The organism is Synechococcus sp. CC9605 (genome assembly GCF_000012625.1).
GTDB lineage: Bacteria > Cyanobacteriota > Cyanobacteriia > PCC-6307 > Cyanobiaceae > Parasynechococcus.
The window spans coordinates 606,106-829,521 of the sequence record NC_007516.1 but is presented as its reverse complement, the minus strand read 5'-3'; the positions used below and the strand labels follow the sequence as shown (position 1 = coordinate 829,521).

Sequence of the window (223,416 nt, the reverse complement as noted above, 5' to 3'; positions counted from 1 at the left end):
TTTGTCGTAATCGGTCTCTGACCTCATCCCTGTTCTAAGGCGAGTGAGAGCACAGGGGCATGAGCGGAACTACCCCTCAAGGGCAGAAGTTCATTCGCCCAGAGCAGGGCCCCTGGAAAACTCTGAATAGAGGGCAGACGCTTCATCGGGCATCCCGCCATCCCAAAGCGTTTGAGTCCTCTCCAGCAACCAGGTCCCCACCTCACTCCAAAGTTCCCGCTGAAAGGTTGATTTGAGGTGGTTGGCGTCTATGTAAGACATGGCGAGGCAACACCTTTTTGAGGTTGTAGGCACCCGCCATATGAGCAGCGGCAGCGATTTTTACTGGATTGGGATTTAGGTAGCGGGAACACCCTTCCTGTCGGTCCGCTTTTAGGCACAAAAAAAGGAGCGGTATCCCTATCGCTCCTTCGGAAACTGAAAGTGCCGCTGGGCGGGACGACGCCAAGCGACCACCACCTTCACCGATGAGGCGGGACTGCCGTGGGTGCCGTGAGCGTTTTCCAAGAAAAGACCCAGGAGTGTTTGACCTCCTGGGTTCCTCGCTCTCATGCGATATGACTGGTCTAACACCGCCTAGTAAGCATTTGTGCTTACGGTTTGCCGAACGTCTTAAACGTCAGCAGCAGCGCCCCAAGCAGGTTCCTTCAGAGGTTCCCATCCCTGCGTTTGAAGGGACTTCCAGAACTGCTCCGCTGCGTCCTTCCGCAGATACCGACGCTCCTTCAGCAAAGGAGGGCCATCAGGCATCTGACGCCCCCTGTCGATGAAGATCTTGGGATCTCGGATCCACGCCTTCTCATCACGGTGGAACCGCCAGATCCAGCAGCCGTCCCGATCAATCAGCCATCCCTCCCTCATGAGCCCTATGCAAGTACATCTGTACTAGCCAGGATCACCGTTGGGTGACAACCAGATGCAGTAGGGGGAGTCGTGGATTCAGAATGGATCTAGGTCTTGGAAGACGGAATGACCACCTTGGAAGACAAGAGCGGTGAGAACGCTGTCACCAAGGGAACGTCAGCTGATTCAAAATCAGCCGGCCACTGGTCTTGGGGGTTCAAGTCCCCCGGCTCCCATCCCTCCGCTGTGATGAACACCTACGGCCGGTTCCCTTTGGCTCTGGCCAAGGGGAAGGGTTGCTGGGTCAAGGACACCCAAGGGAGGCTCTACCTGGATGCCGTTGCTGGCATTGCCACCTGCACCCTGGGCCACAGCGACAGGGCCATGCAACGGGCTCTGCGCAATCAGCTGGGACGTCTCCAGCACGTGTCCAACCTCTATCAGATTCCGGAACAGGAGGAGCTGGCCAGCTGGCTGGTGCACAACAGCTGTGCCGACAGCGTCTTCTTCTGCAATTCCGGCGCCGAAGCCAATGAAGCCGCGATCAAGCTGGCGCGCAAACACGGCCATCTACGGCGCGGCATCGAACAGCCCGTGATCCTCACGGCAGCAGCCAGCTTCCATGGCCGCACGCTCGCGGCGGTCACCGCCACGGGTCAACCCAAGTACCACAAGGGTTTTGAGCCCATGGTCACCGGGTTTGATTACTTCCCATACAACGATCTGAAGGCCCTCGAAGCCCTGATCAACCGCTACGAACAGGCCGGCCCCTCGATCGCAGCCGTTCTGGTTGAACCCCTGCAAGGTGAGGGTGGCGTCAACCCTGGAGATCGCGCTTTCTTCTCACGCCTGCGCGAGATCTGCACCGAGCGAAACATCCTGCTGATCCTTGATGAGGTGCAGGTGGGCATGGGGCGGAGTGGACGCCTCTGGGGCTATGAGCAGCTGGGCATCACCCCTGACGCCTTCACCCTGGCCAAGGGCCTGGGCGGTGGTCATGCCATTGGCGCCTTGCTGGTGAACGCATCAGCCGATGTGTTTGAACCCGGCGACCACGCCAGCACCTTCGGCGGCAATCCCTTTGCCTGCCGGGCGGGGTTGACGGTGGCCACAGAGATCGAACGCCGCGGCCTGCTGACCAACGTCACAGCCCGCGGTGAACAACTGCGCGATGGGCTCCAGGAGCTGGTGAACTGTTTCCCCGAGCACCTGCAAGGCGTGCGCGGCTGGGGCCTGCTGCAGGGCATCGTGATCCGGGAAGGCAGCAGTTGGACGGCACCCGCGCTGGCGAAAGCCGCCATCGATCACGGCCTGCTGCTGGTGGCGGCCGGCCCCTCGGTGCTGCGCATGGTGCCCCCACTGACCATCAACAAGCGCGAGGTGCGCGAACTACTGCGCCGTCTGGCGACAACCCTCTCCAGCCTCAGCTGAGTGGACGATCTTTCTGATCTGATCCCGCGCTTCGATCTGCGTGGCATGGATCTGCAGTTGGATCGCATGGATGCGGCCCTGCGCGAGCTCGACCATCCCTGTCGAACGATTCCCGCGATCCAGGTGCTGGGCACCAACGGGAAAGGATCCATCGTCAGCTTTCTGGAATCAGCCCTCTGTGCCGCCGGCCTCCGCTGCGGGGTCACCACCTCCCCTCACCTGGTGAGCTGGTGCGAACGCATCCGGATCCAGGGGAAACCCATTGCGATTGAAACCCTGCGCAGCCGATTGCAGGAACTCCAGCCGCTGAACGAACGGCATCGGCTCACCCCGTTTGAACTGCTGGTGACCGCCGCCTTGTTTGAGTTCCAACGTCACGCCTGCGAGCTGCTGGTGCTGGAGGTGGGGCTGGGGGGACGGCTTGATGCCACCACGGCCCATCCCTGCCGTCCTGTCGTGGCCGTCGCCAGCATTGGCCTGGACCACTGCGAGCACCTGGGCCACAGCCTCACCGCCATCGCAACTGAAAAAGCGGCAGCGATCCCGCCTCAGGCCACCGTGATCAGTGGCGCCCAAACCCCTGAAGTGCGGGACGTCCTGGAGACAACCTGCCGGACCCAACAGGCCACGCTCCACTGGGTGAAGCCCCTGGATTCAACCTGGCAACTGGGCTTGCCCGGCGCCATTCAGCGCAGCAACGCCGCTGTTGCCCTTGGTGCCCTGCAAGCCCTCTCGGGCTTGGGCTGGACCTTGCCTGAGGCTGTGATTCAGGAGGGCTTCGCCACAGCCCACTGGCCCGGTCGGCTGCAAAGCGTGCGTTGGGGTGACCACAGGCTTCGCCTTGATGGAGCCCACAATCCACCGGCCGCAGTGCAACTGGCCCAAGAACGCAGCCTCTGGAGCCATGCCGCCAATGGTGTGGTGTGGATCCTGGCAATCCAGGCCCACAAGGACGCTGTCGCCATGCTCCAGACGCTGCTGCAACCGCAGGACCAAGCCTGGATCATTCCGGTGCCAAGCCACAGGAGCTGGAGCCGGTCGGCCCTCGTCCAGGAACTGCCTCAGCTCGAGCACCAGCTGCAGGAGGCCGACAGCCTTGAAACCGTGCTGCACCAGCTCAGCAGCAATGGATGGCCGACACCGGTGCCAATTGTTGCCGGATCGCTGTATCTGATCGGTGACCTGTTCGCTCGCGGCGTTGTAACGGCAGAGTGAGCACAGCTTGCGCGTGGACTGTGCTGCGAATCTCCTGGTTGCTGGGCCTTCTCCTGCCCCTCCTGCTCATGGCATCACCTACCCAGGCCCTGGACACCTCAGCTGGAGTGGGTCTGCAGGACCGCGCCCTGTTCCAGGAAAAGGTGGATTACACACTCACCAACCAGAGCAATGGCGATTTCGAAGGACAGAACCTGGCCAATACATCCTTCGCCGGAGCCGTGGGCCGCGGTGCGAATTTCCGGGGCGCCAACCTGCATGGAGCCATCCTCACCCAAGGGGCCTTCGCCGAGGCTGATTTCCAGGGTGCTGACCTCTCCGATGCCCTGATGGACCGCGCCGACTTCGTCGGCACCGATCTCCGCAATGCCGTCCTGAACGGGATCATTGCGTCGGGCAGCAGCTTCAGCAACGCTCAGATCGAGGGGGCCGATTTCACTGACGCCCTGCTCGATCGTGATGATCAACGCCGGCTGTGCGGCGAGGCCGATGGCATCAACCCCAGCACCGGAGTCGCCACATTCGACAGCTTGGGCTGCTGATCCTCAGGTGCGCTCCTCCCATCCCCGAAGCTTGCCGGGATTAAGCAGGCCGGCAGGGTCAAATCGCGTCTTGGCCGCCACCTGATCGGCATCGATTACACCAAGGCCGCCGTCTTCCACGGTGATTACGTGGGGGTTGAACAACACCGCACCCGCGGCCCTGCAGTCGTCCATCAACCGGTTCAGCTGATCCGCCCCCTGCCAACGCACCAACGGCAGGGCCGCCAGACGGGGACAGCCCTGCTGACGCACAAGCTCAAGATGCCAGAGCAGGGCATCACCCCAGCGCTGCTTCAGTGCCGCCATCGCTGGGGCCTCCGGTTGCGGCAACAGCATCTGCAGGTAGGTCCATCCCGGCTCTGAAGCCCTTACATGCAGGGTGGTGTGGTTCCAGCTCAGCTCGCGCAAGCCATTGCCCCCGGAGAGATCCTCAGGGCCGAGATCCCGCAGGCTGGTGCTGGCTGACTGCGACATCCAATGCAGGCTGTTGAGCCCATCGGGGGCGACGAGCAACAGAAGACGGTGCGCCGAGACGGCAGGGCCACCCCAGCTGGGCAAACGCGACAGCAGCGGCTGTTCCAGCAGGCTCGCCAGATGGAGATCCAAGGCCGAGGCAGCGATCCGTTGCATCAGCTCAATCGCCTGCTCCCAGTGCTCGCAGTCGACACTCACCTGGTGCCAGTTGACCGCTGGAGCTGTGGCCAGGCTGAGGGCCGTGATGATGCCGTTGGTGCCATAGGCGTGATTCAAGGCCTCCGCATCCATCTCGCCGAGTTGATGACGCTGAGCATCGGCACGTAGCGGCACGATCTCCAACCCGAGCAAATGGCCTGGATCCCGCAGAAAGCCCCAGCGCAGCGAACCGATGCCCCCGGAGCCCCCTGCAACAAAGCCGCCAATGGTGGCGCTGCGCCAGGTGCTGGGCATCAAGCGCAGCTGGCGTCCATGCCGGCGCAACTCCTGATCCAGATCGCGCATCACACAGCCCGGTTCCACGGTCACCACCCCGGTGATCGGATCAATCGAGCGGATCTGCCGCAGGGCCGTGGTGAGCATCACCACACCGCCCTGCAGAGGCACGCACTGGCCGTAGTTCCCTGTCCCGGAGCCGCGCAGGGTTAAGGGAACCTGGTGCTCAGCGCAGGCCGAAGCCAGCCGTTCAACAGCATCCACCGTGCGCGGGCGGACCACCAACTCAGCACGGCAGGCCTCCAGCCGCGGCGTCAGGACGGGGGAGTACTCAAAGGCGTCCCGGGAATGGCGCTGCAGCTCCCCCGGTTCCTCCAACAGCTCCAGCTCCGGAACAGCACTGAGGGCTTGCCGCAGGGCAATCAAGGCTTCGGCGCGACCCATGGCGTGGCGGAACACTGCTCAGGGTCTAGCGCCCGGTGACGACTGCCAGTGGCCGTCCACAAGAACCTGACGCTGGGGAGGAGATCGGATCAGGTCCGACCATCCCTGGCCCTCCATGCAGATCAGATCGGCTGGAGCACCAGCCCGCAGCACTCCATCCCACTCCAACTGAAGAATGGCGGGCGGTGCCGTGGTGAAGGGGGCCAGGCCCAAGCGCTGCCAGGGGAGCAACTGGGTCAACGGCATCGATGCGGCCAGCAGGGCTAAAGGATCGAAGTCACCTCCCGGGAACCAGGGGTCGGCCACGTTGTCACCCGCCACCGCCACCGGAACACCACAACGTTGCAACTGACGGATCGGAGCCTGCGGACGCTGAAGTGGTGTGGCGTGATCCGCCCGCGCCAGCAACCAGGCATTGGTGAGGGGCAGTGCAATCACACTGAGCTGCGCTGCTGCCATGCGCTCTGCCAACCGCATCAGGCGTGACGCCGGCAACAGGGAAAGACTGCTGGCATGGCTGCAAGTAACGGGAACCTGCACCGGCACGCGCTGCAGAGCCTTCAGCAGCTGAACCATTCCCTCCGCCGGGCCGTGATCCGCCTCATCGATGTGCAGATCGACACCGCAGTTGTGGCGATCAGCCAGGCGCAACAACGCCTCCAACTGCTCGGTGACCAGAGCCGATCCACAAGGAGGGGTCAGGACACCACCAAGACAGCCGCCACTGGCGGCCACACGACGCGCCAGAGCATCCGCTTCAGCTGAACACCAGAATTCCAAGGGCACCAGCACCACCAGCTGGAGATCAATGCGGCTTCGCCAGCGCTGCTGCAGGGTGAGCAAGGCCTCCAAACTGGGCTCAGCACCGGGGCCTCCACTGTCCACATGGCTGCGCATCGCCCGCAGCCCATGGGCGAACGCCCTCTCCATGGCGCGTTCTCCACGTTGAAGCACACAGGCCACGGTTCGGCTGCTGTGCTCCCGCAGGTTGGCCTCCAGGGCACCGCCATAGCTGCCGCTGAGGTTGGGATGCTCCTGCCAGGTGTAAGCCTTGTCCAAATGGACATGGCAGTCGACCAAGCGCGGCAGCACCATCCGAGACGGAGACACGTGTTCGGCGGGCAGGGGCATGGGCTCCCTCAAGCGCCCCTGATGCCAGGCAAGCCGCACAGGCGTCAGCCCTTGCTTCTCGCCATCAGGCAGGGGCGTTGAAGGGGCGAAATCCAGCAGTCCCAAGGGGGCCCAGGCCTCAAGGGCACCACTGCCCGACTGGGCCTCAAGCGACGGGGTGTCCATCACCGCTCAGTACCCTTGCTGGCATCGGTGCGGAGGACGACGAAACGACCGGCCACACCAAGGCTGAGCACTTCAAAACCAGGCAGGCGCAGACCCGGCAGCATCTCCTTCCGTTCCATCCGCGTGGAATAGAGACTGGCCACAAACAAGTTGCGGCGGGTGGTGAACTGGCCTGCCAATGCCACCAGTGCATCCCGCTGGGAGGCAATCAGTTCAGGGCAATTGCGAATCCAGAGACGCAGGACCATCGGCAGGGTTGGTTCGTCGCACAGTTCCTTGGTGCCCAACCGGACCAGCTGGTCTCCGGCATGGGCCTGATAGTCCTCCAACGACGGGTTGGATACCACCAGCGACAGCACCCCGGCCGCTGCAATCCCCCCCGCCAACATCGCTAGAGCAGACCGACCTTGCGGACGCGATGAACGGGACACCAGGCAGGCTGCAGCTCGTGTTGGTAGATTCTCACGGACGCGGCGGGCGTCGCCAAGTGGTTAAGGCAGCGGCTTGTGGCGCCGCTATTCGGGGGTTCGAATCCCCTCGCTCGCCCTTCTAACAATTCAACAAAGTTTCCAGGAGAGGTTCGGCACCCCAGCGGATTGGATCCGTGCAGGGCATACCCAGGGTCTGGCAGATGCGCTCCACCTCCTCTCGAGCCTGAGCCTCATCAAGGCGTGCGGTGTTGAGGGCGACAGCGGCCACCCTGGCTGGCTTACCGGCCCCATCAGGCCGAGCCCAGCTTGCCAGGGTTTCAGTGGTGGCCACCAAAGCCTCAAGGCTGGGGAGAGGAATCTGAGGCAGCCGGTCGATGGTCTGCTGTGCTGCCCGATGCACAAGCAACAGAGCCGTCGGCTGGGTGCCGCGCAACAGGGGCAGGGTGGCTGTTGAGGCCGGATGGCAGAGCGACCCCTGCCCCTCCACCAGCACAAGGCCCTGCTCAGGTAGAGCATCCGCGGCCCGAAGCACCGCCGCCTCCACCGCACCGGCGGCGTAATCAATGCGCACAGCATCCAGGGCGACCCCTTCCCCGCTGATCAGGATTCCCGCCTGACCTGTCCCGACAAAGCGCGCAGGGATCCCGGAGCGCTGGGCCGCCTCCAACAAAGACAGGCATGCACTCATCTTGCCGACAGCCATATCGGTGCCAACCGCCAGAAACCGCCGACAGGGGAGTGCTGCGGCGCGTGCCTGGCCAACGTTGAGACCTTCCGGCTCCCGGCGAAGATCCCAGATCCAACGGTCAGGCCAGCAGGCTTCCGCCAGCTCAGGATCATCGGCCAGCCGGGTGTGGAGTCCGCTGGCGAGGTGAAGGCCGGCGCGCAACGCCGCCAAGGCATCGTGGCGGACAGGATCAGGCAGCCGCCCCCCCGAGGGAGCCAGGCCGACCACAGCGACCTCAGGCTTGTAGGGCAGCGCCGCAGCCAAATCCGCCACCACCGGCACGTCACGCTCGATACCGGTGACGGATTGCAGAGACTGGCCCGCATGATCGGGATCGATCACCGCGACGATCGGACCAGCACGGTGGCGGAGTATGGCCAGACCGGTCTTGCCAGTGAGGCTGGCCAATCCGCCGTGTTGGAGCAGCACCAACCGCAGCTCCCGAAATCCCGACGGCGCCTGAATCCCGCTCATCACGCCGCTGTGCCTCCTAAAGGACGGATCCCCAATCCAGCCATAGCCGAAGCTCGCAAACGATCGTTCTGCAACTCAAGGCCCACAAAGGGGTCATCCACCAAGTTGAGGTGGCTGTCGAGATCCGGCCAACGAATCAGAGGCAACATCTGGGCCGCTGCGCCGTTCAACAACGAGCTGTCGGAGTAACACCCCACCATCAGGTCCAGCCCCTTCGTCTGCGCCACCTGGGCCATCAGCAGGGCCTGACTGAGCCCGCCGGTCTTCAGCAGCTTGAGATTCACACCATCCACCACGGGAGCCAGGCGCAGCAGATCGTCCAGATCCCAGCAACTTTCATCCGCCACCAGGGGCATCGGACAGTGGGGGTGAAGCGCCGCGAATCCCGCTGTGTCCTGCGTGGGATCCAGATCGGGAGCCAGGGGTTGCTCCAGCAGCACCACCCGGTGTGCGGCCAGGGGCTCCAGCATTCGCTTGGCCTGATCCACGGTCCATCCGCCGTTGGCATCCACCTGCAGTTCGATGGCCACACCCTGCCGCTGGGATCGATCCGTGATGGCTTGGGCCACCGCCTCCAACAGGCTGAGGTCGTGGTCCAACCCGTCAGGGCTGCCCAGCTTGAGCTTCACCCGCGTCGCCGGCAGCTGCGTCCACCAGCGTTGGAGACGATCCAACACGGCGTCCACAGAAGCCAGTCCCAGGGTGACGCTGGTGGCCACACCCTCGGCTGGGTCCAATCTCCAGAGCCGCCACAGCGGATGGCCGAGCCGTTGCCCATGCCAGTCCCACAAGGCCAGGTCAATGGCACAACGGGCCGGGGGACTCAGGGAGGCAAGCAGGGGCTCGAACCGTTGCGGACGGTGGGGATCCAGAGCTTCCAGTTGCGGCAACAGCGCCAGCAGCTCCTGTTCCACAGCCTCAAGGGCGAAGGCACGGTGGCCGGTCTCAAATCCACCGGTCTCGCCGCGACCCACCAGCCCCTCACCTTCCAACCTGAGCTGCAACCGCACCACGGCAGCGGTGGTGCCCCTGCTGATCGTGAGGGGCACGGCCTTGGTGAGCGAAAACCGTGTGAGGGCCCAGCCCATCGCCGTCCGGCTGGCAATCTCCAAACTGACACAACACCGCTGTGACTCACACTGAGAAGGCTTGAGCCAGAGATTTGGTCGCCTCCGCCCCCCTCGCCACTGACGCCACCGCCAACCCCCAGCGGGGCAGCTATTGGATCACCACGTTCGGGTGCCAGATGAACAAGGCGGATTCCGAACGGATGGCGGGAATCCTGGAGGCCATGGGCTACCGGGAGGCGTCAGCCGAACTGGATGCCGATCTGGTGCTCTACAACACCTGCACCATCCGGGACAACGCCGAGCAGAAGGTTTACAGCTACCTCGGCAGACAGGCCCAGAGGAAACGCAGCAACCCCAATCTCATCCTGGTGGTGGCGGGCTGTGTTGCCCAGCAGGAGGGCGAATCCCTGCTCCGGCGGGTGCCGGAGCTGGATCTGGTGATGGGACCGCAACACGCCAATCGCCTGGAAACCCTGCTGCTGCAGGTGGACAGCGGTCAGCAAGTGGTCGCCACTGAAGACCACCACATCCTTGAAGACATCACCACGGCCCGCCGGGACAGCAGCATCTGCGGCTGGGTGAACGTGATCTATGGCTGCAACGAACGTTGCACCTACTGCGTGGTGCCCTCCGTGCGCGGCAAGGAACAATCACGGCTGCCCCAGGCGATCAAGCTGGAAATGGAGGGTCTTGCCGCCCAGGGCTACAAGGAAATCACCCTGCTCGGCCAGAACATTGATGCCTATGGCCGGGATCTGCCGGGCATCACGCCGGAGGGTCGCCGCCAACACACCCTCACCGATCTGCTCCATCACGTTCACGACGTGGAGGGCATTGAACGGATCCGTTTTGCCACCAGCCACCCGCGCTACTTCACCGAGCGGCTGATCGATGCCTGTGCCGACCTGCCCAAGCTCTGTGAACACTTCCACATTCCGTTTCAGAGCGGAGACAACGACGTGTTGCAGGCCATGGCCCGGGGCTACACCGTTGAACGCTACCGGCGGATCATCGACCGCATCCGTGAGCGCATGCCCGATGCCTCCCTCAGTGCCGATGTGATCGTTGCCTTCCCCGGAGAGACGGATGCGCAGTACCGCCGCACCCTCGATCTGATCGAAGAGATTGGCTTCGATCAGGTGAACACAGCGGCCTATTCACCCCGGCCCAATACCCCTGCAGCTAATTGGGACAACCAGCTGCCAGAAGAGGTGAAGGTGGAACGCCTGCGCGAAATCAATGCCCTGGTGGAACGCTGCGCTCGCAAAGCCAATGCCCGCTACGAGGGGCGCACGGAAGAAGTGCTTGCGGAGGGCATCAATCCCAAGGACCCATCACAGCTGATGGGGCGTACCCGCACCAATCGCCTGACCTTCTTCAGTGCCACCGGAGCAGATGGTCATGCCAACAAAGCTGGCGATCTTGTTCAGGTGCGCATTGATGCGGTGCGCTCCTTTTCGCTCAGCGGCAGCCCCCTGCCCCACTGAGCACAACGCTGATACCTTTGGCGCTCCCACCGCTCAGGGGTCGCAGCATTCATGCCGTCCAGTCCCATCACGGTTGGCCTCGTCTTTGGAGGCCGCTCTGGAGAGCACGACGTTTCGATCCGATCTGCAGCGACTGTCGTTCGGGGCCTGCGCAGCGGTGAAAACACCGAGCGCTACACGGTGCAGCCGATCTACATCGACCGTGATGGTCGCTGGTGGGGAACGGATCTGGCCGAGGCAACCCTGACCTCTGAAGTCGCACCGGAGCTCACAACACCAAGGCCACCCTCAGGATTCCAGGGGTTCCCGGAGGGCTGCGATGCGATCGACCTCTGGTACCCGGTGCTGCATGGTCCCAACGGCGAGGACGGAACGATTCAGGGGTTGTTTCAGCTAACCGGCAAACCCTTCGTGGGCGCGGGCGTGCTCGGCTCAGCCGTCAGCATGGACAAACAGGCGATGAAATCTGCTTTCTCCAGCGCCGGGCTGTCCCAGGTGCCCTATGTAGCTCTTCACGCGTCGGAACTCGAGGACGCCAAGAGCCGATCGGCTCTCTTGGACCGGATTGAACGCGAACTGAACTACCCCTGTTTTGTGAAGCCGGCCAATCTCGGCTCATCAGTGGGCATCAGCAAAGTGCGTTCCCGCCAAGAACTGGAAGCAGGACTCGAGCAGGCAGCAGCACTCGATCCGAGGCTGGTGGTGGAGCAGGGCGTCAACGCCAGAGAAGTGGAATGCGCCGTTCTGGGGAGACGAACGCTCGAAGCATCGGTGATCGGGGAGGTTCGTTTTGATGCGGACTGGTACGACTATGAGACCAAATACACCGCAGGTCGCAGCACCACGTTGATTCCAGCTCCCTTGCCTGATCCGGTGCGTGACCGCATTCGTGAGCAGGCCTTGCAGGCCTGTGCAGCTGTTGGCGTTCACGGCATGAGTCGGGTGGACTTCTTCTACGACGAGACCAACGATCAGCTGTGGATCAACGAAATCAACACCCTGCCTGGTTTCACGGCCCAGAGCATGTTCCCGATGCTGTGGGCCGCCAGCGGCGTAACACTCGAACAGTTGGTGCACAAACTGATCCAAACAGCAGGAGAATGAGAGCAGCGTCCTTCGCCTGACCCATGAGCCACGGACTGCTCTGGTTTCCTTTGCTACTGGCCTTTGTGCTGCTGGCATCGCTCGGATGGCTGGAACGCCGGCGCCAAACCCTGTTTCGCGCCTGGGCCGAAGGCTCCGAACTTGCCAAGCTCGACGGTTGTGGTGGTGCGCGTCTGAAAGACGGTGCACTGCACTGGAGCAGCTTCGAAGCAGGCAGCTTTCAGGATCAGGGCTCGTTTGATGTCTGCAAACTCGAACTGGTGGAACTGATGTCGCTGGCCTCCGGTGATGCGCCACTCACCGATGAATCCCAGGGGCGTTGTCGGCTGCGCCTCGTTGGCAAGGATCTGCAGATGGATGTGCCCTTCTCTGATGCAGACCGCGCACGCAGCTGGGGTGAGCAACTGATGGCGCGGGCCCGGTGCGACCTTTGAGTCGGGTCTCGACCGATACCCAGTCCTCCCAACGGCCGGTTTCCGCTCAGGTGGCCCGTCGCAGGGAGCTGCGCCGGGAGCGTCGGCAGGTTCTTTTGCTCCAGCTCTGGCGCTTGGTGGCCTTTCTGCTCCTCGGTGGAGGATGCACATGGATCCTCTTGCGCCATGGCTGGACGCTGCGGAGCTCCGATGTGATGGTCCTAACCGGCGGCGCTGCCCTCGAGACCAGCCAGGTAGTCGAGGCGGCCAAGCTGCGCTTTCCCTCACCCCTGCTGGAGATCAGTCCCAGGGCACTTGAAAACCAGCTGGTCAGGGAGCTGCCCGTGCGAGCTGCTCAGGTGGAGCGCCGAATACTGCCCGCTCGCCTCATCATCAGCCTGAAACCCGAGATTCCCGTTGCCAAGGCGATGCGTCAGGGTCCCGACGGACGGGAGAGGGGACTGCTGAACGCCGACGGGCAATGGATTCCCCTCAGCGAAGCATCACCAGAACCGCTCACCAACATCATGGTCCGCGGTTGGAATGATCGGAAAAGCGGCCAGATCGCCGCATTGCTGCAACAACGGGATCGCTTCGAGGGGAGACTGAAAGCGATCGTGCTTCACCCCGATGGCAGCGTCAGTCTGATCACCACGGGATTGGGCCGAATAGACCTCGGAGGCGAACCAGCCCTGATGAACACCCAGATCGACACGATCGTCCACCTCAACAAGACGTTGCCGAAGCACCTGCGCCAGGCCCATCAAAGCAACCTTGATCTCAGCAATCCGGAGCGACCGGAGCTGCAACTGCCGTCGCCACCTGCGACCAAGAAAGTCCCAACCCAACCCTGAAACATGAGGGTTGAAAATCCGGAGACCACAACCTCAGGGCCTGGTTTGTGATCAGTTGAAGCCGAGACCAGGCTTCAGGGACATAATGCAACGCAACCACACGGTTCTGCCTCGACGATGGAGATGGTGAGCGGCTCAGGGTCTTACACGGCAGCGGGAATCCAGCCCAGCCAGTCCGCCCGCATCGAGGTCATCGGCGTTGGCGGCGGTGGCAGCAATGCCGTCAACCGCATGATCCTCAGTGACCTTGAAGGGGTTGGCTACCGCGTTCTCAACACCGACGCGCAGGCCCTAATCCAGTCGCAAGCGCAGCAACGTCTGCAGTTGGGGCAGACCCTGACGCGCGGGCTTGGCGCCGGCGGCAATCCCACCATCGGCCAGAAAGCAGCCGAGGAATCCCGCACAGATCTCCACGACGCACTGCAGGGCTCCGATCTTGTGTTCATTGCCGCTGGCATGGGCGGTGGAACGGGCACTGGTGCCGCACCAGTAGTCGCCGAAGTCGCCCGTGAAGTCGGTGCTCTCACCGTCGGCATCGTGACCAAGCCGTTCAGCTTCGAGGGCCGTCGTCGCATGCGTCAGGCCGACGAAGGCATCGCTCGTTTGGCGGAACATGTGGACACCCTGATCGTGATCCCCAACGACCGCCTGCGTGATGCCATCGGCGGGGCCCCCCTTCAGGAGGCCTTCCGCAGTGCGGACGACGTCCTGCGCATGGGCGTCAAGGGCATCAGTGACATCATCACTTGCCCTGGACTAGTGAACGTTGACTTTGCGGACGTTCGCTCCGTGATGACTGAAGCGGGCACGGCACTCCTGGGCATTGGCATCGGTTCCGGCCGCTCCAGAGCCGTGGAAGCAGCCCAAGCCGCGATTGCGAGCCCACTGCTGGAAACCGAGCGCATCGATGGTGCAAAGGGCTGTGTGATCAACATCAGCGGCGGCAAGGACATGACCCTGGAGGACATGACCACTGCTTCTGAGGTCATCTACGACGTCGTTGACCCCGAAGCGAACATCATCGTGGGCGCTGTGGTGGATGAAGCCCTCGAAGGCGAGATTCACGTCACGGTGATCGCCACAGGATTCGAAAACAAGCAGCCTTACCGCAGCGAGCGCAGCCGCTCGATGCCATCGATGGCGAACCATGCGGAACCCGAAGAGAACGGCGCTCGAATCCCTGAATTCCTGCGCCGCCGTCAACAACAGGACAACGGAACGGTCTGAGAGCCCCGTCAGACCCTGCTGTCTGATGGCTCATTGGAAGGTGGTGACCCGGAACCCACGCCTGCCCTGAGCATCCCGTGTGGCTGCTCCCTTCCGGTCCTGACCAGATTTGGGCGTCAGAGCCGCATGGGCCCGAATCGGTTAAATGCTAGCAATGAGCCCCTGAGGGGTTCTGAAGCTGCATGCGTCCTTCTGATCTGACCCGCTTCAAGCAGAAGGGCCAACCCATCGCCGTACTCACCGCTTGGGACAGCCTCTCTGCAGCTCTGGCCGAAGCCGCCGGTGCAGATGTGCTGCTGATCGGTGATTCACTGGCCATGGTGGCGCTGGGTCATGCCACAACACTCCCGGTGAGCCTGGACCAGATGCTCCATCACACCCAGGCGGTGGCACGAGGATTGACGACCATGCCCGCCGATCAGCCCCTGCTGGTCTGTGACCTGCCCTTTCTCAGCTACCAATGCGGTGAAGACCGCGCCGTTGCAGCGGCAGGGCGCCTGCTGAAGGAGTCCAGTGCTGCGGCGGTGAAGTTGGAGGGAGCGGAACCCGAGGTTGTCGCCGTGATCGACCGTCTGGTGCGCATGGGCATTCCCGTGATGGGGCATCTGGGCCTCACGCCTCAGGCCGTGCATCGTCTGGGGTACCGCCGCCAGGCCACGGACGCCATCAGCCAGGAACGCCTGCTCGAGCAAGCATGCACCCTCGAGCAGAAGGGCTGCTTCTCCTTGGTGCTGGAACATGTTCCAGCCGAGCTGGCGTGCCGGGTGCAGCAGGCCCTGACCATCCCGGTGATCGGCATCGGGGCAGGTGATGACTGCGATGGCCAAGTGCGCGTCACGGCAGATCTGCTTGGGCTCACCGCCAAACAACCTCCCTTCAGCCCAGCACTCGTGGATGGCCGCCGACTGTTCATCGACGCATTGAAGGGTTGGGTCAATCAGACCCGGAACCACACTCCTCCCACCAATGGGAGGATCACCCAAGCCGATAGAACTTGAATCACAGCCCTAAAAGCGCCACAGGGCTGTGTGTGAAGCGAAGCCTGGAAAGAAATAGCAGGGTTTCGAGAGACGACAACGGTCATCCGTACCTCCGTCGTCGGCTCTCGATTTTTAGGCTCCATCAGTCTGAATGCAGAGCTGCAACCAGACCGTTGGACAATCTCCGGTTCTGAGGGGTTCCGGAGATTTTTTTTGCTTCCCTATGGATCAAGCTGAGATCAACAACTGGAAATCAATCGCCGAAAGCATGGAAGCCAAGGGCGATACCGAGAGCTGGTTTTACCTTCGTGCCCGTGCAATTGCAGATGGGAAGCCTGATCCCATGCCCAACATCTCAGAGTTGCTGGCTGACCCTGCTTGACCTGCTCGAAAACAGGGATGGGGGTCGGCCATCGAGCCTTGGCTCCACCGTCTCAAACGTTTAGGGAAACGCGGGCGAGGGAACCCGTGAACATTCCGTCTCCCAAGCGTTTGCAGTGGTGCTAGCGCCTTAGCCATCCTCACAGCCAACTTGAGAAGATCCGGCCAAGCATTAATGCCTAATTAGATGCAACTGATACCGGGCGAGGGCTCACCCGTCAGCGATGATGGATCAGAAGGCAGTGGTGCCTTCAATGCGTCGTTTGGGGGTGGGCTGAGGGGCCGACCTCTTTTTTTTGAGATTTCGGGCGAATTCATTCACATTTCTGACCCAACCAGCCCTAAAGATCGCAAGGTCGTTGCACTCCGAGCCAAACGCAAGAGCAGCCGCTGATCAATCAGATCGCTTGCTGTTACTGGCTTTGTTCTTCTAAAACCTTTTCCCACCACAGAATCACCTCAATCAACACTGGATTGCTGAGGGCCATGCCCTCGGGGTCGGTGAGACACCAACGGCCTGCCCGCTGCTGCAGCCATCCACGCTCAACGAACGGTTGCCAACGGCGCACCAGCGCATCAGCATCAAGCCCTTGAAGGGTCACCCCTTCGCGGCGCCGCAGACCCACCAGCAATCGATCATCCAGGGGGAGACCAGCCTCGGCGATCGATTCGTGAGAAGGGTGATCAAGCCATTCCGCGTAGGCGGCGCGGGTGCGGGGTCGTGCCAAACGCACCCCCCAGGGTGCGGATGTCGCTCCCATGCCAAAACCCCACCAACCGGCACCACTCCAATACACCCGGTTGTGCCGGGAGGCATGGCCCGGACGGGCGTGGTTGGAAATCTCGTAGCGGCTGAGTCCAGCAGCCGCCAGCCGTTGCGTGGTCCGCTCCATCAAGGCAAAGGCAAGGTCGTCCTCCGGCAGCTTCAACAGGCCAAGCGAACGTTGGCGATCAAACACCGTGCCCGGCTCCACCGAGAGGTCGTAAATCGAGAGATGGGGGGCCTGACTGGCAATGGCCTGATCCAACTGCGCATCCCACCCGGTCAGGGTCTGACCCGGGAGGTTCTGGATGAGATCGAGACTCCAAGAGATGAGCGCGCCATCGCGCCAGGCCTGAACCAGCCAGTCGATCGCCGCATGGAGGTCGCTCAGGCGATGCCGACGCCCCAGCTGCTCGAGCACCGCATCATCAAAGCTCTGCCCCCCCAGGCTGATGCGGTTCACGCCATGGGCAAGAACGGAGGCCAACTGCGCGGCATCAAAGGTGGCTGGGTCCATCTCCAGGGTGATTTCCGCACCCGGTTGAAGACCAAATTTATTGGTCAAGGCATCGAGCAGGTCTCCGATCTGATCGGGGCACAACAGCGATGGCGTTCCCCCGCCGACATACACCGTCGATAGGGGCGGACCGCTTGGGGCAGAGGCGATTTCACGGTGCAGCAGGCTTAGGTACTCACGGATCGAGCGGCTGCCAGGCCCGTTGTCGGCGCGGGCCTGGTCCCCCAGGGGAACCACGGCGAAATCGCAGTAGTAACAGCGCCGGTGGCAAAAGGGAATGTGGAGATAGGCGCTGCGGGGCGGGATGGGATAAGGCATGCTTCTGGCATCCGGATCGAGCTGCCACGACCTGAACCCATGGTGGATCCGCTCATCCTGCTTCTGTTTGTGGTTTCCGGTGCGGCTGCCGGCTGGATGGGGATTCACTTGCTGCCCGACGGCCTGGTTAGTGCAACCACCAATGCTGAACAGTTGCGTCTCCAGCTCAGCGGAGCTGGAGGTGGCGTTGGCTTGATCGCAGGCCTGGTGTTCAAAAGGCTGCGGGTGCGCCTGATGCAACAGGTGCGCACCATGCCCACCGATCTGCTGGTGAGCCGGGCTGTCGGACTGATCCTGGGGCTGCTGGTGGCCAACCTGCTGCTGCTGCCTGTTCTGCTGCTTCCGTTTTCTGGGGGAATTGTTCTGCTCAAACCCCTTCTGGCGGTGGTGAGCAATGTCTTTTTCGGAATTCTGGGAAGCAACCTGGCGGAAGTTCACGGCCGCACGCTGCTGCGCCTGTTCAATCCCGCCAGCACGGAGGCACTGCTGGTGGCTGACGGGGTTCTGACCCCCGCCACAGCCAAGATCCTGGACACCAGCGTGATCATTGATGGCCGGATCCGCGGAATGCTCGCCTGCGGATTGCTGGAAGGGCAAGTGATCGTTGCCGAATCGGTGATCGATGAGATGCAGCAGCTGTCGGATTCCATCAACATCGAAAAGCGAGCCAAGGGCCGACGTGGACTGAAGCTTCTGAAGGATCTGCGGGAAACCTACGGGCGGCGGTTGGTGATCAACAGCACCCGTTACGAAGGCAAGGGAACTGACGACCGACTGTTGCAGTTGGCATCAGACACCGGCGGCACGCTGGTGACCGCAGACTTCAACCTGGCGCAGGTGGCCCAGGTCAAAGACCTGAAGGTGATGAATCTGAGTGAGCTGGTGATCGCGTTGCGGCCTGAAGTGCAACCCGGCGACGAGCTCAAACTCAAGATCGTGCGTGAGGGCAAGGAGGACAGCCAGGGGGTCGGCTACCTCGATGATGGAACGATGGTGGTGGTCAACGAGGCGAAATCGCTGATCGGCCAACGCAAACCGGTGGTGGTGACCGGTGCCCTGCAAACCCCAACCGGCCGCATGGTGTTCGCACGGTTGGACGAGAACGATGCATCAACAGACACCAAGCATTCATCCAAATCGAAAAGTCAGGGGAAACCGGCCAAAACCAGCAACCGCAAGCCCGCTGACCCCGGCTAGGCTCGCCCCACCGCAATGGTGGAGATGACAACTTCGGCCCCGTACTACGGCGACAGCGCCGTGATGCGTACACCACCTCCAGACCTTCCCTCACTCCTGCTGAAGGAGCGGATCGTCTATTTGGGCTTGCCCCTGTTCTCTGACGACGACGCCAAGCGTCAGATGGGGATCGACGTGACTGAGCTGATCATTGCTCAGCTGCTTTATCTGGAATTTGACAACCCAGAGAAGCCTATTTACTTCTACATCAACTCCACTGGAACCAGCTGGTACTCAGGTGAAGCGATCGGCTTCGAGACCGAAGCCTTCGCCATCTGCGACACCCTTCGCTACGTGAAGCCTCCGGTGCACACCATCTGCATCGGCCAGGCAATGGGTACAGCCGCTGTGATCCTCTCGGCAGGTACGAAAGGTCAACGGGCCGCTCTCCCGAACTCTTCCATCGTCCTGCACCAGCCGCGCAGCGGTGCCCGCGGCCAGGCGACTGACATCCAAATCCGTGCCAAAGAAGTGCTGCACAACAAGCAGGCGATGCTTGAAATTCTCTCCACCAACACAGGTCGTTCTGTGGAAGAGCTGAGCAAGGACTCCGACCGGATGAGCTACCTGACCCCGCAACAAGCCGTTGAGTACGGCCTCATCGACCGCGTGCTCAGCAGCCGCAAGGATCTGCCTGGCAATCCCCCCGTCTGACCGACGGCATCAGACCCAACCCTCCTGCACTTCTTCCTTCAACGTTCTGAACCATGCCGATCGGTACCCCCAGCGTTCCCTATCGCCTGCCCGGCAGCCAGATGGAGCGTTGGGTCGACATCTACACTCGTCTTGGGGTGGAGAGGATCCTCTTCCTCGGCTCTGAGGTCAATGACGGCATTGCCAACAGCCTGGTGGCCCAAATGCTCTATCTCGACTCGGAGGACAGCAGCAAGCCGATCTACCTGTACATCAACTCCCCCGGCGGATCAGTCACGGCTGGGCTTGCGATCTACGACACCATCCAGTATGTCAAAAGCGAGGTAGTGACCATCTGCGTTGGCCTGGCGGCATCCATGGGTGCTTTTCTTCTTGCCGCTGGCACCAAGGGCAAGCGGGTTGCCCTGCCCCACAGCCGGATCATGATCCACCAGCCCCTTGGTGGCACCAGCCGTCGCCAAGCCAGTGACATCGAAATTGAGGCACGGGAGATCCTGCGGATGAAGGAGATGCTCAACCGCTCCCTATCCGACATGAGTGGCCAGAGCTTCGAGAAAATCGAGAAGGACACCGACCGGGACTACTTCCTCAGTGCCGAAGAAGCCAAGGAATACGGCCTGATCGACCGCGTCATCTCCCATCCGAACGAGGCCTGAACCGAACGGGGCAGGCCGCTGCGTAAGCTCGTCCACTGCAGTGTTCCGCAAGCCCGCCCCGGATGGCCCAGCTCTTTTACGACTCCGACGCCGATCTCGGTCTGCTGAACGGCAAGACCGTGGCCATCATTGGTTATGGCTCCCAGGGTCATGCCCACGCTCTGAACCTGAAGGATTCAGGCGTGAACGTGGTGGTGGGCCTTTATGACGGCAGCCGCTCCGCCGAGAAAGCCAAGGCAGACGGTCTCGAAGTGCTGAGCGTGGCCGATGCCTCAGCCAAGGCCGACTGGATCATGGTCTTGCTGCCCGACGAATTCCAGAAGGACGTATACGAGAAGGAAATCGCACCCCACCTCAATGCAGGCAAGGTGCTCAGCTTTGCTCACGGCTTCAACATCCGTTTCGAGCTGATCAAGCCTCCCGCCGATGTGGATGTGGTGATGATTGCCCCCAAGGGCCCCGGCCACACCGTGCGCTGGGAGTACCAGAACGGCCAGGGCGTGCCTGCCTTGTTCGCCATCGAACAGGACGCCTCCGGCAACGCCCGCGGCATGGCCATGGCCTACGCCAAGGGAATCGGTGGCACCCGTGCTGGAATCCTGGAGACCAACTTCAAGGAAGAGACCGAAACCGATCTGTTCGGTGAACAGGCTGTGCTGTGTGGCGGTCTGTCCGAACTGGTGAAGGCTGGTTTCGAGACCCTGGTGGAGGCGGGTTATCAGCCCGAACTGGCTTACTTCGAGTGCCTGCACGAGGTGAAGCTGATTGTGGATCTGATGGTGAAGGGAGGACTGACCTCCATGCGCGACTCGATCTCCAACACCGCTGAGTACGGCGATTACGTCAGCGGCCCCCGTCTGATCACCGCCGACACCAAGGCTGAGATGAAGCGCGTTCTGGCAGACATCCAGGACGGCACCTTTGCCAGGAACTTCGTGGCCGAATGCGAAGCCGGTAAGCCAGAGATGAAGAAGGTGCGCGACCGTGATTCCCAGCATCCGATCGAGAAAGTGGGCAAAGGCCTGCGCTCGATGTTCAGCTGGCTGAAGGACGCCTGATCCAGAGCAAGCGCTGAACAGCCGGTGGCATCAAACACCATCACCCACCTCACCCCCCGCTCTGTTGCCCTAACGGCGCATAGCGGGGATTTTTGTGGGTTTCTGGCCATACGCCTCCCATGAGCTCAGAAGCAGTGGGAGGCCTACTGGTGCTTGGGGCAGCACTGCTGGACCAGCTGATCGGTGACCCGCGCCAGTGGCTCCACCCCGTGGTGGTAATGGGGTGGAGCATTCAGCAGTTGCGCCATTGGGTCGAACCATGGGCGGGGGACCATCCAATCAAGCTGCGGATCGGGGGAGGCTTGATCAGCCTGATCCTGGTGCTTGGCAGCGTCCTGACGGGCTGGTGTCTGGAGCGGCTGCTGTGGCTTCCCTCCCCATGGGCATGGCTCAGCCTTCCGCTACTGACCCTGAGCCTTGCAAGCGCCCTGGCGGCTCGCAGCCTCAGGGACAGCGTGCTCGCAGTGCTGAATTTGCTGCCATCAGCGGCGGAGGGCGATCTCAAACCAGCCCGCCGGAACTTGAGCTGGATCGTTGGACGAGACGTTCAAAGCTTGAATCGAGAGGGACTGCTCAGGGCCGCAGCTGAAACAGCCTCAGAAAATGCTGTGGATGGTGTGTTCGCACCGCTGTTCTGGATGGGGATCGGTGCACTGCTGTGGATGGTCATGCCCACTGGCCCTGGTCCACTGGCGCTGGCCTGGGGCTTCAAGGCCAGCAGCACGCTGGACTCCATGCTCGGGTACCGCAGCGGTCGGCTGCGCTGGTTGGGGACAGCGGGCGCACGCCTGGATGATCTGCTCACCTGGCTGCCCTGCCGTCTAGTCATGCTGACGCTGCCCCTGGTCTGCCCTCCCTGGAGGAACTGGGCACAACGGGTCCGAGCTGCGGAACGGGATGGATCTGCAGATCCATCCCCCAATGCAGGGCGGTCGGAAGCGATCTACGCCCACTGCATCGGAATCCAACTCGGCGGAGAAAACAGATATGGAGAGCGGCTGGTTCAAAAACCGCTGCTGGGAGCAGGCCAACCCATCCCCAACGTGACCCTCGTCAAAAGTGTTCTGAAGGCATCCAGCCGGCTAGAGATTGTTTGGCTCAGTGGTCTTGTGATCATCCAATGGGCGATCAGCCGCTGAACACGGCTCAGTAAGCACCCCGATCCATCGGAAGGAGCAACACACCGAACGTGCGCAGGATGATGGCGAAGTCGAGACCGAAGGACCGACCACGGGCGTAGGCCAGATCAAGCTTGACGCGTTTCTTGTAACTGAGGTTGTTTCGGCCACTCACTTGCCAAAGCCCAGTCAACCCAGGACGGACTGAGGCAACTTCGTCCATGTAAGGGCCATAACGGACAAGTTCCTTGTCAACGATGGGGCGCGGCCCCACAACGCTCATTTCCCCACGCAGAACGTTTAGAAACTGCGGTAGCTCATCAAGGCTCGAGCGGCGGAGGAATCGACCCACGGGAGTGATCCGGGGATCACTCCTGAGCTTGAAGTCACGCTCGAACTCAGCGCGCAACGAGGAATCTGCCTCCAGAACACGCGCAAGAACGGCATCCGCATCCGCCCGCATGGTGCGGAACTTGATGCAGCCAAAACGCTGGTAGCTCCGGCCCACCCGTCGCTGGACGTAAAACACAGGCCCTGGTGAACTGAGCTTAACCAAGGCCGCCAAAAGCAGCAACACCGGTGAACCGATGCTGAGTAGGGCCAGAGAAAACACAATGTCGCCGGTGCGCTTGAAGACGCGGCCCCAACGGTTCTGGTGGCGGATCAGCGTGCCGGTCGAGAGAACCGAGGGCGGCGCTGAGATCAGCGCAAGATGAGGCTTGTACTTGCCACGGCGAGGCGCACGGCCTGCAGTCTGAATTAAGGAAGGCCGGGAGGCCGAGGTCAAAGGCTCAACCTGGGACTCACCACACTCAACGTCACCAGCGAAGCCCTGGCATCTCCGCAGGGTCACTCGCTGCAACGGCACAGCCCCGTTGATGGGCGCTCCAAGCTGTTCGCAGTGCGGATTCAAAGCGCGCCGCGAAGGCTTCCGGACGAAAGCGCTCAGCCCAGGCACGAATGGCTTCCGCATCCAGAGAACGCCAAAGTCGTTTCTGCTCAAACCACTCCACGGCCTTCACCAGCGACTCCACGGTTTGTTCTGGAAACAACACCCCAGTGGGCTCAGGAATCCCGGCAGCTGCACAACGCACCGTGTCCAACAGACCACCCCGGCCCAAACCAATCACCGGCGCTCCAGACGCCATTGCTTCCACCGGAGCGATGCCGAAGTCTTCCAGGCCGGCATACACAAAGGCCCGACAACGGGCCATAAGCTCTTCCACCTGCTGCTGTGACTGACGGCCGAGCAAGGTGACCGTTGGACCTGCCAAGGCCTCCAATCGCGCCCGCTCTGAACCATCCCCCACCACAAGCAGGGGCAGGCCCAAGCGGTTGAAGGCTTCCACCACCAGATCCACCCGCTTGTAAGGAACCAAACGGCACAGGCAGAGATAGACGTCGTCTCGATCGGCAGTCCAGCGAAAGCGCTCCACCTCCACGGGGGGATGGATCACGCTGGCTTCGCGCCCCCAGTACTTGCGGATTCGACGCGCCGTGAAACGGGAGTTGGCAATGAGGTGATCCACACGCTGGGCACTGAGTTGGTCCCATTGCCGCAGAGCATGCAACTGCCAGCGAATCAAAGGGCCCAGACCACGCCGAGCCAGAGCAGAACGCTGCAGATAAGCGTGCATCTGATCCCAGGCGTAACGCACGGGGGTGTGCACGTAGCTGATATGCAATTGCTCTGGTCCGGTGAGCACACCCTTGGCCACAAGGTGGCTGCTGCTGATCACCAACTCAAATGAACTGAGGTCGATCTGTTCGATCGCAAAGGGCAAAAGCGGCAGATACTGCTGCACGTGGCTGCGTCCCCATGGGAGCAACTGAATCGGACTGGTGAAAACCGATCGACCATGCAACCAACTGCCTGACCGCCGGGATTCAGCATCGATGAGAGCGGCAAGCTGTGGCTCACAATCGAAACGCTGAAGAAGAGCATCAACCTCTTGAACAACCTGTTCAGCTCCGCCGACTGAGCGGGGCGAAAACCATTCATGAACCAGAGCGATGCGCTGCGGGAGGGAATCTGAAACCGAGACCATCCCTCTAGATAACGAACACTACGAAGTGTCTCAGCTCATTGCAGGCGCAGGCCAGGATCACGATGCTGGTAAGTATGTCCAGCACGAACCTCACCATCAACATCCTCCTGGAGGAGGCGTTGAATGAACCGGACATCGGCACGACAAGCCGATTCCGTTGGCATGCCACAGCAGTGGGTATCGCCGCACTGTGGATTGACAACGCACCACCATCGACGCACCCCTTTGAGGATGCCCTCAAAGAGGGACTCAATGTGGGGCTCGACCTCAGTCGAGAGGAACGGGAGTTCCATCAAGTGGAACAAGGGCTAGTGCTCTTGTTCCATTCATGAAAAAAAGCAGAAGTAATGGAGATGGGGGACTGGTAAAACCATCACTGCTGACACTCCTCATCAATTTGGTTAGCTTGCATGGGAAGACACCTAAGTGAATTGGGCTTGGGAAGGTTGCCAGCAAAAACTTAACCCAGGTGATTTAGCCAATTTTCTTGTCTAACCTCATTAACATTTTCTGGCATCAAAGTGATTCATCTCGATCCAGATTTCAAAAGACTGAGCGAAGATCAGCGCACAGTGGCATTGAAATGCCTTTATGGACTAACCAGACACGCCAATGAAGAGCGCCCCTCAGGGCTGACGCAAATCCATTTGATTCATGCCATTGGAACAGCCTTGCTAGGCGTGGATCTGAATGTTCAAGACGCAGCAGTTGATCAAGATTCGCTAACTACACTCGCACAAGAATTCAAAGGAATCAGTGAGGCTGTGCGACATCGCCTCTTTCAACTTTTTACTCTTGCCGAACTGGTGCTTGACCCATTACCAGAGCAAGCCACAGAAACCTTAAAACATGCTGCAGAGGCACTGGGTGTAGAAGATGACTTTATTGAAATTGCACGTGAATACAGTCAAGGTGCTTACGGAATAGCTGCATCGGACCTGGCGCGTAAGGGTTACATAGGCAATCCAGATTTGGTGAAGCAGGGCGGTGAACTGATGCATGTGCACAAAACATTGACCGATCCTTTTGAAGTCGATGAAGATGATCCAGAATTATTGGATCAATGGCTTGCGCTTGAGAATTGCCCAAAGAATTCTTTAGGTCGATACATTTGGGAGTATTACCAAGGCCGTGGATTTGTTTTCACAGGACAAAAAGGAAGCGTAAACCCATCAATTGCCCAACACGATTGGATTCACTTACTTTGTGATTACAACACCACCATTGAGGGTGAACTGGAAGTATTCTCCTTCATTGGCTCAGCAATACCTGACATTAAAGGGTTCTCCTTCTTAGTAGCCATTGTTAGTTTGTTTGAAACCGGACGACTTGAATCATGGGGCGGAGGCGTACTCAACGCAGACAAAGGACACCTAGATTTGCCTGGAATGCCAGAACGGGTGGCCGATGCAATTCGGAGGGGGAGGACGTGCAACCGAGACGTAATGTACGGAATCGATTATTTTAATTACAAAGATATGCCAATTGATGATGTGAGGAGGCGCCTAAACATCGTCGAAAAAGATGAAGAGCTTGACTCACCAGGGGTTTGGCACCCCAATGGCATTACCGCTTATCAGCGCGAACACGGCAATAAGAAATACCAGCCACCAATCGCTGAATAAAACTTTGATTCTTTAAGACGGACGTCTGAAAAAGTCGTAACTTTGTCGGCTTTTCGACATTTATGCTTGGTTTGAAGGAAATGATCCTAAATTAATCAAAACCTATTTTTGTTCGATGAAAACGTTCGTTCGTACTGGCTTGACATTACTGGCATTATCAGCATGCGGTCAAACTGCTGGCTTCGCTCAAGAGATCGAATCAAACCTACAACAGGAGCAAAGATTGAATGAAGTGAACAATTATATGGCGCACGAGTTAGATGAGAGCGTCGACCAAGTCACGACCGTGACCGGTTTTTCAGACGTTCAACCAACCGACTGGGCATATCAAGCACTTAAACGCCTTGTAGAAGGATACGGATGTGTTGCTGGATATCCAGATTCCGGTTTTCGTGGAAACAGATCAATCAGCCGTTATGAAGCAGCAGCTTTATTAAATGCATGTCTCGAGAGAATAAGCGCAATCACCGATGAAATTAGACGACTAATACGTGAATTTGAGCCAGAGCTTGCAATCCTGAAAGGAAAAGTAGATGGATTAGAGGCTAATATTGGCGAGTTGGAAGCGATGCAATTCAGTACAACAACAAAATTAAATGTATTTGCCGTGTGGAATCTGAATGCCAACAGTTTCAGTGGTAGCGGCAAATCTGATGATTACAACGAGGCAAACGGTGGAACTACATATGCTTACACCATCCTGCCAATGCTCAAGACAAGCTTTACAGGCAAGGACATGTTTGAGGTGATTTTTTCAGCAAGCAACTTTGACTTGAATTCACCTTCATGCGGCAATCCATACCTCGGATCAGCATCAGCTTACTGCCTAGCCAGTGAGAATAAACTAGAAATTTATCGGATGTTTTATAAATTCCCAATAGGGGAAGATATTGAAATTACTGTTTCTCCTAGAATGCAGACGTTTGATTACATCACTGTTGGCACTGCAGCATTGTCTCCAAAGTCAGGCAATTTGGTTGGTCTGAGGAATCTTTATAATGACATGATCACATTTACCAATGTGCCAGCAGCATATCCTTACATTATCGGCGGAGGTGCTGCTATTAAATATAAGAAGAATGGATGGGCAGCAGACTTTGGGTACCTTACATCCAATTCCAATAGCAGCGACTCTACGTTGGGAATGGGAGGGGGAAAAACACAAGGGAATATGGCAGCTCAGCTCTCATACTCGAGTCAAAGAGCTGGATTCCAATTGGGGTGGACACGGACTCAATATGGAGACTCAGCAGCTGGCTCCACCTTCTACTACATGCAAGGCACACCTCTCGCAACAAACCCATTTTCAGAGAACGTATTTGTATCCCCCGCACCAATGACCGTTCAAACGGGTGGATTAGCAGGATATTGGTATATAACCGAAGATTTCTCAATTAGCGGTGGTGTTAACTTGGGATTCTACGAGTCAGATTTGACAACACAATATTCAAAACGCGGGGACGAAGCTATGTCCAAGGCTTGGCTTGCCACCTTGCAGTGGGAGAGATTTCCAACTGAGGAGACAACAATTGGTTTCGCCTTTGGTCAACCATCATCAATTCAATGGAGCGACGCAACACTTGGGGAAGATCATGGTGATCCTTGGATAGCCATGGCGAACCTGACCTGGCAAGTTAATAACTACATAACTGTAACTCCAATTATCTATTGGTTCCAAGGCATGGGCGGCAATCAAGATCAAAATGGATCATCCTTAGGTGCGTCCCTTATGACAACCTTCTACTTCTGATCGATAAACTTAGGTCCAGAAATAAAAGAAATCAATAAACTGTACAATTAAAGTACAGTTTATTGAAAAAACAATTTAGAATAGCGAAAAATGCAAGAAACATGTTAGTGTTAGTATAATACATTTACTTATATAGTGAAAGGCTAATAAGGCTCAGAAATTAATACAATATTGCTTTCTGGATCACGAACAAAAAGATGCTTCATTCTTAATCCAGCACCTACATCGATTGGCCCCCAGGAGACTTCAATGTCACCACGGTCAACAATTCTTTGGTATACCTCATCAATATTGTCAACCCAGAACTGGAACTGACAAACTCCAGAAAAAACCGTATGGGATGTAGGATTTGGTCGACGAAGGACAAAACCTTCAGGTTGCTGAATAAATTCCACCCTTAATTGAAAACCTTGAGGTGTGTCACATCGCATCATAATTACAATTGTTCCAAACTCTTTGAAATCATTACGACGGTCTTCCACGAAACCAAAGGCTTCCTTATACCACCGAGCCTGCTTCTCAGCATCAACACAAGCAAAACCTACTTGAAAAGAAGGACCAAGATTTAAAATTTTTCTGGAAAGATCCTTACTACATTGAGAGAGCTGATCTTTTTTAAAGCTGCCAATATCTTGAAGAGGCTCTGGCCAAACATAATCTGATACTAGATTGTCATCGAAAGAAGTACGAACAGTGCTGGATGGATTTTGCTCAGGCATAATGGAGAATAAGAAAGAACAAAATAAGATTGGTATTATTTGGCTTCGACAACAAGTCTCATCCCGATATCAGGTCCTTTATATAAAGGGTCAATCTTTAAACGTGCCGTTACTGCGGTTGCAATCGGGGTGTGGTACCAAGATCCACCTCTTAACAAACGCTCCTCCGGACCATTTAATTGCTCATTAGCGGAACCATCAGATGGGGCATGCTCATAGGAGCAGTAAACATCTTGACACCAATCAAATACATTACCAGACATATCACTTAGACCCCATGGATTAACAGGGTAACTATTAGGAGGTAGTGTTTTACAAACATAGTCGCCACGGGGGCCATTCTTCCAAGGGACTTCGGCCATATAATTTCCTATTTGATTGCTAATCATCTCTCCGCAATAAAAAGTGGATGTAGTACCTCCTCGGGCCGCATATTCCCATTCAGCCTCTGAAGGTAGCCTAAATTTGTAAGAGGTGGTAGAGGTAAGAAGATCGCAGAGTTTTTTGGCATCAAACCAATTAATACACTCTACGGGTAAAGAAGGATTCTTAAAAAAGGAAGGATTACTGCCAACAACTGCCTCATATAAATCCTGAGTAACAGGTGCTTGTGCCATTAAAAAGCTTTTAATGGATACCTCATGCTGGGGCATAGCATCGGGCCCGGTATCAGCAGTGGTCGACCCCATTAAAAAAGAGCCTGCAGGTATTTTAATAAACTCGAGATTAAATTGATTTAGCAGATTAATTGAAGAGGAATCAATAGAAGCTTCATTGAAAACAATGGAACCATCATGTTGTAAAGTAGGATACTGGAAAATTTTGGAAGTGAAGTCCATTGAATAAATAGGATAGAGTTGTGCGGATAGATCAGTTAGAGTTAAGAAAATCAATTACAGATTTTTCCCAAACTTCTTTGTCATCAAGATGAGAAAAGTGTCCAGAATTTGGACAATGGAGATAATGACCATTCTGAGCCTGTGAAGCCATCCATTTAATATGGTCTGGCGTATTTGTATCAAATTCAGAACTAATAAAGAGCGATGGTATTTCAATATTCTTAATATCATCGGTACGATTCCAATCCGCTAGCCAGCCAACAATTTCTACAGCGACTGGACCACATGCAGGTAGATACATCTCAAGATTAGGTGTTGTGAAGGTTCTCATAACAGGTTCAGGCCATTCGGACAAAGGATGACGGTATACGTGGACTGGATAATGTATATCCCAAAAAATTTGATTTAACTCTGGATCACTCAAGTTTTGCGATTCAATAATTTTAGCAGCGACCTCCCACTTATCCGGAGGATAAGAAGGAACAAGAACATCCGCACAATAACGATTATACTCTTTCAAATTTGAAACAGCATTTGATGCAACCAGCTGGGAAATCTTATCAGGATATCTAAGTACATAATCGATACACAAATAGCCTCCCCATGAATGGCCAATTAATTTCAGATCAGAACAAGAAGTCCTGAGGTAATCTACAACTTGATTAAGCTCGTTGATGAACCAATCAAAATCACAAAAGTCATAATTAGGAGCTTTCTCACTATAGTCAGTACCGATAGGACCATACATTGTTACTGAGAAACCCTGGTCAGCAAGGCTTTGTGCAGTTGAAATTAAATAATCATGAGTTGTACCAGGTCCTCCTTGAACAAGTAAAATCCTAGGATGATCAGGATTACCATAGGTAATTGCCCATGCGTTCAGTGAACCCAGTGGTGTGTTGATCGGGATTTCAAACTCAGTGAAGAGTACAGACATAACAGAGAAAAATGGGATGAGAACCTAGAGACCTTGAAAGTCGTACAAGAAAAAACCAGACAAATCCAACATATCCTGTACTTTATGATTAGGAAACTTTTGAATAGCTTTATTTTTATAAAGATCAGTGGTCATACCGGGAAGAGTAATAATTGGAATCATGGCTTCAAGGTATTCGATACAAGTTTGGACCATGCCTGAATCACCAACAGCTCCATGACCTGGAATAATTGAACGATAAATAGAAAAATCTATATTCCTAAGTTGGGAAAGCCATTGAGTGGCATTAGGTTGTCCATCCTGAAGACGCTCGCCAAGAAAAAGATGACAATTATTATATAACATATCACCAGCAACAAGAACTGCTAACTCAGGGATTTCAGCATAAAAAGCAGATTGATATTCTAAATGTCTTGCGATTGACCATTTAATATGTATTCCATCAACAAGCTCTTCGAGTTCATCAAAAGAACAATTGGGAACGTATACAGATTCTGAAAGACAATCAACTGGTAATTGATTTTTCTTGAGTGCAAGAATACCGTCTCCATTTTTGGCAATAAATTCAATTGTGGAAGACTGTGCAAAAATATCATGATCACTAAAAGCAAAAGTACCCATCCAATGATCAGGATGCTCATGAGTAATCACAATGCGATGGATGTCTTTGCCAGACGCATTGCAAAAACTACGAATTTCCTTGGCAACACCATAATGTAGGGGTAGGTCAATAAGGATGAGCTTGGTATTTAGCTCAATAATAGTGCTATTAACTCCTTCCCAACCACCCTCAGTCGGACTACTAATTACGTGGATAACAACATTCTGAACAGGGAAATCAAGTTGGGTGTGGGTACCCAGCTTGAAAAAGGAGCTAGAGGTAGAGACAGACATTCTCACTTGCCATATTTTTGATTCAGAGCATTGTCGATCATGTAACCAAATGGGGTGGATGACTCAACAGATAGCGCCGTCACAAATGGCCAGTCATAGTGAGTGCAGGGACAACTACGAAGCACGTACGGGTTAGAAAGAACACGGCCTTTCTCTCCAACCGCCAATTCTACGATTGTTTGAACAGGGTAATTAAAACCAGGGGTAACGAGGTCAGTCCCTGCATTGCCAGATTGAGCACCATCAAGTGGATAAGGCAGAGGATCTGTAAAGTCCCAGTCACGGGGATGGGCACAAATAACCTTACCGTCAATAATACTTTTACCAGTCTCAGGATTACGAGCCCAAACAAGGCCTCCAACGGCATAGCAAATGGTTGCAATTAATTTATCGGAGGCAAATGCATCAACAAGAAGCTTATGAAGCTTAGAATTGCCATTCATGTCTAACGGGGCACCTGGGCCCCCGATAAGAACAATAGCTTCATAGTCACTCATCTTGGCATCTTTAATCGCAATAGGATTATCGAGTGCAGTTGAAGCCCAAAGAGCCTTACATCTATCAACGACACTTTGTGGATTGACCTTAATATTCTGAACAGTGTCAAGTGCATCAGGATCCATGCTGATGACATGAGGCAATGGCTTGATACCTTGCTCAGTAGCAAGAGTAACGTTGTGGCCCTTCTCGTTGAGGACATCCCAAGGACCTTGTAATTCCTCTGCCCAAACACCGAGGTTTGAGGCGACCATAAGGATTGATGCCATGGCTCTGCTGAAAAGTAAAAAATCCTTAGCTAAAAACTAAGAACATCAATTACAATTTAGCTCGACGAAGCCATGGAGCAATATTCTTCATTGTTTCTTTCCCATTGGGAAAGAAGAGATACAAAACTAGTGGAGATAAGCAGAGGCAAAAAGTCACAAAAGGCCTGGTGCATGCAATAGTTTAATCAAATCTCAGGGGATGGTGGCTGAATACCATTGAAAGCAGCAATAATTGGTGCAGTATCACAATAGGACTTCCAACGAACAATCTTGCCGTCCTCAATGGTCATCCACGAAGCAAAGATGATTTCAAAAGTGATATTGGTTTTTATAATTGTTGCTTTATCGCGAACCAAGCCAACAGCAGTATTACCTTCACAAACAAGTCCTACACTTTTAAACTCTTTAACTTCGCAAACACCGTCTCTTTTAGTGAACTGATGAGTAACCTCGTCGAGACCCCTTGCAGTTCCAATCCAAGGGATAACATCACTACCATCTTTGATTTGTGGAACATTGATCCAAACGATGTCTGGATGAAGCAGAGAGATCGCACTGGCGTAATCAGCTCGATCCAATCCGTCGAACCAAGCTTCTGCGACAGATTTCGTTGAAGCAGTCATAGGAGTTGCAGTAAAGAATGGAACAAAGCTAAAGAGCAGCTGAGGACAATAAAGGATTAAACCAAAATGTCCTCCTGGATAATGTTCTGCAGAGCACGTTCGGCCACTGCAGCAATCGTAAGAGCTGGATTCATACAGGTACTGGAACCTGGAATTAGAGATCCATCAACGACATACAAGCCCTTCTGACCCTGGACACGTCCAAAAGAATCACAGACACTACCCATTGCAGCTCCTCCAAGTTGATGACCAGTAATTTGAACATCAGGAGGAATAATCTCCCCACCATTAGCCTGTTGGAAGCGATCGAGCAACGCTTGTGATGCTGAAATAGCATCATAATCAAGCTCATATTCGATATCAAGACCATTGGTATCTTTATTAAAAGTTAGGCGACCGCGGTGATGAGAGTTTGAAAAGATAAAAGTCCCAATAGCATTATGATCGGGAAACAAGCGATCAAACTTGGTAAGTGGTGCGCGCATCATGATGGCGGGTCTTATGGGATTCTCATAGTTCAAAATGGCAATAGCACCAGGTCCGCCAAGATGGGGATTGGTTTTTTCATCAAGTTCAGTACGTATTGCAAAAGTATCTCCGTCGTTGCCAAGGTTGGAACCAAGCTCAGAGGGTAGATTGGAAATTGTGTTGTTGGATTGTGCTCTCAAGAGGAGCTCACAGGTGCCAAGAACACCAGCCGCCAAAAACAATTGGTTGCAACTAAAAAGCTTCGTCTCAATCACATCGCCCTTGGTGTTGATTCGCGATGTTTCTATGATGTATAATCCATCTTCGTTCTCTGAAATCGAATTGACAAGATGAAGAGGTCTGATCTCGACTGATCCAGTTTCTTCGGCAAGTTTTAGATAGTTAGTGTCTAAAGTTTGCTTAGCACCGCTATTTTGGCCAAACCAGAACTCAGCTTTAATCTGTGAAGCCACACGTTTATTAGCAATTTCTTCCCTTGTGGCATCCCAATCAATTCCCATCTTAAATCTAACATAACCATCTTTCATTCCATTGTTGGTACTACTGCATTCCGTAAAACCAGCCTTTTCTGCCTGAGAAACAAGCGACCTTAATCCTAAATAATATTCAGAATTTAGAATATCATCAGGAATCGGTGAAGAGCCGATTGTCTTATGAACAACTGGAAAGTACGTATCTCGCATTTCAGAATAATCAATCATTGGTATTTGATTATTCCAGAGCTCCTCGGGAGGTTCAATCAGAATCCCTCCATAACAATGAGATCCACCGCCGACAGCAGCACCCACCAAAAAAGTATACTTACCATGCTTCACACATTCCATAATTCCTGTGTGCTTGGTTATAGGTAATCCTTCATAAGCAGGAGTTTCTGAGCGTCCAGTATCATTCAACCACTCAGCACGACCATCAAGACTGTCAAAAGTACTGAAGGTTTCGTTGACTGTTGGATCCTGGATGGTCCAACGTTTACCTCGCTCAATAACAAGCGTTTTGATGCCAGCCTCAGCAAGCCGCAGGGCAGCAACAGACCCACCGAATCCACTTCCGATGACGATAGCAGGTGAGTGTTCCATAAAATAACAAGAGGAGATACTTAATTTTATTCAGCAGTAGGACTGAATGCATCAAGAATAAGAATTTTACGTTCGTAAAGCCAAACACCATTGTGTTTTGTCACGAGATCATCGTAGGTTCCCGTTCTAATAATATGAGCTGGATTGACCCCGATGTTCATAGCAATAATGTACGAAGCAGATCGTGCTCCACGTGGATCCGGCTCGATCAAAAGGTTACAGATCCAATGACGGGTTGTTGAAATATCCGGAAAAGAAGAATGGGCTTCGATCAACTTGTCACGACCCTTGGCCTCAAATAAGACCGATCCATCTTGCATAACAATTTGAAAAGTACCGTCAGGATGGAAAGTGTCTGCCCAAGTTTCTGCTGGGTTGCCATCAAGAACACGTGTCAATGCATCAAGAGAGTGAAAATGTCTCGCGTTGAGATTTTGAATTTCAAGCCTATCTTCTGATGTCAGATTGTTCATGAATAAAATGAAATTTACTGATTAAAAAGCTAATAATTGAGGATCTAACTCATACTGCGTATGCGATTGGTAAGTTTGTGATCAACTCCAAAAACCTGCTCGGCTACAGCCAATTCGTCTTTACCATCATGTGCAACATTACCTAATTTGCACTCAGGGTGATCAAGCAAAATATTGGCGCACTCTTCAAATCCATGCCAAAGTGCATCTGTTAGCGGCGTGTAACCATTGATCTTACCCTGGACATTAATGACCTTGCTGGTCATCTTTGGTGAGCTTAAGAGTACCTTTAAGACATCAGGGCGGCCATTATATGTAGCCTTATGGATGGGATAACCCTTAAAAACCCAATCAAAAACGTCTACTTCAGCACCAGCATCTAGAAGAAGTTTGACAATATCAAGGTGATTATCCCTTGCAGCAACAATTAAAGGAGTATGACCATCACTAAAAGTATTAACATGGGGATAAACAGTTTCAACAGTGTGACCACTAGCGATGAGTTGCTTTACAAGTTCGGCATCACCTTTCTCCGTAGCAGCCATCACTTTGTGTTCTTCAATTAATGACAAACATTGATCCCGGTAACCTTCAATATCTGATTTGATGGCTGCCATTGTTGCCTTACCTTCTGGAGTCGCTTGGACTTTGGTCTCATACTCAAGGTGATCCCATAAAGAGAAACCGTAGTGTGTTTTTGTATTTAAATTGGGCTTACAGCTAACAAGATGTTTCACAACGTCTGGAGCTAAGTACCAAAGGGCATCCATGATTGGTGTATGCCCCATTGTGGGTGTGACCGCATCGATAAAAGATCCCGCGTCGGTTAAAAGTTTGGCAATTTCAGCATTCTGCCCTTGGCAAGCTTTGTGAAGCGCAGTAGCACCAGTGAAACTGTCGGTGGTGAAAACATCAGCACCAGCATCTAAAAGTAACCTGACAATTTCAGTCTGGCCCTGACAAGCTGCCATCATCAAAACCGTTAGCCCTGTAACACTGTTTCGCACATTGGGATTAGCTCCCATGAGAAGACAATGCTTAACAGAGTTGACATTATTAGCCGAAACGGCCTCAAGAAGTTGATCTGGCAAGTTAGCTTTCAACGCTTCTATTAATTCACTAAGATCGGCATAGATAGTCCATTCTAAAATATGGTGAACAGTATTAAACTTAAAGACATGAAGCTCATCTGATTTAAACAAAGTACCAGTCGATAAGCATTCAGCTTCAACCTTTACATTCAAAAATGCTGTAGATGATTGGTGGTGAATAGACTCAACAGTAGAATTTTTTAAATGAATGGTCGCTTGTTTTGATTCGAAAAATTCTCGAATCTGTTGTGAGCCATGAAATAGACCTGTGAATGGAATAATGTTGTTTGCACTAGTTTTAGGAAAGCAAATAGAGCCCTTGTTTGCAAAATGACTGAGGATTGCCTCAATGTCACCAGACTTAGTGTCTTCCCAAAGTTGATCAATGCGTTGTTGTAGGTCCATGAATTAATTTGAGATGAAGGGTAGTCCGATTTCCAGGAGTAAAGTATGGAAATCAAAATGGATATGGCCTTGCTTCAGGGCCCAAAACCCACTCGGAACGCACAGCCATGGTGACCAAACCCCACCACTCACTCAAACCACTATGCTCGGGATCCAGGAAGGCTTGAAGTTGAGGTGAAGCAACCATAGATTTCAAATCAAGCATCGAATTAGCACTGAGATGCGTAACAGCATCAAAAGGCGGAGCACCTCCTGCTTCGTAAAGACGTTCCTTAGAGAGACAACAGAGAACACGAACTAGATTTGGGATGTTGGCTCCTTGAATCTTGTCTGAATAGCCGGATGTGTACAAACTTCTGAAATCAGTTAAACTCATATCACGTTTTTTCTTGTGAAAAAGCATAATTTTGTATTCAGGAAATTCGGCATCACTTGGATCAACACCCATTACTTCATGAGCTTCAGTGTCAAGACCAATGGTCTGCCAAGAAGCAGCCCAATTTGGTTCATCGTGCAACGCTCCATCAAGAAATTCAGGGGTTTTGATCGAATCCGCTTGTGCTTGCTCATTATCCAGCCATATCTCTGCTATACCAGAAAATTCAATTTCTCTATCTTGCCCAGGTATATCAATTCTTGAGTTGACTTTGTATTTCCTAATTTGAGGAATTTTGCGGGCAAACTTTAAGGCATGAACGTATCTCCAGTAATCCTGAAACTCAGCCTCGCTTAAACCAGGACGGGGAGCTGCCAGAATATGCTGGTGAATCATGAGGTCAAGACTGATTTGGACGGATTTACTTATCCATTACTAGTCTTAGCAACGAAGACTAAATTTGGCAGCAAACAGACCCCGAAGTCACAGTGTGTTGACAAAAGCCAATCATTCTGGCTCTGAGCCAGCGCAGAGCTGCTCTATAAAAGTTTTCTCGTCGAAGCAAGTAATAACTTTTGAGATAAGATTCTCGTCATCAAAATAGAACAACGACATGCCTGTGTAGACAATTGCTTTGTTGGTAGGGAAACAACCTAGCAACTCTTTCTTGTGAGTTCCTTCAACGCGCCAATATATCAATGCAGTCTTATTGTCAACCAAGGTTTCAAGAATAAGACGCATAAATGCAAGAGCTCTTTGAAACATGGAGACATAATCAAAGAAATCATCAAAACCTACAGGCACATCGCTACCTGAAGCGTAAAACTCTACAGACGGACTAACAATTCTAGTTGCCGTATTTTTATCAGACTGGTCGGCAACCTTGGCATAGAAATCATCAACTAACATCGCCATAAGCAGATTTTCTGAAGATTTCATGGCACAAAATGAAGTTGAATATCCCACCAAAGCCCAAAATCATTTGTATCAAGCGCTTCGGAATAACTGTGCATTAGTAATAGTAAAAAGTCTAGCGATAGTAGAGAAAACTTGGGTTTCTTGCTAAAATCAAAAAAAATCTGCCCTAATGATGAAAACAATTGCCGTCGTAGGTGCCACCGGAGCCATGGGTCGTTCAATCGTGCACTCTTTAATCGATCATCCCAGCAATGGATTTAGAGTACGCGCATTAACTCGTAATCCTATGGGTAAGCGCGCCAAGGAATTAGAGAATTACAGCGACAGAATAGTTGCGGTTCAAGCAGATACAAGTGATCAGAAAAGCCTAGAAGAAGCTTTTAGAGGAGTGGATGGTGTTTTTTGCAACACTGATTATTGGACTGCTGGAAGTCGTGTTCAGGAAGTTGTCCAGTCCATCAATGTTGCTACAGCATGCTTAAAGGAGTCTGTTGAGCATCTCGTTTATAGTTCACTAGAATACGTTTCAGCAATTACTAAAAGCACTCTAGCGGTTCCATATTTTGACTCAAAAGCAGAATCAGCTGAATACATACAAGCGATTCTTCCTAAGGCAACTATTCTTGTTACAGCACCTTACTACGAGAATTTTATGGGGTATGCATTGCCAGAAAAACGTGAAGGGAGTGAAGAAGGTGTGGAATTTGTCTTCAGAGATCCAATGGCAGACAAGCCATACACAATGGTTGCACTCGATGATATTGGAAGATTCGCAGCTTATGCATTTTCCGAATTCGAGAGCGTGAAAGGTAAGAAACTATTTGTTGCTTCAGGTTCGCCGACAATGATGGAAATTGCGGAAACTTTTTCAAGCGTAACTGGAATAAAAGCTGTTTATGAACCAATGTCCTTGAAAGAATTCCGTGAAAAATCACGGGCAACAGTAAATGATATCCCAGACAGTCCAGACGGAGAATTTGTAGGCAATATGTTTGAATTTATACGGGATTATGGAATTGATCGAGACTATGAATTTATTAAATCTATAAATCCAGAGGTGATGGATTTCGAGAAATGGCTACGACACACAGGTTGGAAGGGTGAGCCTGTAGGTGTGCAAAACTATTTCGTGACACAAACGGAAAAATAATAAGCAGCCAAATAAAGATTTAGGGTTAACTCTTAAGTTAATGAATAGTGTGGGGTCATATGGGTTCGTATGACTCCGTCATTGGTTTGATTAAATCACTGACCGCAGCGTACGCCAATCAAATCAGGTCTGATATCTCCATCGAGAACTAGATTAATTAGGTAGGGACCATCATGGTTGAGCATCCTATCAATTGCTTCTCCAACTTGATCTGGCCTAACAACACGTTCTCCACTCACACCAAAACTATTAGCTATCACACTGAAGCAAATTTCAGGTTTTGATAAATCAAAGGGTACTGGAAACTCTCTACCTTCAATTCCACGTTCTTGCCAGAATTTTGAGATATTGGACTGAAGAAGTTTGTATGATCGATTTTGACAAACAATAAATTTTGCTGCAACATTATGCCTTACTGCAGTCCACAAACACTGAATGGTGTACATACTCCCCCCATCACCGGAAAAGCCAATAACACATCGATCGGGGTAGGCTATTTTTGCGCCAATGGCGCCTGGAAATCCTGTACCGAGGGAACCCCCACGCGTCAACATACGATCACCGGGTTTTTGGCCAGGAAGGTAGCGATTCACCGGAGGTGAATTGGTTAAGGCTTCATCAAATATAATAGTTTCCTTTGGAAGCTTATCTGCCAATGTTTTAATAAAGTATCCGGAACGCATGGAACGATTGATACCGTCATAGGCCTCAGATGGATACGGAGGTTCAACTTGATAATTTTGATCTACGTTGTTATGAACTACAGGTGATTCTGACTCGAGCTTTGATCGTCTTTGTTGAGCTGCGTTGTGCCAGCTAGACGAGAGTGATTTAAGAATGGGCAATAACCCTGTAACGACAGAATGGGGTTCAGCCACATAAGATATATCTACCCTATGGTTTTTAGCGATGTTATCAACGTTGGTATCCACATGAATAATCGTGGCATCCTCATTGAAAATGTCACCGAGATGAGGAAAAACTTCGGGCAGTAAATAACAGCCCAAAGTAAGACATAAATCACATGATTGCATGATCGGAAGACTCTGATCACCAAACATATGCCCAGTGCTTCCATAATTTAATAGGTGGTCATCAGGAAAATTAATTTCACCACCATCTGCCGAATAAACCTTGGCGCCGAGTGTTTCTGCAAGATCAACAATTTTTTCAACACCTCCGGTCCAGGCCACACCATCGCCAACCAAAATAATGGGGTTCTGTGCTGACTGAATTGCAGAAACCATACGGTCCAAATCCAGCGAGCCTGGACATGTTTCAAGGCTTGGGATATGAGCGGGGATTATTTTCTCCGTAATTTCAGCATCCAGAATGTCTTCAGGGAGGCAAAGATAAACAGGTCCACAGGGAGGTGTTGCTGCAACCTTGATAGCACGGCGAACCATCCTCAAAAGACTGGATGGATGTTGAACCATTGCAGACCACTTTGTCACTGGCTCTGCCATTGCAACCAGATCTGCAGCCATCTGGGCATCCATCGCTTGATATTTAATACCAGCATCTCCCCCAATAACAACGAGTGGAGCCTGCCCACGCATGGCTTGATAAAGATTACCAATGGCGTTCCCTAGTCCAGGTGAACTGTGAATCTGAACAAGAGCAGGTTTCAATCGTGCCCTCGCATATCCATCTGCACACAGCACAGCAATAGACTCTTGCAAGGTGAGAATGTATTTCATCTCTGGCACATCAGCCAGAGCATCAAGAAATCCCTGCTCAACTGTCCCAGGATTTCCAAACATATGGTCCATTCCGTTGGCAAGAAATTGCCTCAGGATTGCCTCATGGCCTTTCATAGTGAAATAAGAATGGGGTGAGCGATGAGGCGCCCTGTAAGGCGCCATTGTCTTGAGTTACCAGCCGAAGCGTTTCAAACCCTGCTCCAAGACTTTGATTATCAGCTCACCAACTAATGCAGAATCTTGTGTAGAGCGACCGGTGAGGAAAGGATAATCCAAGATCGTGGATAGATTTTTGCCGACACCTCCATGGTATTTACCGTTGGGTCCTGTAGCATCGCGCAAAATATATTCCAAGGGATAAAATGGAGGGCCAAAGTTGGCAGATGTATTCATAGGTTGACCATCATATCCATACATTTGGGCAAATCCCGTTCCCTCTTTGTAATCATATTCCCTTGCATGACCGGTAACATTCTTACCCCATATAATGCTTTTACGTTCAGTCCAGTCACGAGCAAAAGCCAGACAAGTTACGCAGTAACATTCAGCAGCAATTAATTTGTCCCGGTCTACGTAACCCAGGATCAAGTTATGCAGTCTTTCGTTGTTGACCATATCTACCATTGGGCCACTACCTCCTGGAAGTAGAAGGGCATCATAAGGATCAACATACTCCTTCCAGAATTCTTCACGTCTTTCGTGGAAAGCTGCTAATTCTAAACCAAAATTAGGGCCATTAAAATATGGCATCAATGAGATTTTTTCAGATAAATTAATTGGATTGCCTAAAAGATTTGATTCATGAACCTCAGTGGTTCGCTTAGCAAAGTGCGCGTCAGTTACAACCTTATTAAGTGGGGGATCGAGATATCCTTCTTCCATACTGGGAGGCAGCGCAGGCGGCTTGCGGCCAAACGCAGTCATAAAGTCAAGCTGATAACCGGCCTTTGTCAGTACGTCTAGAGGGCCAATCAACTCTTCGCCCCAGTAGCCCCACTCAGAAAGGACGACAAGAATTCTTTTTGCCATAGCCAACAAGGATCGAGGTCAGAGTGTTGCTTCACTCATTTCAACCATAGACACCTATAGTGAATTTGGCATCTATAAAGACACAGGTGCTTGCACTATCCAAACCAACTTTGTGTGGAATCACTGACCACTTTTTTGATTTCTCTAGCAATTCTGTGAGTGTTACTGTGAATGGGTTACATCTTCGTTCAATAATTGCGAGGACACTTACTTATGGCTATCAGTAGTTAGAGCTTCTACGTCAGTCACAATGCTTTTGTTGCCATCGTTCAGCACTGACCATATTAATTCTGACAAGATTGAGTCAGTAAGCCTGCTCGGGACTGTCCACCGTCGTCGTTGGAAGTGGAATCCATTCGATACTGGTTTAGATATGGTTCGTCTCTCTGAAACGGTTTGGCAAATATCTCATCCTGTCGTGGGACCTCAACCACCAGATGTAAGCGGTCTTTACACAGTCCGTTTGGTTGTCAATCATTCTCTTCAAAAACAGCTGAAAACAACACTCTCCAATAAGACAGATGGTGTCTGGGACTTGGTAGAAACTTGCGACGGGAGAGGAACACGTAATATCAATTTTAAAGTTGATGTTAGTCAATCCCTTACTTTTCAGTTTGATTCGTCAACGATGACACTAGCTATTACTCCCAGTGCTGGTGTTGAGACCTTACATCATGTTGATACTTTTGACAGCTTTGAATTGAACGGTTTTCCCTGGGATGACCAGAATATGTTTGAAAAGTTTGACTGTCGTATTAAGGGTCGAGAATTTGTCCAGACATCTTCTGATGTCTGGTCTATCGATGTCCCCTTACGCAAGGATGGTGGTATTGATTTTCGTGCCGATGGGGTTTATCAGTTTTTAATCTCCTCTAACCGAGATGAAGACTATGGTTTCTCTGGCTTTAACGATGGTTCTAACACTCTGGTTCAAGGTACTGGATTTGGAAGCAGTCATGGAACTTCTAAGCATTCCGGCTGCACAGTGCAAGTCTTCAGTGATGGACTATATCGTTTCAGCCTTCACTCTCCAGAATCCCCTAATCCGAAATTTTCTGTTGAAGCAGCACCATCCAATCCGTCTCTACCTGCACCAAAAGTTCTCAATCAGCGTGCGTCGTATCAACTTCTAGGTAGTATTTTTGCTGAAAATCAGTTCGATCCTACTCATCCTGATCGTCAAATGAGGTTAATGGAAGGTGGTGTCAATTACAACCTATCTACATCTGTTAAAGCTGGATTTCATGTGGTTAACATCGCCATCAGTTCAGAGTTATTTTTAGACACTATGGGGTTGGGATGTTGGCTTGATCTTCAGGATGATGAAACTTCACAAGCCTTGGAATGTGTAACATGGCATGGCAAGCCTCACGAGTTAAATATCTGTTTTGAAGTTGATAAGGATTGCAAGTTAGATTTTACTTTTAATCCGGATACAGATCGCTTATCTATTAAAGTTGTGGATAGCTCAGCCTTGCTTACTCCTGTTTCTTCTATATCAGAAATGTCCCTTGTTGGTTCCTTTGACGATACGAAACAAATGGAACCATGGAGTCCCACTTCCTCGCTCAACTTGATGAATCCACTCCTGCCAGGATGTTTTGAAAAAGTGGTTCATTTAGTTGCCGGCAAAACATATAGTTATAAATACGTTGCCAATCGCTCTCCTTGGGCTTTGGTTTATGCCGATTATGAACTTGATTGTCACGGCTATGATTTCTCTGGAAGTATTCCAGATGCCGCCGATCCCAGTAAGCGCTCATTAAAACGCTATGGTCAGTTGACTTCGCATGGGAATCCACCTGCACTTGAATTTACAGCCACGCATACTGGTCAATATCGCTTTTATGTGGATGTGGTATTTGGAGGTTATTCAGTTAAGCCATTTGTATAACTCATTTGATTAAGTTAAAAGCTATACAGATCCGTTCATCATCGCTGCTAATCGGAACCGTTTCATGGGGGAGGTAACTGGGGAAGAGAACAGCCATACCTTCTTTGGGGGTGACCATTTTCATATTGTTTGATGGGAACACCAAGTTCCCTTCTTTCTTTTGCTCATCAGCAGATTCTGATGGTAATTTGATATAAACGACTCCACTGACGAGGGATTCTGGATGGATATGGCGTTTTTGGTGACCTCCTTTTTTTAGTACCACACACCAACCGCTCAGTTCTAGATTGCCCTTTTTCTGATCTCTGATCTTCTGCAGAAGTGGTTTATTCTCCATGTATGCTCTTGCTGCTCCATTAAGACGTATACATAAATCCTGGATATATTTTGATTGACTTTCTTTTAATATTTCATGACTTTGCAGTCCATACCGGGTTGGTTTTCCAGCTCGATTCCATATCAAACTCTCTGTATTTTTTACAGTATCGATAAGATCTTCCAAACACTTTTTTCTCTCAAAAGCGGAATAAAGTTCAACTGTTTTAATCTGAACTTCCGAATCAAAAGCTTCAATACCTCCTAGTTTTTCCTGATTTTCTTTTGGTAGCTCATTAACCGCAGCCCAGAACTCAATTGGCTCTATTAACCCTTCATTTTCTCTAAGCCTTCTTTCGGCCTCACCCCAATGTTCTTTTTCAATATCTTGATAAATTGCTGTCAGACAATTTTTGTCACTCTGAAGTAATTTCTCGATTTGCTCCTGCGCCTCAGGTGCATTTGGAACAATTTGCTGGCATCGTATAAAGCAACTTAATGCTCTTTCCCGTTCACCAATGTTGACTAAAAAAAGACCATAGTTGAAGTGACTTAAAAAGGCATTTCTATATTTCTGTGTAAGCCTTTTGTGGAGTATCTCTGCCTTATCGTAGTTTCCAAGCTCACTCTGTGTAATGGCCAATTGTGTAGCAATACTAGGATCATCTGGGTTGACTAGCATTGCCTGCTCAAGAACTTTTTTAGACTCCACGAGACGCCCGCTTTCGATCAATATCTTGGACAGCATGCACTGTATCTCACTATTCTTGGGATTCTGTGGTGCTAGTACTCTGAGGTTCCGTAATGCCGTTTTCTGGTCACCTAGATCTAGGGCACTCTGAGTGACCATATACAAAATTTGTGGATGTATCTTTTCTATTTGAGCTTTTGTTTGAAGCTCTTCAAATGCTCTAATTGTCTCGGCATGTCTTCCTTGCATGTGCAGCAATCTGACAAGATTCATGCTGCCTTCGATGGCCGTATCACTTTCTTTGATTGCTTGGCGAAAGAAGTTTTCTGCTTCAATATGGTTACCTGCCATCGCAGCCTGCACACCCTTTCTATTGTTGGAGGTATTACCTGCTGTCATAATTTTGTTGCAAAAAAGAGGGCATGATGACCATGCCCTCTTAATTTAACGATTGACGTCAGCCTTCGTCAGAGTGTTAGAGAGTTGTAAACTCTTCGTCCAGCTCAGCATCCTTGAGTGACTGGGTGATTTCTGCATTCAACCCCTTGAGTGAAAGGCTGAAATCAGCACCTCTTTGTTGCTTAGTAAACAACAGATAGTTCCAACCTGTGTCGTCAACAGTCTTCAGATTAGTCATATCGAGGACCATGCCCTGCAGCCCATTCAATTTCTCCACTTCCTTTTTGAGAAGTGGGAGTTTGCAGCGGGTCAGCTCGCCGTCCAATGCAAAAGTAACAATGCCATCCTGATAGCTCATCAAATCAGCACTGAAACCCAAGCCTGCAGGTTCGATCCTGACACGAACGCGAACGGGCTTATCCGACTCAGGCAGATTGACAATCAAGTTGGCGCGATCGAAATCAGTGTAGGACTTGTCATCAATCCAAACCTCGGAAAGCTCAACGCTGCCAGCAGGCAGTAGATCAGGAGCAACACGTAGTTTATTCTCAGGCCAAGCATGGGGATCCGGCTGGAAATAAAAGTCCATCGGTTCCTTGTTCACCAATAAATTTGAATAGATTGCTGCAAGAAAGCAGAGCTCGAAGGAGTGGTAACCAGCCATGGAATGGCTTCCTTTTCCACGCTCTCCACCCAATGCATAGGGTTGACCATTCGAAAGAACGTTGAAATAGATGCCGCCAGCGTCGTAATCGAGGAACCAACCGTTGTAGAAGGCAGAACCTTCCCTTGCGTAGCGGAGGTATTCAGGCTTGTCGTTATAGACACCAGCCATGATGTAATAAGCCAGAATCCCCTGTTCCTGCTGCCACCATGCTTTGCGGTCGTGCCAGACACGACGGTAATGCTCTTCCCCATCCTTCAAGGTGCGCTCCATCATGTCGTACCAGCCACCGCGCTGATTATCACAACCTGCGCCTGGAATTGCATCAGCAATCTGGTGAGCGAATGTCTTGTAGCTCTCCTTGGGCATCAGACTGTGCATCCTAGTGAGATTCCAGGCAACTTTGAGGTTGTGACCCACAACGCACCGAGCCTGATGAATCCCCCACTTCAAGTCATGGCTCCAGTCTTCATAGAACTTCTCGTTCATGAATGGGCTGTAGCCATAATCCGGGAAATGCTCGCAAATCGTGTCGAAAGTATCTTCTAGAAACGTTCCATAGTTCTCATCTCCAGTAGCTAAATACAAGTTGATGAGATAAGCCGGAGCATGGTCACCAACGGAGTTCCAATTTTTCTTGGCCTTGTTGACACCAAGGGAATCAGCCTTGGCATCGAACGTGACGGGGTCAACGTGTGAATAGTATCCACCGTATGGACCATGATCTTTGTAATAGCGGTTAAGGAATGAGATCGTGTCGTCAATGTCCTGCTTAATGCTTTCACCACCAATCAGTCGCCACGTCTGAGTCGGGCCAGCGAGAGCATAAATTTGTTCATAACAAGGAATTGCATTGCCACCTTCGTCACCACCGGCAGTGGAGCCCATGTACTTGCGAACACTGCCATCTTCTTGGATATCAATTTGGCTATACCAGTAGCAGATCCCTTCGCTCTTATTTTGGTGCCTGAAATGGCGCTGCATGTATTCAGTTCCGTTCTTGGCTGCCTGCAAAGCCCGTTCATCGCCAGTGATCATGTAAGCCGTGGCAAAGCCGTAAATCAAGCGTGAGATGGTATCAAGATTTTGAACACCATCCTGCTTTTTACCCTCGGAACTGAGATCTGTTCTGAATTTTTTGAAGTCAATGGCTTCACCTTCAACCACTCGGAACTGAGCTTCCAAATAGAAATTCAGGAGTTGCTGAATCTGATGAATCCACCAATTCTGATCTTCAAATCTCAGATCATCCTTGCCTCGACCAAACAGCAACATGTGCTTGGCTTCAAACTTCAACCTGTCTGATTCAGGATAGAAAAGGCCATAAACATGAATGAAACGGCCTTCAACCAAGATTTGACTGAGGTCGGGAGCCATCTGAAATGGCTCGCCAAGGTTCCTGACCAGCTCAGCATATGCTGCGTCAGTAATTTTGACTGTGTACATCCTTCCATCGGATGTTTCAAGCTCTACTTCACCTTTGCAGTCGAAAACATCGGGGTACGAAACGCTACGAATATAACCAGCGATCAGGTCAGAAAAAGGGAAATTAAGCTGATTGGAAGATGCCATGACTGGATTGAATGTGAGGTTTGTAGAGAATGTATAAGGGTTAAATCAAAGTTATGTCGACGCCCGAGAGACGAGCGTCACGATGCTGCGGCCAGTTACCAAATAGCTGTTTCCTTGAACAGCAACCTGCTGATCGGGAGACGCGATGTCCTGAGGTGAAGGCAAAGCAGTATCTATTGCTCGATACCAGACTAAGCCAGGAATTTGAGGAATTTCAAATTCGATGGCATCCCAAAACATGTTGAACATAACGTGAACATTGTGAGTCTGATCTGTATCCTCCGCCGTGTCTCCAAGGGTCATCGCAAGACATCGAGCTTCACTGTTGTCCCAGCCTGGATTGTTCAATTGCGTACCATGCCAGCTAATATCGGAAAGCCCGAACTTGTTTGATTCACCTGTGAAATAACGACCACGGAAATGGTCAATATACATTTTTCTTTTCCCAATTAGGAGTGACCAGAATCGAATCATCTCCTGACTTTCTTTTGATTCAATCTGATCCCAGTTATACCAATTGATCTCGTTATCATGGCAATAGGTGTTGTTGTTGCCACCTTGGCTCCGCATGTATTCATCTCCACCAACAATCATGGGCACACCCATAGAAAGCATATGAATTGCGGCAAAGTTCTTGACCTGCCTTTTTCTCATATCATTAATCCATTGATCGTCAGTCTCGCCCTCGACGCCACAATTCCAACTTAAATTTTCATCAATTCCGTCGTTATTATCTTCCCCATTCGCCCAGTTATGCTTTTCGTTATACGCAGTTAAATCATAAAGAGTAAATCCATCATGTGCCGTGACGAAGTTCACACTATTGACAGGTTCATGGTGGTGCCACTGATAGAGATCTGCACTGCCCGTTATGCGTGAGGCCACCTCACTGATGATGCCCGCATCACCTTTAATAAAACGACGAATGCAATCCCTGTATTTACCGTTCCACTCGGCCCATCGCGCTCCTGGAAAATAACCAATTTGGTACAGACCTGCAGCATCCCAAGCTTCAGCAATCACCTTGCTCTTGCCAAGAATATCGTCGAGTTCAATCGCCCAAATCACTGGAGGATGCTCTAATGGAGAACCGTCTTCGCCTCGACTCAACACAGAACCTTCATCGAATCGGAAACCATCAACATGCATCTCATCCACCCAAAACCTTAGTGAATCGAGAATCAGCTTTTCGCCAACGGGATGATTACAGTTAAATGTGTTGCCACATCCTGTGTAGTCGTAGTAATACTCTTTTGATCCATTAGCACCAGTCAGATAGTAATATGTTGAATTATCAATTCCCCTGAAGCTGAACATCGGCCCCTGATGATTACCCTCATCCGTATGGTTGTAAACCACATCAAGGATCACTTCGATTCCTGCATTGTGTAGAGCTTTCACCATGTCACGGAACTCCTTGATATGAGTTCCTACATCCGCGCTTACGCAATAACCCTGGTGAGGCGCGAAATAGCCCATGGTGCTATAGCCCCAATAGTTCACTAATTTGCGGCCTTCATGTTCCTTGGTGACATCTGTGTGGTCGAAGCTGAAGCAGGGAAGAAGCTCGACAGCCGTGACACCAAGACTTTTCAGATAAGGAATTTTTTCGATCAGTCCCAGATAAGTGCCTGGATGTTTAACGCCACTGGTCGGACTCTTGGTAAAGCCCCCGACATGCATTTCATAAACAACCGTATCGGCCATCGGGCGTTTCAGGGGCTGATCCCCTTCCCAGTCGTAGTCGCCGGTGTCGATAACAACGCTGCGCATGCTGCTGTGCAGGTTGTTCCCAGGTGTGCAGGCAGCTCCGCGATTCCAAAGGGCCAGACTGTTTCCTTTGGAATACGGATCGACAAGAACCTTCTCTGGATCGAAGCGATGGCCGTTCCAGGGTTCACGGGGACCGTCCACCCGGTAGGCATAGCCCATGCCAGGTTTGACGCCTTCGATGAAGGCATGCCAGATGTTGAAGCTTCTGTTTTCAGTCGCACTGAGGGTAATGACCTTGACCGGCTCAAGGTCTTCAGGTCGAGTGAAAATCAGCAGTTGAACCCCAGTAGCACTGCCGCTGAACAGAGAAAAGTTCACGCCGTCTGCTTCGACGGTGCTTCCAAAAGGGTGAGGAGACCCGGTGTAACGACGAAATGCTGTGCCCTGTGGTTCGAGCGGATTGCCCCTAAGCGATGCAATGACAGGAGGAGCGCTAATCGTCATGGAGGTAATCGATGCAGAGAAAAAGGCAGAAGAAGAGTCGTCAGCCCCTAGAACTTTCCGTACCTGGTACGAATCGGTCTTATCTTGGATAGCAGCGTTTGCATATAAGGGGGGAGGTCGACCTGGGAAATATCAGCTCGCACTGACAATGAATACTTAATAAAAAAGTGATGAATCGCGCAAGGGGGTCGTTATTGATGTAGGGCCCATGGCACCCTCAAGGTCCCTTGGGTCGATTGAAGCGAAGATGCAACGGTCGCCCAATCGATTAACTCTTAGTTTGATTCAAGTTCTTCAACCAAACTCTTCATGTGCAAAAAGAGACATTGATATTAACGAGACACGTTTTTTCTGATCAGGCCAGGCACTTCCCCGCCAGCCCCATCAAGAACATTCAATAACTTCGATACTGCGCCAGCGGCCACCAAGAAATCAACATAATCCAACGAAGTATTGTCACCATTCAGGCAATGATGTCCCTCTAAAGAGCAGACATCAACGATCATACAAATTGCATGATGATGAACCGATGAAAGCCAAGGGGAAGGGAAAGCTTGCCCGCCACGTGATTGTCATCGCAGGCGCATCGGGATCAGGCAAATCGAAGTTGATCCAAAAGTTAAGTCAGCCACCCCATGACGCCTTCACCCTGGGCGTACTGGAACGGCTCGACTGCAACCCGAAGCAACGCTTCAAACGCTCAACTGTTGAACGGATGCAGAGGCTAATGGACCCCGTGAATTCCAAGAAACAAAAAGCACGAAGGTTGAACAACTGTCTACTGCTTCATATCGACCTGACCAGCATCAATCACAATAATAATCTGAAGCTATTACGCCATATTTCAAAGCAGACCAAACGGCTCGACGTGATTACCCTTTACACCTCACCGGACGAATGGCGCCAACGCATTCTTGATCGACTTCACACCAGCAATGAACCATCATTAAAAGCTGCCTTGATAGCACTATCAGCAAGAGCAAGCAGACGACTTTCAAATTTCATGTACCACCGAGAATATAGAAAATGGCAGAGGACATTCAGTGACTACAAAACCAGAAGACATTGCTTCATCAATACTTTTGAGCAGTCTTTTTTAAAAACGATACCACCAAATTAGCTCAATTAAAAACGAAAAACTATCAACCACTGATTTATCTCTCAATCGTTTTTTATCGGAACGGAGAGGGTGGGAATCCATACAGGTCGAAATAGGACCTGTATGGAACCACTTGGGAAGACCTTGAGGGCATATTTGCAGAAATCCAACAACACTCTGTTTAGGACCTTCTGGGACCACATAAAAAGACCCCTGGGTCTCTCACCCCCCAGAGGCCCATACCCCTCTTTTCTCGACCCATTCACCCTTCTGGTGCTCTTCCGTGAGGAGTAGGAGAACCGTCAGAACAGGTAGTGACGACCGTTCCTTGTTCGGACGCCAACAAGCAATAAGAAAGGGCGGCAGGGAGTGCCGCCAGCAACAAGGGGACGAACGCGTCGAAAACGCTGGACTCTCTCCAGCGGCACCACCCTCTTGAGGCAGTCAGGAGAACCGTGGGTGCCGTTTACGAACTGCCAAAAAAAAAAGAGGGGTCCCACCCCCTCTCAGTTCGACGCATTTGCCCCTTCACCGAAGAAGCATCCGAAGGATTACCCGGGGTTCACCTACTGGTCGTCGCCATTACGACCAAACGACTACCGGGGTCAGCAACCCAAGAAAAAGCAGAGGTCCCACCCTCTGCTCTGTTCGAAATACTCATCTCTTTGCGGATGATGATCTTTTATGTTCGGCCCGTTACAAACACTTCCACCATCGGTAAAACCGCTCATTAAGAAGGGGGGTGAGCAGACACCCCCCTGAAGGTCGTTGAGACCTGGGTTTCCGACTTGTTCGGTCTCTGACCTCATCCCTGTTTTAAGGCGGGTCAGAGCAGTGAGGCATGAGCGGAACTACCGCTTTCTGTATCGAAAGAGCAAAAAAAGGAGCGATCCCACCCGCTCCCCTCATGACGCATCCATCCCCCCTTGCGAGGGATGAGCAGATATTCGCGACGCAACAGACACGCCGCCATCCGTAGAAGCGCCCATTTGCCTGTATCGCCAGGGCACAAAAAAAGGAGCGGTATCCCTATCGCTCCTTCGGAAACTGAAAGTGCCGACTGGAATGACGGTTCCAAGCGACTACCAACGCACTGGTTTTGGGACGAGCAAGGAACACACGGGACTATTTAGATACGGAGAGGGTGGGATTCGAACCCACGAGGGTGTTACCCCTACACGATTTCGAGTCGTGCGCGATCAACCGGACTCTGCCACCTCTCCACACGCCCTCAGGCGTACATGCACTTTAAAGGCCGATGAACCGCGAGCCAGCTCCATGCTTCAGAAGCCAACGCCGCTGTGGTGCGGAAGGCTTGAAGCCCAGCCATGTTCCGGTGATCATCTGCTGGGGTTTTGATCGCTGCCGATGCTGCAGTGCCCACAAGGCCTGAGGGCTTGGGAACAGTTGCCAGCGCTGAGGACCCACCCGCATCAACAGTGCTCCAGAGCGATGCTGGAGGTGCTGCACCGATAAGCCATCACTCCGAAGCACCTGGCCGATGGAGATGGGAGCTTGGCCTTGCTGGGGAGCCTCAACGCAGTGCGCCAACGCTTGCCAACAGGCCATCACCTCTGTGGCCACAGGATCCAAGAGCATCACCCAGTCCAGACGGGCGTGGCCGTGCACGGCGGCATGTCTCTTCGCCATTCGGCAACTGCGCGCATCTCCATGGGTGCTCACCAGCGCGGCACGCCCACGATGGCGAGCCAGCAACCAGTGGCGACCGAACCGCTCCACCGCCACCAGGCCATCGCCGAGCTGAAGCAGGCCATGGGCAAACAGGGCGATTGCCAGGGGGATCAACGACCAGCACCGGCGGCAAGGCCCTGCCCCCAGCCACCAAGGCAACAGTCCAAGCACAAACAGGGCAATCACCCACTCTTGGGGCCGGCCGGTGAGCAGTTGTGCACCAGGCCAGTGGCTGATCCAGCTGGCCATGGTGATCACCAGGCCCGTCAACTGATGAACGGGCCACAGCAGCAGGGGCAGCACAGCCGGAGGCCCCACGAGCACCAACAACGCCGAGAGCATGGCGAGCAGCGTGAGCGGCGCCAGCAGCGGGGCAACGAGAAGATTGGCAACCAGGGCGTACAACGGCATTGCACCGAAGTGGAGCAACTGGAGCGGCAGCGTCCAGACCAGCGCCGCCAGAGGAATGGAGCACGCCGCTGCCAGCCCCTGGCAGCGATCCGGCAACCACGCCTGAACAGCCCGCTCGAGGCGGGGAGCCGTGAGGATCAGCCCAGCGGTGGCCGCCGCACTGAGTTGAAAACCAATCGATAGGGCCCAGGCCGGGCGCAACAGCAACATGCCGCTGAGCGTCAGCACCACCACCCCCAGGGGACGGCTGTGATGCCCTGCCTCACGAATCAGCAAGGCCATCGCAGCCATCAGCACCGCCCGCACCACCGATGGCTGGGCTCCGGCGAGACAGACAAACAGCAGCAGCGCCATGGCCGCCAGGGGAAGCCTCAGGCCAGGCGGCCAGCGGCGAGCCAACATCAGCACAGTGCCGAGCAGAACGGAGAGGTGAAACCCCGATGCCGCAAGGGCATGAGATAAACCGGCCATCCGGAACGCCTCTCGGATGTCTGCGGAGAGCTGCACCTGGGCGCTGCCCAGCACCAGGGCGGCCAAGAAACCACCCCGCCGCGGCCCGACAATCTTTTGCAGTCGCTGGGCAACATCGCGCCGCAGATCAGCCAATGGCGTCCATGGACGCTGCAGCACCTCGATGCTCTCGACCCGCAGCTGACTCCAACTGCCTTGACGAGCCAGACGTTCTGCCGATCCCGGCAACAGCGGGTGCGCCGCTGGCAGCGGACGCCTCAGCACCCCTATGGCCTGGACTCGCCAGCCCTGCTGCAACGGCGCAGAGCAGGCAGGCAGCTGGAGCTCGGTTCGTCCATCGACCCGGCGAGCCTCGATCCAATCCACCTCCAGCAGAGCAGAACATCCCGAGGGAAAACGGCGCACATCAGCGAGCAAGCGACCGCTGATCGCCACAGCCGCAGGCGGCATTTGGATCAGGCGAGATGGATCGACTCGGCTCGGCGCCGGCACCCCCCAGAACAGCCCTCGCAGCACAAGCAGTGCCAGAAGACAGAGGGCAATGGCATCAGCAGAACGACGTGGACGCAGAAACCATCAGGCCGCTGTCTCGAGAGTTCCCCCTTTCAAAAGAGGGAAACCAAGGGCCTCCCGTTCCGCCAGCCAAGCCTCAGCCACCTTGCGGGCCAGGTTGCGGATCCGGACGATGGTGGCGGTGCGCTCCGTCACGGAAATCACGCCACGGGCCTCCAGCAGGTTGAATGTGTGGCTGCACTTCAGAACGAAATCCAAGGCCGGTGCCGGCAGTTGCTTCTCGATCAGATCAGCCGCTTCCGCTTCGTAGATGGCGAACAACTGCTTGAGCCGCTCCGGGTTGGAGGCCTCAAAGTTGAAGTGGCACTGCCCCTTTTCAAACGGCAGCCAGATCTCGCCGTAACTGCGTTCGCTGTTCCAGCTGAGGTCCCAGATGCTTTCCACGTCCTGGAGGTACATAGCCAGCCGCTCGAGGCCGTAGGTGATCTCAATCGAAACGGGCTTGCAATCGATGCCGCCGCATTGCTGGAAGTAGGTGAACTGGGTCACCTCCATGCCATCGAGCCACACCTCCCAGCCCACACCCCAGGCGCCGAGGGTGGGGGACTCCCAGTTGTCTTCGACGAAACGGATGTCGTGGTCAGCGGCCTTGATGCCCAACGCCTCCAGTGACGCCAGGTAGGTCTCCTGGATGCCATCTGGGGATGGCTTGATCAGCACCTGGTATTGGAAGTAGTGCTGGGCCCGATTGGGGTTGTCGCCATAACGGCCGTCGGTGGGGCGACGGCAGGGTTCGGGGTAGGCCACGGCCCAGGGCTCAGGGCCGATGGCACGCAGCACCGTGTGGGGACTCATGGTGCCGGCACCCTTCTCGGTGTCGTAGGGCTGCAACAACAGACACCCCTGATCCGCCCAGAACCTGTTGAGCGTGCTGATGATGTCCTGAAAGTACAAAACGCAGTCCTAGTTTTGAGTTTGGGTGTCCGTGGAGTTGGACATCAGTTGGACAGGAAACACAAATGTGTTGCGCTGTCTCACTCACCAACGCCGCTGTCTAGGCGAGTTGGACCTGAGTTGGACAATTCTCTCAAAGCAGCGTTTGTCCAACCATTGGAAGCGCTGTGAGCGCAGAGAGCAACTCACTCAATCAACAGACGGCAGAGCAATGAATTCATAAATGTTTATTTTTATTACGAAGGTGCACACTTACGACTTACCGTCTTCAAACAATGTTATTAGCTAAAACCTCTATGGTTCTACAAAGAGCCTTTAAGCCGCTTGGAACGAGACTGTTTGCGGGGAGTCGCTGATAAAAGAACGGCTGCGGTTGTTACTCACACCCGGCGCAGCTATTAATAAAATAAATTGACATTCAAAACAAGTGCCTCAAAGAATAAAACCCAGTATTTTTAACGCTCTTGAAAGCCTGACCTTATTAACAACATTTATTTTTACGGAGCAATTCGACCGGAATCTTGACCTTGAAGGCGTAGAGCAAAGTCTTCAGAGAAGTGTTCTCGAAGTTCTTCATAATTTTCTTCAATCCATAACCGAGCCGAATCACCCCCTTGGAGCTGCAACATTCGCCATATTCAGCATCTCGATCGTCCTTTCTATCGCAGGCTTCAAAGCCAGAAAAATCAATGATGTTCTTGCCATATACTTATCAATTGCTTGGGCTGTAGAACTCATAACGATGAACGTCCTTTTACTCTCCCCCCTAAAAAGCCCTACACTTCTTCTGATTGAACTTATATTGTTTATACCTGTCATCGTCGTCGCCTTCTCTTGGTGGTACTGGAGGATTAACCTCCCAGACGCGGAAGGCAATGCACCTGCAATCGAATTTGCGCATCCAATACCCACACCTGCGGACTATTTAATGCTCTCTCTTGGCACTTTTATAAAAAATTATGTTACGTCGCACAAAATGAAAACCAAAACAGCCAAGTACACTTCGATAGCAAATAGCTTTATTGCACTAGATATTCTCGGCTTGACATTAAGTAGAGCCGTAAGCGTTGCGATTAATTAAACAATAAACTGAAGTCCTGAAAATGCACTTGTCCGGGGCGTCCTGGATTCCGATTCTGCCCAGTGGCCGGTCAGCCCTCCAAGGCCAGACAACGGTGCAGGTGTGCAATGGCGTGATGGCGATGCGGATTGTTGCCGCTGGGACCAATCATTCCGAGCCAGAAACTGCCATCCCCTTGAAAGACCAAAACGGGCTTTGCGCCTCCCTTGCCATGGCAATCCAGCAAGGACATGCAGAGCTTTTCAGCCACCTCCGGCCCCTTGGGGCGCTGGCGCAGGCGACGCAGCAGAGGATCCACCTGCGAGAAGGAAACGAAACAGGCACGGTCGGAGTCGGTGATCAGGATCAAACCATCCAGCCACTGCACTTCCTGAAGCAGCTCTTCAATGCGGGGCAGCAGCTTCGGCAGCGGAAACGGCAATCCGGAACCTCCCCTTAACGTTCTCTACAGCTTTCCTACGACAGAGATGGGGTGTGTCGCAAGCGACACAGGCAAAGACTCACGCTCTGAGGGTCAGAACGCCCATCTGTCCAGCCACGAGCGAGCGGTGACTGGCTCCGGCAAATCCCGCCTGACGGGCCAGCCGCTCCTGTTCCGGGCCGGCAGGAAAGCGCTCCAGACTCTTCTCCAGGTAGGCGTACTCCTCCCGTAAGCCCACAGAGGCGGCAGCAGGCACCACCAGGCGACGCAGATAAAAACGCTGGAAGGCGGCCGCCGCGCCGCTTTGGGGCAGACGGTTGAAATCGAGCACCCCGGCGCGGCCGCCGGGCTTCAACAACCGGCGGAGTTCCTGCAGCCCCTGCAGGGGGTCCGCCAAGTTGCGCAATCCGTAGGCCATCACCGCGCCATCAGCGCAGGCGCTGGGCAAGCCGGTTTGCAGAGCATCCCCCTGCTGGAAGGTCACCGGCAACCAGGGCTGCTGGCGCTGGCGCTGGCGGGCGCGCTCCAGGGGAGCAGCGGCGGCATCCAGACCGGTCACCGCACCAGCGGGGCGAACCCAGCGCCCCAGCTCCAAGGCCAGGTCCCCTGTTCCGCAGCACAGATCCAGCCAATGCTCACCTGCTACCGGCTTCAGGGCGCGCACCAACTGACGTTTCCACTGGCGATGCAACCCGAAACTGAGCACATCGTTGAGGCGGTCGTAGCGGGGAGCGACAGCGTCAAACAGCTGTTCCACCGCCGCGGGATCACCAGGCTTCATGGACGGATCGTCAGGCCACGGGAGAGCAGATCTTGCTTGATTTCTTCCACGGTGAGAACGCCGTCGTGCAACAACGAAGCCAGCAAGGCTGCGGAAGCATGGCCTCCCGTGGGGCCCACGTCCAACGCCTCAGCGATGTGATCCAGGCAGCCCGCGCCGCCGGAGGCGATCACCGGGATGGGGACTGCATCGGCCACGGCCCTGGTCAGGGCAAGGTCGTATCCCGCCTGGGTGCCATCACCATCCATGGAGGTGAGCAGGATCTCTCCAGCCCCAAGGCCAGCCACCCGCTGGGCCCACTCCACAACATCGAGGCCCGTGTTCTCGCGGCCTCCCTTCACGTACACATCCCAGCCGCCGGCATCGCGCCGACGGGCATCAATGGCCACGACGATGCACTGGCAACCGAACTGATCGGCCCCCTCCCGAACCAGCTCAGGGCGCCGCACCGCAGAGGAGTTGAGACTCACCTTGTCGGCACCGGCCCGCAACAACTCGGTGATTCCTTCAACGGTGCTGATGCCACCGCCGACGGTGAAGGGAATCGTGACCGATTCAGCTGTTCGACGCACCATGTCGATCAGGGTGCCGCGCCCCTCATGGCTGGCTGCGATGTCGAGGAAAACGAGCTCATCCGCACCTGCACGGCTGTAACGGCAAGCCAGCTCCACTGGATCGCCGGCATCGCGCAGGCCAACGAAATTGACACCTTTCACCACCCGTCCACGGGCGACATCCAGGCAGGGAATCAGACGCAGAGCAACCATCGATTCGGCGCAAAAGCGACTGTTAAGGTTGCGCCACTATCCAAGCCTCGCAGGCCATGTCCCAGGGTGACGCCATCTCGATCGGCTCCAAGGTTCGCGTGACCCGCGTGCGTGATCGCATTCCCCAGGCCATGGTTGACCTTCTGAAGAAGGACGCGAACGGCACGGTGAAGGATTTCCGCACCGTCGACGGCAAGGGAATCGGTGTGGTTGTTGAGCTCAGCGATGGCTCCACCAGCTGGTTCTTCGAAGACGAAATCGCCGCCGCCTGAGGACTGACTCTGTGAGCGACGCGCGTCAGCTGCTTGGGATGAAAGGTGCCTCAGGCACCACCAACATCTGGAAGCTGCGGCTGCAGCTGATGAAACCGGTCACCTGGATCCCCTTGATCTGGGGTGTCATCTGTGGTGCCGCAGCCAGCGGTAATTACGAGTGGCGTTTGGACCACGTGCTCGCGGCCTTCGCCTGCATGTTGATGAGCGGCCCCTTGCTGGCGGGCTTCACCCAGACCATAAACGACTATTACGACCGCGAGATCGACGCGATCAACGAGCCCTACCGGCCGATCCCCTCGGGAGCGATTCCCCTGGGCCAGGTCAAGCTGCAGATCTGGGTTCTGCTGCTTGCGGGTTTGGGCGTGTCCTACGGCCTCGACCAGTGGGCCGGCCACTCCACGCCTGTGGTTTTTCTGCTGGCGTTGGGAGGCTCCTTTGTGAGCTACATCTATTCAGCACCCCCGCTGAAGCTCAAGCAGAACGGTTGGCTGGGCAACTATGCCCTCGGTGCCAGCTACATCGCTCTTCCCTGGTGGGCCGGCCAGGCCCTGTTCGGGCAGCTGACCTGGGGCACAGCACTGCTCACCCTGGCCTACAGCCTTGCGGGCCTTGGCATTGCTGTGGTCAACGACTTCAAGAGCGTTGAGGGCGACCGAGAACTGGGACTTCAATCCTTGCCTGTTGTGTTCGGCATCGAACGGGCCAGCTGGATCAGCGCCGCAATGATCGATGTTTTTCAGCTTGCGATGGTTGCCGTCCTGATCGGGATCGGCCAGCATTTCGCAGCGGTTCTGCTGGTGCTCTTGATCGTTCCTCAGATCACCTTCCAGGACATCTGGTTGCTGCGAGACCCCGTGGCTTTTGACGTGAAATATCAGGCCAGCGCTCAGCCCTTTCTGGTGCTCGGCATGTTGGTGACCGCTCTGGCCGTGGGCCACAGCCCCTTGACCCAGGTGATGTGAACCGTTCTCGCCTTCACTGGGCACTGATCGCTGGCACAGCAGCTGCGGTGGGCGTGGGAGCTGCCCTGGGCATGCGCGCACTAACGGAACTGGTGGATGCCAAGCTTCCGGATGCCCGCGGGATAGCCAGCTTCAATCGGCCGGGAACGATCACCCTGCTCTCCACCAATGGCAAGGTGATCCAGAAGCTGGGTCCAGCGACACGAGAGAAGGTGAAGCTCGGTGCGATGCCGCCGACGGTGGCGGAAGCGTTCATCGCCGCCGAAGACCGGCGCTTCTATCAGCACGACGGTGTGGATGGCTGGGGCATCGCGAGGGCCATCGTCACCAATGTCCGCCAGGGCGCTGTTCGGGAAGGGGCGAGCACCATCACCCAGCAGCTGGCTCGAACCGTCTTTTTGAGCCAGGACCGCACGATCACCCGCAAACTCAAGGAAGCGGCTCTGGCCATGAAGCTGGAGCGGCAGCTGAGCAAGCAGCAGATCCTCGAGCAATACCTCAACTACGTGTATCTGGGGTCCGGCGCCTACGGCGTTGCCGATGCGGCGTGGATCTACTTCTCCAAAACCCCGGAGCAGCTCACGGTTCCTGAAGCGGCCATGATCGCTGGGCTGCCACCAGCTCCATCGATTTATTCACCCCTGGTGAACCCAGATCTGGCGAAAGAACAGCGCTCGATCGTTCTGGATCGCATGGCCCAGGCCGGATTCATCTCCACCAGCGAAGCGGAGCGCGGTCGCACCAGCCCGCTTGGACTGAAGCCCGCAACACCCAAGTACTTCAACAGTTCTGCGCCTTACTTCACCACCTGGATTGCCCAGGAGCTGCCCAAATTCTTGACGCCCGAACAACTGGAAGTGGGCGGGGTCAAGGTGCGCACCAGCCTGAATCTCGACTGGCAGAAAAAAGCTCAGCAGGTGATTCGAGCCAATGCCCCCTTCGACACCGAAGGCGCGATGGTTTCGATCGATCCCGGCAACGGGCTGGTGCGGGTGATGGTGGGCGGCAAGGATTTCTCCAAGAGCCAGTTCAACCGCACCATCCTGGCGCTGCGCTCTCCGGGCTCCACCTTCAAGCTGTTTCCCTACGCCGCGGCCATTGATCGGGGCATGAAGCCCGAAACCAAAGTGTTTGATGCGAAGCGTTGCTGGAATGGCTACTGCCCTAAAAACTTTGGCGATAAGTACTACGGCAACATCTCCCTTGCCGATGCCCTGAAGAATTCACTCAACACGGTGGCGGTCCAACTGCAAGACATCGTCGGATTTGAAGCCGTCATTGACATTGCCAACAACTTCAACATCGGCACCGAGCGACCTCTAGGCAAGTACTACCCCATGGCCATCGGGGCCTACGAGCAAACCATCCTCGACATGACCGCCGCCTATGCAGGAATGGCCAATCGCGGAGTGTTCTTCACACCAAGCCCCTTCGAGGAAATTCGCGGACCCAAGAATGAGCTGCTTTGGAGCCGGCGCCTGAGCGACAACCCAGGCAAGCAGGCGATTGATAGTGATGTGGCAGACACCATGAACTGGATGCTGCAACGGGTGGTAACCGGAGGCACCGGCATCGCCGCAAAACTCGACGATCGCCAGGTGGCTGGAAAGACGGGAACGTCAGAAAACACCCGTGACCTCTGGTTCATCGGCTCGATTCCTCAGCTCACAACGGGCGTCTGGTTCGGATACGACGACGACCGCGCCACCAAGAGCACCAGCGGCGAGGCCGCATGGGCTTGGAAGCAATTCATGCTTCAAATCAAGGACGAGATCCCTGTCCGCGCCTTCCCCGACAAACCAAAGACGAAGCGAAAAGTGCGTTTGGCTGTCGATCCGAAAACGATTGCCAAGCCACCGAAAACCAAACCGGAGCAGAAGGCCACCGCCGAGCAAGATGCAGCTCAACCGACGGTTGAGACAGACCTGCCCGCTCTCACCCCCGTGGCACCTCCTGCTCGCCAGTCGCCTTACCTCTGGAGAAACAGCGCTCCAGACCGCAACATCGATCGCCAGGGACGCCGCTGGACACGGGATTGATCCAAGGACCTAGGCCCGCTGCAGCACCGCCGAATAGAACCCATCTCCCCCGCTGGCTTGATCCGGCCAGAGCTGGCTCTCCTGTTCCAAACGCAGCGTTGGGTGACGCTTCAACAGAGCCTGGATCTGTGCCTGATTTTCATCGGGATGAATGGTGCAGGTGGCGTACACCAACACTCCTTGGGGAGCCAACAACGGCAGAAGGCCATCCAGAAGAGCCTGTTGTTGGGGCAAAAGACCACGAATGGATTGGGGCGTCACCCGCCAACGGGCATCGGGATGACGGGCCAGGGTTCCAAGCCCCGAGCAGGGGGCATCGATCAGGATCCTCTGGAAGGATTCACGCCATTGGGGGCGCTGCTCCAAAAGATTGGCGGCATCCGCAGCCAGGGCATTGATGGAGGCAAGGCCCAGCCGGGCGGCATTGGCCGCAACGCGCTTGAGCCGTCCCGCTGATCGGTCCACAGCCCAGATCTCCGCCTGATCCCCCACCAACTCCGCTAAATGGGTGGCTTTGCCCCCCGGAGCCGCACAGGCATCCAGGATGCGATCTCCCGGTTTGGGATCGAGCACAGGTGCAATCCATTGCGCCGAACAATCCTGCACACACCAATGGCCCTCGGCATAGCCGGGCCAGTGGCGCAGATCGCCGCTGTGGCCTGAGATGCGCAGGCCATCGGGACAACCAACGATGGACTCACTGCTGATGCCAGCCGCAGCCAGATCCTGCTGCACCTGCGCAGGACTCGATCGCAACCGATTCACCCGCAAATCCAGATCCGGTACGCGGTTGCAGGCGCTTGCCACCGCCGCGGCCCCCTCCACCCCGCGCCACTCGATCAACAACTGGGTGAACCAATCCGGCAGGGAATGGGCCAGGGCCAGCTGAGCCGGCAGATCGTTGGGCAATTGCAGGGTTTCGCCGGCCTCACGCGCCCGCAACGCCGCCCGCAGAACCCCGTTCACCACAGGGGCCAGTCGGGCCAATCCCTTGCTGGTTTTGGCTAACTCCACAGCGGTGTTCACCGCTGCTGAATCTGGAATCCGCTCCATCAACAGCAGTTGATAGAGCCCCACATGCAAAAGCCAGCGCAGCTTGGGCGGCTGCTTCAACGCCGGCACCTTGCCCAGCCGATCCAGCCAGGCATCAAGAGTGCGCCGTTGGCGGATCGCGCCATAGGCCAGCTCGGTCACCAATCCCCGATCCGAAGGCTTGAGGTCCCGCTCCCGCAGCACCCGCTCCAGCGCCACATCGGCATAGGCCCCAGCCGCAACCGCCTGCAAAACATCCCAGGCGAGACGGCGCGGCAGCAGTCCAATCGGAGCCGAATCAGACAAAAGCAGCACGCATCAAGCCCCAGCATGGGCGTCCGGGTGCCAAAGGAACTGACGCAGCGGCAAGCGTCCCTCCGCATCCACCGGAATGCCCTCAGCCAGCAGCAGGTCGCGCTGGATCCAGTCACTGCCCTCACGGCTGAGGCTCATCGAAATCCGGCCCTGAGCGTTCACCACGCGGTGCCAGGGAACGGTTGACGGGAGCTTGAGACGCCGCAGCGCCCAACCCACCTGACGCGCACAACCAAAGGCACCGATCAACTCAGCAATCTGGCCGTAGGTCGCCAAGCGGCCGTGGGGGATGCGGGCCACCTGGCTCCAGACACGCTGATCAAACGTGCCGCCGGAGACGTACGGTTCCACAGAGGGATCCTCAGGCGGGATCTGGATGGCGAGAAAGCACTGACTTCTTGATTGTCGTTCCAGACCCCAAAGCATGGAAGGACCCAACCTGTTGCACTCACCCGATTGACCGCCCATGCCCCTGCTGCCGCGACGGTTTGAGCGGCTGAAATCCGTGCTGAACCACCGCATGGCGGATCTCACGGTGCTGCTCGAACACGTGGAGAAACCCCACAACCTCTCCGCCATCCTGCGCAGCTGTGATGCCGTCGGGGCGCTGGAAGCCCACGCGGTGAGTTTTGACGGGCGACCACGCACCTTCAACAGCACGGCCCAGGGCAGCCAGAAATGGGTGCCTCTGCACGACCATCCCGACACCGAAACAGCCATCCGCCATCTCAAAGGGGAAGGATTCCGGCTCTACGGAACCCATCTCGGGGTGGATGCCAAGGACTACCGGGAGTGCGACTTCACCGTACCCACCGCCTTCGTGCTCGGGGCGGAGAAATGGGGGCTGACCGATCAGGCCCGGGACCTGATGGATGAAGCGCTATTCATCCCGATGCGCGGCATGGTTCAGTCCCTGAACGTGTCGGTCGCCACCGCGACCCTGCTTTTTGAGGCGCTGCGCCAACGCCAGGTGGCCGGCCTGGCTCCAACCCAGGGGGAAGGCCTGAAACCAGAGCAGTACCAGCAGTTGCTGTTTGAGTGGTCCTACCCCGAGGTGGCCCGCTGGTGCCGGGAGCAGGAACGGCCTTACCCCGTCTTGAGTGAGGAGGGAGCTCTGATGGAGGAGTTGCCGCGAACTGTGAAGCTGCGCTGCTGATTCGACGGAAGACTTGTATCTCCGTGAACCCTGGGCCATAACCAAAGCAGCGGATTGTCAGCAATGGACAACAAACAGCTGCACCAGTACGCAGTCACCTACCACTGCGGCAACGAATGGGGCGAAGAAATGCTCCAGTCCGACGATCTCAGCCATGCCGTGGAAGCGGCCCATGCCATCTTCCCAAGCTCCTGCCGGATTTCGATCCGTGAGGTGAAGGCACCGAAACCAGCCTGAAATCAGCGCGGTCGCCGCGGCACCCCAGGCAACTGAACCGCGGCGATCAACACCGCCGTTTCCAGCAGCAGATTTCGGCTGACCAGCACCACCACCAGCACCAGGGTGGTGGCCAGGATCCGCTCGAGCAAAGCGATCACATCATCGGTGCTGTCGCAGCTCTTTTTCCAGAGCAGCGCGGCCATGCTCAGCAACAGCAAGCTGATCCACCAGGCCATCACACCCGTGCCGATGGGGTCAGTCTGACGCGGGCCTGGCTTCTGCGCCGCTCACCCAGGCCTCGATGCCTTCACCAAGAAAGGACAGCCCCAGCACCAACACAAACATCGCCAGACCGGGGAAGAGGGCCGTCCACCACACCCCGGTGGGCACTGCTGCAAGGGCCAGATTGAGATCGCCACCCCATTCAGGCACGGTCTCCGGCAAGCCCAGACCGAGAAATCCCAATCCCCCAAGCACCAGCACCGCATCGGCGGCGTTGAGGGTGAGCAGCACCGGCACGGAGGTGATCACGTTGCGGAACAGGTAGCGCCGCAGGATCCAGAGCGGCCCCGCCCCCAGGCTCTGGGCGGCCTCCACAAACAGCTCGCTTTTCACCTGGGCGGTTTGGTTGCGCACTACGCGGAAATACTGCGGCACATACACCACACAAAGGGCGGCGGCGGCATTGGGGATGCCCTTGCCCAGCAGAAAGGCCAACACCACCGAAAGCAACAACACCGGCAGGGTGTAAAGCGTGTCCATCAGCAACACCATCAGGCGATCGACAGCCCCGCCGAAATACCCACTCACCATGCCCAGGGGCACACCCACCAGCAGGGCTACACCCACCGCCAACAACACCACCTGAAGCGCCACCCCACTGCCGGCCATGGTGCGCACACACACATCCCGGCCGAGCCGGTCGGTGCCGCACCAGTGGGTCCAACTGGGACCGGCGTAGATCGGGTTCTCCAGGCCAGCATTGGCGTCCGGGAGGATGCCAGCACTCACCAACAACGGCGTGATCAAGGCCACCAGCAGGTAGATCCCCACGATCACTAGACCCCAGCGGGCCATGCGGGTGGAGAGGCTGCGGGTCACGGGCAAGTTGGCCTCAGGCAGATGCATTGTCTCCCGAACCGCGGAAGAATGAAGCCATGGCGTCTCGCTACCACTGGCGACAACGGCTTATCGGCAGTCCAAGAACTATTTGATGCTTCAATAAAAGCAGGAGGCTATAAATAAAAAAAATTACACATAACGCGTCTATAACCTGACCAGCGAGTTACTTGACACAAGACCTCAAGAGGTTAGCAGATGTATCTCAGCGAAATCACCTAAATATTGAAATACTTTTACGGAATTCTATTCAACTGCCCCCTCCATCATTCAACTTAAGCACCGCCATGAAGGCCTCTTGAGGCACATCCACCTTGCCCATGGCCTTCATCCGCTTCTTGCCCTTGGCCTGCTTCTTCAGCAGTTTCTTCTTCCTGGAGATGTCACCGCCATAGCACTTGGCGAGCACATCCTTACGGATGGCACTGATGCTGGTGGAAGCAATGATTCGGCTACCGATCGATGCCTGAATCGGAATCTTGAACTGCTGTCGGGGAATCAGTTCCTTGAGTTTCTCCACCAAGGCCTTGCCCACGTTGTAGGCCTTGTCTTGATGAACAATCGTGGTGAGCGCATCGGCCCGCTCGCCATTGATCAACACATCCAGGCGCACCAGCTGGTTCTTGCGGTAGCCGATCAGGCTGTATTCCATCGAGGCATAGCCCTGGGTGCGCGTCTTCATCTGATCGAAGAAGTCGGTCACCACTTCGGCTAGCGGTAGTTCATAGATCAGCGTCACCCGATCGGTTGTGATGTACTTCATGTCGATGTAATCGCCACGCCGTTCCTGGCAAAGCCCCATCAGCGCACCGTTGTACTCATTCGGTGCGTAAATCTCCATGCGCACATAGGGCTCTTCGATCGACTCGCGCTTCTGGGGATCCGGAAGTGTGGCGGGGTTGTCCACCATCACCTCTGAGCCATCGATCATGTTCACCTTGTAGATCACCGATGGCGCGGTGACGATCAGATCAAGGTCGTACTCGCGTTCGAGCCGCTCCTGCACGATCTCCATGTGCAGGAGGCCCAAGAAGCCGCAGCGGAAGCCAAAGCCCATGGCGCTGCTTGTTTCCGGCTCGTACTTCAGCGCCGCATCCGAAAGCTGCAGCTTGTCGAGCGCATCGCGCAGATCCGGGTACTGGTCGGCCTCGGTGGGAAACAAACCGCAGAACACCATCGGCTTGGCCTCGGTGTAACCGGGGAGGGCCTCATCCGCCGGTGCGTTCACCAGGGTGATCGTGTCGCCGACACGAGCATCTGCCACGGCCTTAATCGACGCCGCTAAGTAGCCCACCTCACCGGCATGGAGCTCATCCACCTTCTTCTGATCCGGCGCCATGATCCCGATCTCATCGAGCTCATAGGTCTTCTTGCTGGCCATCAACAGCACCTTGTCTTTGCAGTTGATCCGGCCGCTCATCACCCGGAAGTAGACGATCACACCCCGGTAGGGGTCGTAATAGGAATCGAAGATCAGCGCCTTGGTGGGTTCTTCAACTGCATCCTTCGGCGGGGGCACCCGGTCCACCACGGCCTGAAGGATCTCAGGCACCCCCAGGCCGGTCTTGGCTGAGCAAGGAATGGCGTTATCGCAATCGAGGCCGATGATCGCCTCCACTTCCTCCTTGATCCGATCCGGATCCGCACCGGGGAGATCGATCTTGTTGAGCACCGGAATGATCTCGAGATCGTTGTCCAACGCCAGATACACGTTGGCCAGGGTCTGAGCTTCCACTCCCTGGCTGGCATCAACCACCAGTAACGCCCCTTCACAAGCTTGAAGGCTGCGGCTCACCTCATAGGAGAAATCGACGTGGCCAGGGGTATCTATCAGGTTGAGGACGTACTCCTCACCATGTGCCGCCGTGTAGTTCATCCGGGCGGCCTGGAGCTTGATCGTGATCCCCCGCTCCCGCTCCAGGTCCATGTTGTCCAGGAACTGGTCCTGCATGTCCCGGTTGGCCACGGTGCCCGTGTCCTGCAGCAAGCGGTCGGCCAGGGTCGACTTGCCGTGGTCGATGTGGGCAATGATGCAGAAGTTGCGGATCCGTGAGACGGGGGCGTCGGTCATGCAGCGGCGGAATCCCGTCTCGGGTCCAGAAAGCGTCGTTGCCACAATCCTAAGGAGCTGCACCAGTGGCCATGAGCAATCCCTGGACCCTGCTGCTGCTGGCGATCAGCGCTGAGGTGATCGGCACCTCCTGCCTGCGCTTGTCGGAGGGCATGACCCGACCGCTGCCCACGCTGCTGGTGTTCAGCGCCTACGCCCTTGCAATGGCACTACTCTCCAAAGTGGTGCTGAGCATTCCCCTGGGAATCACCTATGCCCTGTGGAGCGGCATCGGCACTGTGGTGATCGTGCTGGTGGGGCGCATTGCCTATAGCCAGATGCTGCAGCCCGCCCAATTGATCGGAATCGCTTTGATCACAGCCGGCGTTGTCTTGGTGAATCTGGGGGAATGACGCTCAGGCGGTGAGCCCCAGCAAGGCATCGCTGCGTTCCCGCATCCGGTTCAACACCTGCGGATCCTGATGGGGGTCTTCATGGATGCTGGGCAACAGCGCTTGAAGCCGCTGCTGCCAGGCGTCGCTGTCGAGCCGTTGCTTGAAGCAACGCTCCAGCACCTCCAACATGATCGTCACCGCTGTGCTCGCTCCCGGGGAAGCCCCCAGCAGTGCCGCCAGGGAGCCATCACCGGAGGCCACCACCTCGGTTCCCAGCTGCAGCCGTCCGCCCTGCTTGCTGCGTTTGATGATCTGCACCCGCTGGCCCGCCACCGAGAGAGTCCAGTCTTCGGCGCGGGCGGTGGGCATGAATTGCTGAAGCGCCTCATGCCGCTGCGTAGGGCTCTGGCGCAGCTGATTGATCAGGTACTGCACCAGTTCGAAGTTGGTGGCGCCCACCTGCAGCATCGGCAGCAAATTGGTGGCCCGCACAGACGCGGGAAGATCCAAAAGGGAACCCTGCTTGAGGAACTTGCTGCTGAAGCCAGCGAAAGGACCGAACAGCAGCGACCGCTTGCCATCGACCCAGCGGGTGTCGAGGTGGGGCACCGACATCGGTGGAGCTCCCACCGCCGCCTTGCCGTACACCTTGGCCCGCTGACGGTCAGCCAGCTGGGCATCACCGCAGACGAGCCAAAGGCCACTCACCGGGAAGCCAGCGAAATCAGCCGCCTCCGGAATCCCTGAGCGTTGCAGCAGCGGCAGGGCACCACCACCGGCACCCAGAAAAACGAAAGGAGCTCGCACTTCCTTTTTGCCAGAGGGCCCTTTGAGCACCACGCGCCAATCCGCCTCGGTCATATCGCTGTGGCGCAGACGTTTGAGGTCGTGCACCTGGGTGCCGTACTCCACGCTGAGCGCTCCGCTCTGCTGCAACGGCATCAGATAGGCCCGGGTAAGGCTGCCGAAATCCACATCGGTGCCCCGATCAATCCGAGTGGCCGCCACCGGCTGCTTGAGATCGCGGCCCGCCATCACCAGGGGCATCCACTCGGTGAGCTCGCTCTGGTCTTCGCTCCAGCGCATCCGGGCAAAGGCCGGCAGCTCCTTCAGCTGGCTGAAGCGCTGACGCAGAAAGGCAATGTTCTCCGGCGTCCACACGGCGCTGATGTGTGCCGCCTGGTGGAGGAAGCTGCTGGTGTCGAGGTCGCCCCGCTCCTGCAGCGAGCTCCAGAACTCCAAGCTGCGTTCAAACGAAGTATTGATGGCCACCGCTTTGGCCGTCGCAACGGTGCCATCCGCCTGGATCGGGGTGTAGTTCAGCTCGCAGTTGGCGGCATGGCCGGTGCCGGCATTGTTCACCGCTGCGCTGCTCTCCAGAGCAGGCGCTTCAAGGCGCTCCACCAGAAGAATCCGCAGCTGCGTGTCGAGTTCATGCAGCAGCGCCGCCAGGGTGGCGCTCATGATTCCGGCGCCCACCAGCACGGCGTCGAAGCGGGCCTCTGGGTTGAACGAACCGTCGTGCTGCACCGGAGCTGGAGTGTTAACCGCTCTCGTCACCCTATGGGGCCACTCCGTAACCTTGAAGCGTTGATGTCTGGTTCATCCCGATGAGCACTGAAACCATGGCCCTCACGCTTGAGAACGTGGAGAAGGTGCTGGATGAGCTGCGCCCCTTCCTGATGGCCGACGGCGGCAACGTTGAAGTGGTGGAACTGGACGGCCCGATCGTGAAAGTGCGCCTGCAGGGAGCCTGCGGCAGCTGCCCCAGCAGCACGATGACTTTGAAGATGGGCATCGAACGCAAGATGCGCGAGTCGATCCCTGAAGTGAGTGAAGTGGTGCAGGTGCTCTGAAACGCCTCTTCGTCTACGGATCACTCAAAGGCAACGGCAGCGCCCATCACCTGCTGAAGGGCGCCCAACGAGACCGAGATGGCATCGTTGACGGGTTCATCGAGATCCAGCACTGGGGTTACCCGATGCTGCAACGGGGTAATGGGGCCATTGCAGGGGAGGTGTATTTGGTGCCCGAGCCCTGTTGGCCCGCCTTGGATGATTGGGAGGACGTGCCTGAGGTGTATCAACGCAGCAGCGTGACCCTCAGGGATGGCCGCAGCGTTTGGCTCTACGAAGCGGCATAGGAACAACGCCTCCTAGCGTTGGCAAGGAATCAACGCCTGGCTGTGGAGTGAGCCTGCTGCTGCTGCTCTGGCCGTTGGCGCTGATCCAGCGGCCGGAAGCGGAGTCTTCGCTGTGGGCCCGACGCAGCCTGATCCTGTTGATCAGCGCCCTCACCCTTCGTTATCTGCACTGGCGCTGCACCGCCAGCCTCAATCTCAACACCGCTGTTTCCACCAGCCTCAGCGGCCTGTTACTGCTGGCGGAAGGCTGGCTACTGATCACCGGTCTGCTGCCGCTGTGGCTGGCCTGGCACCGCTTCCCGGATCGACGTCGGGACGTCCAAAAACGCCATCGGGACTGGCAGGCCTCGGCGTGGAGGCCCCATGTGGACATCCTCGTACCCACCTACGGCGAGCCGCTGGCGGTGCTGCAACGCTCGCTTCTGGGCTGCACGCAGCAGAGCTATCCCCACACCAGTGTTTTGGTGCTGGATGACTCTGGCCGTGAGGAGGTGAAGCGCCTAGCCAAACAACTGGGCTGTCGCTACTTGCATCGTCCCGAACGCCTGCACGCCAAGGCGGGCAACCTCAACGCCGGGCTGAGCCAATGTCATGGCGAGCTGGTGGCGGTGTTCGATGCGGACTTCATCCCCCAGCAGCGGTTCCTGGAACACAGCATCGGCTTTCTGCTGGACCCCGATGTAGCCATGCTGCAGACGCCGCAGTCGTTCATCAATGCCGATCCGGTGATGCGCAACCTGCGGATGGAGTCGTGGCTGCTGCCGGATGAGGAGAGCTTCTATCGCTGGATCGAACCGGTACGGGACGGCTGGGGCGCCGTGGTCTGTGCCGGCACAGCCTTCGTGGTGCGGCGGCGCGCCCTGGATGGGATCGGTGGCTTCGTCGAGGGTGCCTTGTCGGAGGACTACGTCACCGGCATTGCCCTGCGTGCGCAGGGATGGAAGCTGCTGTACCTCCAGCAGAAGCTCAGTGCTGGGCTGGCCGCCGAGTCCATGGAGGACTTCGTGCAACAGCGGCAACGCTGGGCCAACGGCACCCTCCAAAGTTTGAGACTGCCCCATGGCCCTCTACGGGCGTATGGCCTCAGCCCCGGCCAGAGGCTGGCCTACATGGAGGGCGTCATCCATTGGCTCAACAACCTGCCGAGGTTGGTGCTGATGCTGATGCCGCTGAGCTACGGGCTGCTTGGTGTCGCACCAATCCTTCTGGATCAGCGAGCCATCATTGAATTGATGCTGCCCCTCTGGGGAACGGTGCTGCTCAGCATCGGCTGGCTGAATCGCAACAGCCGCTCTGCCCTGCTGACCGAACTAACCAGCTGGGTGCTCACCGTTCCGCTGGTGGTGAGCCTGATCTGGAATGTCCTCGGTTCCTCCGTTGGATTCCGGGTCACCCCCAAGCATCGCCAGCGATCCCGGGGCGGCTGGTCATGGTTTCTAGCGCTTCCCCTGATCGTGCTTAGCCTGTTCAACCTGGCGAATCTGCTGGGGCTCGTGCAGCAGCTGATGCTCGCAGGCTGGGACAGAGTCGGGCCGCTTCAGCTGGGGCTGGTCTGGGCTGGGTTAAATCTGCTGGGAACCCTCATCGCTCTTCGCGCCTGCTGGAATCCTCCGCAGAGCGATCCCTCCCCCTGGCTCAGCCTTGATCACGCCGCCGAGCTGATTGATTCCGGGGGCCATTGCCATCCCTGTCGGATCACCGCCATCAGTGAAAGCGGTGTGGAGCTGGCCTTCTCCACAAAGGTTCTGCCCCTGATGCACAGCAGCCAGCTGCAGTGGACGGCCGCCATCCCGCCTCTACCGGTTGTGATGCTGCAGATCCAAGGGCGGCAGGCAGCCTTGAGCTGGGGCAACCTCAGCCAACAACAACAACACAGCCTGATCCGCTGGTTGTTCTGCAGTGATGGGATATGGCCAGACCGGCGCCCCAGACGGGAAGTGTTGGGACTGCTGATGCTGCTGAAACGGTTGCTCTTCGGCGGCCCAACTCCCCAAGTTTTCCACCGTTCTCTTGTGCCACGTCTTCCCTGAATTCAGAACAGCACCTCCGGCCACCGCTCAGGGACAACGTTGCAAATCAAAGTCGCAGGCATAGACCGCAGGTTTTTGCCAACTCAATGGAATCTCCAGCAGATCCCTTGTACCGGTGATGCCCTGCATCACAAAAAGCAGCGCCGCCAGCACCGAGGCTGTGACGTGCAACCGGCGCAGGCGTAGGTCACGCAGGATCTCAGGCCGGGCCGCCAAAGCAAACAGCATCAAACCGGTGACCGCGACACCGGCCCAGTAATGGGACTGCCAGAACAAAGGCGATAGGGGATCATCCGATAGACGCCACACCTCCGGCTGCGCTCCGAGCGTGAGCACGCCAATCCAGGTGATCAAGCTGAAGCTGAGGCGCAGGGCAGCAGCCTTGCTTCGCAAGAGAGCGACCAGGCTCGCCCCCGTACCCAGCAGCACGATGCTCAGCTGGATGGCACGACCAACGCCACCGGAGAAATCAGCTGGTGGTGCCTTGGTGGCGATGGCCACGGTCAAGGCGATCAGCACCAAAAGCACCACACCCGCCGCGAGCCAACGGCCCAGATCACTGTGATCGCGGCCCACCATCGGTGGATGCTTCACCTGGGCGACACGCCTCTGACGGGTCTGCCAGGCAAGACGCACCACCATCCCGATGAGGGGATAAATCAGCACAACCGCAAGGGCGGGATGAAGAATCCAGAGCCAATCAGTGATGGTCACAGGCCCGTGTCCATGCCCTTAGGAGCTCAAGCATGGCCAGCAGAGTGAATCCCACACCAGGAAGGCCGGCAAATTTAATTAATCCAGAAAATTTAAATCAACAAAGCGAAATTTTTCGCACTGCTTATTTACAGAAAATAAAAAAATCATGCCTTAGACCAAAGGAACGCCTAGCGAGCTGTGTCCATGCAGGCCGCACCCAAGCCGATCAACGAAGCAGCCAGGCTGAGGTCCCTCAGTGAATACCGGATTCTGGGAACAAAGCCTGAGAAAGCCTTTGACAACATCACCCGGATGGCGTCAGAGATCTGCCAATCTCCGATTGCGCTGATCTCTTTGGTGGACGAGAAGCGTCAGTGGTTCAAATCGAAGGTGGGCCTTGAGGCCAGCGAAACCGACCGGGATATCTCCTTCTGTGCCCATACGATCCTCGATTCCAAACCTCTTGTGGTGGAGGACGCACTGTTTCACGAGAAATTCCGCGACAACCCCCTTGTTCAGGAAGAACCCCACATCCGGCTCTATGCAGGCTTCCCCCTCAAAACCGACATCAACCACCGCATTGGAACGCTTTGCGTGATTGATCGGATTCCCAAATCGCTCACCAATTCGCAATACAAGGTGATGGAAGGCCTGGCGGAACAGGCCACCACCCTGTTGGAACTCAGACGCCGATCCCTAGCCCTCATGGATGAGTTCTGCCAGATGCATCATGCTCAGGGCTTAATCACCACCTGCAGCTACTGCAAGTCGATCCGCGACAGCGAAGGCTTCTGGCAACCGATCGAACGATTCCTAATGCAGCACAGCACGCTGAATTTCAGCCATGGCATCTGTCCCGAATGCATGAACGAGCACTTCCCCGACGTGCAAAACAGTCGAGCGGAGTCGTTGAACGATCAAAGTTGAATTCAATGACGCTGATCGATTGACATCAGCAACACCATGAACACTTGACACGGCCAGAAAATAAAGGAAGTTCCAGCAATGCGTCATGCGAATCGCAGATTTTCTGTATCGCAAGCTCGGGCTCAATATCTTCATAGCCGCGCCACACCTAAGAACACAAGCGCCTGAGGTTCCAACCACCACCAAGGTTGAACCGGAAGCTTTGGTGCCGCCAACCCCACTCCACACGTCACCATCCGATGTGATTCACATCGGCCCCAGGGGTGGTCGCTACAAAGTTGATAGCAAAGGTCGCAGGATCTACCTCAAGGCCAGCTGAAACATCCAGGCCCAAAGATGCAATTCAAACTGAGTTGAAATACTGATCGATTGGGTTTTGTATCCAACACAACCACCATTGGTTCAGCCTGCGCGACAAGGTTGATTTAGGTCGGGAAATTGAAGTGAACGCTGGTCCTGCTTGCCCCATCCGGTTTGGAACCCTGAACAACCAAAAAGAATCACTCGCCGATCAATGCCTGACGGCGGCGGAGATCGAATGGCGCCGGTGGTCGGGATGGCAGATGGAACGAACAGCGGAAAAACAGTTCAGAAAAAAATGGGCCTGAATCGTTTGACCAAATACTGAAGACTCTGAAGAGCGACAAAGCCACTGCCAACGTGGTGGGACCCACTCTTCGGCTCAGGCCACTGCCGTGACCATGCGCGACCTCTGCCCTGCCCTGCAGAACAAGACGTATTTCAACTACGGCGGCCAAGGGCCACTGCCCAGTTCATCCCTCGAAGCGATCACCGCGAGCTGGTCGCGCATCCAGGAGTTGGGGCCCTTCACGGCAGAGGTGTGGCCCTTCATCGGCACTGAGGTGAACAGCACCCGCCGCCTTCTGGCTCAGTGCTGCGGCGTTCCGCCCCATCGGCTTGCCCTCACCGAAAACGTCACCAGCGGCTGTGTGCTGCCGCTATGGGGACTGCCCTTTGCGGAAGGAGATCGGCTGCTGATCGGCGACTGCGAGCATCCCGGAGTGGTGAGTGCCTGCGTTGAACTGGCCCGGCGCCAGAACCTCGCCATCGACGTGCTGCTGGTGAAGCATCTGCGGGGTGATCAGGCCCACTGCGATGCCGCCGTGCTCGAGGCGATTCATCAGACCATCACCCCCCGCACCCGTCTGGTGGTGCTGAGCCATCTGCTCTGGAACACAGGGCAGGTGATGCCCATTGCCGCCGTCGCCGATCAGCTCAACCAACACCCCCAACAGCCCTTCCTGCTGGTGGATGCAGCCCAAAGCTTCGGACAGATCCCCGTCGGCGAAGCCGCTGCAGCAGCGGACATCTACGCCTTCACCGGGCACAAGTGGGCCTGCGGGCCCGAAGGTCTGGGGGGCGTGGCGCTGTCTGAACGGGTGCTGGAAGAGGCCGCGCCGACCGTGATCGGCTGGCGCAGCCTGCGTGATGAAAGCAAGGCCGATCTCAACAGCAGTGACCTGTTTCACCACGACAGCCGCCGCTTTGAAGTGGCCACCAGCTGCGTGCCCTTGATGGCGGGCCTGCGCAGCTCACTGCAACTGCTGGACCAAACGGGATCAGCCCAACAACGCTGGGAGCGCATCCGAACGCTGAGTGGCATGCTCTGGCAGGCGCTCCAAGGACTGGAGCGCGTCACACCCCTGCTGGAGCTGCCGCCCGCCAGCGGACTGGTGAGCTTTCAGATCACGGGCGATTTGCCCCCTGTAGAGCATGTGAAGCAGTTGGGTGCCCAAGGGCTGTGGATTCGCGATCTGGCGGACCCCAGTTGCTTGAGGGCCTGCACCCACATCACCACCACAGAAGACGACATCAACGCCCTGGTGGCCGCGATCAGCGCGCTTTGATCGGCTGAGATCAATCGCGATAGAGCACTTGCTTCAAGACAACCTCAAGCGCAAAGCGCGTTCCGCTTCCTCGCGATCGTCGAAGTGCACTTTTTCGGTGCCGAGAATCTGGTAATCCTCGTGCCCCTTGCCGGCCACCAGCACCAGATCGTTCGGCTCAGCTTCGGCAATGGCTGAAGCAATCGCCTGGGCTCGATCACCCTCCACCAGCAGATCGCTACCGGGCGGAATCCCGGCAACAACGTCATCCAGGATCTGCCGAGGATCCTCGGTGCGGGGGTTGTCGGAGGTGACCACCACACGGTCAGCCAGGCGTGCCGCAATTTCCGCCATCTGCGGACGCTTGCCCCGGTCCCGATCACCACCGCAACCGAACACACAGATCAGCCGGCCCGCGCAGAACGGACGCGCTGCAGAAAGAGCATTGTCCAGACCATCGGGAGTGTGGGCGTAATCCACCAGCACCGGGGGCAAATTCGCTGCATCCACCCCGTTCAAAATCACCCGCTCCATCCGTCCGGGCACGCCACCGAAACGGCCGATGGCCTCCAGCAGCACCGGCAAGGGCAACTGCTGCTGAAGCAGCACCCCTATCGCCTGCAACAGGTTCATCAGGTTGAAGCGCCCCAGCAAGGGCGAACGGAAACGGCCCTCACCCACAGGACTGATCAAGCGGCCCTCCACCCCAGCAGCCGTCATCTGCAGGTCGCTCATGTGCAACTCAGCCGATGGATCCTCCAGCGAGCTGCGCCAACAGGCGGCACCGAGCCGTTCGGCCAGGCGTTCCCCCCAGGGGTCATCGCTGTTGACCACCGATCGCGCGCCATCGGCAAGCAGCAGAGGATCCGCAAACAGCGACGCCTTGGCCTCGAAGTAGTCCTCCATGGAGGCGTGGTAATCGAGGTGGTCCTGGGTGAGGTTGGTGAACACGGCTCCTGCGAAGCGGCAGCCCGCCACGCGCTGCTGCGCCAGGGCGTGGGAACTCACCTCCATGGCCGCCAGGCCGCAACCGGCGGAGGCAGCCTCGGCGAGTTGCCCCTGCAGGAGGTCGGCAAAGGCCGTGGTGTGGGTAGCCGTGATGCTTTGGCCGGGCCAGCGGTTCACCAACGTGCCGAAAAGGCCCACGGATTGGCCGGCCGAAGCGGCCAGATGCTCGATCAAATGGGTGGTGGTGGTTTTGCCATTGGTGCCGGTCACACCAATCAGGGCCATGCACCTGCAGGGGTGATCCCAAAACGCCGCGGCAATCTCACCGATTCGACGCGCCACCGGCTCCTGGATCACCACCACAGGGGCATCCGCGCCAGGCGGTTGTGCTGCAGCAGCTTCAGCTCCAATCACAGCAGCGGCAGCACCGGCCTCAAGGGCTTGGGCCCAGAAGGTGCCTCCATCCACCCGTTCGCCGGGGAGACCGAGAAACAGAGTTCCAGGGCCGACGCGGCGGGAATCGGTGGTGATCGCCCCCAACCCAGGGTTCACCAGCCCCGGCGGCACTGCGATGCCTGCATCACTCAACAGGGCATGCAACGCCTGCGTCATCCCATCTCCCCTGGCTTGGGGGAGTTTTAAGCCGTTCAGAGCGCCGTGGACAGACAGCGTTGCAACCAATTCAACAGTCCCTCACCCGTTAGACGCGGGGAGACCCGGGGAAGCTCAGATCCATCGAGCGCGAGCACAGGAACCTCGAGGTCGTAGCGCGCCTTCAGCTCCTGGGGGGTGCCAGGCGCATCGATATCAATCACCTTCAGCTCGATCGAGAGCCCCAAAACATCGAGGGCGCGCAAGCGGGATTCCAAGCCTTCACACAGGCAGCAACCAGCGCGGCTGTACAGGATGAGCTGCCTCATCAATCGGGCACCGGGTCACAGCCACAGGGGGTGAAGGGATGGCAGCGCAGCAGCCGTTTCACGGTAAGCCAGCCCCCCTTCCAGGGTCCATGCTTCTGGATGGCCTCTAGCCCATAGGCACTGCAGGTGGGCGTGAAACGACAGCGGGGCCCAATCATAGGGGAGATGAAGCGCCGGTAAAAACCAATGCCTGCCAGGAGAACAGCCGCCAGAACCTGATTGATTGCCTGTCGCAGCTTGGTCATCGGGCCGCCATATAAAGTGTTTGATTCGTGCATCGCGGCAAATGCCTGGGGCTTTTTCGGTTCCAGCATGCCCAACAACCGCACGAACTCAACACACACCTACCCACCTATGTCTCGTTACCGCGGCCCTCGCCTGAGGATCACGCGGCGCTTGGGAGACCTCCCCGGTCTCACCCGGAAGGCCGCCAAACGGTCCTATCCCCCCGGTCAGCACGGCCAAGCCCGTCGCAAGCGCTCTGAATACGCGATCCGTCTCGAAGAGAAGCAGAAGCTTCGCTTCAACTACGGCGTCTCCGAGCGTCAGCTCGTGCGCTACGTGAAGAAAGCGCGCGCCCAGGAAGGTTCCACCGGAACCAACCTGCTCAAGCTGCTCGAGAACCGTCTGGACAATGTTTGTTTCCGCCTCGGCTTCGGTCCAACCGTGCCCGGCGCCCGTCAGCTGGTGAACCATGGTCACGTCACCGTGAACGGTCGTGTTACCGACATCGCCAGCTACCAGTGCAAGCCCGGCGATGTGATCGCCATCCGCGAGCGCAAGTGCAGCAAGAAGCTGGCTGAAGCCAACCTCGAGTTCCCTGGTCTGGCCAACGTACCCAGCCACCTCGAACTGGACAAGTCCAAGCTGAGCGCCAAGGTCACCGCCCGCTGCGAACGCGAGTGGGTTGCCCTGGAAATCAACGAATTGCTGGTGGTGGAGTACTACTCCCGCAAAGTTTAAGTTTGGCTTACTGCAAGGGTTTCGAGGATATCTCAAGCCCTTGCTCAAACTCTACTCAAACTCTTGCTACCGTTTTCGCAACTATCAGCAGGAGTTTTTTTCATGCCTGCCATTGCTCAAAAGGCAAAGGCACTGGGAGTCAAAGGCGTTGTCTTGTCGTACGTGGACAAGCCGGAGAACTTCTATTGGCGTGAACAGGTCCCTGGCACAAAGCGGTATCTCCACTGACTGCTGCCCAACTCTTCAACTCTTGAGGAAGCAGTCGAGGAATGCATTGAGGCTTATACGGCTCTGAGACAGGAGCAAGCCGTTCCTCATGGAACTGACGGAACCAGTCAGCAACGAGCCTCAGAGAGTCAAGGGAGAGCCACTAGGAACTCGAATACCGGCAGGTTCAAGAACAGGCCAGTAGAGGCTTGTGTAGCCGAATTTCTTGAGGCCGAGCAGCGAAAGGTTGAAGCGGAGCTGCTCAAACCACGAAGCCTGTTGAACAAACGCCACGCACTGCTCAAACAGATGCTCCCGTACCTAGCCGAGAAGGAAGTTACGCACACGCGCCAGATCGACCTCAACACCTTCGAGGACTACCCGACATGGAGGAAGGCAGCCAAATCCACACGGAAGCTTGAGCTGACCTACATCGGGAACTTCCTCAACGAGTTCTGCAAACGACGGGGACTACTGGACATAGAGGTCTCACCCCGCGAAGCCCTTCCAAGCATTGCGATCAAAGAATCCGAGGTCGATGCCAACCCGCCTTTGATCGAACAAGGCAACTGGCAGAAGGTGGTCGTTGCGTTGAGCCGCAACCGCGACCGTGCCGCGCAGCTTCGCAACCACCGTGGCTCGCACTTTGCGCAGCTGTTTTATCGGTGGTGCGTCATCGGCAGAAACTCTGGGCTTCGACCGGACATCGAGCTGAACAAGCTTCGGTGGTGTGATGTGCGAAGAGAGAACGTCGGCAGATGGTCCAAGTCTGAGGGAAAGAAGAAGGACAAGTGGATTGCAGTACTACACGTTCGCGACTCAAAGGTAGGAAAACAGCGCATCATCCCAACCAATGGCGTGGACAATCAGCTCACGCAACGGAAGGAGGAGCAACAGCAATACATCCAAAAATATTGCCCTGGAATCGAGGTCACCGACGAAACACTGATCTTTGGAAACCCACAAAACGAGATGAAGCAGTACGCCTACAACAACGTCAACAGGACATGGAGGAAAGTCATTGATGAGATCAACCCAGCCCTAAAACCATACGTATTTAGCGAAAAGAAATACACGCCCTACAGCCTCTGCAGCACTTACATCTGCAACTTAATTCTGGACAACAAGGACATCTACACGGTAGCGAAGCTCGCTGGACACACCATTGCAGTTTGCGAGAAGTATTACGCCAGAATTGATATGGGCCAAAAGGCGAAAGAGATTACAGACTTTGACTATGGGTCCACACGCTCAAGAAACATCAAAACAGAAAGCTATTGATTCAGTAAGTTATGACATCTAAACAAGAACAGCATGAAATAGAAACGACCGTCGAGGCACTAAGGAAGAGACAGCAGCAGGCTAGGAAAGCGATCGAACGTGGGTACTTCTCAAGCACTCCTGAAGGCCAACAACTAACTCGTGACGTCTTCCTGGGTTACAGCAAAGCAATCGAAGACCACATCACTCGGCTGGTGGGACGAAGCGGCAGGTTTGCTTCCGCAGCCGCACCTGTTCTTCCAGCTCAAAGATTTGGAGGTGTCGTACGACCACGTGTCGTTTGTCGCACTGCGGAAGCTGATCGACTGCATCCATACCAAGCAAAACCAACGCACCCACGTCTGCACTGCCATTGGCAAAGCAATCCAAGAGGAGCTGAGAAACCAGTTCTTCACCCTGAACTTGGACGAGGACGGCAAAAAGATCCGAGACAAGCGGCTCAAGAAGCCGCGTTCGACGCCCAAGTACCGAAACCTTGGTGTGAAGCTGTCGATGGAGCGCCGACTGCTGGAAAAGGGGTGGGCTAAGGACGACCTTTACCAGGACTGGCCTTCGCTGCTTTGTACCCAGTTCGGGTCATTACTGCTGGATGCAGCAGTCAAGGAGAGGTATTTCGAGGTGCCGACGAAATGGGTCGCCAAGAACCGATCAGAAAAGTTCGTCGTTCCATCACCTGCCTTGGAAGAACACCTGACCAAACGCACGGAACAGATCGACGAGCTGGTGACGACGCAAGAAGTGCTGATCGAACCACCATTGGATTGGCAGCTACAAGATGGCGAAGCGCGGTTCAACTTCAGCGGCGGTTATCACCTGCCAACCACACGCAAACCGAACAACCCGCTGTGCAGAGGCCGGCACTACTCAACCCGATTCGGATCTGATGCGATCAACCTGTTGAACACCCTTGGGAGGACTGCCTTCCAAGTGGATCCGCAGGTCTTCGAGGTGATCGATGACTGCTGGGATAAGCAGCACAGCATCGCTGGCTTCAACAGTCCATTCGAGAACCCACAGCTCAATCAAGAGATGCCAGAGCATTTGAAGGCTCTGGAGAACAAGCACCCAGATCGAGTGGCCTGGAGGAAGCGGCAGGCGTATCTGCACGAGCTTGAACAGAAGCACATAGAAAAGACACTCAGTGTTCAAGCAGTCCTTTTTTCCGCGCGGAAAAACCTGACTCGTCCGCGCTTCTGGCTGTCGTGGAGCTGTGATTTCCGTGGTCGGATTTACTCGCAGCAATCGTGGCTCGATCCACAATCACGGGACTTCGAGCGTTCAGTTCTGAGATTTGCCGATGGCTGTCGGCTAGACGAACAAGGAAAGGAGTGGGCTGCACGTGCTGTCGGTGCAGCATTCGGCGGAACAAAGCAGAGCTTCGCCAGTAGAAGCCAGTGGACTTACGACAACGCTGAATTGATTGCTGCCATTGCATCTGATCCCATCCGTCACAGCAGCCAATGGGAAAACGCCGAAGAACCCTGGCAGTTCCTGCAACTGGCAATGGATTGGAACGCCGTTGTCCTTCAACAGACCAAGCCGCTTTGGCAGGTGCCAGTGAGTGTGGACAGCACCGCATCGGGATTGCAGTTGCTAAGCGCGATGCGTCGTGACCCAGTCGGCATGAAGTGGACGAACCTCATCCCTTCAGAAGACCCAGATTAACCACCTCGTGACGCCTACCTGGAGGTACTCCGTGTGGCACGGGAAATAGCTGAAGCAGATCCAGAAACTGCATGGCTTGCAGAGCATCTGAAGGATCGAAGCCTGGGTAAACCCGTACTGATGATTGCCATCTACGGAGGGTCGTACCGGACGAACAGAGGCGACATCGTCGAAGCGCTGAGGAAGTTGGGCTCATACCCAGACACGGTCAGCTGGGAGGACACCAAGGTGATGACCGACATCCTGCAGAAAGCCAGCAAGCAGGTGTTCCAAGCTGCCTTCGAGACCTTGGATTGGCTCAAGAAGCTGTGCATACTTGCGATCGAGAACGGCGCGACCTCCCTTAGTTGGCAAACACCGTGTGGTGATCTGATCCATCAAGCCGAATACGAGGTCGACTCAATTGAGGTGGACACCTACGGCCATGGACGGATTCGGATTGCGGTGGGATCGGTCAACAAGCCCAATGAAAAGCGGCTGAAAAGTGGATTGGCACCCAACTTCGTGCACAGTTTGGATGCTTGTCTGCTGAAGACAGCCTTTCAGCAATGGGACAAGCCGCTAGTCACAATCCACGACTGCATCGCAGTATTGCCAAACGATATGGATAACGCGCAGGAGAGGATCCGTAGGGCAATGATTCATGTTTGCCAGGGTGATCCGTTGGCAAAGCTGGCAGATAAATTGAAAGTGACTCCAAACGACTTTCCACGACTGGAGCTAGGCGAAGGCGAACTACATCGAATCCAATCATCAGACAAGATGTTCAACTAAAAATCAGCAAAATAAGGATGTTACATAGCAAAGCTGAAAAGTCATTAATTATGAAAAACGCCTTACAAAAAACATTAAGTGTTAAAGCCTTATCCGTCTATCAGAGAATCTTCCATAAAAAGTAAAAGTCATTCAATTGCTTGATCCTTTCGGGCGATAGATGTCCTTGATTTTTCTTCGCGTATTCCCTCCTCTGAGTGTTTACCCAGTTTCCAAGAGGAAACCTTGTAACTGCTGCTGCTGGTGTCGCTGGACAAATGCTTGTTGAACCGTTGTCTGAAGCCATCAGCGACAACATCATCTTTCCGTTGATGGAGAAGGCATTGGGTAGGGATATCCCAACTAGTGCTGAGATCCGTCAGAGGCAGGAACTAGAACGACAAAATCAATAGCAAGTCCGCAGTCGCAAGGATGCAGTAGTTGATGCATTGCCTGAGGCATTGCCAGAAGCGTCTGTAACGCCTTTGAATCCTATTGATGATGACGATTACCAATCGAGGATTCAACGCCGTCAGAAGCGATTGTGGAGGAAGTGAAGAAATCACATACATCATCTCCCGCAGACGATGAACGCAACTGTGAATATTTAATCCGTTTCGCAGCACTTGGCGACAATCCCACTCAAGAAGAAATGAATGCCGGCGTTGCATATAGTTTAGCGCAACACAAAATTAATTTTCCTCGCCTTTATCAATGACTAAAGTAGGTATTAATGACTTATTTGTTAATCAAATTGAAGCAAGGGAGACAGAAAGGTGACAACCCCCTTCTATTCGCTTCTTCTTCTGTACCAAAGGTAAATGGCAAGAAACACTGAGAAATAGATAATTGTCTCCGTAAGAGTCCCAGTGCTGAAACCCACACCAAGCACCATAAGTATAAGAAGTATCCGTCTTTATTTTATCACCAAAACTCACCCAAGTGCGTTTGATCGAATTAGAAAACTCGGATGGTGTATCCTCCATTATGTGTGAAGAACTCTGCGTATTCATAGAGGTAAGGACTTCGTGCGTCTGGTTAGACCAACCCTTTGATGTCTGACTTTTACCCAGGATCAGCCAGGTTCAACAGGTCAAAAGGAGTGGGTGCGTGGCGTTTCCTGGTGAAACCGGGACCACCCTATGGGGGCAAGAAGGCTTCCCTCCCACCCGATATGTGAGTTTCCAAATTTTAGTCATTTTTTTTTGGTCAGAATAATTTATTTGATACAGACAGCACTAAGACCTCATGGGAGTGTTGTTTTCCTGTGTTTGAAGTTCAATGGCTTTCAGGGCTTCAAAAGAAGAAATCAAGGACGTGAGAGAACTGTTTGATGAGGTGAACTACGCACTAAGAAAGTTCAAGATGAAAACAGGTGCTGATGATAATTACATCTCAATGCTCCTAGGTGCTTTGTCGAATGACTACAGGGTGAATACCCAAGACGCATCATCATTCAAATAAGGCTCCACAGGGCTGGGGAATCCTTGGTTATGGAGTTGCTGGTGCTACTGCTTTAACTTCAGCATTGTCTTCTTTGCCTACTACTGCTGATGACGCACCTATCTCCTGTGGCATTGGAACAGGTGGTTATAGCAGGCGCTTTGCGATGGGACTTGGTTGCGCTGCAAAGCTGAATGAGCGTCTCTCTGTAAATGTTAGAGGATCACATGTCTTCGGAAGATCCAGCGACTATGGCGGTTGATCTTTGGAGACTATTGCTGCGCGTGGAGGCTTCGTGTTCAAGCTGGGCGCAATCCACAAAACCTCCAACCTTGATGGAGAAGAGTTGCAATCACAACTTGATGAGATGAAGCAAGAAAACGCCTCTATCCGTGAATAAAATAAAGCTATTCGAAATGAAAAATTAATACTAAATCGCCAGACTCGAAAGGCTTGAGGCAATGCCTTGGGGAAGCAGCCAGAAGTTACTGCAGTAAGTTTTAGGTGATGTTTTTTTGAATCTCACGCAAACCACCCCGCCCACAAGGCGGGGTTTTTATTGCATGAGTAAAGCGAGGGACACTCAAATCAGGGAGAAGGAGGCAGCCCTACGCCTCCCCTCCGCTGTGGCAAGGAAACCCCTGGTGGTGTCAGTCCCAGGGGTGCAGCTCTTCTCGCCGAACTCAAGTTGACTCACCCATGTGACTAGGTTGTGATCAGCGCGCTTGCAGTTGATGACCAAGTGCTACTTGCTGGCTAGCCCACTGAGCGCGGATGTCTTTCTTGCTGGCGCGACCACCGACATGAATTCATTTTACTGAAGGGAGTGGTGGATGCAGTGAAAACAATACTTCTAAAGCTAAACTACTTAGCAGATAGAGAATTCAAGCTGCTTATCGTAGATAATTTGTTCATCAGCCACCTGCTCGCCGTGGACCTCATACCACTCACCTAGAAGATCAAGCCACTTCTGTTGATACTCAAGAAGTAGGTCACCTTGGGTCGAAACAACAGTGACAGGCCTCCCATCCTCAGGATGTGCAAACAAGAGACTTGTTCTCGTTACTGGTGCAGGAAGCTGATCTTCATAGAGATGACTGATCGCAAGAGAGTAAGCAGCCAATTGCAGACGCTCCTTCTCACAGTATTTTTGATGTACGGACTTCCCGTGACGCTTGGTCTTGTAGTCAATGAGAACCACATCGCCATTGACAAGCATGACTCCATCACAACTGCCTGCATAGGCGCCAACACCATTGATCGAATAATGCAGCGGTACTTCAACAGCCAGTGTTTTCGAGGCTCGTGAAACCAGGCTCTGAAGAGGGTTGATCCACTGCAAATGCTCTTCGACTGGAGTGTGGTCTTCACTCTGCAACCAACTCTCCATTGCCAGGTGGACTGCCGTTCCACGCTTGGCGGATTCTCTAGTGACTGCGTCGTGATCGATGTCAGGCTCTGACTTCTTCCACTTGGTTTTGTCGAACGGGAACTTCCAACTCAAGATCGACGTGACGTTCGGCGCTACACGTCCACCAAACGCATACAGACCGAATCTCCGACCCTTCGGGAACCAACGCTCACTCACCTTGATGGGAGTGATGGGTTCAAAAACGGGTGGCTTCATTACTCCTGAAGTCTGAGCGTTAGGGGCTCGACGAATTTTGGCTGGATTGCTCGTATCAGGCACGGACTGCTTACAGCTAGTCATCCCTAAAGAGGGAGGCCGCCCCTCCCAGGTGGAAGAGACGGCCTAGCTCGCTCGCTTGTGCATGGTTCAACCCATCACTACTGAAGAGAGAAAGGGTCGAAGCTTCTGGCTAGAGGCGCCCTGGGGCCATTTGCTCTAGAGGATGGGTCGTTTTCTCCTAGGGCACCTGCGGCGGTGCAAGCGGAGCGTCGAATGGCGTGGCGTACCAGTGCGTGCCTACCAAAGGACCAACCCAGGTCATTTATGAGACTGTTGGAGCAGGGGCCAGAAAGTCAGTCTGCTTCTTGGATCTGCTCGGTTGGACCGTCGTCTCTCATGAACGCCTCCGATCTCGATGACCACAGTTTTGTGCCTTTAGGGCACAAAGTCATCGGCATTAAGGCGCATTGCCTCAGCTATGGAATCTGCGGGAATCTTTGGGTGGCTTGCTTATGAGAAGTCTCATCGGCGCTGTACTCCGCAGGTGCCGACTACTGGCCTTCCGTCCAAGGACATTGATGGGCGTACCGCGAAAGGATCTCTGCGTGACCTGTGGCGACCATCTCTTGCTGAACGTTCGTTGTGCCGATGGATAGCTCTGCCACTGTTCGGCCGTGGCGGTCTTCGGTGATTCGACGGATTACGACCTCCTTGCCCACCACAAGACCTCTCAGATGGTCTCGAGCAGCTCTGGCTGGCATCGGCTCAGCTCTCTTCCCATGTAGTTCAGGGGTGTCGATGCAGGCCAGTCGAACCCTCTCACCAGTGGTGGTCGTGCATGTATCGCCGTCGTAGCAGGAGGCGATCACAACGGATGCAAGAGCTGCAAGGAGCATCACTGATGACGGCGAGTGTGACCAATGAGTGGGTCACCTCGACAAGGACCTTTGGATCCTTTATCAGGGGTAGACCCTGCCGACCGTCCGCTGTCTATCCGGTCTCTCTACGTCTTGCTTGTCGTGGTCCTCAGTGCCTGGGTATTGGGAGCTGCTCTCCGTTTGAGCTCTGAGTTGGCAGGATGATGAGTCCGCTGAGCGACGGCGGCCCTGTCTTTGGGTGTCCTTGGCGTCACCTGCATCCTTGGCGATGCGGAGGCGAAGGATCGACCTGCTGCCTTATCTATCAGCACAGGGATGACAGAAGAGATAAATAGGTTGATCAGCGATATGGGCGCATAGCTGGATAGGGTCCGCGAACCTTGGGTCCAGCTCAGCCGTGATCAAGAACCCGATCCTTCTGAAGGCTTGGAAGTTCATCACCTGGCGGTGGAGGTTGCAGCTGGCGATCAATGCTCCCTTTGGACTGCTGTGGGTGGCAGACAAGACCAACCCAGCAGTGCACGCCTTTGACATGTCAGTGCTTTCAGCACTTCATGCCGAGTGGCTGGCTCCAATGATGGGTATTGCTTGAACAGCTAACCCCATAACAACGCAGAACCAAAAGCTGGGGGACACGGACAGGGCTGGAGCAGCAACAACTCAAGTATTGCCTTCCAGAGAAAAAACGCGATGCTTCCAATAAGTCATTAGCTGCTGCCTGTGTTCATCACTGTTTTTGGCCAGAAAGGTGGTGTTGCAAAAACATGTAGCAGCGTTCACATAGCCGCAAGCTGGAGCCATCAGCAAAAACGGGTCGTCCTGGTTGATGCCGACCGCAACAGATCGGCGACTGCCTATGGCGCCAGAGGTCTCTTGCCTTGCCCAGTTGTACCGATTGAAGCAGCAGCCAAAGCGACTCGATTGGCTGAGATTGTAATCACAGATGGGCAAGCAAGCACCAACGAAGAAGAGATGAAGAATTTGGTAGAAGGTGCTGACTTTATTTTGCTACCTACAACTACACAAAGCAGGTCAATGGAATTGACAATTGAGATGGCACAGACAATAAACAAATACAAGATCCCCTATGCCGCGCTTCTTGTTAAAGTTGACTCACGCAAAGAAGCTGCAGCTAAAAATGCCAAAGAACTTCTTGAAGGATTCGACATCAAGGTTCTCGACGCACAAATTCCATTGCTAAGCGCATTTGAACAAGCAGAAACAGAAGGAGTCACTGTTGATCAGGCAATTGACAACCGAGGGCGAGCTAATCCACGACGGATGGTGGGCTGGTCTGCATACAGTTCGGCCTGCAAAGAAATCGAAGATCTATACGAAATGCATAAAAAGATGAATCCAATCCAGTCACCAATTGGATGGGACTTCACGCCCATGGAACAACGTATGGCCGCTTGAAAAACGATTTGCATAACTGGCCTCAGCCCAATAGCGATTTAGAGAATTCCGCATCAAAGCTCCTGTGTCTCCCTCTTATAAGCATCTCGACGTGCTCAATAGTGGACTAGCAGATCGTCACTAGAAATCTTTTGATTGCTCACATCTCGAATGCTGCAATAGATCTGCTTGTTTTACCCCTACCTTTGTGAAGGGAGAAAGACTCCCAAATGCTGGCTGGATGCCAGGGTAAAAAAACGGTCTTGGATGAATGGCAAAAAGCAGTAGTTGCAAGATCGCGTTGATATGCGCCTAAGAACACGAACGGTAGTGGCTGTCGTGGTTGGTCCCAATACATATCCCTTGAAGTCAAGCCCAGACAGCGGCGCAGAGACCTCTCCCAAGCATCTCAAAAGGTTCTGTCAGTAGTGGCGGAGCCTTCGGCAGACAAACCTCTTCTACATCCCAAGCATCTACTTATCACCGTTAGCTAGGACAAGTCACCAGCTAGTGGTGGAAAGTTTTCCGCAGAAACTTTTATACAACAACATGAAACTAAATCATTTAATTTCGCCCAAGAATGATGATAGAAGTATTGATCATCGTTATGTTCCAGCCGCCAAAGCTATTGCTGAACTAGCAGGAAAACGAGTAGAAGCTCAGCTTCACAAGCTATACGTCGAAACCAATAGGCTTGAAAAGGAATCAGCCTCTGCAGGTCTACAGCTAGTCATAGCCTTATTCAGCGTCCCAATGGATGAACGCTATGAAAGGTCCAAGTTTAAAAAACACATTCGTGAGCAGCTTCAAGAAATTGGATTTAAGAAGTCAAAAGTAAGCAAGCTGATGGGAGCCGGTGAGTTCTACGCAAGGAATCACAACCAACCCCTCTCCACCGTTTGTTTTGAGGAGTTCTTCACTGAACTCGAGCTGGTCGAAAGGCAAAACCGTTTCCTTGACGAGTACTTCAAGAATGTCTCCAAGCTCTACGAGTTGTCTCTAATGAGCAATGACGCTGTGGACCAAGTGCGACGAGAGCTTCTCGATGACAACAAGGTCTATACGCAAGCTGAGCTGGAGGAGTTACGCCGATCGAATCCGAAGGACGAATACGAATGGAGGGCTCGGACACCAAGCCGCGCCAACGTTCAAGAGACACGTCCAACGCATGCACTAACTACGCATGAGTCGTTGGAAGTCATGGACGACGCCAAAGAAGAGTCTTTCATTGCCCAACCGGAGTGGGGTCAAAAGCTGGTTAAGCAGTTTTTCCTCTTCCTTGCCTCGGGAGAGATGGACCAGTGTCTAGCCGGATTTGCTCCAGCTGCCAAAGCTCACCTAATCGACGAGGTCGAAGCAGTTCAGTCACTGCTTGAGGAGTTCATCGCTAAGCATCAACCCATTGAAGTCACCCCTATTCACTGATCTATGAATCCAGACCCACGCAGCAAATACGTTCAACCGCACATCAGGTTCTGGTGTCTTGGTCAGATTGCAGTGAGCGCAAGACAACGTATCGACACCATCCTCAAGTCACGACCCATAGATGCTCAGTCGATGATCAGCGAATGGGTCATCGAGTAATAGCTCGCAAATCAATTCCAAGTTTCAACTTTTTTATTCAACCGCTAAAGAATGACAATACCAATCACTGATTTAAACGATGCCTTTGACCTCTTCTTTGAAGGAGGCACTGTCCGACTTCGACTTAAAGAGGGGGTCACCCGCGAGACTTTGCTTGATGAAAGGCTCGGAAAACTGAAGTTCCTAATCCCAGAGAATCCTGTTGTTAATGATCATAAGATCTAGAAATTAGTCGTTTCTTCTTATTCTTGGTTTAACCCACTTAGAAATCAAAGATCGGAAGATCCGGTTTTGGTCTGACTTCCATCTATCGATTCGTTCGTTTCGCTCCTCTCTTTCTTGGCGCTGTATCTCCCGACCACGGAAGACATCAAACCATGATGAAGGCTTATAGCCTTTGACCTTTTCGTGTTTCTCTCGGAGTTGATCAATCAGATCATGATATTCACGTTGCGTGTATCCAATCTCCTGCAATAACCAGCAGATTTCTGCCAAGCTCTGCTCAGGTGTATAAGGACCAAAGACTTCCGTCTTGTAAGCTGGGGTGCAATAGCTGCAGTGTTCATCAAGCAGCTCTCTCAATGCATAGTTGAAATCATCTTCGTGACCGTAGGGCTGACCCTTGAATCCCACCAAATAGAGAAAGCCCATGACTAGTCACCTCGCTCAATAGTGGAAGGTCTCCTCAACTCATCCTTGATGAACCCAGCGACTCCTGCAACCAACGGAATCGTCATCCCAGCAACAGCAAGCAAAGCCATTGCTTGAATGAACCATTTTGGTGAAAGTGGTTTGTCTTCCATTTACTTGAATCCTTTGGTTGATGGTTCAGCTTTCTTTTTGACAGGCTTACTAACAGAAGCTGGGACTGATTCCTCCTTGAATATCTTGCCCTCTACCCAGACAGTTAATGCATAGACAAGAATCAATGCTGGCACAAGGACAAGCCATTCATTGTCAAATTCATAAGGGATTTGTCTTACGCCAAATACAGTTAGATACCCAGTAAAAAGAGTAATAATGAGCCGCCTTATGGTTCCAGAATTCAATTGACTTATGCCAGTCAACTGAGTCTATGCGGACAGAGCTAAGCTGCCAATAGATCACGTTTTTCTGCCAAGTCTTCATATCGGCACTCATCGAGCTGCTCGCCCATACCCTGGATCATGCTCATCACATCACCAGGGTCTTCAGCGGTGCCGTCCTGAGCCTTTGTGGGCAATGGCTATGGCAGAAGCCAGAAGTCCTAACGAAAGACGGTGGAGCTTCTGACAGGCGTGATTACGCCTAGGTTGCCGCAGTTTGTATTGGTCGTCGCGCATTGCTGTTACCCAACTTCAAGCGGTAAACGGCCTCGAGATCGTGTCCCAGCAACAGATCGAAGACACATATCAAAGCTGGATTACTCTCCTTTACAACTGAGCAGTCCCAACTGTGTGGGCGGGTTTGCGATCCTGGAATGGCGGTTCTCCTCACTCAAATTTGCATGAGTAGATTTATAACTAATTAATAAGGTAAAGGATCTAATGCTCAACCAATTCAATCTCACGGCAACTACTTCCATAGCCATTATTGCCGTAATGGCACTGCTGTATGGCGGTGTGCGGTTTCTACAAGACCATTAATCACAATGAATAAGGTTTTACGCCCGCTTCGCCGGGCCGCTGTCTACGGATCTTTCAGCTACCTCGGCTTGGTCGTGATCAATAACAGCGGCCTCGACCTACCCAGTCTTTGGATTGCTTACCTACCAATGTTTGTCGGGGTTTACGCCCTTACGATATGGATCGATCAGAAATTCAGCTCATAATGACCTCCGTTGATCGGGAGAAATTAGAGAAGTTGATTGCTTTCTGCGTTCTTCTTGAAATCGATCTCAACGGACTAATTAGATAGTGACCAAAGATTTCCGCACAGAAAAAATCCCGCGGAAATTTCTGAATCCCTTTTACGTATAGGCACGGCCGCAAACCACCCCGGCACCCCCTTCCGCTCTATGGCTCAGCAGAAGCGCCCCAACAAGGTTCTACTTGCTGCCAGCCAACACGATGCAACTCCCTCCAGAGCTGCTCTGCAGCCTCCCTTCGCAGGTGTATACGGGTCTTGAGGAGTGGTGGCTCGCCAGGGATGGGAACACCCGTGTCGACAAAGACCTTTGGATCTCTGATCCAGCTCTTCTCGTCCCGGTGAAACCGCTTCGTTTCTTTGGTCGCCGGATCTTGGATGAAGCCCTCTGATCCCATAACTCAATACCAGTACATCTGTACCACTATATGACCGCTGGACGGGTCTGCTCAAACTTTCAGCAGCACCTGCTCAAACCACGCCTGAAAACGACTGGCGCGACTGATCCTCAGGACTATGGAAACAAGTCCAACCAAAAAGAAACCCCCGCCATAGGCAGGGGCTTGAGATCTGATTCAGCCCTGATCACTTGGCGTAGGAAACGCCGCGGTAGGTCAGGCTTGGAGGAGCGTTGTGAGCGACTTCTTCGCGGCAGGTGTTGTAGTGCTCGCGGCGGTAGGTCAGCTCGACACAAGCTTTGGGCGAGGCTGCTTGAGCTTCGTAGGAGTGACCTCTATAGAGAAGAGCAGTCATGGTTAGTTCCTCAGAAATCCAGGTCCCCGTTCCTTGGCCTGGTGATCTGCGCCCCTGAGTTGAGGGGTGAACGTCATGTAGCGGTTGCTACAGAAAAATTATACGCCCGGGTCAACCCATTACAGCGGATAACAACCTCGCCTATGCGCCCACGCAGGTCTGACGCGATCTGTCTTTGTTGAGCCAAGTGTCAGACAGGAAGAGGCATTTACTCAAACCTCACTCAAACTCCAAAAACAGCTCCAAAAGCAGTTCAGCACTCAAAACGTGGACTACTCCCGCAAGGTCTGATTGTCAGACAGTTACCGGTTGCAGTTCTTGGTCTGTACCAGCCTTATCCCTCGCTCTCAGGGCGGGGGATTTTTTTTGCTTGCAGGCCGATATATCTAAGCTCGAAGGAGATTGAACGCAAAAAAACAAGAAGCCTGTCGATCGAGAAATATGCCATCAATACTGAAAAAATACCAATCAAAAACTCAACCACAGCCAATATGTTGGAATAGACCACCATCGACGGATCGGCTATAGCCGCCAAAACCTGATCCAACGCCAAATCCACCAACTCCAACATCGCGGCAGAGAGAGCGAACATCGCCATCCAGAACAGGCTCTGGGCATGCTCATCGTTTTGAATGGCCGCCTTGTGCCGACCGACATTAATCAGGAAGTTAGATAACAAAAAAAACATCGAAAACAACGTGAGATGCAAGACCTCTTTGTTGGAGTCAAATTCGATGTACTCGATGGCGACATAGGCCAAAACAGCCATGACGAGAAGAACCCGAAGCACGACAAGGGTGCCCCAGAGAACCTTCTTCACTCTGAGATCTGGAATCCGAGTCAGCGTCATCGATCGTCTCCATCATCAGCAGGAATACCTCTCACAAAGACCTGACAGCAAAACAACACCTATTTTTTTCATTTCAGGAGACAGCCAAAAACTCAAAACAAATAAAGGAAGTTAATCCTGATCAAGAAGGCTCAGCAAGCTATTGCAACGCGGGTCTTGAGGCATCGCATGCATTCAAGCTTGAAGCCAACAACAATCGATTGCCCATCTCCAGGACTCAGAGCCTGCGGTTGTCACAGCAAGACTTGCAACACCCGGTTCGAAACAAATGATGTGTATCCGATCGTCTTTAGGCATCGAATTTTCATTCGCTCGGATCATCTGCACAGCCACCTCCGGCTGATGCCGGGTGGATCAGGCAGGCTGGGATCAGCGAGCCCGTTGCTTTGTCTGATCAGGTCCTCAGCCTCCATGCCTGGATGGGGCTGCTGCATCCGGTGCTGATGATCCTGTTCGTCTACCCCGTCGTAGGCGCCACGATCCGGCTGGGAATTCTGGCGCGGGAAAAACGATTGAATCTCAACCCGATCGCCGACACGGTGCCGGTGGAGCACGCGCAGCATGGGGCCTGGGTCACCGGCGGGGTGCTGGTGTCAGTGCTGATCGGCCTGGGCCACAGCCTCTGGGGCAGCCATCCCCTGGGTCTGATGCTCACCGGCAGCGCTGTGATGTTCAGCTTCGGACGCCTGCTGGCGACCCGGATGGTCTGGCAGCGCTTTCTCTGGGCTAGCGCCAGTGCAGCAGGCCTGCTTTTGCTGGGGCTGCAACCGGCAGTGGAGCGATTCAGCGATGTTCCCTGGAGCCCCCTGTTCTGGCAGTCGCATTTCTGGATGGGCCTGTTGCTCACCACCCTGTTGCTGAACTCCATTTCGCTGCAGCCCTTGATTGGACATTCCACGTGTGCCAGACGCATTCACATCAGCAGCAATCTTCTGGTGGCCTTGCTGCTTGCCATGCAAGCGATCTCTGGCACCAGAAACCTTGTGTTGGGCTGATTTCTGAGCGAAGCAGTCAACACAAGCCCGAAAAAGCCGCTACTCCAAAGCATCAGTCCTCTGTGAACTGACCGCTGCGGGCCAGGACCTCTTCAGCAGGGCTGAAATGGGGCGGCTCCAACTGCAGATCAGGGTTGTAGCGGTAATTCTCATGAAGGAAGCGGGACTGAAGCACGGCATCCTCAACTGCACCGATAGCTCCAACCGCCTTGGTGCGAATGACCTCCTGCTGCTGCATATCATCGGCATGCAGCGACACCTGCAGTTCATCGCGCAACACCGAAAGATGGGCTGCACTTTTCGCCACACCGTAAATGCGCTGAACGCGATCGCGTTGAATCAGGTCAATGCCGAGAGTGTGGGCACGCTCAAGCTCAGAATCCAGGCTGGGCCAGTATCTAGAGGTATAGATCGCCCCGGAATCCTGGTGATACCAATCCTCACTACGCGCGATTGACGACGACACGGTGTTGTGCAGCTTCCAGAGGAACAGACGCAGGGAGCTCCCATCGATCACCTTGTCCAGTTTGTCCTGTAAAGACACTTCAAGGTTTGAGCTCGCCTGAGCGGATCCCAGCAGCAGGTACTCGATCGGATACATCGAAACCTCGCGGTTGCGCACCACATAACGGTTGAGATGGAAACGACAGTATGGGCATGGGTACATCGTGGCCAAAGCAGAGAAGAAGGCTTTGAACACATCAACCGAAGCCTGTTGCTCTTCAGCAGGTTGGGCTGCAATCAGTTCCGCACTGGTGTGGATGAAACGCCAAGTGGCCGGACCGATGTAATAAGGGAAGCTCACCCGCATCTCGCTGGCTTCAACGTCGTGACGCCCGACATGCAGATCGAGAAACGCGACGTACTGACATAAAAAACCGGACTCACGGCCAAACTCCTCCCGCTCACGTCGTTTCTGAACACCATTGAGGTAATGACGTGTGAGCTCCCAAGCGCGTTTGAGTTCTCTCTTGATTGTCAAGGGACGGGACTGGAATGCCTCTTCAGTCGCGTGGCCGTAAAGATCAAATTCGCCTGCAGCATGACGTTCCGCGAACCAGCTATTGAGAACGTCATCGTCAGCATCATCCCAAGCGGAAATGTCGTCCTGACTCAGAACTGAGCTGGCGCGGAGCAGCAACGGCATGAACTCGTCGTACCAGTAGGCCGTGGGCATGATTGAACCGGCATAACGCTCGTCGTCGGCGTCAACGATCACCCGCTGCCAAGTGTCGTGGTACGTACGGGACGTGGTCGGTTTGTCGTGGTCCAGTGATGCGGCGACTTCCCGATGATCATCAAGTTGGCGCAAGCGGTTCAGCTCATGGCTCTGCAGATCCTCATGGGTGACCTGATCTGGATGATGACCATGCAATGCCGCCGTTAAGAGCACCTCAATCACCACAACCACGATCTGGTGGTGATGATCCAGTTCCTGCAATTCCTCCTCAATCCTGCCCTCCGCCTCAAGCATCGCCTCCGTGTGAGGAATGGAGTCCCAGTTCGCCATGCGGTTCCGCAAGGCAACCTCCGCCCTGTTCACAGACGTCCGTAGGCTTTCGAAGGGCTCTTCTGCACCGTCCTCCACAATTCCGAGTGCGAGGTAGAGGTCAACAGCCGCATTCACGAAGCGAACGAAATCAGAGATCGTGTAAGGCAGGTCGTAAGCACGAAGATGAGTTTCGGAATTGGCGGAATAACTCTCACGGAAGCTGCGGTAAGCCGCTCCTTGAATCAGGCGAAACCATCCGATCTGCATCTGCAGCGGAGAGGTTCCCTTGAGAATGTGGGACTTGTGCTTGGCAGTCCCGTTGCCATGGGACGCCGCCTTCTTCGTTGCAGCGTGAGCGTCCACCGACCGATGAGCTCCGACAAAGGCCCTTGGATGGGACTCGAATTGCTCCGGCAGGTAGTCGAGCAGATGCTGAAGATCAAAATATTCCGAACCATCCCGCGCGATTTCGATCGTGATGGCATCCGACGTCTGGGTGGAGACCTCGAACAACTGGATCAGCCTCTTTAGAGCATTCAGTTCAACCAAACCGTCGCCGTCCTGATCCAGAAGGGCAAAAGCCTCCCTTGCTTTAAGAGCTACATCTCCAACCTGCAAGGCAAGCAGCAAGCGCCAATCCCGCAGGCTGATCGCACCTTCTCGCAGACGATGGGCGTCAATCGCGCCCTTGAGATCCTGGAGTGTGAGTTCAGCACCATTCACGCGCGCACGGTCAACCATCTGAGCCGCCGTGATCTCACTGGGCTTCAGACCATCGAACAGACGGTCAAATTTTTTATGTGTGAAGCCTTCCACTCAATGCAATCGCAACTCAATTTGAAGGTAACCAGATCAGACCCAATCGGCTTCTGACGGTTTCAAACCACCCAGCTTGAAGCCATCGGTCATCCGCACACCCCAGCACAAAAGCCTGCAGGGCCAAGCACTTACAACCTAATCAGTGATCGAGAATCAACCGCCTTGGTTACCGGCAGTGAAAGGCATCGCTCCGCTCAGGCTCACCGAACTGTGGCCTAATCGATTGTTGTTTCATCAGCATCTGATTCCGAACTTCAACATTTGATCCCGTTCCACTGCTGCATCCTCTTGCTAGGCCTATGGCTGTCGGCCAGGACCGCCGCAATACATACACGAGGGGTTGGCCTTGCTTTCTGTCGATATCACCTCGAGTGCTGGAGGCACGGTTTTCGATGCGCTGTTCTGGTCCTCCGTGGCCATGGTTCCGGTCCTGATCTCAGCCTGGTTTGGGTTAGCGCTCTTGCCCAGCAGGAGAGTGAGTGCTTTTTTCCTGGCCTTAAGCGCCGGGATGCTGATTGCGCTGCTCTCGTATGACCTTGTTCAGGAGGCCTACCGACTCGCTGGAAATGGGGTCATGCTTTTCGGCTTCATGACCGGTTTGTTGGTCTACATCGGAGCGAATCAGATCGTTGCTCACTCAGGGGTAGGGCGTCGATGTTCAGCCAATTGCGGCGGCATCAGCAATCTCACGCCTCTTCAAAAGAAGGAGCGCAAAACCGCCATGGCACTGGTTATCGGCGCTGCTCTGGATGGCATTCCTGAATCGATGAGTATCGGCATCTCTTTTCTGGACAATCCGCTGGTCAGCGGCTCCGTGATCCTGGCTGTTGCAGTAGCCAACATCCCTGAAGGCCTCGCCAGCGGTGCAGGGCTGAAGCGCAGTGGAGTTTCACGACTGCGCATCCTCTCAGTCTGGCTCGGTGTGGTGGTTGTGAGTGTGTTGTCTGCAGGGCTCGCTTTTGTGGTGTTAAGAGATGCACCGGACTCCTTCAAGGCGTTCATCACAGCCTTTGCAGGCGGTGGTGTAATGGCCATGACCTTTCAGGCCGTCATTCCAGAGGCTTATGAGGAAATTCGGGATTGGCTGAGCGTGGTTGGGGGAAGTGGTTTCGCGATCGCGTTCACCGTCTCACATCTTTTTCACTAGAGATCGCTATGCACCAGATGGAGAAATTCACGATCCACCTGATGCGTTTTGCGCCGCACAGTTTTCACAAAACGGTTCGGAGCCAAGGGAGGCTGAGTCCGATGACGTTGGAATAACAACCATCCAAGCCATCAATACAAAGGCCGCCGCGGCCCTCGAGGGCAAAACCACCGGCACATTGCAGCGGTTCTCCACTGGCCACATAGGCCTCGATTTCGGCCTGACTCAGCGGCGCAAAACGCACCAACGTCTCCACACAAGCCAACACCTCAGGTTGTCTGCGTCGGATCAGACAATGACCCGTCAGCAAAGATCCACAGCTACCAGCCATCCGCTGCCAACGCTCGATCGCTTCGACTGGCCCCGAGGGCTTGCCGAACACCTGTCCTTCAAAACTGAGCACGGAATCACAGCCCAGCACAGCCGTGATCTCGGCATCGCCCGAAGGATCAAGCCGTTGAGCAACAGCCTGAGCCTTGGCCTGAGCCAACAATTTCACTAGCTCTACTGGCTCTGCATGCTGGATCTGGTCCTCATCTACACCGCTGACGCGCACCTGATGCGGGATTCCCGCTTGCTCCAGCAAGCGGCGACGCGCCGGCGAGGCAGAAGCAAGCATGAGCACGAGAACACACCGCAGAACAACGCTCCGTAGGCTGCCAGGGACGGGAGGCCTCGCCATCGCTCACCCCACCGACCTGCTGGATCGACGCAGCCGTGACCGGGCCCGCCGGGCCATTGGATGCCTGCCTTTCTCTGAAGCCCTGTACAGGGATCTTCAGCAGCAGGGCCTGGATGCTGGTGACCTCTGGAGCGAACCCAGTCGCTACGGCCGCAAGACGCACTGGTTCCGCAACAGCGAAGCCCTCGAAGACGACCTGCGTTGGCTGATCAGCGTGGGCGTGCTGCGCCGGGAAGTGGATGGGCAAGGGCTAACCAGCCGCTTCAGGCTCACCCCCCTGGGTCGGCAACTGCTCGATGACGACCCTGCACTCCTGCAGCGTTCGATTCCGTTGCTGGAACGTATGCGTCACAGCCTGCGTCGGCACTGGCCGCTGTGACCGGCGCCTCGCCTCGCCCCCTGATGGTGCTGGGCACCTCCAGCGGTGCCGGCAAATCGCTGATGACGGCGGCACTGTGCCGGGTGCTCCAACGCCGCGGCGAACAGGCTCTGCCCTTCAAGGGCCAGAACATGAGCAACAACGCCTGGGTGGATGCCGATGGTGGCGAGATGGCCTATTCCCAAGCCATGCAGGCCTGGGCAGCGGGTCTTGAGCCCTGCTGCTCCATGAATCCCGTGCTGCTGAAACCCCGGGGAGACAGCACCAGTGAGGTGATCCATGGGGGCCAGAGCGTGGGAATCGCCCGCGCCGAGCACTACTACCGCGACTGGTTCCGCCCAGGGTGGAAGGCGATCCGCACCGGACTGATGCAGCTCCAGCAGCAATGGCCCCAAGGCCGGCTGGTGCTGGAGGGGGCGGGAAGCCCAGTGGAAGTGAACCTGCAGCGGCGCGACCTCACCAACCTGCGCCTGGCCCAGTACCTGCGGGCCAACTGCCTGTTGGTGGCCGACATTGAGCGCGGCGGCGTCTTTGCCCAGATCGTCGGGACACTCTCCCTTCTGCGACCGGTGGAAAGTCCGCTGATCAAGGGCATCCTGATCAACCGCTTCCGCGGCCGGCGCGAGCTGTTTGATGAGGGTCGCCGCTGGCTGGAGGCCAACACCGGGGTACCGGTGCTGGGAGTGATGCCCTGGCTCAACGAGCTGTTTCCACCAGAAGATTCCCTCGATCTACTGGAACGCAAACCCACCCGGGGAGCCACCGATCTGGAGATCGCTGTGCTGCGGTTGCCCTCCTTGAGCAACTTTTCCGATCTCGATCCACTCGAAGCCGAAGCCAGCCTGCGGCTGCGCTGGATTCAACCCGGAGAACCCCTGGGCGAGCCGGATGCCGTGATTCTTCCAGGTAGCAAACAGACGCTCCGGGATCTGGAGGCGATGAACAGCTGTGGGCTGGCCGATCAACTCAGGGCCTACGCCCAAGCGGGGGGATCCGTGCTGGGCATCTGCGGCGGGATGCAGATGCTGGGCAGAAGCCTGAGCGATCCGGAGGGGCTGGAGGGCACGGATCAGAGGTGCTCTCAGAACGGCTTGGGACTCCTGCCCCTGGAGACCACCTTCAGCGGAACCAAACGTCTGAGCCAGCGCAGCATCGATGGCCTTTGGCCCATGGAGACGCCGCTGAGCGGATTTGAACTGCACTACGGAACCACCATCCCGGATGCCGGTCTTCAGCCCCTGAGCAGTGACCCTGGTTTGGGGTGGTGGGCTCCAGGCCCGAAGGGTTCGAGCGTGGTGGGCACCTACCTGCACGGCTTGCTCGACAACGGCCCCTGGCGACGGGCCTGGCTCAACAGGCTTCGCGAGCAACGGGGGCTACAACCTTTGGCCAACGATCCCAAAAACCACAGCGCCCACCGTGATCTGTTGCTCGATCGCCTGGCCGATGCCTTCGAGCAACATGTGAACCTTGCTCCATTGCTCCAGCCATGACCTCGATTCCTGTGCGCTGGCCCGATGGGCGCATCACCCACGAAACCATTGGCCAGGACTGGTTGGTGGCCGCTAGTGGAGCGGGCATCAGCATTCCCACCGGTTGCCTAGGGGGCAGCTGCGGGGCCTGCGAGATCGACGTGAACGGCAAGACGGTGCGTGCCTGCATCAGCACCGTTCCGGCGTCGAAATCAGCGAAACTCAGGGTTGAATTCGCCGCCGACCCGCACTGGTGACTCGCCTTCGCCTCAGCCTGATGGCCCTGCTCACCGGTGCTTTAAGTGGCGCCGGTGTTGCTGTGGTGATGGGTTGGATCGACGGCTTGAGCCAGCTGCTCTGGGGAGATCCGGTGCTCGAGGGCTTGGATCGCGGCCTTCCCCTGGGCTGGTCGCTGTTGATCTGCGGCGGCAGCGGCTTGATCCTTTCTCTGCTGCATCGCCCCGGCCCCAACACTTTGTTGCCTGAGCTGCGGGACACCCTGAGTGATCTGCGTGATCCCGACCACGCTCCAAAACGCGATGAAGTTCGCGGCCTTCTCGGCGCAGCACTGGCCCAGATCGGGGGAGGATGCATCGGGCCTGAGGCTCTGATGAGCCGCATGGCCGCCCTGATCAGCCAAAGAATCTGGCGTGGTCGTGACCAGAAGCTGCAGGAGGCGACGGTGGCAGGGAGCCTGGCCTTGTTCGGAGCTCCACTGCTGGGGGGTGCTGTTGTTGGTGAAGCCTCTCACCCAAAAAGCCGGAGGCAAACCTTCCTCGACCGCTGGTTGCCCGGCAGCCTCGGCGGTGTGGCCGGGTTTGCCGCCTTCCACGGCATCGGTGCTGCCAGCGGGGGATCGCTGCAACGGCTTCCTTACATTTGGCCCAGCAACCTGGGAGAAGATCTCGGCACCCTCAGCGCAGGTTTGTTGGGGGGAGTGGTCGGTTGCGGCCTGGGCTGGCTGTTGCTGCGATGGCAAGGCTGGCTGGAGCAGCGCAAACTCCTGGCCCTATGGCCCTGGTGGCCGCTGCTGACCGGCCTGCTGTTGGGCGCTTGCATGCACTGGTTGCCCTTGGTTCCCTTCGCTGGGGAAGACCAGCTGAGGCCCCTGCTGGAAGGCCAGAACTCAACTGAGGCCTGGGTGCTGCTTCTCTCGGCGATCGTGAAACTGCTGATGCTTGGCCTTTGCCTGGAAACCGGCTGGCGCGGAGGGGTGTTCTTCCCCTTGTTCCTGGTGGCCTGCGCACTCGGGATGGGACTTCACCTGCTGCTGCCGGATCTCGGAAGCCTGGGCAGTTGGTGCGGCGCCCTCACGGGTGCGTTGTACCGCTTCGTGCTGCCTACTCCCTTGGCGGTTCTCGTGCTCGGGATTGCCCTCCTGCAGGGCCATGGCACAGCCGGCCTGCTGGTGGGCCTCGCCATGGCGCAGCTGATCAGGGGCCGTGCTGTTCTGGATGGTGGCCCTCCACTTCGCCCTTGAACACACGGCTGGCCAGGATATCGGCCTCCTCAATCGTGGTGAGATCCTGCTTGGTGAGGGCTTCACCCATCCGCGAAAACAACCGGTTGGCCTGGCGCAGACGGGCCCGGTCCAGGGCATTGCGAACCGAGCGCGCATTGGCGAAGAAAGGCATCTGACGCCGGCGCGAGACGTAGTCGGAGAACGCCGCCTCGGCATCGGCACTGAACTGGTAATGCTGGGCCTCGAGGAGCAGGCCTGCGATCGCCATCAACTCGTCGTCGCTGTAATCCGGAAAATCGAGATGGTGCGCCACCCTTGAGGACAAGCCTGGATTGGAGCTGTAGAAGGTCTCCATCCGATCTCTGTAGCCCGCAAAGATCACCACAACGTCGCTGCGCCGGCTCTCCATCTCCTGCAAGAGAATCTCAATCGCTTCGGCGCCGTAATCGCGTTCGTTGTCTGGCTTGTAGAGGTAATAGGCCTCATCGATGAACAGCACACCACCCTGGGCGCGCTTGAGCATCTCCTTGGTTTTTGGGGCGGTGTGACCCACGTACTGACCCACAAGATCGTCGCGGGTGGCCGTCACCACATGGCCTTTTCGGAGGTAACCCAGGCGATGCAGAATTTGGGACATCCGCTGCGCCACGGTGGTCTTGCCGGTGCCGGGATGGCCGGTGAACGACATGTGCAAACTGGGCGCCGTGCTGGGCAACTCCAGTTGCTGCCGCGCCTGATCCACCAGCAGCAGCGCAGCAATCTCTCGGATCCGCGTCTTCACCGGAGCAAGGCCGATCAGTTCACGGTCCAGTTGGTCCAACACCTCAGCCACACCGGATTCGGCGTAGGCCGAAGCCAGATCAACTGAGGAGGGCATCGATCTCTGCGGCAAAGACCCGATCCGCTTCGCTCAACTGAGCCTCGGTGCCGTCATCCTCCGGCCGAATCGTGATGTTCACGTAGGTGCGCCCGAAGCTGATGTCGGGATAGCGCTGGGTCGCCTCGCTGTGCTCGCCGAGCTTGTCGAGAAAATCCCTTGTGGCGTCGTAGCTCTCAAACTCGAAACGACACTCGAGGCATACGGGTCGTTTCCGCTCCTGCCACTGATTCATCAGAGCCCCCGTTCAGCCTGAACCTGCTGGAAACCTAGAGGAGCGCCACCCGCTGGCAGCCCATCAAGCGTCCAGACCAGGCCTCGGCATAGGCCCGATTGGCGGCCTGCTGCTCAGGGTCATCGGTGTCCAGCGGATGCGGCATCGTGCCGGCGATGGCGGCATTGGTGACGCAGAACATCGACTTCTGGAAGCTGACGCAGATCTGCACGTGCACATCCGCCTGCCCACGACCGTTGTCGTCGTACCAGAGGCTCAGTTCCTCGGGCAGGTGGCGGTACATGTCCTGCATGCAGAGGCTTGGGGGAATGCCCGCACCCATGCTGGGAATTGGATCGGCGTAAAGGGCGCCGTACTTGAAATCACTGATGTCCGGCGAGATCTGGCGGGCTTGGGCGTTGTAGGACACCATGCCGAGGAAGGGCATGCCGCGGAAGAACACGGCCTCCACGTAGGGCACCGCCACATCCACGAGAAAGGTGAGACCCGCCTCGGGGGGGAGGACCCAGATCTCTTCACCACCGATCGTCACCTTGTATTCAATCGGGCTTCCAGCCGCTGCTACCAAACCATCACGGATGTGATGCACCACATCGTTGACGCAGGTGACTTCCTTGATCGCATAGCGGCGGGCCAGGTCAACAAAGATGTCGCTCATCACCCGCCAGAACAGACCGAGGCAGTAGATCGTGGTGAGCGAACGGATGGCCTCCGGGGCGAAGTCTGGATAGAGGCGATTGTTCAGGGCCAGTAGGGGGTCGCGCGCCGACTTGAGCTTGATGATCCGCTGGCAAGCCTCGGCGAATTCAGGCGTATCGAGGTAGGCATCCAGCCCGCCGCTGCCATGCCAGAACATCGCCTTCTGGCAGTACTCGGCGTACTCGAAGTTGATCCGATCCCCCATCAGATGGGTCCAGAGGCGCTTGAGGTTGAACCCCTCGTGGAAAAAGCGGAACACCGGGAAAGGGTTGAGCATCTGCTGCTCACCCTGATCCACCAGGTTCTTGCTGTAGGCATCGAGAACCAGGCCATAGCTCTCGAGCACGTTCACCACCTGCAGCAGATGGTCGGGGGTGTCCTTGAGCAGCGGCGTGTCGCTGAGCAAACAACGGATCAACTCCTCCTGATCGGGAAGCACCGGAGGTTGAACGGGGGATGCGATTGTCGGGGTCATGACAGATCTCCAGTGATCAGGCTGAGGCCCGTGGTGGCCGCCTCACTGAGGTTCGAGAGCAGCTCCGGCGCAAGGCCAAGCACCAGCACACCGAGGCTGAGGGCGATGGCCGGAACTTGCTCCCGCAGCGCTACGCGATTGAGGATACGGGGATTCACTACCTCGCCGGGGGCAATCGCCAGGCGACCGAAGAAGGCGCGGTTCACCAACAGCAGGAAATACACCGCCGTCAGTCCTGATCCCACCATGGAAAGCAGCGTGGCCAGGGGGAAGGGCTGAAGGCTGCCGCGGAAAATCAGGAATTCGGAGATGAAGCCGGCCATGCCAGGAATTCCGGCACTGGCCATCACCCCGATGATCATCAGAGATCCGGTGAGCGGAAGGCCGCGCTGGGGGTTGAGCAGGCCACGCAACACGTTGAGGTCGCGGGTGCCGGTCTTGGCATAAACGACACCCACTACAAGGAACAGCACCCCGGAGATCAGGCCGTGGCTCACCATCTGGAACAAGGCTCCCATCAACCCGAGCGGCGTGGCGGCGGCGGCGGCCAACAGCACGTAACCCATGTGGCCCACCGAGCTGTAGGCCACCATGCGTTTCATGTCGGTCTGAGCAATCGCCGCAAGGGATCCGTAAAGGACCGAGATCGCTGCCCAGCCGGCCAGCCAGGGAGCAGCCACCTGCCAGGCGTCGGGGAACAAGCCAAGACAGAAACGCAACAGTCCGTAGGTGCCCAGCTTGAGCAGCACACCTGCCAGAAGAACCGACACCGGTGTGGAGGCCTCGGTATGGGCATCCGGCAGCCAGGTGTGGAAAGGGAAGAGGGGGATCTTGATGCCAAAGCCGATCAAGAGAGCACCCATCAGCAGCAGCTGGGCGGTCATGCCAAGTTCACCGGCAAGGATCGGCCGCAGGCTGAAGTCCATGGTTCCGGTGACCAGGGCAATGCCAAGGAAGGCACCCAGGATCAGCACGCCTGAGACGGCGGTGACGATCAGAAACTTCGTGGCTGCGTAGGCCCGGTTGGCACCACCCCACACAGCGATCAGCATCCAGAGGGGGATGAGTTCCAGTTCGTAGAACAGGAAGAAGAGCAGCAGGTTCTGGGCCAGGAAGGCACCATTCACCGCTCCGGAAATCACTAGCAACAGGGCGAAGTAGACACGGGGGCGGTTTTCGATCGTGCGCGACGCGATGGCCGCCACCAGGCAGAGAACCCCGTTCATCAAAACTAGCGGCAACGACAGGCCATCCAGCGCCAAGGCGTAATCCAGGCCGATGGCATGCACCCAGCGAGCCTGTTCCACCAACTGCAAACCTGCATCGGCGGCATCGAAAGGCAGCAGCAGGGCAAAGCTCGCCAGGCACTGCACCACCAGCAGCACGATGGACACATCGCGCAGGCGTGCACTCGACGGGGATCCTGGCCAGAGGATCAGAGCCAGAGCCCCGAGGAAGGGAATCAGAAGCAAGAGGGAAAGAAGCATCTCGGGGCGATCAGGTGAGGAACCAGCTCACCGCGGTGAGGAAAAGAACGATGGCCAGAAGCACCGTCAACACGTACGACTGGCTCTGGCCGCTGACGCTGAGCTTGAGGCTGTCGGCACTGGCCAGGGAGAAGCGCGCCACCCCATTGAGAAGACCATCCACCACGTTGCGGTCGAACCAGGAGGCCAGGCGAGAGAAACCAGCCACCACGTTGACGATGGTGAGGCGATAGAAGCGCTCGGTGTAAAAGTCGAAAGACAGCAGGTCCTGCCACCAGCGCAGCAGAGGATTCAACGAGCGAGACCAGGCCTTGCTCAGGGGGAGAACGGCGCCAGCAAGCAGGCCAATAAGGCCGCTTCCCACCACCAGAGCTGCTGCCCAGAGGGGGAAGGCCAACAAACCATCGAGGGATTCAAGCCGCACCAGCAGCAGCGGGGTGATCAGCACAATCACGGTGAGCGCCACCATCGGGAACGCCATCTGCCAGTTCACCTCGGCAGCCCGGCGGGACTTGATCAGGGAATCCCCCATGAACACATGGCGGTACACCCGCACAAGACCCATGGCGGTGAGTGCGTTGGTGAGAAGGAAGACCGCCATGAACGGCACCGAGCGCACGCTCAGCAGTTCAATCGACTGGGCCAGGGCCAAGAAGCCACCCAGGGGCAGGAAGCCCACCAGACCAGCACCTCCCACAAGAAACGCCGTGGTGGTGGCCGGCATGCGGCTGCCCAACCCCCCGAGCTCGGTGATGTCCTGACAATTGGTGGAGGCAATCACACCGCCAATGCTCATCGATAGCAGCGCCTTGGACACGGCATGGGTGAACAGCAGCAACAAGGCCAGAACAGGGATCTGCAGGGCAATGGCGATGAAGACGAGGCCCATGTGGGCCGTTGTGGAATACGACAGCGTGCGTTTGATGTCCACCTGAGCCAGGGCCACCAAAGAGCCACCGATCGCACTGATGCTGCCGATCACGAGCATCACACCGATGGCGATGGGCGAGAGCTGAAGGATGGGCATCACCTTCAACAGCACGATGGCGCCGCAGGTCACCACCACCGAGTTCCGCAGAATCGAAGCAGGATTCGGGCCCTCCATGGCTTCGTCCAGCCAGAGGTGCATGGGGAACTGGGCACATTTGCCCGTTGGGCCAGCGACCAGGCCCAAACCCAACAGCGTTGCCGCCAGCGGAGAGAGGGTGTCTTGAGCGGCCCAGGCATAAAGGTCGTTGAACCCCATCACGCCGGAATAGCTGCAGAGCGCCACCACACCCATCAGCAGCAGCACATCACCAACGCGCTTGGTGAGGAAGGCATCCCGGGCCGCTGTGACCACCAGCGGTTGGGCATACCAGAAACCCACCAATAAATAGGTGGATAGCGTCAGCATCTCCAGCAGGAAATAGCTCTGGAACAGGGAGTCGCTGAGCACAACACCACTCATCGCACCCTCAAAAAAACCGAGCAGGGCAAAGAAGCGGGCCAACGCCCATTCCTTATCCATGTAGCCCAGGGAGTACACCTGGGACAGCAAGCTGAGGCCCGTGATCAGTTCCAGGGCCACCAGGTTGGTGAGCGAGAGACTGAAGCTGATATTCAGCTCCAGATCAGCCACGCTGAGCCAGGGAAAGGCCAGATCCACCGGCCCTGATTGGTACACCTCCTGCAGGATCAGGCTTGCGTGGGCGAAGGCCAGCAGGGTGAGAAGGATGTTGAGGTAGGCCGCCGGTCGATGGGCATCTCGGCGGAACCAGCCACAGGCCCAAGGAAGGGAAACCAGCATCCCGATGAACCCATAGAGCGGGATCAACCAGGCGGTCTGGATGGGAAGCGAAAGCTCCGGGGTCAAAACGGCAAGCGGGATGGTGATCGAGCTGGTCGCTGGTTGGCCGGCGAATCTAGGAGCCGGTCACGAGCAAAAGGGCTCTTTGTGAACGGCTGTGAGGCAGCTTTTATGCCGTCAGCTGCGGCGAGCTGCACCACTGCCAGCCAACACCGGCTCCACCTCTTTATGGGGACGGGCAATGATGTGAGCAGCTACGAGGCCGTCGCCCACGCGCTCGCAGGCATCGGCACCGGCACGAACAGCGGCATTCACCGCACCGGTTTCGCCACGCACCATCACCGTGACGTAGCCACCACCCACGTACTCACGGCAGATCAGGCTCACCTCAGCAGCCTTGGTCATCGCATCGGCTGCCTCAATGGCAGGAACCATGCCGCGGGTTTCGATCATGCCCAGCGCCACACCGGGAACGATGGGGGAAGGAGTAGCAGCGGGCTTGGTCACGGCTGAGCCGCCGCCGGATCCAGTGTTGGAAGCGCTGCTGCGGCGCGTTGTGGTGGACGCGCGACGGGTGGTTGAAGCAGGAGCTGCCTTGGCGGGAGTCGACGCGGGAGCAGGGGTGCTGGCCACAGGCTTCACATCCACGGTCTTGTTTGCCGCGGCGGTGCTGCGGGTGGTGCGACGACGGGGGGCGGGGGAAGGAGTGGCCATGGATTTAAAGGTGTGGAAGCGGAACGGAAACGGCGGAGGGAAATGAAGGATCCCTATCCGTCCGGATTCCAGAAATCGATGATGCCGCCGATGGTGAGATCGGTGAGAACGGTGTTGTCAGGGCAGGCATGCCGGGCAGCCGAACCGCTGGCGGTGAACACCCAGTTGCCCTCACGGGCACCCACGGGGTCAACGGCCACCAGCTTCTTGCCCTTGTTGTTCTTGAGAATGCGCAGGTGCATGTGATCCAGACCGGCAACCCGGTACGAGCAGACCAGCGTTCCCATCACCTGCATGATCTCCATCAGCTGGCATTGCCTCCCGCGGGTTTGCTGGGGCTCGGGGATGGAGAGGGAGCGGAGGTCTTTGGGGGGTCGGGTTCCCAGTGGTCAATGATCCCCACGATTGTGAGGTCACTGGGATACGACTTGCTGCCGGCGGCTTCACGGGCGGCCGAGCTGCTGACGCAGATCACCCAGTCACCAGGTTTCGCACCCACCGCATCGACGGCCACCTTCTTGGTGCTGCCATCCAGCACCACCTGGAGGTGCTTGTGCTCGAAATCGGGGATCCGGTTGGTGGAAACGAGCGGCTTGACGACCTTGACGATGAGCATGATCAGTGAGCCTCCGGAAGTTGCGGATCGAGCGTGGAACCGACGACCTCGGCCGGAGCCGTCTGGTTGCGGTCGCGAATGGTGAGACAAGTGTGGAGCAGGCCCTCATCAACGAGAGCTGCGTAGCGATCGGCGATGGCACGGTTCACACGTTGGCAATCGGCGATGGCCCGTTCCCGAGCACCCGGGACACGGCCGGAATAGTCGAAACGCACCACAACTGGAATGGGCAGATCACGGGACACATTCAGACCCTTGAAAATTTTCACGCCCACATCGAGATCAGGGGCGCCCTCCTCGACGGTGTCGAGGTGGGCGAAATAGGTGAGGTTGCGCAGATGCACCTCTTTGAAGCCGATGCCAACGCCAATGAAACGCTCTGCATGGCCGGCATCGGGGTAGGTGCCCCCGTGCAGATCCTGCACGTAATCGATCTGGGAGAAGTTATTGGCGAGCAACCGGGTCAGGAACGACACCATCCCGGCATCCATGGGGCCAGGAGCCGAGCTCTCAACGGCTTCAGCAATCTGTGCCATGGCTTGATCGGCACTCATCGATGCCGTGGCGGCATGCAGTTCCCTGGCACAGAGCCAACGGTCGAGCACCATTTCGCTGTCACGGCTTGGGGGGTGCACCCGGATCGCATCGGTATCTGTATCGAGACCGATCAGGAGAAGATCAACGGAGGCACCGCAGCAGAAGCTGTTTTCCACCGACTCACGGAAGTCGAGCAAGCGTTGGTGGCCCGCCGCTGCCGCCAACTCGTCGTTGCTGCCATGGGCAGCGCAGCCCTGATGGGAGGGATCGAGGGAACTGAAGTGGTACGTAACCACCTTCAGGTAACGGGTCGGTTCGGTGGAGGGATTGGGTGAACTTTCGCGGTAGCGTCGATGCTCGGTTTTGACCCAGCGGTTCACCGTGTTCTCCACGTCGAACATGGCGCCAGCGTGAGAGCGGCGACGCACAGCGCTGAAGGGAATGCGCAGGGCATAGGCAACGGTGTGGGCTAGGCGACCATCGGCACAGGGCGTCAGGTCGAGCAGATGAACACCGCAGTCGAGCAAGAACTGTTCGAACTCCCGGGAGGCAGCACTGCCCGTTCCGGCATCCAGGGGGTCATCCTGGAAGAACCGGTCACTGAATAGACGGTGGCTTTCGAACACGCACCAGGCGAACAGAGCGCGCATGTCGAGGGGGCGAACCCAGGCCCGCTGCATGATGTGATCCGGCAGATCAAAGCCGAGTTCGGCCCGGCACAAACGCTGGGCCTGGGGAATGAAATCGGTTTCGTGCTGAAGCGCTGATACCTGCTGGAGCAAAGGAACAATCCGATCAAAGCGGCCCTTGATCTCCTGCTCGTAGGCCTGAAGACCTGCATTCGCCGCTGCATCCGTCAACGGATGGCGCCGATGGGTGATCGGCAGAGAGCTGCGGCTCAAATTGAAAGGAACCGCCCTGGTGGCTGCCTTCTCACGGCGGACCCAACCTGGCTGAGAGGGAGCGGGGCGCTGAACGTCCTTGCGGGAGCGAATCCGACCACCACCAACCGAGCCGCCACCGAGTTGAGCGGCCTTGCCCGCGGTGGTGAGGGCACGGCGGCGATCCAGAGCGGCCTTGCGGGTGGAGGACTCGACTTCAGACGTGGTCTGAAGGGAATCAGAGCTTGGAGCCAGCTGTTGAAGCTGGCGACGGGTGGGTGCCGAGGGGGCCTGAGGTCGCCCGCCACGGAGAGGCTTGGAGCGAACCATCAATGAATCAGCCCCGTGCGCCGCCGGAGACGGTGATCAGGGAACCCTTCTCGGTGTTGCCGCTGGAACCGGTCACGCGGCTCACAGGCCATTCGGTCTCTTCGTTGCGCTTGCGCTCGAAGGGAGACATTGCACTCATCGGGCCGGGCCGGCTGGGGTTACGACGGCGGGCCGAAGCACCCTCAGTACCGGTCACGTGCTCACCACGATCCCAGTCGTCACCAGTGATCTTGGTGGAAGAGCCCTCGCCGGTCACCCGGGATGCAGGCTTCTCGGAAGGCTCGCTGACCACAGCCACGGTGGGCTGGAACTGGCGCTGCTGACGGTTCTGGAACTCGCGGTTGTCGAAGCGGAACTGCTCCGTACCGGTCACCTTGCCGCCAGCCATGTCAAAAGGGCCGGTGATGCGATTCCCCTGCTCATAGGACGTGCCTGTCACACCGGAATTGGCCTCACGTTGCTGCTGGGCAGCACGGGCGGGAGACACCACGCTGAAACGGGTCCAGGCAGCACCCTCAGGGGCTTGGCCATGGGTGTCGGTGCCAGCGGGAGCATCAGCACCACAGGCAGCGGCCAGCTGATCAGCACCCACGTAGGGCGTGCCGGTGACTGCTTCACAAGCGCCACGCTTGTCGCCGGTCATCACACCACCCACACCGGGTTGGATGCCGGTCATGGCAGCGGAAGGGGTGCCGACACGCACTGGTGTGCGCTCACGGATGGCCTGAACTGCAGAGGTTCCGCAGTGTTGGCCGGCCTGCTCAAGGCCTGCATACGGGGTGCCGGTGACGGCCTGGCAGCTGCCGGGCTCGTCGCCCGTCACGTTCTCCGAACGACCCGTGCGGGTGCCGCTCACCACCTGGTTGCGGTTGGTGACGCTGAAACCAACTTTGGCGGCTTCGGGTTCGGGCTTGGAGCCACAGAAGGCATTCACCTGCTCGGCACTGATGTATTGGTCACCAGTAACGCGGTGGCAGGAGCCAAACTCATCTCCAGTGACCTGAGCCGAACGGCCCACCATGGTGCCAGTCACGCCAGTGCCGGAGAGGGTTCCGGAAAGGCCCACCTTGGCTGCAGGACGACCTTCGGGCAGGGGATCTGAGCCGAGGTACTGATCGCCGGTGAGGCTGCGGTTGGCACCGACTTCATCCCCAGTGACGCTGGCGGAGCGGCCCACCATCACGCCACTCACAGGACGCCCCCGTTCGGTGAGGCTGTGGCCCACCTTGCGCGGGGGGGTCACGCCACCACCGCAATAGGCAGCGGACTGGTTGGCGGAGATGTACTCGGTGCCGGTCACGCTCTTGCAAGTGCCGGGCTCATCGCCGGTGACCTTTTCGGAACGGCCGACTTCATTGCCGGTGACGCGGTTGCCGTGGCTGGTGGCGGTGACGCGCACCTTGGCCGGAGTGGTGGCAGCGGGAGCGGTCTGGCAGAAGGTCTGGAAGACTTCGGCGCCCAGGTACTCGGTACCGGTGATCGAACGGCAGGTGCTGGCTTCGTTGCCGGTGGTTTTCACCGAGCGGTTTGCCTGGGTGCCGGTCACGGTCTGGCCGCTTGTGGTGGTGCTTTCACCCACCTTCCAGTGGGCATCAGCGGCAGCGGCTTGCTTGGCGCCATGGCGGTTGGGACCGGTGGGGCGAGTCACACCAGCGCTTTGCTTGTTGCGGGCGCCGGCCTTGGTGCGTAGCTCACGCACCTGTTGGGCCAACTCACGGCTGGTGAGGTCAGGGTTGGCCTGACGGGCAACGGCTGCTGCGCTGGTGGGTTGCTTGCCAGCAGTTTTGCCGTGCTTAGCCATGGCTTCACGACGGGCCAGCACCAGCGCGCGGCTGGAGTTCTCAATGGCACGACGTTTGGGAGTGGCCGAACGGCGTTCGGTGCGACCAGAAAGCTTGGGGGCCGGAGCACTCAGGGAAGCCTTTTCATAGGCACGCTTGCCACCGCAGCCACAGCTCTTGGTGGTTTCAGCGGGTGCAGCTGCAGGAGCAGCGGCCTTGGTTTGACGGGCAACATCAGCGCGGTTGCGATCGCGGCTGGTGTCTGCGGTCTTACCGCGGCGGGACAGGGCATCACGACGGGCGAGCACCAATTCGCGGCTGGGATCGCGATGCGGCTTGACCTGGGAGCTGCGGTTTGCAGGAGCAGCTGTGAAAGATGTGGTCCGCTGCGGAGCTACAGCAGCGGGGGTAGCAGGTGCAGAGGCAGGCTCAGCAGCTGCGGCTGCGTTGGTGCGGGTGGGACGGGCATCAACAACGGTGCGAACACGGTTGGCGCCATCACCAGCCGCTACCGAGGACTTCTTACCAGAAGTGGTCAGCGCCTTGCGGCGTTCAAGTGCGAGTTCGCGACTGGAGAGTCTTGCCATGTCCGCCCGAGGATGTCGTCGTGAGGTGGAAGGGCACTTGCCCCTCCGGAAAAAGCTGGAGCCCTGATCAGGTCAGGGCTCGGAACCAAGGGTTAGAAGGATCAGCGTCCTTCGAAAACCACGAAGCAGGCACCCTGGCTCTGGGTGTAGGCGTCGTAACCGACGATGCGCACGTGATGGTCGGGGTATGCGCGGTGGCAAGCCTCGAGCTCACTGACAACGACGTTCAGATCCTTCTCACCGAAGAAGGGGAGCTTCCAATACGACCAGTAGGTGGCCATGCAGTTGCTGGGGTGGACGTGCTCAACGAGCGGGCTCCAACCCTGGGCAATGATGTAGGCGATCTGGTCGTAGATCTCGTCCTGGGTCATCGGCGGGAGGAAGCCGAAGGTCTCCAGGGTGGCGACTGTTTGATAGTCACCCACGGTGCTCTGGAAAGGCATGGGGATCCTGGGTGTAAGAAAAAGGGGTGGCCGGTTGCATCAACCGGCCGTTGAGACGATCAGTTCTGGACGTCGAGCTTGTCGACGGTGTCGAACTCGAACTTGATCTCCTTCCAGGTCTCGAGGGCGATGGCCAGCTCAGGGCTGTGCTTCGCGGCTTCCGTGAGGATGTCGCGGCTCTCTTTCTCGAGATGACGGCCGGCGTTGCGTGCCTTGACGCAGGCCTCGAGGGCCACACGGTTGGCAGCAGCACCTGCAGCGGAGCCCCAGGGGTGACCGTGGGTACCACCACCGAACTGAAGAACGGAGTCGTCGCCGAAGATGGTGACCAGGGCGGGCATGTGCCACACGTGGATACCGCCGGAAGCAACGGCGAACACGCCAGGCATGGAACCCCAGTCCTGATCAAAGAAGTTGCCGCGGCTGCGGTCTTCGGGCACGAAGGATTCGCGCAGCTGGTCGATGTAGCCGAGGGTGGTCTGACGATCACCTTCCAGCTTGCCGACCACGGTGCCGGTGTGGAGCTGGTCACCACCGGACAGACGCAGACACTTGGCGAGAACGCGGAAGTGGATGCCGTGCTTGGGGTGACGGTCGATCACTGCGTGCATGGCGCGGTGGATGTGCAGCAACATGCCGTTCTTGCGGCACCACTTCGACAGACCGGTGTTGGCCGTGAAGCCACCGGTGATGAAGTCGTGCATGATGATCGGCATGCCGAGTTCCTTGGCGAACTCAGCGCGCTCGTACATCTCCTCGGGAGTGTTGGCAGTCACGTTGAGGTAGTGACCCTTGCGCTCGCCGGTCTCCTGCTCGGACAGCTTGATGGCTTCCGCAACGAATTCGAAGCGGTTCTGCCAACGCTGGAAGGGCTGGGAGTTGATGTTCTCGTCGTCCTTGGTGAAGTCCAGACCGCCACGCAGGCATTCATAGACAACACGGCCGTAGTTCTTACCGCTCAGGCCGAGCTTCGGCTTGATGGTGCAACCAAGCAAAGGACGGCCATACTTGTTCATCCGGTCGCGCTCGACCTGGATGCCGTTCGGCGGGCCGTAGCAGCTCTTGATGAACGCCATCGGGAAGCGGATGTCTTCCAGACGGAGGTGGCGCAGAGCCTTGAAACCGAACACATTGCCGACCAGGGAGGTCAGAACGTTGGTAATGGAACCCTCTTCGAACAGGTCGAGGGGGTAGGCGATGAAGGCATAGAAAGACTCCTTGTCACCAGGGACGTCTTCGATGCGGTAGCAACGGCCTTTGTAGAAGTCGAGATCGGTAAGGAGCTCGGACCACACAGTGGACCAGGTGCCGGTGGAGGATTCAGCAGCCACAGCAGCGGCAACTTCTTCCTTGGGCACACCTTCTTGGCCGGTGCACTTGAAGCAGGCCAGCAGGTCGGTGTCGAGGGGGACGTAATCAGGAGTCCAGTAGGTATCCCTGTACTCCTTGACCCCAGCGTCGTACTTCTTGCTCATGGGAAAACTCCGTTAGGTCGGTGAAGAGGTTGAGACGTGCGCGTGCCTCGTCAGAGGCTCAGCGGAAAATCTCAGTCCTTCTGACCAAGGAAGTTGCCGTTGCCCAGAGCAGGCTCCACTTCGCGGTGGGGGCGGGCAATGATGTGAGCAGCGACCAGGCCGTCACCGACGCGCTCGCAAGCGTCAGCGCCAGCGCGCACAGCAGCGTTGACAGCGCCAGTTTCGCCGCGAACCAGAACGGTGACGTAGCCGCCGCCGACGAACTCACGACCGATCAGGCGCACTTCAGCAGCCTTGGTCATGGCATCAGCTGCCTCGATGGCGGGGACCAGACCGCGGGTCTCGATCATGCCGAGGGCGATGCCCATGGTTTCGTTAGCCATTGCCTACCGGGAGAAAGGGTGGAATGTTCGCTGGGGACATTGCTTCGCCAGAACCCTTCCCGTCAAGCGATTTGGACGACTTTCTCGATCACTGTCCATAGTGAACTAAATAAGCCCGGCTTATCACCCTGTGCCTCACTGTTCCGGTCTGCTGTGGTGGTTCGTGTGATCACATCCCCACAAGTCGTTGTCGACGGTGGTGAGGCTCCATAGGTTCATGTTGCGTCACCTTCCCAAAGCCTTGCTACGGGGTGGAATGTTCAACCCAAACGGGTGTCGCTGGGTCGAATTCAGAGATTGTTAGCCCCTAGCCCCAACCAGCCCGCACAATGAAGGCCGTTTGTTGGCCCTCCTTGGCACTTCAGCTCACCATCGCCACGGGCAACCCAATCAAGGTTGCCGAAATCGAGGCCATGCTGGGACCACTTCCTCTGAACGTGCAGCGTCAACCTGCCGATCTGGACGTTGAAGAGACGGGAAGCACATATCGTGAAAACGCAGAGCTGAAGGCCAATGCAGCAGCTCTGAGTACTGGCTGCTGGGCCTTGGCTGACGATTCAGGTCTTGAGGTAGATGCTCTTCAAGGCGCACCGGGTCTGTATTCCGCCCGCTACGCCGAGGGCAACGACGCCAAGGTTCAGCGTATTCTTAGCGAGCTGGTGGGCTCGCCTTATCGCAGTGCCTGTTTCCGCAGCACGATGGTGTTGTGTGATCCTTCCGGCAGCTGTCGTGCCGCGGCGGAGGGAATTTGCTGGGGCGAACTCCTGAGTGCCCCGGCCTACGCCGGCGGCGGATTCGAATCCCTGCTTTGGGTGCGGGAAGCCCGTTGCACCTACGGCGAACTGAATGCGGCTCAGCTCAGCCGCCTGGGCAGCCGCGGCAAGGCGGCGCGTGCTCTGGCACCACAGTTGCGTGATCTGCTGAACCTGCGCTGATCCGAGCTGGCTTGAGCGCTCAGCGCAGCCTTGCGTTGCTGTTGACGTGGTCGATGGCACGCATCGCCGCCGCGGCCGCTTCCTCCACATCACCTTCCCGTCCCGCCAGGGTGAGACGTCCGAAAGCACCCACCGCTTTCACGTCCACCAAGGTGATGTTGGAGGCTTTTTCTGCTTCGTTGGCAGCGATCAACACGTATCCGGCAGGCTCCGTCTCCAGGATGAACATGCTCATCCCGGCTTCGATCATTGAGCCGCGTCGGTTCTGCCGGTTGATCAGCACAGCATGGTCGGGCGTGATCGCCCGGATCACTTCCGTCCAGCTCACATCGGCTGGAGAACGCTGATCGATGGTGCTCCCAATCGCTTCCAGCACCACATCTCCGGAATGGAGCACCGTGCTTTGGTCGCGGTGATAGAGGGCCATCGAACCGAACGCCCGCTCCACCACCATCTGGCCGAGACGGACGTTGCTGGCCTTCAGTGCGATGTCCGTCACCCGGTGCACCGCCATGCCCGGTGACACCTCCATCCAGAGGCAAGCATCTCCGGGGATGGGCAGAAATCCCTGGCTCACCGAACCCATATAAGCCGCAAGTTGCGGCTGCAGCGAGTCGATGAACACGTGGGTTCGCAGTTCGATCGACTGCACATGGCTGTTTTGCCGCAACAGCCGGGGCGACTCAGAATCCGTTGTCACAACACAGCTCGCCCCCCCCTGCTGGGGGGTCACCTCAGTGCCGGTGACGAGAGCACTACCGCCGCGTCGCCGCTCCCGAGCATCGAAGCTGGCAAAACGGGTCATGGCGGGGAGTGTACCGGATGAATTCAGCTGAAACGGCCCAATAAAGAGTTAGAGCCTGCGGTCTTGCGCCTTAAAAAACAGCCGATAACTTCCGGAGAACCCCTCTAGAGATCTTGCAATGACAGAGCAATCTTCTTTGAAGCCAGTGGATCTCAACGCTGATCAAGCCCTTGGGATGGTGAGCTTCGGCCTGATGCAACGGCTTGCGCAGGATGGCCAGGTGGATCTGCCCTGGCTGGAGGCATCAGGAAATGCAGACAGTGAGCGTCTGCGTCAGCTGCGTCAACGGCTGGAACTTACCTCGTTGGCCATCGAAACCGGTGCTCCCCTCACCACAGCGGAGGTGAGCGTGCTGCTGGGGGCCCGCCCCGGAACGGAACGGGTGGAGCGCGGTGGTCTCGTCGCCCGCCGGGTCAGCCGTAACGTATGGCGCCTTAGCAAAGCAGAGGAGAGCGATCGTTCCGATCGTTACGACGGATTCCGCCGCCGCCTTTGAGCTCAAGCCAGGGCCTGCCTGGCCGGAGCGATCCCAAAGAGTTTGAGAGACCTTTCCACTCCTCAGCGGATTTATTCGCAGCTTGGAGAGGTTGATCATCAAGGGAGCGGCCGATGGCCGGGCCAACGCTGCTGAAGGAGTCGGGGCCGCGCGAGGTGTTCTGCGGCCTTACCTCGATTGTGTGGCTGCATCGGCGCATGCCCGATGCCTTTTTTCTTGTGGTGGGATCACGCACCTGCGCCCATCTAATCCAGAGCGCCGCAGGGGTGATGATTTTTGCCGAACCCCGTTTCGGCACAGCCATTCTCAGCGAGCGGGATCTGGCTGGCCTCGCAGATGCCCACGACGAACTCGACCGAGTCTGCAAGGAACTGCTGCAACGCCGCCCCGAGATCCGCACGCTGTTTCTGGTGGGGTCCTGCCCCAGCGAAGTGATCAAGCTGGATTTGGCCCGGGCCGCCGAACGGCTCAACGAAGAGCTGTCCGGCCAGGTGCGGGTGGTGAACTACTCCGGCAGCGGCATTGAAACCACGTTCACCCAGGGAGAAGACGGGGCACTAGCGGCCCTCGTGCCCCTACTCCCCGCCAGCGATGAACGGCAGTTGCTGCTGGTGGGAACCCTTGCTGATGCCGTGGAAGACCGGCAGATGCACCTGTTCCAACGGATGGGCATCGAGACGATTCGCAGCCTGCCGCCCCGGCAATCGACCGACCTGCCCGCCGTGGGAGCAGGAACCACGGTGCTGCTGACCCAGCCCTTTCTCACGGAAACCGCGCGCCTGCTCGGCGACCGCGGCGCCAGGGTGCTCACGGCCCCCTTCCCTCTGGGGGCTGAGGGGAGTCGCCGCTGGATGGAGGCTGCTGCTGATGCCTTCCATCTGCCTGATGAGCGGGTCGCTGCTGTGCTCGATCCGTTAGTGGAGCGGGCCCAGAGCGCCCTGGCCCGCCATCGCGCCGTGCTGGAGGGCAAGCGGATCTTCCTGCTTCCCGAATCCCAGCTGGAACTTCCCCTCGCCCGGTTTCTGCACCGGGAATGCGGCATGCAACTGGTGGAGGTGGGAACGCCTTATCTGAACCGCGAACAGATGGCTGCCGAGCTGGATTTGCTCCCCGATGACGTCCCGGTGATGGAGGGGCAACACGTGGAGCAGCAACTGGACCGGGTTCGCGCTAGCCAGCCCGACCTGGTGGTGTGTGGGATGGGCCTGGCCAATCCGCTGGAGGCCGAAGGCATCGCCACCAAATGGTCGATCGAACTGGTGTTCAGCCCGATCCACGGCATCGACCAGGCCGGCGACCTGGCGGAACTGTTTTCGCGGCCGTTGCGTCGCCGGCAACTGATTCGACCCGGCCTGCACCCAAGCAGCCTCGACCCAACCGTGCACGCCTGATCCCATGCAACTCACGCTCTGGACCTATGAAGGGCCACCCCATGTGGGGGCCATGCGCATTGCCGCCTCCATGCGCGGCGTTCATTACGTGCTCCATGCCCCCCAGGGGGACACCTATGCCGATCTGCTGTTCACAATGATTGAGCGGCGCGGACAGCGTCCGCCCGTCACCTACACCACCTTTCAGGCCAGGGATCTCGGCGGGGACACCGCCGAACTGGTGAAACGGCATGTGCGTGAAGCGGTGGATCGCTTTCAGCCCGATGCCCTGCTGGTGGGGGAAAGCTGCACCGCGGAGTTGATTCAGGATCAGCCCGGTGCCCTGGCCCAGGGCATGGGGCTCACCATGCCGGTGGTGAGTCTGGAGCTGCCGGCCTACAGCAAAAAGGAGAACTGGGGGGCCGCAGAAACCTTCTACCAAATGGTGCGCAACCTGCTGAAGGAGCAAACGCCAGCCAATAACCAGCACGACCCCATGACATGGCAACACCAGGGGCGACGGCCCCGGGTGAACCTGTTGGGGCCATCCCTGCTGGGCTTCCGCTGCCGGGACGACGTGCTGGAGGTGCAGAAACTACTCACCCTGCACGGCATCGATGTGGGCGTGGTGGCACCCCTGGGGGCAGGTGTGGAGGATCTGAAGCGGATCCCCGATGCCGATCTCAACGTCTGCCTTTATCCGGAGGTGGCGGAATCCAGCTGCAGCTGGCTGGAGCGCAATTTCGGCATGCCCTTCAGCCGAACAGTGCCGATTGGAGTGGGCGCCACCCACGATTTCCTCGTGGAAGTGCACGACATGCTGGGGATGGAGCCCCCCGCCCCCGACGAGGGCTACCGGCGCTCACGCCTGCCCTGGTATTCAGAATCCGTGGACTCCACCTACCTCACGGGCAAGCGGGTGTTCATCTTTGGCGACGGCAGTCACGCCCTCGCCGCTGCCCGCATCTGCAGCGAGGAGCTGGGTTTCACGGTGGTGGGGCTGGGCACGTACAGCCGGGAGATGGCCCGGCCCGTTCGGGCTGCCGCCAAAGCCCTGGGCCTGGAGGCCCTGATCAGTGACGACTACCTGGCGGTGGAAGCGGCCATGGCCAAAGCGGCACCGGAACTTGTGCTGGGAACCCAGATGGAGCGCCACAGCGCCAAGCGGCTGGGAATTCCCTGCGCGGTGATCAGCACACCCATGCATGTGCAGGACGTGCCGGCCCGAATGAGCCCCCAGATGGGCTGGGAAGGGGCAAACGTGATCTTCGACGACTGGGTGCACCCGCTGATGATGGGCCTGGAGGAACACCTGATCGGCATGTTCCGCCACGACTTCGAATTCGTGGATGGCCACCAGAGCCACCTGGGCCATACCGGTGGTGCCGGCGCCGCCGACCACTCCGCGTTAACCGATATCCCCGCGGACGGCGACGACGCGCTGCACTGGACCGCAGATGGTGAAGCCGAACTCAAAAAAATCCCCTTCTTTGTACGGGGAAAGGTGCGACGCAACACTGAGGCCTATGCCCGCGATGTGGGCTGCCGCGTGATCAACAGCGAAACGCTCTATGACGCCAAAGCCCACTTCAAGGCATGAAGGAACCTCGAGAAAACAGAAGCAATATTCCGCGAAACTTAGTATTACTGAGCACACTACAATAAAAGCCCACAATCTACTTTTCAACACCCTCAATCTAGCCATAAATCTTGATCAAAATTAGATGTGTCATTCAGTACAATCCCTTTTCAAGTGTAACCAAATAGTCAGCCTTTGATGCTGCAAATAGGTGCTATAGCTAAACCTTGAAAAGTTGTATTCGTATCACTTTGGCGATCTCACGACGTGAACTGATTGCCGGAGCGGGACTCGCTGGGCTTGGCGCCATCACCTTGGGGAGCAAGGCGTCGACAGCGGAATCAACAACACCTTCTGATGTTGACGTGGTGGTCGTTGGAGCGGGTTTGTCAGGTCTGACAGCCGCTCGTCAACTTCGCAAAAATGGATTGAGTGTTCATCTTCTCGAAGCCAGAGCCCGAACGGGTGGGCGAATGATTCGCCAGACAACATGCACAGGCGCCGTGATTGACCTAGGCGGGCAATGGGGCGGGGAAACCCACCATCGCTTCGAGAAGCTTGTGGATGAATTGGGTCTTGAACGCTTCCCCAGTTACTACGACGGCCAGGGAGTGTTGGTTTGGGACGGGCAAAGAGTGGTGGCCGACATGGCAACAAAGCCCTCCAACAGCGTGCTGCTCTTTGAAGCAGATCAGATCCAACAACCTGCAGAACAGGTGGCCAACGCAAAAAAAGCACTGAAGACCTTTCGGGCCATCGCTGCCTCAGTCGATCCAGCCCGACCCTGGACAACACCCAACGCAGCTGAACTGGATCACACTACCATTCGATCATGGTGTGAGAAGAACAGTGATTCAAGGCTGAGTGATTTCGAACTCGAATGGCTTTCGGTTGTTGGAGGTTCCGGCGGCTTTGATCCCTGGGATGCCTCCATTCTTCATCTAGCGTGGACGCAATCCGTTGCACCCCAGGATGAGGCTCCAGAGTCCTGGTTGCTCAAAGGTGCAGCTGGCCAGGTTGCAGAACGACTCACCGCTGAACTCAAACAATTCATCAGCCTGAATGCTCCGGTGCACTCAGTTGAGCAGAACGACAATGGCGTGATCATCAGTTTCGGCCAAGGCAAAACAATCAATGCCAAAACTGCCATCGTGGCCATCCCACCCCCACTACGCCAGCGCATCACCTTCACACCTGATCTACCGGCTGAAACACGTTCATTTCTGCAACGCAGCCCCATGGGATCCATGATCAAGGTGTTTGCGATTTACAAGAACGCTTTTTGGAGACAAAAAAATCTCAATGGCTTCGGCGTTGGTAATCTGAAAACCCTCGAGCTCACGGCAGACAGCTCTCTACCCAGCGGATCTCCTGGGATTCTCGCAAGTTTTGTTACCGCAAGTGCCGCTGTTCGCTTCCAACAACAAAACAGCCAAGAACAGCGCAAAGCCATCCTGGATGATCTGATGGCGTATTGGGGCCCTGAGGCAGGTGCACCCGAAGAACTAATCATTCAGAACTGGAACCAAGAAGCTTGGTCTACTGGAGCCTTCACCAGTTTTGTCACGCCTGGTGGCTGGACAACTTACGGCCAGGGCTGGCAACAATCTCATGGACGCGTTCATTGGGCAGGCACCGAGGCGTCCAGCCGCTGGCCCGGGTACTTCGAAGGCGCCATTGAGGCCGGCATTCAAGCATCGAACAAAGCGATATCACAAACATGACCCTGCATAACAGGAATCAAGCTGAAGATGTTGCGCAAGTTTGAATCATTCTTCCCTTAAAAAAAGCCAGAAAAAGCAATGACAAAGATTTTCATGATCAATGCTCACGAAACAGAATTCGGCACTTATTCCCTGGGCAAATTAAACCAATCTCTCTTTGAAATCGCAGCAAGCCAATTCCTGAGCAAAGGATTCAAAGTCAAACAAACCTGGACCGCTCAACCCTGGGATATTGAAACGGAAGTCAACAATCATCTCTGGTGTGACTATCTGTTGTGCAATCAGCGGTGAATTTGATGAGCTTTCCATGGAGCTTCAAAAAATACATCGACCAGATCTATACAAATCCAGGCCATGGAAAGCTCTGGCTTGGAACCGGGCGATCACGCCAGGCACCGGAAAAGAATTACGGCACCAAAGATGGCCTAATAGACAAAAAATACATGTTCTCTTTGACCTTTGACGCTCCCGAAGGGGCCTTCGATGATCCAAATGAATATTTAATGCAGGGCAAAAGTGTTGACGATTTGTTTTTCCCAATGCACGTGAACTACAGATATCTTGCCATGAAACAGCTACCTACATTCTCAATGCATGATGTCATTGTAAATCCAAATATTGATGCTGACTTTGCAAGGTTCGCAGACCACATCAACAAGTACATCATTCGACGCCAATGAGCCTGAGCAACACCGACACTTCAGATCATGTCAGAGCAGCATTCAGGCGCTGCACCGCAGCAAGTCCTGCCTCGATCGCACCCTCGAAGTAACCAGGCGAACGGGTTGATTGTTCTGTACCGGCCCAAAACACCTTGCCGTGATCGTCCTGCCAGCTTGGTCCGAATGCAGTCCACGATCCGGTGCTGCGCGTGAGACCGTAGCCACCTTGAAGCCAGGGATCGTCGGTCCACGGAACAATCACCAATTCGATGGGCTTACTGGCCTGGGGCCCCCAAAAGGTGACGAGGTCTTTCAAGACAAGTGCCCTTTGCTCTTGTTCACTTAGTTGGCTGAAACTGCCGATTTTGTTGCCCGAAACAAAACTGGCCATAATACCAGGTTTGCCCCGAGGCGGACAGGCATCTGCAGTCTGTTCAAGAACATCCAAATTTCCTGAGCCAGCCGCGCAGAAACCTTGATCTCGCCAAAAGGCTGTGGGATAAACAGCCAGCACCTTCCACTTCGACGGCATGGGGGTGCGCTGCGTCAATTGCACAAAACGGGAAGGAAGTGGTGGGTTGAATTGAATATTCAGCCGCAACGGAGGTGGTATCGCAACGACAGCACCGAGAGCCTTGATCTTCTTACAGTCTCCGTAAGTGACTGTTACACCACTCGAATCTTGATCAATTTTTGACACGGGAGAATCCAGCAAAACCCGAATCCCCAGTTCATTGGCGATGACTTTTGCAACTTCGCCAGCACCTTTGTAGAGCAACCAATCTTCAGGGGTTTCACTCGGTGGGGCTACCGCCATGGTCCAAGCCAAATGAAGCATCGAGGATTCATAGGGTTCAAAAACTTGAGCGCCACCCCCTCGACAGATCCAGCCAAACATCCATTGAGCCAAAGGCGAGGCATTGCGTTCTGCTAGCCACTGAGAAACAGGAGTTGCATCCAAGACCTCAGCATTCGGCGAAGTCCAAGGATGTTCAGCTGATATGGTTTTGATATGTCAAATAGTTCTTTCCAGAGCTTCGTGCAGCTTCCTTTTCTTGCTCAGGCAGATCTATATCATCTGGATTCGAAAAACCTATGGCTCGATGAAAATCAGCAACCAGTTCGGTTGTGTAGGGCTTGCCATTCCAAACGAAAACACCCTTCCCATCGTAATAAGAAGGGTAACGCTTCGGATTCAATTCATCCGAAAGGGCTTCAAAGCGATAATGGGTTTTCCCTCCCCACTGACCGCCTAGATCAATCACGCCGTCTCCAGCAACTTTTTTATTGACCATCCGTCCGCCAATGGCGCTTTTGGCTTCAAGCAATGCCACTGTTTTTCCCTTTTTCACCAGTTCGCGGGCTGCGATCAGACCAGACAATCCTGCACCGATCACAACCACATCCACAGAAGCAGCGGAGACTTGGCTCTTGCTTGAGGCATCACGCCCTAATGCAACCAAGCCTGGGAGCCCTCCAGTCCCTGCGAGGAGAGACCGACGCGACAACCCCATGACAGCGCAAAAACGGATCTCAACCCTAAACAGCAGGACCCATCTGCCTGTAGCAGGCGCTGCAGATCACTACAAGAAATGGAAAATAAAAACACGATCCATGCGTGCATGCCAGTTCTCTGCAGCAAAAGCCTGAGCATTTGCACTCATTTCTTTTTATTTAATTGAAAGAAATTCTGGTTTTCAAGCTCAGTCAGAAACCAGATCTTTCATTTCTTGGTGAAAAGCAACCACTGCACATCTGCTGCTGTTGAATGAAACAGACTTCTCTCGCACAGGTCGCTGCATGACCACAATCTTGACGCGACCGGCGGACGGTGAAGGCAGCGTGCAGGTCCACCAGGACCCGGCACTGAACATCCAGGAAGAAACCCTGGTAATCGCGGTCTACGGCAAAGGCGGGATCGGCAAATCCACCACCTCCTCAAACCTGTCAGCCGCCTTCTCGAAGCTGGGCAAGCGGGTGCTTCAGATCGGCTGTGATCCCAAGCACGACAGCACCTTCACCCTCACCCACAAGATGGTGCCGACCGTGATCGACATCCTCGAGGAGGTGGACTTCCACAGCGAAGAGCTGAGGCCTGAGGATTTCGTCTTCACCGGCTTCAACGGGGTGCAGTGCGTTGAAAGCGGCGGCCCACCGGCGGGCACGGGCTGCGGCGGTTATGTGACTGGGCAGACCGTGAAGCTGCTCAAGGAACACCATCTCTTGGAAGACACCGACGTGGTGATCTTCGATGTGCTCGGCGATGTGGTGTGTGGTGGTTTCGCCGCCCCGCTGCAGCACGCCAACTATTGCCTGATTGTGACGGCCAACGATTTCGATTCGATCTTCGCGATGAATCGCATCGTTCAGGCGATTCAAGCCAAAGCCAAGAACTACAAGGTGCGGCTTGGCGGCGTTGTGGCGAACCGATCGGCGGACACCGATCAGATCGACAAGTTCAACGAACGCACCGGCCTGCGCACCATGGCTCACTTCAGGGATGTTGATGCCATCCGGCGTTCCCGACTGAAGAAATGCACCATCTTTGAAATGGATGATGCCGATGAGGCCGTGCAAGCAGTGCAGAACGAATATCTGCGGCTGGCCCAGAACATGCTCGACAAGGTGGAGCCCCTTGAGGCGACCTCCCTCAAAGACAGGGAAATCTTCGACCTATTGGGATTCGATTAACCCTCGACTTGATCGACAAAGCCCCGGCCTCTGCAACCGGGGCTTTGTCGTAAGAGCTCAGCTCAAGCGCCAACCAGCTTCATCGACAGCTCCCACACCCGCCGGGCCGTCTCCGGATCCGTGGCCTTGTCGGACAGTTCCTGGCTGAACTGCTCACCGTCCTTCTTCTGGCGGTTGCCCCAGCTCCAGTGCACACCGGATTCAGCGAAGTCGGGATGGGCCACCACATCAGCCACCCGTTCTCCGGCCAAGGACTGGGAGACATAGCCGCCGGTGATGTTTTTTTGAAACCAGGGGAAGATCGTCTGGAAGGCCTTGGGGGTGTTGCGGAACAACGGGGTGTCCGCCACACAGCCCGGATAGAGCGACGTGAAGGTGATCCCTGTGTCCCCATGCAGGCGGCGATGCAGCTCCTGGGTGGTGATCATGTTGCAGAGCTTGCTGTCTTTGTAAGCCTTGCCGGGCTTGAACGGCTTGCCACTGGCCATGGCGACGGGGTCTTTGAACCCGGCCTCAAAACCTGAGAGGTCCCCCAGATCTGCCGGCGCAGGGATCGGAATCTTGCCCCCCAGCTCCTTGGAGTTCGCCGTCACGGTGCCCAGGATCACCACCCGCTTGGAGGGGTGAGTGGAAGCCTTGAGCCGACCCAAGAGCAGCTGCACCAGCAGGAAATGGCCGAAGTGGTTGGTGGCCATTGAGATTTCGTAGCCCTGGGGCGAACGCTCCGGCTGCTTCAGCTTCGGCTTGTACACGGCTGCATTGCAGACCACGGCATCCAATCGCTCGGGCAGGGCATCCACCGCCCTGCGCACACTGTCGAGATCACCCAGATCCATCAACACGTGCTTGAGCCGGTCTTTCGGGAGATCCAGCTCATCCGCCGCCGCCGCGGCACGCTGCGGGCTGCGGTTCGCCGTGATCACCGTCCAACCCCGCTTCACCAAGGCGCAAGTGGCATTCAGGCCCACACCGGAGGTGGTGCCGGTGATCAGAACGGTGCCGGGCGTGGACATCAAGACAAGGCCAGGAAGGCTGCCAGTCTGCCGGTCAGCACTCAATCCCAACGCCGCTGGTCACGAATCTCAGCGCCAGATCACGCGCAGACGATTGGGGGCGATCCACTGATCCTGCTCGCTGATCAGACGCTTCTCTCCACCGATGCTGAACAGACGATCGAAGCGTTGTTGCAGCGTTTCCAATTTTGCAGACTCAATCGACACGACCGCAGCGATTTCACTGTGGCGATCCATGCGTTCCTGATAGGCCACCGACAGACGGATCAAGCTCACAGCACCCAACAGAACAAGCCCCGACTTGGCCGCCAAGGCGAGAAGGCTGCACTGCAGTTCCTGTTGGTCGGTCTGCCGCTGAATGGCCGCAGCCATGCTGGCTGCATCGGTGCGGGGAGCTGATCTTTGAACCTGACTGGCAGTCACCGCATCAGCACGAACATCCGCTTGTAACGCAATCCGTTAGCAGTGCCAAGACCAGCTCTATGCCCGTTGATCTGGGCGTCTTTTGAAATCAGGCCTCGTAAAGGCTGATGGAGAGACGCAGGGCCAGAACAGCGGCATGGGCAGCCACCACGAGGGCAATGAACACCTCAGGTGCAGAAAGAACGGTTTCCATGGGAGCCATGCATCAAACGGTCCTAATCTTCTCTGAGGGAAGGGCTGCAGGCCATCATTCGCAAAGGCCTGTCACACCAGCCCATGGATCCGGTTCTGATCGATGCCCTTGCCATCCGCGCCTTGGATCTACGGCCGCTGGAGATCTGGAGCACTCAGCCGCTGGATGTACTGCTCGGCCAGGGGCCGGTGCTTGAGCTTCGTTTCGACTGGCCGCGGGCGCAGGATGACCCGCGCGAACTGCCGGAATGCCCCGAGCCTCGGCTCTGGGCCCTGCGGGCCGATGCGCGCTACCCCTGGCTGCCGCTGTTGCTTGAGCGCGATCAGGGCAGCCTGATTCGCCATGTGGCCCTGGTGGTGCCCCACAGTTTCAGCCGCAGCGAAGGCCTGCGTTTTGACCCGGAAGCCCTGGAGCTGTGGGTGACGCATCGATTGATGGTGTTGGACGACCTCTGCCAGCGAGAGCTCGGACGCCCGATGCGGGGGAACCTCTCACAGATGGCCGCAGCCTTGGGCTACGAGCTGGATGAGGGATTTTGGAGTCTGTTGAATTGAGCTGACCAGTCAGCTCAGCCAAAGTTGCAGGGCCCGCCTGGAGCTGTCGATCGCCAGGATGATGGCTAGCCACCTCAGACAGCGCACCAGTAGGGCCGCATCAAACTGATCGAGACGGCTGGCCGTCCACTGCGCAGCGATCGCCGCCACCGCTCCCAGCAGCAGGCCCATCAGAGGGACGCCGCGTCCTTCATGCAGGAACTGGAGGGATGCTGCACTGGCCGAGCAAAGCACCGCCACCGTGCTGAGCCGCACGGCCTGATGAATCGGCACAGACATTGGACCGCTCATCAGGGGCACCATCACAAGCCCCCCGCCCAGGCCCAACATCCCAGCGGTCCAGCCGGCGATGCAGCCCACACCTGCCAACTGCGGTGCGCTGCTGTCATCAACGTCATCATTGGCATCCGCCTCGGACCCTTCGCGAACGCAGAACGCCAGCACGATGTACATCAGCGTCTGCATCGCCAGCAGAATCCAGCCCGCTGCCAAACCGGCCAAACCACCGAACAACAGTGCCGAGCCAAAGGCTGCCAAACCGATGGCGAGACCTGGCCGCGTCGGCAGCCGCCCCTGGCGCAGATGGGTGATGGTGCCCGCCAAAGCCGTGGGCACAATGGCGAAACTGCTGGTGGCCAGGGCCTGATGGGGCGGGAGATCAAGCCAGAGCAGGAGCGGGGCAAAGATCAAGCCACCGCCGATCCCCAACAGCCCGGCCAAGCCCCCCGCCAGCAGGCCCAGGGCGATCAGGATGGGCACATCCCACCAAGGCACCATGTCGCGCGATCGATGCTTTCCTCCAGCATGCCCGCAACCGGGCGTTTGCTCCCCACCCAGCAAGCGGATGGACACACCCAGATGGCTTTGGATGCCTGGCTTCTGAAGCGAAGCAACGGTCCGGTTCTGCGTTTTTATCGGTGGGATGGGCCCTGGCTCTCCCTGGGACGCCATCAACGCCACTGGCCTAAGCACTGGAATGAGTTGGCCCGCCGCGGTCGCATCAACCTGGTGCGACGCCCCAGCGGAGGCCGGGCCGTGCTCCATGCCGGCGGTCTCACCTACGCCTTGATCTGGCCGGATGCACCCCGGCGACGCCAGGAGGCCTACCGCCAGGCCTGTCAGTGGTTGATCGATGGCTTCGAGGATCTCGGGTCAGCGCTGCGCTTCGGGTCGGACCCTGCTGGTGCCGAGGCCAACAACTGTTTCGCCACGGCAACGGTGGCCGACCTGGTGGATCCGTGCGGCGTCAAACGGGTCGGTAGCGCCCAGCGCTGGCAGAACGGTCGCCTGCTTCAACACGGTGAAATTGTGCTGGATCCCCCTGCTGAGCTCTGGGAGGAGGTGTTTGAGGAAGCGGCTCCAGCAGCGGCTCCAGCCCGGATCAACCGGCTGGAGCTGGATCAGCGACTGCGCCAGAGCCTGGTTCGGGCCTGGAGCCATTGCCCATGGCAGATGCAGCCCCTGAAGGCTGAGGAAGCTCAAGAATTGGAGGTCGAGCTGGCGTCCGGCTCTGCGCTCTGAGCCTGCATCGTCTGCACCATCTGAGGAAGCATCGTCAAACCCAGGGGATAACTATTGCGCTTGCGCGCCTCGTTGAGGATTGCGGGGGGCAGGGTCACCCCGAGCCGCTTCAGCACTGCATCGCCCACATCCATGCGATCAAGGGTGCCTGAGGGAAGGCCCGCAGCACTCACCACCAACAGGCGTCCCTGGGAGGCCGTCTCCAGGGCCGGCACCGCATCCACAAGTGAGGCCGAACTGGTGATGGACGGCAGTTCAGTGAGGGGCCGCAGATGATCCTCGAGACGCTGTTGATCCCATTGCTGCACCGGCAGGACTTTCAAGGGCTGATCGTCAATCCAACCCACCCAACGGCCGCTCTTGCAGACGAGCACCCAATCAGCAGGCCCCTCCGCCTCGCTGGCCGTCAGCCGCAGCTGGCTGAGGCGCCGCAAGGTCTGATCAGCCTCCAGCACGCGGAAACATTTGCCTGCCGCAGCCTCCACCTTCAACTCCCGCAGCACCGTCTGCAACTGCAGCATCTGGGTCTGATTGCGGTTGGCACTCAAGCCGAACCAACCGATCAACATCAGCAGGAGGCCGTTGAGCCCCCAGCCCTGCCAGAGCAGGACACCGCCCAACAGGATCATCAGCATCGACAAAGCCCGTCCGGACGCCGATGCCACCTGAACGCCTTTCTGCTGACTGCCACTCAGCTGCCAGACCAAGGCCTTGAGGATCAGCCCGCCATCGAGGGGCAGTCCTGGCAAGAGATTGAACAAGCCGAGCATCAAGTTCAGCAAACCCACCTGGCTCAACAACTGTGTGGCCAAGGGCTGGGTGTCCGACAGCGCTGCAGCCCCTGCCAACATCCCGAAGGCGAGCACCAAACTCACGATCGGGCCAGCAGCAGCAATGCGCAGATTGCCCATGGCGGTGGGGCATTCCTTCTCCACCCGCGCGATGCCGCCTAGATGAAACAGGGTGATGCTCAACACCTTCACCCCTTCCCGCAGAGCCATGAGGGCATGGCCCAATTCATGCAGGAGCACGGAGCTGAACAGCAACAAGGTGGTCAGCAATCCCAGCCCCCAACTCACCGTTACCGGGGCCGTGGTCGCGTAGCGGGATTGAAACAACGTGGTGAAGATCGCCACGGCAAACAACCAGCTGGGCTGGAGCCGCAGGGGAATTCCGCCAATCTTGAGCACCTGCCAGCCCTCTCCCACCGCCAATCCCGTCGTGTGCCGCTGCTGCGGACTGTCATCCACGATCCTAGGGAGAGCAATCCATGCAGCCCTTGCGTGATCCCCGCCCTACTCCAGAACTCAAGATCTGTGGGATCACCGACCCCGAGCAGGCTCAAGCCATCGCACAGATGGGCGTGCAGGCGATTGGCGTGATCGGCGTTCCCGCAACCCCACGCTTTGTTGAACCAGCCCAGCGCCGGACCTTGTTCCAGATGCTGGAAGAGCAGCACCCTCTACTGCATCGGGTTTGGGTGGTGGCCAATCCGGACGATGCCGCCCTCGAGGAGGCACTGAACGGAGTAGGGCAGCCCTCCGTGGTGCAGCTGCACGGCGGCGAGTCCGTTGAATGCTGCCAACGCTTGAAACAGTGCTACCCCCGGCAGCAGTGGTGGAAAGCGTTACGGGTGCGTGAACCCGACGATCTCAAGCAGCTCGAGCACTACGCGCCCCATGTGGATGCTCTGCTGATCGATGCCTGGAGCGCCGATCAACTGGGCGGCACCGGGCACCGGATCCCTCTTGATTGGGTCCGCGAGACCGAGCTATCGGTGCCGTGGTGGCTGGCAGGAGGAGTGAGTGCGGAGTGGGTTCCGGAACTGCTCAGTCGCGTCAATCCTCAAGGGCTCGATGCCTCAAGCCGACTGGAGGAACGGCCCGGATGGAAAAACCTCGACAAGGTTCAAGCCCTTGTCGAGGCTGTGAAACAGGGTTGAGTCGAAGCTGATCATGTGCTCAGAAGTGCTTCCTGCTGACGCACCAGCTCAAAGAACTCCTGCTTGAGGCTGGGGTCGTGGCGGAAATCGCCGCGCACCACGGAATTCACCATGCTGGTTTGGGGCTCCTTCACGCCACGCCACTTCATGCAGTAGTGCTGCGCCTTGATGATGATGCCGAGACCCTGGGGCTCACAGAGCTTCTCGATTTCGTCGGCAAGGATCATCACAGCCTCTTCCTGGATGTGAGGGCGGGAGAACACCCAGTCGGCAACGCGGGTGAACTTGGAGAGGCCGATCACCCGGGCACCCGGCTTGATCCCAATCCAGCAGTTGCCCATGATCGGCACCAGGTGATGTGAACAGGCCGAGCGCACCGTGATCGGGCCAACGGTGTAGATCTCATCCAGCTGTTTCACATTGGGGAAGCTGGCCACCTTGGGCTGCTGGTGGTAACGCCCCTTGAACACCTCCTGGAGGTACATCTTGGCGACGCGCTCCGCCGTCTCGTGGGTGTTGTGGTCGTTATCGATGTCGATCACCAGGCTGCGCAGCAGGTCGCGAACCTTGTCTGCAACTTCAACCTGAAGTTGATCGAGCTCACCGGGCTGGAGGTGATCAGCGATGTTGTCGTTGGCCAGGAAGGAGGCACCGGCCTCTCTCAAGCGTTCACGGATGCGCGCTGAGATCTGGGGATTCAAGCTGCCATTGCCGTTGCCGTTGGCGACGCCGTTGGAAACGAAAGGGACTGTGGAGGTCATGGTGTTCGTTCAGAAGGCGCCGGCGGCCGGCATAAGGGTGAGGTCTTCGATCAACTGGTTGCTGGGTTGCATCGCCAGATTCGCCAGTGTTTCTGCCGCCTGATCGACAGAGAGCATGGCACGACGATCGAAATCGCTTTGTACGGTTTCCGCGTCCCACAGAGGTGTGTTGACTGCCCCAAGAGTGAGGGTGCAGGCACGGATGTCGTTGCTCCGTTCCTCTTCCGCCAGGCAGCGGGTGAAGCTGGCCAGGGCAGCTTTGCTGACGCAATACGCACCCCATTGAGGGAAGGCATTGCGGGCGGCGTGGCTGCTGATGTTGATCACCAGTCCGCCGTTCTCACGCATGGAGGGGACAACAGCAGCACAAACCTGCATCACGCTGGTGACATTCAGCTGTAGCAGCCATTGCCAACGCTCGATCGGCATTGCCAATAGATCGCCGGTGTAAGCAGCCCCCGCGTTGTTGATCAACACTGAAGGGGTCTCACCCTGCTGCAACAAGCCAGCCATCGCAAAAGCGATGCCATCAGGTTGAGTCAGGTCGACGGCGGCAGAGGCCACAGAGACACCCTTGGAGCTGAGCTGATCACTCAGCTGCTCCAGTTGATCAGCGCTACGTGCAGTGAGCAGCAAGTCCCAGCCCTGATGAGCCAGAAGCTCAGCAGTTCGGCGACCTATGCCTCGGCTCGCACCTGTGATTAGAGCCGTAGGCAAAAACAGTTAGCAAACCACGACACTTTAAGCGGCTTTGTCGACATCCTGTGACGTTTTTTCGAGGAACCGCCCCATCGCTCTAAATTTCGAGTAACGGGCCTCGCGCAGTTGCTGTTCCGAAAGGCTCAGCAGTTGTTCGAGGTGACGCTCGATCGCCGCCCGCAGGTTTTCTCCAGCCTCCAATGGTGCCCAGTTGTTGCCACCGGAGGGCTCCTCGAGCACCTCATCCACCACCCCAAGCTCCAGCAGGTCACGACCCGTGATCCGCAAGGCTGCCGCCGCATCAGGCGCCTTGGCCGCATCACGCCAGAGAATGGATGCGCAGGCCTCAGGGCTGGCAACCGTGTAGACGCTGTGCTCGAACATCAGCAAGCGATCCGCCACCCCGATGCCCAAGGCACCCCCGGAGCCGCCTTCACCAATCACGGTGGCGATCACCGGAACGCGCAAGCGGAACATCTCCCGCAGGTTGACGGCGATCGCTTCACCCTGACCCTGTTCTTCAGCCTCAAGGCCGGCGTAGGCCCCAGGTGTATCGATAAACGTGAGAATCGGCAAGCGGAAACGATCGGCATGGTCCATCAACCGCATGGCTTTGCGGTAGCCACCCGGAGCAGCCATCCCAAAATTACGGGCGACATTCTCCTTGGTGTCGCGTCCTTTCTGATGGCCAATCAACATCACCGCGCGATTGCCCACCCGGCCTACACCGCCAATTAAGGCCTGATCGTCGTTACCGCGACGATCGCCATGCAGTTCGACCCAGTCATCGCAGAACATCTGGATGAAATCCAGCGTGCTCGGACGCTGCGGGTGACGAGCAACTTGAATTTTCTGAGCTGGAGTCAGGCCCTGAAAGATCTCCTGACGACGACGGGCCGCGAGACTCTCCAGCTGCTGAAGCTGCTGCGAAACGTCGACTTCCGAATCTCTGGCCAGCTGACGGATTTGCTCAATCTGCTGCTCAAGCTCGACGAGCGGTTTTTCGAACTCAAGCAAGGGGCGACGGGGCATGGGCTCTGGCTCTCCGAGGGTCAGGCGGCAGTGGCCTGCAGGTTGGGATGGAGGTTCAAGGTGCTGAACCCATGGCGGACCGATGCCGCACCAATGAAGTCCATCTTCTCGAGGGTGATGTTGTTGCGTCCCCAGCTGAAGTTGGTGTGGCAGCGCTCAAACTCGAGCAGCATGGCTTCGGCAAAGCAGGCAAACATCTGGCGCTGCGGCCGCTCCATCTCGGCGATAGCCATCATCGACCAGCCGATGTCGCGGCAGAACTCAACGATTCCTCCCTTGAGCACGTGGATGCCACCCCCGGCGACCTTGGTATCGAGATTCTTGGGATAGCCCCCATCAATCATCAAACAGGGCTTCTTGAGGCTGTCTTGGTCGATCTCAAGGGTGCGGGGCATGCTCGCCACCCAGACGACCACATCCGCCTCAGGCAGGGCTTCATCGAGCGACAGGATTCGTCCACCGCCCAGTTCCTGCTGGAGATCGAGCAGGGGTTGCTGCTGACGCGCCACCAGTAGAAGCTCACCCACTCTGGTGCGCGCCTGCAGCCAACGACAGACGGCGGAGCCGATATCACCAGTCGCGCCAACGACGGCCACCTTGGCTTTGCTGAGGTCAATGCCGAGGGTTGGAGCATTGTTCTCCACCTGACGGCAGATCACCCAGGCCGTGTGGGTGTTTCCGGTGGTGAACCGCTGCCAATCCAAGGTGGTGCTCCGCACCGTTTGGTGCTGAAGCAGGTTGAAATTCTCGAAAATGATCGAGGTGAAACCGCCCAGAGCAGTGATGTTGATGCCCTTCTTCTGGGCAAGTTCCATCGCATTGAGAACCTTGCGCCGGGCCGTTTTGAAACGGCTCAGCATCTCGGGCACGAAGCAGGAGTCGATGTAGGCACCCTCAATGGTCGTTCCCACCGGACTGGTGACTTCCACGTGCTCAACGAGCTGGGGAGGTGCACTGCACCACACATCGAGATCACCGTCAGCGATGTGATCGAACCCGAGTTCCATCGCTTTGCGGCGAGCTGCCTCAAAACTCGTTGAATGTCCGATCAGACCAAACATTTCCTACCGCTGACGTCTCAAAGAACACCTCGAACGACCATGCTCCCATGGCACCCGGTATCGACGGCAACGTGCCTGTCGATAAACCGGCGTTGGATTAAGCCCTGAAACGGCTCAAACGGCAAGAGCAGCTGCTGCCATGCGAGCGATGTCGCGGGAGGTGAAGCCGATCTCTCCCAGAGCCTCCTGATAAGCGATCAGGAAATCTTCGATCAGGTCTTCCTTTTCCATGTGCAGGACGGCAGCATCAGCAGCCACGTCTTCCAGCATCGAGCGGATCAGAGGGAGGTTGGCTTTGTTGGCCTCGAACAGCTCATTTTTGCTGGCCTCAAAGTTGGCCTTCAGCCATTCCTGGCCGTAGTTGAGGTGGGTGTACTCGTCCTTCACCACACCCTCAGTGATTTTGCGGGCGAAGGGATCGGCCACAGGGATATATATGTGATACGCGGAAATAGCGAATGCTTCGATCAGCAGGGCCTGAATCAGCAGGCAGGTGACCACCTTGCCCTCCTTGAGAGCAGCCTGAAAATTGCCGTGAAGGGGTTCGAAGAACTTTTTGGCGAAAGGCAGATCGGCTTCAACTCCAAGGTTGCGACCGCAGGATGTGAAGCCCTTCATGTGCTTCATCTCCATCCGTGCCAAACGCTTGAGCTCCTCGGCCTGCTCGGGGATCAGTGTTCCAAGGGAGATGTAGTTGTCGTGGGCTTCCTGCTCGCCCTCGATCACGATGGCGTTGATACGGCTGTAAGCGTCCTTATAGGCAGCAGTCGTGAAATCCGGCAGTGCGTCCTGGCCCTCCAGCACGGGTGCTTCAGGTGCATTGAGGGTCGTCATAGGACGCTGTCCACCACGTTCAGTGGGACCGACAATAACCAGTGCCCCAAGAGTTGGGGACACATGCGTCCAAGGTTCAGGACGTGGGCGTGATCTTGGACGGTTTGGAGAGAAGGCTTTGGGTGGGTGGCCAGTCGCTGGTCAAAAGTGCCTGAAAACGCTTCTGCCAGTGGTTGATCAAGCGATCTTCCAGACAACGTCCCAGATCTGCTGAGGCCTGGCGGGCATCCCCGATCACCCCCGTCGCGCTGAGATCGTCGGTGAGCCAAGCGCAGGGCGCCGCCCCTTCGAGGCTCCAACCCTCCGGCGGCTCCGGGGCGGAACCCGGCGCTGGACGTCCATCCACCGGGCGGGCCGATCCCACCAGATCTGGGGCCATCTGGAGCATCAAGCTGGTTTCGGCTTGGCCGGCATGAAGACCATGGAGCAACTCCTGCTCAGGCAACAGATCCGCTAGCCCCTCGACACCACTCCAGAGGAAGCAGGGCAGAACAGCAAGCGATGGGCAGCGAGCCCGCAGCTGTCGGGCTGCCACCTGCAGCAAACCGATCTGGCCGCCATGGGCGTTGAACAGAACAAGGCGCTGCACCCCCATCGCCGCCAGCTGCGTGCCCACCTGGTCGACCAGATCCAGAAGCAGAGGAGCCGAAAGGCTGATGGTTCCGGGGAAGTTCTTGTGCTCAGGCGAAAAGCCGATGGACTGACAGGGCAGTCGCCAAATCGGCAGAGCCGGCTCAAGCCCGCACAACACGTAATCAAGGATGCCGTCAGCAAAAACAGCGTCCGTCGAAAGCGGCAATTGGGGGCCGTGTTGCTCACAGGCTCCAAACGGCCAGATCACCGTGGCACCAGGTTGGCAGGCAGCATGACTGGCCTCGGGCCACGTCAGCTGATCAAATCGCTTGCGGAGCTGGTCCATGGAGTTGCACAGGCACGGGGGTGTTGATCCCAGCCCAGCCTGTCAAAATGAGCAATCGACAAGCCCAATGGTCCATGCCCGCAGCCGGCAGCCCGCAGCCCAACCGCCCCAAGGCACCCAAGCCGGCAGCGACGAAACCGCTGCAGGTGATGCAGATCAACCGCCGCGAGGAGCAGGAAAAGCTGGCTCGAGAAGCGGCTGAAGCTCGGGCAGCAGCAGAGGCTGCGGCGGAAAAGGCACGCATCCTTGAGGAACGGGCGGGTCTCGCCACCCCTCCGCGACCTGTCCAGCAGGAACCCGCCTCGTCACCAGCAACGGATGACGACGCTCTGTTCGACATGGGCGGCATGGAAGGCATGACCATGGCTGACCTGATGGGTGCGCCGGATCAGCAACCCAGGAAGGAGCAGCGCAATCAGCCGCGCAGCGTGGACGACTTCGATTTCGACGAAGAAGCCTTCCTCGCCGCCCTCGACGAGAACGCTCCGGTTGGCACCACCGGTGAGGTGATCAAGGGCACGGTGATCGGCATCGAAAGCGATGGCGTGTACGTGGATATAGGCGGCAAAGCTCCCGGCTACATGCCCAAGAGCGAAGCGGGCCTGGGCGTTGTGACCAACTTCCGGGAGCGCTTCCCCAAGGGTCTAGAGGTTGAAGTTCTGGTGACCCGTGAGCAGAACGCTGATGGGATGGTCACGATCAGCTGTCGCGCCCTTGAGCTGCGCAAGAGCTGGGACCGGGTGAAGGAGCTGGAGAAACAGGGGAAAGTGGTTCAAGTCATTGTCAATAACTTCAACCGCGGTGGGGTCACCTGCGATCTCCAAGGGCTACGCGGCTTCATTCCCCGCTCTCAGCTCCAAAACGGTGAAAACCACCAGGAGCTGGTGGGCAAGACCCTGGGCGTGGCCTTCATCGAGGTGAATTCGGAGACGCGCAAGCTGGTGCTGTCCGAAAAGCGGGCTGCTGTTGCGGAACGCTTCCAGGATCTGGAGGTGGGCCAATTGGTGGAAGGCCAGGTTGCTGCGGTGAAGCCCTACGGCCTGTTCATCGACCTCGGTGGCATCAGCGGACTGCTGCACCAATCAGCTATCACCAATGGCAGACTGCGCTCGATTCGTGAGGTGTTTGACCAGGGCGACCGCGTGTCGGCCCTGATCACGGAACTGGACCCGGGCCGCGGACGGATCGGCCTCAACACAGCCCTGCTGGAGGGGCCTCCTGGCGAGCTGCTGATCGAAAAAGACAAAGTGATGGCTGAAGCCGCCGATCGCGCCAGCCGCGCCCAGAACACCCTGAAACAGCAGGAGCAATCCGCCGGATGAGCACTGCTGCCCTGACAGCCGCTGAAGACTGGGAACTCGACTTCTACTCCCGACCCATCCTTGAGGCCGATGGCCGCAAGCGTTGGGAGCTGCTGATCACCTCCACCCCCGCCGCAAGTGGCGATGCAGAGCCATTTCGCTTCGCCAAGGTGTGCCCCTCTGGTGATGTGAACTCGCTCTGGTTGAGCCAAGCCCTGGCAGAAGCCAAGCAGGCATCCGCCAGCGGGGGCTGGGGTTCGCCCGTGCGCCTGCGCTGCTGGCGCAGTTCGATGCGCACCATGGTGCAGCGCGCCGCAGCCGAACAAGACCTCGAGGTGATTCCCAGTCGCCGCACCTTCGCCCTGCTCGACTGGCTTCAACAGCGCGAGAGGGAGGTGTATCCCGAGGAGGAGGGCTTCATGGCGGGCCCATTGGCACCGCCGCCGGCTCCAGTTCCAACCCCACCGGTTCCCCTGCCGGAAGAAGTTCAAGGAGATGCCTGGAGCTGGGCCGCCCTGCCAGCGAGCCTGCTGCTCGAGGCATCGGAATGGCCGATGAGTTTCAGCGGTCTGCTGCCGGTGCCCGATGGCATCGACCCCGAGGCCTCTGTTCCTGGTCTGCGCCTGTTCAGCCAAAGCCGCTCCCTTGCCATGGCGGGCTGGTTGGGGGGTCTGGAGCCCGTGCGGATGATCGTCGAAGACCGCCAGCTGGTGCTGGAGGCTGGTCAGGACGACCGCTGGCTGGTGAGCGACCTGGAGCCAGGCATCGCCGCTGAAATCGCCGAAGCTCTAGCCACTTCGCAGCAGCAGGTGCGCGGCCTCCAATTCATCGCCATCCAGTCCAGCCCCGAAGAACAGACCTTCGGTGGTTTCTGGATGCTGCGGGACATCCCCATAGCCTGATTGCAGGGCTGATGAAAGACGGGCCATTTGATCGACCAGACAGCCGCTTCAACACGTTGAAGGGATGGACCTGGATCGGTTGTTATGGGGGCTATTACCTCCAGAGCGATCTTCTGCACGAGCAGGGGTTCGAGCACGGCTTTTTCACCCGGCTCTGGCACGGCCGTGGGCCTGATGAACTGGCGGGGTACGTCAGCGCCGGCATCAGCGTCCACCGGCCCCAGCAGATTCACAGTGGGGTCGTCCTCAACGCCAGCGACGCCGTTCAGGATCCCTGGCCTGAGGCCGATGGCCTGGTGAGTGATCGCGGAGGCCAGAGCCTCTGGGTGTGCGGCGCCGACTGCACCCCGGTTCTGATCGCCGATCCCGGCACCGGGCATGCCGCGGCCTGTCATGCCGGTTGGCGTGGGGTGGCAGCTGGAATCCTGATCACGGCCCTGGATCAATTGGTGGAGCGGGGTGCGCGGCGGGAGGATCTGGTCGTCGCCCTGGGTCCGGCTGTCAGCGGACCCTGTTACCAGGTGGGCGACGAGGTGGTGGAGGCCGTCAGCGCCTCGACCCCCGACGAGGCCTCGTTATCCGAGGCCGGGGCCCTGCTTCCGGATGAGCAACCGGGACGGCAACGCCTGGACATTCGAACGTCCGCCAGAGTGCAACTCCAGGGCGCGGGAATCCTCAGCCAACGGATCGCCCACTGCCCGCTGTGCACCGTCAGTGAACCCGAGCTGTTCCATTCCTGGCGACGGGATCAGGTGAAAGCCGTGCAGTGGAGCGGGATCGTGGCGCAAGCTTCAATCTGATCCCGCAGGTCTCGATTTACTGGCAAAACCTGTCATGCCGCCGCATGCAAGCCAGTGTGAAATGTCTCTCAAATTGCACGATGTTCAAAGCGATCCTTGGCCTCGGCTTGGCCGGTGCAGCCTCCATGGGTGCCTTGATCTCTGTAGCTGCCACCGCGGAAGCCAAGCCAGCGGTGATGTCAGAAACCATCCGAGTGGGTGAAGTTAAAGCTGCACAAGACACGTGGTGTGGTGCTCTCGTTGCCATCAGCACAGCACACGCTGAAGGGGGTCTTGCCAAGTCCAAGCCTCTGTCAAGCGACATCATTGACGCGGCCTATGCGTATCAATTTGGACCAGTCGCTTTTAAACCCACTTGGGCTTATGGAGACACGACATTCCGTACAACCAAAGACGGCGCGCTTTCCTATTTCATTGGTGACGATCCCAATTACACTGACCCTGGATTTGGGATTGGATCACCCGGCGATGGTAATTACCCGAACTTGAGCAACAGGAGTCCTTGGATCAAGTGCACACCAGAGATTTTTGCCATTCAAGTATTTGGGAATACAGCGAATGCGATGGGTTGGGTGCATTTTGAAGCTGCCGACGGAACAACTTCTAAAGTTGACAAAACCTTTTCATACGTTCGAGACGATGCTGGAAACTTACGCATAACAGTTCACCACTCCTCAGTACCCTATTCCTGGTGACTTGAAAACTATATAAAGCAAACAAAGAAGCAAAACCCGACCCGTTGGCATCAGCGGGTTTCTCTTTATCAGCAAGTAATAAGCTCGGTATTTTCCTCAGATCATGTAGAAGCTGAGAGATCTATCTCAATTCATTGCCAACAGTATTTCTCAACTTTGTCCATCAACAGCTGCCGAGCCACGGCTTCAGCGGCACAAATGCCATCAATTCCAGCCGACAGGATCCCGCCGGCGTAGCCCGCCCCTTCACCGGCCGGCACCAGCCCCTTCACATTGAGCGATTCCAACGCCTCATCCCTGGGAATCCGCACGGGCGATGACGTGCGGGTTTCCACTCCTGTGAGCACTGCATCGGGGTGGTTGTAACCCTTCAGCTTGCTGGCAAATACCGGCAACGCCTCCCGTAAGGCCTCAACGATAGGAGAGGGAAGCAACGCATCCAGATCGGCGGGGTGCACGCCCGGCTGGTACGACGCTGCGATGGCACCTAGACGGGTGGAGGGACGGGCAGCCAGGAAGTCCTCCAACCGCTGCGCCGGTGCGGCATAGCTGTTTCCACCCAGCCTGAAGGCGCGCTCCTCCAGCTCCCGTTGAAGGGCAATCCCCGCCAACGGATCCCCGGGGAAGCGTTCAAATGGCGCCAGGTCATCGGCGTCAAGAGCAACAACCAAACCGCTGTTGGCGTTGCGCTCGTTGCGGGAGTGCTGGCTCATGCCATTGGTCACCACCCGGCCTTCCTCCGAGGTTGCGCCCACCACAAATCCCCCGGGACACATGCAGAAGCTGTAGACGCAGCGGCCGTTCTCAGCATGGTGAACCAGCTTGTACTCGGCCGCACCGAGACGCGGATGGCCCGCCGCCTCTCCCCAGCGAGCTGCGTCAATCAGATGCTGCGGATGCTCAATCCGCACGCCCACGGAAAACGGTTTGCGCTGCAGCTGCACACCGATCTGCTCCAGCATTTCAAAGCAGTCGCGCGCGGAGTGACCGGGGGCCAGCACCAAATGACGGCAGGGCATTTCCGTTCCATCAGCCAACACCAAAGCATCAAGTTGAAACGGCTTCTCAGCGCTGCTGTTGCTGAGCTGAAGACGTGTCACACGACTGTTGAAACGCACCTCACCGCCCAGGGCCTCAATCCGTGCCCGCAGGCCGCGCACCACCGTGGCGAGTTTGAAGGTGCCAATGTGGGGACGTTGCAGCGTGAGGATCTCCTCGCTGGCACCACAGGCCACCAGCTCCTCGAGAACCTTGCGACCGTAGTGCTCGGGATCGCTCACCCGGCTGTAGAGCTTGCCGTCGGAGAAGGTGCCAGCTCCGCCCTCACCGAATTGGGCATTGGATTCCGGGTTGAAGGGGCTGGTGCCCCGCCAGAAGCCAAAGGTGTCAGCGGTGCGTTGCTTCACAGCCTGACCCCGCTCCAGCAACAGCGGGCGAAAGCCCATCTGCGCCAAAAGCAGAGCAGCGAAATAACCGCAGGGGCCTGCCCCCACCACCACCGGCCGATCGCCTGCATCCAAGGGGAAGCCATCCGGGGCATGACCCACAGACCGGTAACGGGTGTCTGGAGCCAGACGCACCCGGTCTTTGTTACCGATGCGCCTTAACAGGGCGGCTTCCCCCTTCACCTGCACATCCACGCTGTAGATCAGCTGAATTCGGTCGCGGCGCCGGGCATCAACACTGCGCTTCACCAGGGTCTGACCCAGAAGACGATCCGCGGGGATCCGCAAACGCTTGAGCACCGCTTCCTGCAGCGCGTCCTCCCCATGGTCGAGGGGTAGCTTCAGTTCACTCAGGCGCAGCATCTCGAGGTCATCTCCCCTAACTTCATTTGATCAAACCGGCCAGGGCCTGGCCCGATGGTGCCTGGCCGGCGCGAAAGCGGGAATCGCTGGCTACGGCCTTGAGGCGCAGTCGCTCGCCGCGGCGACGCTGATCAAAGGCCTGGCAAATCGGAACGGCTTCCTTGTGATCGGGGTCCAACCACCCCATCGCATCGACGCCCCCGTCAGCGGACCTTGGCCAAGGGGCTGCATCGGCCAGAGCCAACAGCCGTGCCGTATCAAAACCCGCACCCGCGAGCAACGATGGAGCCTTGCCGGTGGACTGCTTGAAATCCAGTTGAAACTCAGCCCACGCCGCACCACGGGCTGGGTGCTGCAGCCCAAGCTGTTGCCAGGGCACCGCGGGCGCATCCTGCAGATCCTCCGCCTCGCTGAGCCAAATCCAGTTCGGCGCCTGCGGTGCACCACCACCGAAACGCCCCTGCTGCTGCTCAGCCCGCAGCTCTTGCGAGAGAAGACAGTTTGGAGCATCAGCCACCACAACGGTGGGCACCCAAGACCAGGCCATGTCGTCCTTGTACCGTTGCAGACGCGCGTCGTTGCTGGGATCCACCCGCTGAACCGACTGCGCTTCGTAGCTCTCAACAATACCGCCGGCGGCATTAAACAGCTCCATAAAGGCACTGGAGCTGGTGGATTCAAGGGCAGAAGGGACCTAAACTTCCAACGCCCGTCCCCAGCCGGCCTCCATCGCCGCCGCCACCATCGCCTTCAGATCCTCCTGACGGGAGGGAACAAGCGGCCAGAGCCGTTGACGGCCTTCCAGCCCACGCAGGGTGTCCAGCGACTGCCCCACCTGATAGGGGAGAAGCACGGTGAGATCCCGCTCATCTGCCACGGCGGCATAAGCCCGCAGATCCGCAGATGGGGGAGCCACCAGCAACTTGAGCTCCATCGAGGGCATCAACTGCGGATCGGGAGCGTCGCCGGAGTTGGTCCCATACCAGGCAACCTGCGGGAAGGGCTCACCACAAGCCTCCACTGATGCCTGGCCCAGACGAAAGCCCTGGAGGAAGTTGTGCCGCAATTCAGCATCGCGGTGCCCCATCGGCAGCAGCACCGCCAGCCTCGGGCGACTGACGCCACTGGCGACGATCGACTGGCAGCCGATCAGCGTGGCTGCAACAACACTCCACGACAGCCAAGACCAACGTCGCCACTCAGGCTTCGACATGGGATCGGAGGGAAGCAACCCGATCCCCGCAAATTAGGGAGAGGGGTCGGACTCGTCTGGTTTTGTCACAGAGGTCTCAGTCCCACCCTCTGAGCCGCCACCCAACTGGGACAACCAACCCGCCAACAGCAAGCCAGCACCGATGCCGATCGCGAGGGGGCGGTTCTCAGCTGCGGCGCCCTGGCCCCAGGCCGCTGTGGCCAGAAAGGCACCCCCCAGAAGCAAGCAGGGCACCAACACAATGCCCCGGGCAATGCGGTTATCAGCCATCGACCCCACAGCTGTTGCTGGCCAGGCCAGCGGCAATCAGGCCAGTGCTGAGGTCATGCTCAGCACCGATCGGGGTCATCCGAGCCATCAGCTGGCCCTCGCTAGAGCCGACCGGCCGCAGATTGACCTTGCGACGACGCGGCAGCTCCTGACGCAGCCATGTGGTGGCCTCGGCTTCCTGGCTCGGATCAACGGAAGCACAGGCAAGAGCAACGGTGTAGGTGCGGTTGCGATCTCCCACCTGCAGCAGTGAGCTGCTGCGCACCTGAAGCACCTCAGCGGCCTGTACCGGCACGGCCCAAAGCAGCAGCAGAAGGCCGATTAAGACGAGACGAATCAAGAGGTCGGAGCGTTGAGAACCGGCATGGGAGCCGGGAGGCCCACCATTTCAGCATTGCTTTTGCCCGGGGGAACCATCGGATAGCAGTTCTCACCACGACGCACGTGGATGTCGATCAACATCGGACCGGGAGCCTTGAGCGCCGCCTCGAGATCACGCTTCAACGACTCCCGCTCGCGGATGTGCACGCCGTCGACTCCGAAGGAGCGGGCGAGAGCCACAAAGTCCGGCATGCCATTGAGCATGTCGGAGGCCGAATAACGCTCCTCGTAGAAGCTCTCCTGCCACTGGCGCACCATGCCTTGCCAGTGGTTGTTCACGATCACCACCTTCACCGGGAGGCCATAGGCCGCCAAAGTTCCCAGCTCCTGAATGTTCATCAGGATGCTGGCGTCACCTGCGATGCACACCACCTGACGATCGGGACAAGCCACCTGGGCCCCCATTGCGGCCGGCATGCCGAAGCCCATGGTGCCGAGACCGGCACTGCTGATCCAGCCCCGGGGCCCATTGCGCAGGTACTGAGCAGCCCACATCTGGTGCTGGCCCACGTCCGTGGTGACGATGGCATTGGGGGCCAACTCGCGCACGGCAAGTAGCACCTCCTGGGGGAAGAGGGGACCTTGGGTGGGAGGCACCGTGAGGGGATAGGTCTGTTTCCACTCAGCGATGCGTGCCAACCAAGCGGACGTGCGGGGTTGCACCTGCTGCTGCAGGCTCAGCTCCACCAACCGCGCCACGCTCAGGCCCAGATCGCCGAGCACCGCCACATCGGGGCGGCGGGTCTTGCCGATTTCGGCCGGGTCAATCTCAAAGTGGATCACCTGCGCCCGAGGAGCAAAGGTGTCGAGCTTTCCGGTCACTCGATCGTCAAAACGGGCGCCAACAGCAATCAACAGATCGCATTCGGTGACAGCGAAGTTGGCATAGGCCGTGCCATGCATGCCGAGCATGCCCACCGAAAGGGGATCGTTTTCATCGAAGGCACCCTTCCCCATCAAGGTGGTGGTAACGGGGATCTGATAGCGCTCAGCAATCATCCGCAGGCTGTCGTGAGCACCAGCTGAGATCGCACCACCGCCCAGATAGAGCAGGGGACGCTCTGCTTCGGCGATGAGCTCAAGCGCCGAAAGGATCGGTTCATCCCGGGGGGGCTGAGGCTTGCGGAAGCCTTTGGGAACAATCGATCCGGGCTCAACAGGCACGTAATCGAACATCTCCTGGCCAACATCCTTCGGGATGTCAATCAACACGGGACCCGGACGACCACTGGCTGCAATCAGAAAGGCCTGGGCAACGATGGAGGCGAGATCGGCCGGATCGCGCACCACCCAGGAATGTTTCACGATCGGCAAGGTGATGCCGAAGATGTCGGTCTCCTGGAAAGCATCAGTGCCAATCGCCGGACGCGGCACTTGACCGGTGATCACCACCATGGGCACCGAGTCCATCTGGGCGGTGGCGATGCCGGTCACCAAGTTGGTAGCACCAGGCCCCGACGTGCCGAAGCAAACGCCCACCTTGCCGGTGGCGCGCGCATAGGCATCGGCCGCGTGGGTTCCGGCCTGCTCATGCCGCACCAGGATGTGCTTAACCCAGCCCTCGCTCTCGGCGATGTGGAGTGCGTCGTAAATCGGGAGAATCGCGCCGCCGGGGTAGCCGAAAATCGTGTCGACGCCATGGCGCCGCAATGCATCCATCAGGGCAGTCGCCCCAGACATTTTCTGACCACCGTGACCGGCCTGCTGCCCAGTGACGGCCGAAGACGCTGAGGTGAGAGTCACAGAGGCGACGGGTCAATGACCCTCAACGTTAAGGGCCCATAGCTCACCTGGCAGGGTCAAAGTAGACCGAGTGCATGCAGCGGCCCTTGACCACTGATCAGCTCGAGCAAAAAGGCTGAAAAACCAACCATAGCCAGACGGCCGTTCCAGACCTCAGAGCTGTTGTTCCAACCCCATTCCCATTTTTCCTGGGGATAGAGCTTCACTTTGTTGGGCAGCTCTGCCGCCGCATCGAGACTCACCTCAGGGCCCTGCAGGCTGGTGGCCACGAGATCCGCCAAGCCTTCGATGAAGGGGGCGTAGGTGTCGAGAGCGCGCACGCGGCGGAAATTGACCACACCGGCTTCGGTGGCCAACTCCCGGTATTCGATGTCGATCTCCTCCAGCGTCTCAATGTGTTCGCTGACGAAGCTGATCGGTACCACCACCAGGTCGTTGGTCTTGGCTTGACCCAATTCCTCAAGGGCCTCCTCGGTGTAGGGCTTGAGCCACTCAACGGGGCCCACACGGCTTTGGTACGCAAGGGTGAAGGGATTGTCGTGACCCATCTGAACGGCCAGCTCCTTCATGATCAAACCCGTGCAGGTTTCGATCTCCTTCTGATAAGGGTCGCCAGCCTCTTCGACGTAGCTCTTTGGCACACCGTGGGCACTGAAGAAGACATGGGCCTTGGTGGGATCGTCGCTGTTGCGCACCTCTGCCGCGATCAGCTCGGCCATGGCCTTCACATAGCCCGGATGGTCAAACCAGCTGCGGATGCAGCGAATCGGCAGCTTCTCAAATGCGGGATCCGCCTGACGCAGGCGCTGCAGCTCGCGGAAACTGGATCCACTGGTGCTGATCGAAAAATGGGGGTAGAGGGGGAGCACCACCACCTCGTCCATGCCATCAGCCTTGATGTCCGCCACGGCGGATTCTGTGAACGGATGCCAATAGCGCATAGCCACGTAGCTGGTGGCATCAATCCCGCGCTGACGCAGCAAGCTCTGGAGTTCACGGGCCTGCTGCTCGGTAATGCGCCGCAGCGGTGATCCGCCACCGATGGAGCGATAGGCCTCCTGCGACTTGCCACTGCGCAGGGTGCTGATCAACCAAGCCAGCGGTTTCTGCAGCGCTGGACTGGGAAGCCGAATGATCTCGGGATCAGCGAACAGGTTGTAGAGAAACGGGCCAACGTCCTGGATACGCTCCGGGCCACCCAGGTTCAGCAGGACGACACCGACGCGAGACATACCGATCAGAACGGTTTTCGGGGGTTGAGCGTAGCCGCCACGGACGCGATCCTTGGTTCCAACGACACATTTATGGAGCTCAAAAGTGCGCTGGAGACCGCCAATGCGCAGCTGGCGGAACAGGGGTCACGGCTGCGCATCGAACAGCGGGGTCGGCGCCTGAACCTGCGCGGGTCTCTGCCGTTGCGTGGGAATCCGAACCGGAACGGCCTGCAACGGATCAGCCTGGGGCTGATGGCTGACGCTGCCGGACTCAATCAGGCCCTCAGCACCGCTGCCCTTGTGCAGCTGCAACTGGAGCAGCACAGTTTTGATTGGGCGCTCTGGTCGGCCTCCACGTCTGCAGCCACGGCCAGAGGCCGTTCGATCGGGATCCAGGCCGCCATCGAGGGCTTCGAAGCAGCCTTTTTTGCCGACCCGCGCCGACGCCGTTCCCCAGCGAGCAGTCGCACCACCTGGACCAGTGCCTATTTGCCCTACCTCCGGCGACTGGCGCGTCAGTGTGGTGATCAGCCGCTGGAGCCCGCGCTGCTGATGCAGACGCTGACCAGTTACGACGACGGCAGCCGCAGCCGGCAGCAGTGCGCCACGGCCCTGGCCGCCCTGGCCCGTCAACTGGAGCTGCCCTTACCGGAAGACTGGCGCCAGGAGGCCGGCGGCTATGGCCTGCACCGTGCCCGGTTCCGCCAGCTGCCCACTGATCCACAGATCCTCGAGGCCGCAGGCCGCATCCCCAATCCAAAGTGGCGCCTGGCCTTTGCCCTGATGGCCACCTACGGCCTGCGCAACCATGAGGTGTTCTTCTGCGATTGCTCCTCGCTAGCGCCCGGTGGAGATCGGGTGTTGCGGGTGCTGCCAACAACCAAAACCGGTGAGCACCAGAGCTGGCCCTTCCATCCCGACTGGGTCGAGCACTTCGGGTTGCAGGAGCTGGCGGAGAACCCAGCCGCTCTGCCGGCGATCCAGACCGATCTGCGTCGAACCACCCTGCAGCAGGTGGGACGGCGGGTGAGTGAACAGTTCCGCCGCTACGACCTGCCGATCACCCCCTACGACCTGCGCCACGCTTGGGCGGTGCGGACCATCCACGTCGGCCTGCCGGACACCGTCGCCGCCAGGATGATGGGCCACTCGGTGACGATCCACACCCGCACCTATCACCACTGGATCACCCGGCGTGACCAGCAGCAGGCGGTGGATGCAGCCCTGGCCCGGCAACCGGCCTGACAACGCCCTGTATGCCCTTCTTTTCACATCAACGATGACGTCGTTTCTGAGGCCGCTGGCCTACCGCTACCGCTGGATTTACGACACGGTTACGGCGGTGTCATCGCTGAGTGTTGGCGGGGTGGAACGCCTGCGGAGCCTGGGGCTCGAAGCAGTGCAGCCCCATCTCAAGCCCGGCGCGGCGGTGCTGGATCTCTGCTGCGGCAGTGGCGAAGCAGCAGCCCCTTGGCTGGCGGCGGGCTTTGCCGTGACGGGGCTCGATGTCTCCCCCCGCGCCCTGGATTTGGCCGCCCAACGCCACCCCAGCCTGGAGCGGGTGGAGGGACTGGCCGAAGATCCGCCTCTGGCCGATGCCAGCTTCAGCGCCATCCAGCTGAGCGTGGCCCTGCACGAATTCCCCCGCAGCGATCGGAAACGGGTACTCCGTAGTGCCCTGCGGCTGCTGGAACCGGGCGGCTGGTTGGTGCTGGTGGATCTGCATCCAGCCGGAGCTTGGCTGAAGCTTCCCCAACAACTGTTTTGTGCCCTGTTTGAAACCGACACCGCCACCGCCATGCTGGAGGACGACCTACCCACCGAGCTTGAGCAACTCGGGTTCAGCAGCGTGAGCCAGGAGCTGCTGGCGGGCCGGGCCCTGCAACGCATCACCGCAACGCGGCCTCGATAAAACCAACAACGCCTCTCCCTCCATGAGCACGAACGACCTCGATCAATCCGCCGCAGAGCTGGGCATAGGGGGCAAGCTCGCCCCTGAAACCGACGCCGCCGGTTACCGCAAACGGATGGAGCGGCGCCAGCAGGTGCAGAAGCAACGGGTGGAGGAACGGAGCAAAATGAAGGGACTGGTGCTGGTGTTCACCGGCCAGGGCAAAGGCAAAACCACCGCCGGGCTTGGGCTGGTGCTGCGCACCCTTGGCCATGGCGAGCGGGTGGCCATTGTTCAATTCATCAAGGGAGGCTGGGAACCCGGTGAAGCGCGGGCACTGCAGGCCTTCGGTGAGCAGGTGAGCTGGCATGCCCTGGGGGAAGGCTTCACCTGGGAGACCCAGAACCGAGAGCGGGATCAACAACTGGTGGAGGCGGCCTGGCAGAAAGCCCTGGGCTACCTGCGGGATGCAAGCGTGAAATTAGTGCTGCTCGACGAGCTGAATGTGGCCTTGAAACTGGGCTACATCGAGGCCGGTACGGTGATCGCCGGATTGAACGAGCGACCGGAGCTCACCCACGTTGCGGTAACCGGCCGGGGCGCACCAGCTGAGCTGGTGGAGCGGGCCGATCTAGTGACAGAGATGACCCTGGTGCACCATCCCTTCCGCGAACAGGGGGTGAAGGCCCAAGCGGGGATCGAGTTTTAAGGGTGGAACAACCCGGCCTTAGGCTTCTTCAGCCGCATCGAGATCGTCTTGCAGATGACGGGTGGCCGTAGTGAGCACCGACAGCCCACTCACCAGCAGAGCGCGGTGCACAACAGGCTCACGCCAACAGTCCGGATCATGGCTGGCCCGTTCCAGGGCTGAGAGTGTGAGACGGGCCATCACACCGCTTTGGGTGGCATCGGTCTCTGGCATCTAACAGCCGCGGTTTCCCCATCCAAGCGGCGATCAGGGGCTTGTGCCAGTGCTTGCTACTGTCAAAAGGATCTGGACCGTAGATGACCTACACACGCGTCCTGCTGAAACTCAGCGGCGAAGCTCTGATGGGATCTCAGGGCTATGGCATCGACCCCGCCATTGTTCAGTCGATTGCTTCCGACGTGGCCAAGGTGGTGGCCAATGGCACCCAACTGGCAATCGTCGTGGGCGGAGGCAACATCTTCCGCGGCCTCAAGGGTTCTGCAGCGGGAATGGAACGGGCCACAGCTGACTACGTCGGCATGTTGGCCACGGTGATGAACGCCATCACCCTTCAGGATGGTCTCGAGAGGGCCGGCGTTCCCACCAGGGTGCAGACCGCCATCGCCATGCAGGAAGTAGCGGAGCCCTACATTCGCCGTAAGGCCATTCGGCACCTGGAAAAAAACCGGGTGGTGGTGTTCGGCGCCGGTTGCGGCAACCCCTTCTTCACCACCGACACCACCGCGGCCCTGCGGGCCGCTGAAATCAATGCCGATGTGGTGTTCAAAGCCACCAAAGTGGATGGGGTCTACGACAAGGACCCGGCCAAGCACGCCGATGCGGTGAAGCACCCTCAGCTCAGCTATCAGGATGTGCTCAGCGGCGAGTTGGGAGTGATGGACAGCACCGCCATCGCCCTATGCAAAGACAACAACATCCCGATTGTTGTTTTCAACCTGTTTGAACCTGGCAACATCGGCAGAGCCGTCGCCGGGGAACCGATCGGGTCCCGCATCGGCGACCCCGCCTAACAACGCCTCCCAGTACGCACGCCTCCTCCCTCAGCAACCATGTCGACCCAGGACCTCGAAGCCAGCATGCGCAAGTCGGTGGAGGCCACCCAGCGCAACTTCAACACCATCCGCACCGGCCGGGCCAATTCCTCACTGCTGGATCGCATCAGCGTGGAGTACTACGGCGCCGAAACCCCGCTGAAGTCGCTGGCCACACTGTCGACTCCTGATTCCCAGACGATCCAGATCCAACCGTTCGACATCAGCGCCCTGGCTTCGATCGAAAAAGCGATCGCCATGAGCGAGCTGGGCTTCACCCCCAACAACGACGGCAAGATCATCCGCATCAACGTGCCGCCCCTCACCGAGGAACGCCGCAAGGAGTTCTGCAAGCTGGCCTCCAAGTACGCCGAGGAAGGCAAGGTGGCTCTGCGCAACCTGCGCCGCGACGCGATCGACAAGATCAAGAAGCAGGAAAAGGAGGGCGAGTTCTCCGAAGACCAGAGCCGCGATGAGCAAGACGGCGTGCAGAAAACGCTCGACAAGTTCATTGCCGAACTCGAGAAACACCTGGCGTCCAAGGAAGCCGACATCCTCAAGGTGTGAACAACGGAGTGGATCGGACCCGCGATGTTCTGATCATCGGGTCCGGGGCCGCTGGTGGTGCGGCGGCCGTGCATCTGGCGTTAGCGGGCCATGACGCCCTAATGCTTGAGCGCGACTCAGAGCCGCGGATCAAACCCTGCGGCGGTGGCATGGCGGCCTCCGTGCAGCAGTGGTTTCCGTTTTCCATGGAGCCAGCGGTGGAGCAGGTGATCCGGCAAGTGGATTTCAGTTGGTGCTTGGAGGATCCGGTGGTCGCCGAGCTGCCCGGCGATGCACCGTTCTGGATCGTGCGCCGCGAAAGGCTCGATCAACTTCTTTCAGATCAGGCCATTCAGGCGGGAGCGGAGCGCCTTACAGGCGTTGAGGTCAATGACATCCGTCGTCATGGCGACGTCTGGCATGTCACGGCAACCGATGGACGCCATTGGCAGGGGAAGGCCGTGGTGATCGCCGATGGTTCAGGGTCCCCTTGGCCCCAACGGCTCGGCCTGGGAGCCAAACAACCCCAGATGGCCACCACCATGTCAGTACGGCTCGAGGGGCAAGGCAAACTCAACGACGGCAGCACCCGCTTTGAATTCGGCCTGGTCAAACAGGGCTTCGCCTGGGCCTTTCCCCTCGCTGGTGGTGTGAACATTGGCGTGGGCAGCTTCATCGGCAAGCAGGACGCCGACCCGGAGCAGGTGCTGGCTCAGCTGCTACCTGATCTGGGCTTCGCCGCCGATGCCGGGATCCGGCAACGGGGGCAACTGCGGGTGTGGAACGGCCATCACCGTCTTGATGGCAACGGCATTGTGGTGGTGGGCGATGCGGCATCGCTGTGCGACCCCTTTCTCGCGGAAGGGCTACGCCCTGCCCTGATGAGTGGCTACGAGGCGGCTCGGCATCTGAACCGATGGCTCAAGGGCGACAGCCGAGATCTGTGGGGCTACAGCCGCAGCATGCGGGAGCGCTGGGGTGAGTCGATGGCCTGGGGTCGGCGCATTGCCCAGGTGTTCTATCGCTTCCCCGGTGTGGGATATCAGCTGGGAATCAAGCGGCCAACCGCACCACGGCGGATTGCTCAGATTCTCTCCGGGGAGATGGGCTATGGCGACATCGCCCAACGGGTGATCAAACGGCTTCTGCTGCAGCGCAACTAAAAACCGAGGCTGAGCTGCTGGCTGCCGTTGTCGGGTGGCTGAGGTTGGCGCCGGCGGCGGCGAGCCGTTGTTGGCTTCAATCCCGCCTTACGGGAGCCGTGCTTGCACTGAATCGCATCGGCATGACGATCAAAACCGGCCGATCGGCGAATGTCCCAGATGCGATCTTTGGCGTCCTGCATCGATGCGGTGACATCAACAATCGGTGCTGGCATGCCACCCCCCAGCATCCAGGGCTCATGAATGTGAATCGTAGGCACATCCTTGAGTTCAGGGCACCACTGACGAATGAACAGCCCCTGGGGGTCGTGGTCCATGCCCTGCTTGATCGGGTTGTAAATCCGAATCGTGTTGATCGAGGTGCTGCCCGACTGCATCTGGCACTGGCTCCAGTGAATGCCGGGCTCGTAGTCGACAAACTGGCGCGCTAAGTGCAGGCCACTATCCCTCCAGGGAAGCCAGAGGTTGTAGCTGGCAAAAGACATCAACATCGCCCGCATGCGGAAGTTGATCCAGCCATGGGCCCGCAAGGCGCGCATGCAGGCGTCCACAAAGGGCACACCCGTACGACCTTCGCTCCAGGCCGTCAAACGCTCGGCGTCCGCTGCGCGAATGCCCCGCATGAACGGATGGAAATCGCTGAATTCAATCGCCGGCTGATCCTCCAGCTTCTGAATGAAATGGCAGTGCCAGTGCAGCCGTGATTCAAAGCTGCTGACGCCGCGGCCGCTATGGGTGCGGCTGGTCTGCAGCACTTCCCGCATCGAGAGACAACCCCAGGTGAGATAGGTCGACAGGCGCGAACAACCTGTGAATGCCGTGTTGGGGCTCGACATCGACCGTTGATACCGCTGGGCACGGTGCTGCAGAAAGTCGTTCAACTCCTCCAGGCCGGTCGAACGCCCGCCGATCTGACGCTGCGGACACGCATCCAAAAGCAGCTCTGAACAGGGGCGCTCCGGGATCACTCCATGATCAATGCCATCCAGCGCTTGCAATGCGGCCGGCACGGGTGTGATGGGCTCCGTCATCTGAACCTCCCAGCGTTTGGCCCAGCCATTGCGGCTGTGCATCCGGCGCGTCACCCCGAACTGCGGGAGTTCCATCCAGGCGATGCCATGCCGACGGGCCCAGGCGCCAACGCGTTTGTCGCGCTGGTACGTCCAGCCATTGCCGGTTTCCTCATGGCTCCACAGCCCATCGATGCCGAACTGACGCCGGGCCCGTTCCAGTACCTGCACCACATCCCCAGCGCGAACCACCAGGGGTTGGCCCCGATCCGCTAGGGCTTGGCGCAACTCCAGCAGCGACTCCCGGCAAAACATCCACTGCCGCTCGGACGCATCGGGCTGCCGCCACAACTCCGGCTCGACCACATACAGCGGCAGCACCAGACCCCGCTCCACAGCAGCCGCCAAGGGCTGGTGATCAACGATGCGCAGATCACGCTTGAACCAGACGATCTGCAGCGCTGCCATTCACTGCAATGAAGGAAACCCGGTTCTAGTGGATCCGGAGCTCCAGCCAAGCTTCAATCCACTGCCATTTCAATGACATCGGAAAAGTGGGTTCTCACCGTGTTGCGGAAAGACACCACATCCAAACGGCGCGTCATCAAGGCGGCACCCAGGAAACAGACCATCTGCAGGCCAAACACTCCGCCATAGGCAGCGAACAAATCACCACCGTTCCAGGCTTTGAACAAGGTGAGCAGACCGCCTCCACTGATGGTGGCCAGGCCGCAGGAATAGGAATAGCCCGCCCCCCAAACACCAAGCAGAAAGCCGGTGCGTCCTGGCTGCACAAAGCTGAACATCAAGGTGAGGCAGGCATTCATGCACACCCCAAGCGACAAGCCAAATAAACCAAAGGCAGTCCGCAACAGGGGGATGGACTGCTCAGAGCCTGCCCAAAGCATCAACAGCAAAGCCAAAGCAGCCAGCACCGCACCCACCCGGGCCGTTCTGATGTTGCCGACACGCTCAATCAACCAGAAGCCACTCAGACCCAGGCCAGCAAAGAAGCCCAGGGCAATCAACACGTTTAGCGCTGTGGTGGCACAAACACTCATGCCAAAGACGGCGGCGCCGTAGGGCTCAAGCACCGCATCGTTGAGGAACATGCTGAAGGTGAACAGGCACAGCACCCCGAGGAAGCGTCCGGCCTGAGGGATGATGCGCAGTTGCAACAGCAACTGGGGCAAAGCCAACCGCTGAGGAACATCGGGGGGGACCGACCCTGCAGGCAGCATCAAGCCCGTGGTGCGGCGTTCCACGCCGAAGACCGATACCAGGCCAAGCCCCAGCAGAAGCAGCGGCGTCACCAGCGACAGACGCTCCAAACCAGCCAGCACCGATGTTCGGCTGGCATCAGCCGCACAGGCACTGCCGAACACCTGATTCACCAGAACACTTCTTCCCAGCAACACCCCCAGGAGACGCATCCCCCACACCACCGACAGCACCCGCGGCCATTCGGCTTCCGTGGTGCGATCAGCAATCAAGGCTGAAAACGCCGTGCCACCAGCGGCAATCGCGGTACCGATCCCAACAAAAACCAGGATCAACAGACCCATCAGCAGCCCATTCAGCTCACCGCCGGAGGCCTCCATGCTGGTGGCCAAGCGCAGCACCAACTGGCAGGCCACACAGAACAACAGTGCAATCGCCACAGTGCTGCTGACGATGAAGGGCGTGCGACGCAGCCGGCTGATGGGGATGCGATCGGAACGATGGCCGAACCAGGCACGGGTGAACCCCATCAACTGCTGACCACCAACGGCGACAGCCGCCAGCACCGCCGGGACCTGGATGTCTTGAATCAACAGACGATTCAGAAGTCCCAGGATCAGGACGCCAAGAATCCCCAGGCTGAGCTGGAACAACCCCAACTGCATTGCCAGACGCAGGGGACGGCTGTGCACCGATCTGGTCTCAAAACTTGCGGAATCATTCCGTTTTCGCTTGAAAAATCGACCCGCCCGCGATCATCCGTCGGCCAACTTGATGTCCCGCAAACGGGCATCAATCGATGCGAGGAGTTGCACTGCGAACATCGGCGTCTCCTGAACCGCAAACAGGAACTTGTCGCGGTTCATGGCAATCAAACGGCAATCACTGGTGGCCGTGGCGGTGCTCAGCCGCTGATGGTCCTCCATCACCAAGGCCCCTGCGCCGAAGACATGACCCACAGGGATGTCCTCATGTCCCTCATGGCCTGCTGAATCGATCCAGGTGAGCTGCACCGATCCCTCCAGCAGACCGTACATGAAGGAGCCGGTTTCGCCGGTACGAAACAGCACGTCACCCTGACTGAGATGAATCACTTCGGCCTTGCTGGCCAAAGCGCGCATGGTGTCGAGCGCATGCATGGAACCAGCGCGACTCAGACCGAGGTCAGAGTCAGCGCTGCGCCAAAGCCTTGACGCACGTCCTCCTGAGAGATCAGACCGTCGTGGTCCTGATCCAGGGCATCAAAAATGGCATCGCTGCCGAGCCATTCATCGCGGGTGATCGAGCCATCGCCGTTCATATCGTTGAGCATGAAGATCTCGGAAACGGCATGGCGGAAGGCAGATCCACCCTCCAGTTCAGCCAGACGATGGGCCAGTTGATGCTCCAGGGTTTCAATGGCCTTGCTAAAGCCTTTAATGCCCTCGGTGAGTTTGTCGCTGGCCATCCGATCGTCCTGCATCAGTGCATCAAAGGTGGCGCGATCGACGTGGATCTTGGCTTCGCCATCGGTGGGATGGGTGGCATCCAATTTCTGGGTCAGCACAGCATCAGTCTCACGGAGCTGATCCAGCAACTTCGGTGAAATCGTGAGCAGATCACAACCGGCCAACTCCGTGATCTCATCAATGTTGCGGAAGCTCGCCCCCATCACCTCCGTGTCGTAGCCGTGGGTTTTGTAGTAGTTAAAGATCTTGGTCACCGAAATCACACCCGGATCCTCAGGCCCGGGGTAAGAATCGCGTCCGGTTTCAGCCTTGTACCAGTCCAGGATGCGCCCCACGAAGGGGGAGATCAGAGTGACGCCGGCTTCGGCACAGGCAATGGCCTGACCGAAACCAAACAGAAGGGTGAGGTTGCAGTGAATCCCCTCTTGCTCCAGCACCTCGGCGGCTTTGATGCCTTCCCAGGTGGAGGCAATTTTGATCAGAACGCGATCGTTGCTGATGCCGGCATCGTTGTACAGACGAATCAGCTTGCGCCCTTTTTCAATCGTGGCGTCGGTGTCAAAACTCAGGCGGGCATCCACCTCCGTTGACACACGGCGGGGAACAATCTTGAGAATCTCCTTGCCGAAGATCACACTGATCTCATCCAGAGCTTCCCGCACCACGTCTTCCACCGCTGCATCGCTGCCCATCAACTTGCGCGACGAGCGCAAAGCCTCATCAATCAGGTTCTGATAAGCCGGAATCTGTGCGGCAGCCAGGATCAATGACGGGTTGGTGGTGGCATCGCGAGGGGTGAACTTACGGATCGCCTCCAGATCACCCGTGTCGGCAACGACCACGGTCATTTGTGAAAGCTGATCGAGCAGGCTGGCCATGATGTACGACGGCTCAATACCCGTAACGTAGCCGCGCTTTTAAATGCGTCAGCTGTTCAAAAGCTTGTTCAATTCAGCAGGTTTTGAGGGGGCGATACGCTCAACAACCAGCAAGGCATCAATGATCTGTTTGGCGACAGGAACGGCAACGGTGGAGCCATAGGCGTGTTCACCTCGGGGCTCATCCACCACCACAAACACCACGTAACGGGGATCCTCAATCGGCAAGGTGGCCACGAAGCTGCAGATCTTGGCTCCTGGGAGATAGATCCCATTCAGGGCCTTTTGCGCTGTCCCTGTTTTGCCACCAATTCGGTAGCCGGGTGTTTTCACTCCCTTGCCACTGCCCTGATCCACCACCGACTCCATCCACTGGAGCACCGTGCGCGTGACCTCCGGGTTCAGCAACTGCTGACCACTGGGTGCCGCGGCAGGAGCCAAGGCATCACCCGAGTGGAAGCCACGGGTGATGTGGGGACTGATCAACTTGCCACCGTTAGCCAGCATTCCGTGCAGCTGCACCAGCTTGAGCGGTGTGAGCGAAAACCCCTGACCAAAGGCTGTCGTCGCCGGCTCGATCGGCTGACTGGTGAACTGCTTCTTGCTCTTGAGCTGACCAGCCACCGCCCCGGGGAGGTCGGTGTCTGGACGCTGATTGATGCCAAGACGCTCCATCCAGTTCCAGTAGTCATCGTCGTCAAGACGCCGCATGGCCTGGACCATACCGACGTTGCTTGACACCTTGAGCACAGTGGCGAAGTCCACCAAACCATGGGCTTTTTTGTCGTGGTTGTTGATCGGCCAACCACCGACCATCAGCTTGCCCACGTCATCCACCCGATCCGTCGCCTGAATGGCGCCGTCCTGGAGGGCCAGAGCCAAGTTGATCGGCTTGAACGTCGAGCCGGGTTCATAGAGATCCTGAACGGACCATTCCCGAAACCGCCCTGTGGGGAAATCCCAGTAGCGGTTGGGGTCATAGGTGGGTGTCGATGCCAGCACCAACAACTCACCATTGGTGGCATCCATCACGATTGCGGCGCCCTTCTGGGCTCTCCACTTGGCAACCTGCTCAGCAAGAGCTTTGAGCGCCACCTGCTGGAGCCTGGAATCCAGCGTCAGCTGCAGGCGCAAATCATCGCCATAGAAGGATCCCGGGGCGAGGTTGGCCGGCAACGGCGTGCCATCAGCACCCCGGCGGAGGTATCGGGTTTGCTCATGGCGAGCCAGATCACCATCACGGCTCTGCTCAAGACCCGCTTGAGGTTGCCGCTCCGCATTGAGGAAGCCCACCACGTTGGCGAACAACGACGCCTGGGGATACACCCGCTGGGGATAGGCCTCCAGATCGAGGCCACTGATTCCGAGGGCCCGGATGCGGTCAGCCGTTTCCGGATCCAGCTCCTCAGCCAATTTGATCCCTGAGGCCTGGGTTCCCATGGCTTTCAGCAGCGCAGGTGCGGGACGCGCCAAGGGATCGGCCAACACCACCGCCACATCTTCGGCAGGGCGGACGAGATTGGGGTTATCTCCCGGCATGTTGAAGTAGCGGGGATGGGCCCAGAGCCGGAAGCGCTTTTCATCCATCGCGACCAAGCGGCCGGTGCGATCGACGATCGGACGGCGCTGCCCCAAGGGTTGGGTGCGCTGCGTCTGCAGCTGACGGGCACGCTGCTCCAGGTCGGGGGCTTGCACCAACTGCAGCCAGGCCATGCGACCCACCAACCCCAGCAAGCCTGCCGCCAGGATCCAGAAGATGATCCAAAGCCGCTTGGGGGGAACCTGGGTCAGAGGCACGACCCGCGCGCGGGAGCTGCGCGAACGGATGGGTCGACGCCCTGACACCCGCGTCATCAGTAGCCAGCCCGAATGGGCTGATTCCCCAGGGCCTGAAGCGATGCCATTGGGGAGGAGGCAGACGCTTGCAATGAGCCCGGATCGGGGCGATCAAGATGCACCAGATTGGCCACCTGCGTTGGCACCAGGCGGTTGGGCTGCTGAGAACGCAGCAACAGATGCTGTTCCATCACAGCGGTTGATTCCGTCAACCGGTGCGCCTGGGTGCGGGTTGCCTCCAGCAGGCGGAAGGCCACAGTCCAGCGATGCTGCCAGTGCAACGTGAGACCGGCCAGAACGGCAACCGCCGCAATCAATCCCAGCAGCGTGCCGTCCATCAGGCGATGGAGCCCTCCAAGGAGAGGGGAGCGTCGTGCAATGCGTCCGGAGGACAGTGACCCTTGAATCAGCTCGAAAGCCGTGGTCGATGCACGCTGTTCCGGAGCGGCAACCACCGGGATTACAGGCGAATAGGCCAGTGAACCACCTGCAGAAAGGCGGGGCAAGGCTCAGAGCAGCAGCAGGTTCAGGAAGGTCACGGCGTTCCACAGCCCATGCATCAGCACCGAGGGCCACAGGCGTCCGCTGCGGAGCCGCACCAAACCAAGCCCAACCCCCAACACCGTGAGCGGTGCCAACTCGCCAACACTGATGTGGGCCATGGCAAACAACAGGCCACTGAGCAGAACCCCCGGGAGGGGACCGAGCTTGGTCGCCAACACCGGCAGCAAGGCACCGCGGAAGATCGTTTCTTCAAACAGCGGCGCCAGCACAACCGCGGTGAGAGCAAGCAAGCCCAGGGCAAGCGGATCACGGCTGCCCAACACCAACTCCAACAACGGATTGCTGCCCCCGGGGTCCCCCACCAGGCGCACGAGCAACCACCCCGTGAGCATCACCACCGGCGTCACCATCAACCAGCCCGTCATTGCATCCCGTAGAGCGGAGAACAGCGGCCGCACACGCCACTGCATCCACCCCCCCAGCGGTGCCCTCTCCCTCGGCAGCGAACGCACTTGCCGCCAGAGGATCAGCAAGCTCGGCAGCGCCATCACGCCGTAATTGATCACCACGCTGACGGCTTCACGACGAGGGCTGCCCAGCCCCGCCGTCAATGCCCCAACCAACGGGAACGCCACCAGCGGAACGCCAACGGCACTGATCACCACAAAGCCACCCGCCACCAGCAGGGCCATGTCGACCAGGGTCAGCTCCGGCCCCTGAACATCGGGCCAGGCCATCAGACGACCTCGCAGCAGACGCCAGGCCTGACAGAGCAGCAGCACGCCACCGAGCAGGGCCGTCACCAGGGGCAGCACCGTGCTGAGGGCCAAACGGAACGCCGCTTGCCCCGCGGCTGCAGCATCGATGCAGAGCGTCGGATCAGCGGCGCCTGCTTCGCACTGGAGCTGCTGGAGCAAAGGATCGTCGCCACCGCGTTCGAGATCCGCTGATGCGGAACCTTGCCCTTGCAACAACAGGAACATTTGTTGCTGCCGTTCAGTGCGCTCTTCTGCGCTGATTCCCTCAAGGGCCTTGCGCAGCGCCTCCCGCGGCGCCTCCCCCAGGAGGGCCTCCCGCAGCGGGGGCGGCACTGCTGGTTCGGCCAGAAGTGTCAGCTCCTGCTGCTGAAGGCTCAGGGCCGGTGCCACCGAAGGTCGCGAGAGGCTGTCAATCAAGCCGGACAACCAGATAAAACCGGCCAAAGCGAGGGACAAGGCCGCCAGAAGTCCCTTCCAGCGCGGGGAAACCGGTTGTGGGGAACTGGGCACCAGCAGGCGTCAACTGCCCACGATTGTCCCCCCGAAAGGCCGCTTCCATACGATGGCCGCGCCCTGACGCTGAACCGTGCCCCTTCGTCTTCTTCTGGTCCGCCACGGTCTCAGCAGTTTCAACAAGGAACGACGGATCCAGGGCCGCGATGATCTTTCGAACCTCAGCGAGGAGGGGCATGAGCAGGCCCGGGCCCTGGGCCGCTCGCTTGAGGACGTGAGCCTCCAGGCCATCTACAGCTCCCCACTGCAGCGAGCGGCCGCGACGACGGCGAGCCTGCTGGAGACCAAAGGTGGTCAGTCCCCAGCTCCCGTCTTTGATGACAGACTGCTGGAGGTGGATCTTGAGCCCTGGTCTGGCCAGACCATCGACGAACTGATGCAAGGCTCAACGGAGGCCTACAAGATCTGGAAGCAGCGGCCCATGGAGCTGGAGCTCCAGCGTCGTGATGGTTCGAGCTACAAGCCACTGCCTGAGCTGATGGAACAGGCGCAGGACTTCATCAGCAAGTTGTTGGAACGCCATCCCGCCAACGGCAACGACACGCTGCTGGTGGTGGCCCACAACGCCATCCTGCGCTGCCTGATGCTGGTGTTGCTGGGGGAACCCGACCACGGCTTCCGGCGGCTCCGCGTCGACAACACCTCCCTTTCGGTCTTCAACATCCGGCCGGGAGAGAACGGCCCCCAGGTGCAAATTGAATGCCTGAACAGCATCACGCACCTGCAACCGCTGCCGGAGAAGGGCAAAAACGCCAGGCTGATTTTGGTGCGACACGGCGAAACCGACTGGAACAAAGCCGGGCGCTTCCAGGGGCAGATCGATATTCCGCTGAATGAGAACGGTCGCCGTCAAGCCGCGGCCGCCCGCGACTTCCTCAAAGACATCCCCATCGATCGGGCCTGGAGCAGCACGCTGTCGCGCCCGACCGAAACGGCCCAGATCATTCTCGAGGCGCATCCCGATGTGCCCCTGACCCAGATCGACGGACTGGTGGAAATCGGACACGGAGTCTGGGAAGGCAAGCTCGAATCCGAAATCAGAGAGGACTGGTCGGAGCTGCTGGACACCTGGAAACGTGCTCCGGAGACCGTGCAGATGCCTGAGGGGGAAACCATTCAGGACGTGTGGGGCCGTTCCGTCCGCAGCTGGGGAGAGATCGCTGGCGAGTTGAAGCCTGAGGAAACGGTGCTGGTGGTGGCCCACGACGCCGTCAACAAGACGATCCTCTGCGACCTGTTGGGGCTGACCCCGGCCGACATCTGGGCTGTCAAACAGGGCAACGGTGGCGTCACGGTGGTCGACATTGCCGCCGATCCAGGCCAGCCTGCAGTGGTGACCTGCCTCAACCTCACCTCCCACTTCGGAAGCGTGATTGACCGCACGGCAGCAGGCGCTCTCTGACGTCATGAACGACACCTTGCTGCTGGATCCGGTGCGCGTCCTGCGTGGCCCCGGACATTCGGTTCAGCTCGGTGCAGTTCTGATCAACCAGGGGGTTCTCGTCGGCTTTGACGACGAGGCGAGGCAGCAGGCCCTCGGCCTGGGCATCAAAGCCAGTCCTGCAGCGGATCAACTGGTCGCTCCCTGCCTGGTTGATCCCCATTCCGTCCTGGAGACCCCTTTCAGTGGGGATCAAGAAACAGCCGTGAGTATGCGGCACTGTGCCGCCGCAGGAGGCTACGGCCAGATTGCCCTACTTCCCCGCAGCAGCAGCTGGCGCGATCGTCCAGAACGACTCCAGGGATTCAGCCTCGATCAGGATCAGACGGCAACGGTTCGCCTGCACCTTTGGGGAGGCTTCAGCAGTGGTGGCAAGGGGGATGAACTTGCTCCCCATGGCGATCTTCTCGAACACGGTGCCATCGGACTGGCGGACGACGACGCCATGGTTCCAGCCCCGTTGCTGGAACGGGGATTGCTGCTCGGAGAAATGGGGGGTTGCCCGGTGCTCGTGGCACCCCGGGATCCCACGCTGCAGGGGGAGGGGCTGGTGCGGGAAGGGGTGGAGACGCTGCGGGCCGGATGGCCAGCGGATCCGGTCACCAGCGAGACCCTTCCTCTCGGCCAGGTGCTGCTGCTGCATCAACGTCATCCGGAACGACAACTGCGGCTGATGAACCTCTCCACTGCAGCGGCGGTGCAGCAGCTTTCAGGCTGCGAGTCGCCCCCCATAAGCAGCGTGAGCTGGTGGCATCTCCTCACCGACCGCAGCATGCTGGCCAGCAGCAGTCCGAGCTGGCGCGTCTGCCCCTCCCTCGGTGGTCCAGACGATCGCCAGCTGTTGATCCAGGCCGTTCAGCAGCGAACGATTACTGCCGTGGCTGTCCACGCTGTTCCTCTGGATGCTGAGGACATGCTGTTGCCGGGTGACCAGCGCCCCGCAGGCCTCAGCGGCCACCATGTGGTGCTTCCTGCGCTCTGGAATGCCCTGGTGCAGCCGGGCCACTGGAGCGTTGAAGACCTTTGGCAGGCCCTCAGCTTTGGGCCGTCAGCCCTGATCGATCAGCCCCCTGAACAACTCGAACAGGGCAGCAGGCGCTGGCTGCTGTTTGATCCCGATTCACGCTGGACCATCGGCAGTGACACGCCGGGAGCACCACGTGCCGCCAACATCCCCTGGCTGGGACGGGAGCTTCAGGGACGAGTTGTGGCCTGTGGCCTCAGTTGCTAAGCGGACCGATACGCGAAGGGGGCCAGAAGCGGAAGACGGCACGCCCGATGATCTGATTGTCAGGCAAAAACGGTCCGCCCGGCCAACGACGGGCATCCTGACTGTTGCGGCGGTTGTCGCCCAGGACAACGACGTTGCCTTCGGGAACAACTGCATACAGGCCCTTGCAGCCGATCATTCCGTCGCGATCGGAGCAAAAGTTGGTGACGTAAGGCTCATTGAAGGCCGTGCCATTAATGCTCACGGCACCACGGCTGTTGACCTCCACAACATCACCAGGCACACCCACCACCCGTTTGATCCAGGCTTCACATTCGGGATAGCGCTGAAGCAGCACACGATCCACAACCCAGCTGATGCCCGGGAAGGTGACGAAGCCGCACTTCAGTGGATTGGGTTGCCCCGCCTCCAACTTCCAAACGGGATCGAAGGCGCGCGGAGAATTGAACACAACGATCTGTCCCCGCTGAGGAGGTCGGGAGCGGTACGACAGCTTCTCGACGATCAACTTGTCGCCCACCTGAAGACCCGGCAGCATCGACCCCGAAGGGATATAGCGGGCTTCAAAGGCGAACTGCCGAAGCAGGAGATACAGCGAAACCGTGAACAGAAAAGGGGCCCAGAACTCCCAGATCGCGCTCACTCTGCCCTTCACATCGGAAGGCCCTCTCTCCGCATTCAATGTGGGCAGGCTCAATCTTTCGACCCACGATAGGGGGAGCCTGCAGGCCCCATGATCCGTCCACGCTGGCAAGTACTGAAGCCCCAACACGGCCTGCTCAGCTGGCGCAGCTGGGACCAGGCCATTGCTGTGATCGCCGCGGTCAATCTCACCTGGGTCGCCATCGACCTCACCTACATCCCCCTGCGCAACTTCTGGCTGCAACGCAATCTTTATCCGGTGCCATCACTTCCCCTGGTGGTTCCTCTGCCCTGGTTGCCGGACATCACCCCCTGGCTGGATCCCCTCAAGGGCATCGAACCCCATCGCGACACCGAGGCTTACCTCAAGGCCTACAGCGCCCTGGATTGGGCACTGCAGCAGAACGGCTCGAGCCCTGCTGAAAGCAACGCTTTGCTGAAGCAGCAAGCGGTGCTCACCACAGCGCTGATGGACAGCAACCCATTCATCAGTTCAGGCCAAGCCGGCACGCTTGAAAAATTCAAGAACCGACTGCGCGCCCGCACCGGCCTGGAATCAGCCCGTGAATCCGCCAAGCTTCTTCTCAGCCCCGAGCATCTGGAACGCTCTCCCTGGAGCCAGGAGCGTCAGTTCTGGAGCCAGCAGATCCTGCCGCTGGCGGAAAGCAACTACTGGCGAAGCATCGATGAAAACGGCCGCCCCAGCGATTTGAGCTGGCGCATCGACACGCCATTTCAACTGCTGTTTCTGCTCGACATTCTTCTACGTGCCTGGCGTCTGAAACAGCGCTACCCGGCGATCCGCTGGCGGGATGCCCTGTTGCGCCGCTGGATCGACCTGCCCCTGCTGCTGCCATTTGCACGCTGGCTCAGGCTGATCCCGGTCACAGAACGGCTTTGCGGAGCAGGCTTACTACAACTCGAACCGCTTCGTGCCGTGATCAGTCGCGGTGTGGTGGCCCTGTTGGCAGTGGAGCTGTTTGAAGTGATCGCCATCAGGGTGATCGATACTCTGCAGCAACTGATCCGATCACCACAACTGCCGGAGAGGGTTCGCGGACTCTGCAGCTACCAAAGCAGTGGTCTGAACGATGAACGGGAGGTGATCGAGCTGCTGCGGTTGTGGCTACCCCTGCTGCTCACCCGCATTGGTCCGGCCATGCGACCGCAACTGCAAGCCGTGATCAGCCATCTGGTGCAGCAGAGCTTGGACCGGAACGTGGTGCCGGATGCCCTGCGGCGACTTCCTGGACTGCAAAACGCCGAATCGGAATTCAGCCGTCAGCTGGCTGAAAGCATGGTGACCTCCGTGCTCGACCTGTCCAAGGGAGCCGGAAACCGCATCGGCCAGCGAGATACGGTTCTGGAATCGCTTGGATCCGAGGCTTTGGATCGGCTCTGGGAAGAACTGGCCCACACGTTGGAGCAGGGGCCCGTACTCAGCCGCAGCCAGGATTTGCTGGTGGCCCTGCTGGAAGAGATCAAACGGTCGAGCTTCCGTCAGATCCGCGACCAAGGCGATGTGAATGCCCTTATCAGCGAATTGGATGGCTTGAACTTCAGCCCTGGAGTGACGACTCCCATAGATCAGGCTTGAAACCGGTTAAATACGTGGAGGAATTCACCTCCACGAACGGACGTTTGATCAACTTGCCATCAGCAGCCAGAGCCTCTAGAGCTTCGTCATCCGACAGAGCCTTCACTGCTGCCGCACCCATGGCGCGATAGCTCTGGCCACTGGTGTTGAACAACAGCTTCCTGTCGCCGAGGGATTGGTGAGCAGCTACCAACATGTCCTTGGACGGTGGAGTCAGGGTGATGTCGTGCACCTCATGGGCGATGCCTCGCTCGGTGAGCCAGGCCAATGCCTTTCGACAGGTGCTGCAGCGGTTGTAGCTGTAGACCTGGAGAGTTCCGGCCAAGACTCAGCGGCCGAACAGGGATTTGATCGCACCAACGAGGCTGTTGGAGCCGCGGCCCACACCTTCAGCGGGACTGGTGCGAACGGTGACATCACCAAACACTGTGGTGCGGCAGCTCAGGCGGAAGTTCGCAGGACGGTCTGCGAGGTAGACCTCTTCAACATCGCTGCGAGGGGAAAGGTTGGCCTGTCCCTCGAGCACCTCCATCACGCAGGTGCCGCACTGACCAACCCCACTGCAGTTGTTGAGGTTGTTGAGACTCTTGTAGGGATTGACGCCCGCATCAAGTGCAGCCTTTCGCAGATTTGCGCCCTCGATGCAGCCAACCTGCTGGCCTTCCTGCTCGAATCGGATGGTGGGCACGGGTTCCGCAAATCTCAGTGCGAACCAACCTACAAGCATCCGGCCTGATCAAGGGGCTCTTCCCTGAGATCAATCGGCTGCATTGATGCAGGAATCAAGCAACGGCTGAACCGCATCGAGGTCGCGCCATCCATCAATCGACACGACGCTGCCCTGCAACGTGCGGTAGGTCCTGAAAAATTCCGCAACTTCCTCCAGCTGGGATGCGGCGATCTGACGAATGCTGCGAATTTCATCCTGACGGGGGTCTGCGTCTGGGACACAGAGAATCTTCCCGTCGTAAACATCCCGGTCGTGGAGGTCCAACACGCCGATGGGGCGAGCCTTGATCAGGCAACCAGCGAAGGTGGGTTCGGCCATGATCACCATGGCGTCGAGGGGAGATCCATCCTCCGCCAACGTATTGGGGATGAAGCCGTAATCAAAGGGGTAACGCACTGAGGAGTGCATCACCCGGTCGAGAACCATCACGCCAGCTTCGGCGGAATATTCGTATTTGTTTCTGCTTCCTGCCGGAATCTCAACGATGAGATTCACCAAGCCTGGCGAAGGTGACGGGGGGAGCTGATGGAGATCCATGCCGATCCGAGGCGGTGGGGATCAGTCGCGGAGAAGGGAAGGTTCGATCCGTGATCACAGCCACAAGAGGAGCACTGAAACTGACAACAGCAATCAGCAGTCCTTTGATGGCCGTCAACGAGGAGCGACGACTAAACGGCTCATCCGCCTCCGAAGACGCCATGGCGTCACCGTGAGACGGGTGGGGAACATCTGAGTTCATAAAGCTGGGAGCGGCAAAGCCCCTCCCTTCGATCACAGGGTTGTTGAATTCATTCTGTCACTGCCAAAAGCAGGACGCACCACTCATTAAGCGGCGGGCCGATCCTGCTGGTCAAGAAGTGCACTCAGGTCAGAGGGTGATGCCCCACTTACCTCGAGATGGGTTCGGATCAGTCGAAGCTCCTCAAGGATCGATCCCAGGATTTGCTGCGTCGCCGTTGAAGGGGAATTAAGCACTTCAACGGTGACTTCCTTGATGCGTAGAACATCCTTGGCGAAGCGCGCCACCTCGTTGGGGTGGAACATCAGCGGATCTTTCTGATCGCTGCGGTACTCCGGATTCAGCTTGCGGGGATTGAACGGAGGGTTGAGGTTGCGAGGGTCTGTGTTGGTGTAGCGATACACCGAAGCGCGGGAGCGGTTCAAGGATTTCTGAACGTCGTCAATTCCCACCAGGGCCTCAGCTTGAGCCGATGCGGGAGCCGGATCCATGGAAAGTTCGGTCGCTTGTTGAACGCTTGTCGCCACAGATTCAACGGACCGAGGAAACATGAGACGGGCCTAGGACAGGCTGGATTGAGCTGGACGGTAGCAGCCGAGACTCAGGGCGCACAGAGGAATTCCAGCAAAACAGACACTTCCGCGATCGGCATGCTTCCTAAGCGGTGATAACTTCCGAATCCCAGTTTGTTGCGATTGATGCGCGTCTCCCGCCTGCTGCTGGTGACGCTTCGGGATGTTCCCGCCGAAGCGGAGATCACCTCGCATCAGTTGCTTCTCAGGGCCGGGTATATCCGTCGCGTTGGATCAGGTATCTACGCCTATCTCCCCTTGATGTGGAGGGTGCTGCAAAAGATCACCGCTGTGGTGCGCGAGGAGATGAACCGCGCCGGCGCTCAGGAAACCCTGCTGCCGCAGCTGCATCCCGCTGAGCTCTGGCAGAAAAGCGGGCGCTGGCAGGGCTACACCGCTGGCGAGGGGATCATGTTTCACCTCGAAGACCGCCAGGGCAGAGAGTTGGGGCTTGGACCAACCCACGAAGAGGTGATCACCAGCCTGGCGGGCGAGCTGCTGAGGTCATACAGGCAGCTTCCCGTGAACCTTTATCAGATCCAGACCAAATTTCGCGATGAGATCCGTCCCCGCTTTGGCCTGATGCGGGGCCGCGAATTTATTATGAAGGATGCGTATTCCTTCCATGCCAGCGAAGCGGATCTTCGCGAGACCTACGGCGCTATGGACCAGGCCTACCGCCGCATCTTTGAACGTTGTGGCCTGGATGCCGTCCCTGTTGATGCCGACAGCGGAGCGATCGGCGGTGCCGCCTCCCAGGAGTTCATGGTGACGGCGGATGCCGGGGAAGACCTAATCCTGATCAGCGATGACGGCCAATACGCCGCCAACCTAGAGAAGGCTGTTTCGATCCCATCCGCCGCATCCCCTCTCCCCGACGGCCCGGAGGAATCGATTCCAACCCCTGGGTTGGGCAGCATCGAGAGCCTCTGCGACACCAAATGCTGGGATCCGAGCCAGGTGGTGAAGGTGCTGCTGTTCGTGGCGACCCTGGACGATGAGACCCTCCAACCGCTGCTGGTGAGCCTCCGTGGTGACCAGGAGCTCAACCCCACCAAGGTTGTGAACGCCGTCAGCCGAACCCTCAACAAAGGTGTTCTCGATTGCCGCCCGATCACACCCGACTACACCAACCGTCAGCAGATTGATCCGATCCCCTTTGGATCGATCGGGCCCGACCTCTCGGATGACGTTCTGAAGGGAGCCAAGACCTGGCAGCCAACGTTCCTACGTCTGGCGGATGAAACCGCCAGCGAACTCGGCAGCTTCATCTGTGGCGCCAACCAGCCCGATCTGCACCGCTTCAACACCAGCTGGACAGCCATCGAGCAGAAGCCGACCACCCTGGATCTGCGTAATGCACGGGCAGGCGACGTCTGCCAACACAACCTGGAATCACGACTGACGGAAAAAAGAGGCATCGAAGTCGGCCACATTTTTCAGTTGGGCCGGAAATATTCCGAGGCCATGGAGAGCGGTTTCACCAACGAGAACGGCAAAACCGAACCGTTCTGGATGGGTTGCTACGGAATCGGCGTTTCCAGGCTGGCGCAAGCGGCCGTCGAACAGCACCACGACGACAGCGGCATCTGCTGGCCGACCGCCATCGCCCCCTTTGAAGCCATCGTGGTTGTTGCCAACATCCAGGACGACACCCAGGGCCAGCTGGGGGAAGCGCTCTATGCGGAGCTTCAAGCTGCTGACGTCGATGTGCTCCTCGACGACCGCAAAGAACGAGCCGGCGTCAAGTTCAAAGACGCGGATCTGATCGGCATCCCTTGGAGAATCGTGGTGGGACGCGACGCCAGCGAGGGCATCGTTGAACTGGTGCGCCGCAGCAGCCGCGAGGTGCGGAAGCTTCCCCACGCTGAGGCTGTGAGCTGCCTGATCAAGGCACTCCACCCCTAAAATCGAACGACTCTTAAGGGTTTCATGCTCTCCGCACTGACACGCCTGCTTCGCCCCCTCAGCCGGGCTGCTGTAGCCCTTGGCCTCGGGTTATGCCTCCTGCTGACGGCCTGCAGTGGAGACGCTGAAGCTCGTCTGAGCGGCGACTACGTGGAAGACACCGTGGCGGTCTCCCGCACGTTGCTGACGGTGATCGACCTGCCTCAGGACGATCCCACCCACGCGGAAGCTGAAGCCGACGCGCGGGCCCTGATCAACGACTACATGTCCCGTTATCGGCCCCAGCCCCGTGTGAACGGACTCAGCTCCTTCACCACGATGCAGACCGCGCTCAATTCGCTGGCTGGTCACTACGCCTCCTACGCCAATCGCCCCCTTCCAGAAGCGCTGCACGACCGCATCGCCAAGGAACTCAACAAGGCTGAGAAATCAGTTGTCCGGGGCAGCTGAGCCCCTGAGACAAACTCAGTTTTGACGAGGCCACCCGAGATCTGAGATACTCGCGGATTGTGCAGATCTGCGGCTTCGGGCCGCCGTGTTCTTGGCCAACGTTGTCGTCATCGGAGCGCAGTGGGGTGACGAGGGAAAAGGAAAGATCACCGATCTCCTGAGCCGATCCGCCGATGTAGTGGTTCGCTATCAGGGTGGTGTGAATGCAGGCCACACGATTGTTGTCGATGATCGTGTGCTCAAGCTGCACCTGATTCCCTCCGGAATCCTTTATCCCGACACGATCTGCCTGATCGGATCCGGCACGGTGGTGGATCCCAAGGTGATGCTCGGTGAGCTGGACATGCTCATCGCCAACGACATTGATATTTCAGGGCTTCGCTTGGCATCCACGGCCCACGTGACGATGCCTTACCACCGCCTGCTCGACCAGGCCATGGAGAAGCAGCGGGGAGCGCGACGGATCGGAACCACAGGCCGGGGGATCGGACCCACCTACGCCGACAAGTCCCAGCGCAGCGGCATCCGTGTGATCGACCTGCTGGACGAACAGCGGCTGCGGGATCGCCTTGAAGGCCCACTTCAGGAGAAGAACGAACTTCTTCAAACCATCTATGGCGTTGCGCCCCTGAACGCCGAAGACGTCATCCAGGAATATCTGGGATACGGAAAGCGCCTCGCCCCCCACGTGGTGGAGTGCACCCAGACGATTCATCAGGCAGCGCGAGATCGCAAGAACATCCTGTTCGAAGGTGCCCAGGGAACGCTGTTGGACCTGGACCACGGCACCTACCCCTACGTCACCTCTTCCAATCCCGTTTCCGGCGGTGCCTGCATCGGTGCAGGCGTCGGCCCAACCCTGATCGACCGCGTCATTGGCGTCGCCAAGGCTTACACCACCCGCGTGGGTGAAGGCCCCTTCCCCACCGAGCTAAGCGGCAGCCTGAATGACCAGCTCACGGAACGCGGTGGTGAATTCGGCACCACCACTGGCCGCCAAAGGCGCTGTGGCTGGTTTGACGGCGTGATCGGTCGCTACGCCGTGCAGGTCAACGGCTTGGACTGTCTGGCCGTGACCAAGCTGGATGTGCTGGACGAACTGGACGAAATTCAGGTCTGCGTGGCCTATGAACTCAACGGCGAACGAATCGAGCACTTCCCCAGCAGTGCTGATGATTTCGCCCAGTGCAAACCCATCTTCGAAACGCTGCCTGGCTGGCAGTGCTCCACCGAAGAATGCCGCAGCCTTGAGGATCTCCCCAAACCGGCCATGGATTACCTGCGCTTCCTCGCCGACCTGATGGAAGTGCCGATCGCCATTGTCTCTCTGGGGGCCAGCCGTGATCAGACCATCGTTGTTGAAGATCCGATCCATGGCCCCAAGAGGGCCCTATTGAGCGCCTGAGCCTCTGAGGTTCATACTTCGGGGCTGCTTTCCACGCTCCGATGTCATCAGAGACCCGTTTCCCCAGCGACTGCTGCAGTCTCGATGTCGTTGGCATCGGCAACGCCATCGTTGATGTTCTGGTGCAAACGGACGACAGTTTCATCGCTGAACACGGCCTCCAAAAAGGGGGCATGGCGCTGATCGATGAACAACAAGCTGAGGCTCTCTACAAGGCCAGTGGAACTGGCCTCGAGACCTCCGGCGGATCGGTCGCCAACACCATGGTGGGGATCGCCCAGCTCGGCGGACGCGCTGGTTTCATCGGCCGCGTCCGTGATGACCAGCTCGGCAGCATTTTCAGCCACGACATCCGGGCCGTTGGGGCACGCTTTGAGACCCCAGCAGCCACCAGTGGGGCCACAACAGCGCGCTGCCTGATTTACGTCACGCCCGATGCCGAGCGCACCATGTGCACCTTCCTGGGGGCTTCCACCCAACTGGAGCCCGAGGATCTCGACCTCTCGATGGTCAAGCAGGCCAAGGTGCTTTACCTGGAGGGCTACCTCTGGGACAGTCCAGCTGCCAAACGGGCCTTCATCGCCGCCGCCGAAGCCTGCCGTGAAGCAGGCGGCAAGGTGGCTCTTTCCCTCTCCGATGGCTTCTGTGTGGATCGGCACAGAGCGAGTTTTCTTGAGCTGGTGAATGGCCACGTCGATGTGCTGTTCGCAAATGACGTTGAAATTCAGTCGCTCTACGAGACCGACAATTTCGACCAGGCCCTCGAGCGGGTGCGCGGCTGCTGCTCAGTGATTGCGATCACCCGTGGTGCCCAGGGGTCCGTCGTGCTGAGTGGAGACCAGCGCAGGGATGTCGGCATCTTCGGTCTGGGAGATCTGGTGGACACCACGGGGGCAGGCGACCTCTATGCCGGGGGATTTCTGCATGGCTTCACCCATGGCGAATCTCTTGAGCGCTGTGGTGAGCTCGGTGCCCTCTGCGCCGGCCAGATTGTGACCCAACTGGGGGCCCGCTCCCAGGTCTCCCTCAAGCAGCTGGCGGAGACGCATCTGAACTGAGCTCAGCGATTGCCCAGGATCCATAGGCCGGTGATGCCGTCACCGGCCAGCACAACCACTCAGGGGTGTCGTAGCTGTGCAGCTCCAAGACGGCCGAGCGCAGCGCATCCACATGCTGGGCGGAAGTCTTCATCAGCAGTTGGACCTCATGGGACGCCTGCAGCTCCCCCTCCCAGCGATAGAACGATTGAACGGGGTGGATGGACACACAGGCCACGAGATGGTGCTCCAACAAGGCCTCAGCCAGCTGTTGGGCGCGCTCAGCGTTCGCTTCCGTGGTGAGGGCCATAACAATCCTACGCGTTTCAATCACGCTCAAGCCGATCCATCAGGCTGCTCACATCCTCCACACAATCCATCCCATCGGGGGGGGAAGGACGCCGCAACAGCAGCAAGCTCAGCCCAAGATCTGTCGTGAGCTGATGCCAAAGCTGTTCCGTCACGCCACCGGACTGGCGGCAGAGCACCACGTCGATGCCCCAGCGACGGCAGAGGCCCTCCTCGATCGCCCCCGGAACCTCACCCTGCAGGGGACGCACCACGGCCAGGTGATCCGGGGGAAGCCCCGCCCGCAGGGCGGCGCGCAATCCATCGGGGGAGGGAAGCGCACGGCCATAAGGGATGGCTCCGGCGCGGCGCACAGCAGCAGTTAAGACTGGAAGATGACGACCTCCGATGGCCAGCAACAGGCGTTGGCCCTGCAGCGACTGGGCGGCCAATGCCTCGGCATCCGCCACCAGAGAGGCAGCTCCAAGCGGTTCAAAGCGACGCTCATAACGCAGCAGCGGTTGGTCGAGATCCGCACAGGCTGTGACCAGGTCATGGCTGATGCGAGCCGCAAAAGGATGCGTGGCATCCACCACCCAACGGAATGGGCCGGCCTGATGCAGAGCTGCCTTGATTCCGCCAATGCCCTGCAGAGCTCCAATTGAGATGTGCTCCACAGGCGATCCCGCGTAGGCCTTTGCTGCGGTTGCCGTCACCACACTCACACTCACACGCCAATTGCGGCGGAAGAGCTCTCTCACCAAGCGCGGCCCATCACCGGTTCCAGCCAGCAGCAGCACACGACGCTGGTCATTCGCGGGGCCTTGCATCAGGATGTGCTCCGACACCAGCTCAAGCCATGAACCATTGCGTGCTCGAAGTGGAGGTGATCGACGCACCGACGGTTCGATACACCCAGGACAACCAGACTCCCATTGCGGAGATGGTCGTGCGCTTTGACCCCCTTCGGGAGGGTGATCCGCCAGGTGAATTGAAAGTGGTGGGCTGGGGCAACCTGGCCCAGGAGTTGCAGAACCGTGTGCAGACCGGGCAGCGGCTGCTGATCGAAGGTCGACTGCGAATGAACACTATGCCCCGGGGTGATGGCATGAAGGAAAAAAGGGCTGAATTCACCCTGGCTCGGCTCCATCCGATCGGCGCGGCAGCCACGGGTGCAGCTCCTTCCGGCAACGCCTCAGCCCCGGCCCCCAGCCGCCAGGCCCCTGCGGCTGCGCCGACCACAGTGGCGAACGAGCCTGAACCGGCCAGCTGGAATGCTGCGCCCCTCGTGCCCGACACCGACGACATCCCCTTCTGAATCAGAGGACACTTGCGGGTCTTTGTCGCTTAGCTACCCGCTTCCTCCTGGAGCTCTGAAGCTCGGGTGATCAATTGCCCGAGCTCCCTTTCAAGGGCGGCAAGATCCAGCCTCAGCTCGGGCCAACGGCCCCCATCAATCTGCTGCAGCAACCAGCTGCGATCACGGTCAAGCTGCTGGAGCAGATCATCCATGCCGGTCGACGATGGATCAGGCATCTAGCTCGAGGCAGTGGATCTCCATCCTGATGGCCTAGAGGTCAAAATGACGATCAAGCCAAGGCCTTCATGAAGGATTTCTTCTCCCCCGGCAGCCTCGTCACCATCGCCGGAGGCGTGCTGACCGTGGTCGGTGCCACCGCTTACGCCACCGGAAGCGCCAACCTCAGCCTTCCCACGATCTTCTACGGAATCCCGATCCTGTTGGGGGGGCTGGCCCTGAAATCGTCGGAGCTGCCACCCGCCATCCGGGTGACACCGATCAAGACTTTTCAAAAGGAACGCGAAGCTGCGGCACCAGAACTGGGCAAGTTGCTCGGCGATGTGACGCGCTGGCGCTACGGCCAGAAGGCCCACCTGGAGTCGTCGCTGGAAGCGCTCAAACTCTGGGATGAAGACACCCCACCGCAGTTGGAAGAGATCGAAGAGCTGCATTCCGAGAGCGGTTATGGCCTGCGGATGCGTTTCCTGCTGGGAGCTGTTCCCCTCGAACGCTGGCAAGAGCGGCAGGAGCGGCTGGGGCGTTTCTTCGCCAAGGGGATGCGAGCGGAACTCAAGGAACTGGATGAACAACGGCTGGACGTTGTTCTGCTTCCAGCGGGTGAGGCCTAAGCCATGGCCCAATCCACCCAGCACAACGACGACGCCCTCAGGGTGTCGGTGCTCAGTGAAGCCCTCCCCTACATCCAGAGCTTCGCCGGTCGGCGCATCGTGATCAAGTACGGCGGGGCCGCCATGGCCCATGCCGAGCTGCGGTCTGCCGTCTTTCGCGACCTGGCTCTGCTGGCCTGCGTCGGCGTCCGACCCGTGGTGGTTCACGGCGGCGGGCCCGAAATCAACCAGTGGCTGCAACGTCTGGAAATTCCCGCCGAATTCCGCGACGGACTGCGGGTCACCGACGCCGACACCATGGACGTGGTGGAGATGGTGCTAGTGGGCCGCGTCAACAAACAGATCGTGAATGGCCTCAATCAGCTCGGCACCCGTGCGGTTGGTTTGAGCGGAAGTGACGGCAGTCTTGTGGAGGCACGCCCCTGGGGGAATGGCAGCCATGGGCTGGTGGGAGATGTTGCCCGCGTCAATCCCGATGTGCTCGAACCGCTGCTGGAGAAGGGGTATGTGCCCGTCATTTCCAGCGTTGCCGCAACCCCCGATGACGGGCGAGCCCACAACATCAATGCCGACACGGTGGCGGGAGAGCTGGCGGCAGCCCTGGAAGCCGAAAAACTAATCCTGCTGACCGACACCCCCGGCATCCTTGAGGACAGGGACGATCCCGACTCGCTGATCCGCAAACTGCGCCTTTCAGAGGCGCGACAGCTGATCGAGGATGGCGTGGTCGCAGGGGGCATGACGCCCAAAACGGAATGTTGCATCCGCGCCCTGGCCCAGGGCGTGTCAGCCGCCCACATCATTGATGGCCGGGTTCCCCATGCCCTACTGCTGGAGGTCTTCACCGACGCCGGCATCGGCACCATGGTGGTGGGACGCAGCTAGAGGGTGAGCGAGCAGGACGCAGCACTGGACCTCTCTGAAGCGGAGGCAGCCCTGGAGCGCGGGGACTACGGCCAGGGCCTGGAGCTGCTTCTCCCCCTGGCGGAGCAACACCCGCTCAACAGCCCGGAGGGGCCGGGCCTTAGGCTCCTGATGATCACCGCCTGGATGGGTCAGGGTCAGGACGACAAAGCCATCGCCACCTGCAGGCTTCTGAGTCGCTGCCGCGATCCCAAGTTGCGCCAGCAAGCCAAACAACTGCTCGGGGTTCTTGAAGCCCCAAGCCTGGATCGTCCGGAACGCTGGTCGATGCGGATGCCGCAACTGGAACTGAATGGCTCCGGCAGCGGGCAGACCTCCACCATGCGGCGGCGGCGTTCGCGGCGCCCCGAACCCCCGCCACCACCACCCACAGGGCCGACGCGTTCGCCAGCAGCGGGTTTCGCCGTGCTCGTGATGGCGGTTCTGCTAGGGATCACGCTGTTGCTGAGTGGTTGCGTCCGGATCGAGGCTGATCTCGACCTTCGCGGCCCGGATCGACTGGCCCTCACCTGGGACGTGCGCAGCACCCAGGAGCGACCGTTGCCCTGGCAGGAGCAATTCAAGCGAGACCTGCAACGGGAGGTGCCCGGGCTGAAGATCGAACAGACAGGCCCAGGACGCCAACAGATCAGCAGCCGTGTTGCCTCATCGCAGGAGCTGGCGCAACAAATGGCGGCCGTGGTGGCCGTGGCTGGTCGCGCGGCTGGAGTCTCACTCCCGGCACCGACGCTCAAGCTCGAAGAACGCAACTGGCTCCTGGGGGTGCAGCAGCACGTGCAGCTGTTGGTGGACCTCAGCGATCTGCCCGAGATCCCCGGGCTCGACGTTCATCTAAGCCTCAACCACGGGCGGGTGGAGCGCACGGCTCTTTCCGGCACCACCACCGAAGTCAGCTGGCAGGGCTGGCGCTGGAATCCGCTTGGCCTTGGTGGCGTGGTGATCCTGATGCTGCTGATCAGCAGCATGGTGCTGCAGGTGGTGCGGCGAAAGCTGGGCTTTGGCTTCCCGGAACTGCCGTCCTGATCAAAGCTGCTGCGGATCGGGATCCACGGTGAGCGCCACACCCTTGGGCAAGCCATCCCAGAGGGCCTGCCCCGGAGGCAACGGCAAAGGAGAGCCCGCCGGACCGTGCAGCAACAGCTGCCATCGGCTTCGGCCAGCAACACGGGCCACAGGGGCCGGGGCCGGACCCATCAACCACCAGTTCTGGCGCTGACAAATCGGCCGGATCCGCTCCGCCAGCACCGCTGCCGCCGTTGCTGTTTTGCTGGGGGAATCTCCAGAGAGTCGCAGCAGACAAGCGCGACTGAAGGGCACTAACCCAGCTTCCTTGCGGAGGGCCACTTCCTGACAGAGGAACGCTTCATACCGACCATCCACCAGGTGCTGAATCACCGGATGCTCTGGGGTGTAGGTCTGCACCAACACCTGCCCCGGTCGCTCACCTCGCCCGGCACGGCCCGCCAACTGCAACAGCAACTGCAGGGCCTGCTCTCCTGCGCGTAGGTCGGGGCGGTGCAAAAGCCCATCCGCCGCGAGCACCGCCGCCAGGGTGACCCGCGGCAGATCCATGCCCTTGGCCAGCATCTGCGTGCCGATCAAGACGTCGGCTTCTCCGGCAGCAAAACGGTCCAACAGGCGTCGATGGCCATCACGTCCGCCGGTGGAATCGCGGTCAAAGCGGAGCAAACGAAGGCCTTCGAGCTCCTGAGAGAGCAGTTCCAACACCTTCTGCGTCCCGGCCCCAAACGGCTTGAAGGCCGTGGAACCACAGTGACTGCAACGGTTCTCCAGGTCCTCACGATGGTCACACCAGTGGCAACGCAGCCACTGACGTCCGGCCTTGCTGCGGTGAACGGTGAGCGCCACATCGCAGTGGGGGCACATCACCACCTCGCCGCAACTGCGGCAGCTCAAAAAGGGGCTGTATCCCCGACGAGGCACCAAAACCACGGCCTGTTCGCCCTGCTCCGGCAGCGCCGCAAGACGATCCATCAAGGGGCGACTGACCAGACGCTTGTGTCCTTCGGCCAGCTCATGGCGCATGTCGATCACATGTACAGGAGGTAGGGACTGCCGGGAAATCCGCTGGGTCAGGCGCACCAAGGTCAAGGCACCATCCGGGCCCGTTTGAATCCAGCTCTCGAGCGACGGCGTGGCGCTGCCCAGCACAAGCCGTGCCTGTTGCATCACAACCCGGTCCAGGGCCAGGTCCCGGGCGTGATAGCAGGGCATGGGTGCGTCTTGCTTGTAAGAGCTGTCGTGCTCCTCATCCAGAACGACCAGCCCCAGCGGCTTCAACGGCACGAACACCGCAGAGCGGGTTCCCACCACCACCAAGGGCTGTTCGGCAGCAAGACAGTGGCGCCAGGTTCGAACCCGTTCGGCGTCACCACAACCGCTGTGGTACTCCACGACACGCGAGCCGAAGCGTTTGCGGCAACGGTCAACAAGTTGGGGGATCAATCCGATCTCGGGGGTGAGCAGCAGGACGTGCCGGCCCCGCTCCAGCTCCTGGGCAGCCAGTTGGAGGTACACCTCGGTCTTGCCGGAGCCGGTGATTCCCCAGAGCAGCAATCCTCTCCCCGGAGAAAGCTGTTGGTAGGCCTTCACCACGTCCTGCTGCTCAGCGGTCAAGGCCTGGGGAAGTTCCTTGGGGCCAGAAGCAGCTGAAGAGCCCTTGTCCTCACAACGACGCTGCTCACGCACCAGGTAGCCCTGCTGGATCAGGGGCGGCAGCAATTGCGCCCCAAACCCACTGGCCACCAGGTCCCGTTGCCAAGCGCCATCGCCCTGGCCCTCCAACCAAGCCAGAAGCTCCCGCTGGCGAGGGGTGGGTGGCTTCGCTGCATCAGGGGGGACCCGGGCCTGGATCCACCACATCTGACGCCCGCCGGCCAGGGAACGCTGGCCGGCCTGACCAATCCAGCCCGACGGCAGAGCCGCCTTCAAGGTGCGGAAGACACTGAGATGGCAACGGTCCGCCACCCGCTCCAGCCAGCTGTACCAATCCGAGTCGACAGCAGCTCGCTGCAGGAGTGATTCCACCGGTTGCAGCTCCTGAGGATCCTGCTCAGCCCACTCCCGCTCCTCCACCACAAGCCCATGCATGGCTCGCCCCCGGAGGCGCACCCGCACCAGATCTCCAGGCTTCAAACCCATGCTGGGATCTGCGGCATAACTGAAGGAGCGTCCTTCCCGCCCAGCCTCCAGCCAGACCTCAACACATCGCCGCGAATGCGACAGGACCTTGCAAACTTCGGAAGACTTCATTAACGTGAACAGGTTGGACAGTTTTTGCCAACCCTGCGCTCGATCCAGAGGGAAGACACAGAGTCTGAAGTCAAGGTCTTGTCCTTGCCACTTTGACCGGTCTGAGACCACCCCGGACAGCACAGACACAATCAGTCCAAGCGTTTCGTCGACTCGCGGACACCACCATCAGCCCATGAACTCCGTCTCAGCGTCAGCTGCGTCGTTCTCTTTCGTTTGAACGGAAGTTCCAGGTTCCGGCCATTGCCGTTGATGCGTTGTTGCTGCTGTTGCATTTCCCCTCTATCCGACTTCGACACTCACCATGACCCCTGCTGCCACCAAAGCTGCCAAGCCGGACATCGTTCTTCTGGCCAATGCTGACAGCAAGGTGAAGGATGTCGCCAAGGGTTCCGAAAAAGAAGCCAAAAAAGCCCCCGCACGCCGACGAACCAGCAAGGCCAGCGCCAAGGACCTGAACGCCGCGGCCGACGAACTGCTCGCCGCGGCTGATCAAGCCAAGGCTTCGGGAACCACCAAAAAGGCTGCTGCGAAGAGCACCAAGGCCAAAACCACAACAAAAAAGGCCACCACAACCAAGAAAGCAGCCACCACGAAGAAGACCGCCACCAAAGCAACAACAGCCAAAGCAGCAGCGAAACCTACCGCCGAAGAGAAAGCCAAAACGGCAGCTGCTGAGAAGGAAGCAAAGGCCAAAGCCCTGGCCAGCATCAAGATCGGTCCCAAAGGCGTTTACACCGAAGACTCCATTCGGGTTTATCTGCAGGAAATCGGGCGGATCCGTCTGCTGCGTCCCGACGAAGAGATCGAACTGGCCCGCAAAATCGCCGATCTCCTCTATCTCGAGGAACTGGCTGCTCAATTTGAGAGCGATAACGGCCGGGAACCCGACAACAAAGAGTGGGCAGCCTTGGTGGAAATGCCGCTAATCCGCTTCCGCCGGCGCTTAATGCTGGGCCGCCGGGCCAAGGAAAAGATGGTCCAATCCAACTTGCGCCTGGTGGTCTCGATTGCCAAGAAGTACATGAATCGAGGCCTGAGCTTCCAAGACCTGATTCAGGAAGGAAGCCTTGGTCTGATCCGTGCAGCTGAAAAGTTCGACCACGAAAAGGGCTACAAGTTCTCCACCTACGCCACCTGGTGGATTCGCCAGGCCATCACACGCGCCATTGCCGATCAGAGCCGCACCATTCGCCTGCCGGTGCACCTCTACGAAACGATCTCCAGAATCAAGAAGACCACCAAGGTTCTCTCCCAGGAGTTCGGCCGCAAGCCAACGGAAGAGGAAATCGCTGAATCGATGGAAATGACAATCGAAAAACTGCGCTTCATTGCCAAAAGCGCCCAGCTGCCAATCTCCCTGGAGACCCCCATCGGCAAGGAAGAGGATTCCCGCCTGGGCGATTTCATCGAAGCCGACATCGAGAATCCCGAGCAGGATGTTGCCAAGAACCTGCTTCGTGAAGACCTGGAGGGTGTGTTGGCCACCCTCAGCCCCCGCGAACGCGATGTCCTGCGCCTGCGCTACGGCCTGGACGACGGGCGGATGAAGACCCTCGAGGAAATCGGCCAGATTTTTGATGTGACCCGGGAACGGATCCGTCAGATCGAAGCAAAGGCCCTGCGCAAATTGCGCCACCCCAACCGCAATGGGGTGCTCAAGGAATACATCAAGTAAGCCCGCATTGAGCCCGCCACCAAACAGTCACGGGAGTAATACATAAGTACATTCCCCCTGGCTGAATGGCGTGAGGGCTCCTATAAGAGAGCTTGAGGGAATTGAGACGCCCTCCTCACACGGAAGAGATCAAACCCCAGCCTGTGGCTGGGGTTTTCCTTTGGAAAGCAAAAATTCAGTGCAACAGATTCACTGACTGCTTTCGTAGGTTTCCGTGAATTCCTGAAAGGCACGCTTCAGACGTTCCACAGGAGTTTCTTCGAGGGGGCACTCCTGGCGTGTTTCCAGCGCATAGGCCTGGAGCAGGCGAGCATCCGGTTCAAGCACGGAGGCCACCGCCCCCTTGAAAAGAACCAGATTGTGCTGCGACGTCAGCCCCGCCAGATAAGGCTGAAGCACCCAACTGGATTGACCATCCTTCGAGGGCCCTGTCGCTGATCGCACCAGACGGGGCCGCAGCAGTTGATACGCATGGTCTCCATCGCGATCGGTGGTGTGGCGCAGCCGCGCCATCAGAACATCGCCGCTGCACAACAGGATCAGACGAATGCAGCCCTCAGCCACCAAGGGGAGCATGGCTTCCTGCTCTTGGGGGTCCGGGGCAACCGAGCCAATCGCTCCGGCCTGACGAACGCCATTGACGACGGGTCCGGGCATGGCTGTCCTGCATTGCTTACGAATTTTAAGCGTTCTTCATAAAGAGATCCTCCCTTTCGAAGCTTCACAAACTCGCGAAGGCGAATCCAAGAATTCCAGTCCAAAAGCGTAGGCTGGGCGGCTGATTCGCCCTTTCCATGGCCCTCACCGAACTGCGCATCGCCTCACGACGCAGCCAGCTGGCCATGGTGCAAACCAACTGGGTCAAAGCGGAACTGGAGAAGGCCCATCCCGGCCTGAAGATCACCGTGGAAGCCATGGCCACCCAGGGCGACAAGATCCTGGACGTTGCCCTGGCCAAGATCGGCGACAAAGGCCTGTTCACCAAGGAACTGGAAGCCCAGATGCTGGTAGATCGTGCGGACATCGCCGTCCACTCCCTCAAAGACCTGCCGACCAACCTTCCTGAGGGGCTGATGCTCGGCTGCATCACCGAACGGGAAGACCCGGCTGATGCGCTGGTGGTGAACGCCAAGAACCAGGCCTACAAGCTCGAGACCCTCCCCGAAGGCTCAGTGGTGGGAACGAGTTCCCTGCGCCGCCTGGCTCAACTTCGTCACCACTACCCCCACCTGATCTTCAAAGATGTGCGGGGAAACGTGATCACCCGGCTGGAGAAATTGGACAGCGGAGATTACGACTGCCTGATCCTGGCTGCGGCCGGCCTGGGTCGACTGGGTTTCAGCGATCGGATCCACCAGCTGATCCCCGGCGAGATCTCCCTGCACGCGGTTGGCCAGGGAGCCTTAGGCATTGAATGCGTGGAGGGCAAGCCCGAAGTGCTTGAGGCGATCAAAGTGCTGGAGCACACCCCGACGTCCCAGCGCTGCCTGGCCGAACGCGCTTTCCTGCGGGAACTGGAAGGTGGCTGCCAGGTCCCCATCGGCGTGAACACACGTTTCGAAGGTGATCAACTGATCCTTACCGGAATGGTGGCCAGCCTTGATGGCAAACGCTTGATCCGCGACCAAACCAGTGGCGAGGCAAGCGAAGCCGAAGCCATCGGCATCGCCCTCGCCAACACACTCAAAGGTCAGGGTGCCGGGGAGATCCTCAAAGAGATCTTCGAGACCGTTCGCCCCGAAGCCTGATCAACTGCGAATCTCCAGACGCGTTTCCACATCCACGGCATCAAACAGCTGCCGGATGTGGCTGTTGAGCATGCGCACGCAACCCAGGCTGACTGCCGCACGGATCTGAACCCAGTGCGGCCAGGCCGTTCCGTGGATCCCAAACTCGCCGCGGCCATTGCGATGAAAGGCCATGTAACGATCGCCAATAGGGCTACTGGGTCCGCGCAGCTCCCGCCTCTGACCCGACTTGTGGGTCACATAGATCGGATTGACCTTCTTGTTGAGAATGGCGAATTCCCCCTTCGGGGTGGGGGTTTTGGGATCTCCGATCGCCACCGGCCAGGCGCCAAGCCGCTGCTCACCCCGCACGAGGGTGATCTGCCGCTTGCTGAGGTCAAGCACGATGCGGGACTCACGGGCCGGTTGCCGCACCGCCAGCTCAGCAGATTCAGCAGCAAGGCATGGGAGGACGGACCCCGCCAACAGGCCAGCCAACATCACCGGCGCCAACGACCACGGCATGAGACACACAAGACTCACTAGTCTTAACGTATTCATTGCCGCGAGAAAAAACTGCAGCAGCGCCACTGAGGCTGAACTCTTCAGAACCTCTTTGGTCTCACGGGTAAGACCAATAGGGCAGATCTGTCTTGTCTCAGCCCTGTGGCCTCCCGAGCGGTCTCCTTGCCGATCGAAGAACATTCGAGGCTGCTGGAGTGAAGCCGAGCCATAAAAAAGGCGGGGGACATCCCCCGCCTAATCAGCAGCCGATCACCGACGCCTTCAGTCGACCAACTTGGGGTCGATCTCAGCCGTGTAGCGGGCCTCGCAGCTCTTGATGATCTCGACGGCTTTTTCAGTTCCGAAGAAACCGTTCACCGAGCAAGTACCAGGCTTCTTCAGATCCTTGTAGTGCTCCCAGTAGTAGGTGGTTTCTTTCTTCCAGTGCTCACCAAGATCCTCCCAACTCTTGATGTGATCCATGCGCTTGTCATCGGCAAGAACAGCGATCACCTTGTCGTCGACTTCACCACCGTCGTCGAAGGTCATCACACCGATGATGCGGGCCTCGACAATCGAGCCGGGAATCAGGGGCTCGGTGACACCAACGATTTCAATGTCGAGAGGATCGCCGTCTTCATCCCAGGTGCGGGGAATGCATCCGTAGGCGAAGGGGTAAGCCAGCGAGGAGTAACCAACGCGGTCCAGCTTGAGATGGCCGGTTTCGGTGATCAGCTCGTACTTGTTGATCGTGTTGGAGTTGAGCTCCACGATCGTGTTGAGACGAAGCTCGGCTTCATCAGCGAAAGCCGGCAGCACGTGCAGCAGGTTGGGCATGCTGCGGCTGGGTGCCTGATCGAGGTTGGCCATAAACGGCGATGGACAGCGCGGCGCATCCTACGGGCCCCCTCAACCCAGCAAGTTGCAAGCGGCTAAGACTCCTGCTGCAGCCGATCAAGCTTGTTCTCCAGATAGCTCAGGAAGGCCTCGGTGCTCAAGGGCCGTCCGCTAACCCTTTCCACCAGTTGATCGGCATTCACGCTGCGTCCGAGCGGGTGAACATGCGCACGCAGCCAAGCCAGCAAAGGCGAGACATCACCGCGCTCCACATGCTCTTCCGGAGACCCAATAGCCTCCGCCATCGCTTCACTCAACTGTGCACTAATCAGGTGGCCCAACAGATACGAAGGGAAATACCCGAACAACCCCTCCGACCAATGCACATCTTGGAGACAACCCTCGGCATCACTCAATGGACGCACCCCCAGGAGCTCCTGATAGCGCCGGTTCCATTCATCAGGGAGATCCTTCACCGCCAAGCCCTGCTCAAGTAGAGCAATTTCAAGATCCGTGCGAATCAGGATGTGAAGGCCATAGCTAAGTTCATCGGCCTCAACCCGGTTCAAACCAGGCGCCATCGGATTCATCGCCTGCCACATGTCCTGGGCACCGCTGAAGGGAGCTCCGGCCTGTGCAAAACGTTGCCACCACTGCTCTGCGAATGGACGGCTCCGGGCAACCCGGTTCTCCCAGAACAACGACTGACTTTCATGCACCGCCATCGAGGTGGCCTGTCCCAGGGGCCAGGCAAACCATTGATGGCTCTGGTCCGGTAACCCCTGTTCGTAAAGGGAATGCCCCCACTCATGGGCCGTGGCAAGGAAACACGACAACGGCTGCCCTGGCACCACACGGGTGGTGATGCGGTAATCCGCCGGCCCAAGCGTGATCGAGAAGGGGTGGGGCGAGCGTGCCATGCAGGTGATGTCGGGATCGCGGCCCCAGGCACCGAGCAGCTGATCGCAGAGCTGTTGCTGGCTGGACTCCTCGAGATCCCAGTCCGATGATCGGGGGCGAGGCCGGGTGGATGCCTGAGCGACCAATTGCGGCAAGCGTTGCCGCAGCGGAGCAAACAAAGCCTCGAGACGCTCCAGACGAAGGTCCGGCTCGAAGGGTTGTGCCAGGGTCTCCCAGCATGAGCGAAGCTCATCAAGCTGTTTGGCCTGCTCCTGACGCAGGTCAATCAAGGTCTGAAGCGCAGGTGCGAAGAGGCTGAAATCGGAAGCTGATCGAGCCTGCTGCCAACGGTTGTAGCCCTCGGCCTTGGCCTTGGCCAGGGCCGCGACGAGAGCTGGATCGAGGGACTGCTGCCGCTGAAGGTCCTGTTCCAACAGATCAAGATTGCGGCCCTGCTCGGAGCATTGGTCAGCGGAGTTCCAGTGCTGACGCGCTGCGGCCACCAAATCCGCATAGGCCGCGGAGCTCTGACGGGCATGCAGCTGGGTTGCCAGAAGCGTAAGCTGCTCACCCCGCCAACGCGCCCCAGAGGGAGGCATACGAGTGTTCTGATCCCAGTACAGGGTGCTTTGGATGGAACCGAGAAGTTTCGTTTCACGCAGGTGGTCGCCCAGTGCATCCCAAGGCGTCGACGCATGGACCAAGACGCTGCAGCAAAGATCGGATCATCATGGCGAGAAGAACCACGCAACCAAGGCCTTGCATCAGGAGGGGCAGCCGAAGTGTCCCCACAGGGCTATTGATGGAAAGGATGTTGTTGGTCACGCCGTGCAACCCCTGTCATCGAGTGCAACGTTGAAAAGCTTTCTCAAGGCAATCCTCGAGAACCCCGATCTTCAGAAGGCGATGCAGGAGGAGATCAGCACAGAACAGCTGGTGGAAATCGCCGCCAAACATGGCTACCAGCTCACCGTTGACGAGGTGAATGCGAATCCCCTGTGGCAAGCAGGAGGGTTTAAGCACCTTTTCTAAACTGAAAGTTCACGGGCCTGGGACGTCACCCTGGCGCGCTGAGATCAACCAAGGCCATGCTGTTGACGTACAACGCAACTGCTGATGAAGATGCGGGAACTGCTTATGCGGACGACACTGTTCATCGCGCTGCCCATGGCGCTCTGGCCGCTCAAGCTGATCTACCGGCAGCCATCTCCGCTTCAGTAAAGCGAGTCATTTCACATAACAGCGGCCTTGGCACAGGGTCTCAAGGTCGGCGCGTCCGGTGATCTGAAGCCGCCGGGCGGCCCAAATCCCATAGACCCAATCGACCACGCTGCCGATCAAGGGCCAGCGGGTCGGTGCGTAGAGCCATCCCAGACCAATCAGGCGATACGCCTCACGGAAGACGGCCACATCACGCAGCACCTCCCCGGAGCCTGTGATGGCATGAATGCGGCCCATGGCCGCCCGATAGCTGATGCCGGCATGGGCCGCTGCGTCGTAATCCGAAGCATCAATGTCAACAAAACCCAACCGCGCCTGACGATCACGCCGCTGCAGAAACCGAACTTCGCGCACACACAACGGACACCCTCCGTCGAACAGCAGGGTCAGTTCTGGGGCAGAAGGGCTGGCCATGGACTCAGACGGTGCTGCAGCACGCAAAGTAAGGAAAGAACGCTGGAGAGCGGTGGGTGTGCAGCAGATCCTGCATCAGATCACAGTTCAAACCCCGGGGAGGGGCTTCACCCGTCTGGATGGGCGGCTGAACACCTGGATCCGCAGCACGGGGCTGGACCAGGGCGTTCTGCATCTCACCTGTCTGCACACCAGCGCCAGCCTCACGATCAACGAGAACGCAGATCCACGGGTGCTGCGGGACCTGGATGCATGGATGGCCGATGCCGTTCCGGAACAACGCCGTTATCTCCATGACGACGAAGGTGCCGATGACATGCCGGCCCACATCCGAACCGCGCTCACCAGCCAGACCCTGAACCTGAGCGTCAGCAGGGGCCAACTGCTGCTGGGCACCTGGCAAGCCGTTTACCTCTGGGAGCACCGCAGCGCTGCTCACTCCAGAACAATCGCCTGCCACCTGTTCGGTGAACCATCCAGCCGCCCCACCCCTGAGGGCAACACCCAAAACACCTCAGCCACGCCGCAAACCCTGTTGAACCTGCGCAACGGCGAACGGATCAATCAAGCCATTCAGGCCCGCCACGACCCCAACGCCTGGGAAACCGACGACGGCATCGACACAGACACCGATCTGATGATTGATCGATTGCATGACCTGAGCGACTGACGACCAGCTCCAGCCACGATGGATCAGTGATTCAGGGCTGCCATGCCAGTTAAACGTCTTGATGCTGCCGAAAAGTCGGCACTCAGCACAACCCTGCCCAACTGGGTGGTGAACGGAGACAAGCTGCACCGCGATCTGGAGTTCAACAGCTTCGTGGAGGCCTTTGGATTCATGGCACAGGTGGCCTTGCTGGCCGAGTCCAAAAATCATCATCCGAACTGGAGCAACGTCTACAACCGCGTTTCAATCGACCTGACCACCCATGATCTCGGCGGCCTCAGCAGCCTGGATGTGGAGCTGGCCAGCGCCATTGACGCCCTGCTGCCAGCATGAGTCGAGTGGGTCCTTGCGCATGACCACCGCACCAGCCACCGCCAACATCCCCGTCACCATTCTCAGCGGCTTCCTAGGAGCGGGAAAAACCACGCTGCTGAATCACATCCTGAGCAATCAGCAGGGGGTGAAGACCGCGGTGCTGGTGAACGAGTTCGGTGAAATCGGCATCGACAACGATCTGATCGTCACCACCGATGAAGACATGGTGGAGCTGAGCAACGGTTGCATCTGCTGCTCGATCAACGACGAGCTGATGGAGGCGGTGGAACGGGTGATTGAACGGCCCGAGCCACTCGATTACATCGTCGTGGAAACCACCGGTCTGGCCGATCCCCTTCCGGTGGCCATGACCTTCCTTGGCAGTGAGCTGCGGGACCAAACCCGCCTGGATTCGATCATCACGTTGATCGATGCAGAAAACTTCGACGACGTCGTTCTGGACACGGAAGTTGGCCGGGCCCAGGTGATTTACGGCGACATCCTGCTGCTGAACAAGTGCGACCTCGTCTCCGAGGAGCGGCTCGAGGCTGTCGAACAGCAACTCAGAGACGTCAAGAACGATGCGCGGATCCTGCGGTCGGTGAAAGGAGACGTGCCCTTGCCCCTACTGCTCAGCGTTGGACTGTTCGAATCCGACAAGGTGAGTTCCCCTGCCGACGATCCGAGCCTGGATCACAGCGACTGCGACCACGACCATGGCCACTGCAGCCATAACCACGATCACGGTCATGACCGCGGACACGATCACAGCCAAGGGCACGATCACAGCCATGGGCATGACCACAGCCATGGGGACAGTCATGACCATGGCCACCATCACCACAGCCACAACCACGGTGACCATCAGGACATCGAGGGATTCACCTCCGTGTCCTTCCAAAGTGATGGCCCCTTCTCCCTGCGCAAGTTCCAGAACTTCCTCGACAACCAGATGCCACAGGAGGTGTTTCGGGCCAAGGGAGTCTTGTGGTTCAACGAAAGCGAACGCCGCCATGTGTTCCATCTGGCGGGCAAACGCTTTTCCATCGACGACACCGACTGGACCGGTGATCGCAAGAATCAATTGGTGCTGATCGGCCGCGATATCGACCACACCACCCTGCGGGAACAACTCCAGGCCTGTGTGGCACCGGATGCAGGAAAAGGTTTCAGCTGATTCAGCAGAACCGGGGAATGCTGCTTATTGTGCGTGCCATGGGAGAAACCTCAATGGTCGAACCACTGCTGCTCGGAACGTTTTTTGTTCTCGCCAGCCTTCTGCTGTGGCTTCTTGCTGATTCCGATGACGACAACGGCGGTGGTGGCTTACGCCAGCCGGTACTTGTTCCCATCCCAGTGCGTAATAACCAACGCTGAAGACATCAATTCTTTTTCCTCAATCCTCCGCTGCGGCGGAGGATTTTTTTATGTCAACGCCTGGCCAAGCGGAAGCAGCGTGACTCTGGCCCCATCGCTGAAGCTGAGGCGACAACGGGTGTGGGGAGGATGCTCCTGATCGATCGGACAGTGGGCCCGCACCAGCACATCCACAACACGGATTCGGTACTCCCATGCATCCCCCAGAAATTCCCGGCCCAGGACGCTGGCCTCTCCTTCGGCATCGGCGACGACATTGATGTCATGCGGATCAACCAGCACACAACAGGCGCCGGAGGCCCTGCGGTCAGCCTGGACCCATGGGGAGGAAGCATCCAGTTCTCCCAGCAGACAGGACAACTGGCCTTGGGCATCGGCCTGAACCGGAATCAAATTGCGCTGGAGCACAAAGGATCCAACAAAAGGAGTCGCCGGTGATCTCACGATCTCGGAAGGCGATGCACATTGATCCAGCACACCATCCCGCATGACGGCAACGCGATCGCAAATCGCCAGAGCTTCACCGGCGTCATGGGTGACGATCACGCCGCTCGCACCGCAGGCATCGAGCACAGAGGCGAGCTCACTGCGCAGGCGAAGCCTCACCTCCACATCAAGACTTGAAAAAGGCTCATCAAGCAGAACCACCCTGGGCGCTGGGGCCAGAGCGCGTGCCAACGCCAGCCGTTGACGCTGGCCACCGGAGAGCTGGTGCGGGTAGCGCTGCTCAAGCCCCTTCAGCCCCAGCAACTCGAACAACCAGGCCACGCGTTCACGGTTGGGATTCCGCCGGGGCAAACCGAAGCTGGCGTTCTGCCAAGCGTTGAGGTGAGGGAACAGGGCGTAGTCCTGAAACACCATGCCAACGCCCCTGCGTTCCGGTTCCATCCAGACCCCATCCCCAGCCACCATGCGCTGATCCAACTGCACCGTGCCGCGCCGTGGGCGTTCGAAGCCGGCGATCAAGCGAAGCAGGGTGGTCTTGCCACAGCCGGAGGGGCCCAGCAGGCCCAACAGTTCCCCAGGCGCCACCTCAAGATCCACCCCCTTCAGGGTCCAGCCATCAGTCGCATCGCCGTAGCTGTGCCAGACCCCGTTTAAAGCAACCGTTGGCTCCATCGGGAGCAGCTGTTCCACAGATCAGATGAAGCTTGGGAAGCGACCGAGCTTATGAGAGTGACAAATGATCGAAGCCGGTGTGCGGTTTGCACGCCCTGAATCAGATCCCCATCGTTTATCGCCAGACTCATTCCATGGCAATGTCGCAATGCCATGTCGCGGCAACGGTGTCCGGCCCATCGCTGAAGTGAAGTTGCTGCCCAACCGGATTGTTGTTCCAAGCCCAACCCGGCTGGCCCTGATCCTGATTGCCTTCATCACGGGCCTGTTTGCCATCTGGCCGGTTCTGACGCTGGTGAAAGAGGCTCTGACGTCCTTGCACAGCGGCTTCAGCGATCTTGGCCCCGATGGCATGCGACAGATCGTTGGCACCATCCAGCTGCTGCTCGGCACAGCAACGCTGGGCACCGTGCTCGGCACAGCCAATGGTTGGTTACTGTGCAACTGCCGTTTTCCCGGTCGGGCATGGCTGCGAATTGCACAGCTGATTCCCCTGGCGACACCGGCCTATCTCCTCTCGGCGATCCTTGTCGATCTGGGCAGTCGCAACAGCTGGACCGTTCACGGCATGGGGTGGGGCATCTCTGTGATGGCCCTGACGACCTACCCCTATGCGTTCCTGCTGAGCACGGAAAGTTTCTCCGTCAGCGGTCAGCGTCAGCTGGAGGCATGCCGGAGCCTGGGGGTTGGTCCTTGGTCAGCCTTTCGGCGTGTGGCCTTGCCCATTGCACTTCCCGCGATCGGCGCCGGCGTCGCACTCATGGGGATGGAAGTGGTCAATGAGCTGGGTGCCGTCCAGCTTCTCGGCATCCCAAGTCTCTCCGCAGGCATCCTGGAAACCTGGCAATCCAACGGCGACCCCGCAGGCGCCATCAGCTTGGCCTTGATCACGCTGGTGATCGTGTTGACCTTGGTGGTGTGTGAACGCAGCCTGCGCAGGCGCAGTCGACGCTGGAGCGATGGCGTGGCCGGCGGAGACGCAACCGCTTGGCACCTTCATGGATTCCGTGCTGGGGTGGCGCAACTGCTCGCCGTCATCCCTCCGGTCGTAAGCCTGGGGACCCCGCTGCTGTGGGCCGCCAGCAACTTGGATCAGCTCCAAAACAGCTGGAACGACGATCTGATCAGCCTGAGCAGCCGCAGTCTTTTGCTAGCCCTGGCCGCTGCTGTTTTGGCCGTAACGGCAGCGCTCGTGCTGGCCATCGCCAAGCGCTGGTCCACCGCCGCATGGCTCAGAAGCCTCACCTTCCTGGCGGGAACGGGTTACGCCATCCCCGGCACCGTGCTCGCTCTGGCCCTGTTGCTCACCGGCGCCCCCTGGCAGGTCGCCCCCTTGCTCCTGCTGCTGTGGGGCTACAGCGATCGATTTCTGGCGGTGGCAAAAGGGGGCCTGGACGCAGCCCTGGAGCGGATCAGCCCAAGCCTCGATGAGGCAGCGACGGGGATGGGATCACCGTGGCAACGCGTGCTCCAACGGGTGCATCTGCCCCTCTTGCGCGGACCGATCACCGTTGGGCTGCTGCTGGTGTTTGTCGACACGGTGAAGGAGCTTCCCCTCACCTTCGCTCTTCGGCCTTTCGACTTCGACACCCTCTCGGTGCGTGTGTTCCAGTACGCCGGCGATGAACGGCTGGCCGAAGCGATGTTGCCGGCCCTGATGATCCTCGTTCTGGGGCTGGTCGCCGCCATGGCCTTGGTGCCCACGCTGGATCACTCCTCCAGACGCGAGGGCTCCTCACCCCCGCAGCAACCGCTCTGATGCATTGCGCTGGAGCGAGCCAGCACGGGTGTTGAGACGGAGGGGGAGTGTTGACCAGGACAGCGGGCGTCCTGTGGATACGGCGTAGGTGGTTTCCCGGAGGGTGCCCCTGCCCCCATCGATCTCCAACAGGGTGAAAGTCTGCTGTGCTGGCGATTCACCTTCCAGCAGGGGCCGGGGGCCACTACCCAAGGCGCCGAGCTGGATCAGATCGAGCTGGCCACGACGGCTGGAGAACCAGGCGTGGTGATGACCACTGATGTAGGCCTGCACGCCAGCGGCATCCATCAAGGCCTGAAGCGCATGTCCCCGCTCCAACACCTCACCGGGGCGATCCTTGCCCAGACCAACCCCAGCCAGAGGGAGATGACCCACCACAAACCGAGCACGAGCCATTTGTGCCTGAGGGCTGGCCAACTGCTGTTTTGCCCAGACCAGCTGATCCTCAGGAACACGGGCTGAGCTGGCATCCCAGACCAGCCAGAAGATCCCGTCCTGCAGCACCGAGTAGCGAAACGGGAACTGTGAGGCGTCCACAAACGCCAATCCCATCCGTGAACGGATCGGGGTCCAGAACCGACGCAGAGCGGCACGATCCGCCGGGAACCCCGGTGAACCGTCATGGTTCCCGATCGCTGGCAGCAGTGGAATGTCTGCCGCCTGAAGCCGATGCAGAACGGACGTTTCAAAGCCCCGCCACATGGCATCCAGCTGCTGGCCGCTGAGGCCTCGCAGCTGACCCGCGACCATGTCGCCAGCACACACCACCAGATCCGGCTGCAGGCCAATGAGCTGATCCAGCCCTTGATCCACGGCAGGGATGTAGCTGGTGGAGCCATAGCTGCTGTTGAGGTCGCTGATCAGCCCAACCCGGTGAACAGCACCCCTGGCGGCGCTCCAGGGCAGAGCCGCTGCCGTAAGACCGGTGCCAAGCACCAACTGCAGCATTTGGCGACGACTCAGCAACACAACAGCACGGGGGTCAGCGGTGGCGTTTCAAACGTTGGCCCAGCACTCGATCGGCCACCAGGGCCCCGCTGGCAACAACATCCGCCAGGGTGGAGAGGAGTCGGTAGCTGAGAACCACCGCGAGCAACTGCGCCTCTGGCACGGCAGCACCCAAACGCAGCAGCAGGCTGGCCTCAAACACCCCGAGCCCCCCGGGGGCACCAGGCACCACCAGCCCAACGGCATAAGCCAGACCAAAGGCCGCAAGCCAGGTGAACGGTGCCGGACTTTGAATGCCGAAGGACTGCACGCTGCACCAGAACCCGGCAAAGCGGCAGAGCACAAACAGCAGCTGAAGGCTGAGGGGCCGCCAGGGATAGCCGCCGCGGCCGCTTCCCTCACTTTCCAGGGGTCCGCTTCCAACCGACTGCAATTGCGCCGCCTTGGAACGCTCCAGTCGACGCAGAAGGGGCTCGCGCCAGCGAGGAATCATCATCAACGCGGGCCATGGAGCCAGCAGGGCCAGGCCCTGCTGCCATCCACCAGCAACCACAACAAGAACGGACGCTGCGGCGATCAGAAGCGGATCAAGGATCACCCCGGCCAGGGCCGGGCCGCCGCCAATCACCGGACGCAGCACCCGGACCCGCTCCACCAGATGCCAGATCCCTCCCGGCAAGTACTTGAGCAGGTTGCTGAGCACAAACAGCGGCACCACGGCAACCCCCTGGGGAGGGTGTTTCAACCAAACCAGCAGATCCCGCCAGGCCAGACCATTGATCAGGATGCTGAGCCAGGTGAGGCCCAGCCCCAGCACCAGCCACCACCAACCGTTGGCCACCAAGCTCAGCTGACGCAGTTGGCCCGCCTGCTGGGCCAGAGCCACAGCGATGAAGATCAGGCTGGCCAGCGTGATCCAGAGCTTGGGTTGACGGAGAAGCTTGACCATCAGGCCCAATCGTCCGTGCAAACGAATGGCGCTACTGCAACAGCAGCACGCAGCTCATCAAATGAACACCCGGCGCTGGCCTGCAGAGCCTCAAGGGCATCCGCCTCGGCTTTAACGGTGCAACGGCCATCGGGGCGACGCACCTGTTTGGCCGCGACGGGGCCCCAGGGCGTTTCGAGCACGCCATGCCGCCTTGGCAGCACCCAGCGTCCCTGACGCCGCTCCCGCAGGCCGATGCTGCTGCCAGCACTGAGCCAGAGGCGGCGGATCTGATCGGCATCCCCATCCCGCACGAGTGCCGTCACCAACTGGCCACTGCGGCCCTTTTTCATCAGCAACGGCTGCACCGCCACATCGATCGCTCCGGCCTCACGCAAGCGATTGACCAAGAGCGCAACCTCCTCTGGAGTGGCGTCATCGATCCAGGCTTCCTGCACCACCAACGACTCCCACCGGGGAGCTTCTTCCGCATTCGCCGCTGGGGTGTGCAGCACAAGGCGCACCAGGTTGGGGCGATCCAGCTGGCGGTGGCCAAGGCCGACGCCAACCTTTTCGGCAACCAAACGCTCAGGAGCGACAAACTCATCTGCCAGCACCGACACCAGGGCGAGGCCCGTGGGCGTCACCAACTCTCCCGGAGGCAGGTTTCCTCCCTGAAGCAGAGGAATGCGGTGACGTCGCGCCAGTTCAAGCACAGCTGGAACGGGCACGGGCAACAGGCCATGGGCGGTTGACACTGTTCCACTCCCCGCAGGCAAGGGGGAACAGACGATCCGGGCCGGATTGAGATCGTCAATCGCCGCACAGACGCCCACCACATCCACGAGGGCATCGATGGCTCCCACCTCATGGAAGTGAACGGCCTCCACTGGAGTTCCATGCACGGTGGCCTCGGCTTCCGCCAGACGGGAGAACACGGCGAGCACCCGTTGCTTCAGCGATGGCGCCAAAGCAGCTGCATTGATCTGATCACGGATCCCCGACCAGTGGCGGTGGGGCGGCTGAGCCTCTAGACCCTCCACATCAACCCTGACCCCCCGCAGCCCGCCGCTGCGCGCCTCCTGCTGGGTGAGGCGATACTGCCCTGCCAAACCGAGGGCCGCCAGCGGCGACTCCACCACAGCCTGGTCCACGCCCAGATCAAACAGTGCGGCCAGAAGCATGTCCCCTGCCAACCCCGTCGGTGCATCAACCCAAAGAGCACTCATCGCCCCAGACGCGGGGCCGCCTCCAACAGAACACCGGCCTGCTGGTCAAGCGCCTCACGCTGCTGACGCAACAGCTGTTCAATCTCCCGGCGGGCGCGACGCTGCTCCCGCTGGGCCGTGGCCACGTCATGACCCGATAGTCCCCACAGCCGTCCCAACAAAGCGCGGTCATCGGCCCCACCATGAGCCTTACCAAAAACCACGGTTTCAGCGGCGATGCCGGCCTGAAGCACCCGGCTCCAACGGCGTAGATCTTCAAGCGGCATGCGGACGCTGTCCGGCACCGCGAACTCAGTGGCGCCGCTGCTGCGCAGTCCTGCACGCACACAGGCAAGGGTTCCCACCAGCACCTGCTGAACCGGAAGTTGCTCCCCTTCCGCGATCAGAACATGACCGGCCTCATGCACCGCAATCCGACGCAGACGCTCCTGCCCACCGGGCAGCGCTTCAGCAAGGATGTGACCACCCATGCCTTCCCAGGTGGCGGCATCAACGCTGAGGGTGACCAGGGCACCCCCAACCGCCACCACGATCCAGGCAGCAGACAGACCCAGGGCTGGACCAAAGGCGCCGAGGACAGTGATGCCGGCAACGGCGACGCCTGCCCGTAGGACCCCTGTGGAGCCCTGCCCTCCATCTGCCATCAGCTGCGAGCGCGGGAGGTGGCACGCCCACGACCTCCCTTGAATTTGCCGCCACGCGTCGGCATCGGAGCAATCACCTCGTGTTTTTCAAGGTGCAGTTCCTGGCCCTGGCGACGCAGGTCAAGGCTGACGAAGTGACGCAGGTGTTCCAGGGGAAGCTCACCCTTGATCTGGAGTTTGAAGGGAAGCGGTCGTTGGCCGTCGGCGCGGGCCTGCTGCCGCACTTTCACCACCATTTCGCCGGTTTCTGGCTTGGTGAAGATCAATTCGCCTCGAACAGAGAAGAAGTCATCACCCTCCGGCAGGGTGTCGGAGGCATCGGCTTGATCTGGCGCCAGGGTGCTGGGTTCCCAGACCCCAGCAATCTGCAGATGCAGATGATCGCTTTCACGGCTTCTGGGATAAACGACCCATAGGTGGGGCTGATCCAGAGGCAGATGCCGCCGAATCAGGGTGAGCACACGTCCAAGCACAACCGTTTCAAGGGGGACGCCCTGGGCATCGGTCAAGGTGCCACGGGTGAGTTGCTCGGGATCGGTTGGGGTGTAGGTGCCGCGCACAAGACCGATGGCCCGGTACTGCAACGGCTCTGTGACCGGGGGAATCGGATGGGCGCGCATTGATGCTGATCCGGGCGGAGTCAAAAGCCCTCGTAAAGACTGTACCCAGGCCACTGCAATCTCCTCAGACTGAGGTGGCTGATTCGAGATCGGATGCCCAGCCTGCGCCGGATCCTGTTGCTGCTGGCGTCCATGGTGGGGGCTGCCCTGGTCGGTTGGATCGCTGCAGCCTTCATGGCCCCGGAAACCCGGGCACGCGCGAGTCGCCAGGCTGAAGAAGATCAGCAGCTCAACCTGCTGATCTTCTTCAGCACCATGACAACCTCAACGAAGCAGAAAGGAGCCTTCTGCTGGAACGCCTGGTGACACTGGAGCGCCTGCAGGACGCCGAAGTGGTGCTGCAACCGTGGCTGTCTGGCCGCTCCACGCCGCGCGAACTCACCCTGTTCAAAGCGGAACTGCAACGTCGCAATGGCCAGCCCGAGGCAGCCCGGCGCAGCCTCCACCTTCTGCTGCGGCTGCATCCGAATGATCTGCAGGTTCTGCAACTGCTGGTGCTCCTGGACCAAGAGCTGGGACGTCAGGGTCAGGTGACGGCAGAACTCACCACCCGGTTCAAGGGCCTGGAGGCTGGCCAGCGGTTGGAGATCGGTTTGCTCCTGGCTGATCTGCTGCGACAGGGCGGATCCGATCAGACCGCGATGAAGCTGTACGGCCAGCTGGCCACAGAGAACAAAACTGACGCAAGACCCCTATTGGCACTAGCCCTGTTGCAGCAAGAGCGAGGCGATTCGGAGGCGGTTCACACCCTGCTCAAGCAGGCCCGGGAACGGCGGGATTTCAACGGACGGATCAATCCGCTGATCGATGTTGTGTCAGCACAACTGGGATTGAGCGCAGCCCGCAGCACCGGATCAGAACCCTCCAGCGCTACGGCGTCGCTGGAGGGTTCTGATAGGCCTTGAGGGCCGCATCAATGGCATCGGAGGGTGGCGTGGCGTCGTCCATGGCCGTCGCCCGTCGGATCTGGTTCAAGAAATCCATGGGGTTGGCGGCATCCAGAATTGAGCCGCTGCCGTTGGTGTCGCCGTAGATCTCGCGTTCCTCGCGGTTCTGAAAAGGCGCTTCAACCTGGGCCTCTGCACCCATCGGGATGGCTGTCACCAACAGGGAAGAAAACACAACCTGAGCGACAGCCGCAAGACGGCGAGACATCAGCGGAATCCGGAGTTGGCTGATGCTAAGGGTCTTTGACGCCACTGAATCAACCGTGCAGATCGCCACCTGGAACGTGAACTCGGTCCGCACGCGATTGGATCAGGTGCTCAGCTGGCTGGATCGCGAGCAACCAGATCTGCTGTGTCTGCAGGAAACCAAGGTGGATGACTCTCTGTTTCCCGTTGAAGCCTTTAAGTCTGCTGGCTGGCACGTTCACATCCATGGCCAGAAGGCCTACAACGGCGTCGCCCTGATCAGCCGCGAGCCCTTGGAGGATGTGCGCTGCGGCTTCGTCGGGGAGCTCCCGGATGACGCAGAAGCAGACGATCTCGGGGCACAGAAGCGCGTGATCAGCGCACTGCTAAGTGGCGTTCGCGTGCTCAACCTGTACGTACCGAATGGATCGAGCCTGAAGTCGGAGAAATACCCCTACAAACTGACCTGGCTCGGCTGCCTGAAGCGTTATCTCGATGCTCAACAGCAACGCGGCGAGCCGCTGTGCATGGTCGGCGACTTCAACATCGGCCTTGAAGCACGTGATCTTCCTGATCCCGACCGCCAGACCGGCGGAATCATGGCGAGCGATGCCGAACGCCAGGCCCTCCGTGACGCCCTCGGTGACCGGCTTCAGGACGTATTCCGGGTGTTCGAGCCGGACTCCGGCCACTGGAGCTGGTGGGACTACCGCAGCGGTGCCTGGGACAGGGACCGCGGCTGGCGGATCGACCACATCTATTTATGCGACGAGCTGTTGGGACTCGCCCGCAGCTGCGTAATCCACAAAGGCATGCGTGGCAACCAGCAACCCAGCGACCATGCCCCGGTCAGCGTTGATCTCGACTGGCCTCCAGCCGACGAGGACGAAGGCGATGAACCATTCTTCTGATCCTTTTCAGTAAACCTCCACGCCAGCGGGCAGCGTCACCATCCGTTTGGCCGATTCCCCGCAGGTTCGCGGCGTGGGCAACACCTTGCCCGGATTGGCGCGGTTGTCCGGATCAAAGGCAGACCGCAACAGCCCCATCGTTTCCAGGTCATCGGGAGTGAACATCCAGTCGAGATAGCAACGCTTGTCGGCGCCGACGCCGTGCTCTCCGCTGATGCTGCCACCGGCATCAAGACACACCCGCAGGATGGCGGCACCGAGCTCCTTCACGCTCCGCTCTACATCGGGCTGATTCAGTGAATACAGGATCAATGGATGAAGGTTGCCATCTCCGGCATGGAAAACATTGGCCACGGGCAGGCCGTGTTCCTGGCTGAGCCGTTCAATCGCCGCAAGCACCGACGGAAGGCTGCTGCGGGGAACGACACCGTCTTGCACGTAATAGGTCGGTGTGATTTTTCCCACGGCTGAAAACGCAGATTTGCGGCCTTTCCAGAGCACCGCACACTCCGTGGGGTCTTGGGCCCGACGCAGACCACGGGCCCCTGCCGCACGACAAAGCGCTTCAGCCCGTTCTGATGAGGCCTGCACCTCAGCCTCCTGGCCATCGAGCTCAATCAGCAGAACGGCCGCAGCATCACGCGGGTACTCGTCGTACCCGAAGAAATCATTGACGGCGTTGATGGTGACGTTGTCCATGATTTCCATCCCCGCCGGCAAGAGGCCGCTCGCGGTCACCGATCTCACCGCCTCCCCTGCTGCTTCCATCGTGGCGAAATCCGCCAACAGCACGGTCACGCACTCCGGAGCCCGAAGCAGGCGCAGGGTGATGGCCGTCGCGATGCCCAGAGTTCCTTCGCTGCCGATGAATGCACCACGTAGATCCAGTTCGCACGATTCAGCCAGCCCATTGCCCAACTGCGTGATGGTTCCATCGGGCAGCACCACCTCAAGCCCCAGCACATGGTTGCTGGTCACGCCGTATTTGAGGCAGTGCACCCCGCCCGAGTTTTCCGCCACATTGCCGCCGATGCTGCACACCACCTGGCTGGACGGATCCGGGGCGTAATAAAACCCGTCGCCTGCAACAGCACGCGTCACCCAACTGTTGATCACCCCGGGCTGCACCGTGACCCGCTGATTGGCCAGATCGAGGCCGAGCACCTGACGCATGCGACTGGTCACCACCAGCAGCGCCTGCTGATCCACCAACGCTCCCCCTGAGAGGCCGGTACCGCTTCCACGGGCCACAAACGGCACACCGTGTTGATGGCAGCACTGCAACACCGCAGCCACCTGTTCGGTGGTCTCCGGCAGCACCGCCAGGGGCGGACAGTGGCGCTCAAGTGTCAGTCCGTCACAGTCGTAACTGAGCAGTTCCTGACGCTTCGCCACGATGGCCCGAGCCGGCAGACATCGCCGCAGATCCCTCTCCAGCACTGACCAGTCGTGGGCCACATTGATCTCGATCTGATCAAAGACTACGCATCAAAATGCATGCGAAGTGGGCAATTAAGAAACACAGCAAACGGAACCGGTCGTTCCTGAGTCAAGATGTTGCACGGTTTGCATCAGCCCTTTGGCGTCGGTTCCAGTGACAGCACCCGCGTTGAACACCAGCCACTCCCAGGCCATCTTCGGCGCAGCACAGGCCCTGATGCCCGGAGGGGTCAGCTCACCTGTGCGGGCGTTCAAGTCGGTTGGCGGTCAGCCGATCGTGTTCGATCGGGTCAAGGGTCCCTACGCCTGGGACGTGGATGGCAATAAGTACATCGACTACATCGGCAGCTGGGGACCGGCCATCTGCGGCCACGCCCACCCCGAGGTGATCGCAGCACTGCAGGAAGCGATCGAGAAGGGCACCAGCTTCGGAGCACCTTGTGCCCTGGAGAACACCTTGGCCGAAATGGTGATCGACGCTGTACCCAGCGTTGAGATGGTGCGCTTCGTCAACAGCGGCACCGAGGCCTGCATGGCTGTGTTGCGCCTGATCCGTGCGTACACCGGCCGCGACAAGGTGATCAAGTTCGAGGGCTGCTACCACGGCCATGCGGACATGTTCCTGGTCAAGGCAGGTTCCGGCGTGGCCACCCTTGGCCTGCCCGACTCCCCAGGTGTCCCTCGCAGCACCACCGCAAATACCCTTACGGCGCCTTACAACGATCTTGAGGCCGTTAAGGCTCTGTTTGCCGAGAACCCCGAAGCAATCGCTGGCGTGATTCTTGAGCCGATTGTCGGCAACGCCGGCTTCATTCAACCGGAACCCGGCTTCCTTGAAGGTCTGCGGGAACTCACCAAAGAGCACGGCGCTCTGCTGGTGTTCGACGAGGTGATGACCGGTTTCCGGATCAGTTACGGCGGTGCCCAAGCGCATTTCGGCGTCACACCAGACCTCACGACCATGGGCAAGGTGATCGGTGGCGGACTTCCCGTGGGCGCCTACGGCGGCCGCGCCGACATCATGGGAATGGTCGCCCCTGCTGGGCCGATGTACCAGGCCGGAACCCTCAGTGGAAACCCCCTGGCAATGACTGCCGGCATCAAGACCCTGGAACTGCTCAAGCAGCCCGGCACCTACGAGAAGCTGACGGCCACAACCCAGAAGCTGGTGGCGGGCATCAAGGACGCCGCCCAATCTGCTGGCATGTCGATCACAGCGGCCAGCGTCAGCGCCATGTTCGGCTTCTTCCTCTGCGAGGGCCCCGTGCGCAACTTCGAAGAAGCCAAGGCCACGGATTCGGAACGCTTCGGCAAACTCCACCGGGCCATGCTCGAGCACGGCGTCTACCTCGCACCGTCAGCCTTCGAAGCCGGTTTCACGTCCCTGGCGCACTCCGAAGCCGACATCGAAGCGACGATCAACGCCTTCCGCGAAAGCTTCGCGGCCGTGGCCTGATCTTTCCGTGCTGGCCTCTGCACCACCTCCACCTCCACTGGTCTGGCCAGCCGATTTCAGGCATCCGACAGCTCGAGCAGCAGCAGTTTCTGGTTGTGCAGGGTGACAACCCTGGGATTGAACCGAAAACGGTGATCGAAAGCAAGCTCACCCCCTTGGTGGAACACTTCAGCAGTTCTGGAGTTGAGCAGATGGAGGCGTCTCGCTTGACCTATCACTGGTCCTACGAAGCCTCGTTAGGAGCGCTGACATTCAATGACTCCGGAGCCTCCAGCGGAGCTGCCCAGGAGAGTCGCGTCGCTGTAAGCGGAGACCTGGTCATTGATCCCCAAAAGGGATTCGAACTCAGCCAGCAATCCCGGCTGACCCAATCGGCTGGGATGCGAACCCTGAGCAGCCTTTTTGAAACGGCCCAAGGCTCCTGCCAAGAACAACGCTGAGTCTTTACTTGTGCAGGCTCGCCGGGCCGCCAGCCATGCTCATTGCCCCTACTCGAACTTCCACGTGGGGGCTGCTGTGCGCTGTGAAGACGGCAGTGTGATCGATGGCTGCAACGTGGAAAATGCCAGTTATGGGCTGAGCATCTGTGCCGAGCGAGTCGCCCTTTTCACAGCGATCAGCCAGGGCAAACAACCGATTGAACTGGCCATGAGCTGCATCGATGCCCAGAGCGATGCGCCCCCAGAATCACGCATGCCGTGCGGCGCGTGCCGTCAGGTGATGCAGGAACTGCTGCCGGCCAATGCAGCAATACAGATCGATGGTGTGGGCACAAGGCAACTCGAGTAACTTCTTCCTGCTCCCTTTGAACTTAAACAAGCAAACACCAACTGATCATCGCCATCACAGCCCTGCAGCGCTCATCCAAAAGCGAGCAGCATCAACAGACCACGATTCAACCGAAAATCAGGATCGCGCCCAACAGGCCAAGGCTTTGTGGGGATCATTGATGTCAGACACAGCGCTGTAGACGTACTTCTGCCACTCCCGCTCAGGGAGACCAGCAAACACCATCAAGTTGAGCGGATACTGCTCGGAATCGGTGCACCTGCGGAAATCATCCCGAAACAGGAAGGTGGGTTTACCCAGGGCAATGGCGGCACCAAGCTCCACCATGACCCCTTCATCAGGAGGCGTTCCATTCACAATGGCGAACATCGCATCGGCATCACGCACATCCTGTAGATCCCGCTGCGCGACGCGATAGGCCCATCCCGATTCCGCCAGGTTCACCTGACCATTGCGAGCAAAGGGCTCCCAGACCTCCAATCCCAGGGCTTCCAATGCCCCAATGAACTCCGGCAACAACAGCCGCTTCCATTGCTCCGAAAAGCCGTAAGGAGACGCCAGATAAATCGTGCGTGCGCTGTTGTTCATCACAGGCCCCGGGAGGAGCGGTACGCCTGCTCATCGGCACGGGCCTGTTCAAGGTTCTCCCAAGGAAACACCAGCCATTCCGACGACTCGGCAACCTCGGCTGCCACCCACCAATCAGGACGCACCTTGCTGACCCAAACAGCAAAGAATGCCTGCGGCACCTGAACTTTCAATGCCTGCAAGGTGCGACCGGTTTCATAGACATCATCCACAATCAGGGCTGATGGCTCAGGTGCTGACAGCAAGGGGCGATCGATGGCATGGCTGAGGGCTACGGCAAGGCACAGCCCTCCACGGGGGACCCCATAAACGCCGGTCACCGCAGAACCGGCAAAGCGTGAAGCCAACTGCTGCACCGCCTGATCGAATTGGGCCCAGCGCAGTACCTGCATAGCCGGAGAATGACACATCCACGCTGTGATCTCCCTTGAGCCGAGACATCCCGCCCCAGGAACAAAACCGCAAATGGTTTCGCAGCCATCTGCTCAACCGGGAACTGGAGTTGCAGGAGCTTTATGACCTGCCGCAGGACGACCTGGATCTTCTGATGGCCGAGACGGCTGAGATCCGATCAGACCCTGAAAACCGATCACGCAGTCATGGACGCTGGTGCACCGCGGGCTATGTGCTGGAGCTGGCGAGGATCATCGATGCTCGTCGGGCCCGGGAACCGATCAGCTGAGTATCGCCCCTGACCCATGCGGCTCAACTCCAAGGCATCAACAGGGAGTCACGTGCTTTTTCTAGACGTCCCAACCATGAGCGGCGAAACTGAAAATCCTGCCGGAGCAATTTCAGCACCCTTTTTTGATAACTGATCTTGCGCGGCTCATTAGCAAGCAGCTGTTGCATTGCGTTGATTTCACAACGGATCGTGCGGTTCCGATAAACCCTTTTGATCTTCACAACACTGTCGCGCAACGCTCGCTTGGAAACCTCAGGATCACCCTCAACATTGGCCCGAAGACGATCCAACATCGAACGATCCAACGCCATGCCGTACGGGTCAGCCTGCGGAGGAATGGAATCAAGAACCTTCAGCAGATAAGCGACACGAGCATGACGGCTAGGGAAATCCAATGATTCAGCATTCCCGCTGAGGTTGACTGGCTTTCGCCCCGAACTCTGCGCCAGGGTTCGCTTCACAACACCACCCTCTTTCAGCAGTAGGTCATCAAGACCGCGAAGGTAATAGTGCTGCACAGGAAAGTGCTGTCCCTGAGCAATGCCCAGTCTCCGCCCAGATCCATTGGTATTGGACTCATGAAGACGAAGCAACTTCAGAGCAGATGTTTTAACGATCGATTTTACCTGAGGAAAAACAAAAAATTTCTTTTGACTGGACTCAAAGAAGTCGTCATCAAGTGACGCTGTTAGCCGCCATGGCATCGACAATGATTCAACTTTTTCTTCAACAAGAAAGTCGAACAAGCCTGGATGCAGATATTCATCAGCATCAATAACAGCGACATAATCTTCACGAATCAGATCCTGAAGAGAGCTGATCCTCTGCCCGTCAGACTCGTGGACAGCGACACCGTTACGCGCAAAAATTTCTCGACATAGCGGCGCAGCCCCCGGAGCGAGCACCGGATAAAAAGCATCAACCCCTAAGCGGCGGTGGTGATCAATGAAAGACTGGAGAAAGGGAGCCTCACCATCAAAAACACGAACCGCTATGGCAAAGCTGCTCACTCAAACCAAAGATTTTCATTCAAATTACCACAAACACCTGAACCAAACATCTTCAGTGCTGGATTTTTGGCAGGAACTCACAATTTCAGAGACATCATCAAGACAGGTTTGTGGCTTGCATCACCCAAAGCAAAATCTTGCGATCTCCTCATCAGCGATAGTTTTCAAACTGCAGGGGAACATCCAATTCATCTTCCTTGCCCTTCACCAGCTGAATCGCAGCCTGCAGGTCATCCTTGCTTTTGCCCGTGATCCGCACACTTTCCCCCTGGATCGCCACCGTCACCTTCTTGAGTTCATCGCGCACCATCTTGCTCAGTTTCTTGGCGATCTCTTGACTCAACCCCTTGCGCAGCTTCACCACCTGCCTCACCCGATTTCCCCCCGCGGTTTCCGGGGTCTGGAAATCGAAAATCTTCAGCGAAAGGTTGCGCTTGGTGGCCTTGGTGCGCAGCACATCCTCCACCGCCTGAAGGGTCATATCACTGGCCGTGGTGATCACCAGCTCCGTCTCCTCCAGATCAATCTCCGTGTTGGAATCCTTGAGGTCGTAGCGGTTGCCCACATCACGACGCACCTGGTCGAGGGTGTTGACCAGCTCTTGCCGGTCGAAATCGGACACCACATCAAAGGAATAGGTGCTGGCCATGGCTCGCGCTGTTACCTGGCTCCAGCTTAGAAAGGCGCGGTTTGAAGCCCCAACAATGTCGCTGCTGCAGCTGTTCACCGCCACGGATGCGGCGCCCTACGCCTGGTCGTTGGTGCTGTCCGGTGGTTACGTTGTGGCCAGCATCCTTCCCCTGGGGGCAGCCCGGTCGGCCGCCAACTTCGAAATGAAAGACATGGCCGCCCCCCGAGCCATGTTCGATCGCTATCCGGCCTGGGGCAAACGGGCCAGCTGGGCCCACCAGAACAGCTTCGAGGCCTTCAGCCTTCACGCCCCAGCGGCTCTGTTGGCCCTGACCGCAGCACTGCAAACGGGCACGTTGCCTGCCACGGCCGTTGTCGCAGCTTTTGCCCATCCCGTGCTGCGGCTCGCCTACATCGCCGCCTACGTGGGCAACATCCCGCCAGCGCGGGGACTGTGCTGGGCCAGCGGCCTGCTCTGCAGCGGGATTCTCTACAGCGAAGGGCTGAAAGCACTATTAATTGGTTAACGGTGCCGCCTTGGCACGATCGACAATCCGATTGATCAACCGATTTAGCGAACTTTCGCCAATGCAGATAGTTTGAAGGATGAGTTTTTGAAGCGTTATGCAAACTTGGCGGAAGTGCAGTTTGCTTACGAGTGGCATTGCTCTCTTGATGTGTGTCCTGGCTGGTTCATCGACAGCATCAGAGCGACGTACAGCTATCCCACTGGATTTCCTCACCACCCGCGAGGCCTCCGACTCAAATCTCCCCGGATGGTGGAACGGTCGTCTTCGTCTTGGAAGAGCCCGGTCCGCAACCAAAAGGAGAACCCTGGCGCGGCGATCAAGATCTTTGGAGGGTGCCGGCCGATGGCAACGCTGCCCCCCAGCGCTGGATCTCCAGTCCTGAGCGTGACTGGTCGCCGCGATGGTCTCCGGATGGAACACGGTTGGCCTTCCTCTCCCAACGAAAAACCATAGGGTCGACCGAACCGAGAACCCAGATTTACCTGGTCAATGCAGATGGGGATCAACTGCATCAATTGACGCAACTAAGCGGAAACATTTCCCAATTTCGTTGGTCTCCTGATGGCAGAAGTGTGGCTTTTTTAAGTACCCAGGATCCGACTGTAGAAGACGGTGACCCCCAGCTGTCGAATCAGCCCCGACCCCTCACAAAGCTCAACCGCATTTCAATTTCCGGAGAAGAACTGAGAGTGATCTCACCATCCGGTCTGAATGTGATCGACTTTGATTGGTCACCGGATGGAACCAGAATCGCCGCTCTGATCTCTCCAACGGCCACAAATGAGGATGTGGTCAATACCAGACAACTTGTTGTTCTGGACAGCGACACCGGTGAGGTGGAACGGCGTTTTTCAAACCGCATCGGCTGGAATTCTCCATTGCTCTGGTCTCCAGATTCAAAATTCATCCATGTCGACATATGGAGTCCATCACCCGGAGATGCCTGGTCACCAGCATTGATATCGACTGACAACGGTCAGAGCCGACTTTTACTGGAGGGAGCCAGAGCAACATTCAGTGATCCCCGCTGGTCCGCCGACTCCCGTTTTTTAATGGGGCAATTACTGAAAGAGAATCAGACCACCCTCGTCAAGATTGATCGAGAGACAGGATTACGCCAGAACTTAAGCCCATCCGGAGTGAGCGTGTTTGCAAAGGACACCTACTCATCCCACGCAGCTTCCGGCGATTTCGTTCTTCTCAAAGCCTCACAATCAACCCCTCCCGACCTCTGGATAATCGGTTCTAACAAGCCCCCCAAACAGCTCACCCGTTTGAACCCGAAGGTTGAACAGATCAGATTTGGTGCTGTGCGTGATGTGCATTGGCGCAATCCAAATGATGGCAAAAGGGTGCATGGATTTGTTGTCCTTCCAGTTGGCCATCAGCCTGGTCGTCGTTATCCGATGGTGACAATTCTCCATGGCGGCCCGACATCTGCGTGGCAACGCGGATGGCCTGATGGATTTACAGATTGGGGGCAGTTGCTTGCTGCCAAGGGCTACATCACTTTTTTTCCGAATGTGCGGGGATCTCTCGGCGCTAGTGTTGATTACATCAATGCAAATACAGGAGATCTTGGCGGAATTGATTTCATCGATGTCATCAGCGGAGTGGATCATTTGGTTGCCGACGGACTAGCCGACCCTGATCGCCTCGGCATTGGGGGCTACAGCTATGGCGGTTATCTAAGCTCCTGGGCCATCACGCAAACAACACGCTTCAAAGCCGCAGTATCCGGAGGAATCATTGCTGATTGGGTTAGTTTCTATGGAACCACAGATATTCCTCATTATCTGAGAGTTTTTCTTGAAGCACCCCCCTTCACTGACCAATCACTGGCAAGAGCACGATCTCCAATCAACCATTCAGCGAAGGTGACAACACCGGTTTTGTTTTATGCCGGCAGCCATGACACACGCACACCCCCAGGCCAAGTGGATCAGATGCATCGAGCGGTGCAGGATGCCGGAGTCACAACACTGAAGGTGATCTATCCAGGGGAAAGACATGGATTCGTAAACCGAACCCAAAAATTAGATCTCATGCACCGCATGCTGAGTTGGTATCAACGCTATTTAACAACACCTGATTGACAGCAACTTATCTGCAATCTCTCTATCTATGGTTATGGGTTTAGAAATGCCAGTAGGTTGAATCGCTCAGGGAGCCGATCCCACCACACCCACTAGCAATGGAAAAGAACCATGAATTTCCCTGAAGCCAAACCTGTTACCTAGTCGAAATACAGAAGGCTCACCACCTTCCCCATATCCTCAGCCGTTCGAGCACTGGCCAGCAGCGTTTCACTGTCATGAAAGGCCAGGCAGATCAACTGATCACAGCGGTTGATGATCTCTTGATTGCACAAACTGCTGGCCATGGGCAAAGGCAGATCGTCCTGCTCGGGCTTGTCCACCAGGTGCAACACCCGATCGAGAAGATCTCTGATTTCAGGCACCTGTCGGTCGAGGCTCTGGGGCAACAAGACCGTGAGTTTGGAAGGATCCACCTCCAAACATCCACGAATCACCGCAGCATTAACGCCCTGGGATCCGGAGGTGACCAGGGAGTGCCCTTCCTGAACGAGAGAGCGCGCCACCAACTCGATCAGGTGAACCGCCACAACGGGCACATGGCGGCTGCCGAGGATGGCGATCCTTCGTTGGCTTTTGTCCTGCAGAAGAGCGAGTTCCTGCGCAAGCGTGTCAACCCGATCAAGAGCCGGCAGATCCAGTGACTGACCCAAGGAAAACTTGCCGCCTGATTTCATCGGAAGTTAGCAACCATCAGGCGTGCTGAACCGTCAGATTCAATGCGCTGAAAAGCTGATCGAGCTTGCAGTGCTCTTCCACAAGACGGAAGGCATAGGTGGCCTTCACAGCTTCATGCAGGCGCACATGGCCGAAGGCCTGCTCAATCACCCCCACCGTGGCCAGAGTGTCGTGCTCGACCTTGAGTAAGGGCACGTCCAATTCCTCCGCGCGATTGATCAATTGAGGAAGAGGTTCACCAGCGCCAGTGAGAATTAGACATTGGGTTGAGGCCTCCAGAGCGGCCAGCTGGATGTCGGTGCGATCCGCCCCTGTCACCACAGCCATGTTGCGTCGTTTTCGGAAGAACTCCATGGCCGAATTCACATTCATCGCGCCGATGCTCAGGGTTTCCACCAGCAGTTCCTGCCGTTCCTTGCAGCAAATCACCCGGGCATTCAGCCGCCGCACCAACTCGCCGACGGTGACGCTGCGAAGCAAAGGGGAACGGGGCATGACACCGAACACCTGCAAGCCCAGCCCCTGCAAGGCAGGAACCACCTGTCGCTCCAAGCTTTCGACCTCCTCTGGCGTGACAGCGTTCAGCACCACTCCAACCAGACGGTCGCCCAGGATCTGCTTGGCCGCCAACAGTGCATCCACACTGCGGCTGTCCTGCCAGAGGTGCACCAAGACGACCTTGGCATCCAACCCTGTGGCCAGCTGCGGAAGGCTGAGGCCGTACAACAATCCCTCCTGGAGGCTTCCCGCACATTCCAGGAGGGTGAGTCCCTCATCAGCCTGAATGTGCTGGCGCAGCTCCGCGAAACCTTGGCCAGCGTCCAACTCGCCCTGGCCAAGGCGCTGGGCAGCTGTTGTCGGCGACAGCAGATGCATCGAAGGAATCAGACGCTCAGGCGGCAGATTGAGCGTTTCACCAACAAAGCGAACGTCGTCATCGATGAGCGGTTGAGGCAGCGGCCCCTGGTTCGGATCCCAATCCAGGCTTGTGGCCAGGGGCTTTCCGAACCTGATCTGCTGTCCGGAACGGGCAAGCTGCTGGGCAATTCCAAGGACGAGAGCTGACTTCCCACTGAACGGCTCACACGATCCGATCAACAGTGTCGTTCCCATGGAGGTGATGCCTGTCATTGCCGAATCTAGGCCTGTTCTGGTGCATCTCCGCGCTCGATCAACAACCACTGCCAGAACCCATCGGGCAGATCAGGCTCCGATGGTTGGAGATGGGAACAATCCATGAGCCAGGTCACCAGCTGATGAGTGGTGACGGCGAAATCAACATTCCCCTCGGGATGACCGGGAAAACAAAGCTGGCAGTCCAGCCTCTCCATCGGTGCATCAACCCCATTCCAACGGAGTTCGTAAGGATGTCCATCGCTTCCGGCCACCGGACGCCGCCCCTGCAGTGCGCCACGCCCCAGGATCTGCAGCGCTGCGAAGAGATCTTGCTCGCGACTGACCCCACCGCAGTAGGGAGCAAACAGAACCAGTTGGGCGGCGTCTGACACAGCTGGTGCTCGATTCTTGCTCCGCTCGCTTCAAGGATGCCCCAAGCTGGCCCCATGGCCCAGTCCCCTTTCCACGGCAAACGGATCGGCATCACAGGCGCTCGTGGAGCCCTTGGCGCAGCCCTGGCCCGTTGTTTCCGTGCCGCAGGCGCCCACGTCACCGGATTCACCCACGGTTCCACTCCGCCAGAGCATCCGGAGGGGCCACATCGCTGGGTGAGCTGGAGCTGCGGAGAGGAAGCCAGCCTGGATGAGGATCTCGCGGCGATCGATGTTCTGATCCTGAATCACGGAATCAATCCGCAGGGCGGTCAAAGCCCCGATGTGATCAATCAGGCGCTGGAGATCAACACCTTGAGCAGCTGGCGGCTGATGCAGCGATTTGAGGCCATCAGCAGAGCATCTCCGCAGGTCAGCCCGAAGGAAGTGTGGGTCAACACCTCGGAGGCTGAAATCCAGCCTGCCGTGAGTCCTGTTTACGAGCTCACCAAGAGGATGCTGGGACAACTGGTGAGCATCCGCGGCGCGGTGCTTGATGCCTCAGGCCGGGAGGCCCTGATTCTGCGCAAGCTGGTGCTGGGCCCCTTTCGCTCATCGCTCAATCCGATCGGGGTGATGGGCGCTGATTTCGTCGCAGGTCAGGTGCTGCGCCAGGCGGGCTGGGGATTTCGCCTGGTGATCGTGACGCCAAACCCCCTGACCTATGTTTTGATGCCTCTAACCGAGCTTGGACGGCGGGTCTACAGCCGAATCCTCAGTCGCCCCGATCCGTGAGGATTTCGCATCCATCACTCGTCACCAGAACGGTGTGCTCCCACTGCGCCGAGAGGGAGCCATCGCGGGTCACAACGGTCCACTGGTCTCGCAAGGTGCGGCATGCCTTGCTGCCGGCATTGAGGATGGGCTCAATCGCCAGGGTCATGCCAGGACGCAGGGTGACGTTGGGAAGCTCATCGGTACGGAAATTGAACACGGAAGGTTCTTCGTGCAGGTTCCTGCCAACTCCGTGGCCGGTGTAGTCCTCCACAACACTGAAACCGTTGGCCTTGACGTGGTCTTCAACGGCTCCAGCGATGTCCAGCAATGTGTTGCCTGCTTTGACCTGGCTCAGGCCAGCCATCAAGGCTTCCTTAGCAACGCGGCTCAGGGTCTGTGCTTCCTGGGGCGCGTTTCCAACGCAGATCGTGATGCAGCTATCGCCGTGGTAGCCCTCGAAGTAGGCGCCGGTATCCACCTTCAGAAGATCGCCCTGGCGGATCACACGCTTCGGGCTCGGAATGCCATGCACCACTTCGTTGTTGATGCTGGCGCAGATGCTTGCCGGAAAACCGTGATAGCCCTTGAAACTTGGGGTCGCCCCCATTTCGCGGATGCGTTTTTCGGCATAGGCATCAATATCTCCCGTTGTCTGGCCGGGCTCCACCATTCCCATCACCTCGCGCAGCACGGTGGCGACGATGTGGCTGGCCTTGCGCATGATCTTGACTTCACGGGCTGATTTGATCTCAACACCGCGACGCTTCTGAATGCGCGGACCGGTCGCCGTCACCTGCCCCTGCGCTGCCTGGGTGGATGCCAGAAGATCAGCAAACAGATTCATGGCTCAACCCAATATCCGTCACGCTATCAACAGCAACCGAATTGATGCCGGTCATGTCGCTGCTTGTGCGCTTGCGTGAACTGCATCGGAGCGTTGCACCTTTCGTTCTGGCGCCTTTGCTGGTGACGGTGTTCTCCGGTGTCAGTTACCGCCTAGCCCGGGACTGGTTCGGAGCCAGTCGGGAACAAGTTCACTGGTTAATGGTGGTGCATGAAGGGGAATGGCTCGGTTCCACGCTGGAACCGATGGTTGTTCTTCTCAACGCCATCGGCCTGCTGTGGATGCTGATCACAGGGATGGTGCTCTTAATAGAGCGATGGCGTCGAAAGGTACACTCATAGTTTGGCGATACAACGCGGAGCTGGGATGGCAGCCGATTCGAAGGACACAGCGGTGACCGACGAGAACACCGAAACGGCTGTGGAAGCAGCACCAGAGGCCACAGTGGCGAAGTCCAGCAAGGCTTCAAGTGCTGCTGCCAAGAAACTGAGCCCCGAAGCTCTGATTCGCTCCTTTGAGTCGTCTCAGCAGAAGGATGATCTTCCTGAGATCTATGTGGGTGACACCGTGCGCGTTGGCGTTCGCATCAGCGAGGGCAACAAGGAGCGCGTTCAGCCCTACGAGGGCGTGGTGATTTCCAAGCGCCATGGCGGTCTCAACCAGACCATCACGGTGCGCCGGATTTTCCAGGGCATCGGCGTTGAGCGGGTGTTCATGCTGCACAGCCCCCAGGTGGCTTCCATCAAGGTGGAACGGCGCGGTAAAGTGCGTAGGGCGAAGCTTTTCTATCTGCGGGAACGGGTGGGCAAGGCCACCCGCGTGAAGCAGCGCTTCGATCGCTGAGGTTTCGACCTCGTTCAATCAGTTGCCAACTTCAACGTTGGCTGAGGGGTACATCGCTTTGCGCCGTTAGTTCAGTTGGTAGAACGCAGGTCTCCAAAACCTGATGTCGGGGGTTCGAGTCCTCCACGGCGCGTCCGATGTTCCCCTCGTGCACTTTCCCGGTTCTGAGCATGGAGTTGGATCTTCAACCTGGTGATGTTGTGAAGGTGTTGGAGTCAGCCGCCCTCGGCTGGGTCCGCGCCCGAGTGATACGCGTCAAGTCCGGCGGCCGTGTGGTCGTACAAAGCGATCAAGGTCGTGAATTCACTGCCCGCGGCAATCAGGTTCGACTCATAGAGCCTGCAGGATTCCGTCCCTGATCCCTTGAAAACTCGGTGATGAACCGATGCTTCCCTCAATTCCCGGCGACCATGTCACCGGGAATTTTTTTTGGCATCACACGGATGACAAAACAGGGAGGATCCACCCTCAGTTGTTGACGGAGGGCAGGGCAACAGTTGATACTGATCAGGTCGCACAGGCGACACAGATCAGATTCTTCCGAGCGCGTCTCGCGAGTTCTGAATCAGATCTGGGACCGTAGTTCAACCGGTTAGAGCACCGCCCTGTCACGGCGGAAGTTGCGGGTTCGAATCCCGTCGGTCCCGTTTTCACCACCAAAAGCCTCGATGGTGCGCGTTCGATTGGCCCCCAGCCCGACGGGCACGCTTCATATTGGAACGGCGCGAACCGCTGTTTTCAACTGGCTTTATGCCAAGCACGAGCAAGGGGCATTCGTGCTGCGGATTGAAGACACCGACAAGGAGCGGTCCAAACCCGAGTACACCCAGAACATTCTCGAAGGCTTGCAGTGGCTCGGGATCAACTGGGACGAGGAGCCCGTAATCCAGAGCGAACGGGTGGCGCAGCATCGTGAAGCGATCCAGACCCTGCTCGATCGGGGATTGGCCTACCGCTGCTATGCCAGCGAAACGGAACTCACGGCCATGCGCGATGCGCAGAAAGCAGCCAATCAAGCGCCGCGCTACGACAACCGCCACAGAACTCTGACGCCCGAGCAGGAGCAGGCGTTTCAGACCGAAGGCCGTGAAGCGGTGATCCGCTTCCGCATTGATGACGCTGCCGAAATTCGCTGGAATGATCTGGTGCGTGGGGCCATGAGCTGGCGGGGGTCTGACCTTGGCGGTGACATGGTGATCGCCCGTCGTGCTCCGGCGGATCAAATCGGCGACCCCCTCTACAACCTTGTTGTGGTGGTGGATGACGCCTCCATGGAAATCACCCATGTGATCCGCGGTGAAGATCACATTGCCAACACCGCCAAGCAACTGCTCCTCTACGAAGCGCTGGGCCTGCCCTTGCCGACCTTTGCCCACGCTCCTCTCATCCTCAATGCCGAGGGACGCAAGCTTTCCAAACGGGATGGGGTGACCTCCATCAACGATTTCCGCGCCATGGGCTACACCCCTGACGCCATCGCCAACTACATGACGTTATTGGGGTGGTCCGTGCCGGAGGGCATGGAGGAACAGTTCAGCTTATGTGAGGCCGCGGCCGTCTTTGGTTTCGATCGGGTCAACAAAGCCGGGGCGCGTTTCGACTGGGACAAGCTCAACTGGCTGAATGCCCAAGTTCTGCACGGCTGGACGGCGGACCATCTTCTTGAGGAGCTGACGCCCCTCTGGGCCGAACGCGGTTGGACTCCTCCCAGCGAGAAGAGCTGGTGCCTGGACCTCTGCGCCTTGCTGGGCCCCTCCCTCACCCTGCTCAAAGATGGCGTCGATCAGGCGGAACCGTTCTTTGATCGTCCGGACCTCCAGGAGGATGCGCTCAAGCAACTCGGGATCGAAGGAGCCAAAGCGGCCATGGCCGACCTGCTTCAACGGCTCGAGAACAACCCTTGGGATGGCAGCGACGTCGATCAAGCCAAGGCTTGGCTGGGGGATGCCGCCAAAGCAGCCGATGTGAAGAAAGGGGTGGTGATGAAATCCCTGCGGGCCGCTCTGCTGGGGCGCCTTCAAGGGCCCGATTTGATCACCACATGGTCATTGCTGGCCCGAATCGGTGAGGACCTGCCGCGACTGCGCCGCTGCCTCGGCTGAGGCAGGCTCGTCATCGTCGGCTTCGACCAGGCCAAGAGCCCGAGCCAACGGCTGGGCCGTGAGGCCCTGGAGGCCAACGGTCATCAGGATTGTTAGGAACACCAACCCCTGAAGGCGTCCTGCCCCCAGGATGCCGGCCTGCTCCAAACGAATCGCGAAGAGAGAGGCCACCGCTGCGGTGACGATGCCTCGCGGCGCAAGCCAACCCAGAAAGAGCCGTTGCTCAAGCTTGTAGGGCAACCCGATGGTGGCCAAACCCACGCCGATCGGACGCACCACGAGCATCAACGACAGCACGCAAAGGATGCCGCCCCACCCCAGCGGACTGAGTTCAGCCCAGGAAACGTCAGCAGCCAGCAGCGGAAACAGCATCGTGATCGCCAACTGCGCCAGTTCCTGAATCAGGCTATCCAATTCAGCGGTGTGGGGGCCTGGACGTCGACCTACAACGATTCCCGCCGCCACCGAAGCAGGTAGGGCGGATTCCGGCAGCATCCACTCACTGACGCCGTACATCAGAAACAGCAAACCCAGACTGAGCTGAAGCGGCAGCCCTTTCAACTGATCGGGTTTGAGCCGTCGCAGCAGCTCAGACAGCAGCCAGCCGACGCTCGCGCCAATCAGCACACCACCGCCCAATCGATACAGCAGGCCGAGCATCACTTCACGCCAGCCGTGCAGGTTGCCAAGGACAAGCTCCAACAGCAGCAGGGCTAAAACGGCGCCGATGGGCTCAAGCACCAGACCTTCAGCCTCCAGGACTTCGCCCAGAGGTGGTGCAAGCCGAATCTGACGCACCAGTGGTGTGACCACCGTTGGCCCCGTAGCCAGCACGATGGCACTGAACACAGCCGCAAGCGACCAGCTGAGGCCGGCAAGCCAATGGGCCGCCAACAGACCGCCTCCCAGGGAGATCAACAAACGCAGGGCTGCGATGCGCTGCACCGTGGCCTTGATCGTGTCCCCAGGCAGACGCAGATTCAGGCCGCCGTCGAACAGCACCAGGCTGACGAGAAGACCCACAACAGTTCCAAGCCCTGAGCCGAGATCAAGAGGTTCCACCCAACCCAGACCAGAGCGGCCGATCAGCAGCCCCGACAGGAGCAGCAACACCACCCCAGGAAATTCCGACTTGGCCGCCAGAAAGCGGGCCGCAGCACCCGAGGAGACCGTGACGCCCCAGAGGAGGCCCAGACGCTCAGGCGTCATCGACAGAGGAGAACTGAGGTTCCACTCGCACGCCGATCACGGCTTGGGGGCTCACGACCAGATACTCGCCCTCCAGATCACTGAGGGGCACGTTGACGAAACCGCCCTGGTTCTCGGCATTAACAACGCCTTGATACGACTCCTGAAAGGTCTCGAGTTTCGGAAAAAACACCCGTTCGGTTTGGCCTCCCACAAGGTGGAGATGGACGGCGTAACGGCGGGGCGTACGGGACATCAGCGAGGAAGGACATCCGCCATGGTCCCCACAGGATGACGGATCGGTTCCGGGTCTGCCCAGAGAAAAGGGTGAAGACAGGCATTGCCCAGGGCATAAAGCGGATGGCGCGGTTGGCCCGAGGCCGTCTGCCCCAGCATCAGCGGATGCGGCGAGTTGGGAACGGAGCGTCGGCGTTGCGGCAGCAAACGCTGAATGTTTCCAAGAACCAGCTGAGTCCGGTCCCATCGCGCCCCATTCGCCCCCCACCCACACCAGAGATCGACCCCAGAGGTCCGGGACCAGTGGTTGAACCAGCGGTTCAAGATCGCGTCGTTCAGCCCTCCGATGGGGTCCTTGACCCGCAGCAGCGCCGCCGGAGACGGCGACATCCGGGCGAACAGATTCAGCACCAGCAACTCCCGATATCCCCAATGCCTGGCGAAGCCGATCAAACGGCGCAGGGTCGGGTCATCATGCTGGCCATCTGCTCTCGAGGGATTCAGACCCACGAAAAGCAGACACCCTTCGCCCGTACCCAGGCGGCGCCGCAGCCACCAGCGGTAGAAGCCATCGCTGCTGAGGGACGCTTCAGACGCCGAGCTGTCGGCGACAGAGCTCAAGGATGCGTTCGCTCGCGTGACCATCGCCGAAGGGGTTAACGGCGCGGGACATCTCTTGATAGGCCGTGGCATCCCCAAGCAGCCGCGAGGTCTCTTCCAGGATCACATCGGGATCGGTACCCACCAACCGGGCCGTTCCCGCATCAACAGCCTCTGGCCGCTCTGTGGTGCGCCGCAGAACCAGCACGGGTTTGCCGAGCGCAGGGGCTTCCTCCTGGAGACCACCGGAATCGGTGAGCAACAGGGAGCAGCCTTTCATCGCTGCAACGAGACGGTCGTAGTCGAGAGGTTCGGTCAAAACGACACGGGGATGGCTTCCAAGCAGGGCCTGCAGCGGTTCACGCACCGTCGGGTTGCGGTGCATCGGCAGCAGCAGCGCCGTGTCGGGATAGCGCTCAAGCACCTGCAGCATTCCTGCAGCGATGTCGTTCAGCCGCTCACCCCAGTTTTCACGGCGATGCACCGTGGCGAGGATCACCCTCTGTTGGTCCCAGTCGAGGCCGTCAAACCGAACATCCGGCGCCGATTCCGCCATCAACAACAGCGCATCGATCACGGTGTTACCTGTCACGAAGATCTCCCCGACCACACCGGATGCTTTCAGGTTGGATTGGGCCTTGAGCGTCGGCGCGAAATGAAGGGTCGCGATCTGGGAGAGGAGCCGGCGGTTGGCTTCCTCCGGGAAGGGATCCAGAAGATTGTCGGTGCGCAGACCGGCCTCCACATGACCAACCGGGATCTGCTCGTAAAACGCAGCCAAACCAGCGGCAAACGCCGTGGTGGTGTCGCCCTGCACCAGGACCAATTGAGGTAGATAGGCCTGAAAGTCTTCCCGCAGCCCCTGCAGCGCAGCACAGGTGACATGTGTCAGGGTCTGACGGGGTGTCATCAGATTGAGATCCTGATCCGCCTGGAGATGGAACAGATCCATCACCTGGCCCACCATTTCGCGGTGCTGACCGGTCAGGACGACACGGGTCTGCAATGCATCACAGGCTTGAAACGTCCGGATGACCGGAGCCAGCTTGATCGCCTCCGGACGCGTTCCCAGAACGATCGTGACGCGGGGCTGTTCAGCCATTCCATCCAGACGGACCGCTGGAGTTTACGGGCGTCAACCCGGAGAGAACAGTGAGAAATCCTTGTCAGTTCCAGCATCGAGACGATCCTGAAGACAGATCACTCGCCATCAACGTGGCTCAGCCGGTTTTTCCCCCCAGCTTCCCGCCGCGCCCAACCTCCGGCCAAAGTTCAGGTCGATCTCGGGAGGTTCACAACCCAGGGCCCAGGGCCGCTGCGGATGGCTCTGGCTCTCCAAGCCTCGAGGACATCGTGCGCATCGCCCATGATGCCGGCCATTCCGATGTCCACCTCGGAGTGGGGAAAGTCCCGCGCTACCGGGCCCGGGGAGACATGCAGGGCACGGAATGGCCGGTCACCCGCGCCGAGGTCTTTCAGGGATGGCTCCAGGAAATCCTGACGCCACAGCAGATCGATGGCTTCAACCGCGACAAGGAATTTGACGGCTCCCATGCCTTCCGCTTCGTGCGCGTGCGCATCAACCTGATGGATTCCCTGCGGGGCCCGGCCATGGTGCTGCGCCTCATTCCGCAGACGATCCTCACCATGGAGCAGCTGCATCTCCCCAGCGTGCTGCAGAGCCTCGCGGCCCGGCCGAAGGGACTGATCCTGGTCACCGGACCGACAGGGTCCGGCAAGAGCACAACCCTGGCGGCGATGATCGATTGGATCAACCGCAATGAGGCACGCCACATCCTCACGATCAAGGATCCCGTCGAGTTCGTGCATGAGAGCCGCAGATCCCTCATCCGGCACCTGGAAGTGGGGTTGCACACTCTCAAGTTCCACAACGCCCTGAGGGCCGCCCTGCGGGAGGATCCCGATGTGATTCTGGTGGGCGAAATCCGGGATCAGGAAACCCTCTCCACGGCCCTTGAAGCGGCCCAGACCGGCCACCTGGTGTTCGGGACCCTGCACACCAATTCAGCGGTGAAAACCATGGAACGGGTCCTCGGCATGTATCCGCCTGAAGAGCAGGAGACTGTTCGCCGTTCGTTGTCCGAGTCGCTGTTGGGGGTGATCGCCCAGGGCTTGATCAAGACAACAGATGGAAAACGGGCTGCGTATCACGACATCCTGATCAGCACCGATGCCTGCAAGGACTACATCCAGCGGGGGGCTCTCGATGAGGTGGAGGAAATCATGGAACGCAGCGGATTCGATGGGATGGTGACCACAAATCAATCGCTGCTGGCCCTGGTGGAGGCGGATCGCATTGACGGCGATCAAGCGGTGGCCGCCAGCCTCAAGCCCAACGAGCTGGCTCAGGCCCTGCGGGGCCGAAGCTGATCAGCCACCGCTGAACACACGCACCAACAACACAACAGCGATCCCTGCGGAGAGGCCGATCATCGCCAGACGGCCATTCCAGATTTCGGCCTGTGGGGTGAAGCCACGCTTCCAGGCGTTCAGCTCATCAGCCTCAACGGGCTCTGGAGCATCTGATCTGGTTTCCGGTTGGACCACGACGCAGAGACCGAACAGTGCGTCCAAGCCTAAAAGGCTTTCCTAAAAGGGTGGGTCCGGTGTGTAAAGCGCATTGGCCTGATCCAGAGGCCAGCGGGCTGCAACGCCTGATTCAAAAGAGGTGCAAGCGGCGTTCTGGCCCAGACGCATCAAGGCCGCAGCTCCGATCATGGCGGCGTTGTCGGTGCAGAAGGCCAGCGGAGCGATGGAAACCGCTATGCCCCGCTGATTTCCCTGTTCGAGCATGCTTTGACGCAAGCGACGGTTCGCGGCGACACCGCCGACCATCACCAGTTGCTGAACACCATGGTCTGCGGCACAGCGAAGGCTGCGCTGCACCAGAACATCGGCCACCACCTGTTCGAAACTGGCGGCCAGGTCGGCAAGAGGCAGCGAATCGGTGGTTTGCCGCAGGGTTTCCACGGTGCGGAGCATGGCGGTCTTCAGACCACTGAAGGAAAAGTCGTAGGGGTGAAAACCGCCGCCCGGCAATGAAATCCGCCCCTTGGGCAGGCGAAAGCGCGTTGCATCACCCGTTTCGGCTACAGCCTGGATGGCAGGACCCCCGGGATATCCCAAACCGAGCAGGCGGGCCACCTTGTCGAAAGCCTCTCCAGCGGCATCGTCATGGCTTCGGCCGAGCCGCGTCATCCCGCCGTCCTCAGCCACAAGAATCAGCTCGGTGTGGCCCCCACTCACCAGCAACACCAGATAAGGAGCTTGCTGTGGAACATCTCCAAGCATCACAGAGGCCAGATGGCCCTCCAGATGATGAACGCCGAGGAAGGGGCGCTGATGCAGCGCGGCAAGGGTTCGGCCGGTCACCGAGGCCACCATCAGAGCCCCTGCCAGACCTGGAGTGATCGTGGCCGCGATGGCATCCAGCTGCCCCAGAGTGACGCCCGCCTCGTCAACCACGGCCTCCACCAGCCCCGGCAGGGCCTCAACGTGGCGGCGCGAAGCGATTTCGGGCACCACACCACCCCAACGGGCATGCTCCTCAACCTGAGATGCAATCCGCGAGGCCAGAACGTCGATTCGCCCATCAGCGTGACGGCGCAGGACCGCTGCAGCGGACTCGTCACAACTTGTTTCGAGGGCAAGCACTGCATGCATCGAAGCGATGCGCCTCCCCTACTGTCCAACTTGTGACATCTTGCCCTTTCGGGGCACCGTTCAGAGGAATTGTTCCGATGCGTCGTCTCTTCGCCGTCGTGCTTTCAGCACTCCTGGTGTTCGGCTTCGCCCCCGTCGCCAAGGCGGATGTGGCTGGCCTCACACCCTGCTCAGAAAGTGCCCGCTTCCAGCAACGTGCTGCCGCTGCCACCACGCCTCAGGCCAAAGCTCGCTTCGAGATGTACAGCCAGGCCTCCTGTGGTGACGATGGCCTTCCCCACCTGATCGTCGATGGCCGCTGGAGCCATGCCGGTGATTTTGTCTATCCCGGGATCATGTTCCTGTACGTCGCCGGCTGCATCGGCTGGGCTGGTCGTGAGTACTTGAAAGCAACTCGCGGCAAGAATGCTGCCCAATACGAAATCTTTATCGATCGCAGCATCGCCATCAAGAGCCTTCTGGCTGCTGCCACCTGGCCTCTGGCTGCTTTCGGTGAATTCACCAGCGGCAAGCTGCTCGAAGACGACAGCAAGGTGACCGTTTCACCACGCTGATTCCGACGACTTCAACCATTGCTCCCTCAACAATGAACAAGTTTCTGACCGCAGCTCCAGTGGTTGCAGCCATCTGGTTCACCGCCACCGCAGGAATCCTGATCGAGTGGAACCGCTTCTTCCCAGATCTCCTCTTCCACCCGATGTGAATCTGGGGTGAACTTTAAGAGTCAAGGGAACCTCGCGTTCCCTTTTTTTTGTGACTGCACCACCTTGCCGACGATCAATGTTGCGTCGATCGGTGTTGCGAAGCTCAGCTCCGCGTCATCCCAGCCCCATCAGGGTCTCCACCTGGTTCAACGCTGATTCGAGATCGTCATTGATCACGACAGCGTCGAATTCCTGTTGGGCCTCGAGTTCTTCGCGAGCGCGAGTCAGGCGGCGCTGAATGGCGTCCTCTGAATCGGTTCCGCGCCCCCGAATCCGGCGCTCCAACTCATCAAAGCTGGGGGGAGCCAGAAAAATCTGAAAACCGTCCGGAAAACTGCGACGCACCTGACGGGCACCTTCAAGCTCAATCTCCAGCAGCACGGGGCGCCCCGCCGCCATCTGTTGCTCAACGGGACCTCGGGGGGTGCCGTAGCAATTCCCCGCAAATTCCGCCCACTCAAGAAAACCTCCCTGCTCCACCAAGGCCTCAAACCCCGCACGGCTGTGGAAGAAGTAGTTGATGCCGTCCTGCTCCCCCTGGCGCGGCGAACGGGTGGTGGCCGACACCGACAGCCAGATCTGGGGATGCCGTTCCAGCAGCTGGTTCACCAGGGTTCCCTTGCCGACGCCACTGGGGCCGGTGATCAAGGTGAGCTTTCCACTGGTGGACATCGCGGCGTCTGCGTGGGTCAGCAGAGTAGGAAGCCCCATTGCCCCGCTCGGTGCTCCAGGTGAACGCTTCCACCAGCCTGCAGCCAATGGATCTCACCACGCTTCGCGCGGTGCTCTGGGATCTGCGCCCGAAGCTGTTGCCCAGCCGCTTCGAGAAGGCCCAACAACCGGGCCCGGCAACGATTCAACTGGGATGCCGCAGCCTCGAGGGGATGGTGTGGCTGGAACTGAGCTGGCAAGCCGACGCACCTCGGCTGGTGGAGGTCAACCCTCCCCCGCGCAGCGGCAGCGGCAGCACCTTCGCCCAACAGTTGCAACACAGCCTCCGCCAACTGGCTCTGGTAGAGCTCCACCAAAGCGGCTTTGAACGGGTGGTGGAATTCCGGTTTGCCCAACGCCCTGGGGAACCGATCCAGCGGGTTCTCGTGCTGGAGCTGATGGGACGGCACAGCAACCTGCTGCTGCTCGATGAGCAGCGCCGGATCATTGCCCTGGGGCGACAGGTCCGGGACCATCAGTCCCGCGTGCGCCCTCTGTCCACCGGTGATTCCTACAGCCCACCGCCGATGCTGCAGGGGTTGGCACCAGATCGAACGGAGGGCTTTGAACGCTGGAGGGAGCGGCTTTCTCTCGTTCCGATCCCCCTGCGCAAGGCCCTGCAGCAGACCTATCAGGGGATCAGCCCAGCCCTGGCTCTACAGCTCGCCGGTGACCACGTGAATACCCCGGTGGACAGCCTGGATGCACGCCACTGGAACCATCTCTTTGAGCGCTGGTCTCTCTGGTTAGACCAGCTCGAACGTGAGCAGTTCGCCCTCGTGGTGGAGAACGATGGTCGTTACCGGGTCTGGGGATCTCCCCGTGGCGAGGTGCATCCACAACCCGCTCTGGCGCTCACGCTGGGATCCCTGCACCAGCACTGCCAAGAGCAACGGGCCCTGGCACGGGTCAGCCATGACCTGCGTCAACGCTTGGAGCGGTGGCGCAGCAAAGAACAGTCCGCCCAGGAAGACCAACACCAGCGCCTGAGCGCCACTGACGGGCACGGGGCCCTTCAACGCCAGGCGGACGCTCTCCTCTGCCTTGGCAATCCAAGCCGCGACCAGGTCGATGAAGCCCAGTCGCTCTATCGCCGGGCCAAAAAACTGCGGAGATCGCGCCCGATCCTCGAGCAGCGGCTAGAGCACCATCAGCAACGTCTTGAGCTGATCAGTGAGAGCGAAACCTTCATCGAGGATCAACTGAGCGCGACCTGGCAGGACGGCTCGGCGCGCCTCTCCGCCCTGAATGATCTGCGGGAGGAACTCGATGAGCTGTTGCAGCCCAAGGAACGCCGTCGCTCCACGCGACAGCAGCGTCAACGGGACCAGCCCAAGCCGCTGGAACTGACCACTCCGGGAGGTCTCAAGGTGCAGGTGGGGCGGAACCACCGCCAGAACGATTGGATCTCGCTGCGGCAAGCCCGCAGTGGTGACCTCTGGTTTCACGCCCAGGAATGCCCAGGAAGCCATGTGGTGCTGAAGAGTTCCAACGGGTTGGCCGAGGAATCCGACCTGTCGATGGCAACGGATCTGGCGGCCTATTTCAGCCGCGCTCGGGGCAACACGCGGGTGGCGGTTGTGATGGTGCCCACCGATCAGCTGCAGCGCATTCCTGGTGCCGGCCCGGGCACCGTGCGCCATGGTCAGGCTGAAATCCGCTGGGGGGATCCCCAGGGCGCGGAAGAGCGGCTGCTTGCCCCTAGCCTGAGCCCACATTCGGGCTGACCTGTTGCGCCGCCCGACCCGCGTCCGTGTCTGAGCGCCCCGAAGGTCCCCCAGCTCTGCAACCACCACCACCCATTCGCATTGGGAGGCCACCTGGCGATGCCGATCTACCCAATGAGGTGGAGATGCCTCTGGTGGATCACCTTGAGGAACTGCGTCAACGGGTTCTGCGCAGCTTGCTGGCCGTTGTCGTTGCAGCGCTGACCTGCCTGCTGGGGGTTAAACCGCTGGTGCGCCTGCTGGAAGCGCCAGCCAGCGGAATTCATTTTCTTCAACTCGCGCCGGGTGAGTTTCTGTTCGTCTCGCTGAAGGTGGCCGGCTACGCCGGCCTCACCCTGGCCCTGCCCTACGTGCTGTTCCAGATCCTGGCCTTCGTGCTGCCGGGCCTGACGATCCGCGAACGACGCCTGATTGCCCCTGCCGTCGCCGGCTCCGCAGTGCTGTTCATGACGGGCCTGGCCTTTGCCTGGTGGGCCTTAGTTCCAGCCGCCCTGCGTTTTCTGGTGAGTTACGGCGCCGATGTGGTGGAGCCGCTCTGGTCGATCGAGCGCTACCTGGATTTTGTTCTGCTGCTGATGCTGGCCACCGGGCTGGCATTTCAGCTCCCCGTGCTGCAGCTGCTCCTCGGGGCCCTGGGGCTGGTGCGCTGGAGGCCGATGCTTGGGGCCTGGCGCTGGGTTGTGTTGGGCTCAGCCCTGGCTGGCGCTGTGCTGACGCCATCCACCGATCCGATCACGATGTTGCTGCTGGCTGGAGCCATCACGGCACTGTTCCTGATCGGAGTCGGCCTGGTGGCCCTGACCGAATCCTTCAGACCAGAAACTCTTTGATCAGCGTTTCCGCCTCCGGCCCCGTCGCCTCAAGCGGAAGACTCAACGCCTTGCCGAGACGGGGTTTATCACGGGTGGAACCCAGCCATTGGCGCACTTCACCCGCCAAACCAAGACGATTCACAACATCCAGCACTTCACCGAGATGCTGGCGATAGGCCTCAAGGTCCATCGGAAACGACTGTTGCTCGAGATAGGCCCACATCACCTGGAGGTATAAACGACGGCGTCGAACCACCAGCTGTAGGTCGTAAGTCGCCCGCCAGCGCTGGCGTAAACAGGCGATCACCTCATCGACACTGAGCGGCGGCTCGGGCACGGGCTTGGCGATTTCAAGCACAGAAGCAGAAGAGGCAGGGACAGGAAGACACCAGTCGTTGCAAAGCTTGACAGGCACTTAAGCATCCATAATGAATGTCATTCCGAGCTGGATGAACGTCCGCCATGACCCAACTTTCCTCGAGCGATGTGCCCGGAATGGGTCGTCGGCAGTTCATGAATCTGCTGACGTTCGGCTCCGTCACTGGTGTCGCCCTGGGAGCCCTCTACCCGGTGGCCAACTACTTCATTCCCCCCAAGGCCGCCGGCAGCGGCGGTGGGACCAGTGCCAAAGATGAGCTGGGCAATCCCATCACAGCCAGCGGTTGGCTCTCCAGCCACCCCGAGGGCGATCGCAGCCTTGTACAGGGCCTCAAGGGTGATCCCACCTATCTGATCGTCGAAGGCGAGGACGCCATCGGCAGCTATGGCATCAACGCCATCTGCACCCACCTCGGTTGCGTCGTTCCCTGGAACAGCGGTGCTAACAAGTTCATGTGTCCTTGCCATGGCAGTCAGTACGACTCCACCGGCAAGGTGGTTCGTGGCCCTGCCCCTCTCTCTCTGGCCCTGGCCAACGTCAGCGTGGAGAACGACAACGTGTTCGTAAGCCAGTGGACCGAGACCGACTTCCGAACTGGTGATAAGCCCTGGTGGGCCTGATTTTTCCCTTCCCTACGCCTGCATCCCCTCACCGTCCCATGCGTCGTCACCTTTCGCTTTTCCTTGGATCACTGGTCATCGGACTGGCTCTGCTGATTGCCCCAGCTGCAAGCTGGGCCTACCCCTTCTGGGCTCAACAGAACTACGACAGCCCCCGGGAAGCCACCGGCAAGATTGTTTGCGCCAACTGCCACCTGGCCAAAAAGCTCACCCAGGCTGAAGTTCCTCAATCGGTCCTCCCCGACAGCGTCTTCACCGCCAGCGTGAGGGTTCCCTATGAGAACGGTCTCCAGGAGATCGGTGCTGACGGCAGCGATGTGGGTCTTCAGGTGGGCGCTGTTGTGATGCTTCCTGACGGATTCACCCTGGCTCCTCAGGACCGCTGGACCGACGAGATCAAGGAAGAGACCGAAGGGGTTTACTTCACCCAGTACAGCGACGAGCAGCCCAACATCCTGCTGGTGGGACCAATTCCTGGTGACGAGCACCAAGAGATCGTCTTCCCTGTTCTCTCTCCTGATCCCGCCACCGACAGCAACATCCACTTCGGCAAATACCAAATCCACGTGGGTGGCAACCGCGGCCGTGGCCAGGTGTATCCCACCGGCGATAAAAGCAACAACACTATTTACACTGCTCCTGCCAGCGGCACCATTGCCTCGATCGAACCCGGCGACAACGGCGCGAGCGTGGTCAGCATCAAGGCTGCTGACGGCAGCAGCGTGAGCGAGACCATTCCTGTGGGACCTGAGGTTCTGGTCAGCGTTGGCGACAGCATCGAAGCTGGTACTGCCCTGACCAACGACCCCAACGTGGGCGGCTTCGGCCAGGTCGACGCAGAGATCGTTCTTCAGAACCCCGTTCGGATCTATGGCTTGCTCGCCTTCTTCGCGGCTGTGGCTTTGGCTCAGATCATGCTGGTTCTGAAGAAGAGGCAGATCGAAAAAGTTCAGGCAGCTGAGGGCGTCTGATCGCTATGGCTGTTGAAGCCCTGTTTCCCCTGGCGACCTTCCAGTCGCCAGGGGAATTTTTGCCTCATACCGAAAACTGGTTCCTTCCTCTCCGTTGGTACGGGCTGCTCATTGCAACAGCCGTGTTGATTGGACTGAACCTCTCCAGCCGCCTGGCCAAGCTGCGACAGCTGGAAAACGGCCTGATCAGCGACCTGCTGCCATTGCTCGTGCTGTTCGCCGTCATCGGAGCACGTATCTACTACGTGGCCTTCGAATGGCACAACTACGCCTCCCACCCGCTCAAGGCCCTGGCGATCTGGGAAGGAGGCATTGCCATCCACGGTGCTCTGCTGGCGGGAACACTCACGCTGATCCTGTTCTGCCGCTGGCGCCGGCAAC

Annotated in this window: 237 protein-coding genes, 4 tRNA genes, 1 other RNA gene and 1 pseudogene (1 of these 243 only partly in view); 111 read left to right on the top strand and 132 right to left on the bottom strand. The window is 58.2% G+C overall.

Going from position 1 to position 223,416, the window contains the following annotated elements; genetic code table 11:
* Nucleotides 1-612: 612 nt before the first annotated feature.
* The gene (locus SYNCC9605_RS04345; protein ID WP_011363852.1) at nt 613-861 is read right to left on the bottom strand and encodes a DUF1651 domain-containing protein; all 249 of its coding nucleotides are present in this window, start codon (nt 859-861) and stop codon (nt 613-615) included.
* A gap of 231 nt (nt 862-1,092) precedes the next feature.
* Here SYNCC9605_RS04345 and SYNCC9605_RS14500 point away from each other — a divergent pair, with 231 nt between their 5' ends.
* The 3 genes from SYNCC9605_RS14500 to SYNCC9605_RS04330 all read left to right on the top strand — a co-directional run bounded on the left by SYNCC9605_RS14500 (nt 1,093) and on the right by SYNCC9605_RS04330 (nt 4,031).
* Nucleotides 1,093-2,274: an aspartate aminotransferase family protein gene (locus tag SYNCC9605_RS14500; RefSeq protein WP_041435527.1), complete on the top strand. Its 1,182-nt coding sequence runs from the start codon at nt 1,093-1,095 to the stop codon at nt 2,272-2,274.
* On the top strand, nt 2,275-3,489 hold the full coding sequence (locus SYNCC9605_RS14495; protein WP_011363850.1) for a bifunctional folylpolyglutamate synthase/dihydrofolate synthase: 1,215 nt from the start codon (nt 2,275-2,277) through the stop codon (nt 3,487-3,489).
* A 68-nt stretch (nt 3,490-3,557) separates the two neighbouring features.
* On the top strand, nt 3,558-4,031 hold the full coding sequence (locus SYNCC9605_RS04330) for a pentapeptide repeat-containing protein (protein ID WP_257930010.1): 474 nt from the start codon (nt 3,558-3,560) through the stop codon (nt 4,029-4,031).
* Between the two features lie 3 nt (nt 4,032-4,034).
* Here SYNCC9605_RS04330 and SYNCC9605_RS04325 read toward each other — a convergent pair whose 3' ends face one another.
* From SYNCC9605_RS04325 to SYNCC9605_RS04315, 3 genes are read right to left on the bottom strand one after another with little or no spacing between them, the layout of a single operon-like run.
* A complete protein-coding gene (locus SYNCC9605_RS04325; RefSeq protein WP_011363848.1) occupies nt 4,035-5,384 on the bottom strand; it encodes an FAD-binding oxidoreductase in 1,350 nt (449 codons plus the stop codon).
* Between the two features lie 18 nt (nt 5,385-5,402).
* Nucleotides 5,403-6,680, bottom strand: coding sequence for an amidohydrolase family protein (locus SYNCC9605_RS04320; protein WP_011363847.1), 1,278 nt, complete (start codon nt 6,678-6,680; stop codon nt 5,403-5,405).
* Nucleotides 6,680-7,069: a DUF4359 domain-containing protein gene (locus tag SYNCC9605_RS04315; protein WP_011363846.1), complete on the bottom strand. Its 390-nt coding sequence runs from the start codon at nt 7,067-7,069 to the stop codon at nt 6,680-6,682. The genes SYNCC9605_RS04320 and SYNCC9605_RS04315 overlap by 1 nt, the downstream gene beginning before the upstream one ends.
* An 84-nt stretch (nt 7,070-7,153) precedes the next feature.
* Here SYNCC9605_RS04315 and SYNCC9605_RS04310 point away from each other — a divergent pair.
* A tRNA-His gene (locus tag SYNCC9605_RS04310) sits at nt 7,154-7,226 on the top strand.
* A gap of 3 nt (nt 7,227-7,229) precedes the next feature.
* Here SYNCC9605_RS04310 and SYNCC9605_RS04305 read toward each other — a convergent pair.
* Together SYNCC9605_RS04305 and SYNCC9605_RS04300 are read right to left on the bottom strand one after the other, a co-directional pair.
* The gene (locus tag SYNCC9605_RS04305) at nt 7,230-8,312 is read right to left on the bottom strand and encodes a DUF1611 domain-containing protein (RefSeq protein ID WP_011363845.1); all 1,083 of its coding nucleotides are present in this window, start codon (nt 8,310-8,312) and stop codon (nt 7,230-7,232) included.
* Nucleotides 8,312-9,400 (bottom strand): dipeptide epimerase, encoded by a 1,089-nt coding sequence (locus tag SYNCC9605_RS04300; RefSeq protein WP_041435525.1) that lies wholly within the window; start codon nt 9,398-9,400, stop codon nt 8,312-8,314. Before SYNCC9605_RS04300 ends, SYNCC9605_RS04305 begins: the two co-directional genes overlap by 1 nt.
* A 74-nt stretch (nt 9,401-9,474) precedes the next feature.
* Between SYNCC9605_RS04300 and miaB the strand changes: the two genes are divergently transcribed.
* The 5 genes from miaB to ftsZ all read left to right on the top strand — a co-directional run bounded on the left by miaB (nt 9,475) and on the right by ftsZ (nt 14,467).
* The gene (gene miaB / locus SYNCC9605_RS04295) at nt 9,475-10,869 is read left to right on the top strand and encodes a tRNA (N6-isopentenyl adenosine(37)-C2)-methylthiotransferase MiaB (RefSeq protein ID WP_011363843.1); all 1,395 of its coding nucleotides are present in this window, start codon (nt 9,475-9,477) and stop codon (nt 10,867-10,869) included.
* 51 nt (nt 10,870-10,920) lie between these two features.
* Nucleotides 10,921-11,973 carry a D-alanine--D-alanine ligase family protein gene (locus tag SYNCC9605_RS04290; protein ID WP_011363842.1) on the top strand — a complete coding sequence of 351 codons (1,053 nt, stop codon included), beginning with the start codon at nt 10,921-10,923 and terminating at the stop codon, nt 11,971-11,973.
* Nucleotides 11,974-11,996: 23 nt separating this feature from the next.
* The gene (locus SYNCC9605_RS04285) at nt 11,997-12,407 is read left to right on the top strand and encodes a hypothetical protein (protein ID WP_011363841.1); all 411 of its coding nucleotides are present in this window, start codon (nt 11,997-11,999) and stop codon (nt 12,405-12,407) included.
* Nucleotides 12,404-13,240: a cell division protein FtsQ/DivIB gene (locus SYNCC9605_RS04280; RefSeq protein ID WP_011363840.1), complete on the top strand. Its 837-nt coding sequence runs from the start codon at nt 12,404-12,406 to the stop codon at nt 13,238-13,240. Before SYNCC9605_RS04285 ends, SYNCC9605_RS04280 begins: the two co-directional genes overlap by 4 nt.
* 117 nt (nt 13,241-13,357) lie before the next feature.
* Nucleotides 13,358-14,467, top strand: a complete 1,110-nt coding sequence (ftsZ, locus tag SYNCC9605_RS04275; protein WP_011363839.1) for a cell division protein FtsZ — start codon at nt 13,358-13,360, stop codon at nt 14,465-14,467.
* Nucleotides 14,468-14,508: 41 nt separating this feature from the next.
* Here ftsZ and ffs read toward each other — a convergent pair.
* Nucleotides 14,509-14,606, bottom strand: an RNA gene (ffs, locus tag SYNCC9605_RS13735) — signal recognition particle sRNA small type.
* A 43-nt stretch (nt 14,607-14,649) separates the two neighbouring features.
* On the opposite strand from ffs, the gene panB reads away from it, so the two are divergent.
* Complete coding sequence (gene panB / locus SYNCC9605_RS04270; RefSeq protein WP_011363838.1) at nt 14,650-15,465, top strand: 3-methyl-2-oxobutanoate hydroxymethyltransferase; 816 nt, start codon at nt 14,650-14,652, stop codon at nt 15,463-15,465.
* Nucleotides 15,466-15,670: 205 nt separating this feature from the next.
* The gene (locus tag SYNCC9605_RS15050; RefSeq protein ID WP_186494864.1) at nt 15,671-15,829 is read left to right on the top strand and encodes a hypothetical protein; all 159 of its coding nucleotides are present in this window, start codon (nt 15,671-15,673) and stop codon (nt 15,827-15,829) included.
* Nucleotides 15,830-16,241: 412 nt separating this feature from the next.
* Here the strand turns inward: SYNCC9605_RS15050 and hemW are convergent, their stop codons facing one another.
* The gene (gene hemW / locus SYNCC9605_RS04260; protein WP_011363836.1) at nt 16,242-17,426 is read right to left on the bottom strand and encodes a radical SAM family heme chaperone HemW; all 1,185 of its coding nucleotides are present in this window, start codon (nt 17,424-17,426) and stop codon (nt 16,242-16,244) included.
* A 39-nt stretch (nt 17,427-17,465) separates the two neighbouring features.
* Here hemW and SYNCC9605_RS04255 point away from each other — a divergent pair, with 39 nt between their 5' ends.
* The 5 genes from SYNCC9605_RS04255 (at nt 17,466) to cbiB (ending at nt 22,169) form a co-directional block, all read left to right on the top strand.
* Nucleotides 17,466-18,623, top strand: a complete 1,158-nt coding sequence (locus tag SYNCC9605_RS04255; protein WP_011363835.1) for a PIN/TRAM domain-containing protein — start codon at nt 17,466-17,468, stop codon at nt 18,621-18,623.
* Between the two features lie 24 nt (nt 18,624-18,647).
* Nucleotides 18,648-19,316 (top strand): ATP-dependent Clp protease proteolytic subunit, encoded by a 669-nt coding sequence (locus SYNCC9605_RS04250; protein WP_041435522.1) that lies wholly within the window; start codon nt 18,648-18,650, stop codon nt 19,314-19,316.
* 53 nt (nt 19,317-19,369) lie between these two features.
* The gene (locus SYNCC9605_RS04245) at nt 19,370-19,972 is read left to right on the top strand and encodes an ATP-dependent Clp protease proteolytic subunit (protein WP_011363833.1); all 603 of its coding nucleotides are present in this window, start codon (nt 19,370-19,372) and stop codon (nt 19,970-19,972) included.
* 62 nt (nt 19,973-20,034) lie between these two features.
* The gene (gene ilvC / locus SYNCC9605_RS04240) at nt 20,035-21,030 is read left to right on the top strand and encodes a ketol-acid reductoisomerase (protein WP_011363832.1); all 996 of its coding nucleotides are present in this window, start codon (nt 20,035-20,037) and stop codon (nt 21,028-21,030) included.
* Nucleotides 21,031-21,149: 119 nt separating this feature from the next.
* Entirely contained in the window at nt 21,150-22,169 is a 1,020-nt protein-coding gene (gene cbiB / locus SYNCC9605_RS04235; RefSeq protein ID WP_041434491.1) for an adenosylcobinamide-phosphate synthase CbiB, read from the top strand.
* Between the two features lie 7 nt (nt 22,170-22,176).
* Here the strand turns inward: cbiB and SYNCC9605_RS04230 are convergent, their stop codons facing one another.
* Together SYNCC9605_RS04230 and SYNCC9605_RS04225 are read right to left on the bottom strand one after the other, a co-directional pair.
* Nucleotides 22,177-22,935, bottom strand: coding sequence for a sugar transferase (locus SYNCC9605_RS04230; RefSeq protein ID WP_011363830.1), 759 nt, complete (start codon nt 22,933-22,935; stop codon nt 22,177-22,179).
* Between the two features lie 31 nt (nt 22,936-22,966).
* A complete protein-coding gene (locus SYNCC9605_RS04225; protein WP_011363829.1) occupies nt 22,967-24,196 on the bottom strand; it encodes a glycosyltransferase in 1,230 nt (409 codons plus the stop codon).
* Between the two features lie 62 nt (nt 24,197-24,258).
* On the opposite strand from SYNCC9605_RS04225, the gene SYNCC9605_RS04220 reads away from it, so the two are divergent.
* From SYNCC9605_RS04220 to SYNCC9605_RS13730, 3 genes are all read left to right on the top strand, one after another.
* On the top strand, nt 24,259-24,528 hold the full coding sequence (locus SYNCC9605_RS04220; protein WP_011363828.1) for a hypothetical protein: 270 nt from the start codon (nt 24,259-24,261) through the stop codon (nt 24,526-24,528).
* A gap of 189 nt (nt 24,529-24,717) precedes the next feature.
* Entirely contained in the window at nt 24,718-25,821 is a 1,104-nt protein-coding gene (locus SYNCC9605_RS04215; RefSeq protein ID WP_011363827.1) for a hypothetical protein, read from the top strand.
* Between the two features lie 115 nt (nt 25,822-25,936).
* A complete protein-coding gene (locus SYNCC9605_RS13730) occupies nt 25,937-27,571 on the top strand; it encodes an iron uptake porin (protein ID WP_011363826.1) in 1,635 nt (544 codons plus the stop codon).
* Nucleotides 27,572-27,714: 143 nt separating this feature from the next.
* On the opposite strand, the gene SYNCC9605_RS14490 is transcribed toward SYNCC9605_RS13730, so the two are convergent.
* The 11 genes from SYNCC9605_RS14490 to SYNCC9605_RS04165 form a co-directional block, all read right to left on the bottom strand.
* Nucleotides 27,715-28,290: a VOC family protein gene (locus SYNCC9605_RS14490; RefSeq protein ID WP_011363825.1), complete on the bottom strand. Its 576-nt coding sequence runs from the start codon at nt 28,288-28,290 to the stop codon at nt 27,715-27,717.
* A 35-nt stretch (nt 28,291-28,325) separates the two neighbouring features.
* The gene (locus SYNCC9605_RS13725; protein WP_071813006.1) at nt 28,326-29,129 is read right to left on the bottom strand and encodes a formylglycine-generating enzyme family protein; all 804 of its coding nucleotides are present in this window, start codon (nt 29,127-29,129) and stop codon (nt 28,326-28,328) included.
* Nucleotides 29,130-29,160: 31 nt separating this feature from the next.
* Nucleotides 29,161-30,066, bottom strand: coding sequence for a proline iminopeptidase-family hydrolase (locus SYNCC9605_RS13720; protein WP_011363823.1), 906 nt, complete (start codon nt 30,064-30,066; stop codon nt 29,161-29,163).
* 24 nt (nt 30,067-30,090) lie between these two features.
* Nucleotides 30,091-30,960 carry an MBL fold metallo-hydrolase gene (locus tag SYNCC9605_RS13715; RefSeq protein WP_071813005.1) on the bottom strand — a complete coding sequence of 290 codons (870 nt, stop codon included), beginning with the start codon at nt 30,958-30,960 and terminating at the stop codon, nt 30,091-30,093.
* Between the two features lie 2 nt (nt 30,961-30,962).
* Nucleotides 30,963-31,727, bottom strand: coding sequence for a DJ-1/PfpI family protein (locus SYNCC9605_RS13710; protein ID WP_011363821.1), 765 nt, complete (start codon nt 31,725-31,727; stop codon nt 30,963-30,965).
* A 185-nt stretch (nt 31,728-31,912) separates the two neighbouring features.
* Nucleotides 31,913-32,350 (bottom strand): nuclear transport factor 2 family protein, encoded by a 438-nt coding sequence (locus SYNCC9605_RS04190; protein WP_011363820.1) that lies wholly within the window; start codon nt 32,348-32,350, stop codon nt 31,913-31,915.
* Nucleotides 32,351-32,406: 56 nt separating this feature from the next.
* A complete protein-coding gene (locus SYNCC9605_RS13705) occupies nt 32,407-33,915 on the bottom strand; it encodes a GMC family oxidoreductase (RefSeq protein WP_011363819.1) in 1,509 nt (502 codons plus the stop codon).
* A 26-nt stretch (nt 33,916-33,941) separates the two neighbouring features.
* Nucleotides 33,942-34,388, bottom strand: coding sequence for a nuclear transport factor 2 family protein (locus SYNCC9605_RS13700; protein ID WP_011363818.1), 447 nt, complete (start codon nt 34,386-34,388; stop codon nt 33,942-33,944).
* A 44-nt stretch (nt 34,389-34,432) separates the two neighbouring features.
* Complete coding sequence (locus tag SYNCC9605_RS04175; RefSeq protein WP_011363817.1) at nt 34,433-35,884, bottom strand: ankyrin repeat domain-containing protein; 1,452 nt, start codon at nt 35,882-35,884, stop codon at nt 34,433-34,435.
* 52 nt (nt 35,885-35,936) lie between these two features.
* A complete protein-coding gene (locus SYNCC9605_RS04170) occupies nt 35,937-36,656 on the bottom strand; it encodes an EthD domain-containing protein (protein WP_011363816.1) in 720 nt (239 codons plus the stop codon).
* Nucleotides 36,657-36,767: 111 nt separating this feature from the next.
* Complete coding sequence (locus tag SYNCC9605_RS04165; protein ID WP_041434477.1) at nt 36,768-37,199, bottom strand: ester cyclase; 432 nt, start codon at nt 37,197-37,199, stop codon at nt 36,768-36,770.
* A gap of 151 nt (nt 37,200-37,350) precedes the next feature.
* Here SYNCC9605_RS04165 and SYNCC9605_RS13695 point away from each other — a divergent pair, with 151 nt between their 5' ends.
* A complete protein-coding gene (locus SYNCC9605_RS13695) occupies nt 37,351-38,328 on the top strand; it encodes an NmrA/HSCARG family protein (RefSeq protein WP_257929939.1) in 978 nt (325 codons plus the stop codon).
* Nucleotides 38,329-38,423: 95 nt separating this feature from the next.
* On the opposite strand, the gene SYNCC9605_RS13690 is transcribed toward SYNCC9605_RS13695, so the two are convergent.
* Together SYNCC9605_RS13690 and SYNCC9605_RS04155 are read right to left on the bottom strand one after the other, a co-directional pair.
* Entirely contained in the window at nt 38,424-40,193 is a 1,770-nt protein-coding gene (locus tag SYNCC9605_RS13690) for a thiamine pyrophosphate-binding protein (RefSeq protein WP_011363813.1), read from the bottom strand.
* 9 nt (nt 40,194-40,202) lie between these two features.
* Nucleotides 40,203-41,060 carry a type 1 glutamine amidotransferase domain-containing protein gene (locus SYNCC9605_RS04155; protein WP_041435517.1) on the bottom strand — a complete coding sequence of 286 codons (858 nt, stop codon included), beginning with the start codon at nt 41,058-41,060 and terminating at the stop codon, nt 40,203-40,205.
* Between the two features lie 259 nt (nt 41,061-41,319).
* Between SYNCC9605_RS04155 and SYNCC9605_RS14485 the strand changes: the two genes are divergently transcribed.
* Nucleotides 41,320-42,954, top strand: coding sequence for a hypothetical protein (locus SYNCC9605_RS14485; protein ID WP_156782979.1), 1,635 nt, complete (start codon nt 41,320-41,322; stop codon nt 42,952-42,954).
* Nucleotide 42,955: 1 nt separating this feature from the next.
* On the opposite strand, the gene SYNCC9605_RS04145 is transcribed toward SYNCC9605_RS14485, so the two are convergent.
* From SYNCC9605_RS04145 to glgX, 3 genes are all read right to left on the bottom strand, one after another.
* A complete protein-coding gene (locus SYNCC9605_RS04145; RefSeq protein WP_011363810.1) occupies nt 42,956-44,359 on the bottom strand; it encodes a 2OG-Fe(II) oxygenase family protein in 1,404 nt (467 codons plus the stop codon).
* Nucleotides 44,360-44,435: 76 nt separating this feature from the next.
* Nucleotides 44,436-46,595, bottom strand: a complete 2,160-nt coding sequence (locus tag SYNCC9605_RS04140) for an AGE family epimerase/isomerase (RefSeq protein ID WP_011363809.1) — start codon at nt 46,593-46,595, stop codon at nt 44,436-44,438.
* Between the two features lie 51 nt (nt 46,596-46,646).
* Nucleotides 46,647-48,812, bottom strand: a complete 2,166-nt coding sequence (glgX, locus tag SYNCC9605_RS04135) for a glycogen debranching protein GlgX (RefSeq protein WP_011363808.1) — start codon at nt 48,810-48,812, stop codon at nt 46,647-46,649.
* A 529-nt stretch (nt 48,813-49,341) separates the two neighbouring features.
* Here glgX and SYNCC9605_RS04130 point away from each other — a divergent pair.
* The gene (locus SYNCC9605_RS04130) at nt 49,342-49,932 is read left to right on the top strand and encodes a hypothetical protein (protein WP_041434470.1); all 591 of its coding nucleotides are present in this window, start codon (nt 49,342-49,344) and stop codon (nt 49,930-49,932) included.
* A gap of 1,115 nt (nt 49,933-51,047) precedes the next feature.
* Here the strand turns inward: SYNCC9605_RS04130 and SYNCC9605_RS04125 are convergent.
* From SYNCC9605_RS04125 to glyQ, 3 genes are all read right to left on the bottom strand, one after another.
* Nucleotides 51,048-51,134: transfer RNA gene (locus tag SYNCC9605_RS04125), tRNA-Ser, on the bottom strand.
* Between the two features lie 25 nt (nt 51,135-51,159).
* Complete coding sequence (locus tag SYNCC9605_RS04120; RefSeq protein ID WP_071813003.1) at nt 51,160-53,055, bottom strand: ComEC/Rec2 family competence protein; 1,896 nt, start codon at nt 53,053-53,055, stop codon at nt 51,160-51,162.
* Between the two features lie 6 nt (nt 53,056-53,061).
* Nucleotides 53,062-53,952, bottom strand: coding sequence for a glycine--tRNA ligase subunit alpha (gene glyQ / locus SYNCC9605_RS04115; protein ID WP_011363805.1), 891 nt, complete (start codon nt 53,950-53,952; stop codon nt 53,062-53,064).
* 427 nt (nt 53,953-54,379) lie between these two features.
* Between glyQ and SYNCC9605_RS04110 the strand changes: the two genes are divergently transcribed.
* Nucleotides 54,380-55,033 (top strand): hypothetical protein, encoded by a 654-nt coding sequence (locus SYNCC9605_RS04110; RefSeq protein ID WP_011363804.1) that lies wholly within the window; start codon nt 54,380-54,382, stop codon nt 55,031-55,033.
* Nucleotides 55,034-55,103: 70 nt separating this feature from the next.
* Here the strand turns inward: SYNCC9605_RS04110 and SYNCC9605_RS04105 are convergent, their stop codons facing one another.
* From SYNCC9605_RS04105 to hisF, 3 genes are all read right to left on the bottom strand, one after another.
* Nucleotides 55,104-55,454, bottom strand: coding sequence for a hypothetical protein (locus tag SYNCC9605_RS04105; RefSeq protein ID WP_011363803.1), 351 nt, complete (start codon nt 55,452-55,454; stop codon nt 55,104-55,106).
* 79 nt (nt 55,455-55,533) lie between these two features.
* A complete protein-coding gene (ubiE, locus tag SYNCC9605_RS04100) occupies nt 55,534-56,235 on the bottom strand; it encodes a bifunctional demethylmenaquinone methyltransferase/2-methoxy-6-polyprenyl-1,4-benzoquinol methylase UbiE (RefSeq protein WP_011363802.1) in 702 nt (233 codons plus the stop codon).
* Nucleotides 56,232-57,002: an imidazole glycerol phosphate synthase subunit HisF gene (hisF, locus tag SYNCC9605_RS04095; protein ID WP_011363801.1), complete on the bottom strand. Its 771-nt coding sequence runs from the start codon at nt 57,000-57,002 to the stop codon at nt 56,232-56,234. The genes ubiE and hisF overlap by 4 nt, the downstream gene beginning before the upstream one ends.
* A 56-nt stretch (nt 57,003-57,058) precedes the next feature.
* Between hisF and SYNCC9605_RS04090 the strand changes: the two genes are divergently transcribed.
* Genes SYNCC9605_RS04090 through SYNCC9605_RS04080 form a run of 3 tightly spaced genes read left to right on the top strand, consistent with a single transcriptional unit; the run spans nt 57,059 to nt 60,278 of the window.
* The gene (locus SYNCC9605_RS04090) at nt 57,059-57,274 is read left to right on the top strand and encodes a cytochrome b6f subunit PetP (protein ID WP_011363800.1); all 216 of its coding nucleotides are present in this window, start codon (nt 57,059-57,061) and stop codon (nt 57,272-57,274) included.
* 11 nt (nt 57,275-57,285) lie between these two features.
* Entirely contained in the window at nt 57,286-58,239 is a 954-nt protein-coding gene (gene chlG, locus SYNCC9605_RS04085; RefSeq protein ID WP_011363799.1) for a chlorophyll synthase ChlG, read from the top strand.
* The gene (locus SYNCC9605_RS04080; RefSeq protein WP_011363798.1) at nt 58,236-60,278 is read left to right on the top strand and encodes a transglycosylase domain-containing protein; all 2,043 of its coding nucleotides are present in this window, start codon (nt 58,236-58,238) and stop codon (nt 60,276-60,278) included. Before chlG ends, SYNCC9605_RS04080 begins: the two co-directional genes overlap by 4 nt.
* A gap of 9 nt (nt 60,279-60,287) precedes the next feature.
* Here SYNCC9605_RS04080 and SYNCC9605_RS04075 read toward each other — a convergent pair whose 3' ends face one another.
* Together SYNCC9605_RS04075 and SYNCC9605_RS04070 are read right to left on the bottom strand one after the other, a co-directional pair.
* The gene (locus SYNCC9605_RS04075; RefSeq protein WP_011363797.1) at nt 60,288-61,625 is read right to left on the bottom strand and encodes a 16S rRNA (cytosine(967)-C(5))-methyltransferase; all 1,338 of its coding nucleotides are present in this window, start codon (nt 61,623-61,625) and stop codon (nt 60,288-60,290) included.
* 3 nt (nt 61,626-61,628) lie between these two features.
* The gene (locus tag SYNCC9605_RS04070) at nt 61,629-62,051 is read right to left on the bottom strand and encodes an MGMT family protein (protein ID WP_011363796.1); all 423 of its coding nucleotides are present in this window, start codon (nt 62,049-62,051) and stop codon (nt 61,629-61,631) included.
* Between the two features lie 40 nt (nt 62,052-62,091).
* Between SYNCC9605_RS04070 and trmH the strand changes: the two genes are divergently transcribed.
* Both trmH and SYNCC9605_RS15045 read left to right on the top strand, forming a co-directional pair.
* The gene (gene trmH / locus SYNCC9605_RS04065; protein WP_011363795.1) at nt 62,092-62,781 is read left to right on the top strand and encodes a tRNA (guanosine(18)-2'-O)-methyltransferase TrmH; all 690 of its coding nucleotides are present in this window, start codon (nt 62,092-62,094) and stop codon (nt 62,779-62,781) included.
* Between the two features lie 63 nt (nt 62,782-62,844).
* A complete protein-coding gene (locus SYNCC9605_RS15045) occupies nt 62,845-63,018 on the top strand; it encodes a hypothetical protein (RefSeq protein ID WP_170950570.1) in 174 nt (57 codons plus the stop codon).
* Nucleotides 63,019-63,020: 2 nt separating this feature from the next.
* Here the strand turns inward: SYNCC9605_RS15045 and SYNCC9605_RS04060 are convergent, their stop codons facing one another.
* The 3 genes from SYNCC9605_RS04060 to lepA all read right to left on the bottom strand — a co-directional run bounded on the left by SYNCC9605_RS04060 (nt 63,021) and on the right by lepA (nt 66,190).
* Nucleotides 63,021-63,236, bottom strand: coding sequence for a hypothetical protein (locus SYNCC9605_RS04060; protein WP_011363794.1), 216 nt, complete (start codon nt 63,234-63,236; stop codon nt 63,021-63,023).
* A 19-nt stretch (nt 63,237-63,255) separates the two neighbouring features.
* Nucleotides 63,256-64,128 (bottom strand): ABC transporter permease, encoded by an 873-nt coding sequence (locus SYNCC9605_RS04055; RefSeq protein ID WP_011363793.1) that lies wholly within the window; start codon nt 64,126-64,128, stop codon nt 63,256-63,258.
* 241 nt (nt 64,129-64,369) lie between these two features.
* The gene (lepA, locus tag SYNCC9605_RS04050) at nt 64,370-66,190 is read right to left on the bottom strand and encodes a translation elongation factor 4 (protein ID WP_011363792.1); all 1,821 of its coding nucleotides are present in this window, start codon (nt 66,188-66,190) and stop codon (nt 64,370-64,372) included.
* A 71-nt stretch (nt 66,191-66,261) separates the two neighbouring features.
* Here lepA and SYNCC9605_RS04045 point away from each other — a divergent pair, with 71 nt between their 5' ends.
* Nucleotides 66,262-66,582 carry a DMT family transporter gene (locus tag SYNCC9605_RS04045; protein WP_041434466.1) on the top strand — a complete coding sequence of 107 codons (321 nt, stop codon included), beginning with the start codon at nt 66,262-66,264 and terminating at the stop codon, nt 66,580-66,582.
* Nucleotides 66,583-66,585: 3 nt separating this feature from the next.
* Here SYNCC9605_RS04045 and SYNCC9605_RS04040 read toward each other — a convergent pair whose 3' ends face one another.
* Entirely contained in the window at nt 66,586-68,094 is a 1,509-nt protein-coding gene (locus SYNCC9605_RS04040; protein WP_041434464.1) for a malate:quinone oxidoreductase, read from the bottom strand.
* 80 nt (nt 68,095-68,174) lie between these two features.
* On the opposite strand from SYNCC9605_RS04040, the gene SYNCC9605_RS04035 reads away from it, so the two are divergent.
* The 3 genes from SYNCC9605_RS04035 to SYNCC9605_RS04030 are packed head-to-tail and all read left to right on the top strand — an operon-like array spanning nt 68,175 to nt 70,737.
* Nucleotides 68,175-68,420 (top strand): NifU family protein, encoded by a 246-nt coding sequence (locus SYNCC9605_RS04035; RefSeq protein WP_011128549.1) that lies wholly within the window; start codon nt 68,175-68,177, stop codon nt 68,418-68,420.
* Nucleotides 68,417-68,707, top strand: a complete 291-nt coding sequence (locus SYNCC9605_RS13685) for a gamma-glutamylcyclotransferase family protein (RefSeq protein WP_071813002.1) — start codon at nt 68,417-68,419, stop codon at nt 68,705-68,707. Before SYNCC9605_RS04035 ends, SYNCC9605_RS13685 begins: the two co-directional genes overlap by 4 nt.
* Nucleotides 68,708-68,754: 47 nt before the next feature.
* Nucleotides 68,755-70,737, top strand: coding sequence for a glycosyltransferase (locus SYNCC9605_RS04030; protein ID WP_041434461.1), 1,983 nt, complete (start codon nt 68,755-68,757; stop codon nt 70,735-70,737).
* A gap of 27 nt (nt 70,738-70,764) precedes the next feature.
* On the opposite strand, the gene SYNCC9605_RS04025 is transcribed toward SYNCC9605_RS04030, so the two are convergent.
* The gene (locus SYNCC9605_RS04025; RefSeq protein WP_011363787.1) at nt 70,765-71,451 is read right to left on the bottom strand and encodes a DUF4079 domain-containing protein; all 687 of its coding nucleotides are present in this window, start codon (nt 71,449-71,451) and stop codon (nt 70,765-70,767) included.
* Nucleotides 71,452-71,637: 186 nt separating this feature from the next.
* On the opposite strand from SYNCC9605_RS04025, the gene SYNCC9605_RS04020 reads away from it, so the two are divergent.
* Both SYNCC9605_RS04020 and SYNCC9605_RS04015 read left to right on the top strand, forming a co-directional pair.
* Nucleotides 71,638-72,360 (top strand): GAF domain-containing protein, encoded by a 723-nt coding sequence (locus SYNCC9605_RS04020; protein WP_011363786.1) that lies wholly within the window; start codon nt 71,638-71,640, stop codon nt 72,358-72,360.
* Nucleotides 72,361-73,061: 701 nt separating this feature from the next.
* Nucleotides 73,062-74,228 (top strand): aminotransferase class V-fold PLP-dependent enzyme, encoded by a 1,167-nt coding sequence (locus SYNCC9605_RS04015; RefSeq protein WP_011363785.1) that lies wholly within the window; start codon nt 73,062-73,064, stop codon nt 74,226-74,228.
* 33 nt (nt 74,229-74,261) lie between these two features.
* On the opposite strand, the gene SYNCC9605_RS04010 is transcribed toward SYNCC9605_RS04015, so the two are convergent.
* From SYNCC9605_RS04010 to yidD, 3 genes are read right to left on the bottom strand one after another with little or no spacing between them, the layout of a single operon-like run.
* Nucleotides 74,262-75,767 (bottom strand): UDP-N-acetylmuramoyl-L-alanyl-D-glutamate--2,6-diaminopimelate ligase, encoded by a 1,506-nt coding sequence (locus SYNCC9605_RS04010; RefSeq protein WP_011363784.1) that lies wholly within the window; start codon nt 75,765-75,767, stop codon nt 74,262-74,264.
* A gap of 35 nt (nt 75,768-75,802) precedes the next feature.
* Nucleotides 75,803-76,075, bottom strand: a complete 273-nt coding sequence (locus SYNCC9605_RS04005; RefSeq protein ID WP_011363783.1) for a glutaredoxin family protein — start codon at nt 76,073-76,075, stop codon at nt 75,803-75,805.
* Nucleotides 76,075-76,353, bottom strand: coding sequence for a membrane protein insertion efficiency factor YidD (yidD, locus tag SYNCC9605_RS04000; RefSeq protein WP_011363782.1), 279 nt, complete (start codon nt 76,351-76,353; stop codon nt 76,075-76,077). The genes SYNCC9605_RS04005 and yidD overlap by 1 nt, the downstream gene beginning before the upstream one ends.
* Before the next feature lie 76 nt (nt 76,354-76,429).
* On the opposite strand from yidD, the gene rpsD reads away from it, so the two are divergent.
* From rpsD to SYNCC9605_RS15775, 3 genes and pseudogenes are all read left to right on the top strand, one after another.
* Complete coding sequence (rpsD, locus tag SYNCC9605_RS03995) at nt 76,430-77,038, top strand: 30S ribosomal protein S4 (protein WP_011363781.1); 609 nt, start codon at nt 76,430-76,432, stop codon at nt 77,036-77,038.
* Between the two features lie 486 nt (nt 77,039-77,524).
* Nucleotides 77,525-78,526 (top strand): site-specific integrase, encoded by a 1,002-nt coding sequence (locus tag SYNCC9605_RS03990; protein WP_156782978.1) that lies wholly within the window; start codon nt 77,525-77,527, stop codon nt 78,524-78,526.
* Between the two features lie 492 nt (nt 78,527-79,018).
* Nucleotides 79,019-80,965: pseudogene (locus SYNCC9605_RS15775) on the top strand (DNA-directed RNA polymerase).
* A 100-nt stretch (nt 80,966-81,065) separates the two neighbouring features.
* On the opposite strand, the gene SYNCC9605_RS15770 reads toward SYNCC9605_RS15775, so the two are convergent.
* Complete coding sequence (locus SYNCC9605_RS15770) at nt 81,066-81,251, bottom strand: helicase associated domain-containing protein (protein ID WP_198002474.1); 186 nt, start codon at nt 81,249-81,251, stop codon at nt 81,066-81,068.
* Between the two features lie 237 nt (nt 81,252-81,488).
* Between SYNCC9605_RS15770 and SYNCC9605_RS14480 the strand changes: the two genes are divergently transcribed.
* Together SYNCC9605_RS14480 and SYNCC9605_RS15765 are read left to right on the top strand one after the other, a co-directional pair.
* Complete coding sequence (locus SYNCC9605_RS14480; RefSeq protein WP_156782977.1) at nt 81,489-81,662, top strand: hypothetical protein; 174 nt, start codon at nt 81,489-81,491, stop codon at nt 81,660-81,662.
* A gap of 810 nt (nt 81,663-82,472) precedes the next feature.
* Nucleotides 82,473-82,649, top strand: coding sequence for a YadA-like family protein (locus SYNCC9605_RS15765; protein ID WP_198002473.1), 177 nt, complete (start codon nt 82,473-82,475; stop codon nt 82,647-82,649).
* Nucleotides 82,650-83,255: 606 nt separating this feature from the next.
* Here SYNCC9605_RS15765 and SYNCC9605_RS03970 read toward each other — a convergent pair.
* Entirely contained in the window at nt 83,256-83,975 is a 720-nt protein-coding gene (locus SYNCC9605_RS03970) for a PD-(D/E)XK nuclease family protein (protein WP_257929938.1), read from the bottom strand.
* A gap of 593 nt (nt 83,976-84,568) precedes the next feature.
* On the bottom strand, nt 84,569-84,913 hold the full coding sequence (locus SYNCC9605_RS03965) for a thermonuclease family protein (protein ID WP_011363776.1): 345 nt from the start codon (nt 84,911-84,913) through the stop codon (nt 84,569-84,571).
* Nucleotides 84,914-85,292: 379 nt separating this feature from the next.
* Between SYNCC9605_RS03965 and SYNCC9605_RS03960 the strand changes: the two genes are divergently transcribed.
* The 3 genes from SYNCC9605_RS03960 to SYNCC9605_RS03950 all read left to right on the top strand — a co-directional run bounded on the left by SYNCC9605_RS03960 (nt 85,293) and on the right by SYNCC9605_RS03950 (nt 87,715).
* On the top strand, nt 85,293-85,487 hold the full coding sequence (locus tag SYNCC9605_RS03960) for a hypothetical protein (protein ID WP_011363775.1): 195 nt from the start codon (nt 85,293-85,295) through the stop codon (nt 85,485-85,487).
* Nucleotides 85,488-85,615: 128 nt separating this feature from the next.
* Nucleotides 85,616-86,311: a ParA family protein gene (locus SYNCC9605_RS03955; RefSeq protein WP_011363774.1), complete on the top strand. Its 696-nt coding sequence runs from the start codon at nt 85,616-85,618 to the stop codon at nt 86,309-86,311.
* Nucleotides 86,312-86,803: 492 nt separating this feature from the next.
* Nucleotides 86,804-87,715 (top strand): hypothetical protein, encoded by a 912-nt coding sequence (locus SYNCC9605_RS03950; RefSeq protein ID WP_257929937.1) that lies wholly within the window; start codon nt 86,804-86,806, stop codon nt 87,713-87,715.
* A 387-nt stretch (nt 87,716-88,102) separates the two neighbouring features.
* Here the strand turns inward: SYNCC9605_RS03950 and SYNCC9605_RS03945 are convergent, their stop codons facing one another.
* The 4 genes from SYNCC9605_RS03945 to SYNCC9605_RS03930 form a co-directional block, all read right to left on the bottom strand.
* Nucleotides 88,103-88,525 carry a hypothetical protein gene (locus tag SYNCC9605_RS03945; protein ID WP_011363772.1) on the bottom strand — a complete coding sequence of 141 codons (423 nt, stop codon included), beginning with the start codon at nt 88,523-88,525 and terminating at the stop codon, nt 88,103-88,105.
* Between the two features lie 1,343 nt (nt 88,526-89,868).
* Nucleotides 89,869-90,117 carry a DUF1651 domain-containing protein gene (locus SYNCC9605_RS13660; RefSeq protein ID WP_011363769.1) on the bottom strand — a complete coding sequence of 83 codons (249 nt, stop codon included), beginning with the start codon at nt 90,115-90,117 and terminating at the stop codon, nt 89,869-89,871.
* A gap of 187 nt (nt 90,118-90,304) precedes the next feature.
* On the bottom strand, nt 90,305-90,472 hold the full coding sequence (locus tag SYNCC9605_RS13655; protein WP_011363768.1) for a DUF4278 domain-containing protein: 168 nt from the start codon (nt 90,470-90,472) through the stop codon (nt 90,305-90,307).
* Nucleotides 90,473-90,806: 334 nt separating this feature from the next.
* Nucleotides 90,807-91,322 (bottom strand): hypothetical protein, encoded by a 516-nt coding sequence (locus tag SYNCC9605_RS03930; RefSeq protein ID WP_011363767.1) that lies wholly within the window; start codon nt 91,320-91,322, stop codon nt 90,807-90,809.
* Nucleotides 91,323-91,741: 419 nt separating this feature from the next.
* Here SYNCC9605_RS03930 and SYNCC9605_RS03925 point away from each other — a divergent pair, with 419 nt between their 5' ends.
* On the top strand, nt 91,742-92,317 hold the full coding sequence (locus SYNCC9605_RS03925) for a DUF4079 domain-containing protein (protein WP_011363766.1): 576 nt from the start codon (nt 91,742-91,744) through the stop codon (nt 92,315-92,317).
* Nucleotides 92,318-92,369: 52 nt separating this feature from the next.
* Here SYNCC9605_RS03925 and SYNCC9605_RS03920 read toward each other — a convergent pair whose 3' ends face one another.
* Nucleotides 92,370-94,625: an ERV1/ALR-related protein gene (locus SYNCC9605_RS03920; RefSeq protein WP_011363765.1), complete on the bottom strand. Its 2,256-nt coding sequence runs from the start codon at nt 94,623-94,625 to the stop codon at nt 92,370-92,372.
* 478 nt (nt 94,626-95,103) lie between these two features.
* Between SYNCC9605_RS03920 and SYNCC9605_RS03915 the strand changes: the two genes are divergently transcribed.
* The gene (locus tag SYNCC9605_RS03915; protein WP_257929936.1) at nt 95,104-95,775 is read left to right on the top strand and encodes a ZIP family metal transporter; all 672 of its coding nucleotides are present in this window, start codon (nt 95,104-95,106) and stop codon (nt 95,773-95,775) included.
* 64 nt (nt 95,776-95,839) lie between these two features.
* Here SYNCC9605_RS03915 and SYNCC9605_RS03910 read toward each other — a convergent pair whose 3' ends face one another.
* Complete coding sequence (locus tag SYNCC9605_RS03910) at nt 95,840-96,394, bottom strand: nucleoside triphosphate pyrophosphatase (RefSeq protein WP_011363763.1); 555 nt, start codon at nt 96,392-96,394, stop codon at nt 95,840-95,842.
* Here SYNCC9605_RS03910 and SYNCC9605_RS03905 point away from each other — a divergent pair.
* The 4 genes from SYNCC9605_RS03905 to SYNCC9605_RS03890 are packed head-to-tail and all read left to right on the top strand — an operon-like array spanning nt 96,393 to nt 99,788.
* Nucleotides 96,393-96,836: an Npun_F0494 family protein gene (locus tag SYNCC9605_RS03905; RefSeq protein WP_011363762.1), complete on the top strand. Its 444-nt coding sequence runs from the start codon at nt 96,393-96,395 to the stop codon at nt 96,834-96,836. The genes SYNCC9605_RS03910 and SYNCC9605_RS03905 overlap by 2 nt on opposite strands.
* Before the next feature lie 23 nt (nt 96,837-96,859).
* Complete coding sequence (locus tag SYNCC9605_RS03900) at nt 96,860-98,329, top strand: cobyric acid synthase (RefSeq protein WP_041435494.1); 1,470 nt, start codon at nt 96,860-96,862, stop codon at nt 98,327-98,329.
* Nucleotides 98,326-98,565, top strand: coding sequence for a 2Fe-2S iron-sulfur cluster-binding protein (locus SYNCC9605_RS03895; RefSeq protein WP_011363760.1), 240 nt, complete (start codon nt 98,326-98,328; stop codon nt 98,563-98,565). Before SYNCC9605_RS03900 ends, SYNCC9605_RS03895 begins: the two co-directional genes overlap by 4 nt.
* Nucleotides 98,562-99,788 carry a chloride channel protein gene (locus SYNCC9605_RS03890; protein ID WP_011363759.1) on the top strand — a complete coding sequence of 409 codons (1,227 nt, stop codon included), beginning with the start codon at nt 98,562-98,564 and terminating at the stop codon, nt 99,786-99,788. Before SYNCC9605_RS03895 ends, SYNCC9605_RS03890 begins: the two co-directional genes overlap by 4 nt.
* Here SYNCC9605_RS03890 and cbbX read toward each other — a convergent pair.
* The 13 genes from cbbX to SYNCC9605_RS03825 all read right to left on the bottom strand — a co-directional run bounded on the left by cbbX (nt 99,742) and on the right by SYNCC9605_RS03825 (nt 113,079).
* Nucleotides 99,742-100,647 (bottom strand): CbbX protein, encoded by a 906-nt coding sequence (gene cbbX, locus SYNCC9605_RS03885; protein WP_011363758.1) that lies wholly within the window; start codon nt 100,645-100,647, stop codon nt 99,742-99,744. The genes SYNCC9605_RS03890 and cbbX overlap by 47 nt on opposite strands.
* Nucleotides 100,631-100,882: a 4a-hydroxytetrahydrobiopterin dehydratase gene (locus SYNCC9605_RS03880; protein WP_011363757.1), complete on the bottom strand. Its 252-nt coding sequence runs from the start codon at nt 100,880-100,882 to the stop codon at nt 100,631-100,633. The genes cbbX and SYNCC9605_RS03880 overlap by 17 nt, the downstream gene beginning before the upstream one ends.
* 34 nt (nt 100,883-100,916) lie before the next feature.
* A complete protein-coding gene (locus tag SYNCC9605_RS03875) occupies nt 100,917-102,056 on the bottom strand; it encodes a CO2 hydration protein (RefSeq protein WP_011363756.1) in 1,140 nt (379 codons plus the stop codon).
* The gene (locus SYNCC9605_RS03870) at nt 102,053-103,543 is read right to left on the bottom strand and encodes an NADH-quinone oxidoreductase subunit M (RefSeq protein WP_011363755.1); all 1,491 of its coding nucleotides are present in this window, start codon (nt 103,541-103,543) and stop codon (nt 102,053-102,055) included. The genes SYNCC9605_RS03875 and SYNCC9605_RS03870 overlap by 4 nt, the downstream gene beginning before the upstream one ends.
* 10 nt (nt 103,544-103,553) lie before the next feature.
* A complete protein-coding gene (locus tag SYNCC9605_RS03865; RefSeq protein ID WP_011363754.1) occupies nt 103,554-105,398 on the bottom strand; it encodes an NAD(P)H-quinone oxidoreductase subunit F in 1,845 nt (614 codons plus the stop codon).
* 111 nt (nt 105,399-105,509) lie between these two features.
* Complete coding sequence (locus tag SYNCC9605_RS15665; RefSeq protein ID WP_011363753.1) at nt 105,510-106,046, bottom strand: BMC domain-containing protein; 537 nt, start codon at nt 106,044-106,046, stop codon at nt 105,510-105,512.
* Nucleotides 106,047-106,099: 53 nt separating this feature from the next.
* On the bottom strand, nt 106,100-106,351 hold the full coding sequence (locus tag SYNCC9605_RS03855) for a carboxysome peptide B (protein WP_011363752.1): 252 nt from the start codon (nt 106,349-106,351) through the stop codon (nt 106,100-106,102).
* Nucleotides 106,351-106,662: a carboxysome peptide A gene (locus tag SYNCC9605_RS03850; protein ID WP_011363751.1), complete on the bottom strand. Its 312-nt coding sequence runs from the start codon at nt 106,660-106,662 to the stop codon at nt 106,351-106,353. Before SYNCC9605_RS03850 ends, SYNCC9605_RS03855 begins: the two co-directional genes overlap by 1 nt.
* Before the next feature lie 2 nt (nt 106,663-106,664).
* The gene (locus SYNCC9605_RS03845) at nt 106,665-108,410 is read right to left on the bottom strand and encodes a carboxysome shell carbonic anhydrase (RefSeq protein WP_011363750.1); all 1,746 of its coding nucleotides are present in this window, start codon (nt 108,408-108,410) and stop codon (nt 106,665-106,667) included.
* Nucleotides 108,411-108,417: 7 nt separating this feature from the next.
* Nucleotides 108,418-110,778 (bottom strand): carboxysome assembly protein CsoS2, encoded by a 2,361-nt coding sequence (locus SYNCC9605_RS03840; protein WP_011363749.1) that lies wholly within the window; start codon nt 110,776-110,778, stop codon nt 108,418-108,420.
* 101 nt (nt 110,779-110,879) lie between these two features.
* Nucleotides 110,880-111,221: a ribulose bisphosphate carboxylase small subunit gene (locus SYNCC9605_RS03835; protein ID WP_011363748.1), complete on the bottom strand. Its 342-nt coding sequence runs from the start codon at nt 111,219-111,221 to the stop codon at nt 110,880-110,882.
* A 59-nt stretch (nt 111,222-111,280) separates the two neighbouring features.
* The gene (locus SYNCC9605_RS03830; protein ID WP_011363747.1) at nt 111,281-112,696 is read right to left on the bottom strand and encodes a form I ribulose bisphosphate carboxylase large subunit; all 1,416 of its coding nucleotides are present in this window, start codon (nt 112,694-112,696) and stop codon (nt 111,281-111,283) included.
* Nucleotides 112,697-112,767: 71 nt separating this feature from the next.
* Nucleotides 112,768-113,079, bottom strand: coding sequence for a BMC domain-containing protein (locus tag SYNCC9605_RS03825; protein WP_006169870.1), 312 nt, complete (start codon nt 113,077-113,079; stop codon nt 112,768-112,770).
* Nucleotides 113,080-113,408: 329 nt separating this feature from the next.
* On the opposite strand from SYNCC9605_RS03825, the gene SYNCC9605_RS03820 reads away from it, so the two are divergent.
* Nucleotides 113,409-114,014 (top strand): non-canonical purine NTP pyrophosphatase, encoded by a 606-nt coding sequence (locus SYNCC9605_RS03820; RefSeq protein ID WP_011363746.1) that lies wholly within the window; start codon nt 113,409-113,411, stop codon nt 114,012-114,014.
* Between the two features lie 19 nt (nt 114,015-114,033).
* Here SYNCC9605_RS03820 and SYNCC9605_RS03815 read toward each other — a convergent pair whose 3' ends face one another.
* Nucleotides 114,034-114,819 carry a BMC domain-containing protein gene (locus SYNCC9605_RS03815; protein ID WP_011363745.1) on the bottom strand — a complete coding sequence of 262 codons (786 nt, stop codon included), beginning with the start codon at nt 114,817-114,819 and terminating at the stop codon, nt 114,034-114,036.
* Between the two features lie 118 nt (nt 114,820-114,937).
* On the opposite strand from SYNCC9605_RS03815, the gene SYNCC9605_RS03810 reads away from it, so the two are divergent.
* From SYNCC9605_RS03810 to SYNCC9605_RS03790, 5 genes are all read left to right on the top strand, one after another.
* Nucleotides 114,938-115,315: a hypothetical protein gene (locus SYNCC9605_RS03810; protein WP_011363744.1), complete on the top strand. Its 378-nt coding sequence runs from the start codon at nt 114,938-114,940 to the stop codon at nt 115,313-115,315.
* Nucleotides 115,316-115,428: 113 nt separating this feature from the next.
* Nucleotides 115,429-116,706, top strand: coding sequence for a ferredoxin:protochlorophyllide reductase (ATP-dependent) subunit N (locus SYNCC9605_RS03805; RefSeq protein WP_011363743.1), 1,278 nt, complete (start codon nt 115,429-115,431; stop codon nt 116,704-116,706).
* Nucleotides 116,707-116,710: 4 nt separating this feature from the next.
* Nucleotides 116,711-118,285, top strand: coding sequence for a ferredoxin:protochlorophyllide reductase (ATP-dependent) subunit B (locus SYNCC9605_RS03800; RefSeq protein WP_011363742.1), 1,575 nt, complete (start codon nt 116,711-116,713; stop codon nt 118,283-118,285).
* Between the two features lie 344 nt (nt 118,286-118,629).
* Complete coding sequence (locus SYNCC9605_RS03795; protein ID WP_257930003.1) at nt 118,630-119,988, top strand: flavin monoamine oxidase family protein; 1,359 nt, start codon at nt 118,630-118,632, stop codon at nt 119,986-119,988.
* 275 nt (nt 119,989-120,263) lie between these two features.
* The gene (locus tag SYNCC9605_RS03790) at nt 120,264-120,668 is read left to right on the top strand and encodes an NAD(P)H-dependent oxidoreductase (RefSeq protein ID WP_257929918.1); all 405 of its coding nucleotides are present in this window, start codon (nt 120,264-120,266) and stop codon (nt 120,666-120,668) included.
* A 25-nt stretch (nt 120,669-120,693) separates the two neighbouring features.
* Here SYNCC9605_RS03790 and SYNCC9605_RS03785 read toward each other — a convergent pair whose 3' ends face one another.
* Nucleotides 120,694-121,611: a flavin monoamine oxidase family protein gene (locus tag SYNCC9605_RS03785; RefSeq protein WP_156782972.1), complete on the bottom strand. Its 918-nt coding sequence runs from the start codon at nt 121,609-121,611 to the stop codon at nt 120,694-120,696.
* 31 nt (nt 121,612-121,642) lie between these two features.
* Complete coding sequence (locus tag SYNCC9605_RS03780) at nt 121,643-122,113, bottom strand: FAD-dependent oxidoreductase (RefSeq protein ID WP_198002471.1); 471 nt, start codon at nt 122,111-122,113, stop codon at nt 121,643-121,645.
* 337 nt (nt 122,114-122,450) lie between these two features.
* Here SYNCC9605_RS03780 and bchL point away from each other — a divergent pair, with 337 nt between their 5' ends.
* A complete protein-coding gene (gene bchL, locus SYNCC9605_RS03775; RefSeq protein ID WP_011363740.1) occupies nt 122,451-123,341 on the top strand; it encodes a ferredoxin:protochlorophyllide reductase (ATP-dependent) iron-sulfur ATP-binding protein in 891 nt (296 codons plus the stop codon).
* A 62-nt stretch (nt 123,342-123,403) separates the two neighbouring features.
* Here bchL and SYNCC9605_RS03770 read toward each other — a convergent pair whose 3' ends face one another.
* The 3 genes from SYNCC9605_RS03770 to psaM all read right to left on the bottom strand — a co-directional run bounded on the left by SYNCC9605_RS03770 (nt 123,404) and on the right by psaM (nt 124,970).
* Nucleotides 123,404-124,354 carry a protochlorophyllide reductase gene (locus SYNCC9605_RS03770; RefSeq protein WP_011363739.1) on the bottom strand — a complete coding sequence of 317 codons (951 nt, stop codon included), beginning with the start codon at nt 124,352-124,354 and terminating at the stop codon, nt 123,404-123,406.
* 69 nt (nt 124,355-124,423) lie between these two features.
* The gene (locus SYNCC9605_RS03765) at nt 124,424-124,726 is read right to left on the bottom strand and encodes a hypothetical protein (protein ID WP_011363738.1); all 303 of its coding nucleotides are present in this window, start codon (nt 124,724-124,726) and stop codon (nt 124,424-124,426) included.
* Nucleotides 124,727-124,865: 139 nt separating this feature from the next.
* Nucleotides 124,866-124,970, bottom strand: a complete 105-nt coding sequence (gene psaM, locus SYNCC9605_RS03760; RefSeq protein WP_025362433.1) for a photosystem I reaction center subunit XII — start codon at nt 124,968-124,970, stop codon at nt 124,866-124,868.
* Nucleotides 124,971-125,053: 83 nt separating this feature from the next.
* On the opposite strand from psaM, the gene SYNCC9605_RS03755 reads away from it, so the two are divergent.
* Nucleotides 125,054-125,524 (top strand): CRR6 family NdhI maturation factor, encoded by a 471-nt coding sequence (locus SYNCC9605_RS03755; RefSeq protein ID WP_011363737.1) that lies wholly within the window; start codon nt 125,054-125,056, stop codon nt 125,522-125,524.
* Nucleotides 125,525-125,533: 9 nt separating this feature from the next.
* Here the strand turns inward: SYNCC9605_RS03755 and SYNCC9605_RS03750 are convergent, their stop codons facing one another.
* A complete protein-coding gene (locus SYNCC9605_RS03750; protein ID WP_011363736.1) occupies nt 125,534-126,301 on the bottom strand; it encodes a sulfite exporter TauE/SafE family protein in 768 nt (255 codons plus the stop codon).
* Nucleotides 126,302-126,313: 12 nt separating this feature from the next.
* Between SYNCC9605_RS03750 and SYNCC9605_RS03745 the strand changes: the two genes are divergently transcribed.
* Nucleotides 126,314-127,045, top strand: a complete 732-nt coding sequence (locus tag SYNCC9605_RS03745) for a lipoate--protein ligase family protein (protein ID WP_257929916.1) — start codon at nt 126,314-126,316, stop codon at nt 127,043-127,045.
* Here the strand turns inward: SYNCC9605_RS03745 and SYNCC9605_RS03740 are convergent.
* Nucleotides 127,003-128,253: a site-2 protease family protein gene (locus tag SYNCC9605_RS03740; RefSeq protein WP_011363734.1), complete on the bottom strand. Its 1,251-nt coding sequence runs from the start codon at nt 128,251-128,253 to the stop codon at nt 127,003-127,005. The two genes, SYNCC9605_RS03745 and SYNCC9605_RS03740, sit on opposite strands and share 43 nt — an antisense overlap.
* Before the next feature lie 62 nt (nt 128,254-128,315).
* Here SYNCC9605_RS03740 and SYNCC9605_RS03735 point away from each other — a divergent pair, with 62 nt between their 5' ends.
* Nucleotides 128,316-128,987, top strand: coding sequence for a phosphoribosylanthranilate isomerase (locus tag SYNCC9605_RS03735; protein WP_011363733.1), 672 nt, complete (start codon nt 128,316-128,318; stop codon nt 128,985-128,987).
* Nucleotides 128,988-128,998: 11 nt separating this feature from the next.
* Here SYNCC9605_RS03735 and folE read toward each other — a convergent pair whose 3' ends face one another.
* The 6 genes from folE to SYNCC9605_RS03705 form a co-directional block, all read right to left on the bottom strand.
* Nucleotides 128,999-129,748: a GTP cyclohydrolase I gene (gene folE / locus SYNCC9605_RS03730; RefSeq protein WP_011363732.1), complete on the bottom strand. Its 750-nt coding sequence runs from the start codon at nt 129,746-129,748 to the stop codon at nt 128,999-129,001.
* Between the two features lie 9 nt (nt 129,749-129,757).
* Nucleotides 129,758-130,465, bottom strand: coding sequence for an SDR family oxidoreductase (locus tag SYNCC9605_RS03725; RefSeq protein WP_011363731.1), 708 nt, complete (start codon nt 130,463-130,465; stop codon nt 129,758-129,760).
* 24 nt (nt 130,466-130,489) lie between these two features.
* Nucleotides 130,490-131,479 (bottom strand): acetyl-CoA carboxylase carboxyltransferase subunit alpha, encoded by a 990-nt coding sequence (locus SYNCC9605_RS03720; RefSeq protein WP_011363730.1) that lies wholly within the window; start codon nt 131,477-131,479, stop codon nt 130,490-130,492.
* 20 nt (nt 131,480-131,499) lie between these two features.
* Nucleotides 131,500-132,540 carry a long-chain acyl-[acyl-carrier-protein] reductase gene (locus tag SYNCC9605_RS03715; protein ID WP_011363729.1) on the bottom strand — a complete coding sequence of 347 codons (1,041 nt, stop codon included), beginning with the start codon at nt 132,538-132,540 and terminating at the stop codon, nt 131,500-131,502.
* A gap of 114 nt (nt 132,541-132,654) precedes the next feature.
* A complete protein-coding gene (locus tag SYNCC9605_RS03710) occupies nt 132,655-133,374 on the bottom strand; it encodes an aldehyde oxygenase (deformylating) (protein WP_011363728.1) in 720 nt (239 codons plus the stop codon).
* A gap of 76 nt (nt 133,375-133,450) precedes the next feature.
* Nucleotides 133,451-134,293, bottom strand: a complete 843-nt coding sequence (locus SYNCC9605_RS03705; protein WP_011363727.1) for a creatininase family protein — start codon at nt 134,291-134,293, stop codon at nt 133,451-133,453.
* A 74-nt stretch (nt 134,294-134,367) separates the two neighbouring features.
* Between SYNCC9605_RS03705 and SYNCC9605_RS03700 the strand changes: the two genes are divergently transcribed.
* The 4 genes from SYNCC9605_RS03700 to SYNCC9605_RS03685 are packed head-to-tail and all read left to right on the top strand — an operon-like array spanning nt 134,368 to nt 137,991.
* Nucleotides 134,368-135,615 carry a S1 RNA-binding domain-containing protein gene (locus SYNCC9605_RS03700; RefSeq protein ID WP_041435489.1) on the top strand — a complete coding sequence of 416 codons (1,248 nt, stop codon included), beginning with the start codon at nt 134,368-134,370 and terminating at the stop codon, nt 135,613-135,615.
* On the top strand, nt 135,612-136,496 hold the full coding sequence (locus tag SYNCC9605_RS03695) for a Tab2 family RNA-binding protein (protein WP_011363725.1): 885 nt from the start codon (nt 135,612-135,614) through the stop codon (nt 136,494-136,496). Before SYNCC9605_RS03700 ends, SYNCC9605_RS03695 begins: the two co-directional genes overlap by 4 nt.
* Nucleotides 136,497-136,507: 11 nt before the next feature.
* Complete coding sequence (gene pgeF, locus SYNCC9605_RS03690; RefSeq protein WP_011363724.1) at nt 136,508-137,296, top strand: peptidoglycan editing factor PgeF; 789 nt, start codon at nt 136,508-136,510, stop codon at nt 137,294-137,296.
* Complete coding sequence (locus SYNCC9605_RS03685) at nt 137,263-137,991, top strand: hypothetical protein (protein ID WP_257929913.1); 729 nt, start codon at nt 137,263-137,265, stop codon at nt 137,989-137,991. The genes pgeF and SYNCC9605_RS03685 overlap by 34 nt, the downstream gene beginning before the upstream one ends.
* Nucleotides 137,992-138,122: 131 nt before the next feature.
* Here SYNCC9605_RS03685 and SYNCC9605_RS03680 read toward each other — a convergent pair whose 3' ends face one another.
* From SYNCC9605_RS03680 to hemH, 7 genes are read right to left on the bottom strand one after another with little or no spacing between them, the layout of a single operon-like run.
* Nucleotides 138,123-139,799: an NAD(P)/FAD-dependent oxidoreductase gene (locus SYNCC9605_RS03680; RefSeq protein ID WP_011363722.1), complete on the bottom strand. Its 1,677-nt coding sequence runs from the start codon at nt 139,797-139,799 to the stop codon at nt 138,123-138,125.
* Nucleotides 139,800-139,821: 22 nt separating this feature from the next.
* Nucleotides 139,822-140,454 (bottom strand): hypothetical protein, encoded by a 633-nt coding sequence (locus SYNCC9605_RS14250; protein ID WP_049749425.1) that lies wholly within the window; start codon nt 140,452-140,454, stop codon nt 139,822-139,824.
* Nucleotides 140,455-140,493: 39 nt separating this feature from the next.
* A complete protein-coding gene (locus tag SYNCC9605_RS14245; protein ID WP_049749424.1) occupies nt 140,494-141,012 on the bottom strand; it encodes a hypothetical protein in 519 nt (172 codons plus the stop codon).
* Nucleotides 141,013-141,045: 33 nt separating this feature from the next.
* The gene (locus SYNCC9605_RS03670) at nt 141,046-141,282 is read right to left on the bottom strand and encodes a GIVxVP protein (protein WP_041434447.1); all 237 of its coding nucleotides are present in this window, start codon (nt 141,280-141,282) and stop codon (nt 141,046-141,048) included.
* Entirely contained in the window at nt 141,275-141,622 is a 348-nt protein-coding gene (locus tag SYNCC9605_RS03665; RefSeq protein WP_011363720.1) for a hypothetical protein, read from the bottom strand. The genes SYNCC9605_RS03670 and SYNCC9605_RS03665 overlap by 8 nt, the downstream gene beginning before the upstream one ends.
* The gene (gene ilvB, locus SYNCC9605_RS03660; RefSeq protein ID WP_041434446.1) at nt 141,619-143,406 is read right to left on the bottom strand and encodes a biosynthetic-type acetolactate synthase large subunit; all 1,788 of its coding nucleotides are present in this window, start codon (nt 143,404-143,406) and stop codon (nt 141,619-141,621) included. The genes SYNCC9605_RS03665 and ilvB overlap by 4 nt, the downstream gene beginning before the upstream one ends.
* A 56-nt stretch (nt 143,407-143,462) precedes the next feature.
* On the bottom strand, nt 143,463-144,638 hold the full coding sequence (gene hemH, locus SYNCC9605_RS03655) for a ferrochelatase (RefSeq protein ID WP_011363718.1): 1,176 nt from the start codon (nt 144,636-144,638) through the stop codon (nt 143,463-143,465).
* A 72-nt stretch (nt 144,639-144,710) separates the two neighbouring features.
* Here hemH and SYNCC9605_RS03650 point away from each other — a divergent pair, with 72 nt between their 5' ends.
* Genes SYNCC9605_RS03650 through cobO form a run of 3 tightly spaced genes read left to right on the top strand, consistent with a single transcriptional unit; the run spans nt 144,711 to nt 147,220 of the window.
* Nucleotides 144,711-145,865: a site-specific integrase gene (locus SYNCC9605_RS03650; RefSeq protein WP_011363717.1), complete on the top strand. Its 1,155-nt coding sequence runs from the start codon at nt 144,711-144,713 to the stop codon at nt 145,863-145,865.
* A 34-nt stretch (nt 145,866-145,899) separates the two neighbouring features.
* Nucleotides 145,900-146,532 carry a class I SAM-dependent methyltransferase gene (locus SYNCC9605_RS03645; protein WP_041435484.1) on the top strand — a complete coding sequence of 211 codons (633 nt, stop codon included), beginning with the start codon at nt 145,900-145,902 and terminating at the stop codon, nt 146,530-146,532.
* A 22-nt stretch (nt 146,533-146,554) separates the two neighbouring features.
* A complete protein-coding gene (cobO, locus tag SYNCC9605_RS03640) occupies nt 146,555-147,220 on the top strand; it encodes a cob(I)yrinic acid a,c-diamide adenosyltransferase (protein ID WP_011363715.1) in 666 nt (221 codons plus the stop codon).
* 18 nt (nt 147,221-147,238) lie between these two features.
* On the opposite strand, the gene SYNCC9605_RS03635 is transcribed toward cobO, so the two are convergent.
* On the bottom strand, nt 147,239-147,433 hold the full coding sequence (locus tag SYNCC9605_RS03635) for a hypothetical protein (RefSeq protein WP_011363714.1): 195 nt from the start codon (nt 147,431-147,433) through the stop codon (nt 147,239-147,241).
* An 83-nt stretch (nt 147,434-147,516) separates the two neighbouring features.
* On the opposite strand from SYNCC9605_RS03635, the gene pyrH reads away from it, so the two are divergent.
* Genes pyrH through SYNCC9605_RS03620 form a run of 3 tightly spaced genes read left to right on the top strand, consistent with a single transcriptional unit; the run spans nt 147,517 to nt 149,960 of the window.
* Nucleotides 147,517-148,230 (top strand): UMP kinase, encoded by a 714-nt coding sequence (gene pyrH / locus SYNCC9605_RS03630; protein ID WP_011363713.1) that lies wholly within the window; start codon nt 147,517-147,519, stop codon nt 148,228-148,230.
* Between the two features lie 39 nt (nt 148,231-148,269).
* Nucleotides 148,270-148,818, top strand: coding sequence for a ribosome recycling factor (frr, locus tag SYNCC9605_RS03625; protein ID WP_011363712.1), 549 nt, complete (start codon nt 148,270-148,272; stop codon nt 148,816-148,818).
* Nucleotides 148,819-148,826: 8 nt separating this feature from the next.
* Nucleotides 148,827-149,960: an NAD(P)/FAD-dependent oxidoreductase gene (locus tag SYNCC9605_RS03620; protein ID WP_011363711.1), complete on the top strand. Its 1,134-nt coding sequence runs from the start codon at nt 148,827-148,829 to the stop codon at nt 149,958-149,960.
* Here SYNCC9605_RS03620 and SYNCC9605_RS03615 read toward each other — a convergent pair.
* From SYNCC9605_RS03615 to SYNCC9605_RS03585, 7 genes are all read right to left on the bottom strand, one after another.
* Complete coding sequence (locus SYNCC9605_RS03615) at nt 149,957-151,438, bottom strand: FAD-binding domain-containing protein (protein ID WP_011363710.1); 1,482 nt, start codon at nt 151,436-151,438, stop codon at nt 149,957-149,959. The genes SYNCC9605_RS03620 and SYNCC9605_RS03615 overlap by 4 nt on opposite strands.
* 53 nt (nt 151,439-151,491) lie before the next feature.
* On the bottom strand, nt 151,492-152,883 hold the full coding sequence (locus SYNCC9605_RS03610) for an MFS transporter (RefSeq protein WP_011363709.1): 1,392 nt from the start codon (nt 152,881-152,883) through the stop codon (nt 151,492-151,494).
* A 63-nt stretch (nt 152,884-152,946) separates the two neighbouring features.
* On the bottom strand, nt 152,947-153,330 hold the full coding sequence (locus tag SYNCC9605_RS03605; protein ID WP_011363708.1) for a cyclic nucleotide-binding domain-containing protein: 384 nt from the start codon (nt 153,328-153,330) through the stop codon (nt 152,947-152,949).
* A gap of 14 nt (nt 153,331-153,344) precedes the next feature.
* Complete coding sequence (locus SYNCC9605_RS03600; RefSeq protein WP_011363707.1) at nt 153,345-154,517, bottom strand: transaldolase; 1,173 nt, start codon at nt 154,515-154,517, stop codon at nt 153,345-153,347.
* A 48-nt stretch (nt 154,518-154,565) separates the two neighbouring features.
* Nucleotides 154,566-156,371, bottom strand: coding sequence for a peptidoglycan D,D-transpeptidase FtsI family protein (locus tag SYNCC9605_RS03595; RefSeq protein ID WP_011363706.1), 1,806 nt, complete (start codon nt 156,369-156,371; stop codon nt 154,566-154,568).
* Nucleotides 156,371-156,859, bottom strand: coding sequence for a hypothetical protein (locus SYNCC9605_RS03590; protein ID WP_011363705.1), 489 nt, complete (start codon nt 156,857-156,859; stop codon nt 156,371-156,373). The genes SYNCC9605_RS03595 and SYNCC9605_RS03590 overlap by 1 nt, the downstream gene beginning before the upstream one ends.
* 3 nt (nt 156,860-156,862) lie before the next feature.
* On the bottom strand, nt 156,863-158,125 hold the full coding sequence (locus SYNCC9605_RS03585) for a CPBP family intramembrane glutamic endopeptidase (protein WP_011363704.1): 1,263 nt from the start codon (nt 158,123-158,125) through the stop codon (nt 156,863-156,865).
* A gap of 76 nt (nt 158,126-158,201) precedes the next feature.
* Between SYNCC9605_RS03585 and SYNCC9605_RS03580 the strand changes: the two genes are divergently transcribed.
* Both SYNCC9605_RS03580 and SYNCC9605_RS03575 read left to right on the top strand, forming a co-directional pair.
* Nucleotides 158,202-159,530 carry a histidine phosphatase family protein gene (locus SYNCC9605_RS03580; protein WP_011363703.1) on the top strand — a complete coding sequence of 443 codons (1,329 nt, stop codon included), beginning with the start codon at nt 158,202-158,204 and terminating at the stop codon, nt 159,528-159,530.
* A gap of 4 nt (nt 159,531-159,534) precedes the next feature.
* The gene (locus SYNCC9605_RS03575) at nt 159,535-160,800 is read left to right on the top strand and encodes a dihydroorotase (RefSeq protein WP_011363702.1); all 1,266 of its coding nucleotides are present in this window, start codon (nt 159,535-159,537) and stop codon (nt 160,798-160,800) included.
* Here the strand turns inward: SYNCC9605_RS03575 and lepB are convergent.
* Nucleotides 160,790-161,455, bottom strand: a complete 666-nt coding sequence (lepB, locus tag SYNCC9605_RS03570) for a signal peptidase I (RefSeq protein ID WP_041434445.1) — start codon at nt 161,453-161,455, stop codon at nt 160,790-160,792. The genes SYNCC9605_RS03575 and lepB overlap by 11 nt on opposite strands.
* Nucleotides 161,456-161,533: 78 nt before the next feature.
* Between lepB and SYNCC9605_RS03565 the strand changes: the two genes are divergently transcribed.
* A complete protein-coding gene (locus tag SYNCC9605_RS03565; protein WP_011363700.1) occupies nt 161,534-163,039 on the top strand; it encodes a hypothetical protein in 1,506 nt (501 codons plus the stop codon).
* On the opposite strand, the gene SYNCC9605_RS03560 is transcribed toward SYNCC9605_RS03565, so the two are convergent.
* The 5 genes from SYNCC9605_RS03560 to SYNCC9605_RS03545 all read right to left on the bottom strand — a co-directional run bounded on the left by SYNCC9605_RS03560 (nt 163,002) and on the right by SYNCC9605_RS03545 (nt 165,059).
* Nucleotides 163,002-163,364 carry an arsenate reductase family protein gene (locus SYNCC9605_RS03560; protein ID WP_011363699.1) on the bottom strand — a complete coding sequence of 121 codons (363 nt, stop codon included), beginning with the start codon at nt 163,362-163,364 and terminating at the stop codon, nt 163,002-163,004. The genes SYNCC9605_RS03565 and SYNCC9605_RS03560 overlap by 38 nt on opposite strands.
* 3 nt (nt 163,365-163,367) lie before the next feature.
* Nucleotides 163,368-163,727 carry a 2Fe-2S iron-sulfur cluster-binding protein gene (locus SYNCC9605_RS03555; RefSeq protein ID WP_041435474.1) on the bottom strand — a complete coding sequence of 120 codons (360 nt, stop codon included), beginning with the start codon at nt 163,725-163,727 and terminating at the stop codon, nt 163,368-163,370.
* A gap of 69 nt (nt 163,728-163,796) precedes the next feature.
* The gene (locus SYNCC9605_RS03550; protein ID WP_011363697.1) at nt 163,797-164,306 is read right to left on the bottom strand and encodes an inorganic diphosphatase; all 510 of its coding nucleotides are present in this window, start codon (nt 164,304-164,306) and stop codon (nt 163,797-163,799) included.
* The gene (locus SYNCC9605_RS14475) at nt 164,248-164,469 is read right to left on the bottom strand and encodes a hypothetical protein (RefSeq protein ID WP_156782970.1); all 222 of its coding nucleotides are present in this window, start codon (nt 164,467-164,469) and stop codon (nt 164,248-164,250) included. Before SYNCC9605_RS14475 ends, SYNCC9605_RS03550 begins: the two co-directional genes overlap by 59 nt.
* A gap of 125 nt (nt 164,470-164,594) precedes the next feature.
* Complete coding sequence (locus SYNCC9605_RS03545; RefSeq protein ID WP_011363696.1) at nt 164,595-165,059, bottom strand: hypothetical protein; 465 nt, start codon at nt 165,057-165,059, stop codon at nt 164,595-164,597.
* A gap of 147 nt (nt 165,060-165,206) precedes the next feature.
* Between SYNCC9605_RS03545 and SYNCC9605_RS03540 the strand changes: the two genes are divergently transcribed.
* The 4 genes from SYNCC9605_RS03540 to SYNCC9605_RS03525 all read left to right on the top strand — a co-directional run bounded on the left by SYNCC9605_RS03540 (nt 165,207) and on the right by SYNCC9605_RS03525 (nt 169,901).
* Entirely contained in the window at nt 165,207-166,988 is a 1,782-nt protein-coding gene (locus SYNCC9605_RS03540) for a proline--tRNA ligase (RefSeq protein WP_011363695.1), read from the top strand.
* 24 nt (nt 166,989-167,012) lie between these two features.
* Nucleotides 167,013-167,438, top strand: a complete 426-nt coding sequence (gene psb27, locus SYNCC9605_RS03535) for a photosystem II protein Psb27 (protein WP_011363694.1) — start codon at nt 167,013-167,015, stop codon at nt 167,436-167,438.
* Between the two features lie 85 nt (nt 167,439-167,523).
* Nucleotides 167,524-168,843 carry an adenylosuccinate synthase gene (locus SYNCC9605_RS03530; protein WP_011363693.1) on the top strand — a complete coding sequence of 440 codons (1,320 nt, stop codon included), beginning with the start codon at nt 167,524-167,526 and terminating at the stop codon, nt 168,841-168,843.
* 41 nt (nt 168,844-168,884) lie between these two features.
* Nucleotides 168,885-169,901, top strand: a complete 1,017-nt coding sequence (locus SYNCC9605_RS03525; RefSeq protein ID WP_011363692.1) for an adenosine kinase — start codon at nt 168,885-168,887, stop codon at nt 169,899-169,901.
* On the opposite strand, the gene cutA is transcribed toward SYNCC9605_RS03525, so the two are convergent.
* Together cutA and SYNCC9605_RS03515 are read right to left on the bottom strand one after the other, a co-directional pair.
* The gene (gene cutA / locus SYNCC9605_RS03520) at nt 169,870-170,190 is read right to left on the bottom strand and encodes a divalent-cation tolerance protein CutA (protein ID WP_011363691.1); all 321 of its coding nucleotides are present in this window, start codon (nt 170,188-170,190) and stop codon (nt 169,870-169,872) included. The two genes, SYNCC9605_RS03525 and cutA, sit on opposite strands and share 32 nt — an antisense overlap.
* A gap of 16 nt (nt 170,191-170,206) precedes the next feature.
* Nucleotides 170,207-170,998, bottom strand: a complete 792-nt coding sequence (locus tag SYNCC9605_RS03515) for a precorrin-6A/cobalt-precorrin-6A reductase (protein WP_011363690.1) — start codon at nt 170,996-170,998, stop codon at nt 170,207-170,209.
* Nucleotides 170,999-171,027: 29 nt separating this feature from the next.
* Between SYNCC9605_RS03515 and SYNCC9605_RS03510 the strand changes: the two genes are divergently transcribed.
* On the top strand, nt 171,028-171,486 hold the full coding sequence (locus SYNCC9605_RS03510) for a single-stranded DNA-binding protein (protein ID WP_011363689.1): 459 nt from the start codon (nt 171,028-171,030) through the stop codon (nt 171,484-171,486).
* A 29-nt stretch (nt 171,487-171,515) separates the two neighbouring features.
* Here SYNCC9605_RS03510 and SYNCC9605_RS03505 read toward each other — a convergent pair whose 3' ends face one another.
* Nucleotides 171,516-171,704, bottom strand: a complete 189-nt coding sequence (locus SYNCC9605_RS03505; RefSeq protein WP_011363688.1) for a hypothetical protein — start codon at nt 171,702-171,704, stop codon at nt 171,516-171,518.
* Between the two features lie 69 nt (nt 171,705-171,773).
* On the opposite strand from SYNCC9605_RS03505, the gene SYNCC9605_RS03500 reads away from it, so the two are divergent.
* From SYNCC9605_RS03500 to SYNCC9605_RS03490, 3 genes are read left to right on the top strand one after another with little or no spacing between them, the layout of a single operon-like run.
* A complete protein-coding gene (locus tag SYNCC9605_RS03500) occupies nt 171,774-172,316 on the top strand; it encodes a DUF2854 domain-containing protein (protein WP_011363687.1) in 543 nt (180 codons plus the stop codon).
* A gap of 3 nt (nt 172,317-172,319) precedes the next feature.
* A complete protein-coding gene (gene argB, locus SYNCC9605_RS03495) occupies nt 172,320-173,201 on the top strand; it encodes an acetylglutamate kinase (protein ID WP_011363686.1) in 882 nt (293 codons plus the stop codon).
* Nucleotides 173,202-173,204: 3 nt separating this feature from the next.
* Nucleotides 173,205-174,263 (top strand): DUF3153 domain-containing protein, encoded by a 1,059-nt coding sequence (locus SYNCC9605_RS03490; RefSeq protein WP_011363685.1) that lies wholly within the window; start codon nt 173,205-173,207, stop codon nt 174,261-174,263.
* On the opposite strand, the gene priA is transcribed toward SYNCC9605_RS03490, so the two are convergent.
* A complete protein-coding gene (priA, locus tag SYNCC9605_RS03485; protein ID WP_011363684.1) occupies nt 174,264-176,513 on the bottom strand; it encodes a replication restart helicase PriA in 2,250 nt (749 codons plus the stop codon).
* A gap of 304 nt (nt 176,514-176,817) precedes the next feature.
* Here priA and rpoD point away from each other — a divergent pair, with 304 nt between their 5' ends.
* On the top strand, nt 176,818-178,191 hold the full coding sequence (rpoD, locus tag SYNCC9605_RS03480; RefSeq protein ID WP_041434443.1) for an RNA polymerase sigma factor RpoD: 1,374 nt from the start codon (nt 176,818-176,820) through the stop codon (nt 178,189-178,191).
* A gap of 189 nt (nt 178,192-178,380) precedes the next feature.
* Here the strand turns inward: rpoD and SYNCC9605_RS03475 are convergent, their stop codons facing one another.
* Nucleotides 178,381-178,848, bottom strand: a complete 468-nt coding sequence (locus SYNCC9605_RS03475) for a hypothetical protein (protein ID WP_011363682.1) — start codon at nt 178,846-178,848, stop codon at nt 178,381-178,383.
* 137 nt (nt 178,849-178,985) lie between these two features.
* On the opposite strand from SYNCC9605_RS03475, the gene hemC reads away from it, so the two are divergent.
* Entirely contained in the window at nt 178,986-179,939 is a 954-nt protein-coding gene (gene hemC / locus SYNCC9605_RS03470) for a hydroxymethylbilane synthase (RefSeq protein ID WP_011363681.1), read from the top strand.
* On the opposite strand, the gene SYNCC9605_RS03465 is transcribed toward hemC, so the two are convergent.
* The 3 genes from SYNCC9605_RS03465 to SYNCC9605_RS03455 form a co-directional block, all read right to left on the bottom strand.
* Nucleotides 179,940-180,443 (bottom strand): L,D-transpeptidase, encoded by a 504-nt coding sequence (locus tag SYNCC9605_RS03465; protein WP_198002470.1) that lies wholly within the window; start codon nt 180,441-180,443, stop codon nt 179,940-179,942.
* 261 nt (nt 180,444-180,704) lie between these two features.
* Nucleotides 180,705-181,292: an inorganic diphosphatase gene (locus SYNCC9605_RS03460; RefSeq protein WP_011363679.1), complete on the bottom strand. Its 588-nt coding sequence runs from the start codon at nt 181,290-181,292 to the stop codon at nt 180,705-180,707.
* Between the two features lie 62 nt (nt 181,293-181,354).
* Nucleotides 181,355-182,863, bottom strand: a complete 1,509-nt coding sequence (locus tag SYNCC9605_RS03455; RefSeq protein ID WP_011363678.1) for a carboxypeptidase M32 — start codon at nt 182,861-182,863, stop codon at nt 181,355-181,357.
* A gap of 151 nt (nt 182,864-183,014) precedes the next feature.
* Between SYNCC9605_RS03455 and SYNCC9605_RS15030 the strand changes: the two genes are divergently transcribed.
* Nucleotides 183,015-183,191, top strand: coding sequence for a Nif11-like leader peptide family natural product precursor (locus SYNCC9605_RS15030; RefSeq protein WP_198002469.1), 177 nt, complete (start codon nt 183,015-183,017; stop codon nt 183,189-183,191).
* 195 nt (nt 183,192-183,386) lie between these two features.
* On the opposite strand, the gene SYNCC9605_RS03450 is transcribed toward SYNCC9605_RS15030, so the two are convergent.
* Nucleotides 183,387-183,794: a thiol-disulfide oxidoreductase DCC family protein gene (locus SYNCC9605_RS03450; RefSeq protein ID WP_011363677.1), complete on the bottom strand. Its 408-nt coding sequence runs from the start codon at nt 183,792-183,794 to the stop codon at nt 183,387-183,389.
* A gap of 52 nt (nt 183,795-183,846) precedes the next feature.
* Here SYNCC9605_RS03450 and SYNCC9605_RS03445 point away from each other — a divergent pair, with 52 nt between their 5' ends.
* From SYNCC9605_RS03445 to SYNCC9605_RS03430, 4 genes are read left to right on the top strand one after another with little or no spacing between them, the layout of a single operon-like run.
* Nucleotides 183,847-184,464: a secondary thiamine-phosphate synthase enzyme YjbQ gene (locus SYNCC9605_RS03445; protein ID WP_011363676.1), complete on the top strand. Its 618-nt coding sequence runs from the start codon at nt 183,847-183,849 to the stop codon at nt 184,462-184,464.
* Nucleotides 184,465-184,506: 42 nt separating this feature from the next.
* Nucleotides 184,507-184,797, top strand: coding sequence for a 4a-hydroxytetrahydrobiopterin dehydratase (locus SYNCC9605_RS03440; protein ID WP_011363675.1), 291 nt, complete (start codon nt 184,507-184,509; stop codon nt 184,795-184,797).
* 19 nt (nt 184,798-184,816) lie between these two features.
* Complete coding sequence (locus SYNCC9605_RS03435) at nt 184,817-185,956, top strand: CobW family GTP-binding protein (RefSeq protein ID WP_011363674.1); 1,140 nt, start codon at nt 184,817-184,819, stop codon at nt 185,954-185,956.
* A gap of 17 nt (nt 185,957-185,973) precedes the next feature.
* Nucleotides 185,974-186,156 (top strand): hypothetical protein, encoded by a 183-nt coding sequence (locus SYNCC9605_RS03430; RefSeq protein WP_011363673.1) that lies wholly within the window; start codon nt 185,974-185,976, stop codon nt 186,154-186,156.
* Between the two features lie 48 nt (nt 186,157-186,204).
* Here the strand turns inward: SYNCC9605_RS03430 and SYNCC9605_RS03425 are convergent, their stop codons facing one another.
* A complete protein-coding gene (locus tag SYNCC9605_RS03425; protein ID WP_011363672.1) occupies nt 186,205-187,275 on the bottom strand; it encodes an ABC transporter ATP-binding protein in 1,071 nt (356 codons plus the stop codon).
* Between the two features lie 148 nt (nt 187,276-187,423).
* Here SYNCC9605_RS03425 and SYNCC9605_RS03420 point away from each other — a divergent pair, with 148 nt between their 5' ends.
* Nucleotides 187,424-189,034: an ABC transporter permease gene (locus tag SYNCC9605_RS03420; protein ID WP_011363671.1), complete on the top strand. Its 1,611-nt coding sequence runs from the start codon at nt 187,424-187,426 to the stop codon at nt 189,032-189,034.
* Here SYNCC9605_RS03420 and SYNCC9605_RS03415 read toward each other — a convergent pair.
* The 5 genes from SYNCC9605_RS03415 to SYNCC9605_RS03395 are packed head-to-tail and all read right to left on the bottom strand — an operon-like array spanning nt 189,011 to nt 193,403.
* On the bottom strand, nt 189,011-189,982 hold the full coding sequence (locus tag SYNCC9605_RS03415; protein ID WP_011363670.1) for a metallophosphoesterase family protein: 972 nt from the start codon (nt 189,980-189,982) through the stop codon (nt 189,011-189,013). The two genes, SYNCC9605_RS03420 and SYNCC9605_RS03415, sit on opposite strands and share 24 nt — an antisense overlap.
* Before the next feature lie 34 nt (nt 189,983-190,016).
* On the bottom strand, nt 190,017-190,931 hold the full coding sequence (locus SYNCC9605_RS03410) for a lysylphosphatidylglycerol synthase domain-containing protein (protein ID WP_011363669.1): 915 nt from the start codon (nt 190,929-190,931) through the stop codon (nt 190,017-190,019).
* The gene (gene larC / locus SYNCC9605_RS03405) at nt 190,931-192,139 is read right to left on the bottom strand and encodes a nickel pincer cofactor biosynthesis protein LarC (protein WP_041434440.1); all 1,209 of its coding nucleotides are present in this window, start codon (nt 192,137-192,139) and stop codon (nt 190,931-190,933) included. The genes SYNCC9605_RS03410 and larC overlap by 1 nt, the downstream gene beginning before the upstream one ends.
* On the bottom strand, nt 192,136-192,783 hold the full coding sequence (locus SYNCC9605_RS03400) for a hypothetical protein (RefSeq protein ID WP_011363667.1): 648 nt from the start codon (nt 192,781-192,783) through the stop codon (nt 192,136-192,138). Before SYNCC9605_RS03400 ends, larC begins: the two co-directional genes overlap by 4 nt.
* The gene (locus SYNCC9605_RS03395) at nt 192,783-193,403 is read right to left on the bottom strand and encodes a hypothetical protein (protein ID WP_041434438.1); all 621 of its coding nucleotides are present in this window, start codon (nt 193,401-193,403) and stop codon (nt 192,783-192,785) included. The genes SYNCC9605_RS03400 and SYNCC9605_RS03395 overlap by 1 nt, the downstream gene beginning before the upstream one ends.
* A 93-nt stretch (nt 193,404-193,496) precedes the next feature.
* On the opposite strand from SYNCC9605_RS03395, the gene SYNCC9605_RS03390 reads away from it, so the two are divergent.
* Nucleotides 193,497-193,709: a hypothetical protein gene (locus SYNCC9605_RS03390; RefSeq protein ID WP_041434437.1), complete on the top strand. Its 213-nt coding sequence runs from the start codon at nt 193,497-193,499 to the stop codon at nt 193,707-193,709.
* Nucleotides 193,706-194,308, top strand: a complete 603-nt coding sequence (locus SYNCC9605_RS03385) for a hypothetical protein (RefSeq protein ID WP_011363665.1) — start codon at nt 193,706-193,708, stop codon at nt 194,306-194,308. The genes SYNCC9605_RS03390 and SYNCC9605_RS03385 overlap by 4 nt, the downstream gene beginning before the upstream one ends.
* Here SYNCC9605_RS03385 and SYNCC9605_RS03380 read toward each other — a convergent pair.
* Nucleotides 194,274-194,558: a hypothetical protein gene (locus SYNCC9605_RS03380; RefSeq protein ID WP_156782968.1), complete on the bottom strand. Its 285-nt coding sequence runs from the start codon at nt 194,556-194,558 to the stop codon at nt 194,274-194,276. The genes SYNCC9605_RS03385 and SYNCC9605_RS03380 overlap by 35 nt on opposite strands.
* A 22-nt stretch (nt 194,559-194,580) precedes the next feature.
* On the opposite strand from SYNCC9605_RS03380, the gene xth reads away from it, so the two are divergent.
* On the top strand, nt 194,581-195,447 hold the full coding sequence (xth, locus tag SYNCC9605_RS03375; protein WP_011363663.1) for an exodeoxyribonuclease III: 867 nt from the start codon (nt 194,581-194,583) through the stop codon (nt 195,445-195,447).
* Nucleotides 195,448-195,453: 6 nt separating this feature from the next.
* Here the strand turns inward: xth and SYNCC9605_RS03370 are convergent, their stop codons facing one another.
* The gene (locus SYNCC9605_RS03370) at nt 195,454-196,905 is read right to left on the bottom strand and encodes an FAD-linked oxidase C-terminal domain-containing protein (protein WP_011363662.1); all 1,452 of its coding nucleotides are present in this window, start codon (nt 196,903-196,905) and stop codon (nt 195,454-195,456) included.
* A gap of 136 nt (nt 196,906-197,041) precedes the next feature.
* Here SYNCC9605_RS03370 and hemL point away from each other — a divergent pair, with 136 nt between their 5' ends.
* From hemL to SYNCC9605_RS03355, 3 genes are all read left to right on the top strand, one after another.
* Nucleotides 197,042-198,343, top strand: a complete 1,302-nt coding sequence (hemL, locus tag SYNCC9605_RS03365) for a glutamate-1-semialdehyde 2,1-aminomutase (RefSeq protein WP_041434436.1) — start codon at nt 197,042-197,044, stop codon at nt 198,341-198,343.
* 95 nt (nt 198,344-198,438) lie between these two features.
* Nucleotides 198,439-198,783: a hypothetical protein gene (locus SYNCC9605_RS03360; protein ID WP_011363660.1), complete on the top strand. Its 345-nt coding sequence runs from the start codon at nt 198,439-198,441 to the stop codon at nt 198,781-198,783.
* Nucleotides 198,746-199,132 carry a cytidine deaminase gene (locus SYNCC9605_RS03355; protein WP_011363659.1) on the top strand — a complete coding sequence of 129 codons (387 nt, stop codon included), beginning with the start codon at nt 198,746-198,748 and terminating at the stop codon, nt 199,130-199,132. Before SYNCC9605_RS03360 ends, SYNCC9605_RS03355 begins: the two co-directional genes overlap by 38 nt.
* A 117-nt stretch (nt 199,133-199,249) precedes the next feature.
* On the opposite strand, the gene SYNCC9605_RS03350 is transcribed toward SYNCC9605_RS03355, so the two are convergent.
* Together SYNCC9605_RS03350 and SYNCC9605_RS03345 are read right to left on the bottom strand one after the other, a co-directional pair.
* The gene (locus SYNCC9605_RS03350; protein WP_011363658.1) at nt 199,250-199,720 is read right to left on the bottom strand and encodes a nucleoside 2-deoxyribosyltransferase; all 471 of its coding nucleotides are present in this window, start codon (nt 199,718-199,720) and stop codon (nt 199,250-199,252) included.
* Entirely contained in the window at nt 199,720-200,112 is a 393-nt protein-coding gene (locus SYNCC9605_RS03345; protein ID WP_041434431.1) for a phosphoribosyltransferase, read from the bottom strand. Before SYNCC9605_RS03345 ends, SYNCC9605_RS03350 begins: the two co-directional genes overlap by 1 nt.
* A 35-nt stretch (nt 200,113-200,147) precedes the next feature.
* Here SYNCC9605_RS03345 and SYNCC9605_RS03340 point away from each other — a divergent pair, with 35 nt between their 5' ends.
* Nucleotides 200,148-200,402, top strand: coding sequence for a hypothetical protein (locus tag SYNCC9605_RS03340; protein WP_011363656.1), 255 nt, complete (start codon nt 200,148-200,150; stop codon nt 200,400-200,402).
* Between the two features lie 23 nt (nt 200,403-200,425).
* Here the strand turns inward: SYNCC9605_RS03340 and SYNCC9605_RS03335 are convergent, their stop codons facing one another.
* Together SYNCC9605_RS03335 and SYNCC9605_RS03330 are read right to left on the bottom strand one after the other, a co-directional pair.
* Nucleotides 200,426-201,415: a glycosyltransferase family 2 protein gene (locus SYNCC9605_RS03335; RefSeq protein ID WP_011363655.1), complete on the bottom strand. Its 990-nt coding sequence runs from the start codon at nt 201,413-201,415 to the stop codon at nt 200,426-200,428.
* A gap of 151 nt (nt 201,416-201,566) precedes the next feature.
* Complete coding sequence (locus SYNCC9605_RS03330) at nt 201,567-202,064, bottom strand: YajQ family cyclic di-GMP-binding protein (protein WP_011363654.1); 498 nt, start codon at nt 202,062-202,064, stop codon at nt 201,567-201,569.
* Nucleotides 202,065-202,119: 55 nt separating this feature from the next.
* Between SYNCC9605_RS03330 and SYNCC9605_RS03325 the strand changes: the two genes are divergently transcribed.
* Together SYNCC9605_RS03325 and SYNCC9605_RS13640 are read left to right on the top strand one after the other, a co-directional pair.
* Nucleotides 202,120-202,572: an MAPEG family protein gene (locus tag SYNCC9605_RS03325; RefSeq protein ID WP_041434430.1), complete on the top strand. Its 453-nt coding sequence runs from the start codon at nt 202,120-202,122 to the stop codon at nt 202,570-202,572.
* Nucleotides 202,573-202,997: 425 nt separating this feature from the next.
* Nucleotides 202,998-204,671, top strand: a complete 1,674-nt coding sequence (locus tag SYNCC9605_RS13640; protein WP_257929905.1) for a S9 family peptidase — start codon at nt 202,998-203,000, stop codon at nt 204,669-204,671.
* A gap of 140 nt (nt 204,672-204,811) precedes the next feature.
* On the opposite strand, the gene SYNCC9605_RS03315 is transcribed toward SYNCC9605_RS13640, so the two are convergent.
* The 3 genes from SYNCC9605_RS03315 to ebsA are packed head-to-tail and all read right to left on the bottom strand — an operon-like array spanning nt 204,812 to nt 206,857.
* A complete protein-coding gene (locus SYNCC9605_RS03315) occupies nt 204,812-205,348 on the bottom strand; it encodes a hypothetical protein (RefSeq protein WP_011363651.1) in 537 nt (178 codons plus the stop codon).
* 16 nt (nt 205,349-205,364) lie between these two features.
* Nucleotides 205,365-206,462, bottom strand: a complete 1,098-nt coding sequence (locus tag SYNCC9605_RS03310) for a phosphotransacetylase family protein (protein WP_041435461.1) — start codon at nt 206,460-206,462, stop codon at nt 205,365-205,367.
* A gap of 26 nt (nt 206,463-206,488) precedes the next feature.
* Nucleotides 206,489-206,857: a type IV pilus biogenesis protein EbsA gene (gene ebsA, locus SYNCC9605_RS03305; protein WP_011363649.1), complete on the bottom strand. Its 369-nt coding sequence runs from the start codon at nt 206,855-206,857 to the stop codon at nt 206,489-206,491.
* A gap of 36 nt (nt 206,858-206,893) precedes the next feature.
* Here ebsA and SYNCC9605_RS03300 point away from each other — a divergent pair, with 36 nt between their 5' ends.
* Nucleotides 206,894-207,631: an SDR family oxidoreductase gene (locus SYNCC9605_RS03300; RefSeq protein ID WP_011363648.1), complete on the top strand. Its 738-nt coding sequence runs from the start codon at nt 206,894-206,896 to the stop codon at nt 207,629-207,631.
* Here SYNCC9605_RS03300 and map read toward each other — a convergent pair.
* Nucleotides 207,612-208,457 (bottom strand): type I methionyl aminopeptidase, encoded by an 846-nt coding sequence (gene map / locus SYNCC9605_RS03295; RefSeq protein ID WP_011363647.1) that lies wholly within the window; start codon nt 208,455-208,457, stop codon nt 207,612-207,614. The genes SYNCC9605_RS03300 and map overlap by 20 nt on opposite strands.
* Before the next feature lie 53 nt (nt 208,458-208,510).
* Here map and SYNCC9605_RS03290 point away from each other — a divergent pair, with 53 nt between their 5' ends.
* The 6 genes from SYNCC9605_RS03290 to gltX all read left to right on the top strand — a co-directional run bounded on the left by SYNCC9605_RS03290 (nt 208,511) and on the right by gltX (nt 211,402).
* A complete protein-coding gene (locus SYNCC9605_RS03290) occupies nt 208,511-208,798 on the top strand; it encodes a hypothetical protein (RefSeq protein WP_011363646.1) in 288 nt (95 codons plus the stop codon).
* 25 nt (nt 208,799-208,823) lie between these two features.
* Complete coding sequence (gene rplS, locus SYNCC9605_RS03285) at nt 208,824-209,300, top strand: 50S ribosomal protein L19 (RefSeq protein WP_011363645.1); 477 nt, start codon at nt 208,824-208,826, stop codon at nt 209,298-209,300.
* 60 nt (nt 209,301-209,360) lie between these two features.
* Nucleotides 209,361-209,433 (top strand) — tRNA-Trp (locus SYNCC9605_RS03280).
* 37 nt (nt 209,434-209,470) lie between these two features.
* Nucleotides 209,471-209,659 (top strand): hyperconserved protein Hcp, encoded by a 189-nt coding sequence (locus tag SYNCC9605_RS03275; protein WP_006043540.1) that lies wholly within the window; start codon nt 209,471-209,473, stop codon nt 209,657-209,659.
* A 214-nt stretch (nt 209,660-209,873) separates the two neighbouring features.
* Nucleotides 209,874-209,947: transfer RNA gene (locus tag SYNCC9605_RS03270), tRNA-Asp, on the top strand.
* Nucleotides 209,948-209,968: 21 nt separating this feature from the next.
* Nucleotides 209,969-211,402, top strand: a complete 1,434-nt coding sequence (gene gltX, locus SYNCC9605_RS03265; protein ID WP_011363643.1) for a glutamate--tRNA ligase — start codon at nt 209,969-209,971, stop codon at nt 211,400-211,402.
* Here gltX and SYNCC9605_RS03260 read toward each other — a convergent pair.
* Genes SYNCC9605_RS03260 through wecB form a run of 4 tightly spaced genes read right to left on the bottom strand, consistent with a single transcriptional unit; the run spans nt 211,346 to nt 214,529 of the window.
* A complete protein-coding gene (locus tag SYNCC9605_RS03260) occupies nt 211,346-212,611 on the bottom strand; it encodes a cation:proton antiporter (protein WP_011363642.1) in 1,266 nt (421 codons plus the stop codon). The two genes, gltX and SYNCC9605_RS03260, sit on opposite strands and share 57 nt — an antisense overlap.
* Nucleotides 212,601-212,846, bottom strand: coding sequence for a hypothetical protein (locus tag SYNCC9605_RS03255; protein WP_041434428.1), 246 nt, complete (start codon nt 212,844-212,846; stop codon nt 212,601-212,603). The genes SYNCC9605_RS03260 and SYNCC9605_RS03255 overlap by 11 nt, the downstream gene beginning before the upstream one ends.
* Nucleotides 212,846-213,448 (bottom strand): DUF1643 domain-containing protein, encoded by a 603-nt coding sequence (locus SYNCC9605_RS03250; RefSeq protein WP_011363641.1) that lies wholly within the window; start codon nt 213,446-213,448, stop codon nt 212,846-212,848. Before SYNCC9605_RS03250 ends, SYNCC9605_RS03255 begins: the two co-directional genes overlap by 1 nt.
* Entirely contained in the window at nt 213,417-214,529 is a 1,113-nt protein-coding gene (gene wecB / locus SYNCC9605_RS03245) for a non-hydrolyzing UDP-N-acetylglucosamine 2-epimerase (RefSeq protein WP_011363640.1), read from the bottom strand. Before wecB ends, SYNCC9605_RS03250 begins: the two co-directional genes overlap by 32 nt.
* A 113-nt stretch (nt 214,530-214,642) precedes the next feature.
* Here wecB and SYNCC9605_RS03240 point away from each other — a divergent pair, with 113 nt between their 5' ends.
* Nucleotides 214,643-215,818 carry a type IV pilus twitching motility protein PilT gene (locus SYNCC9605_RS03240; RefSeq protein ID WP_156782966.1) on the top strand — a complete coding sequence of 392 codons (1,176 nt, stop codon included), beginning with the start codon at nt 214,643-214,645 and terminating at the stop codon, nt 215,816-215,818.
* On the opposite strand, the gene SYNCC9605_RS03235 is transcribed toward SYNCC9605_RS03240, so the two are convergent.
* The gene (locus tag SYNCC9605_RS03235) at nt 215,819-215,995 is read right to left on the bottom strand and encodes a chlorophyll a/b-binding protein (protein ID WP_041435458.1); all 177 of its coding nucleotides are present in this window, start codon (nt 215,993-215,995) and stop codon (nt 215,819-215,821) included.
* A gap of 42 nt (nt 215,996-216,037) precedes the next feature.
* Nucleotides 216,038-217,111, bottom strand: coding sequence for a tRNA (adenosine(37)-N6)-threonylcarbamoyltransferase complex transferase subunit TsaD (gene tsaD / locus SYNCC9605_RS03230; RefSeq protein WP_011363637.1), 1,074 nt, complete (start codon nt 217,109-217,111; stop codon nt 216,038-216,040).
* Between the two features lie 77 nt (nt 217,112-217,188).
* Between tsaD and SYNCC9605_RS03225 the strand changes: the two genes are divergently transcribed.
* Together SYNCC9605_RS03225 and psaJ are read left to right on the top strand one after the other, a co-directional pair.
* A complete protein-coding gene (locus tag SYNCC9605_RS03225; protein ID WP_011363636.1) occupies nt 217,189-217,665 on the top strand; it encodes a photosystem I reaction center subunit III (PsaF) in 477 nt (158 codons plus the stop codon).
* A 32-nt stretch (nt 217,666-217,697) separates the two neighbouring features.
* Nucleotides 217,698-217,814 (top strand): photosystem I reaction center subunit IX, encoded by a 117-nt coding sequence (psaJ, locus tag SYNCC9605_RS03220; protein ID WP_006850741.1) that lies wholly within the window; start codon nt 217,698-217,700, stop codon nt 217,812-217,814.
* A gap of 115 nt (nt 217,815-217,929) precedes the next feature.
* On the opposite strand, the gene gmk is transcribed toward psaJ, so the two are convergent.
* Nucleotides 217,930-218,487 (bottom strand): guanylate kinase, encoded by a 558-nt coding sequence (gene gmk, locus SYNCC9605_RS03215; protein ID WP_011363635.1) that lies wholly within the window; start codon nt 218,485-218,487, stop codon nt 217,930-217,932.
* Between the two features lie 86 nt (nt 218,488-218,573).
* On the opposite strand from gmk, the gene SYNCC9605_RS03210 reads away from it, so the two are divergent.
* Nucleotides 218,574-220,253 carry an Rqc2 family fibronectin-binding protein gene (locus tag SYNCC9605_RS03210; protein ID WP_011363634.1) on the top strand — a complete coding sequence of 560 codons (1,680 nt, stop codon included), beginning with the start codon at nt 218,574-218,576 and terminating at the stop codon, nt 220,251-220,253.
* Nucleotides 220,254-220,378: 125 nt separating this feature from the next.
* Nucleotides 220,379-221,083 (top strand): twin-arginine translocase subunit TatC, encoded by a 705-nt coding sequence (gene tatC, locus SYNCC9605_RS03205; protein ID WP_198002498.1) that lies wholly within the window; start codon nt 220,379-220,381, stop codon nt 221,081-221,083.
* Here tatC and SYNCC9605_RS03200 read toward each other — a convergent pair.
* On the bottom strand, nt 221,064-221,480 hold the full coding sequence (locus SYNCC9605_RS03200; RefSeq protein ID WP_011363632.1) for a DUF3067 family protein: 417 nt from the start codon (nt 221,478-221,480) through the stop codon (nt 221,064-221,066). The genes tatC and SYNCC9605_RS03200 overlap by 20 nt on opposite strands.
* Nucleotides 221,481-221,527: 47 nt before the next feature.
* On the opposite strand from SYNCC9605_RS03200, the gene petC reads away from it, so the two are divergent.
* The 3 genes in view from petC to lgt are tightly spaced (at most 38 nt apart) and all read left to right on the top strand, a layout consistent with a single transcriptional unit that may run on beyond the window.
* On the top strand, nt 221,528-222,064 hold the full coding sequence (petC, locus tag SYNCC9605_RS03195; protein WP_011363631.1) for a cytochrome b6-f complex iron-sulfur subunit: 537 nt from the start codon (nt 221,528-221,530) through the stop codon (nt 222,062-222,064).
* A gap of 38 nt (nt 222,065-222,102) precedes the next feature.
* Nucleotides 222,103-223,035, top strand: a complete 933-nt coding sequence (gene petA / locus SYNCC9605_RS03190; protein WP_041434424.1) for a cytochrome f — start codon at nt 222,103-222,105, stop codon at nt 223,033-223,035.
* Nucleotides 223,036-223,040: 5 nt separating this feature from the next.
* Nucleotides 223,041-223,416 carry the 5' end (the start) of a prolipoprotein diacylglyceryl transferase gene (gene lgt, locus SYNCC9605_RS03185; protein ID WP_011363629.1) on the top strand. The gene runs 503 nt beyond the window's last position, so the window shows 376 of its 879 coding nt (coding positions 1-376); it begins with the start codon at nt 223,041-223,043; its stop codon lies off the right edge, out of view.

Coding starts and splice junctions, on each gene's coding strand:
- SYNCC9605_RS04345 (WP_011363852.1), bottom strand. CDS start 861: ATGAGGGAGGGATGGCTGATTGATCGGGACGGCTGCTGGATCTGGCGG.
- SYNCC9605_RS14500 (WP_041435527.1), top strand. CDS start 1,093: ATGAACACCTACGGCCGGTTCCCTTTGGCTCTGGCCAAGGGGAAGGGT.
- SYNCC9605_RS04330 (WP_257930010.1), top strand. CDS start 3,558: ATGGCATCACCTACCCAGGCCCTGGACACCTCAGCTGGAGTGGGTCTG.
- SYNCC9605_RS04325 (WP_011363848.1), bottom strand. CDS start 5,384: ATGGGTCGCGCCGAAGCCTTGATTGCCCTGCGGCAAGCCCTCAGTGCT.
- SYNCC9605_RS04320 (WP_011363847.1), bottom strand. CDS start 6,680: ATGGACACCCCGTCGCTTGAGGCCCAGTCGGGCAGTGGTGCCCTTGAG.
- SYNCC9605_RS04315 (WP_011363846.1), bottom strand. CDS start 7,069: ATGTTGGCGGGGGGGATTGCAGCGGCCGGGGTGCTGTCGCTGGTGGTA.
- SYNCC9605_RS04305 (WP_011363845.1), bottom strand. CDS start 8,312: ATGAGCGGGATTCAGGCGCCGTCGGGATTTCGGGAGCTGCGGTTGGTG.
- SYNCC9605_RS04300 (WP_041435525.1), bottom strand. CDS start 9,400: ATGGGCTGGGCCCTCACACGGTTTTCGCTCACCAAGGCCGTGCCCCTC.
- SYNCC9605_RS04290 (WP_011363842.1), top strand. CDS start 10,921: ATGCCGTCCAGTCCCATCACGGTTGGCCTCGTCTTTGGAGGCCGCTCT.
- SYNCC9605_RS04285 (WP_011363841.1), top strand. CDS start 11,997: ATGAGCCACGGACTGCTCTGGTTTCCTTTGCTACTGGCCTTTGTGCTG.
- ftsZ (WP_011363839.1), top strand. CDS start 13,358: ATGGAGATGGTGAGCGGCTCAGGGTCTTACACGGCAGCGGGAATCCAG.
- panB (WP_011363838.1), top strand. CDS start 14,650: ATGCGTCCTTCTGATCTGACCCGCTTCAAGCAGAAGGGCCAACCCATC.
- SYNCC9605_RS15050 (WP_186494864.1), top strand. CDS start 15,671: ATGGATCAAGCTGAGATCAACAACTGGAAATCAATCGCCGAAAGCATG.
- hemW (WP_011363836.1), bottom strand. CDS start 17,426: ATGCCTTATCCCATCCCGCCCCGCAGCGCCTATCTCCACATTCCCTTT.
- SYNCC9605_RS04255 (WP_011363835.1), top strand. CDS start 17,466: ATGGTGGATCCGCTCATCCTGCTTCTGTTTGTGGTTTCCGGTGCGGCT.
- SYNCC9605_RS04250 (WP_041435522.1), top strand. CDS start 18,648: ATGACAACTTCGGCCCCGTACTACGGCGACAGCGCCGTGATGCGTACA.
- SYNCC9605_RS04245 (WP_011363833.1), top strand. CDS start 19,370: ATGCCGATCGGTACCCCCAGCGTTCCCTATCGCCTGCCCGGCAGCCAG.
- ilvC (WP_011363832.1), top strand. CDS start 20,035: ATGGCCCAGCTCTTTTACGACTCCGACGCCGATCTCGGTCTGCTGAAC.
- cbiB (WP_041434491.1), top strand. CDS start 21,150: ATGAGCTCAGAAGCAGTGGGAGGCCTACTGGTGCTTGGGGCAGCACTG.
- SYNCC9605_RS04225 (WP_011363829.1), bottom strand. CDS start 24,196: ATGGTCTCGGTTTCAGATTCCCTCCCGCAGCGCATCGCTCTGGTTCAT.
- SYNCC9605_RS04220 (WP_011363828.1), top strand. CDS start 24,259: ATGCTGGTAAGTATGTCCAGCACGAACCTCACCATCAACATCCTCCTG.
- SYNCC9605_RS13730 (WP_011363826.1), top strand. CDS start 25,937: ATGAAAACGTTCGTTCGTACTGGCTTGACATTACTGGCATTATCAGCA.
- SYNCC9605_RS14490 (WP_011363825.1), bottom strand. CDS start 28,290: ATGCCTGAGCAAAATCCATCCAGCACTGTTCGTACTTCTTTCGATGAC.
- SYNCC9605_RS13725 (WP_071813006.1), bottom strand. CDS start 29,129: ATGGACTTCACTTCCAAAATTTTCCAGTATCCTACTTTACAACATGAT.
- SYNCC9605_RS13720 (WP_011363823.1), bottom strand. CDS start 30,066: ATGTCTGTACTCTTCACTGAGTTTGAAATCCCGATCAACACACCACTG.
- SYNCC9605_RS13715 (WP_071813005.1), bottom strand. CDS start 30,960: ATGTCTGTCTCTACCTCTAGCTCCTTTTTCAAGCTGGGTACCCACACC.
- SYNCC9605_RS13710 (WP_011363821.1), bottom strand. CDS start 31,727: ATGGCATCAATCCTTATGGTCGCCTCAAACCTCGGTGTTTGGGCAGAG.
- SYNCC9605_RS04190 (WP_011363820.1), bottom strand. CDS start 32,350: ATGACTGCTTCAACGAAATCTGTCGCAGAAGCTTGGTTCGACGGATTG.
- SYNCC9605_RS13705 (WP_011363819.1), bottom strand. CDS start 33,915: ATGGAACACTCACCTGCTATCGTCATCGGAAGTGGATTCGGTGGGTCT.
- SYNCC9605_RS13700 (WP_011363818.1), bottom strand. CDS start 34,388: ATGAACAATCTGACATCAGAAGATAGGCTTGAAATTCAAAATCTCAAC.
- SYNCC9605_RS04175 (WP_011363817.1), bottom strand. CDS start 35,884: ATGGACCTACAACAACGCATTGATCAACTTTGGGAAGACACTAAGTCT.
- SYNCC9605_RS04170 (WP_011363816.1), bottom strand. CDS start 36,656: ATGATTCACCAGCATATTCTGGCAGCTCCCCGTCCTGGTTTAAGCGAG.
- SYNCC9605_RS04165 (WP_041434477.1), bottom strand. CDS start 37,199: ATGAAATCTTCAGAAAATCTGCTTATGGCGATGTTAGTTGATGATTTC.
- SYNCC9605_RS13695 (WP_257929939.1), top strand. CDS start 37,351: ATGAAAACAATTGCCGTCGTAGGTGCCACCGGAGCCATGGGTCGTTCA.
- SYNCC9605_RS13690 (WP_011363813.1), bottom strand. CDS start 40,193: ATGGCGCCTTACAGGGCGCCTCATCGCTCACCCCATTCTTATTTCACT.
- SYNCC9605_RS04155 (WP_041435517.1), bottom strand. CDS start 41,060: ATGGCAAAAAGAATTCTTGTCGTCCTTTCTGAGTGGGGCTACTGGGGC.
- SYNCC9605_RS04145 (WP_011363810.1), bottom strand. CDS start 44,359: ATGACAGCAGGTAATACCTCCAACAATAGAAAGGGTGTGCAGGCTGCG.
- SYNCC9605_RS04140 (WP_011363809.1), bottom strand. CDS start 46,595: ATGGCATCTTCCAATCAGCTTAATTTCCCTTTTTCTGACCTGATCGCT.
- glgX (WP_011363808.1), bottom strand. CDS start 48,812: ATGACGATTAGCGCTCCTCCTGTCATTGCATCGCTTAGGGGCAATCCG.
- SYNCC9605_RS04130 (WP_041434470.1), top strand. CDS start 49,342: ATGAAAGCCAAGGGGAAGGGAAAGCTTGCCCGCCACGTGATTGTCATC.
- ubiE (WP_011363802.1), bottom strand. CDS start 56,235: ATGAAGCCTGGTGATCCCGCGGCGGTGGAACAGCTGTTTGACGCTGTC.
- hisF (WP_011363801.1), bottom strand. CDS start 57,002: ATGGTTGCTCTGCGTCTGATTCCCTGCCTGGATGTCGCCCGTGGACGG.
- SYNCC9605_RS04090 (WP_011363800.1), top strand. CDS start 57,059: ATGTCCCAGGGTGACGCCATCTCGATCGGCTCCAAGGTTCGCGTGACC.
- SYNCC9605_RS04070 (WP_011363796.1), bottom strand. CDS start 62,051: ATGCTTTGGGGTCTGGAACGACAATCAAGAAGTCAGTGCTTTCTCGCC.
- trmH (WP_011363795.1), top strand. CDS start 62,092: ATGCCCCTGCTGCCGCGACGGTTTGAGCGGCTGAAATCCGTGCTGAAC.
- SYNCC9605_RS15045 (WP_170950570.1), top strand. CDS start 62,845: ATGGACAACAAACAGCTGCACCAGTACGCAGTCACCTACCACTGCGGC.
- SYNCC9605_RS04060 (WP_011363794.1), bottom strand. CDS start 63,236: ATGGCCTGGTGGATCAGCTTGCTGTTGCTGAGCATGGCCGCGCTGCTC.
- SYNCC9605_RS04055 (WP_011363793.1), bottom strand. CDS start 64,128: ATGCATCTGCCTGAGGCCAACTTGCCCGTGACCCGCAGCCTCTCCACC.
- lepA (WP_011363792.1), bottom strand. CDS start 66,190: ATGACCGACGCCCCCGTCTCACGGATCCGCAACTTCTGCATCATTGCC.
- SYNCC9605_RS04045 (WP_041434466.1), top strand. CDS start 66,262: ATGAGCAATCCCTGGACCCTGCTGCTGCTGGCGATCAGCGCTGAGGTG.
- SYNCC9605_RS04035 (WP_011128549.1), top strand. CDS start 68,175: ATGAGCACTGAAACCATGGCCCTCACGCTTGAGAACGTGGAGAAGGTG.
- SYNCC9605_RS04020 (WP_011363786.1), top strand. CDS start 71,638: ATGCAGGCCGCACCCAAGCCGATCAACGAAGCAGCCAGGCTGAGGTCC.
- SYNCC9605_RS04015 (WP_011363785.1), top strand. CDS start 73,062: ATGCGCGACCTCTGCCCTGCCCTGCAGAACAAGACGTATTTCAACTAC.
- SYNCC9605_RS04010 (WP_011363784.1), bottom strand. CDS start 75,767: ATGACGCAGGCGTTGCATGCCCTGTTGAGTGATGCAGGCATCGCAGTG.
- SYNCC9605_RS04005 (WP_011363783.1), bottom strand. CDS start 76,075: ATGAGGCAGCTCATCCTGTACAGCCGCGCTGGTTGCTGCCTGTGTGAA.
- yidD (WP_011363782.1), bottom strand. CDS start 76,353: ATGCACGAATCAAACACTTTATATGGCGGCCCGATGACCAAGCTGCGA.
- rpsD (WP_011363781.1), top strand. CDS start 76,430: ATGTCTCGTTACCGCGGCCCTCGCCTGAGGATCACGCGGCGCTTGGGA.
- SYNCC9605_RS15770 (WP_198002474.1), bottom strand. CDS start 81,251: ATGGCTTCAGACAACGGTTCAACAAGCATTTGTCCAGCGACACCAGCA.
- SYNCC9605_RS03965 (WP_011363776.1), bottom strand. CDS start 84,913: ATGCTCCTTGCAGCTCTTGCATCCGTTGTGATCGCCTCCTGCTACGAC.
- SYNCC9605_RS03945 (WP_011363772.1), bottom strand. CDS start 88,525: ATGGGCTTTCTCTATTTGGTGGGATTCAAGGGTCAGCCCTACGGTCAC.
- SYNCC9605_RS13660 (WP_011363769.1), bottom strand. CDS start 90,117: ATGGGATCAGAGGGCTTCATCCAAGATCCGGCGACCAAAGAAACGAAG.
- SYNCC9605_RS13655 (WP_011363768.1), bottom strand. CDS start 90,472: ATGACTGCTCTTCTCTATAGAGGTCACTCCTACGAAGCTCAAGCAGCC.
- SYNCC9605_RS03930 (WP_011363767.1), bottom strand. CDS start 91,322: ATGACGCTGACTCGGATTCCAGATCTCAGAGTGAAGAAGGTTCTCTGG.
- SYNCC9605_RS03925 (WP_011363766.1), top strand. CDS start 91,742: ATGGGGCTGCTGCATCCGGTGCTGATGATCCTGTTCGTCTACCCCGTC.
- SYNCC9605_RS03905 (WP_011363762.1), top strand. CDS start 96,393: ATGAGCACGAGAACACACCGCAGAACAACGCTCCGTAGGCTGCCAGGG.
- SYNCC9605_RS03910 (WP_011363763.1), bottom strand. CDS start 96,394: ATGCTTGCTTCTGCCTCGCCGGCGCGTCGCCGCTTGCTGGAGCAAGCG.
- SYNCC9605_RS03900 (WP_041435494.1), top strand. CDS start 96,860: ATGGTGCTGGGCACCTCCAGCGGTGCCGGCAAATCGCTGATGACGGCG.
- SYNCC9605_RS03895 (WP_011363760.1), top strand. CDS start 98,326: ATGACCTCGATTCCTGTGCGCTGGCCCGATGGGCGCATCACCCACGAA.
- cbbX (WP_011363758.1), bottom strand. CDS start 100,647: ATGCCCTCCTCAGTTGATCTGGCTTCGGCCTACGCCGAATCCGGTGTG.
- SYNCC9605_RS03880 (WP_011363757.1), bottom strand. CDS start 100,882: ATGAATCAGTGGCAGGAGCGGAAACGACCCGTATGCCTCGAGTGTCGT.
- SYNCC9605_RS03875 (WP_011363756.1), bottom strand. CDS start 102,056: ATGACCCCGACAATCGCATCCCCCGTTCAACCTCCGGTGCTTCCCGAT.
- SYNCC9605_RS03870 (WP_011363755.1), bottom strand. CDS start 103,543: ATGCTTCTTTCCCTCTTGCTTCTGATTCCCTTCCTCGGGGCTCTGGCT.
- SYNCC9605_RS15665 (WP_011363753.1), bottom strand. CDS start 106,046: ATGGCCACTCCTTCCCCCGCCCCCCGTCGTCGCACCACCCGCAGCACC.
- SYNCC9605_RS03855 (WP_011363752.1), bottom strand. CDS start 106,351: ATGGAGATCATGCAGGTGATGGGAACGCTGGTCTGCTCGTACCGGGTT.
- SYNCC9605_RS03850 (WP_011363751.1), bottom strand. CDS start 106,662: ATGCTCATCGTCAAGGTCGTCAAGCCGCTCGTTTCCACCAACCGGATC.
- SYNCC9605_RS03845 (WP_011363750.1), bottom strand. CDS start 108,410: ATGGTTCGCTCCAAGCCTCTCCGTGGCGGGCGACCTCAGGCCCCCTCG.
- SYNCC9605_RS03840 (WP_011363749.1), bottom strand. CDS start 110,778: ATGGCAAGACTCTCCAGTCGCGAACTCGCACTTGAACGCCGCAAGGCG.
- SYNCC9605_RS03835 (WP_011363748.1), bottom strand. CDS start 111,221: ATGCCTTTCCAGAGCACCGTGGGTGACTATCAAACAGTCGCCACCCTG.
- SYNCC9605_RS03830 (WP_011363747.1), bottom strand. CDS start 112,696: ATGAGCAAGAAGTACGACGCTGGGGTCAAGGAGTACAGGGATACCTAC.
- SYNCC9605_RS03825 (WP_006169870.1), bottom strand. CDS start 113,079: ATGGCTAACGAAACCATGGGCATCGCCCTCGGCATGATCGAGACCCGC.
- SYNCC9605_RS03820 (WP_011363746.1), top strand. CDS start 113,409: ATGAAGGCCGTTTGTTGGCCCTCCTTGGCACTTCAGCTCACCATCGCC.
- SYNCC9605_RS03815 (WP_011363745.1), bottom strand. CDS start 114,819: ATGACCCGTTTTGCCAGCTTCGATGCTCGGGAGCGGCGACGCGGCGGT.
- SYNCC9605_RS03810 (WP_011363744.1), top strand. CDS start 114,938: ATGACAGAGCAATCTTCTTTGAAGCCAGTGGATCTCAACGCTGATCAA.
- SYNCC9605_RS03805 (WP_011363743.1), top strand. CDS start 115,429: ATGGCCGGGCCAACGCTGCTGAAGGAGTCGGGGCCGCGCGAGGTGTTC.
- SYNCC9605_RS03800 (WP_011363742.1), top strand. CDS start 116,711: ATGCAACTCACGCTCTGGACCTATGAAGGGCCACCCCATGTGGGGGCC.
- bchL (WP_011363740.1), top strand. CDS start 122,451: ATGACCACAATCTTGACGCGACCGGCGGACGGTGAAGGCAGCGTGCAG.
- SYNCC9605_RS03770 (WP_011363739.1), bottom strand. CDS start 124,354: ATGTCCACGCCCGGCACCGTTCTGATCACCGGCACCACCTCCGGTGTG.
- SYNCC9605_RS03765 (WP_011363738.1), bottom strand. CDS start 124,726: ATGGCTGCGGCCATTCAGCGGCAGACCGACCAACAGGAACTGCAGTGC.
- psaM (WP_025362433.1), bottom strand. CDS start 124,970: ATGGAAACCGTTCTTTCTGCACCTGAGGTGTTCATTGCCCTCGTGGTG.
- SYNCC9605_RS03755 (WP_011363737.1), top strand. CDS start 125,054: ATGGATCCGGTTCTGATCGATGCCCTTGCCATCCGCGCCTTGGATCTA.
- SYNCC9605_RS03750 (WP_011363736.1), bottom strand. CDS start 126,301: ATGGTGCCTTGGTGGGATGTGCCCATCCTGATCGCCCTGGGCCTGCTG.
- SYNCC9605_RS03745 (WP_257929916.1), top strand. CDS start 126,314: ATGCTTTCCTCCAGCATGCCCGCAACCGGGCGTTTGCTCCCCACCCAG.
- SYNCC9605_RS03735 (WP_011363733.1), top strand. CDS start 128,316: ATGCAGCCCTTGCGTGATCCCCGCCCTACTCCAGAACTCAAGATCTGT.
- folE (WP_011363732.1), bottom strand. CDS start 129,748: ATGACCTCCACAGTCCCTTTCGTTTCCAACGGCGTCGCCAACGGCAAC.
- SYNCC9605_RS03720 (WP_011363730.1), bottom strand. CDS start 131,479: ATGCCCCGTCGCCCCTTGCTTGAGTTCGAAAAACCGCTCGTCGAGCTT.
- SYNCC9605_RS03715 (WP_011363729.1), bottom strand. CDS start 132,540: ATGTTTGGTCTGATCGGACATTCAACGAGTTTTGAGGCAGCTCGCCGC.
- SYNCC9605_RS03710 (WP_011363728.1), bottom strand. CDS start 133,374: ATGACGACCCTCAATGCACCTGAAGCACCCGTGCTGGAGGGCCAGGAC.
- SYNCC9605_RS03705 (WP_011363727.1), bottom strand. CDS start 134,293: ATGGACCAGCTCCGCAAGCGATTTGATCAGCTGACGTGGCCCGAGGCC.
- SYNCC9605_RS03700 (WP_041435489.1), top strand. CDS start 134,368: ATGCCCGCAGCCGGCAGCCCGCAGCCCAACCGCCCCAAGGCACCCAAG.
- SYNCC9605_RS03695 (WP_011363725.1), top strand. CDS start 135,612: ATGAGCACTGCTGCCCTGACAGCCGCTGAAGACTGGGAACTCGACTTC.
- pgeF (WP_011363724.1), top strand. CDS start 136,508: ATGAAAGACGGGCCATTTGATCGACCAGACAGCCGCTTCAACACGTTG.
- SYNCC9605_RS03680 (WP_011363722.1), bottom strand. CDS start 139,799: ATGCTGCGCCTGAGTGAACTGAAGCTACCCCTCGACCATGGGGAGGAC.
- SYNCC9605_RS14250 (WP_049749425.1), bottom strand. CDS start 140,454: ATGGAGCTGTTTAATGCCGCCGGCGGTATTGTTGAGAGCTACGAAGCG.
- SYNCC9605_RS14245 (WP_049749424.1), bottom strand. CDS start 141,012: ATGTCGAAGCCTGAGTGGCGACGTTGGTCTTGGCTGTCGTGGAGTGTT.
- SYNCC9605_RS03670 (WP_041434447.1), bottom strand. CDS start 141,282: ATGGCTGATAACCGCATTGCCCGGGGCATTGTGTTGGTGCCCTGCTTG.
- hemH (WP_011363718.1), bottom strand. CDS start 144,638: ATGTCTCGCGTCGGTGTCGTCCTGCTGAACCTGGGTGGCCCGGAGCGT.
- SYNCC9605_RS03650 (WP_011363717.1), top strand. CDS start 144,711: ATGGAGCTCAAAAGTGCGCTGGAGACCGCCAATGCGCAGCTGGCGGAA.
- SYNCC9605_RS03645 (WP_041435484.1), top strand. CDS start 145,900: ATGACGTCGTTTCTGAGGCCGCTGGCCTACCGCTACCGCTGGATTTAC.
- cobO (WP_011363715.1), top strand. CDS start 146,555: ATGAGCACGAACGACCTCGATCAATCCGCCGCAGAGCTGGGCATAGGG.
- SYNCC9605_RS03635 (WP_011363714.1), bottom strand. CDS start 147,433: ATGCCAGAGACCGATGCCACCCAAAGCGGTGTGATGGCCCGTCTCACA.
- pyrH (WP_011363713.1), top strand. CDS start 147,517: ATGACCTACACACGCGTCCTGCTGAAACTCAGCGGCGAAGCTCTGATG.
- frr (WP_011363712.1), top strand. CDS start 148,270: ATGTCGACCCAGGACCTCGAAGCCAGCATGCGCAAGTCGGTGGAGGCC.
- SYNCC9605_RS03615 (WP_011363710.1), bottom strand. CDS start 151,438: ATGGCAGCGCTGCAGATCGTCTGGTTCAAGCGTGATCTGCGCATCGTT.
- SYNCC9605_RS03605 (WP_011363708.1), bottom strand. CDS start 153,330: ATGCATGCGCTCGACACCATGCGCGCTTTGGCCAGCAAGGCCGAAGTG.
- SYNCC9605_RS03600 (WP_011363707.1), bottom strand. CDS start 154,517: ATGGCCAGCCTGCTCGATCAGCTTTCACAAATGACCGTGGTCGTTGCC.
- SYNCC9605_RS03595 (WP_011363706.1), bottom strand. CDS start 156,371: ATGACGCGGGTGTCAGGGCGTCGACCCATCCGTTCGCGCAGCTCCCGC.
- SYNCC9605_RS03575 (WP_011363702.1), top strand. CDS start 159,535: ATGAACGACACCTTGCTGCTGGATCCGGTGCGCGTCCTGCGTGGCCCC.
- SYNCC9605_RS03565 (WP_011363700.1), top strand. CDS start 161,534: ATGATCCGTCCACGCTGGCAAGTACTGAAGCCCCAACACGGCCTGCTC.
- SYNCC9605_RS03550 (WP_011363697.1), bottom strand. CDS start 164,306: ATGGATCTCCATCAGCTCCCCCCGTCACCTTCGCCAGGCTTGGTGAAT.
- SYNCC9605_RS14475 (WP_156782970.1), bottom strand. CDS start 164,469: ATGGCGTCTTCGGAGGCGGATGAGCCGTTTAGTCGTCGCTCCTCGTTG.
- SYNCC9605_RS03545 (WP_011363696.1), bottom strand. CDS start 165,059: ATGTTTCCTCGGTCCGTTGAATCTGTGGCGACAAGCGTTCAACAAGCG.
- SYNCC9605_RS03540 (WP_011363695.1), top strand. CDS start 165,207: ATGCGCGTCTCCCGCCTGCTGCTGGTGACGCTTCGGGATGTTCCCGCC.
- psb27 (WP_011363694.1), top strand. CDS start 167,013: ATGCTCTCCGCACTGACACGCCTGCTTCGCCCCCTCAGCCGGGCTGCT.
- SYNCC9605_RS03525 (WP_011363692.1), top strand. CDS start 168,885: ATGTCATCAGAGACCCGTTTCCCCAGCGACTGCTGCAGTCTCGATGTC.
- cutA (WP_011363691.1), bottom strand. CDS start 170,190: ATGGCCCTCACCACGGAAGCGAACGCTGAGCGCGCCCAACAGCTGGCT.
- SYNCC9605_RS03515 (WP_011363690.1), bottom strand. CDS start 170,998: ATGCAAGGCCCCGCGAATGACCAGCGTCGTGTGCTGCTGCTGGCTGGA.
- SYNCC9605_RS03510 (WP_011363689.1), top strand. CDS start 171,028: ATGAACCATTGCGTGCTCGAAGTGGAGGTGATCGACGCACCGACGGTT.
- SYNCC9605_RS03505 (WP_011363688.1), bottom strand. CDS start 171,704: ATGCCTGATCCATCGTCGACCGGCATGGATGATCTGCTCCAGCAGCTT.
- SYNCC9605_RS03500 (WP_011363687.1), top strand. CDS start 171,774: ATGAAGGATTTCTTCTCCCCCGGCAGCCTCGTCACCATCGCCGGAGGC.
- argB (WP_011363686.1), top strand. CDS start 172,320: ATGGCCCAATCCACCCAGCACAACGACGACGCCCTCAGGGTGTCGGTG.
- priA (WP_011363684.1), bottom strand. CDS start 176,513: ATGAAGTCTTCCGAAGTTTGCAAGGTCCTGTCGCATTCGCGGCGATGT.
- rpoD (WP_041434443.1), top strand. CDS start 176,818: ATGACCCCTGCTGCCACCAAAGCTGCCAAGCCGGACATCGTTCTTCTG.
- SYNCC9605_RS03475 (WP_011363682.1), bottom strand. CDS start 178,848: ATGCCCGGACCCGTCGTCAATGGCGTTCGTCAGGCCGGAGCGATTGGC.
- hemC (WP_011363681.1), top strand. CDS start 178,986: ATGGCCCTCACCGAACTGCGCATCGCCTCACGACGCAGCCAGCTGGCC.
- SYNCC9605_RS03465 (WP_198002470.1), bottom strand. CDS start 180,443: ATGCCGTGGTCGTTGGCGCCGGTGATGTTGGCTGGCCTGTTGGCGGGG.
- SYNCC9605_RS03460 (WP_011363679.1), bottom strand. CDS start 181,292: ATGGCCAACCTCGATCAGGCACCCAGCCGCAGCATGCCCAACCTGCTG.
- SYNCC9605_RS03450 (WP_011363677.1), bottom strand. CDS start 183,794: ATGGCCAGCCCTTCTGCCCCAGAACTGACCCTGCTGTTCGACGGAGGG.
- SYNCC9605_RS03440 (WP_011363675.1), top strand. CDS start 184,507: ATGCCAGTTAAACGTCTTGATGCTGCCGAAAAGTCGGCACTCAGCACA.
- SYNCC9605_RS03435 (WP_011363674.1), top strand. CDS start 184,817: ATGACCACCGCACCAGCCACCGCCAACATCCCCGTCACCATTCTCAGC.
- SYNCC9605_RS03430 (WP_011363673.1), top strand. CDS start 185,974: ATGCTGCTTATTGTGCGTGCCATGGGAGAAACCTCAATGGTCGAACCA.
- SYNCC9605_RS03425 (WP_011363672.1), bottom strand. CDS start 187,275: ATGGAGCCAACGGTTGCTTTAAACGGGGTCTGGCACAGCTACGGCGAT.
- SYNCC9605_RS03420 (WP_011363671.1), top strand. CDS start 187,424: ATGCCATGTCGCGGCAACGGTGTCCGGCCCATCGCTGAAGTGAAGTTG.
- SYNCC9605_RS03415 (WP_011363670.1), bottom strand. CDS start 189,982: ATGCTGCAGTTGGTGCTTGGCACCGGTCTTACGGCAGCGGCTCTGCCC.
- SYNCC9605_RS03410 (WP_011363669.1), bottom strand. CDS start 190,931: ATGGTCAAGCTTCTCCGTCAACCCAAGCTCTGGATCACGCTGGCCAGC.
- larC (WP_041434440.1), bottom strand. CDS start 192,139: ATGAGTGCTCTTTGGGTTGATGCACCGACGGGGTTGGCAGGGGACATG.
- SYNCC9605_RS03400 (WP_011363667.1), bottom strand. CDS start 192,783: ATGGCAGATGGAGGGCAGGGCTCCACAGGGGTCCTACGGGCAGGCGTC.
- SYNCC9605_RS03395 (WP_041434438.1), bottom strand. CDS start 193,403: ATGCGCGCCCATCCGATTCCCCCGGTCACAGAGCCGTTGCAGTACCGG.
- SYNCC9605_RS03390 (WP_041434437.1), top strand. CDS start 193,497: ATGCCCAGCCTGCGCCGGATCCTGTTGCTGCTGGCGTCCATGGTGGGG.
- SYNCC9605_RS03380 (WP_156782968.1), bottom strand. CDS start 194,558: ATGTCTCGCCGTCTTGCGGCTGTCGCTCAGGTTGTGTTTTCTTCCCTG.
- xth (WP_011363663.1), top strand. CDS start 194,581: ATGCTAAGGGTCTTTGACGCCACTGAATCAACCGTGCAGATCGCCACC.
- SYNCC9605_RS03350 (WP_011363658.1), bottom strand. CDS start 199,720: ATGAACAACAGCGCACGCACGATTTATCTGGCGTCTCCTTACGGCTTT.
- SYNCC9605_RS03345 (WP_041434431.1), bottom strand. CDS start 200,112: ATGCAGGTACTGCGCTGGGCCCAATTCGATCAGGCGGTGCAGCAGTTG.
- SYNCC9605_RS03330 (WP_011363654.1), bottom strand. CDS start 202,064: ATGGCCAGCACCTATTCCTTTGATGTGGTGTCCGATTTCGACCGGCAA.
- SYNCC9605_RS03325 (WP_041434430.1), top strand. CDS start 202,120: ATGTCGCTGCTGCAGCTGTTCACCGCCACGGATGCGGCGCCCTACGCC.
- SYNCC9605_RS03315 (WP_011363651.1), bottom strand. CDS start 205,348: ATGAAATCAGGCGGCAAGTTTTCCTTGGGTCAGTCACTGGATCTGCCG.
- SYNCC9605_RS03310 (WP_041435461.1), bottom strand. CDS start 206,462: ATGGGAACGACACTGTTGATCGGATCGTGTGAGCCGTTCAGTGGGAAG.
- SYNCC9605_RS03300 (WP_011363648.1), top strand. CDS start 206,894: ATGCCCCAAGCTGGCCCCATGGCCCAGTCCCCTTTCCACGGCAAACGG.
- map (WP_011363647.1), bottom strand. CDS start 208,457: ATGAATCTGTTTGCTGATCTTCTGGCATCCACCCAGGCAGCGCAGGGG.
- SYNCC9605_RS03290 (WP_011363646.1), top strand. CDS start 208,511: ATGTCGCTGCTTGTGCGCTTGCGTGAACTGCATCGGAGCGTTGCACCT.
- rplS (WP_011363645.1), top strand. CDS start 208,824: ATGGCAGCCGATTCGAAGGACACAGCGGTGACCGACGAGAACACCGAA.
- SYNCC9605_RS03275 (WP_006043540.1), top strand. CDS start 209,471: ATGGAGTTGGATCTTCAACCTGGTGATGTTGTGAAGGTGTTGGAGTCA.
- gltX (WP_011363643.1), top strand. CDS start 209,969: ATGGTGCGCGTTCGATTGGCCCCCAGCCCGACGGGCACGCTTCATATT.
- SYNCC9605_RS03260 (WP_011363642.1), bottom strand. CDS start 212,611: ATGACGCCTGAGCGTCTGGGCCTCCTCTGGGGCGTCACGGTCTCCTCG.
- SYNCC9605_RS03255 (WP_041434428.1), bottom strand. CDS start 212,846: ATGTCCCGTACGCCCCGCCGTTACGCCGTCCATCTCCACCTTGTGGGA.
- wecB (WP_011363640.1), bottom strand. CDS start 214,529: ATGGCTGAACAGCCCCGCGTCACGATCGTTCTGGGAACGCGTCCGGAG.
- tsaD (WP_011363637.1), bottom strand. CDS start 217,111: ATGCATGCAGTGCTTGCCCTCGAAACAAGTTGTGACGAGTCCGCTGCA.
- SYNCC9605_RS03225 (WP_011363636.1), top strand. CDS start 217,189: ATGCGTCGTCTCTTCGCCGTCGTGCTTTCAGCACTCCTGGTGTTCGGC.
- psaJ (WP_006850741.1), top strand. CDS start 217,698: ATGAACAAGTTTCTGACCGCAGCTCCAGTGGTTGCAGCCATCTGGTTC.
- gmk (WP_011363635.1), bottom strand. CDS start 218,487: ATGTCCACCAGTGGAAAGCTCACCTTGATCACCGGCCCCAGTGGCGTC.
- SYNCC9605_RS03210 (WP_011363634.1), top strand. CDS start 218,574: ATGGATCTCACCACGCTTCGCGCGGTGCTCTGGGATCTGCGCCCGAAG.
- tatC (WP_198002498.1), top strand. CDS start 220,379: ATGCCTCTGGTGGATCACCTTGAGGAACTGCGTCAACGGGTTCTGCGC.
- petC (WP_011363631.1), top strand. CDS start 221,528: ATGACCCAACTTTCCTCGAGCGATGTGCCCGGAATGGGTCGTCGGCAG.
- petA (WP_041434424.1), top strand. CDS start 222,103: ATGCGTCGTCACCTTTCGCTTTTCCTTGGATCACTGGTCATCGGACTG.